Origin of the sequence: Mameliella sp. CS4 (assembly GCF_019392335.1) — a bacterium.
Classification (GTDB): Bacteria; Pseudomonadota; Alphaproteobacteria; order Rhodobacterales; family Rhodobacteraceae; genus Antarctobacter.
In genome coordinates, this window is the sequence record NZ_JAHXRQ010000006.1 from 1 (window position 1) to 219,601 (window position 219,601).

The 219,601-nt window shown below is 66.0% G+C and carries 224 protein-coding genes, 4 tRNA genes and 1 riboswitch; of the genes, 92 read left to right on the top strand and 136 right to left on the bottom strand.

Annotated elements, in window-relative coordinates; all coding sequences use genetic code 11:
* Positions 1–178 precede the first annotated feature (178 nt).
* The 3 genes from KZZ07_RS09330 (at position 179) to KZZ07_RS09340 (ending at position 2,282) form a co-directional block, all read left to right on the top strand.
* Positions 179–751: an RNA 2'-phosphotransferase gene (locus tag KZZ07_RS09330; protein ID WP_300533747.1), complete on the top strand. Its 573-nt coding sequence runs from the start codon at positions 179–181 to the stop codon at positions 749–751.
* A 71-nt stretch (positions 752–822) separates the two neighbouring features.
* Positions 823–1,230 carry a (R)-mandelonitrile lyase gene (locus KZZ07_RS09335; RefSeq protein WP_219513723.1) on the top strand — a complete coding sequence of 136 codons (408 nt, stop codon included), beginning with the start codon at positions 823–825 and terminating at the stop codon, positions 1,228–1,230.
* A gap of 155 nt (positions 1,231–1,385) precedes the next feature.
* Positions 1,386–2,282: a DUF817 domain-containing protein gene (locus KZZ07_RS09340; RefSeq protein WP_219513724.1), complete on the top strand. Its 897-nt coding sequence runs from the start codon at positions 1,386–1,388 to the stop codon at positions 2,280–2,282.
* Here KZZ07_RS09340 and KZZ07_RS09345 read toward each other — a convergent pair.
* From KZZ07_RS09345 to KZZ07_RS09355, 3 genes are all read right to left on the bottom strand, one after another.
* Complete coding sequence (locus KZZ07_RS09345; RefSeq protein WP_219513726.1) at positions 2,212–3,111, bottom strand: DMT family transporter; 900 nt, start codon at positions 3,109–3,111, stop codon at positions 2,212–2,214. The genes KZZ07_RS09340 and KZZ07_RS09345 overlap by 71 nt on opposite strands.
* A 120-nt stretch (positions 3,112–3,231) precedes the next feature.
* A complete protein-coding gene (locus KZZ07_RS09350) occupies positions 3,232–4,131 on the bottom strand; it encodes a fatty acid desaturase (RefSeq protein WP_219513728.1) in 900 nt (299 codons plus the stop codon).
* A complete protein-coding gene (locus tag KZZ07_RS09355) occupies positions 4,124–4,327 on the bottom strand; it encodes a DUF2061 domain-containing protein (protein WP_219513730.1) in 204 nt (67 codons plus the stop codon). The genes KZZ07_RS09350 and KZZ07_RS09355 overlap by 8 nt, the downstream gene beginning before the upstream one ends.
* 107 nt (positions 4,328–4,434) lie before the next feature.
* On the opposite strand from KZZ07_RS09355, the gene KZZ07_RS09360 reads away from it, so the two are divergent.
* A complete protein-coding gene (locus tag KZZ07_RS09360) occupies positions 4,435–5,298 on the top strand; it encodes a helix-turn-helix domain-containing protein (protein WP_219513732.1) in 864 nt (287 codons plus the stop codon).
* 33 nt (positions 5,299–5,331) lie between these two features.
* Here KZZ07_RS09360 and KZZ07_RS09365 read toward each other — a convergent pair whose 3' ends face one another.
* Positions 5,332–6,378, bottom strand: a complete 1,047-nt coding sequence (locus KZZ07_RS09365; protein WP_219513733.1) for an aldo/keto reductase — start codon at positions 6,376–6,378, stop codon at positions 5,332–5,334.
* Between the two features lie 155 nt (positions 6,379–6,533).
* Between KZZ07_RS09365 and KZZ07_RS09370 the strand changes: the two genes are divergently transcribed.
* Positions 6,534–7,130 (top strand): ImuA family protein, encoded by a 597-nt coding sequence (locus tag KZZ07_RS09370; RefSeq protein WP_219513999.1) that lies wholly within the window; start codon positions 6,534–6,536, stop codon positions 7,128–7,130.
* 80 nt (positions 7,131–7,210) lie between these two features.
* The gene (locus tag KZZ07_RS09375; protein WP_219513734.1) at positions 7,211–8,446 is read left to right on the top strand and encodes an MFS transporter; all 1,236 of its coding nucleotides are present in this window, start codon (positions 7,211–7,213) and stop codon (positions 8,444–8,446) included.
* Here the strand turns inward: KZZ07_RS09375 and KZZ07_RS09380 are convergent.
* The gene (locus tag KZZ07_RS09380) at positions 8,434–9,711 is read right to left on the bottom strand and encodes an MFS transporter (protein ID WP_219513735.1); all 1,278 of its coding nucleotides are present in this window, start codon (positions 9,709–9,711) and stop codon (positions 8,434–8,436) included. The two genes, KZZ07_RS09375 and KZZ07_RS09380, sit on opposite strands and share 13 nt — an antisense overlap.
* Before the next feature lie 189 nt (positions 9,712–9,900).
* Between KZZ07_RS09380 and metG the strand changes: the two genes are divergently transcribed.
* From metG to truB, 3 genes are all read left to right on the top strand, one after another.
* The gene (metG, locus tag KZZ07_RS09385) at positions 9,901–11,613 is read left to right on the top strand and encodes a methionine--tRNA ligase (RefSeq protein ID WP_219513736.1); all 1,713 of its coding nucleotides are present in this window, start codon (positions 9,901–9,903) and stop codon (positions 11,611–11,613) included.
* Positions 11,614–11,733: 120 nt separating this feature from the next.
* Entirely contained in the window at positions 11,734–13,053 is a 1,320-nt protein-coding gene (locus KZZ07_RS09390; RefSeq protein ID WP_255564260.1) for an MATE family efflux transporter, read from the top strand.
* A gap of 52 nt (positions 13,054–13,105) precedes the next feature.
* Positions 13,106–14,017 carry a tRNA pseudouridine(55) synthase TruB gene (truB, locus tag KZZ07_RS09395; protein ID WP_219513738.1) on the top strand — a complete coding sequence of 304 codons (912 nt, stop codon included), beginning with the start codon at positions 13,106–13,108 and terminating at the stop codon, positions 14,015–14,017.
* Positions 14,018–14,080: 63 nt separating this feature from the next.
* Here the strand turns inward: truB and KZZ07_RS09400 are convergent, their stop codons facing one another.
* Both KZZ07_RS09400 and KZZ07_RS09405 read right to left on the bottom strand, forming a co-directional pair.
* Positions 14,081–14,902 carry an alpha/beta fold hydrolase gene (locus tag KZZ07_RS09400; protein ID WP_219513740.1) on the bottom strand — a complete coding sequence of 274 codons (822 nt, stop codon included), beginning with the start codon at positions 14,900–14,902 and terminating at the stop codon, positions 14,081–14,083.
* A complete protein-coding gene (locus KZZ07_RS09405; protein WP_219513742.1) occupies positions 14,902–15,579 on the bottom strand; it encodes a haloacid dehalogenase type II in 678 nt (225 codons plus the stop codon). The genes KZZ07_RS09400 and KZZ07_RS09405 overlap by 1 nt, the downstream gene beginning before the upstream one ends.
* A gap of 212 nt (positions 15,580–15,791) precedes the next feature.
* Between KZZ07_RS09405 and KZZ07_RS09410 the strand changes: the two genes are divergently transcribed.
* The 9 genes from KZZ07_RS09410 (at position 15,792) to KZZ07_RS09450 (ending at position 24,674) form a co-directional block, all read left to right on the top strand.
* On the top strand, positions 15,792–16,220 hold the full coding sequence (locus tag KZZ07_RS09410) for an FKBP-type peptidyl-prolyl cis-trans isomerase (protein WP_219513743.1): 429 nt from the start codon (positions 15,792–15,794) through the stop codon (positions 16,218–16,220).
* Positions 16,221–16,298: 78 nt separating this feature from the next.
* Entirely contained in the window at positions 16,299–17,408 is a 1,110-nt protein-coding gene (locus KZZ07_RS09415) for a hypothetical protein (RefSeq protein WP_219513744.1), read from the top strand.
* Between the two features lie 62 nt (positions 17,409–17,470).
* On the top strand, positions 17,471–18,262 hold the full coding sequence (gene pcaD, locus KZZ07_RS09420) for a 3-oxoadipate enol-lactonase (RefSeq protein WP_219513745.1): 792 nt from the start codon (positions 17,471–17,473) through the stop codon (positions 18,260–18,262).
* A 1-nt stretch (position 18,263) separates the two neighbouring features.
* A complete protein-coding gene (locus KZZ07_RS09425; protein ID WP_219513746.1) occupies positions 18,264–18,980 on the top strand; it encodes an alpha/beta fold hydrolase in 717 nt (238 codons plus the stop codon).
* Positions 18,981–18,991: 11 nt separating this feature from the next.
* Positions 18,992–20,323 carry a lyase family protein gene (locus KZZ07_RS09430; protein WP_219513747.1) on the top strand — a complete coding sequence of 444 codons (1,332 nt, stop codon included), beginning with the start codon at positions 18,992–18,994 and terminating at the stop codon, positions 20,321–20,323.
* Between the two features lie 113 nt (positions 20,324–20,436).
* On the top strand, positions 20,437–21,525 hold the full coding sequence (locus KZZ07_RS09435) for a Zn-dependent alcohol dehydrogenase (protein ID WP_219513749.1): 1,089 nt from the start codon (positions 20,437–20,439) through the stop codon (positions 21,523–21,525).
* Positions 21,526–21,627: 102 nt separating this feature from the next.
* Positions 21,628–22,863 (top strand): mandelate racemase/muconate lactonizing enzyme family protein, encoded by a 1,236-nt coding sequence (locus KZZ07_RS09440; RefSeq protein WP_219513751.1) that lies wholly within the window; start codon positions 21,628–21,630, stop codon positions 22,861–22,863.
* Positions 22,864–22,960: 97 nt separating this feature from the next.
* Positions 22,961–23,257, top strand: coding sequence for a metalloregulator ArsR/SmtB family transcription factor (locus tag KZZ07_RS09445; protein WP_370631114.1), 297 nt, complete (start codon positions 22,961–22,963; stop codon positions 23,255–23,257).
* The gene (locus KZZ07_RS09450) at positions 23,244–24,674 is read left to right on the top strand and encodes an amidase (protein ID WP_219513755.1); all 1,431 of its coding nucleotides are present in this window, start codon (positions 23,244–23,246) and stop codon (positions 24,672–24,674) included. The genes KZZ07_RS09445 and KZZ07_RS09450 overlap by 14 nt, the downstream gene beginning before the upstream one ends.
* A gap of 3 nt (positions 24,675–24,677) precedes the next feature.
* Here KZZ07_RS09450 and KZZ07_RS09455 read toward each other — a convergent pair whose 3' ends face one another.
* Complete coding sequence (locus KZZ07_RS09455; protein WP_219513757.1) at positions 24,678–26,579, bottom strand: acyl-CoA synthetase; 1,902 nt, start codon at positions 26,577–26,579, stop codon at positions 24,678–24,680.
* A gap of 211 nt (positions 26,580–26,790) precedes the next feature.
* Here KZZ07_RS09455 and KZZ07_RS09460 point away from each other — a divergent pair, with 211 nt between their 5' ends.
* The 3 genes from KZZ07_RS09460 to KZZ07_RS09470 all read left to right on the top strand — a co-directional run bounded on the left by KZZ07_RS09460 (position 26,791) and on the right by KZZ07_RS09470 (position 29,041).
* Entirely contained in the window at positions 26,791–27,093 is a 303-nt protein-coding gene (locus KZZ07_RS09460; RefSeq protein WP_219513759.1) for a DnaJ family domain-containing protein, read from the top strand.
* A 93-nt stretch (positions 27,094–27,186) separates the two neighbouring features.
* Positions 27,187–28,380, top strand: a complete 1,194-nt coding sequence (locus tag KZZ07_RS09465) for a class I SAM-dependent methyltransferase (protein ID WP_219513760.1) — start codon at positions 27,187–27,189, stop codon at positions 28,378–28,380.
* A 4-nt stretch (positions 28,381–28,384) separates the two neighbouring features.
* Positions 28,385–29,041, top strand: a complete 657-nt coding sequence (locus KZZ07_RS09470) for an SOS response-associated peptidase (protein ID WP_219513761.1) — start codon at positions 28,385–28,387, stop codon at positions 29,039–29,041.
* A gap of 9 nt (positions 29,042–29,050) precedes the next feature.
* Here the strand turns inward: KZZ07_RS09470 and KZZ07_RS09475 are convergent, their stop codons facing one another.
* From KZZ07_RS09475 to KZZ07_RS09550, 16 genes are all read right to left on the bottom strand, one after another.
* The gene (locus KZZ07_RS09475; RefSeq protein WP_219513762.1) at positions 29,051–31,246 is read right to left on the bottom strand and encodes a type I secretion protein; all 2,196 of its coding nucleotides are present in this window, start codon (positions 31,244–31,246) and stop codon (positions 29,051–29,053) included.
* 81 nt (positions 31,247–31,327) lie between these two features.
* Positions 31,328–32,416, bottom strand: coding sequence for a methylglyoxal synthase (locus KZZ07_RS09480; RefSeq protein ID WP_219513763.1), 1,089 nt, complete (start codon positions 32,414–32,416; stop codon positions 31,328–31,330).
* Between the two features lie 3 nt (positions 32,417–32,419).
* Positions 32,420–33,220, bottom strand: a complete 801-nt coding sequence (locus KZZ07_RS09485) for a PfkB family carbohydrate kinase (protein ID WP_219513764.1) — start codon at positions 33,218–33,220, stop codon at positions 32,420–32,422.
* 7 nt (positions 33,221–33,227) lie between these two features.
* On the bottom strand, positions 33,228–33,923 hold the full coding sequence (locus KZZ07_RS09490) for an SDR family NAD(P)-dependent oxidoreductase (protein WP_219513765.1): 696 nt from the start codon (positions 33,921–33,923) through the stop codon (positions 33,228–33,230).
* A gap of 72 nt (positions 33,924–33,995) precedes the next feature.
* The gene (gene kce, locus KZZ07_RS09495; RefSeq protein WP_219513766.1) at positions 33,996–34,925 is read right to left on the bottom strand and encodes a 3,5-dioxohexanoate:acetyl-CoA acetone transferase; all 930 of its coding nucleotides are present in this window, start codon (positions 34,923–34,925) and stop codon (positions 33,996–33,998) included.
* A gap of 15 nt (positions 34,926–34,940) precedes the next feature.
* Positions 34,941–35,873: a 3-hydroxyacyl-CoA dehydrogenase gene (locus KZZ07_RS09500; RefSeq protein ID WP_219513767.1), complete on the bottom strand. Its 933-nt coding sequence runs from the start codon at positions 35,871–35,873 to the stop codon at positions 34,941–34,943.
* A 29-nt stretch (positions 35,874–35,902) separates the two neighbouring features.
* Positions 35,903–36,667, bottom strand: a complete 765-nt coding sequence (locus tag KZZ07_RS09505) for a hydroxypyruvate isomerase family protein (protein WP_219513768.1) — start codon at positions 36,665–36,667, stop codon at positions 35,903–35,905.
* Entirely contained in the window at positions 36,664–37,314 is a 651-nt protein-coding gene (gene otnC, locus KZZ07_RS09510) for a 3-oxo-tetronate 4-phosphate decarboxylase (RefSeq protein WP_219513769.1), read from the bottom strand. Before otnC ends, KZZ07_RS09505 begins: the two co-directional genes overlap by 4 nt.
* Positions 37,311–38,576, bottom strand: coding sequence for a 3-oxo-tetronate kinase (gene otnK, locus KZZ07_RS09515; RefSeq protein WP_219513770.1), 1,266 nt, complete (start codon positions 38,574–38,576; stop codon positions 37,311–37,313). The genes otnC and otnK overlap by 4 nt, the downstream gene beginning before the upstream one ends.
* Positions 38,577–38,694: 118 nt before the next feature.
* The gene (locus KZZ07_RS09520; protein ID WP_219513771.1) at positions 38,695–38,967 is read right to left on the bottom strand and encodes an amphi-Trp domain-containing protein; all 273 of its coding nucleotides are present in this window, start codon (positions 38,965–38,967) and stop codon (positions 38,695–38,697) included.
* 18 nt (positions 38,968–38,985) lie between these two features.
* Positions 38,986–40,290 (bottom strand): metallophosphoesterase, encoded by a 1,305-nt coding sequence (locus KZZ07_RS09525; RefSeq protein ID WP_370631098.1) that lies wholly within the window; start codon positions 40,288–40,290, stop codon positions 38,986–38,988.
* A gap of 38 nt (positions 40,291–40,328) precedes the next feature.
* Positions 40,329–41,015 (bottom strand): histidine phosphatase family protein, encoded by a 687-nt coding sequence (locus KZZ07_RS09530; protein WP_219513775.1) that lies wholly within the window; start codon positions 41,013–41,015, stop codon positions 40,329–40,331.
* Positions 41,008–42,081 carry an HprK-related kinase B gene (locus tag KZZ07_RS09535; RefSeq protein ID WP_219513777.1) on the bottom strand — a complete coding sequence of 358 codons (1,074 nt, stop codon included), beginning with the start codon at positions 42,079–42,081 and terminating at the stop codon, positions 41,008–41,010. The genes KZZ07_RS09530 and KZZ07_RS09535 overlap by 8 nt, the downstream gene beginning before the upstream one ends.
* Positions 42,078–42,959 (bottom strand): GAK system ATP-grasp enzyme, encoded by an 882-nt coding sequence (locus KZZ07_RS09540; protein WP_219513778.1) that lies wholly within the window; start codon positions 42,957–42,959, stop codon positions 42,078–42,080. The genes KZZ07_RS09535 and KZZ07_RS09540 overlap by 4 nt, the downstream gene beginning before the upstream one ends.
* The gene (locus KZZ07_RS09545) at positions 42,952–44,583 is read right to left on the bottom strand and encodes an aminoglycoside phosphotransferase family protein (protein WP_219513779.1); all 1,632 of its coding nucleotides are present in this window, start codon (positions 44,581–44,583) and stop codon (positions 42,952–42,954) included. The genes KZZ07_RS09540 and KZZ07_RS09545 overlap by 8 nt, the downstream gene beginning before the upstream one ends.
* On the bottom strand, positions 44,570–45,025 hold the full coding sequence (locus KZZ07_RS09550; protein WP_219513780.1) for an NUDIX domain-containing protein: 456 nt from the start codon (positions 45,023–45,025) through the stop codon (positions 44,570–44,572). The genes KZZ07_RS09545 and KZZ07_RS09550 overlap by 14 nt, the downstream gene beginning before the upstream one ends.
* Positions 45,026–45,105: 80 nt before the next feature.
* Between KZZ07_RS09550 and KZZ07_RS09555 the strand changes: the two genes are divergently transcribed.
* Positions 45,106–46,278: a GAK system CofD-like protein gene (locus KZZ07_RS09555; protein WP_255564262.1), complete on the top strand. Its 1,173-nt coding sequence runs from the start codon at positions 45,106–45,108 to the stop codon at positions 46,276–46,278.
* A gap of 4 nt (positions 46,279–46,282) precedes the next feature.
* Here the strand turns inward: KZZ07_RS09555 and KZZ07_RS09560 are convergent, their stop codons facing one another.
* The 7 genes from KZZ07_RS09560 to KZZ07_RS09590 all read right to left on the bottom strand — a co-directional run bounded on the left by KZZ07_RS09560 (position 46,283) and on the right by KZZ07_RS09590 (position 54,783).
* Positions 46,283–47,290 (bottom strand): phosphotransferase family protein, encoded by a 1,008-nt coding sequence (locus KZZ07_RS09560; protein ID WP_219513782.1) that lies wholly within the window; start codon positions 47,288–47,290, stop codon positions 46,283–46,285.
* The gene (locus KZZ07_RS09565) at positions 47,287–48,501 is read right to left on the bottom strand and encodes an acyl-CoA dehydrogenase family protein (RefSeq protein WP_219513783.1); all 1,215 of its coding nucleotides are present in this window, start codon (positions 48,499–48,501) and stop codon (positions 47,287–47,289) included. The genes KZZ07_RS09560 and KZZ07_RS09565 overlap by 4 nt, the downstream gene beginning before the upstream one ends.
* 124 nt (positions 48,502–48,625) lie before the next feature.
* Positions 48,626–48,913 (bottom strand): hypothetical protein, encoded by a 288-nt coding sequence (locus tag KZZ07_RS09570; protein WP_219513784.1) that lies wholly within the window; start codon positions 48,911–48,913, stop codon positions 48,626–48,628.
* A 64-nt stretch (positions 48,914–48,977) separates the two neighbouring features.
* The gene (locus KZZ07_RS09575; RefSeq protein WP_219513785.1) at positions 48,978–49,955 is read right to left on the bottom strand and encodes a TAXI family TRAP transporter solute-binding subunit; all 978 of its coding nucleotides are present in this window, start codon (positions 49,953–49,955) and stop codon (positions 48,978–48,980) included.
* Between the two features lie 35 nt (positions 49,956–49,990).
* Positions 49,991–52,102 (bottom strand): TRAP transporter permease, encoded by a 2,112-nt coding sequence (locus tag KZZ07_RS09580; protein ID WP_219513787.1) that lies wholly within the window; start codon positions 52,100–52,102, stop codon positions 49,991–49,993.
* Positions 52,092–53,765, bottom strand: a complete 1,674-nt coding sequence (locus KZZ07_RS09585) for a sulfatase-like hydrolase/transferase (RefSeq protein ID WP_219513789.1) — start codon at positions 53,763–53,765, stop codon at positions 52,092–52,094. Before KZZ07_RS09585 ends, KZZ07_RS09580 begins: the two co-directional genes overlap by 11 nt.
* 97 nt (positions 53,766–53,862) lie before the next feature.
* Positions 53,863–54,783 (bottom strand): LysR family transcriptional regulator, encoded by a 921-nt coding sequence (locus KZZ07_RS09590; protein WP_219513791.1) that lies wholly within the window; start codon positions 54,781–54,783, stop codon positions 53,863–53,865.
* A 122-nt stretch (positions 54,784–54,905) separates the two neighbouring features.
* Between KZZ07_RS09590 and KZZ07_RS09595 the strand changes: the two genes are divergently transcribed.
* From KZZ07_RS09595 to KZZ07_RS09605, 3 genes are all read left to right on the top strand, one after another.
* On the top strand, positions 54,906–56,678 hold the full coding sequence (locus tag KZZ07_RS09595) for a SulP family inorganic anion transporter (RefSeq protein WP_219513792.1): 1,773 nt from the start codon (positions 54,906–54,908) through the stop codon (positions 56,676–56,678).
* Positions 56,679–56,752: 74 nt separating this feature from the next.
* Positions 56,753–56,826, top strand: a tRNA-Gly gene (locus KZZ07_RS09600).
* A 98-nt stretch (positions 56,827–56,924) separates the two neighbouring features.
* Entirely contained in the window at positions 56,925–58,724 is a 1,800-nt protein-coding gene (locus KZZ07_RS09605) for an ABC transporter transmembrane domain-containing protein (RefSeq protein WP_219513793.1), read from the top strand.
* Positions 58,725–58,739: 15 nt separating this feature from the next.
* On the opposite strand, the gene KZZ07_RS09610 is transcribed toward KZZ07_RS09605, so the two are convergent.
* On the bottom strand, positions 58,740–59,630 hold the full coding sequence (locus KZZ07_RS09610) for a LysR substrate-binding domain-containing protein (protein ID WP_219513794.1): 891 nt from the start codon (positions 59,628–59,630) through the stop codon (positions 58,740–58,742).
* A gap of 221 nt (positions 59,631–59,851) precedes the next feature.
* Here KZZ07_RS09610 and KZZ07_RS09615 point away from each other — a divergent pair, with 221 nt between their 5' ends.
* On the top strand, positions 59,852–60,025 hold the full coding sequence (locus KZZ07_RS09615) for a hypothetical protein (RefSeq protein WP_219513795.1): 174 nt from the start codon (positions 59,852–59,854) through the stop codon (positions 60,023–60,025).
* 57 nt (positions 60,026–60,082) lie between these two features.
* Here KZZ07_RS09615 and KZZ07_RS09620 read toward each other — a convergent pair whose 3' ends face one another.
* Entirely contained in the window at positions 60,083–61,639 is a 1,557-nt protein-coding gene (locus KZZ07_RS09620; RefSeq protein WP_219513796.1) for a bifunctional metallophosphatase/5'-nucleotidase, read from the bottom strand.
* 192 nt (positions 61,640–61,831) lie between these two features.
* Between KZZ07_RS09620 and KZZ07_RS09625 the strand changes: the two genes are divergently transcribed.
* The gene (locus KZZ07_RS09625) at positions 61,832–62,170 is read left to right on the top strand and encodes a DUF952 domain-containing protein (protein WP_219513798.1); all 339 of its coding nucleotides are present in this window, start codon (positions 61,832–61,834) and stop codon (positions 62,168–62,170) included.
* Complete coding sequence (locus KZZ07_RS09630; protein WP_219513800.1) at positions 62,170–63,228, top strand: quinone-dependent dihydroorotate dehydrogenase; 1,059 nt, start codon at positions 62,170–62,172, stop codon at positions 63,226–63,228. Before KZZ07_RS09625 ends, KZZ07_RS09630 begins: the two co-directional genes overlap by 1 nt.
* Positions 63,229–63,312: 84 nt before the next feature.
* On the opposite strand, the gene KZZ07_RS09635 is transcribed toward KZZ07_RS09630, so the two are convergent.
* The 6 genes from KZZ07_RS09635 to rpsA form a co-directional block, all read right to left on the bottom strand.
* Complete coding sequence (locus KZZ07_RS09635) at positions 63,313–63,975, bottom strand: phosphoribosylanthranilate isomerase (protein ID WP_219513801.1); 663 nt, start codon at positions 63,973–63,975, stop codon at positions 63,313–63,315.
* A gap of 100 nt (positions 63,976–64,075) precedes the next feature.
* A complete protein-coding gene (locus tag KZZ07_RS09640) occupies positions 64,076–64,435 on the bottom strand; it encodes a LapA family protein (protein ID WP_219513802.1) in 360 nt (119 codons plus the stop codon).
* A 3-nt stretch (positions 64,436–64,438) separates the two neighbouring features.
* Complete coding sequence (ihfB, locus tag KZZ07_RS09645; RefSeq protein WP_043141735.1) at positions 64,439–64,720, bottom strand: integration host factor subunit beta; 282 nt, start codon at positions 64,718–64,720, stop codon at positions 64,439–64,441.
* Positions 64,721–64,940: 220 nt separating this feature from the next.
* Complete coding sequence (locus KZZ07_RS09650) at positions 64,941–65,273, bottom strand: hypothetical protein (RefSeq protein ID WP_219513803.1); 333 nt, start codon at positions 65,271–65,273, stop codon at positions 64,941–64,943.
* A 78-nt stretch (positions 65,274–65,351) separates the two neighbouring features.
* Positions 65,352–65,780, bottom strand: coding sequence for a hypothetical protein (locus KZZ07_RS09655; protein ID WP_219513804.1), 429 nt, complete (start codon positions 65,778–65,780; stop codon positions 65,352–65,354).
* Between the two features lie 121 nt (positions 65,781–65,901).
* Positions 65,902–67,578 (bottom strand): 30S ribosomal protein S1, encoded by a 1,677-nt coding sequence (rpsA, locus tag KZZ07_RS09660; RefSeq protein ID WP_219513805.1) that lies wholly within the window; start codon positions 67,576–67,578, stop codon positions 65,902–65,904.
* Between the two features lie 420 nt (positions 67,579–67,998).
* Between rpsA and KZZ07_RS09665 the strand changes: the two genes are divergently transcribed.
* Both KZZ07_RS09665 and KZZ07_RS09670 read left to right on the top strand, forming a co-directional pair.
* Positions 67,999–69,912 (top strand): calcium-binding protein, encoded by a 1,914-nt coding sequence (locus KZZ07_RS09665; RefSeq protein WP_219513806.1) that lies wholly within the window; start codon positions 67,999–68,001, stop codon positions 69,910–69,912.
* 128 nt (positions 69,913–70,040) lie between these two features.
* Entirely contained in the window at positions 70,041–70,259 is a 219-nt protein-coding gene (locus KZZ07_RS09670; protein WP_219513807.1) for a hypothetical protein, read from the top strand.
* 9 nt (positions 70,260–70,268) lie between these two features.
* Here KZZ07_RS09670 and KZZ07_RS09675 read toward each other — a convergent pair whose 3' ends face one another.
* Both KZZ07_RS09675 and KZZ07_RS09680 read right to left on the bottom strand, forming a co-directional pair.
* On the bottom strand, positions 70,269–71,135 hold the full coding sequence (locus tag KZZ07_RS09675) for a sulfotransferase domain-containing protein (RefSeq protein WP_219513809.1): 867 nt from the start codon (positions 71,133–71,135) through the stop codon (positions 70,269–70,271).
* A gap of 126 nt (positions 71,136–71,261) precedes the next feature.
* Complete coding sequence (locus KZZ07_RS09680) at positions 71,262–72,404, bottom strand: alpha-D-ribose 1-methylphosphonate 5-triphosphate diphosphatase (RefSeq protein WP_219514001.1); 1,143 nt, start codon at positions 72,402–72,404, stop codon at positions 71,262–71,264.
* A gap of 49 nt (positions 72,405–72,453) precedes the next feature.
* Here KZZ07_RS09680 and KZZ07_RS09685 point away from each other — a divergent pair, with 49 nt between their 5' ends.
* A complete protein-coding gene (locus KZZ07_RS09685) occupies positions 72,454–73,140 on the top strand; it encodes a DUF1045 domain-containing protein (protein ID WP_219513811.1) in 687 nt (228 codons plus the stop codon).
* On the opposite strand, the gene phnN is transcribed toward KZZ07_RS09685, so the two are convergent.
* From phnN to KZZ07_RS09715, 6 genes are read right to left on the bottom strand one after another with little or no spacing between them, the layout of a single operon-like run.
* Positions 73,122–73,664 (bottom strand): phosphonate metabolism protein/1,5-bisphosphokinase (PRPP-forming) PhnN, encoded by a 543-nt coding sequence (gene phnN / locus KZZ07_RS09690; RefSeq protein ID WP_219513813.1) that lies wholly within the window; start codon positions 73,662–73,664, stop codon positions 73,122–73,124. The genes KZZ07_RS09685 and phnN overlap by 19 nt on opposite strands.
* On the bottom strand, positions 73,664–74,347 hold the full coding sequence (gene phnL, locus KZZ07_RS09695) for a phosphonate C-P lyase system protein PhnL (protein WP_219514003.1): 684 nt from the start codon (positions 74,345–74,347) through the stop codon (positions 73,664–73,666). The genes phnN and phnL overlap by 1 nt, the downstream gene beginning before the upstream one ends.
* A gap of 5 nt (positions 74,348–74,352) precedes the next feature.
* Positions 74,353–75,303, bottom strand: coding sequence for a magnesium transporter CorA family protein (locus tag KZZ07_RS09700; protein WP_219513815.1), 951 nt, complete (start codon positions 75,301–75,303; stop codon positions 74,353–74,355).
* Positions 75,303–76,088 carry a phosphonate C-P lyase system protein PhnK gene (gene phnK, locus KZZ07_RS09705; protein ID WP_219513817.1) on the bottom strand — a complete coding sequence of 262 codons (786 nt, stop codon included), beginning with the start codon at positions 76,086–76,088 and terminating at the stop codon, positions 75,303–75,305. The genes KZZ07_RS09700 and phnK overlap by 1 nt, the downstream gene beginning before the upstream one ends.
* Positions 76,089–76,090: 2 nt before the next feature.
* Positions 76,091–76,600, bottom strand: coding sequence for a GNAT family N-acetyltransferase (locus tag KZZ07_RS09710; protein ID WP_219513819.1), 510 nt, complete (start codon positions 76,598–76,600; stop codon positions 76,091–76,093).
* On the bottom strand, positions 76,600–77,466 hold the full coding sequence (locus KZZ07_RS09715; RefSeq protein WP_219513821.1) for an alpha-D-ribose 1-methylphosphonate 5-phosphate C-P-lyase PhnJ: 867 nt from the start codon (positions 77,464–77,466) through the stop codon (positions 76,600–76,602). The genes KZZ07_RS09710 and KZZ07_RS09715 overlap by 1 nt, the downstream gene beginning before the upstream one ends.
* A 113-nt stretch (positions 77,467–77,579) precedes the next feature.
* On the opposite strand from KZZ07_RS09715, the gene KZZ07_RS09720 reads away from it, so the two are divergent.
* Positions 77,580–77,771 (top strand): hypothetical protein, encoded by a 192-nt coding sequence (locus KZZ07_RS09720; RefSeq protein ID WP_219513822.1) that lies wholly within the window; start codon positions 77,580–77,582, stop codon positions 77,769–77,771.
* Between the two features lie 5 nt (positions 77,772–77,776).
* Here the strand turns inward: KZZ07_RS09720 and KZZ07_RS09725 are convergent, their stop codons facing one another.
* The 3 genes from KZZ07_RS09725 to phnG are packed head-to-tail and all read right to left on the bottom strand — an operon-like array spanning position 77,777 to position 79,872.
* Complete coding sequence (locus KZZ07_RS09725) at positions 77,777–78,862, bottom strand: carbon-phosphorus lyase complex subunit (protein ID WP_219513823.1); 1,086 nt, start codon at positions 78,860–78,862, stop codon at positions 77,777–77,779.
* Positions 78,863–78,865: 3 nt separating this feature from the next.
* A complete protein-coding gene (gene phnH / locus KZZ07_RS09730; RefSeq protein WP_219513824.1) occupies positions 78,866–79,432 on the bottom strand; it encodes a phosphonate C-P lyase system protein PhnH in 567 nt (188 codons plus the stop codon).
* Positions 79,432–79,872, bottom strand: coding sequence for a phosphonate C-P lyase system protein PhnG (gene phnG, locus KZZ07_RS09735; protein WP_219513825.1), 441 nt, complete (start codon positions 79,870–79,872; stop codon positions 79,432–79,434). The genes phnH and phnG overlap by 1 nt, the downstream gene beginning before the upstream one ends.
* A gap of 101 nt (positions 79,873–79,973) precedes the next feature.
* Here phnG and phnF point away from each other — a divergent pair, with 101 nt between their 5' ends.
* Together phnF and KZZ07_RS09745 are read left to right on the top strand one after the other, a co-directional pair.
* Complete coding sequence (gene phnF, locus KZZ07_RS09740) at positions 79,974–80,681, top strand: phosphonate metabolism transcriptional regulator PhnF (RefSeq protein WP_219513826.1); 708 nt, start codon at positions 79,974–79,976, stop codon at positions 80,679–80,681.
* Between the two features lie 100 nt (positions 80,682–80,781).
* On the top strand, positions 80,782–81,966 hold the full coding sequence (locus KZZ07_RS09745) for an alpha-D-ribose 1-methylphosphonate 5-triphosphate diphosphatase (RefSeq protein WP_219513827.1): 1,185 nt from the start codon (positions 80,782–80,784) through the stop codon (positions 81,964–81,966).
* Positions 81,967–82,242: 276 nt separating this feature from the next.
* Here KZZ07_RS09745 and KZZ07_RS09750 read toward each other — a convergent pair whose 3' ends face one another.
* From KZZ07_RS09750 to phnC, 5 genes are all read right to left on the bottom strand, one after another.
* Positions 82,243–82,860, bottom strand: coding sequence for a DapH/DapD/GlmU-related protein (locus KZZ07_RS09750; RefSeq protein ID WP_219513829.1), 618 nt, complete (start codon positions 82,858–82,860; stop codon positions 82,243–82,245).
* A 3-nt stretch (positions 82,861–82,863) separates the two neighbouring features.
* Positions 82,864–84,189: a phosphonate ABC transporter, permease protein PhnE gene (phnE, locus tag KZZ07_RS09755; protein ID WP_219513831.1), complete on the bottom strand. Its 1,326-nt coding sequence runs from the start codon at positions 84,187–84,189 to the stop codon at positions 82,864–82,866.
* Entirely contained in the window at positions 84,186–85,055 is an 870-nt protein-coding gene (gene phnE / locus KZZ07_RS09760) for a phosphonate ABC transporter, permease protein PhnE (protein WP_219513833.1), read from the bottom strand. The genes phnE (KZZ07_RS09755) and phnE (KZZ07_RS09760) overlap by 4 nt, the downstream gene beginning before the upstream one ends.
* A gap of 74 nt (positions 85,056–85,129) precedes the next feature.
* Positions 85,130–86,035: a phosphonate ABC transporter substrate-binding protein gene (gene phnD / locus KZZ07_RS09765; protein WP_219513835.1), complete on the bottom strand. Its 906-nt coding sequence runs from the start codon at positions 86,033–86,035 to the stop codon at positions 85,130–85,132.
* Positions 86,036–86,101: 66 nt separating this feature from the next.
* Complete coding sequence (gene phnC, locus KZZ07_RS09770; protein ID WP_219513837.1) at positions 86,102–86,908, bottom strand: phosphonate ABC transporter ATP-binding protein; 807 nt, start codon at positions 86,906–86,908, stop codon at positions 86,102–86,104.
* Between the two features lie 254 nt (positions 86,909–87,162).
* Between phnC and KZZ07_RS09775 the strand changes: the two genes are divergently transcribed.
* Positions 87,163–87,378: a DUF1127 domain-containing protein gene (locus KZZ07_RS09775; RefSeq protein WP_219513839.1), complete on the top strand. Its 216-nt coding sequence runs from the start codon at positions 87,163–87,165 to the stop codon at positions 87,376–87,378.
* An 84-nt stretch (positions 87,379–87,462) separates the two neighbouring features.
* On the opposite strand, the gene KZZ07_RS09780 is transcribed toward KZZ07_RS09775, so the two are convergent.
* Together KZZ07_RS09780 and rpsD are read right to left on the bottom strand one after the other, a co-directional pair.
* Positions 87,463–88,026, bottom strand: coding sequence for a hypothetical protein (locus tag KZZ07_RS09780; RefSeq protein ID WP_255564264.1), 564 nt, complete (start codon positions 88,024–88,026; stop codon positions 87,463–87,465).
* A gap of 163 nt (positions 88,027–88,189) precedes the next feature.
* On the bottom strand, positions 88,190–88,810 hold the full coding sequence (gene rpsD, locus KZZ07_RS09785) for a 30S ribosomal protein S4 (protein WP_219513841.1): 621 nt from the start codon (positions 88,808–88,810) through the stop codon (positions 88,190–88,192).
* A 317-nt stretch (positions 88,811–89,127) separates the two neighbouring features.
* On the opposite strand from rpsD, the gene KZZ07_RS09790 reads away from it, so the two are divergent.
* The 5 genes from KZZ07_RS09790 to gcvA all read left to right on the top strand — a co-directional run bounded on the left by KZZ07_RS09790 (position 89,128) and on the right by gcvA (position 94,762).
* A complete protein-coding gene (locus KZZ07_RS09790) occupies positions 89,128–89,877 on the top strand; it encodes an EAL domain-containing protein (protein ID WP_255564279.1) in 750 nt (249 codons plus the stop codon).
* A 210-nt stretch (positions 89,878–90,087) separates the two neighbouring features.
* A complete protein-coding gene (locus KZZ07_RS09795) occupies positions 90,088–91,263 on the top strand; it encodes an acetyl-CoA C-acetyltransferase (protein ID WP_219513842.1) in 1,176 nt (391 codons plus the stop codon).
* 188 nt (positions 91,264–91,451) lie between these two features.
* Positions 91,452–92,174: an acetoacetyl-CoA reductase gene (phbB, locus tag KZZ07_RS09800; RefSeq protein ID WP_219513843.1), complete on the top strand. Its 723-nt coding sequence runs from the start codon at positions 91,452–91,454 to the stop codon at positions 92,172–92,174.
* A 163-nt stretch (positions 92,175–92,337) separates the two neighbouring features.
* Positions 92,338–93,492: an MFS transporter gene (locus tag KZZ07_RS09805; RefSeq protein WP_219513844.1), complete on the top strand. Its 1,155-nt coding sequence runs from the start codon at positions 92,338–92,340 to the stop codon at positions 93,490–93,492.
* 322 nt (positions 93,493–93,814) lie between these two features.
* A complete protein-coding gene (gcvA, locus tag KZZ07_RS09810) occupies positions 93,815–94,762 on the top strand; it encodes a transcriptional regulator GcvA (RefSeq protein WP_219513845.1) in 948 nt (315 codons plus the stop codon).
* A gap of 34 nt (positions 94,763–94,796) precedes the next feature.
* On the opposite strand, the gene KZZ07_RS09815 is transcribed toward gcvA, so the two are convergent.
* The 3 genes from KZZ07_RS09815 to KZZ07_RS09825 all read right to left on the bottom strand — a co-directional run bounded on the left by KZZ07_RS09815 (position 94,797) and on the right by KZZ07_RS09825 (position 96,066).
* Positions 94,797–94,973, bottom strand: coding sequence for a YdcH family protein (locus KZZ07_RS09815; RefSeq protein ID WP_219513847.1), 177 nt, complete (start codon positions 94,971–94,973; stop codon positions 94,797–94,799).
* A 105-nt stretch (positions 94,974–95,078) separates the two neighbouring features.
* Positions 95,079–95,861 (bottom strand): tRNA1(Val) (adenine(37)-N6)-methyltransferase, encoded by a 783-nt coding sequence (locus KZZ07_RS09820; RefSeq protein ID WP_255564265.1) that lies wholly within the window; start codon positions 95,859–95,861, stop codon positions 95,079–95,081.
* On the bottom strand, positions 95,851–96,066 hold the full coding sequence (locus KZZ07_RS09825; RefSeq protein WP_219513849.1) for a putative signal transducing protein: 216 nt from the start codon (positions 96,064–96,066) through the stop codon (positions 95,851–95,853). The genes KZZ07_RS09820 and KZZ07_RS09825 overlap by 11 nt, the downstream gene beginning before the upstream one ends.
* 54 nt (positions 96,067–96,120) lie before the next feature.
* Between KZZ07_RS09825 and KZZ07_RS09830 the strand changes: the two genes are divergently transcribed.
* Positions 96,121–97,119, top strand: a complete 999-nt coding sequence (locus KZZ07_RS09830; RefSeq protein WP_219513851.1) for a polyprenyl synthetase family protein — start codon at positions 96,121–96,123, stop codon at positions 97,117–97,119.
* 34 nt (positions 97,120–97,153) lie between these two features.
* Here the strand turns inward: KZZ07_RS09830 and KZZ07_RS09835 are convergent, their stop codons facing one another.
* On the bottom strand, positions 97,154–97,981 hold the full coding sequence (locus tag KZZ07_RS09835; RefSeq protein ID WP_219513853.1) for a 4-(cytidine 5'-diphospho)-2-C-methyl-D-erythritol kinase: 828 nt from the start codon (positions 97,979–97,981) through the stop codon (positions 97,154–97,156).
* Positions 97,962–99,686 carry a tetratricopeptide repeat protein gene (locus KZZ07_RS09840; protein ID WP_370631100.1) on the bottom strand — a complete coding sequence of 575 codons (1,725 nt, stop codon included), beginning with the start codon at positions 99,684–99,686 and terminating at the stop codon, positions 97,962–97,964. Before KZZ07_RS09840 ends, KZZ07_RS09835 begins: the two co-directional genes overlap by 20 nt.
* A 204-nt stretch (positions 99,687–99,890) precedes the next feature.
* Here KZZ07_RS09840 and KZZ07_RS09845 point away from each other — a divergent pair, with 204 nt between their 5' ends.
* Positions 99,891–101,030, top strand: coding sequence for an HPP family protein (locus KZZ07_RS09845; protein ID WP_219513855.1), 1,140 nt, complete (start codon positions 99,891–99,893; stop codon positions 101,028–101,030).
* 68 nt (positions 101,031–101,098) lie between these two features.
* On the opposite strand, the gene KZZ07_RS09850 is transcribed toward KZZ07_RS09845, so the two are convergent.
* Both KZZ07_RS09850 and KZZ07_RS09855 read right to left on the bottom strand, forming a co-directional pair.
* Positions 101,099–102,748, bottom strand: coding sequence for an electron transfer flavoprotein-ubiquinone oxidoreductase (locus KZZ07_RS09850; RefSeq protein ID WP_219513856.1), 1,650 nt, complete (start codon positions 102,746–102,748; stop codon positions 101,099–101,101).
* A 192-nt stretch (positions 102,749–102,940) separates the two neighbouring features.
* On the bottom strand, positions 102,941–103,978 hold the full coding sequence (locus KZZ07_RS09855; protein WP_219513857.1) for a hypothetical protein: 1,038 nt from the start codon (positions 103,976–103,978) through the stop codon (positions 102,941–102,943).
* Positions 103,979–104,155: 177 nt separating this feature from the next.
* Here KZZ07_RS09855 and greA point away from each other — a divergent pair, with 177 nt between their 5' ends.
* A complete protein-coding gene (greA, locus tag KZZ07_RS09860; protein WP_219513858.1) occupies positions 104,156–104,626 on the top strand; it encodes a transcription elongation factor GreA in 471 nt (156 codons plus the stop codon).
* 12 nt (positions 104,627–104,638) lie between these two features.
* A complete protein-coding gene (locus tag KZZ07_RS09865; RefSeq protein WP_219513859.1) occupies positions 104,639–105,640 on the top strand; it encodes a hypothetical protein in 1,002 nt (333 codons plus the stop codon).
* 118 nt (positions 105,641–105,758) lie between these two features.
* Here the strand turns inward: KZZ07_RS09865 and KZZ07_RS09870 are convergent, their stop codons facing one another.
* The 5 genes from KZZ07_RS09870 to KZZ07_RS09890 are packed head-to-tail and all read right to left on the bottom strand — an operon-like array spanning position 105,759 to position 109,897.
* Positions 105,759–107,015, bottom strand: a complete 1,257-nt coding sequence (locus tag KZZ07_RS09870) for a molybdopterin-binding protein (RefSeq protein ID WP_219513860.1) — start codon at positions 107,013–107,015, stop codon at positions 105,759–105,761.
* Entirely contained in the window at positions 107,012–107,866 is an 855-nt protein-coding gene (locus tag KZZ07_RS09875) for a molybdopterin guanine dinucleotide synthesis (protein WP_219513862.1), read from the bottom strand. The genes KZZ07_RS09870 and KZZ07_RS09875 overlap by 4 nt, the downstream gene beginning before the upstream one ends.
* Positions 107,863–108,369 carry a molybdopterin-guanine dinucleotide biosynthesis protein B gene (gene mobB / locus KZZ07_RS09880; RefSeq protein WP_219513863.1) on the bottom strand — a complete coding sequence of 169 codons (507 nt, stop codon included), beginning with the start codon at positions 108,367–108,369 and terminating at the stop codon, positions 107,863–107,865. The genes KZZ07_RS09875 and mobB overlap by 4 nt, the downstream gene beginning before the upstream one ends.
* The gene (gene mobA / locus KZZ07_RS09885) at positions 108,366–108,995 is read right to left on the bottom strand and encodes a molybdenum cofactor guanylyltransferase MobA (RefSeq protein ID WP_219513864.1); all 630 of its coding nucleotides are present in this window, start codon (positions 108,993–108,995) and stop codon (positions 108,366–108,368) included. Before mobA ends, mobB begins: the two co-directional genes overlap by 4 nt.
* Complete coding sequence (locus KZZ07_RS09890; RefSeq protein WP_219513865.1) at positions 108,992–109,897, bottom strand: formate dehydrogenase accessory sulfurtransferase FdhD; 906 nt, start codon at positions 109,895–109,897, stop codon at positions 108,992–108,994. Before KZZ07_RS09890 ends, mobA begins: the two co-directional genes overlap by 4 nt.
* Before the next feature lie 49 nt (positions 109,898–109,946).
* Between KZZ07_RS09890 and KZZ07_RS09895 the strand changes: the two genes are divergently transcribed.
* Both KZZ07_RS09895 and KZZ07_RS09900 read left to right on the top strand, forming a co-directional pair.
* Positions 109,947–110,672, top strand: a complete 726-nt coding sequence (locus tag KZZ07_RS09895; protein WP_219513866.1) for an AzlC family ABC transporter permease — start codon at positions 109,947–109,949, stop codon at positions 110,670–110,672.
* Complete coding sequence (locus KZZ07_RS09900; protein WP_219513867.1) at positions 110,669–110,986, top strand: AzlD domain-containing protein; 318 nt, start codon at positions 110,669–110,671, stop codon at positions 110,984–110,986. The genes KZZ07_RS09895 and KZZ07_RS09900 overlap by 4 nt, the downstream gene beginning before the upstream one ends.
* A 7-nt stretch (positions 110,987–110,993) precedes the next feature.
* Here the strand turns inward: KZZ07_RS09900 and KZZ07_RS09905 are convergent, their stop codons facing one another.
* From KZZ07_RS09905 to KZZ07_RS09920, 4 genes are all read right to left on the bottom strand, one after another.
* A complete protein-coding gene (locus KZZ07_RS09905) occupies positions 110,994–111,635 on the bottom strand; it encodes a hypothetical protein (protein ID WP_370631102.1) in 642 nt (213 codons plus the stop codon).
* A 36-nt stretch (positions 111,636–111,671) separates the two neighbouring features.
* Positions 111,672–111,806, bottom strand: coding sequence for an aa3-type cytochrome c oxidase subunit IV (locus tag KZZ07_RS09910; RefSeq protein WP_219513868.1), 135 nt, complete (start codon positions 111,804–111,806; stop codon positions 111,672–111,674).
* Positions 111,807–111,942: 136 nt separating this feature from the next.
* On the bottom strand, positions 111,943–112,983 hold the full coding sequence (locus tag KZZ07_RS09915; protein WP_219514012.1) for an MBL fold metallo-hydrolase: 1,041 nt from the start codon (positions 112,981–112,983) through the stop codon (positions 111,943–111,945).
* Positions 112,983–114,683, bottom strand: a complete 1,701-nt coding sequence (locus KZZ07_RS09920) for an acyl-CoA dehydrogenase family protein (protein WP_219513869.1) — start codon at positions 114,681–114,683, stop codon at positions 112,983–112,985. Before KZZ07_RS09920 ends, KZZ07_RS09915 begins: the two co-directional genes overlap by 1 nt.
* Positions 114,684–114,805: 122 nt before the next feature.
* Between KZZ07_RS09920 and KZZ07_RS09925 the strand changes: the two genes are divergently transcribed.
* The gene (locus KZZ07_RS09925; protein ID WP_219513870.1) at positions 114,806–115,747 is read left to right on the top strand and encodes an L-threonylcarbamoyladenylate synthase; all 942 of its coding nucleotides are present in this window, start codon (positions 114,806–114,808) and stop codon (positions 115,745–115,747) included.
* A 321-nt stretch (positions 115,748–116,068) separates the two neighbouring features.
* Here KZZ07_RS09925 and KZZ07_RS09930 read toward each other — a convergent pair whose 3' ends face one another.
* On the bottom strand, positions 116,069–116,650 hold the full coding sequence (locus tag KZZ07_RS09930) for a YqgE/AlgH family protein (RefSeq protein WP_219513872.1): 582 nt from the start codon (positions 116,648–116,650) through the stop codon (positions 116,069–116,071).
* A 142-nt stretch (positions 116,651–116,792) separates the two neighbouring features.
* Between KZZ07_RS09930 and KZZ07_RS09935 the strand changes: the two genes are divergently transcribed.
* Positions 116,793–117,590, top strand: a complete 798-nt coding sequence (locus tag KZZ07_RS09935; protein ID WP_219513874.1) for a protein-disulfide reductase DsbD domain-containing protein — start codon at positions 116,793–116,795, stop codon at positions 117,588–117,590.
* 52 nt (positions 117,591–117,642) lie between these two features.
* On the opposite strand, the gene KZZ07_RS09940 is transcribed toward KZZ07_RS09935, so the two are convergent.
* From KZZ07_RS09940 to KZZ07_RS09965, 6 genes are all read right to left on the bottom strand, one after another.
* Positions 117,643–121,350: an efflux RND transporter permease subunit gene (locus KZZ07_RS09940; RefSeq protein ID WP_219513875.1), complete on the bottom strand. Its 3,708-nt coding sequence runs from the start codon at positions 121,348–121,350 to the stop codon at positions 117,643–117,645.
* A gap of 3 nt (positions 121,351–121,353) precedes the next feature.
* Entirely contained in the window at positions 121,354–122,805 is a 1,452-nt protein-coding gene (locus tag KZZ07_RS09945) for an efflux RND transporter periplasmic adaptor subunit (protein WP_219513876.1), read from the bottom strand.
* An 82-nt stretch (positions 122,806–122,887) separates the two neighbouring features.
* Entirely contained in the window at positions 122,888–123,430 is a 543-nt protein-coding gene (moaB, locus tag KZZ07_RS09950) for a molybdenum cofactor biosynthesis protein B (RefSeq protein WP_219513877.1), read from the bottom strand.
* A 7-nt stretch (positions 123,431–123,437) separates the two neighbouring features.
* Entirely contained in the window at positions 123,438–124,031 is a 594-nt protein-coding gene (locus KZZ07_RS09955) for a metallophosphoesterase family protein (protein WP_219513878.1), read from the bottom strand.
* Entirely contained in the window at positions 124,031–124,639 is a 609-nt protein-coding gene (locus KZZ07_RS09960; RefSeq protein ID WP_219513879.1) for a LysE family translocator, read from the bottom strand. Before KZZ07_RS09960 ends, KZZ07_RS09955 begins: the two co-directional genes overlap by 1 nt.
* Entirely contained in the window at positions 124,636–125,433 is a 798-nt protein-coding gene (locus tag KZZ07_RS09965; RefSeq protein ID WP_219513880.1) for a uracil-DNA glycosylase, read from the bottom strand. The genes KZZ07_RS09960 and KZZ07_RS09965 overlap by 4 nt, the downstream gene beginning before the upstream one ends.
* 153 nt (positions 125,434–125,586) lie before the next feature.
* On the opposite strand from KZZ07_RS09965, the gene KZZ07_RS09970 reads away from it, so the two are divergent.
* From KZZ07_RS09970 to KZZ07_RS09985, 4 genes are read left to right on the top strand one after another with little or no spacing between them, the layout of a single operon-like run.
* Positions 125,587–126,537 carry an aspartate carbamoyltransferase catalytic subunit gene (locus KZZ07_RS09970; RefSeq protein WP_219513882.1) on the top strand — a complete coding sequence of 317 codons (951 nt, stop codon included), beginning with the start codon at positions 125,587–125,589 and terminating at the stop codon, positions 126,535–126,537.
* Positions 126,534–127,076, top strand: coding sequence for an aspartate carbamoyltransferase catalytic subunit (locus KZZ07_RS09975; protein WP_219513884.1), 543 nt, complete (start codon positions 126,534–126,536; stop codon positions 127,074–127,076). The genes KZZ07_RS09970 and KZZ07_RS09975 overlap by 4 nt, the downstream gene beginning before the upstream one ends.
* 15 nt (positions 127,077–127,091) lie before the next feature.
* A complete protein-coding gene (locus KZZ07_RS09980; protein ID WP_219513886.1) occupies positions 127,092–127,631 on the top strand; it encodes an aspartate carbamoyltransferase catalytic subunit in 540 nt (179 codons plus the stop codon).
* Positions 127,628–128,005: a hypothetical protein gene (locus tag KZZ07_RS09985; protein ID WP_219513888.1), complete on the top strand. Its 378-nt coding sequence runs from the start codon at positions 127,628–127,630 to the stop codon at positions 128,003–128,005. The genes KZZ07_RS09980 and KZZ07_RS09985 overlap by 4 nt, the downstream gene beginning before the upstream one ends.
* A 17-nt stretch (positions 128,006–128,022) precedes the next feature.
* On the opposite strand, the gene KZZ07_RS09990 is transcribed toward KZZ07_RS09985, so the two are convergent.
* Together KZZ07_RS09990 and KZZ07_RS09995 are read right to left on the bottom strand one after the other, a co-directional pair.
* Positions 128,023–128,679, bottom strand: coding sequence for a hypothetical protein (locus KZZ07_RS09990; RefSeq protein ID WP_219513890.1), 657 nt, complete (start codon positions 128,677–128,679; stop codon positions 128,023–128,025).
* A gap of 1 nt (position 128,680) precedes the next feature.
* Positions 128,681–129,895 carry a papain-like cysteine protease family protein gene (locus KZZ07_RS09995; protein WP_219513892.1) on the bottom strand — a complete coding sequence of 405 codons (1,215 nt, stop codon included), beginning with the start codon at positions 129,893–129,895 and terminating at the stop codon, positions 128,681–128,683.
* Positions 129,896–130,173: 278 nt separating this feature from the next.
* Between KZZ07_RS09995 and pyrC the strand changes: the two genes are divergently transcribed.
* Together pyrC and plsY are read left to right on the top strand one after the other, a co-directional pair.
* Entirely contained in the window at positions 130,174–131,478 is a 1,305-nt protein-coding gene (pyrC, locus tag KZZ07_RS10000; protein WP_219513893.1) for a dihydroorotase, read from the top strand.
* The gene (gene plsY / locus KZZ07_RS10005; RefSeq protein WP_219513894.1) at positions 131,475–132,065 is read left to right on the top strand and encodes a glycerol-3-phosphate 1-O-acyltransferase PlsY; all 591 of its coding nucleotides are present in this window, start codon (positions 131,475–131,477) and stop codon (positions 132,063–132,065) included. The genes pyrC and plsY overlap by 4 nt, the downstream gene beginning before the upstream one ends.
* 4 nt (positions 132,066–132,069) lie before the next feature.
* Here the strand turns inward: plsY and KZZ07_RS10010 are convergent, their stop codons facing one another.
* From KZZ07_RS10010 to gspG, 7 genes are read right to left on the bottom strand one after another with little or no spacing between them, the layout of a single operon-like run.
* Positions 132,070–132,552: a type II secretion system protein M gene (locus KZZ07_RS10010; protein WP_219513895.1), complete on the bottom strand. Its 483-nt coding sequence runs from the start codon at positions 132,550–132,552 to the stop codon at positions 132,070–132,072.
* Positions 132,549–133,715, bottom strand: coding sequence for a type II secretion system protein GspL (gene gspL, locus KZZ07_RS10015; protein ID WP_219513896.1), 1,167 nt, complete (start codon positions 133,713–133,715; stop codon positions 132,549–132,551). Before gspL ends, KZZ07_RS10010 begins: the two co-directional genes overlap by 4 nt.
* Position 133,716: 1 nt before the next feature.
* Complete coding sequence (gene gspK / locus KZZ07_RS10020) at positions 133,717–134,598, bottom strand: type II secretion system minor pseudopilin GspK (protein ID WP_219513897.1); 882 nt, start codon at positions 134,596–134,598, stop codon at positions 133,717–133,719.
* Complete coding sequence (locus tag KZZ07_RS10025; RefSeq protein ID WP_219514013.1) at positions 134,595–135,239, bottom strand: type II secretion system protein GspJ; 645 nt, start codon at positions 135,237–135,239, stop codon at positions 134,595–134,597. The genes gspK and KZZ07_RS10025 overlap by 4 nt, the downstream gene beginning before the upstream one ends.
* Entirely contained in the window at positions 135,236–135,604 is a 369-nt protein-coding gene (locus tag KZZ07_RS10030; RefSeq protein ID WP_219513898.1) for a type II secretion system protein, read from the bottom strand. The genes KZZ07_RS10025 and KZZ07_RS10030 overlap by 4 nt, the downstream gene beginning before the upstream one ends.
* Entirely contained in the window at positions 135,589–136,044 is a 456-nt protein-coding gene (locus KZZ07_RS10035) for a prepilin-type N-terminal cleavage/methylation domain-containing protein (protein WP_219513900.1), read from the bottom strand. The genes KZZ07_RS10030 and KZZ07_RS10035 overlap by 16 nt, the downstream gene beginning before the upstream one ends.
* Positions 136,029–136,484, bottom strand: coding sequence for a type II secretion system major pseudopilin GspG (gene gspG, locus KZZ07_RS10040; protein ID WP_219513902.1), 456 nt, complete (start codon positions 136,482–136,484; stop codon positions 136,029–136,031). The genes KZZ07_RS10035 and gspG overlap by 16 nt, the downstream gene beginning before the upstream one ends.
* 135 nt (positions 136,485–136,619) lie before the next feature.
* Here gspG and KZZ07_RS10045 point away from each other — a divergent pair, with 135 nt between their 5' ends.
* From KZZ07_RS10045 to KZZ07_RS10105, 13 genes are all read left to right on the top strand, one after another.
* Entirely contained in the window at positions 136,620–137,354 is a 735-nt protein-coding gene (locus tag KZZ07_RS10045; RefSeq protein ID WP_219513904.1) for a prepilin peptidase, read from the top strand.
* 76 nt (positions 137,355–137,430) lie between these two features.
* Complete coding sequence (locus tag KZZ07_RS10050; RefSeq protein WP_219513905.1) at positions 137,431–139,008, top strand: tetratricopeptide repeat protein; 1,578 nt, start codon at positions 137,431–137,433, stop codon at positions 139,006–139,008.
* A gap of 2 nt (positions 139,009–139,010) precedes the next feature.
* Positions 139,011–140,210: a tetratricopeptide repeat protein gene (locus KZZ07_RS10055; protein ID WP_219513906.1), complete on the top strand. Its 1,200-nt coding sequence runs from the start codon at positions 139,011–139,013 to the stop codon at positions 140,208–140,210.
* 116 nt (positions 140,211–140,326) lie between these two features.
* Positions 140,327–140,749: a hypothetical protein gene (locus KZZ07_RS10060; protein WP_219513907.1), complete on the top strand. Its 423-nt coding sequence runs from the start codon at positions 140,327–140,329 to the stop codon at positions 140,747–140,749.
* Between the two features lie 37 nt (positions 140,750–140,786).
* Positions 140,787–141,947 (top strand): hypothetical protein, encoded by a 1,161-nt coding sequence (locus KZZ07_RS10065; RefSeq protein WP_219513908.1) that lies wholly within the window; start codon positions 140,787–140,789, stop codon positions 141,945–141,947.
* Positions 141,948–142,120: 173 nt separating this feature from the next.
* Positions 142,121–145,183: an FG-GAP-like repeat-containing protein gene (locus KZZ07_RS10070; RefSeq protein ID WP_219513909.1), complete on the top strand. Its 3,063-nt coding sequence runs from the start codon at positions 142,121–142,123 to the stop codon at positions 145,181–145,183.
* Between the two features lie 168 nt (positions 145,184–145,351).
* Positions 145,352–146,017, top strand: coding sequence for an FtsZ-binding protein FzlA (gene fzlA, locus KZZ07_RS10075; RefSeq protein WP_219513910.1), 666 nt, complete (start codon positions 145,352–145,354; stop codon positions 146,015–146,017).
* A 100-nt stretch (positions 146,018–146,117) separates the two neighbouring features.
* On the top strand, positions 146,118–147,167 hold the full coding sequence (gene queG / locus KZZ07_RS10080; RefSeq protein WP_219513912.1) for a tRNA epoxyqueuosine(34) reductase QueG: 1,050 nt from the start codon (positions 146,118–146,120) through the stop codon (positions 147,165–147,167).
* Positions 147,168–147,369: 202 nt separating this feature from the next.
* Positions 147,370–147,819: a peptide-methionine (R)-S-oxide reductase MsrB gene (gene msrB / locus KZZ07_RS10085; RefSeq protein WP_219513914.1), complete on the top strand. Its 450-nt coding sequence runs from the start codon at positions 147,370–147,372 to the stop codon at positions 147,817–147,819.
* Positions 147,816–148,322 carry a peptide-methionine (S)-S-oxide reductase MsrA gene (msrA, locus tag KZZ07_RS10090; protein WP_219513916.1) on the top strand — a complete coding sequence of 169 codons (507 nt, stop codon included), beginning with the start codon at positions 147,816–147,818 and terminating at the stop codon, positions 148,320–148,322. Before msrB ends, msrA begins: the two co-directional genes overlap by 4 nt.
* Positions 148,323–148,431: 109 nt before the next feature.
* Complete coding sequence (locus KZZ07_RS10095) at positions 148,432–149,043, top strand: class I SAM-dependent methyltransferase (protein ID WP_219513918.1); 612 nt, start codon at positions 148,432–148,434, stop codon at positions 149,041–149,043.
* Between the two features lie 301 nt (positions 149,044–149,344).
* Positions 149,345–149,746 carry an NUDIX hydrolase gene (locus KZZ07_RS10100; RefSeq protein ID WP_255564266.1) on the top strand — a complete coding sequence of 134 codons (402 nt, stop codon included), beginning with the start codon at positions 149,345–149,347 and terminating at the stop codon, positions 149,744–149,746.
* Positions 149,747–149,817: 71 nt separating this feature from the next.
* Entirely contained in the window at positions 149,818–151,302 is a 1,485-nt protein-coding gene (locus KZZ07_RS10105; protein ID WP_219513922.1) for an inorganic phosphate transporter, read from the top strand.
* Between the two features lie 25 nt (positions 151,303–151,327).
* Here KZZ07_RS10105 and KZZ07_RS10110 read toward each other — a convergent pair whose 3' ends face one another.
* From KZZ07_RS10110 to smpB, 4 genes are all read right to left on the bottom strand, one after another.
* Entirely contained in the window at positions 151,328–154,321 is a 2,994-nt protein-coding gene (locus KZZ07_RS10110; protein WP_219514014.1) for an error-prone DNA polymerase, read from the bottom strand.
* 168 nt (positions 154,322–154,489) lie between these two features.
* On the bottom strand, positions 154,490–155,674 hold the full coding sequence (locus KZZ07_RS10115; RefSeq protein WP_219513924.1) for an amino acid aminotransferase: 1,185 nt from the start codon (positions 155,672–155,674) through the stop codon (positions 154,490–154,492).
* A 12-nt stretch (positions 155,675–155,686) separates the two neighbouring features.
* Positions 155,687–156,547: a 3-mercaptopyruvate sulfurtransferase gene (sseA, locus tag KZZ07_RS10120; protein WP_219513925.1), complete on the bottom strand. Its 861-nt coding sequence runs from the start codon at positions 156,545–156,547 to the stop codon at positions 155,687–155,689.
* A 107-nt stretch (positions 156,548–156,654) separates the two neighbouring features.
* Positions 156,655–157,131 carry an SsrA-binding protein SmpB gene (gene smpB / locus KZZ07_RS10125; protein WP_219513928.1) on the bottom strand — a complete coding sequence of 159 codons (477 nt, stop codon included), beginning with the start codon at positions 157,129–157,131 and terminating at the stop codon, positions 156,655–156,657.
* Positions 157,132–157,247: 116 nt separating this feature from the next.
* Between smpB and puuE the strand changes: the two genes are divergently transcribed.
* Complete coding sequence (gene puuE / locus KZZ07_RS10130; RefSeq protein ID WP_219513930.1) at positions 157,248–158,660, top strand: allantoinase PuuE; 1,413 nt, start codon at positions 157,248–157,250, stop codon at positions 158,658–158,660.
* An 84-nt stretch (positions 158,661–158,744) separates the two neighbouring features.
* Positions 158,745–159,230 carry an ureidoglycolate lyase gene (locus tag KZZ07_RS10135; RefSeq protein WP_219513932.1) on the top strand — a complete coding sequence of 162 codons (486 nt, stop codon included), beginning with the start codon at positions 158,745–158,747 and terminating at the stop codon, positions 159,228–159,230.
* Between the two features lie 82 nt (positions 159,231–159,312).
* Here the strand turns inward: KZZ07_RS10135 and KZZ07_RS10140 are convergent, their stop codons facing one another.
* Entirely contained in the window at positions 159,313–159,645 is a 333-nt protein-coding gene (locus tag KZZ07_RS10140) for a hypothetical protein (protein WP_219513933.1), read from the bottom strand.
* Between the two features lie 199 nt (positions 159,646–159,844).
* On the opposite strand from KZZ07_RS10140, the gene KZZ07_RS10145 reads away from it, so the two are divergent.
* Both KZZ07_RS10145 and KZZ07_RS10150 read left to right on the top strand, forming a co-directional pair.
* Positions 159,845–160,141, top strand: coding sequence for a hypothetical protein (locus KZZ07_RS10145; RefSeq protein WP_219513935.1), 297 nt, complete (start codon positions 159,845–159,847; stop codon positions 160,139–160,141).
* A gap of 31 nt (positions 160,142–160,172) precedes the next feature.
* Positions 160,173–160,820, top strand: coding sequence for a winged helix-turn-helix domain-containing protein (locus tag KZZ07_RS10150; protein ID WP_370631115.1), 648 nt, complete (start codon positions 160,173–160,175; stop codon positions 160,818–160,820).
* 27 nt (positions 160,821–160,847) lie between these two features.
* Here KZZ07_RS10150 and KZZ07_RS10155 read toward each other — a convergent pair whose 3' ends face one another.
* Entirely contained in the window at positions 160,848–162,458 is a 1,611-nt protein-coding gene (locus tag KZZ07_RS10155; protein WP_219513937.1) for a tryptophan halogenase family protein, read from the bottom strand.
* Between the two features lie 64 nt (positions 162,459–162,522).
* A complete protein-coding gene (locus KZZ07_RS10160) occupies positions 162,523–163,074 on the bottom strand; it encodes a prolyl hydroxylase family protein (protein WP_219513938.1) in 552 nt (183 codons plus the stop codon).
* 323 nt (positions 163,075–163,397) lie between these two features.
* Here KZZ07_RS10160 and KZZ07_RS10165 point away from each other — a divergent pair.
* A tRNA-Cys gene (locus KZZ07_RS10165) sits at positions 163,398–163,474 on the top strand.
* A 262-nt stretch (positions 163,475–163,736) separates the two neighbouring features.
* On the opposite strand, the gene KZZ07_RS10170 is transcribed toward KZZ07_RS10165, so the two are convergent.
* The 4 genes from KZZ07_RS10170 to KZZ07_RS10185 all read right to left on the bottom strand — a co-directional run bounded on the left by KZZ07_RS10170 (position 163,737) and on the right by KZZ07_RS10185 (position 166,948).
* The gene (locus KZZ07_RS10170; protein WP_219514015.1) at positions 163,737–164,639 is read right to left on the bottom strand and encodes a 5-dehydro-4-deoxyglucarate dehydratase; all 903 of its coding nucleotides are present in this window, start codon (positions 164,637–164,639) and stop codon (positions 163,737–163,739) included.
* A gap of 23 nt (positions 164,640–164,662) precedes the next feature.
* Positions 164,663–165,469 carry an NAD-dependent epimerase/dehydratase family protein gene (locus KZZ07_RS10175; RefSeq protein ID WP_219513939.1) on the bottom strand — a complete coding sequence of 269 codons (807 nt, stop codon included), beginning with the start codon at positions 165,467–165,469 and terminating at the stop codon, positions 164,663–164,665.
* 93 nt (positions 165,470–165,562) lie between these two features.
* A complete protein-coding gene (locus KZZ07_RS10180) occupies positions 165,563–165,853 on the bottom strand; it encodes an alpha/beta hydrolase family protein (protein ID WP_219513940.1) in 291 nt (96 codons plus the stop codon).
* A 213-nt stretch (positions 165,854–166,066) separates the two neighbouring features.
* The gene (locus KZZ07_RS10185; protein ID WP_219513941.1) at positions 166,067–166,948 is read right to left on the bottom strand and encodes an SMP-30/gluconolactonase/LRE family protein; all 882 of its coding nucleotides are present in this window, start codon (positions 166,946–166,948) and stop codon (positions 166,067–166,069) included.
* Positions 166,949–167,221: 273 nt separating this feature from the next.
* On the opposite strand from KZZ07_RS10185, the gene KZZ07_RS10190 reads away from it, so the two are divergent.
* The 4 genes from KZZ07_RS10190 (at position 167,222) to KZZ07_RS10205 (ending at position 171,545) form a co-directional block, all read left to right on the top strand.
* On the top strand, positions 167,222–167,506 hold the full coding sequence (locus tag KZZ07_RS10190; protein WP_219513942.1) for a hypothetical protein: 285 nt from the start codon (positions 167,222–167,224) through the stop codon (positions 167,504–167,506).
* A complete protein-coding gene (locus tag KZZ07_RS10195) occupies positions 167,491–167,697 on the top strand; it encodes a hypothetical protein (protein ID WP_219513944.1) in 207 nt (68 codons plus the stop codon). The genes KZZ07_RS10190 and KZZ07_RS10195 overlap by 16 nt, the downstream gene beginning before the upstream one ends.
* 165 nt (positions 167,698–167,862) lie before the next feature.
* Positions 167,863–170,907: a hypothetical protein gene (locus tag KZZ07_RS10200; RefSeq protein ID WP_219513945.1), complete on the top strand. Its 3,045-nt coding sequence runs from the start codon at positions 167,863–167,865 to the stop codon at positions 170,905–170,907.
* A gap of 95 nt (positions 170,908–171,002) precedes the next feature.
* The gene (locus tag KZZ07_RS10205) at positions 171,003–171,545 is read left to right on the top strand and encodes a rhomboid family intramembrane serine protease (RefSeq protein WP_255564268.1); all 543 of its coding nucleotides are present in this window, start codon (positions 171,003–171,005) and stop codon (positions 171,543–171,545) included.
* A 27-nt stretch (positions 171,546–171,572) separates the two neighbouring features.
* Here KZZ07_RS10205 and KZZ07_RS10210 read toward each other — a convergent pair.
* Positions 171,573–171,649: transfer RNA gene (locus KZZ07_RS10210), tRNA-Arg, on the bottom strand.
* 121 nt (positions 171,650–171,770) lie between these two features.
* On the opposite strand from KZZ07_RS10210, the gene KZZ07_RS10215 reads away from it, so the two are divergent.
* A complete protein-coding gene (locus tag KZZ07_RS10215; RefSeq protein WP_255564269.1) occupies positions 171,771–172,796 on the top strand; it encodes a LacI family DNA-binding transcriptional regulator in 1,026 nt (341 codons plus the stop codon).
* Positions 172,797–172,844: 48 nt separating this feature from the next.
* On the opposite strand, the gene KZZ07_RS10220 is transcribed toward KZZ07_RS10215, so the two are convergent.
* The 14 genes from KZZ07_RS10220 to miaB all read right to left on the bottom strand — a co-directional run bounded on the left by KZZ07_RS10220 (position 172,845) and on the right by miaB (position 185,643).
* The gene (locus KZZ07_RS10220; protein WP_219513947.1) at positions 172,845–173,459 is read right to left on the bottom strand and encodes a (d)CMP kinase; all 615 of its coding nucleotides are present in this window, start codon (positions 173,457–173,459) and stop codon (positions 172,845–172,847) included.
* Entirely contained in the window at positions 173,456–173,875 is a 420-nt protein-coding gene (locus KZZ07_RS10225) for a GFA family protein (protein WP_219513948.1), read from the bottom strand. Before KZZ07_RS10225 ends, KZZ07_RS10220 begins: the two co-directional genes overlap by 4 nt.
* Positions 173,876–173,947: 72 nt before the next feature.
* Positions 173,948–175,291: a 3-phosphoshikimate 1-carboxyvinyltransferase gene (gene aroA / locus KZZ07_RS10230; RefSeq protein WP_219513949.1), complete on the bottom strand. Its 1,344-nt coding sequence runs from the start codon at positions 175,289–175,291 to the stop codon at positions 173,948–173,950.
* A 153-nt stretch (positions 175,292–175,444) separates the two neighbouring features.
* Complete coding sequence (gene trmB, locus KZZ07_RS10235; RefSeq protein ID WP_219513950.1) at positions 175,445–176,158, bottom strand: tRNA (guanine(46)-N(7))-methyltransferase TrmB; 714 nt, start codon at positions 176,156–176,158, stop codon at positions 175,445–175,447.
* Between the two features lie 52 nt (positions 176,159–176,210).
* A complete protein-coding gene (locus KZZ07_RS10240; RefSeq protein ID WP_219513951.1) occupies positions 176,211–176,750 on the bottom strand; it encodes a histidine phosphatase family protein in 540 nt (179 codons plus the stop codon).
* A complete protein-coding gene (locus tag KZZ07_RS10245) occupies positions 176,750–177,493 on the bottom strand; it encodes a dienelactone hydrolase family protein (RefSeq protein ID WP_219513952.1) in 744 nt (247 codons plus the stop codon). Before KZZ07_RS10245 ends, KZZ07_RS10240 begins: the two co-directional genes overlap by 1 nt.
* Before the next feature lie 155 nt (positions 177,494–177,648).
* The gene (metK, locus tag KZZ07_RS10250; protein WP_219513953.1) at positions 177,649–178,827 is read right to left on the bottom strand and encodes a methionine adenosyltransferase; all 1,179 of its coding nucleotides are present in this window, start codon (positions 178,825–178,827) and stop codon (positions 177,649–177,651) included.
* Positions 178,828–178,834: 7 nt separating this feature from the next.
* A riboswitch (SAM-SAH riboswitch) is annotated at positions 178,835–178,881 on the bottom strand.
* A gap of 40 nt (positions 178,882–178,921) precedes the next feature.
* Positions 178,922–180,466: an apolipoprotein N-acyltransferase gene (gene lnt, locus KZZ07_RS10255; protein ID WP_255564270.1), complete on the bottom strand. Its 1,545-nt coding sequence runs from the start codon at positions 180,464–180,466 to the stop codon at positions 178,922–178,924.
* Positions 180,459–181,421 (bottom strand): hemolysin family protein, encoded by a 963-nt coding sequence (locus tag KZZ07_RS10260; RefSeq protein WP_219513954.1) that lies wholly within the window; start codon positions 181,419–181,421, stop codon positions 180,459–180,461. The genes lnt and KZZ07_RS10260 overlap by 8 nt, the downstream gene beginning before the upstream one ends.
* 14 nt (positions 181,422–181,435) lie before the next feature.
* A complete protein-coding gene (ybeY, locus tag KZZ07_RS10265; RefSeq protein WP_219513955.1) occupies positions 181,436–181,957 on the bottom strand; it encodes an rRNA maturation RNase YbeY in 522 nt (173 codons plus the stop codon).
* A gap of 73 nt (positions 181,958–182,030) precedes the next feature.
* Positions 182,031–182,999 (bottom strand): PhoH family protein, encoded by a 969-nt coding sequence (locus KZZ07_RS10270; protein WP_219513956.1) that lies wholly within the window; start codon positions 182,997–182,999, stop codon positions 182,031–182,033.
* A 189-nt stretch (positions 183,000–183,188) separates the two neighbouring features.
* On the bottom strand, positions 183,189–183,497 hold the full coding sequence (locus tag KZZ07_RS10275) for a hypothetical protein (protein WP_219513957.1): 309 nt from the start codon (positions 183,495–183,497) through the stop codon (positions 183,189–183,191).
* A gap of 19 nt (positions 183,498–183,516) precedes the next feature.
* Positions 183,517–184,113, bottom strand: coding sequence for an OmpA family protein (locus KZZ07_RS10280; RefSeq protein WP_370631104.1), 597 nt, complete (start codon positions 184,111–184,113; stop codon positions 183,517–183,519).
* 219 nt (positions 184,114–184,332) lie between these two features.
* Positions 184,333–185,643: a tRNA (N6-isopentenyl adenosine(37)-C2)-methylthiotransferase MiaB gene (gene miaB, locus KZZ07_RS10285; RefSeq protein WP_219513958.1), complete on the bottom strand. Its 1,311-nt coding sequence runs from the start codon at positions 185,641–185,643 to the stop codon at positions 184,333–184,335.
* A gap of 113 nt (positions 185,644–185,756) precedes the next feature.
* Here miaB and KZZ07_RS10290 point away from each other — a divergent pair, with 113 nt between their 5' ends.
* Positions 185,757–186,626: a hypothetical protein gene (locus tag KZZ07_RS10290; RefSeq protein WP_219513959.1), complete on the top strand. Its 870-nt coding sequence runs from the start codon at positions 185,757–185,759 to the stop codon at positions 186,624–186,626.
* 51 nt (positions 186,627–186,677) lie between these two features.
* On the opposite strand, the gene KZZ07_RS10295 is transcribed toward KZZ07_RS10290, so the two are convergent.
* The 4 genes from KZZ07_RS10295 to fabB are packed head-to-tail and all read right to left on the bottom strand — an operon-like array spanning position 186,678 to position 189,793.
* Entirely contained in the window at positions 186,678–187,352 is a 675-nt protein-coding gene (locus KZZ07_RS10295; RefSeq protein WP_219513961.1) for an FAD-binding oxidoreductase, read from the bottom strand.
* A gap of 56 nt (positions 187,353–187,408) precedes the next feature.
* A complete protein-coding gene (locus tag KZZ07_RS10300; protein WP_219513962.1) occupies positions 187,409–187,744 on the bottom strand; it encodes a hypothetical protein in 336 nt (111 codons plus the stop codon).
* 11 nt (positions 187,745–187,755) lie between these two features.
* Positions 187,756–188,544, bottom strand: coding sequence for an enoyl-ACP reductase FabI (locus KZZ07_RS10305; protein WP_219513963.1), 789 nt, complete (start codon positions 188,542–188,544; stop codon positions 187,756–187,758).
* A gap of 19 nt (positions 188,545–188,563) precedes the next feature.
* A complete protein-coding gene (gene fabB / locus KZZ07_RS10310; protein ID WP_219513964.1) occupies positions 188,564–189,793 on the bottom strand; it encodes a beta-ketoacyl-ACP synthase I in 1,230 nt (409 codons plus the stop codon).
* Between the two features lie 466 nt (positions 189,794–190,259).
* Here fabB and KZZ07_RS10315 point away from each other — a divergent pair, with 466 nt between their 5' ends.
* Complete coding sequence (locus KZZ07_RS10315; protein WP_219513965.1) at positions 190,260–191,798, top strand: anti-phage dCTP deaminase; 1,539 nt, start codon at positions 190,260–190,262, stop codon at positions 191,796–191,798.
* 565 nt (positions 191,799–192,363) lie between these two features.
* On the opposite strand, the gene fabA is transcribed toward KZZ07_RS10315, so the two are convergent.
* Positions 192,364–192,873: a bifunctional 3-hydroxydecanoyl-ACP dehydratase/trans-2-decenoyl-ACP isomerase gene (gene fabA, locus KZZ07_RS10320; RefSeq protein ID WP_219513967.1), complete on the bottom strand. Its 510-nt coding sequence runs from the start codon at positions 192,871–192,873 to the stop codon at positions 192,364–192,366.
* Positions 192,874–193,049: 176 nt separating this feature from the next.
* Between fabA and irrA the strand changes: the two genes are divergently transcribed.
* Positions 193,050–193,475 (top strand): iron response transcriptional regulator IrrA, encoded by a 426-nt coding sequence (irrA, locus tag KZZ07_RS10325; protein ID WP_219514021.1) that lies wholly within the window; start codon positions 193,050–193,052, stop codon positions 193,473–193,475.
* A 355-nt stretch (positions 193,476–193,830) separates the two neighbouring features.
* Here irrA and KZZ07_RS10330 read toward each other — a convergent pair.
* The 3 genes from KZZ07_RS10330 to KZZ07_RS10340 form a co-directional block, all read right to left on the bottom strand.
* Positions 193,831–193,915: transfer RNA gene (locus KZZ07_RS10330), tRNA-Leu, on the bottom strand.
* Positions 193,916–194,534: 619 nt separating this feature from the next.
* Positions 194,535–195,074, bottom strand: coding sequence for a tetratricopeptide repeat protein (locus KZZ07_RS10335; RefSeq protein ID WP_219513968.1), 540 nt, complete (start codon positions 195,072–195,074; stop codon positions 194,535–194,537).
* A gap of 30 nt (positions 195,075–195,104) precedes the next feature.
* Positions 195,105–195,581, bottom strand: coding sequence for an Lrp/AsnC family transcriptional regulator (locus KZZ07_RS10340; RefSeq protein WP_219513969.1), 477 nt, complete (start codon positions 195,579–195,581; stop codon positions 195,105–195,107).
* Positions 195,582–195,741: 160 nt separating this feature from the next.
* Here KZZ07_RS10340 and putA point away from each other — a divergent pair, with 160 nt between their 5' ends.
* On the top strand, positions 195,742–199,173 hold the full coding sequence (gene putA, locus KZZ07_RS10345) for a bifunctional proline dehydrogenase/L-glutamate gamma-semialdehyde dehydrogenase PutA (protein ID WP_219513970.1): 3,432 nt from the start codon (positions 195,742–195,744) through the stop codon (positions 199,171–199,173).
* Between the two features lie 4 nt (positions 199,174–199,177).
* On the opposite strand, the gene KZZ07_RS10350 is transcribed toward putA, so the two are convergent.
* Positions 199,178–199,573 carry a lysozyme inhibitor LprI family protein gene (locus tag KZZ07_RS10350; RefSeq protein WP_300442158.1) on the bottom strand — a complete coding sequence of 132 codons (396 nt, stop codon included), beginning with the start codon at positions 199,571–199,573 and terminating at the stop codon, positions 199,178–199,180.
* 140 nt (positions 199,574–199,713) lie between these two features.
* Between KZZ07_RS10350 and KZZ07_RS10355 the strand changes: the two genes are divergently transcribed.
* Complete coding sequence (locus tag KZZ07_RS10355; protein ID WP_219513972.1) at positions 199,714–200,493, top strand: rhomboid family intramembrane serine protease; 780 nt, start codon at positions 199,714–199,716, stop codon at positions 200,491–200,493.
* Positions 200,490–200,858 (top strand): GFA family protein, encoded by a 369-nt coding sequence (locus KZZ07_RS10360; RefSeq protein WP_219513973.1) that lies wholly within the window; start codon positions 200,490–200,492, stop codon positions 200,856–200,858. The genes KZZ07_RS10355 and KZZ07_RS10360 overlap by 4 nt, the downstream gene beginning before the upstream one ends.
* A 49-nt stretch (positions 200,859–200,907) precedes the next feature.
* Here the strand turns inward: KZZ07_RS10360 and KZZ07_RS10365 are convergent, their stop codons facing one another.
* The 3 genes from KZZ07_RS10365 to KZZ07_RS10375 form a co-directional block, all read right to left on the bottom strand.
* On the bottom strand, positions 200,908–201,699 hold the full coding sequence (locus KZZ07_RS10365; protein ID WP_219513975.1) for an inositol monophosphatase family protein: 792 nt from the start codon (positions 201,697–201,699) through the stop codon (positions 200,908–200,910).
* 85 nt (positions 201,700–201,784) lie between these two features.
* Positions 201,785–202,075, bottom strand: a complete 291-nt coding sequence (locus KZZ07_RS10370; RefSeq protein WP_219513977.1) for a hypothetical protein — start codon at positions 202,073–202,075, stop codon at positions 201,785–201,787.
* Positions 202,076–202,169: 94 nt separating this feature from the next.
* Positions 202,170–202,364 (bottom strand): hypothetical protein, encoded by a 195-nt coding sequence (locus KZZ07_RS10375; RefSeq protein ID WP_255564272.1) that lies wholly within the window; start codon positions 202,362–202,364, stop codon positions 202,170–202,172.
* A 242-nt stretch (positions 202,365–202,606) separates the two neighbouring features.
* Between KZZ07_RS10375 and KZZ07_RS10380 the strand changes: the two genes are divergently transcribed.
* Positions 202,607–203,077 carry a YHS domain-containing (seleno)protein gene (locus KZZ07_RS10380; protein WP_255564273.1) on the top strand — a complete coding sequence of 157 codons (471 nt, stop codon included), beginning with the start codon at positions 202,607–202,609 and terminating at the stop codon, positions 203,075–203,077.
* A gap of 262 nt (positions 203,078–203,339) precedes the next feature.
* Here the strand turns inward: KZZ07_RS10380 and KZZ07_RS10385 are convergent, their stop codons facing one another.
* Together KZZ07_RS10385 and KZZ07_RS10390 are read right to left on the bottom strand one after the other, a co-directional pair.
* Entirely contained in the window at positions 203,340–203,741 is a 402-nt protein-coding gene (locus KZZ07_RS10385) for a hypothetical protein (protein WP_219513979.1), read from the bottom strand.
* A complete protein-coding gene (locus KZZ07_RS10390; protein WP_219513981.1) occupies positions 203,738–204,940 on the bottom strand; it encodes a pyridoxal phosphate-dependent aminotransferase in 1,203 nt (400 codons plus the stop codon). Before KZZ07_RS10390 ends, KZZ07_RS10385 begins: the two co-directional genes overlap by 4 nt.
* Before the next feature lie 88 nt (positions 204,941–205,028).
* On the opposite strand from KZZ07_RS10390, the gene KZZ07_RS10395 reads away from it, so the two are divergent.
* From KZZ07_RS10395 to KZZ07_RS10405, 3 genes are all read left to right on the top strand, one after another.
* Complete coding sequence (locus KZZ07_RS10395; RefSeq protein WP_219513982.1) at positions 205,029–205,421, top strand: helix-turn-helix domain-containing protein; 393 nt, start codon at positions 205,029–205,031, stop codon at positions 205,419–205,421.
* A gap of 1 nt (position 205,422) precedes the next feature.
* The gene (locus tag KZZ07_RS10400) at positions 205,423–205,695 is read left to right on the top strand and encodes an FAD assembly factor SdhE (protein ID WP_219513983.1); all 273 of its coding nucleotides are present in this window, start codon (positions 205,423–205,425) and stop codon (positions 205,693–205,695) included.
* A gap of 184 nt (positions 205,696–205,879) precedes the next feature.
* Positions 205,880–206,377: a MarR family winged helix-turn-helix transcriptional regulator gene (locus KZZ07_RS10405; protein WP_219513984.1), complete on the top strand. Its 498-nt coding sequence runs from the start codon at positions 205,880–205,882 to the stop codon at positions 206,375–206,377.
* Between the two features lie 103 nt (positions 206,378–206,480).
* Here the strand turns inward: KZZ07_RS10405 and KZZ07_RS10410 are convergent, their stop codons facing one another.
* The 5 genes from KZZ07_RS10410 to KZZ07_RS10430 are packed head-to-tail and all read right to left on the bottom strand — an operon-like array spanning position 206,481 to position 210,725.
* On the bottom strand, positions 206,481–207,158 hold the full coding sequence (locus KZZ07_RS10410; protein ID WP_219513985.1) for a DUF1194 domain-containing protein: 678 nt from the start codon (positions 207,156–207,158) through the stop codon (positions 206,481–206,483).
* Positions 207,155–207,859, bottom strand: a complete 705-nt coding sequence (locus KZZ07_RS10415) for a DUF1194 domain-containing protein (RefSeq protein ID WP_367181430.1) — start codon at positions 207,857–207,859, stop codon at positions 207,155–207,157. The genes KZZ07_RS10410 and KZZ07_RS10415 overlap by 4 nt, the downstream gene beginning before the upstream one ends.
* On the bottom strand, positions 207,856–208,290 hold the full coding sequence (locus KZZ07_RS10420; RefSeq protein ID WP_219513986.1) for a VOC family protein: 435 nt from the start codon (positions 208,288–208,290) through the stop codon (positions 207,856–207,858). The genes KZZ07_RS10415 and KZZ07_RS10420 overlap by 4 nt, the downstream gene beginning before the upstream one ends.
* Before the next feature lie 35 nt (positions 208,291–208,325).
* The gene (locus tag KZZ07_RS10425) at positions 208,326–209,705 is read right to left on the bottom strand and encodes a surface lipoprotein assembly modifier (protein WP_219513987.1); all 1,380 of its coding nucleotides are present in this window, start codon (positions 209,703–209,705) and stop codon (positions 208,326–208,328) included.
* 3 nt (positions 209,706–209,708) lie between these two features.
* Positions 209,709–210,725, bottom strand: coding sequence for a hypothetical protein (locus KZZ07_RS10430; protein ID WP_219513988.1), 1,017 nt, complete (start codon positions 210,723–210,725; stop codon positions 209,709–209,711).
* Positions 210,726–211,036: 311 nt separating this feature from the next.
* Here KZZ07_RS10430 and KZZ07_RS10435 point away from each other — a divergent pair, with 311 nt between their 5' ends.
* Positions 211,037–211,462 carry a response regulator gene (locus tag KZZ07_RS10435; RefSeq protein WP_219513989.1) on the top strand — a complete coding sequence of 142 codons (426 nt, stop codon included), beginning with the start codon at positions 211,037–211,039 and terminating at the stop codon, positions 211,460–211,462.
* Here the strand turns inward: KZZ07_RS10435 and KZZ07_RS10440 are convergent, their stop codons facing one another.
* Positions 211,463–214,342 (bottom strand): CheR family methyltransferase, encoded by a 2,880-nt coding sequence (locus KZZ07_RS10440; RefSeq protein ID WP_219513991.1) that lies wholly within the window; start codon positions 214,340–214,342, stop codon positions 211,463–211,465.
* 148 nt (positions 214,343–214,490) lie between these two features.
* Here KZZ07_RS10440 and KZZ07_RS10445 point away from each other — a divergent pair, with 148 nt between their 5' ends.
* From KZZ07_RS10445 to parE, 4 genes are all read left to right on the top strand, one after another.
* Positions 214,491–215,282: a thymidylate synthase gene (locus tag KZZ07_RS10445; RefSeq protein ID WP_219513992.1), complete on the top strand. Its 792-nt coding sequence runs from the start codon at positions 214,491–214,493 to the stop codon at positions 215,280–215,282.
* 7 nt (positions 215,283–215,289) lie between these two features.
* A complete protein-coding gene (locus KZZ07_RS10450) occupies positions 215,290–215,763 on the top strand; it encodes a dihydrofolate reductase (protein WP_219513993.1) in 474 nt (157 codons plus the stop codon).
* A gap of 64 nt (positions 215,764–215,827) precedes the next feature.
* On the top strand, positions 215,828–216,643 hold the full coding sequence (locus KZZ07_RS10455) for a DUF3800 domain-containing protein (RefSeq protein ID WP_219513994.1): 816 nt from the start codon (positions 215,828–215,830) through the stop codon (positions 216,641–216,643).
* Positions 216,644–217,340: 697 nt separating this feature from the next.
* On the top strand, positions 217,341–219,299 hold the full coding sequence (gene parE, locus KZZ07_RS10460) for a DNA topoisomerase IV subunit B (RefSeq protein ID WP_219513995.1): 1,959 nt from the start codon (positions 217,341–217,343) through the stop codon (positions 219,297–219,299).
* 95 nt (positions 219,300–219,394) lie between these two features.
* On the opposite strand, the gene KZZ07_RS10465 is transcribed toward parE, so the two are convergent.
* A partial coding sequence (locus KZZ07_RS10465; protein WP_219513996.1) for a transposase occupies positions 219,395–219,601 on the bottom strand: 207 nt, incomplete at its 5' end.

Consider the following 219,601-nt stretch of genomic DNA (forward strand, 5'->3'; position numbering starts at 1 on the left):
TGGATCATCGAGGTCGTCGACGGCCTGGCCGCCAACGGCGAGGACAACAACGGCGCGGTCGAAGCCAAGGTCAAGGCTGAGGTCGAGGCCCTCTGCAAACGATTCCCCATCTACCCGGAGCTCTGAGGCCGCGTAGGGCGGGGTTCACCCCGCCATCCCCAAGGTCAGGAAAACCGCCGTGGACATCTCCACGGCGGTTTTTCATATCCCAGTCATGGCAAAAGACCGCGACATATCGAAATTCCTTTCCTACGTCCTGCGCCACGCCCCGCAGGAGATCGGACTGACGCTGGACGCAGGGGGCTGGACGCCGGTCGCGGACCTGCTGGATCGCGCGCCGATATCCCTCACCCGCACCCGCCTGGAACAGGTCGTCGCAGCCAGCGACAAGCAGCGCTTTGCGCTCTCGCCCGACGGCACCCGGATCCGCGCCAACCAGGGCCATTCGATCCCGGTCGACCTGGGCCTGACACCCCTTTCCCCACCCGAAACGCTGTATCACGGCACCTATCCCGGCGCGCTCGATGCAATCCTGGCCAAGGGGCTGCGGCCGATGTCGCGCCACCATGTCCACCTCTCCCCGGACATCCAGACCGCCAAGAAGGTCGGCGCACGGCGCGGCAAACCGGTCATCCTTGCTGTCGCCGCCGGAAAGATGGCTGACGCGGGTGCCCTTTTCTACCGCTCCGAAAACGGCGTCTGGCTGGTGGATCATGTCCCGCCCGCACAGCTCGCACGTCTCGACGATTGAAGCCGACCGGGCTTTCCCCGCGCCCGGATTCGCCTAGGGTGGGCCTGACGCCAACAGACATGAGGCCCACCATGCAGATCCACCGCGCCGGCTCCCGCCCCTCCGTCACACCGAACCCCGATTATTTTACCGGCACCGTCCGATTCGACCCAGTAATTTCAGCCCCCGAACCAGCCCGCGTACAGGCCGTCGTCGTCACCTTCGAACCGGGCGCCCGCACCGCCTGGCACACGCATCCGCTGGGCCAGACCCTGCGCATCCTCTCCGGCCTCTGCCTTGCCCAGAAAGAGGGCGAGCCGGTGCAGGAACTCCGCCCCGGCGACACGGTCTGGTTTGCCCCGGGCGAGAAACACTGGCACGGCGCCGCGCCCGACGTCGCCATGTCCCACCTCGCCATCCAGGAGGCACAGGACGGCAGCGCCGCCGACTGGCTCGAAAAAGTCTCGGACGCCGACTATGGCGGCCCCCGCGTCCCCTGACGCCGCGCCCCGCATTTCTTCTCCCCAAAAATACTCCTGGGGTGAATTGGCCGCAGGCCAAGAGGGGGCAGCGCCTCCTGCCCCAACCGCCAAGAGCGCGAAAGGTCAGGCATCCCTGACTGGCGCGCACAAACGGTCCGCGCCAAGACAGACCCATGACCACGACCAGACGCCTTGAACGCGCGCTCGGCGATTTCACCCGCGCACATCTTCCCACCGGCCTTGCCGACCTGCTGATGTTCCTGCTCAAGCAGGGCTGGGCCTGTCTCTTCGGCTTTCTCATGCTGGGGGGGCTGCTGGTCAGTGATCGCATCTGGCAGGACAGCTGGGCGATCCATCGTTATGACGCGCTCTTCCTCTATGCCCTCGGCCTCCAGCTCTCTTTCCTCGCCCTCAAGCTGGAAACCCTGACCGAGGCCAAGGTCATCCTGCTCTTTCACCTGACCGGCACGGCAATGGAACTGTTCAAGGTCAATGCCGGCAGCTGGGCCTACCCCGAAGACGCGCTGCTGAAATTCTATGGCGTGCCGCTGTTCTCGGGCTTCATGTACGCGGCGGTGGGCAGCTACATGGCCCGCGTCATCCGCATCTTCGACATGAAATTCGCTCCCTACCCGCCGTTCTGGACAACCGTGGCGCTGGCTGTGGCGATCTATGTCAACTTCTTTGCGCATCACTACCTGCCGGATGCGCGCTATGTCCTGATGGCGGCCACGGTGTTGCTGTTCGCGCGCACCCGCGTCTGGTTCACGATAAACCGCACGCGCCGCTGGATGCCGCTGCCCGTCGCGGCCTTCCTGACCTCGATCTTTCTCTGGATCGCCGAGAATGTCGGCACCAACACGAACACCTGGCTCTACAAGGGGCAGACCACGCTCGACCTCGTGCACCTGTCCAAGATGGGGTCGTGGTACCTGCTGCTTTACGTCAGCTTCACCACCGTGACGCTGGTCCTGCGCAACGCGCTCTCGCGCGCGCCGCTCACAGCCCCAGAACCAGCACCAGGATTGACGCCGTCAACACCGCGATCCCCAGCACCTCCCGCCGCGTGACGGTTTCCCGGAAGAACAGGACAGAGGCCGCCAGCGACAGGATCAGTTCCACCTGCCCCAGCGCGTAGACATAGGCCGCCTTTTGCAGGGTGAAGGCCGTAAACCAGCCCATCGTGCCCGCCATCGAGGTCAGCCCCAGCCAGACCGCGCGCCGCCGCGCCGCCCAGACCGCCGCCACCTGCCCCGGCTCGCGCCAGCGCAGCCAGAACGCCATGCCCAGGGTCTGCATGGCCGTCACACAGACCAGCGACAGCGCCGCACGCAGGACCGGGTCCTCGCTGGGCACCTCCAGCGTCGTGGCCCGATAGCCCACGCCGGCGACGGCAAAGAAGAACCCCGATCCCACACCCAAAAGGACCGCGCGGCTGCGCAGCCCGCGCCACAGCCCAGCCGCATCCGGCGTCTTGGACAACATCAGGACCCCCACCAGCCCGATTCCGATCGCCAGCCAGCCAAGCGGAGAGATCGCCTCGCCCAAGAGGACAAAGCCCATCAGCGCGGTCTGGATGACCTCGGTCTTCTTGAAGGTGATGCCCACGGCAAAGTTGCGCTCGCGGAAAGCCAGGACCACCAGCACCGTCGCCAGGATCTGCCCCAGTCCGCCGACAATGGCCCAGGGCCAGAAGGCAGGCCCAGGCGTGGGCAGGCTGGCCCCGGTCAGGCCCAGGTACAAAACCAAGACCACGGCCCCCGCTGGCATGGCGTAGGCAAAGCGCGCAAAAGTGCTGCCGGTGGCGCTGATATCGCCCGTCGCCAACAGTTTGTGCAGCATGAAACGCGCGGTCTGAAAGGTGGCCGCGCAGAGGGTGGCTATGATCCAGAGGTCCATGCCGCCATTAGGGGCAGCGGACCGGCAGGTGCAAGCGCAACGCGCCCCGGACCTGTTCCGGGGCCTCGCCGGACAGAGGTCCCGGGTCAGGCCCGGGACTGTGTCACGCCCGGGACAACGTCAGCCCCGGGGCCAGAGCGGATGCGGCACCGGGTCCTTGGCGCGCAGAAAATAGCGCCGGAACACCTCGACGTATGAGGCATAGCGGTAGCCCCCGTTGCGCGACAGGTAGCGCTGGCGGTCCTCGAAGTAGAGCTTCGGCAGCCGGTACCAGGGCACCATCGCGTGCATGTGGTGCACCACATGCAGGTTGTTGTTGAGAAAGATCAGCGCCAGCGGTCCGCGATCCTCGATGATCACCGTGCGTCCGCGCGCGTCCTCATGCGCGCGGTGCTCCAGAAAGGTGCGGATCTTCAGGATCGACAGCGCGCCGTAGGTGCTGAGCATGAAGGCCCAGAGCGGCATCCGGCCCAAAGCCGTCATCCACCAGATCACCACGACAACCGCCGGCCCATGCAGCGCCCACCCCAGGGCCACCCGCCGGTCCCCGCGCGCCACTGCGCGCAGGTCCGACAGGACAAAGGCCAGCGTGCCGAGAAATGGCCCCAACAGCATCCGCCCCGCCAGGGTATTGTTCACCCGCATCACCACCCGCGCCCAGCGCGGCAGGCGGTCCCAGATCCTGGGGTCCAGATAGTTGCTCTCTGGATCGTCGTAGGGATCGGTCAGGATCGAGTCCCGGTGATGCGCCAGATGCGTGTCCTTGAACCGCAGGTAAGGCACCACCAGCGACAGCGACGGAAAGACCAGCGTCCCGTTCCAGAACCGCGACTTGAATGGGTGCCCATGCAGCATCTCATGCGTCAGCGAGGAATGCAGCGCCGCGCCCAGTGTCACCAGGACCATGCCCAGCGGCAGCCAGAGGGCCGCCGCCCATGTCGTCCCCAGCGCCCAAAGACCATAACACGCCGCCAAGAGCACCAGCGTCGGCCATTCCAGCCCGCGCAGCCGCTCAGACATGCCGGCCCCAGCGAATGCCGGACCAGACACGCTCATAAACCAGGTAGGACAGGAACCCGATCACGGCGTTCACCACCGCCATCCCGCCGCCGACCGCCAGCGAACCGGTAAAGGCCAAGCCCACCCCGGCCATGACCACCAATCCCAGTGCCGTCCACAAGACGGATTTCACAAGCGTACGCGCCCGCGTTTCCATAAAACCTCCGAATGTTCTGATCTCGGGGCCAAGGTAACGGCTGCGTGAGGGATCGGGCATCCTGTCTATGGTTCACATTTCTCGCTTTATGTGACAAAAATCACAGTATGGTAGAAATTCTCGACAAACGGGCCCGCGCGGACCTGCTGCGCAAACGGCTGGCCGAGGCGATGCGGCAGGCGGGGTCGAACCAGACCGCGCTGGCGCGGGCCGTGGGTGTGGACCGGTCGACCATCTCGCAACTGCTCAAGGACACCGGCGCGCGCCTGCCCAATGCCCATCTGGTCGGGTCCTGCGCGCAGGCGCTCGGCGTATCGTCGGACTGGCTGTTGGGCCTCTCAGACCGGCCTGAATCCGCCGCAGACCTGCTGGCCACTTCGCTGACCCTGACAGAGGCGCCCCGGGCGCTGGTGGACGAACAGGTCTTTCGCTGGCACCGCGAGGCGGAGGGCTACAAGATCCGCCATGTCCCCGCCGCGCTTCCCGATATGCTCAAGACGCGGGCCGTTCTGGAATGGGAATACGGCCCGCACCTGGGCCGCACCACCGAACAGGCGATCAACGCGTCCGAGGATCGGCTGGAATGGATTCGCGCCTCGAAATCAGACTACGAGATCGCCCTGCCGCTCTACGAACTCGAAAGTTTCGCCGAGGGCGTGGGCTATTACAACGGTGTCCCGGCCGAGGTCCGGCGGGTCCAGCTCGCGCAACTGGCCGAGCTGAGCGCGACGCTCTATCCCCGATTGCGGATCTACCTCTTTGATGCCCGGCGCCTCTACTCCGCCCCGGTCACGGTCTTCGGACCGCTGCTGGCGGTGCTCTACATGGGCCGCAACTACCTGGCTTTTCGGGATACAGAGCGGGTGACAGCCATCACCCGCCATTTCGACCACCTGGTGAAAGAAGCCAGCATCACCGCCCGCGCCCTGCCCGACCACGTCAAGGCGCTGGCAGCAAAGGTGCGGGGATAGATTGGGGGGGGGCGGCCTGCGCCGCCCGTCACCTCAATAGGGCATCGGATGCGCCTTGTGGACCTCGTCCAGCCGGGCCAGCAGGTCGTCGGAAAGCACCAGCTCGCTGGCCCCCAGCAGGTGGTCCAGCTGGTCCATCGTCGTCGCGCCAAAGATCGAGGAGGCCACGAAGGGACGCCGCGCCGACCAGGCCAGCGCCATGTGCACCGGGTCCAGGCCGAACTCCCGCGCCACGCCAAGATAGGCCTCGACTGCCTCGAAGACACGGGGGCTCAACCGCCCGCCCATCGTCTCGTTCAGCGACATGCGCGAGCCTTCGGGCACCGCGCCGCCCTGGTATTTGCCGGTCAGGAACCCGGCCCCAAGCGGCGAGAAGGGCAGCAGGCCCACGTCCTCGTAGACCATCAGTTCTGCCAGGTCGGTGTCGGCCAGACGGCAGAGCAGCGAGTATTCGTTCTGGATAGAGGCCACGCGCGGCCCGCCTGTGCGCTTCGCCGTCTCCAGCCACAGCGCCGTTCCCCAGGCGCTTTCGTTCGACAGGCCAAAGGCGCGGATCGTGCCCCGCTCGACCTCGGCCTGCAGGGCGCCCAGGCAATCCTCGATGTCCGCCACCACCTGTTCGCGCGTCCAGCCCGACTGCGACGGGTCATAGCGCCAGTTCTTGCGGAACATGTAGCTGCCCCGGTTTGGCCAGTGGAACTGGTAGAGGTCGATGTAATCGGTCTTGAGCCGTTTCAGCGACCCTTCCAGGGTCTCGCGGATCGTCTTGGAGGTGATCGGCGCCCCGTCGCGCGCCAGGCTGCCCTCGCCGGAATGCTTGGTGGCCAGGATCCAGTCCGACCGGCGCCCCGAGGCGGCGTTCCAGTCACCGATGACTTCCTCCGTCCGGCCATAGGTCTCGGCCCGGACCGGGTTCACCGGGTACATCTCGGCGGTGTCCATGAAATTGATGCCGGCCTCCAGCGCCCGGTCGATCTGGCGGTGGGCCTCTGCGGGCGGGGTCTGGTTGCCGAAGGTCATCGTGCCCAGGCACAGTTCGGACACCATCAGGCCGGTGCGGCCCAGCGGGTTCATCTTCATGGGAAAGGCCCTTGTCTGAAATCTTTGGTTGGGGGCCAAGATGACAGGCCCAGCCCGGATGGCAAGGGGCAGCGGTCCCGGCACATTTCCGTCGGGCAAGCCGGACTCCGCGCTTGAGAACAAAATGGGAACATTGTATCTTCGGCGCCATGACGATGGCCCCTGCCCTGCTTTCGCGCCGCCCCCATGCGCCGCCCCCCGCGCTGGTTCTGTGGCGCGACATCACGCTGCCGCTTGCCCGCGTGCATGAACTGTGCGGACAGGCCCGGCGCACGCTGGCGCTGCATGTCGCGGCGCAGGCGGGCGGGCCGGTGATCTGGATCAGCCGCCGCCACGCCCCGGATCAGCTCAACCCCTGCGGTGTGCAGGCGATCCTGCCGCCGGGCGAGCTGATCTTTGCCGCCACCGACCGCCCCGATGACAGCCTCTGGGCCATGGAAGAGGCCCTGCGCAGCGGCGCGGCGCCGGTGGTGGTGGCCGACCTGGCAGACCCGCCCGCCATGACCCCGGTGCGCCGGTTGCACCTTGCGGCAGAGGCCGGGGCAGGCATGGGGCTGTGCCGTCCGCTGGGGTTGATCCTGACGCCGGGCACGGGTGGTGCACCGGGGGTGGAAACGCGGTTTCGCTGCGATCCCGTCCATGCGCCGGGACAGACCGCCTGGCGCATAGACCGGCTGCGCGCCCGGATGCAGCCGCCCAAGACCTGGCGGCTGGAGGGGGGCAAACTGCACGGCTGGGCCGCCCCCGACTGAGCAAGGCACCAAACCCGAAACGACAAGAATATGTCGCGAAGCCACCTGACTTCTGCCGCCCAAGCGGGCAGAAACACGACATGCGCCTGTTTATCTCCTTTGCCTCGCTCTTTCTTTCGGTCATCCTGCTGCAGCTTTCCTCGGGCAGCGTCGGCCCGCTCGACGCTCTGTCCGGGCTGGCACTGGACTTCACGACCACCCAGATCGGCCTACTGGGCTCGGCGCATTTCGCCGGGTTCTTCATCGGCTGCTGGTGGGCGCCGCGCCTCATGGGATCGGTGGGACATACGCGCGCCTTCGCCGCCTTCACCGCCCTGGGCACCATCGGTATCCTGGGCCACGTCCTGGTGGAAAACCCCTATGCCTGGGCTGCGCTGCGGATCGGCCAGGGGCTGTGCGTGGCAGGCTGTTACACGGTGATCGAGGCCTGGCTGCACGCCAAGGTCACGAACGAAACCCGCGGCCGCGCCACCGGCGCCTATCGCCTCGCCGACCTCGGCGCCTCGCTGAGCGCCCAGCTGATGATCTCGATCCTGCCGCCGGCGCATTACGTCAGCTACACGCTGCTGGCGCTGCTCTGCACCGCCGCCCTGCTGCCCCTGACGCTGAGCCGGCTGCGCCCGCCGGAAACCCCCGACGCGCCCCGCCTGGACCCGGGCCTTGCCTGGGCACGCTCGCCGCTGGCGGTGGCCGGGGTGCTGGTGGCCGCGCTGTCCAGCTCCTCTTTCCGGATGGTCGGCCCGCTCTACGGCACCGGCGTCGGGCTGGAGACCGCGCAGATCGCTTTTTTCCTGGCCTCCTTCGTGGCCGGAGGCGCGCTGGCGCAATATCCCGTGGGTTGGCTGGCTGACCGCTATGACCGGCGCTGGGTGCTGGTCTGGCTGTCGGCCGCAGCCATCGCCAGCTGTACGCTGACCGCGCTGGCCTCGGGCCTGCCGACGCTGGGGATAATGCTGACCGCCGCCATATTCGGCCTGACCACCTTTCCGATCTTCTCGATCGCCGCCGCCCATGCGCATGACTTTGCCGCCAGCGAGGAACGCATCGCGCTTTCGGCCGCGCTGATGTTCTGGTTCGCCGTGGGCGCCATTGCCGCGCCCTGGTTCGCCTCGGTCCTGATCGAGCTATACGGCCCGCCTGCCCTCTTTGTCATGATAGCTGCGGGCCATGCAGTGCTGGTGGTCTTCGGCCTGATCCGGATGCGCAAGCGCCGCGCCTCGGAATCCCGCACCCGCTACATCTACACGCCCCGCTCGACCTTCCTGGTGGGCCGCCTGCTGTCGGGGACCCGCGAACGCTCCAATCAGGAGGATTGAGCCTCCGGCTGGTCGTCCTCCGCCTCCTGCTCGGCCTGGTCGATGGCCCAGGCGCTGGCCGCTTCCAGCGCCACCGGCGACGAGGTCGGCAGGATGCCCAGGTAGCTGTCGGTTTCGTCGACCGGGACACCGGCCCGCTGTGTCATACGGTAAAGCGCGTAAAGCCCGATCGCCCCGAAAGTGCCGGACATGAAAAGCCAGAAGGCCCCCGCCCCGGCGTGCTGCATGGCCCAACCTGTCGCCAGCGGCCCCACGATGGCGCCCAGGCCAAAGGTAAAGACCAGCCCGCCCGAGGCCGCCGCCATGTCCTCGGCTTCGAGAAAGTCATTCGTGTAGGCCAGGAACAGCGCGTAGAGCGGCGCCGTCACACCGCCGGCGAAAAAGGCCGAGATGGTGAGCAACCAGAACCCGCCGCCAGAGAACCAGCCGAGCACGCCGGAGACCCCGCCGATCACCGCGGCCACCAAGATCAGCAGGCGCCGGTCCAACCGGTCCGACAGCCAGCCGATGGGGTATTGCAGCACCAGCGCCCCGGCAAACAGCGTGGCGATAAAGGTGGCGATCTGTGTCGCGCTCAGGCCGATCTCGGTGCCATAGACGGCCCCCATGCCCGATTGCGTGGCATAGACCGTGCCCAGCAGAAAGATCCCGACCGTTCCAAGGGGCGAGGAGACGAACAATTTTCGCAGGGGCATGGGGCGCGACACCTCGGCCGCGGGAACAGGGGTCGCCGACAGCAGGATCGGCGCGAAGGACACCGACACCAGGATCGACGCGCCGATGAACAGCACCGAGGTTCCGGCATCACCCAGCATCAACAGGCCCTGCGCGCCGATGATGCCCAGTGTCTGCGCGATCATGTAGGCCGACAGCACCGTGCCGCGGGTCTCGTTCGTGGACGCGTTGTTCAGCCAGCTTTCGGCGGTGACATAGACCCCGGACATGCAGAACCCGATGACGATCCGCAGCACCGTCCAGGCCCAGGGGTCGGCGGCCAGCGGAAAGGCGATCAACCCCGCCGACATGAAGCTGCCCAGCGCGGCAAAGACCCGGACATGGCCGACTCGGCGGATCAGCTTGGGCGTCAGTTGCGCCCCCGACAGGAAGCCGACGAAATAGCCCGAGGTGACAATGGCCAGCTCCGCCGCCGAAAACCCCTCGATCCCGCCGCGCAGGCCGATCAGGGTGAAATGCATGCCATTGCCCAGCATGATCAGGACGATGCCGACAAGCAGGGCCCAGACTCCTGAGATTACCGAATTCATGCGACGTCCTTTCGTGGTTCGCCGGATGGCGGTCCTGGTCAGCGCCGCCTCGCACGCGGCAGGCCGCACTTCCCGTGTCGCAACGCCACCTTTGCGTCCGTTTGCGACAAAGCGGGGGCGCCCTCTGGTCCTCGGGCCGCTTGGCGGCTAAACCGTGCGCAAACCCCGGTTCTGACAGAAGCGCAAATCATGGCCCGACACCTCATCACTTCAGCCATTCCCTACATCAATGGCATCAAGCATCTCGGGAATCTGGTCGGCTCGCAGCTGCCCGGCGACCTCTATGCCCGCTACCTACGCGCGCGCGGGCACGAGGTGCTGTATCTCTGTGCGACCGACGAACATGGCACCCCCGCCGAACTGGCCGCCGCCAAGGCGGGCAAGCCGGTGGCGGACTACTGTGCCGAGATGTGGGAAGTGCAGGCGAAACTGGCCGAGGGGTTCCGGCTGTCTTTCGACCACTTCGGGCGCTCGTCCTCGGACCAGAACCGCAAGCTGACCCAGCATTTCGCCAAGGTGCTGGACGACAACGGGCTGATCCGAGAAGTCTCGGAAACCCAGATGTATTCCAAGGCCGACGGCCGTTTCCTGCCTGACCGCTACATTGAGGGCACCTGCCCCAACTGTGGCTTTGACTCGGCCCGCGGCGACCAGTGCGACAACTGCACGAAACAGCTCGACCCGGTCGACCTGATCAACCCGCATTCCACCATCTCCGGATCCACGGATCTGGAAATGCGCGAGACGAAACACCTCTACCTCTGCCAGTCCAAGATGAAGGACCAGATCGAGGAATGGATCGACACGCGCGTCGGCTGGCCCGTCCTGACCACCTCCATCGCCAAGAAATGGCTGAACGACGGCGACGGGCTCCAGGACCGTGGCATCACCCGCGATCTCGACTGGGGCGTGCCGGTGCAAAAGGGCGATGAGCCCTGGCCCGGGATGGAGGGCAAGGTCTTTTACGTCTGGTTCGACGCGCCCATTGAATACATCGCCTGCGGGCAGGAATGGGTCGACGCGGGCAAGGGCGACAGCTGGGAACGCTGGTGGCGCACCGACAAGGGCGCGGACGACGTCCGTTACACCCAGTTCATGGGCAAGGACAACGTTCCCTTCCACACCCTGTCCTTCCCGGTCACGATCCTGGGCAGCGGCGAGCCGTGGAAGCTGGTCGATTACATCAAGTCCTTCAACTACCTCAACTATGACGGCGGCCAGTTCAGCACCTCGCGCGGGCGCGGTGTCTTCATGGACCAGGCGCTGGATATCCTGCCCGCCGACTACTGGCGCTGGTGGCTGCTGAGCCATGTTCCGGAAACCTCGGACAGCGAATTCACCTGGGAATCGTTCCAGTCGGGCGTCAACAAGGACCTGGCGGATGTGCTGGGCAACTTTGCCTCCCGCGTGACGAAATTCTGCCGCTCGAAATTCTCTGAGGCCGTGCCCGAGGGCGGCACCCCGGGCGAGGCCGAGGCGCGGCTGATCGCCGACCTGACGGCCAAGGTCCGCGAGTACGAGACCCATATGGAGGCCATCGAGATCCGCAAGGCCGCAGCAAGCCTGCGCGCGGCCTGGGTGCTGGGCAACGAGTACCTGCAAGAGGTCGCCCCCTGGACCACCTTCAAGACGGACCCGGACCAGGCCGCGATGCAGATCCGCCTGGCGCTGAACCTGATCCGGCTCTACGCGGTGATCTCCTCACCCTTCATCCCCGATGCCTGCGCCGACCTCCTGAAGGCGATGCACGCCGAGGATGCCGACTGGCCCGACGACGTCGAGGCGGCCCTGACCGCCCTGCCCGTGGGCCATGCCTTTACTGTGCCGGACGTCACCTTCCGCAAGATCACCGACGCCGAGCGCGAAGAATGGCAGGAACGCTTCGCAGGCAAGCGGGACTGATCCGCGCGCGCCTGTGGAACCGAACCGCCCACAGCGCGTTCGGTCCGCATGTCGCAGCAGAAAACCCGTGATCTAACGCAAGGGCCCGTCGGACGGGCCCTTTTCCGTGTCTCCGCCCCGATGAGCATCGGCATTCTCGGCGTGCTCTCGGTCGGTCTTGCCGATGCCGCCTTTCTGGCCCGTGCGGGCGACGTGCCGCTGACCGCAATCGGCTTCATCTACCCCGCCATCATCGCATTGACCTCGTTGTCGATCGGCATGGGCGCGGGGACCTCGGCGGTGGTCAGCCAGGCGCTGGGGCGCGAGGGCGGCTCTGACGCGACAGCCGCCCGCCTCGCGCTGCATTCGCTGATCTTCGCAGCCGCGCTGGCCATCTGCGCCGCGCTGGCTTTTTACCTGTCCGCGCCCTGGCTGTTCGAACTGATGGGCGCGAAAGGCGCGGTGAAAGAGGCGGTTCTGTCCTACCTCCCCTGGTGGTGCGCCAGCTTTGTCCCGATGGTCGCGGGCATGGGGCTGAATGCGGTTTTCCGCGCCGGAGGAGAAAGCGGCATCGCCGCCACGGTGATGACCCTGCAATCGCTCGTCAACATCGCCCTCGACCCGATCTTCATCTTTGGAGTTGGCGTCGTTCCCGCACTGGGCACCGAGGGCGCCGGAATCGCCACCTGCATCGCGCGCGTCGTCGGTTTTGCCGGCCTGCTGACCTTTGCCATCCGCAGCGGGCGACTGTCGCTCTCGCGCAACTGCCTGGCCGGCATCGGCGACAGCCTTCGGCGCATCGCCCGCATCGGTGGACCGGCGGCAGCCTCGAACGCGATCAACCCGCTGGGCCTGTCGCTCGTGACGTCCGCCGCAGCCACGCTGGGCGATGCCGCCGTGGCAGGGTTCGGGGCCGCCACCCGCCTGCAATCGCTGTTGTTCGTGCCGATGCTGGCCCTGTCGGCCGGAATCGGACCGGTGGTCGGCCAGGCCTGGGGGGCAGAGAAATTCGCCCGCGCGCAACGGGCGGTCCGCCTGACCTTCCTGACCTGCCTTGGCTATGGCGCGGTGCTCTCGGGCGCGCTGATGTTTGCCGCGCCCTGGCTTGCCACGCTCATGACCGATGGCGGCGCGGCAGCGGCGGATGCAACGACCTACCTGCGCTGGGGCAGTCTCGGGTTCTTCGGCTACGGCATCCTCGTCACGGCCAATGCCGCGATGAACGCCCGCGACCGCGCGCTCTGGTCGATGGCGCTCTCGGCCAGCCGAATCGCACTGGTCTATGTGCCGTTGGCCTGGGCGGGGGCCGCACTTTTCGGCTTTGCCGGGATCACCGCCGCATTTGTGCTGGCCAATCTCTGGGCGGTCCTGGTCGCGCTTGTGCTCTGCCGCGCCGCCGGTCTGCTGGACCTGTCCCTGCCCCGGGCCAGCCACGGCGACAGAACCTTCGCCCGCGATTGACAGCCCGTCCGGCGCTTGCTACCTCGCGCGCCTCATCGCACAGGGACAAGACATGGCACGCAGGCGCAAGGGACGCGACATTTCCGGCTGGTTGATCGTGGACAAACCCGCCGGGCTGACCTCGACGGCCGTGGTCAACAAGGTCCGCTGGGCGCTGGACGCGAAAAAGGCCGGTCATGCCGGCACGCTGGATCCCGAGGCAACCGGCGTTCTGGCCGTGGCCCTGGGCGAGGCGACAAAGACCGTGCCCTATATCACCGACGCGCTGAAGGCTTACCGATTCACGGTGCGCTTCGGGCAAGCCACCAATACCGACGACGCCGAAGGCGAGGTGATCGCCAGTTCCGACGCCCGGCCATCGGACGAGGATATCAAGGAGGCACTGCACGGGTTCGTCGGAGAGATCATGCAGGTCCCGCCGCAGTTCTCGGCGGTCAAGATCGACGGAGAGCGCGCCTACAAACGCGCCCGCGACGGCGAGGAGATGGAGATCGCCGCCCGCCCACTCTGGGTCGAGGAACTGCTGCTGACCGATCGCCCCGACCCGGACACCGCCGTTCTGGAAATGACCTGTGGCAAGGGCGGCTATGTCCGCTCCATCGCCCGCGACCTGGGAAAGACCCTTGGCTGTCATGGCCATGTCGTCACCCTGCGCCGCCTCTGGTCCGGCCCGTTTGAGGCAGACCAGGGCATCACGCTGGAGCAGATCGACGCGCTGGCCCGCACGCCGGAGCTGGACACCCACCTGCTGCCCTTGGAAACCGGCCTGGCCGATCTGCCAGAGCTGAAATGCACCGCCCAGGGCGCAGCGCGCCTGCGCAACGGAAACCCCGGCATGGTGGTGCCCGGTGACGCCGAGTACGGCGACGAGGCATGGGCCAGCTTCGAGGGTCAACCCGTGGCCGTCGGCCGTTTCAAGGCGGGCGAGTTGCACCCCAGCCGGGTCTTCAACCTGGCGGGCTGAGCGCCCTGCCGCCGGGGACGGTGGGCGGGGCGACTTGCGCAAAGCGCAAGAGCGCCGTTCCCGTCACCGCAAGACGTCCAGCCAGGACCGCAGCGCGTCAAGGGACTCCGGCTCGTCCAGAAAGGGGATATGGCCGCGTCCCGGCACCACGGCCGCAATCATGTCGGGTCGCCGCCGCCGCATTTCCGCAAAACAATCCGGTGTCAGCAGGTCGGAGTTTTCCCCGCGCAGCGCACAGAGCGGCAAGCCCTCCAGCGCATCGAACAGCGGCCAGAGGTCTGGCATGGGCTGCGCGCCCCCGTCCAGCACGGCCTCGCGCAGCTTCGCATCATAGGTCAGCTCCAGCCCGTCCTCGGTCTGGACGAACAGCCGCTCCGCCTCTTCCAGCCAACGGCTCTCCGGCACGCCGACAAAGCCGGTCATGACCTCGGCGCGCCGCTGCGCCACCTCGGCCAGCGTCTTCTGCGGCGGCTTGCGGCCCAGGTAGCCCTCGATCACCTTCAGTCCCGGCTCGGCGATCTCGGGGCCGATGTCGTTCAACGCCACGCCCAGCAGGCGGTCCCTGGCCGTCGCCGCCAGAACCATGGCGATCAACCCGCCGCGCGATGTGCCCAGGATCGCCGCCTTTTCCAGCCCCAGGTGGTCCAGAAGCTCCAGCGCATCGCGGCCCTCGACCGGGATCTGGTAGGTCTCATGCGGCGCCCAGCCCGACTTTCCCCGTCCGCGATAGTCCAGCCGGATCAGCCGAACGCCCTCCAGGTGCGGCGCCACGAAATCGAAATCGCGCCCGTCCCGCGTCAACCCCGCAAGGCAGAGCAGCGGCAGCCCCTCTCCCTCGTCGCGGTAGTACAGGGAAATCCCGTCAGAGGTCTGGAAATCGGGCATCACACAAGCTCCGGAATGGTGGTCAGGTCAGTCAGGACATGTTTCGGCTGCGCCATCAACCGATCCATCGGCAGGCCCATGCGGTTCACCCAGGCGGTCTCGAACCCATAGGCCGCCGCCCCCGCTGCGTCCCAGCCATTCGAGGAGACGAACAGCACCTCGTCGGGCGCACAGCCAAATTCGGCGCCCACGAGGTCATAGACCGCCCGCGCCGGTTTGAAGATGCCCACCTGTTCCACCGACAGCACCGCGTGCAGGAATTCCCCGATGCCCGCGCTGTCCACCGCGCCGTTCAGCATGTCGCGATTGCCGTTCGACAGGATCGCCGCGCCAATGCCCTGCGCCCTCAGCCGGGCCAGCATCATCGGCACCTCGCGGTAAGCCGGCAGTTCCCAGTAGAGCGCCAGCAGGCGTTCGCGCAGCTCCATGTCGTCGAGGCCCGCGCGTTCCATCGCCCAGTCCAGCCCGTCCTTGGTCACCTGCCAGAAGGGAACGTAATCGCCCGTGACCGCCCGCAGCCAGCTGTATTCCAGCTGTTTCGCACGCCAGTCCGCGGCCAGTTGCGGCCAGACCTCGGCCAGCGCACCGCGCCCCGGTTCCTCTGCCGCGACCCGCGCCGCGGCGGCCACGTCGAACAACGTGCCATAGGCATCGAACACGCAAACCTTGATGGCCATGATCGCTTTCCTCCCCGCATCCGGCGCCACCCTGACATGGCCCGGGACGCTGGAAAACCCCGATCCGGGCGCCATTTCCGTGCTCCAGCGCCATTCTGAGCCAAGAAGCCGGTTTGCAAACCGGCGTTGGCACGCGTAGTCTAGGCCAAATCCGAGCACCCGGGACGGCCCCGGCCTCACCCAATCACCCCCCTGACAGACAGAGGTTTCCCATGACGCAGGTCAAGACCGGCGACACCGTGCGCATTCATTACACCGGCACACTCACCGATGGCTCCACCTTCGATTCCAGCCAGGGCCGCGACCCGCTGGAATTCACCGTCGGCTCCGGCCAGATCATCCCCGGCCTCGACAAGGCCATCCCGGGCATGACGGTCGGCGACAAGAAGACCGTCCAGGTTCCCGCCGAGGACGCCTATGGCGAGACAAACCCCGAGGCGCGCCAGGACGTGCCGCGCGCCGAGATCCCCGACGACATCCCGCTTGACCTCGGCACCCAGCTGCAGGTGCAGGCACAGGGCGGACAGGTGCTGCCCGTGACCGTCGTCGCCGTGACCGAAGAGGTCGTGACGCTGGACGCCAACCACCCGCTGGCGGGCAAGGACCTGACCTTCGACATCGAGCTGGTCGAGATCGCCTGAGCCTTCAGGAAAAGATTGCGCCGGGGACCATTCCCCCGGCATTCTGGGCCTGTCGTTTTCAACAGACAGGCCCTTTTCATGTCCGATTTCCTGCGTCCCCTGATCGCCGCCCTTACCTGCCTGACCCTCGCCGCCCCGGTCCGGGCCGGCGAATGGACGCAGCTTGACCCCCAGGACTACGGCGACTGCAGCCTGCGGTTCGATGGCGTCATCGAACCCGGCAACCTGATGCGCGCCGCCGAACAGGATGTGTTGAGCGGCTTCAACGCCCGCATCTGCCTGAACAGCCCTGGTGGCTCACTGGGCGAGGTGCTGAATTTCCTCAAGGCGGCCAATGGCGACACTGGCGGGTTCTTCTTCGGCACCCGCGTGCAGACAGGAGACGAATGCCTGTCCTCCTGCGCGATCCTCTTCATGTTCGGCCAGGCCTTCGGCGCCAACAGCCCCTACCCCAGCCGCCAGCTGGAACCGGGGGCAAAGCTGGGCTTTCATTCGCCCTTTATCCGCGATGGCGCCAATCCCGCCGCCTCGGATGCCGAGGTCTTTCGGGTCGCTCTGCAAGTGGCCAAGCTGCTGGCTGACAGTTCCTACAAGGCACTGACCGCCGCGGGACCCGCGCTGCCGCCCGAACTGCTGGCCATCGTGCTGGGCACGCCGTCGGCAGACATGCGTTATGTCGACACGATCGCCGAGGCCAAGCTGATGGACATCGAGCTGACCGAGGATCTGGAGTACCGCGCCGTCTTTCCCGACACCCGCGCGAGTTTCGACCAGATCTACCGCCGCATCTGCATCAGCAGCCATACGCTGACCTACCGCCAGCATTTCGTGCGCGAAGGCTATGACTTTGCCGATCTCGTCGCGCGCACGGCGGACCCGACCTACCAGAGTGCCGACTATGTCGTTCACGTCAGGGAACGCGATCCCGCGACCGGAACCGGCCCGGAACGGCGCCGCGCCCTGCTGACCGGGCCAAGCTACAGCGTCCCCGGCTGGTTCAGCGCGGGCGCGCAGCAGTACTGCCGGGTCGACCTGTCTGTCGAACCGGCGCCTGGCGGTCTGCGCGTGACCTCGTATTCCGTCGATTTCGGCGCGGCCATCAGCGCCGACCTCACCCGCATGCCCGACTGGGCGGGCGAGGTTCAGGTGACACGCGGCGGCCTGCTCCCTCTGGACACCCGGTACTGAGCGCCCCCCTTCCGGTCCGCTGTCCCACGCGCTAAACCATGCCGCAAAGGGAGACATGACCCATGCAGATGGCTCAAATCGGCGATCTTCGCCTGCACTACAGCGTCACGGGACCGGAAAACGGCACGCCCGTGGTCTTTGCCAACTCGCTGGGAACGGATTTCCGGCTGTGGGACGAGGTGCTGCCGCATTTGCCTGCGGGCCTGCGCATCCTGCGCTACGACAAGCGCGGGCACGGGCTGTCGGACGCCCCGGAAGGCCCCTACAGCATGGGCGCGCTGATCACGGATGTCGAACGGCTGATGGATCACACAGGCTTTTCCAACGCGATCTTCGTCGGCCTGTCCATCGGCGGCATGATCGCTCAGGGCCTTGCGGCCAAGCGGCTGGACCTGGTGCGCGCAATGGTCCTGTCGAACACCGCCGCCAAGATCGGCACCCGCGACATGTGGGCCGACCGGATCGCCGCCGTGGAAACCGGCGGGTTGGAGAGCATCACCGGCCCGACGATGGACCGCTGGTTCTCCAGGCCCTTCCATGAGACCGAAGAGTTCCCCGGCTGGCGCAACATGTTCCTGCGTACGCCGCCTCAGGGCTGGACCGGCTGCGCGGCAGCCATCGCAGGCACGGATTTCCTGTCGTCGACCAGCGGCTTGCGTCTGCCCACATTGGCGATCGCCGGGTCCGAGGACGGGTCGACCCCGCCCGACCTGGTGTTCGAAACCGCCGACCTGATCCCCGGCGCGCAAAAGGAACTGATCCGTGGCGCGGGCCACCTGCCCTGTGTCGAGAAACCGGAGGAATACGCCGCCCTCCTGACCGCCTTCCTCAGGGCGCAGGGCGCGGCGGGCTGACATGGCGCGCTTTCTGCTGATCCACGGCGCCTCGCACGGGGCCTGGTGCTGGCGCGACGTGGTGCCCGCGCTGGAGGCCCACGGGCACGAGGTCATCGCCATCGACCTGCCCTCGCATGGCGACGACAGGACACCGGTGGCTGAGGTGACGCTTGACCTCTACGCGAAAACGATCATCCGCCACCTGACCACGCCGACGATCCTTGTCGGCCATTCGATGGCCGGTTTCCCGATCACCCGCGCCGCCGAACTGGCGCCAGAGATGATCTCGCGCCTGGTCTATGTCTGCGCGCACACACCCTGGCCCGGCAAGACCATGTCCGAAATGCGCTTTCTCGGCGCCACACAACCGCTGGTCGCCGCCATTCGCGTCTCTGACGACGGACTGTCGCACACATTCGACCCGGACATGGCGCCAGACCTCTTCTACCAGGATTGCCCGCCAGAGGCGGTGGCCTATGCCCTGCCGCGCCTCACCCCGCAGGCCCAGGCCCCCGGCAAGACCGTGGTCGCACTGACCGCCAATTCGCAGGACAAGCCGCGCAGCTATATCCTCTGCCGCAAGGACGGCGCGATCCCGCCCGACCTGCAGGAACAGCTCGCCGCCCGTTTCGCGCCCGGCGAGGTCTACGAACTGGACAGTGGCCATTCGCCCTTTTTCTCGATGCCCGGACGGCTGGCCGACCTGCTCGACCGGATCGCCGCCAAGACCCCCTGACAGGACAGCCCATGCCCGCAACGCCCTTTGACAGCGCCCACCTGCACCGCCTCTTTCCCACCGGAGAAACCGCGCGCCTGTTTTCCGACAGCGCCGAGATTCGCGCCATGATGCTGGTCGAGGCGGCGCTGGCCCAGGCGCAGGCGGCCCAAGGTGTGATCCCCGAAACCGCCGCCGCCGCGATCCAGCGCGCCAGCCTGGAATGCCAGATCGACCCGGCCCAGCTGGCCGAAGCCACGGGCCAGAACGGCGTCACCACCCCCGCCTTCGTCGCCGCCTTTCGCGCGGCGATGAACGCGCCGGAACATGCGCAATACCTGCATTGGGGCGCCACCTCGCAGGACATCCAGGACACCGGGTTGATGCTGCGCCTGCGCCAGGCCCTGGCCCAGCAGGAGGACCGCCTGCGCGCCACGCTGACCGCGCTTGCCCGTCTGGCCAGCGATCACGCGGAAACCCCGATGGCCGCGCGCACCTATGGCCAGCACGCGACGCCTACCAGTTTCGGCGCCCAGGCCGCCGCCTGGGGCTGGCCGCTGATCGAGGCGCTGGAGGCCCTGCCCGCCCTGCGCACCCGCGCCCTGCGCGTCTCCTTGTCCGGGGCGGCCGGCACCGCCTCGGCCCTAGGCCCCGACCCCGCCGCCCTGCGCGCGGAAATGGCGGAAAAGCTGGGCCTGCAAGACCCCGGCCATAGCTGGCACAGCGACCGCACCCCGCTCTTGACGATTGCCGACTGGTTTACCCGCACGGCACTCGCCGCCGGCAAACTGGGAGAGGACCTGGTGCTTGCCACCCAAAGCGGCATCGCCGAGATCCGTCTTGGCGGCTCTGGCGCTTCCTCGACCATGCCGCAGAAACAGAACCCGGTGGCCCCCTCCGCCCTGATCGCGCTGGCGCGCCATGCACAGGGGTTGAACGCCACGCTGCAAGGCGCAGCCCTGCACCGGCAGCAACGCGACGGCGCGGCATGGTTCACCGAATGGCTCTGCCTGCCGCAACTCGTTCTGTCGGCCTCTGCCGCCGCGACGCAGGCGCAGGCATTGGCAGAAAGCCTGACCCCGGATGCCCATGCGATGAGGGCAACGCTGGACGCCACCGGCGGGCTGCTCATGGCCGAGGCGCTGTCCTTTGCACTTGCCCGAACCATGCCCCGGCCAGAGGCACAGGCCGCCTCCAAGACGCTCTGCACACAGGCCCGCGACAGTGGTCAGCCGCTGGAACAGATCGCCCGCGCCGCGCACCCCGACCTGTCTGCAGACCTGTTCGACCCCGTCCACCAGATGGGCGCCGCACCGGACGAGGCCCGCGCCTTTGCCGCCAGAGTCGCCAGCCTGGCAAGCTGACCCGACCTGCCGTCACGTCACGCAATGCAAGCGACACCGCCAATGTCGCTTTCGGAACAGCGGCCCGCTTGTCTGCCCGCGCACCCTGCCCGGAAGACACCGGGGAGGAACCCATGACACGCATCCGCGCGGCGGTCTGCACCGCCTTCGACGCGCCCCTGCAGATCGAGGACCTCGACCTCCGCGCCCCCGGCGCCGGAGAGATCGAGGTCACGCTAGAGGCCGTTGCAATCTGCCATTCCGACATTTCCTATGCCACCGGCGCCTGGGGCGGCACACTGCCGGCGGTCTATGGCCACGAGGCAGCGGGACGTATCACCGCCCTGGGCGAGGGCATCAGCGGATTGCAGACCGGCGACCGTGTCGTCGTCACGCTGATCCGGGCCTGCGGCACTTGCCCCACCTGCGCCTCTGGCCGCCCGACCATCTGCATCGGCGATCGTGACAGCGCGCCGGTCCTGACCCGGCCCGACGGCACAGAGGTGGTGCAGGCCATGTTCTGCGGCGCCTTTGCCGAAAAGGTCGTTGTCGATCAAAGCCAGGTTGTCACCCTGCCCGATGACATGCCGCCCGAAGCCGTCTGCCTGCTGGCCTGCGGCGTGATCACCGGCATCGGCGCGGTCATCAACGCCGGCAAGATGCGCCCGGGCGACGATGTGGTCGTGATCGGGGCCGGCGGCGTGGGCCTGAACGCGATCCAGGGCGCGCGCATCGGGGGCGCCCGCCGCATCGTCGCCGTCGACATGAGCGAGGAGAAACTGAACATCGCCCGAGATTTCGGCGCCACCGACGGCATCCTCGCCACCCGGAACAACCCTTGGGAGGCCGCCCATGCCGCGCTGGGCCGGGGCGCCGATGTGGTCGCCGTGACCGTGGGTGCGATCCCCGCCTACGAACAGGCCATGCGCTACCTGGGTTGGGGCGGGCGTATGGTGATGATCGGCATGCCGCACACCGGCGCGATGGCCACCTATGAACCGGTGGTTCCTGCCTTCATGGGCCAGCAAATGATCGGCTCGAAAATGGGCGACGTGGTGATCCAGCGCGATATCCCCTGGATGGCCGATCTCTACCGTCAGGGGCGCCTCAAGCTTGACGAGCTGGTCTCGGGCCGCTGGCGCCTCGACCAGATCAACGAGGCCATCGCCGACACGATGACCGGCGGCGCGCGCCGCAACGTGATCCTCTTCGACAGCCATTGACCGGGGCACCCCGCCCGCTGTTTCTTTGGGCAGGCAAATACTTCGGGGGAGCCGCAGGCGGGGGGCAGAGCCCCCCTCCCCCGCAACCGACAGGAACAGGCCATGAAACTCCGCGATCTCGACATCATCGTCACCGCGCCGCCCGCCCCCGGCTGGGGCGGGCGCTACTGGATCCTGGTCAAGCTGACGACGGATGACGGCATCACCGGCTGGGGCGAATGTTACGCCGCCTCGGTCGGACCGGACGCGATGCGCGCGGTGATCAGCGATGTCTTTGCCCGCTATTTCGAGGGTGAAAACCCCGAGAACATCGAACGCATGTTCCGCCGCACCTATTCTTCGGGCTTTACCCAGCGCCCGGACCTGACGGTGATGGGTGCCTTTTCAGGGCTGGAGATCGCCTGTTGGGATATCCTGGGAAAGGCGCGCGACCGGCCCGTCTGGGCGCTGATCGGCGGCATGATGAACGAAAGGGTGCGCGCCTATACCTATCTCTACCCGCTGCCGAGGCACCGGATGGACGACTTCTGGACCTCGCCCGACCTTGCCGCCGAGTCCGCCATCGACTGTGTCGAGCGCGGCTATACGGCTGTGAAGTTCGACCCGGCCGGCCCCTACACGATGCGCGGCGGACACCAGCCGGGCATGCGCGACATCGCCATGTCCGTCGCCTTCTGCAAGGCGATCCGCGAGGCGGTGGGCGACCGCGCCGACCTGCTGTTCGGCACGCACGGCCAGTTCACCACCGCGGGCGCCATAAGGCTGGGCCAGGCAATCGAGCCCTACCTGCCGCTCTGGTTCGAGGAACCGGTGCCGCCGGACAACCTGCTGGAATTCGCCGAGGTGGCGCGCGCGGTGCGCGTGCCCGTTGCCACCGGCGAACGCCTGACCACCCGTGCTGAATTCGCCACGCTCTTGCGCACTGGCGGGGCCAGGATCCTGCAACCGGCGCTTGGCCGCGCCGGCGGCATCTGGGAGATGCGCAAGCTGGCCGCGATGGCCGAAAGCTTCAACGCGGAAATGGCGCCGCATCTCTATGCCGGTCCCGTCGAATGGGCGGCCAACATCCAGCTTGCCGTCTCTGTCCCCAACCTGCTGCTGGCCGAAACCATCGAGACGCCCTTCCACGCGGCGCTCATCAAGAACACGGTAAAGCTTGACAACGGTTTCATCCCTGCGCCGACGGCCCCCGGGCTGGGCATCGAGGTAGACGAGGATCTGGCCCGCGCGCATCCCTATACCGGGGCCGATCTGCACCTGCAGATGCAGGATGCGCCCTGCGATTACGCACTTGGCAACGCATTCCAGGGGGGCGCGCCGCCCCTGACCGAATCATGATCTGGTCTTTCCCAAACGGCGGGCTATATTAACCCAGTCGAAAAAAGACGCGAGTCACATGGAAGACCAGACAAAACTGCCGCCTCCCCCGGAGGAGATGCAAACCAACGCCATGCACGCAGCCGCGTTTCTCAAGACGCTGGCACATGAAGGGCGCCTGATGATCCTTTGCCACCTCGGGTCAAGCGAGAAGTCCGTCGGTGAGCTGGAAGAGCTGCTGGGCATCCGCCAGGCAGCGGTCAGCCAGATGCTGGCCCGGCTGCGCGAAGAAGGTCTGGTGACAACCCGGCGCGACGGCAAGACGATTTACTACAGCCTGGCCAATGACAACACGAGTCGTGTGATCGGCCTGCTTTACGACATCTTCTGCGCACAGCCCGATGGCGGCTGCTGATCCCGGCTTTTCAGGCCCCGAGCTCTGCCGGTTGACGGCCTGCGAGGCGGTCGAGCTGCTGCAACGTGGTGAGGTCAGCCCGGGCGACCTGCTGGACGCCAGCCTTGCCCGCATCGAACAGACCTCTCCGGCGATCAACGCCCTCGTGACCCCCTGCCCCGAACGCGCCCGCGCGGCTGCGCAAGGCGCCGCACCCGTCAGCCTGCTGGCCGGGCTGCCGATCGGGATCAAGGACCTGACGCCCGTCGCCGGGGTGCGCACCACCTTCGGCACACCGGGCCTTGCGGATTTCGTGCCAGAAAGCTCGGACCCGATGGTCACGCGGCTTGAATCCCGCGGCGCCTTGGTGATCGGCAAGACGAACACGCCGGAAATGGGCGCCGGAGCGAACACCTTCAACCCGGTCTTCGGCGCCACCCGCAACCCCTGGAACACCACGATGAACGCGGGCGGCTCCTCCGGTGGGGCGGCTGCCGGTCTCGCGGCGGGTGAGGTCTGGCTCAGCCAGGGGTCGGACCTGGGCGGCAGCCTGCGGACGCCCGCCAGCTTTTGCGGCATCGTCGGACTGCGCCCCTCGCCCGGCATCGTCGCCAGCCCTGGCGGGGACGGGTTCAATCCCTTCGGCGTCGAAGGCCCGATGGCCCGCACGGTCGAGGACTGCGCGCTGTTCCTCGACGCGATGAGCGGCTTCGACCCGGTCTCGCCGATCTCCTTCCCGCCGACCGAAGGGGGCTACCTGGACAGTTGCCGCCGCGATCCCGGCCCGATCCGCATCGGCTTTGCGCCCGATCTTGGCCGGCTGGCCCCGGTCGAACCGGAAATGGCGCAGATCCTGGCCGCCGCGCTGACAAGGCTACAGGCTCCGGACGTGGAGATTGTCGAGGACACGCCCGACCTGCAGGCGATCGACAGCACCTTTCGCACCTTCCGCGCCTTGGGCATGTGGACCGGCTTTCGCGCCACGCCAGAGGCGATCACATCGCGCTACAAGCCCGCTCTGCAGGCGAACATCGCCCAAGGCGGCAAGCTGACGGTGGATCAGATCGCCGATGCCAACCTGGCGCGCGCGACGCTTTACGAAACGATGCGCCGGTACCTGGAAAGGATCGATGTGCTGGCCTGCCCGGTCACGGGCATCGGGCCCCTGCCGGTCGAGATCGAGTATCCGCCGGAGATCGCGGGTGTCGCCAGCACCGATTACCTCGACTGGCTTCGCTTTGCCTTCCTGGCGACGCTCTGCGGGCTGCCCGCCCTTTCGCTTCCGGTGGGCCGCGACGCGCGCGGGTTGCCGGTGGGCCTGCAGCTGATCGGCCCGCCACGGGGCGAAGCCCGGCTGTTGCAGATCGCCCGGCGGCTGGAACAGGCGACCGGCTTTGCCGCGACGCCCATCGACCCGGTCGTGACCCACACCGCGTGACTGTCAGACCACGGTCGCCGTGCCCTGCCCGGCCTTTTCCCAGGGCCGGGTAAAGCCGCCCAGCACCTGGCCGATCTGCGCCGCGTCGGCGCCGTTGGGGTCCACCTGCGCCACCAGCCCCCGGCTTTTGTCGTCGATGACCGCAACCACGCGCGCGGCACAGCCCGCCTCTTCCAGCGCGCCGTTGTAGACCCGGGTGATCGCATGCTTGCGCAGGTCGGGCTTGAACACCTTGCCGACGGCGGTCTTGGGCAATTCCGGCAGGATCGTCATGTGCTTGGGGTGGGCGGCGCGTTCGTGAACATGCACCCGCGCATGTTCCAGCAATTCCGCCTCCGTCACCTCGGCCCCGTCCACCAGCTCGACAAAGGCGCAGGGCAGTTCGCCCGAATGCGAATCCGGTTGACCGATGGCCCCGGCAAAGGCCACCGCCGGATGCGCCAGCAGCGCCTCCTCGATCTCGGCGGGGTCGATGTTGTGACCGCCGCGAATGATCAGGTCCTTGGCCCGCCCGGTGATCCACAGGTAGCCATCCGCATCCTTGCGGCCCAGGTCGCCGGTGCGCAGATGCGTGCCATAATGGAACAGATCGGCGTTCTTGGCCTCTTCGGTATAGGTCTTGCCGGCGTAGACTCCGGGGTTCGACACGCAGATCTCTCCAATCTCGTCGACGTCACATTCCACCGGCTCGCCATGCGCCAGTTTGATGATGCGCACATCCGTGTAGGGAAAGGGAATCCCGACCGATCCCACCTTCTTGGTCCCGTCTGGCGGGTTCACCGCCACCAGGCAGGTCGCCTCGGTCAGGCCATAGCCCTCGCAGACCGTGACGCCACAGGCGCTTTCGAACCGCTTGAACAGTTCCATCGGCATCGGGGCCGACCCGGAAAAGGCGGTCTTGATGCTGGTAATGTCGGCGTCCACCTTGCGCTGCATCAGCGCCGAAACCGCCGTGGGCACGGTGATGACAAATGTGGTTTTCCAGCGCTCGCAGAGCTTCCAGAAGTTGTCCATCACACCTTCGCCGCGATAGCCCGCGGGCGTCGGGAACACCACATGCGCGCCGGAAAAGACCATCGCCATCAGGATGACGTGGCAGGCAAAGACATGGAACAGCGGCAAGGGGCACATCACGCTGTCTTCTTCGGTAAAGAGCAGACGGTCCCCCAGCCAGCCGTTGTACAGCATCCCCTCGTAGGTGTGCTGCGCCACCTTGGGCATCCCCGTGGTGCCACCGGTGTGGAAATAGGCCGCGACCCGGTCGCCTGTGCTGTCGGCGAATTGAAGGGTCTTCGGCTGTTTCGCCATTTCCTTGCGGAAACACTTGACGTCGGCGTGATGGTTGCCCGGGTTCCTGGGCCGGACCAGCGGCACGATCCAGCTTTTGGGCGGGGTCAGATAGCGGTTCAGGTCAACTTCGAGAACCGTGTGCACATGCGGCGCATTGCGCACCGCCTCGGCCATTTTCTGCGCGACGTCGGTTTTCGGAAAGGCCTTGAGCGTGACCACCACCTTGGCATCCGTCTCGCGCAGGATGGCGGCGATCTGTTCGGGCTCCAGCAGCGGGTTGATCGGGTTCACGATCCCCGCCACGGCGCCGCCCAGCAGGGTCGATAGGGTCTCGGTACAATTCGGAAGCACATAGGCGACCACGTCGGTTTCGCCCACGCCAAGGCTGCGGAACAGGTTTGCGGCCTGCGCCGTCTGATCGCGCAGTTGCGACCAGCTGAGCGTTTCCGCCTTGTCCTGCGGACCGGAGAGCAACTGATAGCTGGTCGCGGGCCGGGCCGGAAAGCGGTCTGCGGTGCGCGACAACTGCCCCCAGAGAGTCGGAGGAATGTCCCTGTCCGACCAGGGCATCTCCGCCTCGATTGCGTTACGATCCTCCACGCCCGCGTAGGTCATCTCCGCCACTCCTCCCCAAAGTGTTTTCGTTGCCGCACAGTGTGTGAGCCTTTCACGCCCCGCGCAAGAGTGACCGACGCTGCGGCAGTCGCGCGATGACGCCGCGTTCCCGCACAAAGGTTAACAGATCGTTTGAATTGCCGAGATAATCCTGCAAGGCGCAGGCAGCTGCCGCTTTCCCGGGCAGTTGTTTTGGGGTTATCCTGCGCACATGGACCACCCGCTGATCGACCTCATCAATGCCCGCATCACAGCGGCGGAACGCGACGGCGCCTTTGACAACCTCGAAGGCGCGGGGCGGCCGCTGCCCCGCCACGATGATCCCGACGGCGCGGTCATGACCCGCATCCTCAAGGAAAACGGCGCCGTGCCAGAGGCCGTTTCGCTGACCCGCGATCTGGCCAACCTGCGCGAGACGCTGCGCGACACCGCCGACCGCGACGGTCGGGCCGCGCTGATCCGCGAAATCGCGCTGCTGGAAACCCGGTTGGAAATCGCCCGGCGGCGCGGCTGAGGCAAGCTCTTCCGCCGCCTCGCTCGGCATATCCGGGCTTGTTCCCCACCCGCCTTTTGGGCAAACCCATGTCCAGAGGTCACGGAGGCACGCATGGTATCGGTCAAGGAACAGTACGAGAGCTATCCCTACCCCGAGCGGCGCCCGGAGGATGAGAAAAAGCGGCTGATCACCGGGTCGCCCTCTCATCCGCTGGAAATCGACCACTACCTATTCGGCGGCCAGCGCGACTGGTCGCAACCGCTCAGGGTTCTGGTGGCCGGGGGCGGCACCGGCGACGCGCTGATCCAGATCGCCCAGATGATGACCAGCGCGCGTGCCCCCTATCAGATCACCTATGTCGATCTGTCCACCGCCTCGCGCGAAATCGCCGAGGCCCGGGCCAAGGCCCGTGGCCTGAGCGGTATCACCTTTGTCACCGGCAGCCTGCTGGACGCACCCGAGTTGGGGCAGTTCGACTACATCGACTGTTGCGGCGTGCTGCACCACCTGCCCGACCCGGACGCGGGCTTTGCCGCCCTGCGCGCCGCGGTGGCCCCGGGCGGCGGCATGGGTTTCATGGTCTATGCCCCCTATGGCCGCTCGGGCATCTACCAACTGCAAGAGGCCTTTGGCACGCTTTTCGACGGCATGGCCCCGCAGGCGCGACTGGCCAAGGCGAAAAAGATCGTGGGCAACCTGCACAAGGGGCACCCTTTTGCGGCCAACATCAACGTCACCGACCATGAACAGAGCGACGCGGGGTTCTACGACCTGCTGCTGCACGGTCAGGACACGCCGTTCGACATTCCCCGCCTGATGCAGACCCTGGACAAGACCGGCTGGAAGCTGCAGGCGCTGTTGCAACCCGGACTGTATGACCTGGCCCGCATCACCGAGCGCCCCAAGGGCATGGACGACGCGACCGCGATGGCCCTGGCCGAGAAGCTGCGCGGCACGATGAAAAAGCACCTGGGCTATCTCGTTCCCGCGGATGAGGACCGCCCCATCGCCCGCGGGTCGCGCCAGAGCCTGATCCCCCGCTCCCCCACCAGCGACATGCGCCGCCCGGCCCAGGCGATTGCCCAGGGCCGCCCGCTGCCGATCACGCTCAAGGAGGCGGATGTGCAGATCCGCCTGCCCCGAGACTGCGCGCCGCTGATGGCCGCCATCGACAACCGCCGCAGCATCGCCCAGATCCAGCAGGTCTCGAAACTCGACCCGCTGCGCTTTGCCGATCTCTGGGGCCGGCTGGAACGCGAGCTGACTGCCTGGGGGCTGCTGCACTACTCGCGCTTCGGGCTCTAGCGCGATGTGCGGGCGGTTCGCGGTCACCCTGCCCCCGGACGCGATGGCACAGCTGTTCGACGCGGTGCCCGCCAATGACCTGCCCGAGGTGCCCAATTACAACGTCTGCCCCACCAACGACATCCACGTGGTGATGGAGGACGCGGGCCGGCGGTTGGTCTCGATGCGCTGGGGGTTTCTGCCGCATTGGTACAAGGCGCCCAATGGCGGCCCGCTGCTGATCAATGCCCGGGCCGAGACCATCGCCGAGAAACCGGCCTTCAAGGCAGCCTGCCGGGACCGCCGCTGCCTGATCCCCTGCACCGGTTTTTACGAATGGACCAAGGACGAAGAGGGCAACCGTCTGCCTTGGTACATCCACCCGTCCGGAGATGGCCCGCTGGTCTTTGCCGGGGTCTGGCAGGACTGGGAACGCGACGGGCTGGCCTGTCGCACCTGCGCGATCGTCACCTGCGGCGCCAACTCCGCCATGTCGCAGATCCATCACCGGATGCCCGTGGTGCTGGACCCGCAGGACTGGGCCAAGTGGCTGGGCGAAGAGGGGCATGGCGCGGCCACCCTGATGCAGCCCGCGCCAGAGGACGCGCTGGATTTCTACCGGGTCGACCCGGCGGTGAATTCAAACCGCGCCAGCGGCCCCGAGTTGATCGAGCCAATCTGAGCGGCCGGCTCAGCCTAATCCGGCCGCCGCCAGCAGCGGCATGACTGTCAACGCCCAGCCGAGCCCCATGTCGTCCGCCGGTCCGCCATGATCCTCAGGGGGGTCTTCCGGGTCCGGCAGATCCGGGAACAGCCCGTCGCTCAACGGGTCCGGCCCGGCGTCGCCGCCGCCGGACGGGGCAAAACCCATAAGACGCAGCAATTCCTGCGCCGCTTCGCCGGGATCGGCGGCCGTCGGCCCGTCATGGCCCGCCGCCTCCTCCACCCCCTCGCCGCGCCCCGGGAACAGGAACCGCTGCGGGACACCGGAAAACAGATGCTCCACCTCCACCCGCCCCGTATCGGGCGCCGCAGCGAAGGATTTGTCCGGAAACCCGACACCCCAGGACGGACCCGGGGCCTCTGGCGTGTCTTCGGGTGTTGGCCCCTGGTCACGAAACGCCTCGAACCGGGTCCAATCCGCCCCCCAGTCGGACACCTCGGCAGCGGCTTCTGGATGGGGACCGCGGGCGGACTCGCCAAAACCCAGACCCAGAGACTGTTCCTCCGGAGCTTCTGGCGCGGGGGCATCCGCCGGCTCCGGCCCGGAGGGCCGCCCCCCCGGGTCGGGCAGGTCGGGCGAGGTATCGCCCATGTCGATCTGCTCGTCGTCCACAAGCACGTCATCGACAGGCTCCGCCCCCGGCGCGGTACTGTCGAAGACTGGCGCAAAGCCCGCTGTCGGGGTTACGTCGATCAGGCGGATCTGCAGGATTTCCCCTTCCGCCAGCACAACGTCCACCTCGCCGTCCTCCCAGACCTCTTCCGGTTCCAGCCGTTCAAGAACCGCGTCAGAGGCAGTGTCACCCGGCGCCTGTCCGGGCGCCACGCCGAGCACTACCGCCTGCACCGCGCCCACATCCGCGACAAGCGCGCTCAGGTCGACACCGCTTTGGACAAAACCGCCATCCTGCGGCGCCATGATGTAGAACAGCATGTCCGACCCATCGGCAAAGCCATGCACCTCCAGCCCTGCGCCTTCGAATTCCGTCTCGCGCGCATTGGCGGGGGTGAAATCCAGCATGGTCATGCCCGGGATGTTGGCCGACATCAGCGCGAACATCTCTCCCGGCGGGGTGCTGCCGGACCAGTCCTGCCCCAGGCCCAGCGCCGAGGGCGTATTCTGGATCAAGGGCCAGACCTGCGCGGCATCCACGCCTTCGGCCATGAAGGCCTCGACCTGCTCCAGCATTTCCTGCGCCTGGAACAGCCCGTAGTCCCGGTCGTCGACGAGGCTGTCCGAGTTCGATCGCAGGTTCCACTCGGTCACGTGGATTTCAAGGTCGGGGGTTTCCTCGAACCAGGTGTCCTGGATCTGGTCCAGCGCGAAATAGCGCGTGTGCGGCATGTCAGCGCCGCGCGAATAGACATGGGCAATCACCCCGTCGACAGCGGCCAGTTCCTGCGGATCGAATTGTTCGATCACCAGCAGGTTGTTGAACTCGGTCCAGTCGACGCCGCGCCCCGGCGGCAGATCCAGCCCGTAGGTCGCGTTCAGATCGGCGATGATTTCGGGATTGGACATGCCTTCATAGGCCTCGTCCAACGAGGAGTCGCCGAAGTTCGTGCCCATCTGGACCAGGATGTCGATATCTGCCGCGTCCGGATACAGCGGCACCAGCGCTTGCAGTTCGGAGTCGATGATGCGGGTCATCTCTGCCGCGACGCGCCCGTATTCGACCGCGTTCATCCGGCCCGAGCCCCAGTATTCATTGCCGATCTCAAAGCCAGCCACCGGCGCATCGCCGTATTCCCCGGTGACGACGTCGCGCACGAAACCGCGCAGTTCGGCCTCGTCCACATCGGCAAACCTGTCGCCATTGTCGTCGAACCGGGTCGAAACCTGTTCCCGCGTGGGCAGCACGATGGTCACGGCGCGGCCCGTCTCCTCGGCATAGGCCATCACATCCGAGAGCGGCATGAAATCCTGCCCTTCGCCGGTCTCGTTGTGCACCACCGTGGTGGCATCGGGGTTCGAGAGGTCAAAGTAGCTTTCGGTCAACGACCCGCCGGGATAGCGCACCCCGGTGACACCCAGCGCCTCGACCGCCTCGGCATAGCTGCCGGGGCCGGTCATGGGCGCGCGGGGGGCCAGGATGTTGCCGCCGAACAGCCAGGCGGTCTCCGCCTCGCCAGCGCTGGCAAGGGGCATGGGAAGGATGGGCATGGTCGCCTCTGCCTCTGGGAAATCGCGAGGTCAGATTGGCTCCGAAACGGAAACGAAGTGTCTACGCCCCCGGGATAATGATTAGACTTGTATCGGCTCTCGGGCCGCCGACAGCAACGCGGCGGCCAGCATGTCCGCCGCCGAGGTGCTGAGCGCCAGCGGCACGTCATGCAGCATCGCCAGACGGGTCAGCGCCTGCAGGTCGGCATCCCCGCCATGCGGCACCGTCGGATCGGCGAAAAAGATCGCCGCATCCAGCTCTCCGGTCGCCACGAGGGCGCCCAGTTGCTGATCGCCGCCCCGGTCGCCGCGTTGCAGGCGCCTTATCTCCAGTTCCGGCGCCAGTTCGTGCAGCATCCGCCCCGTCCCGCCGGTACAGATCAGCCGGTGCCCCGACAGCGCCGCGCGGTGCCGCAGCACCCAGGCGCGCAACTGGGCCTTGCGGGTGTCATGCGCCACCAGCGCGAGCCGCCGTGGCGCGGTGGACACCGCACGCGCCCGCGCCGTGATCGCCAGGATCGCCCGGACCTGCGCCGCGAAGCCGCTGCTTTCCGCCGGGAACACGCCGGACAGCGCCGCCGTGCCCACGGTGAACCCCGCCGCGCCCGCCTGCGCGCAGGCGGCCACGCGGTCCTCGCTGTCGATGCTGCCCGCCATGATGACCGGCTTGCCCACCGCGGCACAGACAGAGGTCATCAGCCCCGCCACGTCACCGTCAAAGCGATAGGCCAAGAGGTCCAGCCCGTGCACATGCTCATGATCTGCCAGCCGCCGGGCCGAGGTCACGATATCTTCGGCCAGGCCTTCCAGCACGCTGGGATGGCCGGTGATCCGGCCCGGAAAGGGATAGTATCGCAGCGGGTGGTTGCGGGTGACCTCTGTCACGTCCTGCGCCCGCGTGCCGCCCAGCAGGCAATCCACGTCGATTTCCACCGCCGCCCGTGCCGAGGCCAGTTCGCTTTCGGCATCAAGGCTCACGACCTCCAGGTAGGATCGTCCTCCGGCGCTGCGGATCGCCGCGGCCAGCCCCATGAGTTCGGACAGGGGCAGGCCGACATCCTTGAAACCGATATGGCGCACACCGCCTTCCAGCGCCTCTTCCAGGCGCGCGCGGGCGTCGGGGATGGTGCGGTCATTGGCGGTCAGCATCAGGATGAAATCGAAGGCCATCGGTCAGATCTCCGTCGGGGTCAGGGGGGCGGCCCGGGTCCAGTCCGGGGCCGCCGAGGCGATACGCAGGTGCGGCGCGTCCAGGCTGGCCTCGATCAGCGCGGACAGCTGCCCGAGGGCAAGACCCGGCGACAAACCACCCGCAACCAGGGCCGAGAACACGTCCCCCACACCATGCGGCACACCCTCGCGCAGCGCCACCGCAAAGACCTGGGCCGCCTCCGCAGCAACCCGCAGAACCCCGGTCCTGCCCGGCCCCACCGGCGCGGATGTCACCAGAACCTCTGCATCAGGGTTCAGCAGGCCCGATGCGGCGGCGCGCGCCTCTGCCAGCGTTTCCAGCGGCGCGCCGGTCAGCCAGCCAAGCTCGAACAGGTTGGGCGTCAACAGATCGGCCAGCGGCACCAGGGCATCACGCAGGGTTTCGGCAACCTCCTGTGGCACATAGAGCCCGCCGGGAAGGTCGCCCAGCACCGGGTCGACGATCACGCGCACACCCGCCTTTCGCATCCCACGCGCAAGGCCAACCGCAAGCGCAACGTGATCGGGCGACGGCATGTACCCCACCAAAAAGGCGTCCTGCGCCATCAGCCAGCCGTTTGCGTCCAGCGCCCCGATCATGCCCTCGATCTGACCAACCGGCACCGGCGCCCCCGCCACATGCGGCCAGCCGGGATGGTTCGACAGCACCGTGGTCGGCAGTTGCGTAACCTCGTGCCCCAGCGCCTGCAGCGCGGGGGCCGCCGCCGACAGGCCGACATGGCCGTGCGCGACCCAGCTGGACAGGATCAGAATTCGGGCCATGTCCCTTTCAGAACCGTTCGACCCAGGGCCGCAGGCTGAGTTCATGCGACCAGGCGCTGCGATCCTGTTCGATCAGGTGGCGATAGCTGCGGGCAATCGCCTCGGGGCGCAGCATGGACGAGGGCGCCTCGTCGGGTTCGCTGCGGCCCGGGTTCAGGATCGCCCCGTCGATGTTGACCCAGGCGACATGGATGCCCTGCGGGTGTAACTCTCGCGCCATGCTTTCGGCCAGACCCCGCTGGGCGAACTTGCCCATCGCGAAAGGCGCGGAATGGGGAAAGCCCTTGACCCCTGCCGAGGCGCCGGTGAACAGGATCGTCCCGCGCGTGCCCGCCACCGGATCGGCCTCCAGCATTCGGCGCGCCGCGTGTTTGCCGGTCAGGAAGGCGCCGATGGCCGTCACCTCGACCGCCGCACGCACCTTGTCTGCGTCCAGTTCCGCCACCGGGCCGCGCACCCGGGCCGAAGGGTTGTAGATCACGACCCGGGGCACAGCCGGCAGATCGTCGAACAGCCGCGCCACGTCATGTTCGTCCGTGGCGTCCAGCAGGACGCGGCGGGCGTCGGTCTCTTCGGCCACCGCGCGCATCTTTTCGCCGCCGCGCGCGGCCAGCGTCAGCGCATGATCCCGCGCCAGTTCCCGCGCCAGCGCCGCCGAAAGCCCCTCGCCCGCGCCGATGATCACTGCATGTGGCTTGGTCATTGCATTCCCCTCGCGCCCCTCAACGGGGTCAGCCTAGTGTCAATTCTCCGGCAGGCAAAGCTGCGCGCAGCCTCAGAACCCGACCTTGTCGGCGCCTTTCAGCGCCAGGATCTCGCGCGCCTCGTCCGGGGTGGCCAGGTCCAGGCCCAGCCCCTCGACGATCTGGCGCGCCTTGGCCACCTGGTCGGCGTTGCTTTTCGCCAGCACCCCGGGGCCAAGCCAGAGCGAATCCTCCAGCCCCACGCGGATATTGCCGCCCATCGCGGCGGCCATTGCGGCAATCGGCAACTGGTTCTTGCCCGCGCCCAGCACCGACCAGCGGTATTGATCCCCGAACAGCCGGTCGGCGGTGCGCTTCATGTGCTGTACGTCCTCGGGATGCGCCCCGATGCCCCCCATCAGGCCGAAAACCGTCTGGATGAACAGGGGCGGTTTCACCAGCCCCTCGTCCAGGAAATACCGGAGATTATATAGGTGCGAAGTGTCGTAACACTCGAATTCGAACCGGGTGCCAGAGGCGCCCAGCGTGGTCAGGATGTATTCGATCTGACCGAAGCTGTTGTTGAAGATGATGTCCTTGTTGCCGACGTAGTCACGCTCCCACTGATGGGTCAGATCCGGAAAGCGCTTCAGCATCGGGAAAAGGCCGAAATTCATGCTGCCCATGTTCAGCGAGGCCACCTCGGGCTGGTGGGTTTCCGCCGGGCGCACGCGTTCCTGCACGCTCATGGTGGGCGCGCCCCCGGTGGTGATGTTCACCACGCAGTCAGAGGCCTGCTTGATGACCCCCAGAAAGGGCGTGAAGGCCTCTGGCGTCTGGTCCGGGCGGCCGTCCTGCGGGTCTCGGGCGTGCAGGTGAACAATGGCGGCGCCCGCCTTGGCCGCGCCGATGGCGGCCTCGGCGATTTCGGAGGGCGTGACCGGAAGGTGTTCCGACATGGACGGCGTGTGAATGGCGCCAGTGACGGCACAGGTGACGATCACCTTGCGGGGCTTGGCCATGAGGATCTCCTTGGATCAGTCGGTGTCGGACATCAGGTGACGGCGCAGGGCAGCCAGGCGGCGGTCGCGGCGGTCCTGTCGCGCGCGGATACTGTCGGGGCTGCGGTCCTGCGACCAGGTGGCGGCGATCTTCTCGGCATTCTCGACCGAAAAGACCTCTGGCCCCGCCGGAGTCTCTGCCAAACCGGCGAAAAAGGGGCCATAGCGCGTCGCATAGTCGATCAGACCGCCCGGCGCGTTCAGGTCGATGGTCTCGACCGGTCCCATCAGCGCCCAGCGCAGGCCCAGCCCGTGCTTGATCGTCGCGTCCAGCCCCTCGACGCTGACAACCCCTTCGCCCAGCAGGCGCAGCGCCTCGGCCAAAAGCGCCCCTTGCAGCCGGTTCAGGACAAAACCGTCGCGCTCGGCGCTCATCCGGACGGGCACCTGTCCGATCCGTTCATAGATCGCCTCGGCCCGGTCCAGGGTCTCTGCCGTGGTCCAGGGGGCCGGGCACAGTTCGACCACGGGCACCAGGTGGGGCGGGTTCACCGGGTGACCGACGAGACAGCGCCCCCGGTGGGCCAGCCCCTCGGTAAAGCGCGACGGCACGATGGCAGAGGTGGAGGAGGCCAGCACCGCCTCGGGCGACGCACCCGCATCGAGCCGGGCAAAGAGCGCCTCTTTTACCTCGATCCGCTCGGGCCCGTTTTCCTGCACAAAGCAGACGCCCGAGACCGCCTCTTCCAGCGTCGGACAGGTCCGGACGCGGGCCAGTGTGCCCTCGCGATCCTCCAGCAGCCCCTCGGCCTGCAGCGTGTCGCAGAGCCTAGCCAGGTCCTGCGGAAACCGCTCCAGCACGGCGGGGTCGACGTCCCAGACCTGTACGTCGAACCCGGCGCGGGCGAACAGCACGCTCCAGGATCGGCCAATCAGGCCCGCGCCGATGATGGCGATTGTCTCTGTCATCTCATCCCCTCCCCGGCCCGTGGCCCGTGTCACCCGCGATACCGGGTCATCCAGCCCAGGCTGTCACCGGTCGGCCCTTCGGGTATGTATTCGGCCCCGATCGGCCGGGTCCATCCCAACTGCCCGATCTGATCCAGCACATGGCCGTAGTCCAGCTCGCCATGATCCGGTGGCCCCCGGTCGGGAACGGCGGCGATCTGGATATGACCGACCAGCGGCAGCAGATGTTCCAGCCGCCGGCAGACGTCCCCCTCCATGATCTGGATGTGGAAACAGTCGAACATCATCTTCAGGTTGGGCCTTCCGACCTCGCGGATGATGGCAGCGGCCTGCGCGGAGGTCGACAGGAAATAGCCCGGCGCATCGTAGTGATTGATCGGCTCGATCAGGATTGTGATGCCCTCGACCGCCGCCGCATCGCAGGCATAGGCCAGGTTTTCGCAGTAGGTCGCCCGCGCCCTTGGGCCGCCGGAAACCCCCGACATGACATGCACGGACAGCGTTCCGATTGCCTGCGCATAGGCCAGTGCCTCGTCGATGGCGGCCCGCGCCTCATCCTCGCGGCCCGGGATCGCGGTCAATCCCCTGTCCCCTGCCGCCACGTCGCCGCGCCGGGCGTTGAGGCCCAGCATGTCCAGCCCGGTTTCGTCCAGCGCAGCGCGGACATCCCCCGGAGGCACGTCGTAGGGCCAGTGGCATTCGACCGCGTCGAACCCCGCCGCCTTTGCCGCCCGGATCGCGTCCGGCAGCGGTAGGTCCGTCCAGAGAAAGCCCAGGTTTGCAGAGAATTTCATGTGTCCCACTCGATGTTGAAATGCGTGACGACGTCTTGCACCTGCGCTTCTGACAGGGCGCGCGGTGACAGGCCCCGCGTCAGCATCGCCAGCCGCGCGGTGGCCTCCAGTTCCTCGATGGCATTGCAGGCGGCCTCGACATCCCTGCCCGCCACCACTGGCCCGTGGTTGGCCAGCATCACCGCCGAGCGTTTGCCCGCCAGCCCGCGCACCGCCTCTCCCATCGCGGGATCACCGGGCCGGAAAAAGGGCAGCAGCGTGACCCGCCCCAACTGCATGATCCCGTAGGGCGTCAGCGGCGGCAGGAAATCATCCTTGTCCACATCGGGCATCATCGACAGGGCGACCGCGTGGCAGGAATGCAGGTGCACCACCGCGCCGGCCTGGCTGCGCGTGTCGTAAAAGGCGGAATGCAGGGGCATTTCCTTTGTCGGCTTGTCGCCATCGACATGGCGGCCCTCGGCGTCAAAGCGGCTGAGCCGCGCCGGGTCCAGCCGCCCGAAACTGGTGCCGGTGGGCGAGACCAGAAGGCCACCGTCCGGCGTACGGGACGATATGTTGCCCGTGGATCCGCCGGTCAGCCCCCGGTCGAACATCGACCTGGCCAGCGTGCAGATCAGCTCTCGAAGGCGGGTCTCCTCGGTCATTGGTCCAGCATGTCCAGCGCGTCGGTGAAAAAGCTCTCGGCGCCGAAGTTACCCGATTTCAACGTGAGCGCGATGCTGTCGCCGCCGCTTTCGGCAAAACACCAGGGGACACCCGGCGCGATCTCACGGCCAATGTCCAGCCGGGAAACGCCCAGCGCCTGCGTCACCGCGCCGGAACTCTCTCCGCCCGCGATGACAAACCGGCGCCGTCCCATGTCGCGCGCCGCCAAGGCGCAGGCGGCCAGCGCCTCTTCGACGATCTCGCCCGCACGGGCCGCGCCCAGGCTCTCTTGGGTGGCCCTGACAGAGGCCGGATCGGCAGTGGCGTAGATCAGCGGCGCGGCCTCTGCCGACAGTCCCGACAACCAGTCGATGGCGGGTGTGACACCGCGTTCGTCCAGGTCCTGCGGGTCCAGCCGGAAGGCAGGGGCGCCGGTTTCACGATAGGCGGCCACCTGTGCGTTGGTCATCGCCGAACAGCTGCCCGACAGGATCACCGCCCCCGGCCCCACCTGGGGACGCGAGGGCGCCCCGGCCTGCGCCAGCAGCCCGTCTGCCTGCCACAGACCGGGCAAGGGCATAGCCACGGCGCTGCCCCCGGTCATCAGCGGCATGTCGCGGCAGGCCTCGGCGATGACATGCAGATCCTCGTTCGCCACCGCGTCCACCACCACATGCGCCACGCCCTCGGCCCGCAACGCGTCCAGCCGCGCGGTCAGCGTCTTGACCCCGCCAGCGACGGTCAGCCGGTTGGCCAGCCCCACCGCCTGCGTCACCTGAGGCGCCAGCAGGCGCATCAGGTTCGAGTCCCGCATCGGTGTCAGCGGATGATCCTTCATCGGGCTTTCGCCAAGCGGCTGTTCCCCGACAAAGAGATTGCCCATGTAGATCGACCGGCCATTTTCCGGAAAGGCCGGGCAATAGATGGTCTGATCCGCACCCGAGTCATGCATCAGCGCCTCGGCCACCGGGCCGATATTGCCCTCGGGTGTCGAATCGAAGGTCGAGCAATATTTCCAGAAGAACCGCTCTGCCCCCGCCCTCTGCAACCAGTCCAGCGCGGCGCGCGCCTCGGCCACGGCGTGGTCGACCTGCGCGGTCCGGATCTTGAGCGCGATCACCTCGAAAGGCGCCGGATCCTCCGGCGGCCCGTCCGGAACGCCCATCCGCAGCGACACCCGGACACCGGATCGCGCCAGCAGCCCCGCCAGATCGGTCGCACCGGTGAAATCGTCGGCAATGGCGCCGAGCACTGTCGTCACTTTTACTTCCCCTTCGCGCAGGCCATTGAGTATGGCGTCGCTCCTCCGACGCCATCCTTCACGAGGTCCCATGTTCGTTCAAGGTGTATGACCGCCGCCCCGGCTGTGCGGGGGCCTTTCAGCTGTCGATCCGCGGCTTTTCCTTGCGCGTCGCGGGCGCCTCCGGATCGGCCCAGGTCACCCGCAGGCTGACCTCGCACTGGCCGTCCTGGCGTTCACCCTTGATGCGGAGGTTCATCAGCCCGGCGGTTTTCAGGACCAGTTCGTCATCCTCGTCGCCCAGCGTCATCTCGCCCTTGGAAAACCCCTTGGCCAGCGCGGTCAGAAGGGTCTTGATCGTCTTCGCATCCTGCAGGGATTCATGCGAGAAACGGCCTTTGTCATCGCTCATGCGGACCCTTTCGCTGTGTCAGCTCATGCGTTCCGGGGCAAAATGCTTTGCCGACGGGTAGTCACGGCTCAGCCCGATCACATCTCCGGAGGGAAAGATCAAGGTCGCGCCCGCGCCGATCCCCTCCAGCCCCTCCAGCGCGCGCGAGGCGCGGTCCAGCGTGATGTCCCCTTCGAGGTGCAGCAACCCGCGCTTGGCCAGAAGCCGCTGACCGGCGTGGTTGTTGACATGCCCCTGCACCACCATGTGGATGCCCGCGCGGTGCAAGGCGCCAACCCCACGATCTGTCAGCGCACAGTCGGAGGCGCGGTACTTCGTCCGCACCAGGTTCGCCAGCGGGCCGAAATAGAACCCCAGAGAGGCGTCCTCTGCCGCCGCGCGATACCGCGCGTTGACCGCCTCCGGCCCTTCGCGCACCAGCAGATCGCACATGCTGTCGCACAGGCCCGCGTGCACGAACAGCAAGGATCCGCTGCGCGCCACCACGTCCATGCTGTCGTAAAACCAGGCATAGGTGCCGCCGGGTTCGAAAAAGACCTGATGACATTTCAACGCCGCGGCCAGGATCTCGCGGCAGGTCATCCCCGACCGCGCGCATTCGGCATCGAACTTCGCCAGCTTGGCGCCCAGTTTGGCGGTCTCCTTGGCGATGACCTTGGGGCGCAGTTCGGCCCGCGCCGCCTGTTCGAACCGCACCGCCCAGTCCGCCCGGGGCAAAAGCCGCGCCTTGCAGGTCGCCTCGTCCGGCAGGGCGTCCAGGTCACCGGCGGTAACGAACCGCTCCAGCACCTCGCGCAGGGCGGGCAGGATCTTGCGACCCATGCGAACAAACAGGTGTTCGCGCAAGGGCGACTTAGGGCCGCGCAGGGCGGCCACGGCCATGCGCATCCGCAGGTCATGGTTGCCCGCCAGGATATGGACATCCGCCCCCGTGGCGCGCAGCGCGGCAATCGCATCCAGCAGGGCCAGGTTGCTCGGCCCCTTGTCCAGACTGTCGCCGCCCAGCACGATCCGCGCCCGCTGGCCAAAGCCTGTCAGCCCGATGCGCCCGCCCGCACGATGGATCACCCCGGCGGCAGTCAGTGAGCGCAGGAACCCCTCGGCATCCGCATGCGGGTCGGAGACAAAGACAACGGGCACATCCGGCCAGCGCCAGCCGCCATGCGCCCGCGCCCGGTCGAGACAGCGCGCGATTTGCGGCTGCGTCCCGGCCCCGGGCCAGGGAATGACGCTGCGCGGCAGGTCCGGCAGGCAGGCATCCCCGTCGAAAACCTGCGGCAACAGGATGGACTCGCTGCCGATACTGTTCTGGATCTGCGCCACTTTCCGGTCCCCTTGCCACGGCCGGGTACTTCGGAGGGTCAATCCTTGGGGTCGCCCCCGGGTTCCCTGATCTTCCATGCTCCGGCCAAGTGGGACCACCTACCATCCGCTTCATGACAGATCAGTGACGGGCGGGCATGAAACATCGACAGGCGGGCAATTTCCGCCCGGTCGAGAATGCCAAGGTAAAAACAGGCATGCCGGAACGAGGCGCCATGCCCGACGTGGACGGTCAGCCATCCGGGCCGCGACGTGGCCGCCAGGTGATCGGCCACCCGTCGCCCCGCCATCATCAGGCTTTCCGCCCCGTCCAGCGGCAGGCAATAGTCGCTGTCCGATTTCCAGCCCGGCGGCGGCGCGTCATGGCGCGGATCGTCGCGCAACGCCGCCTCGATTTCCGGAACGGTCAGGTTGGCAGCGCTACCAAGGCCACGTTCGGCCAGCGCGGGTGTTTCCACGACCCTTTCTGTGACATGCCCCAACGAGTCCAGCCGCGCCGCCAGCTCCTGCGCCGTTTGCCAGGCCCGCAACTGGTGCGAGGTATGGACAACAGGTGACAGGCGCAGCCCGTGCTCCGCGATCATCCCGGCCAGCAGGTCCGCGCCGGCGCCGGCCTGTGCCTTGCCCTCATCGGTCAAGGGCCAGGGCTGTCGGGCCGAGGGCACCCCCTTGCGCTGGTGATAGGCGCCGTGGCGCAGGAAGGCGACATAGGCGCGCTCAGCCATCGAAGAGCCGCCGCCCCTCTGCCGCCAGCGCGTCGAAATCCACCCGGCCCGCGACCTCGCAGACCCGCACGCCGCGCAAGGCCTCAAGGTAGGGGGCGGGATCGGGCACTGCGCCATTTGGTTCAAAGGTGCCGTCGGGATGCTGGTAGAAGGGGCCCGGGCTTTTCATGATCGCGCCCAGCAAGTCCGGCCGGTCGGCCAGGGCCACCTCCGCCACCTGTGTTGGCGCATCCGTGGCATGATCCCAGTTCAGCACCCAGAAATCGGTCAGCGCGCCTTCGTACCGCAGGCGATCGGCGCCATAGACGTCGCCGACGATCAGGTCGTGCTTGTCCTCAAGCGCCCAGATGTCGGCGGCGGGCATCGCCTCCAGCTCGGCGCGCCGGGCCGGCGTTAGCATGTCCCGCAGGCGCGGATTGCCAAGGATCGTGCCGGGGTTGATGCGCGGCTGCTTGGGGATGCCCAGCGCGCGCGGCGGTCGGCCCGCGCGCACCAGCACCCGGTCATTGCTGAGGAAACCCATCCCCTCCATATCCATCAGCCGCAGGATCGAGGTTGACTTACCCCCACCTGACAGCCCCGAGATCGCGAGCGTGCGCGCCCCCCGCGTCACCGCCGCCGCGTGGCACAGCTGCCAGCCCTCGCGCAGGCCGGCGTTCAGGATCTGCGTGTTGATGAAATTGATGACGGTGCTTTCGTTCTCGGCCAACGGGCCAAAGGCTACGGCCACGCCCGGCGCCTGCAAAAAGGTGACACCGCTGCGGACCTTGCGGATCAGCCGCGCACCGGCCAGGTCGTGCACCGCATCCTTGCGCCCTGCCTTGCCGGGTTCGCGCTGCCAGTCGATCCAGTCCGGATCTGGCGACAGGCCCTGCCCCGGCAACAGATGCACCGTGATCTCACCCGGCGTTTCCGTCAGCGCGCCCGCGAAATAGGCCATCAGGGACGCACGCAACGGCGCAGGCGCCAGGACAGAGACAGTGACCCGTCCCACCCCCAGGTGAAAGGGCGCCGTCCCGGCGGCGTCCAGGTCAATCTGCGCCAGCACATCCTCGGCGGTTCTCATGCGGACACCTCTTGCAGGACATGATCGGCCACCAGCGCGGCGGCGTCGATCCCGCACCCCTTGAGCGCGCCGCTATACCCGCCAAAGGCCGAAACCTCAAAGACGATGGGGCCGTCCGGCGTCAGCGCGATATCGACGGTGGTGAAGGTCAGGCCAAAAGGCGCCTGCGCGCGGCGGCCCAGCGCGATCAACTCCGGCGAAGGCTCGTAGGGCGCGTATTTGCCCCCCGAATGGATCGTGGTGTTCCAGCTATCGGTCTGGCTGACGCGGGCATAGGTGCAGACATAATCGCCGTTCAGGAACACCATCCCCAGGTCATGCCCCGACAGGTCGGCCTTTTTTTGGATATACATCACCGGGTTCGCCGCCTTGAAGGCCGCAATCTGCGCCTCGGCGTCCGACGTGTCGGCCTCCAGCAGGACCATGCCCCGCGCCTTGGTGGAAAAGAGCGGCTTGAACACCGCCGCGCCGTAGCTGTCCAGCGCGGCACGGGCCGCCGTCACGTCCTCGGTGATGGTGGTGGGCGGCATCGGCACATCCGCGCCCCGCAACGTCACGGTGCAGGCCAGCCTGTCCATCAGGCGGATCACCCGTTCGGCGGGGCTGAAGATGCGCACGCCCCGGGCCTCTGCCACGCGCAGCATTTCCAGCCGGTCCAGCGCGTCGGGGCTGTAGTCCTCGGCGACCTTCTTCAGCACCAGCCCGTCCAGCGTGCAAAGATCCACCCCGTCGCAGATCAGCGTCCCGGCGGACAGGTCCAGCGTCGCGCGGGCCATATCGATCACCTGCCGAAACCCGGTGCGCGCCTCAAAGGCGTCGGCCAGGGCCTCTGTCGACCATTTTCCGGGGGTTCCGATGACCCCGATCCGTCTAGTCACTGAACACTTCCTTGATGGGCAGTTTGAACCGCGCTTCCTTGCCCTCTGGCACAGCCAGCGCGGTTTCCAGGATATAGCGCGCCCGCAGCAGCATCCGGCGCGCGTGTTTCTCGTCGACGACAAAGCGGGTCGAACTGGCAAAGGACCGTGCCAGCCCCAGCGCAAGCCGGTACTCGAAGGTCGGGTCCTTCTGGCGGCGCGCGAATTTCGCCGCCATCGCGTGCATCTCTGTCGCCACCGCCGAGATGCGCGCCCGGGTGCCCGCGTCCAGCACCTGCAGGCGATAGTTGGACACCATGAAGACCGACACGTCCTGCACGTAATCCATGTAGCGCGAGCGGTGCAGGTCGATGAACCGGATCTTGCGGCCCACCGCGTCGTAAATCACGTTGTCCAGGTTGAAGTCCCCGTGGATATAGACCGAAAACGGCGCCGGTATCCGCGCCTCGCGCTCTGCCGCCGCCGCGACAAGGTCATCGAAACCCGCCACGGTCACGCCGTTCACCTCCTGCCGCCCCCGCACGAACCGGCTGTGCAGGCGGTGCACGTCCGGCATCCGCTTGGCCAGTTGCTCCATCGCCCGCATCTCGGCAGGCTCGTCGGTAAGCGTCTGCCGCCAGATGTCGCGCACCGTCTTGTGCAGCGCCTTCTGGGCCTCGGCCAGCGCCTCGTCCGTGGCGCCCAGAACGATGTCCTCGAAGGTTTCGCCCTCAAGGTGTTCGATCAGCAGGGCGGCGGACTTGCCGCTTTTCTCGTAGGACAGGATCTCGGGCGCCAGCCCGGGATAGACCGAGTTCCAGCTTTTGACCCCGACGCGCTCTTCCTTGACCTTGCGGCGGTCCCCATCCTTGAAAACGGCGGCGACGGTCTCGCCCTTGGCGCCGCGCAGGTTGACGCTGGAAATGGCAGAGCCGGAGCGGGTCTCGGCCAGCGGCTGCAGGCTGATCTCCTCATCCCGGGCCACGCCCGCCAGCACGCTGCGCAGGGTGAAATAGCGCTCGAATTGCACCGATTGGCCGATGTTGATCGACAGGATCGCCTCGGAAATGGTCTGCAGCGCCTCTCCCATGCGGGTGACCTCGTTCAGGCAGAGCAGCCCATAGGCCAGGTCCTCGGTGTGCTTGGCGCCCTGCATGTCGCGGGTGTAGGTCCGGAACAGCTGGTCGTGAAAGGCGCCCATCTCGGTGCGCGCCTGCCCGATCTGCACCGCCAGCTTGCTGTCGCGGGCCTCCAGCGCCTCGTTGATGCGGGCCACGGTCTTGCGCACGCGTTTCAGCGGCGGGCCATAGGTCTCGGCCCGCAGCAGCTTTTGACGGTCGACCCGCTCGGCCTGTTCCACCGCCCGGCGGCCAAGCCGCGAGATCAGGTCGAGGTTGCGCGCGATGGTGTCGATCCCCTGCAGCCGCAGCTGGGTCGCCCCGGACGTCTTGCCGCGCATCATGCCCGCAAGGCAGGCCTTGCGTACGCGCACCGACAGGTTGTGGGAATAGCCCGCCCGCTGCACCAGTTGCAGCGCGATTTCGGTCCGGGGGTTGTCGAAATAGGCGATCAGCCGGGTCAGCTGCCCGTCCAGTTCCGCCAGCAGGAACGACATGTTCTCGGCGATCGGGTCAGGGCGTGACACAATCCAGCCTCCCCAGGTAGATCGGCGCATCGCCGCGCATCAGCGCCAGGTCGTAGCGCGGCAGGAAAGGCGCCTCGGGCCTGGCAGGATCGGTCCACAGGGTCGCGATCTGCCGCTTGTCCGGACGCGCGCCCAGGATCGGCACGTAGTCGTCAGGAACCGTGCAGTCGAACAGCACCTCCAGCAATTGCCGCGTGCCGCCGGGCCGTCTGCGAAAGACATCCGCGACGTGGCGCAGCGCGCCGACCTCGGGCGCCACCCCGATCTCTTCGACGCATTCGCGCGTCAGCCCCTGCTGCATCGTCTCTCCCGCCTCCTGCCGCCCGCCCGGCAGGGTCAGATAGCGTTGCCCCGAGGCCGCTTGCTTGACCTGCACCAGAACAAGGTTTTCCTTGCGGATGACAGCGCGCACCGTCGGACGTATGAGGTCTTCGTAATCCATGCGGACATATGGGCCGCCGGTGGCGTGGATGCAAAGCCGGAATCGGGCGGAATCAGAGAGACTGACGGGAAATGACCGCGATGAACGTCGAACGAGAAGCCCGCCTGCCCGACGACCTGCGCGTCGCCCGCGCGGAAAGCGCGCCGCACCTAGGCCCGCGCATCCTGTTCTTCAGCGGCGGCAGCGCGCTGAACGGCATTTCGCGGCGCCTGAAACGCTATACCTTCAACTCGATGCACCTGATCACGCCCTTCGACAGTGGCGGCAGTTCGCAGGTGCTGCGCCGGGCCTTCGACATGCCCGCAGTGGGCGACCTGCGCTCGCGCCTGATGGCACTGGCGGACGAATCCGTGCTGGGCCAGCCGGATGTCTACGCGCTGTTCAGCCACCGCCTGCCCAAGGACGCCCCGCAAGAAGAGCTGCGGGCCGAGGTCGCGCGGTTGGTGCAGGGCAAACATCCGCTGATCACCGCCATCGCCAAGCCGATGCGCCAGCTGATCCGCATCCAGCTGAACCGCTTTCGCGACCAAGTGCCGGCGGATTTCGACTATCGCAACGCCAGCATCGGCAACCTGATCCTGGCCGGCGGCTATCTTGGCAACGGCCGCGCGCTGGAACCGGTGCTGTTCCTGATGTCCAAGATGGTGGACGTGCGCGGCACCGTCCGCGCCATCGTCGACGAAAACCTGCACCTGGGTGTCGATCTGGCGGACGGGCGGCGCATCATCGGACAGCGCCGGATCAGCGGCAAGGAGGTTGCCCCGGTCGATGCACGGATCACCCATTGCTTTCTCAGCGACGGGCAGACCGACCTGGACCCGGCCCAGGTGCCCCTGCCCAAGCGGAACCGCAAGCTGATCGAGCAGGCGGACGTGATCTGCTATCCCCCCGGCAGTCTCTATTCCAGCGTCGTGGCCAACCTGCTGCCCGCGGGCGTGGGCCGGGCCGTCGCCGCGCGCCGGGTGCCAAAGGTCTATCTGCCCAGCCTCGGCACCGACCCCGAGGCGCTGGGCCACGACCTGGCCGACCAGGTGGCGGCGATCCTTGCCCCGCTCCGACGTGACGCGGGGGCGGATACGCCGCCGACTGCGCTGATGACCCATGTGATCTGCGACGAAAGCTGGCCCGAGGCGGACTGCCGGGCCGTAACCACCCGCCACGGCATCCCCTGCCACCGCCTGCCACGGGGCGCCTCGGCGGCGGCCCGCTATGACGAGGACGGCGTGGCCCGCCTGCTGGTTTCGCTGGACTAAATCGCTAGCCGGGCAACAGTTCCAGCCCCCGCCGACCCAGCGCCTGCGCCAGCGGGGCCAGTTGATCGGCGTTGCTGCCCGCCGCCGTGCCCGCGCGGGCACGGTCGGCGATGCCCACAAAGATCACGCCGAACCGGAACAGCGAAAAGATGACGTGGAAATCCGTCAGCTTGCCGGAGGGCGACTGCCCCTCGTAGCGGGCCACGAACTCTTTCTTGGTGGGGATGTTCAGCGCCGCCAGATCCAGCCCCCGGATGCCGCCGTATTCCTGTGGCGTGGTGTGCCAGGTCATGCAGCAATAGCCCAGGTCGGCCAGCGGATGCCCCAAAGTCGACAGCTCCCAGTCGAGGATGGCGATCACGCGCGGCTCTGCCGGGTGGAACATCAGGTTGCCCAGCCGGAAATCGCCATGCGCGATCCGGCTCTGGCCGTCGTCCTCGGGCAGGTTGGCGTTCAGCCAGTCCGACAGGCGGTGCAACTCCGGGATGGGCTCGCCGGTGGAGCCGTGCAATTGTTTCGTCCAGCGCCCGACCTGCCGGGCAAAGTAGTTGCCCGGTTTGCCGTAATCGCCCAGCCCGATCGCCTCGGGATCGACCGAATGCAGCTTTGCCAGCGCATCCGCCATGCCCAGGTAGATCTGCCGCCGCTCGGCCGGCTCCACCTCCGGCAGGCTGCAATCCTCGAACACCCGGCCCTCCAGCCGTTCCATCAGGTAAAAGGGCGTGCCCAGCGCCGAAGCGTCATCGTGGAACAGCACCACCTGCGGCACCGGAACACCGGCAGGCCCCAGTGCCTGCATGACGCGGTACTCACGGTCGATGGCATGGGCGCCTTTCAGGATCTCGCCGTTGGGCTGCTTGCGCAGCACCATCCGGCGCCCGCCGTGAGTGACGAAATAGGTCGGGTTCGACTGCCCGCCCGAAATGCGCGTCAGGTCCGTGACCGGCGCCGCGCCCAGGTGGTCGTCCAGCACCGCCTGCAGGCGGGCGGGGTCGAAATCCGTTGCGCTCATTCCGCCTCCCCGGCGACGTCCCAGCGCCAGAAATCGCGGCCCGCGTCGCGCAACTCGCGGCTCAGGACCATGCGGTGCACCTCGTCCGCGCCATCGACCAGCCGCGCCTGCCGGGCATAGCGATAGATCCATTCCAGCACCGTGTCCTTGGAATAGCCGCGTGCGCCGTTGATCTGGATCGCCACGTCGGCGGCATCATGCAGCACGTTTGCCACCTGGATCTTGGCCATCGAGATTTCCTTGCGCGCAAAGCCGCCCCGGTCGATCTCTTGCGCGGCCTTCATCACCAGCAGGCGGCCCACCTCGATCCGCATGGCGATGTCTCCCAGCATCTGCGCCACGCTTTCGCGCTCGATCAGCCGCTGGCCGAACCCCTCACGCTGCTCGGCATAGTCCGTCGCGATCTCCATGCAGCGTTTGGCAAGCCCCAGCCAGCGCATGCAATGGGTCAGCCGCGCGGGGCCAAGCCGTGTCTGCGTGACCTTCATGCCGCGCCCCTCTTCCAGCAGCACGTTTTCCGCCGGGATCTCCAGCCCGTCAAAGACCAGTTCACAGTGCCCGCCATGTTCTTCCGGCCCCATGATCGGGATGCGGCGGTCGATCCGCCAGCCGGGATCGTCGCGATGGAACAGGAAGGCCGTGTGCCCGCGCCGGTCATCCTCGGATGTGCGCGCCACCAGGATGAAATGCGCCGCCTCCGCCGCGCCGGTGATGAACCACTTGCGCCCGGTGACGACATAACGGTCGCCACGTTTCTCGGCCCATGTCTGCATCATGCCGGGATCCGAGCCGCCGCCGGGATGCGGTTCCGTCATGGCAAAGGCCGACCGCACCGCGCCCGACATGATCGGCGTCAGCCAGCGGTCCCGCTGCGCCTCTGTTCCCAGCGCGCCCAGCACCATCATGTTGCCATCGTCCGGCGCCGCGGAATTGAACACCACCGGGCCAAAGATCGACCGGTTCATCTCTTCGTAGACAACGGCCATCCCGGCCTTGCCCAGCCCGCCGCCGCCCAGCGCGCGCGGCATCTGCAGGCACCACAGCCCCGCCTCGCGCGCCGCGGCGCGTTCCCGCGCCAGCACGTCCAGCGCGATGTTTTCGTGATCGTCGTAATTGGCGCGATCCGCCTCCAGCGGCAGCAACCTGTCCTCGACAAACCGCGCAACGCGGCGGCGCAGCTCCTCCAGCTCCGGCGAGATGCTGAAATTCATGGCAAGGCTCCTCCACAAGCGTATCCGGTCGGCCACCCAGATGGGGCAGGCGCCGTCACAGTCATGCAGGAGCACGGGCCAGAGGCAAGCGGCAGTCGCCCGACGTTGCGTCGCGCGGTGGCCCTCAGGCGCCTTCCCAGAAGCTGACCCCGGCGGTCTCGACCACAGGTGGCGCCGTCAGCTGTGCGGCGCGGCGATCCCATTCGCCGCGGATCCGCGGCGCGGCGGCCATCGCCTCGACCTTGGTTTCCCACAGCGCGACGACGGTCCAGCTGCCGTCGTCGTTGGGGACATGCGCGGTGCTTATCAGCCCCTCGATCTCATGCGGGCGGACGCTTTCGCGCATCTCGCGCTCGAACGCCGGCTGATCGGTTCCGGGCGTCAGGCGATAGGTGGTGCGGCGGATGAACATGGCCGGTCTCCAGAATGTCCTGGCAAGCAGCGGGCCGGGGCAAATCCGCCCCGGTCCCTTGCCCTCATTTCAGCGCGCCAACCTCGCGGTAGTAGCGCTCTGCCCCCGAGTGCAGCGGCATCCCGGCCATCGACTGCACCGCGAACTCGATGTTCAGCGCCTTGGCCCAGGGCGCATCCGATGTGATGCTGTCCACGTTGTCCCAAAAGGCCTTTGTCACCTGGTAAACCGTTTCCTCGTCCAGATCGGCGCGCACCCCGATGCCCACCGGCGTATCATTCGACATGACCGGCCCGTCGTTGACCTGGTTCCCATAGAGACCCGCCGGGATTTCAGCCCGGTAGCGGAAGTTGCCCAGGAACTTGTCAACCGCTTCGCCGGTGTGATCCTCGGGCCCGATGAACCGGATGCTCTCGGTCTCGGTGAACTGGATGAACTGCTGGCAGGGGTCGATACAGCCGTTCACATACATGTCGATCTTGCCATCGAGGAAGGATTGGAACCCGGTCGACCAGTTGGCGGTGATCGCCTCGTAGTCTTCGCCCGCGACCAGCCCGGTGGTGGCCTCGATCCAGCCTTTGGCGGCATTGTAGCCCCCGCCGCCCGCGGGGCCGAGGAAGACGGTCGCGCCCTCGATGTCGTCGAGATACTCGATGTCGCTGTCGCCGCGCACGGCAAAGTGGTACTGGCCGTAGGGGAACCACATCAGCAGGGCGAGGTTTTTCGAAACCTCGACCGCGTCGGGCTGGCTGGCATACATCGCCGTGCCTTTGGACATGAAGTTGTAGATTGTCGGCGAGGTCATGAACATGTCCAGGTTGCCGCGCGCGGTCTCGATCTGGTGAAGGGTGGCAGCGCCGCCCCCGGCCACCTCGATCTGGATGTCGGAAAGCGTGCCGTTCACCACGTTGGCAAATGTCGCCATGGTGATCGCCTGGCCCAGGCTGGGTTCGATCGTGGCCATTTTAAGCGTGTCCTGCGCAAGCCCGGCGGTGGCAGAGACGGTCAGGGCAGCAGCGGCTGCTAGTGTCAGGTGTCGCATCGGATTTCCTCCCTGTTCGGTGCGAATGTCGAAAGTCATGTAGCGGCCGCGCCGGGCCGACCGGCCAGGCGCGAACTGAAGAAGAGAAGCACAAGCCCCAGCGCCGCCGCCGGACCGGCCAGGGTCAATTGCGGCAGCAGGATCGCACCGCCCAGTGCAACGCGCAGCAGGCGTTCCAGAGGCGCGAGACGCGACCGGTCGTAGCCCGCCAGCGCGGAGGCGATCAGCCACATCGCCAAGGTGAAGGCGGCGATGATCCAGAAGAACTCGGCCCATGTGACCGTGGTGATGTCGATCATCGCGCGCGAGCTGACCGGGTCCTCGCCGAACCATTCGAACACCACCTGCAGTTTATACAGGACCGCGGGGTGATAGACGAAGACAAAGGGGATCAGGAAGCCGGCCAGGGCGATCTTGGCCGCCTCGAACCCGGTCTTGATCGGGTCGGCCCCGGCGATGGGCGCGGCGGCAAAGGCGGCCAGCGCGACCGGTGGCGTCACCGTCGACATCATGGCGAAGAAGACCACGAACAGGTGCAACGTCAGCGGCGCGATGCCAACCGTGTCGATGCCAGACGACAGCGCGATCACGATGATGAAATAGGTCGCCCCAGGCGGCAGCCCCATACCAAGCACGATGGCACCAAAGGCGACCACGATCAGGACCAGCGGCAGGGGGCCATTCGCGACCTCGGCCAGCAGTTGCGACAGCCGCCCGGAAAAGCCCGAGGTCTGGATCAGTCCGACGATCAGCCCGATGGCGGTCACGATCACCACGATCGACCCAGCCATGCGGCCCGCATCGACAAAGGCGTGCCAGATGCGGCTTGCGGACCGGAACTCGCGGAACAGCACGGCCGCAGAAACCACAGCGACCACCAGCCCGTAGAACCCGGCCTTGGGCACCGAGGGCTGCGCAAAAAGGAAGTAGGACAGCGTGCCCAGCGGCAGCACGAAGACAAGGCATTGCACCCATTCCTTGCCCGTCAGTTTCGGCCGGGCCGAGGCGGGCAGCGCGCCGACGCCCTGCTTGCGGGCCTCGAAGTAGACCGCAAGGAAGGTGCCCAGGTAATAGAAGGCCGCCGGCAGGATCGCGGCGACCACGATATAGCGGTACTCCAGCCCGATCTGCCCGGCGACGAAAAAGGCGACAACCCCCATGACCGGCGGCATGATCTGCCCGCCGGTCGAGGCGGCGGCCTCGACCGCGCCGGCGAAGGCGGGCTTGAACCCGGCCTTGCGGATCACCGGGATTGTCATCACGCCGGTGGACACCACGTTGGAAATCGCCGCACCGCTGAGTGTGCCGAACAGCGCCGACGAGGCGACAGAGGCATGGGCCGCGCCCCCGACAAGACCGCCGGTCAGCCGGTTGGCGATCTTCATCAGCAGGTCGCCCGCCCCCGAGGCCATAAGCACGGCGCCAAAGACGATAAAGATCAGCACGTTGCCTGTCACCACCTGGATCGGCTGGCCGAACATGCCCCCCGTCTGAGCCCAGAACTGCAGCACCATCTGGCGCAGATTCTGCGCCATCGTCGATTCCGACCCGGCCAGGATGCCGGTCCATTCGGGCAGCCAGCCCCTGACAAAGAAATAGATCACCCAGAACAGGCAGAAGGCGACGATGAAACCGCCGAACAGCCGCCATGTCAGGTAAAGCGTGATCGCCGTGGCCAGCGGGAACATGACATAGTCGATGGGCCGTGCCGCAGGCAGCGCGCCCGCGTCCGAGGCAAAGATTGCAATGATCCAGCTGGTGAAGGCGACGATCGCCAATAGCGTCAGCCCCCAGTTGAACATCCGCTGACCCGGCTTGCGGTGCAGCGTCAGCAGGGTGATGGTAAAGCTCATCACGATGGGCAGGCCGATGATCAGACCCGTCGGCAGCAGGACCGACTGTTCAAAGCTGCGATAGGCGGCCCCCAGCCAGTGTTCGCGCAGGAACACCCGCTGGTCGCGGCGGCTCATCTCGTCGAAGGCCGGAGTTGTCGTCTCGATGACCCAGCGCACGAATTCGCTGATCGGGCCGGACGCGGAATAGAGAACGATGACCAGTGCAAAGGCCACGGCGATCACGTCGGCCAGGTGCTTGTCGAACAGGGCGCCCCCTCTCGGCGGCGCGGACGTGTCAACTTCAGACGTCATGGCTCTCCTCCTTCGCCATAGGTGACTTTGCGTGGACCTGGCGGGCGGGGCCGCGGTATTTCTCTGTCAGCTCCGGCGGCACCTCGCTGCCATCGGCCAGAAAAGGCAGGATACCCCGCCGCATGGACCGGCCGCGCGCCGCGCGCACGTCGTCATCCGACATGGTGACGCGCTGCGCCATGCGGCGGCCCCATTGACCAAGGTAGTCGTACAGTCGGTCGACCTGCGCCTGGTGCGCGGGGTCATCGCCCAGGTCGGTGAACTCGTTCGGGTCACTTTCCAGGTCGAACAGCATGGGTCTGAAACCGCCCTCGAAGTGGATCAGTTTCCAGCGCCCGTCAAAGACCATCATCATACGCGCATCGCGGGGCTGGACACCCAGCGCCTCGGCCCGTGGCGTGACGGAATAGTCGTATTCGCTGATGACAAACGCGCGCCAGTCCCCGGGTGTCTCGCCGCGCAGCCAGGGCATCAGCGACCGGCCCTCGATGATGTGGTCCGGCACCGCACCGCCCGCCGCCTCGACGAATGTCGCGGCCAGGTCGATGCCCTCGACCAGCGCATCGCAGGTCGTGCCGCGGGTTGCGTCCGCCTCGGCGCGCGGATCGCAGATGATCATCGGGATCTTGACCGAGGCCTCGTGGAAGAAGTCCTTTTCCCCCAACCAGTGATCGCCCAGGTAATCGCCGTGGTCCGAGGTCAGGACGATCATCGTGTCGTCCAACTGGCCCGTCGCCTCCAGGTGGTCCAGCAGGCGGCCCAGCTGGTCGTCGCATTGCTTGATCAACCCCATGTAGGCCGGGATCACCTTTTCGCGCACCTCGTCGCGCTGGAACGCCTGCGCCACGCGGGCGTCGTGATAGGCGCCCAGCACCGGGTGCGGATCGTCCAGCTCGACCGGGTGGCGCAGCGGCGGCTGCACCTGGTTGTGGCCATACATGTCGTGATAGGGCGCGGGCACGATGTAGGGCCAGTGCGGCTTGATAAAGCTCACATGCGCACACCACGGGCCCTTTGCCTGGTCGACAAAGCGGATCGTCTCGGAGGTCAGCCAGGGCGTCTCGCTGTCCTCTTCGCGGATATTGGCGGGCTTGTCGGCGTTCATGAACATCCAGCCGCTGGCGATCTGACCATCGTCGACCCCCGCATTCGCGTAATCCGCCCAGGGGTTGTCGCCGTCGTAGCCCCGCGCCTTCAGGTATTCGTTGTAGGGAGAGCGTTTCTGGTCATAGTCCCCGTCCGGTCCCGTTCCCCAAAGCCCGTCATCCCGCGCCCAGGCGTCGAAGCCGCAATCCGCCTGCCGCGCGCCGATCAGGCTGTCGGGCGCAAGGCCCAGCCGCTCCATGCCCTTGGCATCCGCCTTCATGTGGGTCTTGCCCAAAAGCCAGCAGTCCATGCCCAGCGCCCGCAGGTGATCGCCCAGCGTCACCTCGCCCACGCGCAGGGGAAACCCGTTCCACTGCGCCCCGTGGGACGAGACATAGCGCCCGGTATAAAAGCTCATCCGCGAGGCGCCGCAGATCGGCGATTGCACGTAGGCATTGGTGAACCGCACGCCACGCGCCGCGACGCGGTCAAAGTTGGGCGTATGCAGATACGGATGCCCGGCGCAGCTCAGATAATCAAAGCGCAGCTGGTCATACATGATGAACAGGATATTCATCGTGCCCTCTCCTCCCTTGCCGGGGACAAAGGCACACCCCGGACAAAGGTTTTCTACCGGGGCCGGACCGTGCCAGGGAGAGCCTGAATGTTGATGGCTATAACTTTTCGGCATCCCCGGGGCCGAAGAGATTGGCCGACACCTGCTGAACGCAATCGCTGAAATACTGCTGCGCCGGTGTCGGGGGGCGTTCGGACGAGGTGATGATCGCGATCCGCGCCGAGATCAGCGGCGGGTCAAGATCCAGCGCCCTAATGCGCCAGCGCGCGGCCGTCTGTTCCAGGACGCGGCCCGGGTAGGTACACAGGTAATCGCTATCCTCGATCAACGACAGCACGCTGAAAATCGAATCCGAGGTTATCTTGGGGTCCGGCGGCTCCAGCCCCAGCTTGGTGAAATGGCGCCGAAGGTAGGGCAACCGGGCGCGCGTCCCGATCATCAGCCAGTCCCCCTTGGCCAGTTCCGACAGCCGTGTTTCCCCCAGCCAGCGCGAATTGTGCCCGGTGATCACCGCGATCGGCGTCTCGACCAGGAAGGTCGTGCTCAGCCCCGCCACGTCCGCCGCCTGCGGTTCGGGGCCGATCACCAGGTCGACCTCACCGTCGCGCACGGGGCCGAAGGCGATCGGTTCGTGCCCGCCGCTGATCTGGACGTGCACGTTGGGAAAGCGCCGCTTGAACCGTTTCAACGTCCCGCTGATCAACCGCGCCGCCGCCAGCGGCGAGACGGTCACGTTCAGCCGCCCGGTGCCCAGCCCCCGCCGCTGGTCCACCTCTTCCTGCATCTTGCGCAGTTCCGACTGGATCACCCGCGCCCGGCGCAGGATCGGCTTGCCGTCCTCGGTCACGACCACCCCGCTGGGTGCCCGCTTGAAGATCGCGGCGCCCAGTTCCGCCTCGGCCTGGCGCAGCGCCTTGGTCACCGCGGGCTGGGTCTTGCCCAGCAACTTGGACGCGGCGCGGATGCTGCCCGCGCGCTCGACCGCCAGCAGCATCTCGATATGCTGGATCTTGATCATGCGGGCCTCCTCCCAAAGCACCCAAAACCTATTCCCAAAACTTATACCCTGAAATTTTCGATCACTAGTCCGCAGTACCATTTCCCGCTAGCCGCCTCGCAGGACGGACAGGAGGGGCCGGCATGAAAGCGGCGACGGGACGGGCCATCACGACGGCATTCACCGCGTTGCGCCCCGACTGGACAGCGCGGATCACCCCCGCGACCCTGCGCGCCGATGCCTTTGCCGGGCTGACGGGGGCGACACTGGCACTGCCGCAGGGGGTGGCCTTTGCGGCCATCGCCGGGCTGCCGCCGGAATACGGCTTTTACACCGCCATCGTCACGCCGGTCGTGGCCGCGCTCACCGGGTCCAGCTGGCACGCGGTCTCGGGGCCGACCACCGCCATCTCGGCGCTGGTCTTCGGCGCGCTGGCGGGCAGCCTGGCACCCGGATCGCCAGAGTTCATCTCGGCTGCCATCACACTGGCGTTGATCGTCGGCGTGATCCAGCTGGCCCTGGGGCTGGCCCGCATGGGCGTCTTGGTCGATTTCGTTTCGCATTCGGTGATGACCGGCTTTGTCACCGGGGCCGCGATCCTGATCGCCCTCAGCCAGATCGACAAGGCCCTGGGCATCGAGTTACCCCGCCCCGAGGCGCTGGGCGAATTCGCCCTTGCCCTGGCCGAACACCTGCCGGACACCGACTGGCGCGCGCTGCTGGTGGCGGTCACGGCCCTTGGCATCGGGCTGGGGGTGCGGAAACTGAACCCGGCGCTGCCCAACTACCTGATCGCGCTCTTTGCCGCCACGCTGCTGGGTGTCCTGCTGGGCGGAGAGCGCGCGGGCCTTGCCACCATCGGCACGGTCGAGGGCGTCACCCCCGAGTTCGCCCTGCCCGACCTGTCCCTGCAGACCATCCGCGACCACGGGTCCGCGGCCTTTGCCATCGCGCTTGTCGGCCTGCTCGAGGCGATGTCGGTCGCGCGGGCCATCGCGCTGAAATCCGGCCAGACCATCGACGGCAACCGCGAATTCGTGGCGCAGGGCCTGTCCAACGTCGCGGGCAGCCTGTTTCGCTGTTACCCCGGCTCCGCCTCTTTCACCCGGTCGGGGGTGAACTATGACAGCGGCGCGCAGACGCCGCTGTCGTCGATCTTCGCGGCCCTGTTCCTGTTCCTGATCCTGCTGCTGGTGGCGCCCTGGTTCGCCTATGTGCCCATCCCCGCGATGGCGGGCGTGATCCTGCTGGTCGCCATCCGGCTGGTGAACCTGGCCGAGATCCGCCACATCCTGAGCACCTCGCCCGAAGAAACCGCCATCGCCGCCGTCACCTTCGGCGCGGCGCTGCTCATCGACCTCGAATTCGCGATCTACGCCGGGGTTCTGCTGTCGCTGGCGCTGTTCCTGAAAAAGACCTCCCGGCCCTTTGTCGGAATCGGCGCCCCCGATCCCGACACCCCCACCCGCATGTTCAAGAACGCCGCCGAAAGCAACCTGGCGGAATGCCCGCAACTGCTGATCTCCCGGCTCGACGGGCCGCTCTACTTCGGCTCGGTCGAACATGTCCGCCGCGCCTTTCGCCGGTTCGAGATCGACCGCCCGGGGCAAAAGCACATGATCTTCATCGTCAAGGGCGTCGGAGAGATCGACATGCCCGGCGCCGACCTGCTGATCGAGGAGGCCGCCCGCCGCCACCGCTACGGCGGCTCGTTCCACCTGCAGACAAAGACCCCGCGCACGATCTCGAAACTGGCGCGCTTCAAGGTGATGAAGGCACTGACCCGCGAACGCATCCACCTGTCCAAGCGCGACGCCATCGCCGAGGTCTTTCCGCTGCTCGACCGCCAGGTCTGCGCCAACTGCCCGGTCCGGATCTTTGCGGAATGCCCGCGCGCGGGGGAGGTCGCGGAATAGCCGGGCGATGGGCTTTTCCATGCCGGCACGATCTTGACCCCCCGCGCATGATCGCATACCAAGGCCCCCGCCGAGCGGGCGTTGTGTAATGGTAAGACCCTTGCCTTCCAAGCAAGAGATACGGGTTCGATTCCCGTCGCCCGCTCCAATCCTTCCCCTTTCGCACCCCGCCCCGCGTCAAGACGGCGCTTGACGCGCGCGCCTCGCATGGCAAAACGCCCCCTGCGCGACACGGAAGGAGACCTCATGGCGGCCAAGACCAAGCCGGGCACCGGCGAGCAGGAGCGCGAGAAGTCTCGCAAGCTGGGGTCTCTTCGTGCGCTATGGCCCTTCATGCGGCCCTACCGGGTGCTGATGATGGCCGCGCTGGCGGCGCTGGCCGCCACCGCGACGATCTCTCTGATCCTGCCTCTGGCCGTGCGCCGCGTGGTGGACAATTTCAACACAGAGGACGGCGCCCTGCTGGACAAGTATTTCGGCGCGGCGCTGGGGATCGCGGCGCTGCTGGCCGTTGGCACGGCGCTGCGCTACGCGCTGGTCACGCGGCTGGGCGAACGTGTGGTCGCCGACATCCGCAAGGCGGTCTTCGACAAGGTCATCGGCCTTTCACCCGCCTTTTACGAAAAGATCATGACCGGCGAGGTGCTCAGCCGGATCACCACCGACACCACGCTGATCCTCTCTGTCATCGGCTCGTCGATCTCCATCGCCCTGCGCAACACGCTGCTGTTCCTTGGCGGTCTGGTCTTGATGCTGTTCACCTCGGCCAAGCTGACCGGCCTTGTCCTGCTGATCGTGCCGGTGATCGTGGTGCCGATCCTCGTGCTGGGCCGCCGCGTGCGCAAACTCAGCCGCGAAAACCAGGACTGGATCGCCGCCTCCTCCGGCAATGCCTCGGAATCGCTGAGCGCGGTGCAGACGGTGCAGGCCTACACCCACGAGGCCCAGTCGCGCGGCGCTTTCGCCGACGTGACCGAGAAAAGCTTTGACGCCGCGCGCAAACGCATCACCACCCGCGCGGCCATGACGATGATCGTGATCTTCCTCGTCTTCACCGGCATCGTCGGCGTGCTCTGGATAGGCGCCTGGGACGTGCGCGCCGGGGGCATGAGCGCGGGCACGCTGATACAGTTCGTGATCTACTCGGTTATGGTGGCCGGGGCCGTGGGCGCCTTGTCAGAGGTCTTTGGCGAGTTGCAGCGCGCCGCCGGTGCCACCGAACGGCTGGTCGACCTGCTGCAGGCAGAGGACACGGTCAGCGATCCGGTCACGCCCCTGCCCGCGCCCGATCCCGCGCGCGGAGAGATCACCTTTGACAACGTCAGTTTCTCCTATCCCGCGCGCCCCGGTGTCTCGGCGCTGGACGCGGTGGACCTGACCATCGCGCCGGGCGAAACCGTGGCGCTGGTCGGCCCCTCGGGCGCCGGCAAGACGACGATCATCCAGTTGCTGCAACGGTTCTACGACCCGGCAGAGGGCCGCATCCTGCTGGACGGCGTGGCCCTGACCGACATGGCCCGGCACGATTTCCGCCGCCAGTTGGCGCTGGTGCCGCAGGACCCGGTGATCTTTGCCGCCTCGGCCCGTGACAACATCCGCTTTGGCCGCCCCGGGGCCAGCAACGTCGAGGTCGAGGCCGCCGCCCGCGCCGCTGCGGCGCATGACTTTCTCGCCGCCCTGCCGGACGGCTATGACACCTGGCTGGGCGAACGCGGCGTGATGCTCTCCGGCGGCCAGAAACAGCGCGTCGCCATCGCCCGCGCCATCCTGCGCGACGCGCCGGTGCTGCTGCTGGACGAGGCGACCAGCGCGCTGGATGCGGAAAGCGAACGCGCCGTGCAGCAGGCCGTCGACCTGCTGGCCGAGGGGCGCACGACAATCATCGTCGCGCACCGCCTGGCCACGGTGAAAAAGGCCGACCGCATCGTCGTCATGGACGAGGGCCGCGTGGTCGCCACCGGCACCCATGATGCGCTGGTCTCCGAGGGCGGGCTTTACGCACGCCTCGCGCGGCTGCAGTTCACCGACGGCGTGGCGGCGGAATAACCTGTAGGGCGGGGTTTACCCCGCCGCTTGCTCCGCCACCCAGTCACGAAACACCCGCACCTTGGGCAACTCCCACTTGTCCGCCATGCCCAGCAGGCAGATTCCCCCCAGTGGCGAGCCGCTGACCATTTCGGGAAAGGGCAGCACCAGCGTCCCGGCCTCCAGCTCATCGCGGCACAGCACCATGTCCGCCATGACCACGCCCGCCCCCATGACCGCTGCCCGCGTGGCCAGATCCAGGTTCGCAAAATCATGTCCCTGCGCCGGATCGACCCCGGCGACGGGAAAGGTTGCCAGCCAATCGGTCCAGTCCCCGTGCCGTGGTGTCTCGTGCAACAGGTCCGCCTGCGCCAGATCCTCGGGCCGCGCCAGCGGGTGACTGGCCAGGTAGGCGGGTGAGCAGGCCGGGGACATGCGCACATCGAACAGTCCCTGGACCGCGATGTTCGGCGCCCGGGTCGGCTGGTTCTCGATCGAGAACCCAAGGTCGTACTCCAGCCCGTCAAACTTCGTGTCGCAGTGGAAATCCGTGGTCAGCCGCACCCGGATCTCCGGATGACGGTCACGGAACCCGTCCAGACGCGGCAACAGCCAGCGGATCGAGGTGGCAGGCGGGCAGATGATATGCAGGTCCAAGGCGTCCGAGGCGATCCGATCCGCCTCGCGCGCGATGCGGGCAAAGCTCTCTGTCAGGACCGGCATCAGCCGCCGCCCCGCCTCGGTGAGGCTGACGCCCTGCGCGTGGCGCCGGAACAGCGGCACCCCCAGATGCTCCTCCAGCAGTTTGACGTGACGGCTGACGGCGCCCCGCGTCACATGCAGTTCCTCCGCCGCACCGATAAACCCCTCATGTCGGGCGGCAGCCTCGAATGCGCGAAGCGCGTTGAGCGGGGGCAGTTTCGGCATCGGCGCCACCTTGGATCAGATTACCTGATCCATGATAGGAGAAAGCCTGGTTTGCGTGCAAGCGCGCCGGGCGCCAGACTCCGGGCAAGCACACCTTGCAATTGGAATGGCTACACATGCAGCCCGCGACCCGCCTCCACCCGCTTCCCCGGACCACGAACGGCACAAACTGGATCAGGAAAGCTGCACAGCACCTTACACAGTGGCGCCAAGACCGACAGATGCGCCGCGACTTTGCCCGTATCGCGCAAACCGCCCCGCACCTTCTGGCCGACGCGGGCTTTGCGCCCGAGAGAGCGGCCAACATCTGGCACAGGGACGGCCTGCGCGTCACGATCCGCCAAGCACCGGACCAGCCCCCGCAGGTCATTATCACCTACACACCGTCCCGGTAACGAAACAGGGCCGCCCCCTGATGGGGACGGCCCTGAAACCACGCCGAACGGCGTCACTTATTTCATGGTGATGCGCCCATCGGTATAGGGCTGGTAAGGCCCTTCCTTGGCCAGGTACTCGGCGGTCACATCGGCCAGGTCGGGGCCAAAGTCATAGGCATTCTGCGCGTCCTTGAACATCGCGTAACCGTCGCCGCCGTTACGCACGTAGTTGTTCGACACCGCGCCATAGATCTTGTCCATCTCGACCGGCGCACCGCCGACCATGACATCGGACACCCGGCTGCCCGGCTCTGCCGAGGGATCGACGGTGAAGGTCATGCCCGCCACCTGCGGGAAGCGGCCCGCGCCCTCCTCGATCTGGCTGACACCGTTTTCCAGCGCCTCGACCAGGGTCGCGCCGGTGATCTGGAAGGTCGACAGCGTGTTCTGGAACGGCAGCACGGTCAGCACCTCGCCCATCGTCACCTCACCCGCGTCGATCGAGGCGCGCAAGCCGCCGCTGTTGGCGATAGCCACGTCGATGCCCTGATCCTTGACCCGGTCCAGCATGGCATCCGCCACCAGGTTGCCCATCGAGCATTCCATCGCCCGGCAGACGTCGCGGTTGCCTTCGATGGCCTCGGCCGCCTCGGCCACCACCTTGTTGCGGACCTCTTCCAGCGGCTCGGCCGCTTCGGCGATACGCGCCTTGACGGCGTCATCCTCGGTCACACCCGCGTCGATCAACAGCGGCCCACCCGAGGCAGAGATCACCTCGCCCGCGTCGTCGAAGGTCACGTTCAGCTCACCCAGGTACTTGCCATAGGCATAGGCCTGCACGATCTGAACGCCGTTCACCACGGTCGGATAGGCGCCCGCCGCGCCGTCCATGTCGCCCAGCAGGGTGTTGGAATGGCCGCCGACGATCACGTCGACGCCACTGGTGTTCGCCGCCACGGTCTGGTCGACGCCGTAGCCCGAGTGCGACAGGACGATGATCTTGTTCACGCCCATCTCGGTCAGCTTGTCCACCTCGCCCTGCACCGCGTCCGAAGGATCGGTAAAGATGATGTTGTCGCCCGGGCTGGCCAGCTCATCCGTGTCCTGCGGCGTCAGCCCGATCAGGCCCAGCTTTTCGCCGCCGCGTTCGATCACCGTGGATTTCAGCAGCGACTCCGCCAGCAGCGGCTCGCCCGAAACATCGGCGTTGGACATCAGCACCGGGAACTCCACCGCATCCATGAAGCCGCGCAGCACCTCGGGGCCATCGTCGAATTCGTGGTTGCCCACTGTCATCGCGTCGTAGCCCATGAGATTCATCATCTCGGCGGCCAGCTTGCCCTTGTAATAGGTATAGAACAGCGTGCCCTGGAACTGGTCACCGCCATCCACCAGGATGTGGTTGTTTGTCCGCGCCTTGGCCTCGTTGATCGCGGTGATCAGGCGGGCCGAGCCGCCAAAGCATTTGCCCTCGGCGTTGTCCTCTGCCGAACAGCCCGAATCGTACTTGCTGATCGGCTCGAACCGGGCATGGAAATCATTGGTATGCAGGATAGTCAGGGAATAGTCGGCGGCGGCGCTGCCTGCCATCAGGGCAAGCGCGGCGGCACCACTCATCAGTGTACGCGTCATGGGGAAACCTCTCCGTCAGGTTTTTTTGTTGAATGCCCAAAGCCTGCCCCGGCGCGGGGCCGGAGTCAAAGCCTGACGTATGGGTAGCCCGCACCTGGTGACAGGCCCATGACGCCCGGTCGGGGATTGCCGCGCAGCCAATCCGCGACTGGCCGCTTGACCCTTGCCGGGGCGCGCGGCATCACTGCGCCCATGCTGATATACAAGATCCTCCGCGCCGACGAATGGGCGGCGCTTCGGGCACAGGGCGAAACCGCCGGTGCGCCCATCGACGTGGCCGACGGCTATGTGCATTTCTCCACGGCAGAGCAGGCGCGCGGCACCGCGGCCAAGCATTTCGCGGGTGAGGAAGGCCTGGTCCTGCTGGCGCTCGAGGCCGACAGCCTCGGTGAGGCTCTGAAATGGGAGGTTTCGCGCGGGGATGCGCTTTTCCCCCATCTCTACGCGCCCCTGCGCCTGTCCGACGTGCTCTGGCACAAACCGCTGCCGCTGGGCCCCGATGGTCACCTCTTTCCCGAGGAGATGGTCTGATGACCCCGCTGGAACGGCTTGGCCTGGCCGCCATGCACCGGCTGGACCCGGAAACCGCCCACGGTCTCGCGCTCAAGGCGCTGCAGGCCGGGGTGGCCCATTCTCCGGGCGTCATAACTTCGGACCGGCTGCGCTGTACGCTGGCCGGTCTCACCCTGCCCAATCCCGTCGGGCTGGCCGCCGGGTTCGACAAGAACGCCACCGCGCTGCAGGGCCTGTCCCGCGCCGGGTTCGGCTTTGTCGAGGTGGGCGCCGCGACGCCCCGCCCCCAGCCCGGCAACCCGCGCCCGCGCCTCTTCCGCCTGACCGAAGACCGCGCCGCGATCAACCGGTTCGGCTTCAACAATGACGGGATGGAGGCGATCGGCGCGCGGCTGAAGGCCCGCCCCCGCGATCTTGTGCTGGGCCTCAACCTGGGCGCCAACAAGGACAGCGAGGACCGCGCCGGCGATTTCGCCCGCGTGCTGAGCCACTGCGGCGCCGACGTGGATTTCGCCACCGTCAACGTCAGCTCCCCAAACACCGAGAAACTGCGCGACCTGCAGGGCAAGGCGGCGCTCTCCGCGCTTCTGGCGGGCGTCATGCAGGCGCGCGACGATCTCGCCCGCCCGGTGCCGGTCTTCCTCAAGATCGCGCCGGATCTGGATGACGCCGAACTGGCGGACGTGGCCGAAGTCGCACTTGCCTCTGGCGTTGCCGGGATCGTCGCCACGAACACCACCCTGTCGCGGGCAGGCCTGCGGTCGTCCCATGCGTCGGAGGCGGGCGGCCTCTCGGGCCAGCCGCTGTTCGATCGCTCGACCCGTGTGCTGGCCCGCCTCTCGCACCTGACAGAGGGAGCGCTGCCCCTGGTTGGGGTCGGTGGCGTCGGCTCTGCCGAACAGGCCTACGAAAAGATCCGCGCCGGGGCGAGCGTCGTGCAACTCTATACCGCGCTGGTCTACGGCGGTCTCAGCCTGGTGCAGGAGATCGCCGAGGGGCTGGACGGTCTGCTGGAACGCGATGGGTTCGCCTCGGTGGCCGAGGCCGTGGGGACCGGGCGCGCCGCCTGGCTGTAAGGGCCGCGGTTAACGCGACCTTACCCCGTTGTACAAAATGCTGGAAACACCGTACTAAACGTACGTTTTGTACAAACAGACGGGCTAGAGGCGCGGCGCCGCTTCGGCCCCTTTCGCGGCCTCGACAAAGGAACGAACTTTCTCCGCATCCTTGATCCCCGGGGCGCTTTCGACCCCCGATGAGACATCCACCTGCGCCGTGCCGGTCATCGCCACGGCGAGGCCCACGTTCTCGGGTGTCAGCCCGCCCGCCAACATCCAGGGCCGCGACCAGCGCCGCCCCGCGATCAACCGCCAATCAAAGGCCAGCCCGTTTCCGCCCGGCAGATGCGCCCCCTTGGGAGGCTTGGCATCCACCAGAATTTGATCGGCAACTCTCTGATAAACTTCAAGCTTTTCCAGATCTTCGGCCTCGCCCACACCGACCGCCTTCATCACCGGCAGGCCCCAGCGCGCACGCACCTCCGCCACCCGTTCCGGCGTCTCGGCCCCGTGCAATTGCACCATGTCCAAGGGAACCAGCCGCATGATCTCGTCCAGCATCTCGTCCGTCGGGTTCACCATGAGGCCCACCTTGGCCAGCCCCACCGGCGCTTCCAATGCCAGCTCCCGTGCCGCCTCGGGCGTGACATTGCGCGGGCTCTTGGCAAAGAACACCAGCCCGGCATAGCTCGCCCCCGCCCCGGCGACCATCTCCATGTCCCCGGGCCGCGTCAGGCCACAGATCTTTACCCGGACGTCCGCCATCCAAGCCCCTGTTTCTTCTCTGTAAAAATACTCCCGGGGGTGAATTGGCCGTCAGGCCAAGAGGGGGCGGCGCCCCCTTCCCCCGCGCGCAACTATGCGGTCAGCTGGCCTGGTCGAGGATCGCCAGGACCTCGTCCTTGTCCTTGTCGCGCTCGGCCTGGGTCTTCTTCAGCTGACGTTCCAGCTTGCGCACCTCGGTCTTCTTGGCCGAGGCCTCGGCGCGGTACTTGTACTCGCGCAGCCATTCGAACACCTCGCCCAGCACCCAGCCGAACACCAGGAACCCCAGCGCCACCGCGAACAACGGCACCTCGATCGAGAACGACAACCATCCCAATTGCGGGATACGCGCCAGCCCCTCGGGCAGGGTGTTCAGCGTCACCCATTGCAGGTTTGCCACGCAGATGATGGTCAGGAAGATGAGCAGGGCAGCGTAGATGGCGTAGCGGATGTAGCGCATGGATTACTTTCCGTTCAGGCGGTCGCGCAGGAGTTTGCCGGTCTTGAAGAAAGGAACGTGCTTTTCCTCGACCTGGACCGACTCTCCCGTTCGGGGGTTCCGCCCGACGCGCGCGTCCCGCTTCTTGACCGAGAAAGCCCCGAAGCCCCGCAGCTCGACCCGGTCGCCCCGGGACATGGCATTGGTGATCTCGTCGAAGATCGTGTTCACGATCCTCTCCACATCACGCTGATACAGATGCGGGTTCTCGTCTGCAATCTTCTGGATTAATTCGGATCGGATCATACCCCACGTCCCCCGGTGGAATCGGCCTTAGCCTTGTTATTTCAGCCAAACTATACGCGCGGCAGGATCAAACGGGAACCGTGCATTTTCGGGGAAAACCCATGTTTTTCCGCGCTTTGCGCTGAATTCCGCCCGTTTCAGCGGTGAATTGCGCAGCCCGCGGCGACAGACGGCGCCATATTGACCATCTGCACTCCACGCGATTCGGGGCGCCCGTGCCCTACTGGCAGACAGCGGCAAATTTCGTCCGCCCCTTGGAATCTCTATTTCCAGGCTGGAAATAGACCAGTCGCATCCCGCTTTCGGCACAGACCTGCGCGGCCCGGGTGCGGACCTCGTCGGGCTGCCACTTGTCGCCAAAGGCACCGCGCAGCTGGTTCTGATCCTTGACCGTAACGGCGCGCATTGTCAGGTCGGTTCCGCCGCCCGTGGGTGCCTCCTGGATGAAACGCGTGTCCTCGTCCGGGATCACGATCTGATCCTGGGCCAGAACCGGCCCGCACAGGGCCGCCAGCACACAGAGGGCCAGGGCCCGCCCCGTCATCCCGCGCATCTCATGTCCTCCCGCACCGACTCGCTGCCCGAACAAAGCAAACCCGCGTCCGGAAGGCGAGCCTTTCCTGCATCCCCGTCAAAAGACCTCGACCGTTTCGCCCGTTCGGGCGCCAAGACTGGCGCGCGCGGCGGTGCCCTTGATGCGATTCATGACGAAAGGTCCGGACGCGAAAAAGCCCGGCCCGCGGATTGTCCAATTCCCCTCGATCCGATTACCATCCGGTGAGACATGGCCGGTGTAATGCACCGGCTCTTCGCCGTGCCTGGGGCGTCCGATGTAGGCCTTTCGGAAATGTACCTCTCGGGCGCTGCGGCTGCCGCTGATCTCGGCTTCCAGTTCTGCCCCCGCTTCCGGAGCAAATGTATTGGGTTCCAACGTCGTCCCCCAGAGCACTCCGCCCACGTCAAAGAGCGTCGCGGCAAAGGGGACGGACCCATCCCCGTCCAGGCCGTAGTCGTAGACGCCGGTCCAGTCGCCGCTCAGATCCAGTCCGCTTGCCCGCATGGCTCTCCCCTGTGTCCCGGTCCGAGCCTAACGTCCGGCCCGGGCCGCGCAAGCCGCAACGAAAAAGGCCCCCGCATTTGCGGAGGCCCTGATCTTTTTCAGCCCAAGGGCCGTGCGACGATTACTCGTCGCGTTTGAGCGCGGCGCCCAGGATGTCGCCCAGCGATGCACCGGAGTCGGAGGAGCCGAACTGTTCCACGGCTTCCTTCTCTTCGGCGATCTCGCGTGCCTTGATCGACAGGCCCAGACGGCGGGTCTTGCTGTCGATGTTGGTCACGCGGACGTCGACCTTGTCACCGACAGAGAAACGCTCGGGGCGCTGCTCGGCACGGTCACGCGACAGGTCGGACCGGCGGATGAAGGACTTCATGCCTTCGTATTCCACCTCGATGCCGCCATCCTCGATGGCCGTCACTTCGACGGTCACGATCGAACCACGCTTCACGCCGCCAACCGCATCGGCGAACTTGTCGCCGCCCAGCGCCTTGATCGAGAGCGAGATACGCTCTTTCTCGACGTCCACTTCGGAGACGACGGCCTGAACCACGTCACCCTTGCGGTATTCCTGGATGGCTTCTTCGCCGCGCTGATCCCAGCTGAGGTCCGACAGGTGAACCATGCCGTCGATCTCGCCTTCGAGGCCGATGAACAGACCGAATTCGGTGATGTTCTTGACCTCGCCCTCGACCTGCGTGCCCTCGGGGTGGGTCTCGGAGAAGACTTCCCACGGGTTGCGCATGGTCTGCTTGAGACCCAGCGAAACGCGGCGCTTGGCGCTGTCGATTTCCAGAACCATGACGTCGACCTCTTGCGAGGTGGAGACGATCTTGCCCGGGTGGACGTTCTTCTTGGTCCAGGACATTTCGCTGACGTGCACCAGGCCTTCGACACCCGGCTCCAGCTCGACGAAGGCGCCGTAGTCGGTGATGTTGGTCACGCGGCCCTTGTGGACCGAGGCCAGCGGGTACTTGACGCCCACCAGATCCCACGGATCTTCCTGCAGCTGCTTCATGCCCAGGCTGATACGGTGGGTTTCCTTGTTGATCTTGATGACCTGGACCTTGACGGTCTCGCCGATCGACAGGATCTCGGAGGGGTGGTTCACACGGCGCCATGCCATGTCGGTGACGTGCAGCAGGCCGTCCACACCGCCCAGGTCGACGAATGCGCCGTACTCGGTGATGTTCTTGACCACGCCGTCAACCGCGTCACCCTCTTGCAGCTTGCCGATGACCTCGGCGCGCTGTTCGGCACGGCTCTCTTCGAGGATCGCGCGGCGCGAGACAACGATGTTGCCACGGCGACGGTCCATCTTGAGGATCTGGAACGGCTGCTTGAGGCCCATCAGCGGGCCGGCATCGCGCACGGGGCGCACATCGACCTGAGAGCCGGGCAGGAACGCCACGGCGCCGCCGAGGTCGACGGTAAAGCCACCCTTGACGCGGCCGAAGATGGCACCTTCGACGCGGGCGTCGTCTGCGTAAGCTTTTTCCAGACGGTCCCAGGCTTCTTCCCGGCGGGCCATCTCGCGCGAGATGACGGCTTCGCCACGGGCGTTTTCTGCGGCACGCAGGTAAACTTCGACCTCGTCGCCAACGTTGACGTCGGGCTGTTCACCGGGTTCCGCGAATTCCTTGAGCTCGACGCGGCCTTCCATCTTGTAGCCGACGTCGATAATGGCTTGTCCCGCTTCGATCGCGATGACCTTGCCTTTGACGACAGTACCCTCGTCGGGCGTGTCCATTTCGAGGCTTTCATTAAGGAGGGCCTCGAATTCCTCCATCGATGCGCTGGGCATATGTGTGTTTGGTCCTTTACAACGGTTTTTTCTGGCCGAGCGGTTGTCTCCGCCGGTCTTGGATTGGTCTCTGAGCGTGCCGCAAAACAAAGAGGGCCGGAGGCGTTCCGACCCTGCTCGATCACTTTGCCGCGGCGTTTAATGCCTTGTCGACGTTCGCGCGTATAGAGCAAGGCGGGCGCGGGATCAAGTGCCAGGTGGACCCGACGGGTGCCCGCCGCAGACACCAGCCGGAATTTCAGTTAAGCTATCATTGGCAAAACGCAAACCCGCAGCGGCGCGATCCGCCCGCAGGCTAACCGAAGTCGCCTGGCTCATTGCGGCATCCCGGACGCGGCTTGCTGCAGCCGCTGCCCAGACTCGTGCACAAGCCAACGTCGAAACGCGCTTCCGAAGGTCGTTCCAGAAGGAGAAAGTTCCATGGCCGCCATCAACCAGACCAGCACCAACGCACCTGTCAGCATCATCACCGGAGACGAGTTGTTCATCAATTCCGGTGTAGACGTGATCACGACATCCACGGTGAGCGCTGCGGTAACCGCAACCGGCAACGCGGGCGCCGACATCTTCAATTTCGGAACGATCTTCGCCATCGACCAGACCGCAATCGACTGGGACGTGCCCGAGGGCAACATATACAATGCCGGGCTGATCGGCAGCGGTGACGCCAGCAATTTCGCCATCCGGCTGATCGAAGACTATGTCGACGGCCTTTTGACCATCACCAACACCGAAACCGGCGTGATCGCGGGCCAGATCGAAATCAACGAAAGCGGGGCCGCCAGCAGCAGCCCGGAAACCGGCGAGGTGCGGTTGATCAACAATGGCGAGATCAACGTCCCCGGCTCGATCTTCCCGACCTCGACACATTACGGCGTGGAAATCGACGGGGCGTTCACCATCGTCGCCATCAACACCGGTACGATCACCGCCGACGAGGGCATCTATGCCCGAACGCAAGGCGCCGACGACAACGTGCCGATCATCCGCAACAGCGGCATCATCAACGCACGGATCTTTGACGGGATCGATTATCAGAACGTCAGTACAACGACGACCGGGCTGATCGAGAACAGCGGCACGGTGACCTCGATCGCCGACAACGCCATCGAGACATCGGGCCTCGTCACCGTGCGCAACACGGCCACGGGGCTGATCCAGGGTGACGTGGACATGGCCGGCACGTTCAACGGCATCAACCGTCTGTGGAACGCGGGCGTGATCCTCGGCCAGGTCCAGACCGGGACCGGCGAAAACCACGTCACCAACACGGGCACGATCGAAGGGGACCTCCTGCTGGAAGACCAGGCAGATTTCTACAACGGCCTGAACGGTGGCACTGTCACGGGCCTTCTGGATGCCGGATTCGGTGACGACACGCTGATGGTGGAGCAGGATGACCTTCAGATCGACGGCGGGCCCGGGACCGATGTGGTTCATGCCCGCTCCGACGTGCTGGACGTGGTAGACGTCGAAACGATCCGTCTGCTCGGCGCGGGCAACTTCTCGGTCCTCGCCTCGGACGGTGCCGAACTGATCCAGGGCAACCTCGGCGCCAACCTGCTTCAGGGTGAAGGCGGCGACGACACGATCTCGGGCGGCGGGGGAGACGACGAGATCCAGGGCGGTGCCGGGCTGGACGAGATAACCGGCGACACCGGCAATGACCTCATCAACGCGGGCGCCGACAACGACACTGTCTCGGGCGGGCCGGGATCGGACACGATCCTCGGTGCGGCCGGAGAGGATGACCTGAACGGCGGCGCGGCCAACGACGTGATCGACGGCGGCGACAACGACGACACGCTCAGCGGCTTTTCCGGCGACGATACGCTGCAGGGCGGCGGCGGGTCGGACCTGCTTGTGGGGCAGGACGGCAACGACAGCCTCGACGGCGGCATCGCGGCCGACATTCTGGACGGCGGGCTGGGCAATGACATCCTGAATGGTGGCGATGGCTCGGACGTGCTGCGCGGGCGCGCGGGCAACGACAGTCTCGATGGCGGACAGGGCCTCGACTTCCTGACCGGCGGCCCGGGCGCAGACAGTTTCATCTTTGGCGAGGCCGCGGAGCTGTCCACAGGCGCCAACCGCGACCAGATCATCGATTTCGAACAGGACGTGGACGTCATCGACCTGGCCAGCCTGATCGACGGACCGCTGAGTTTCGTCGGCACCGGGCCGTTCACCGCTGCGAACCAGGTCCGCCTGATCGAGACGGGCAGCGGCTCGACCATCGTGCAGATCAACCTCGACGCCGACCTGGGAACGGTCGAGGGCGAGATCCGCGTGGCCAACGTGATCGGCCTGACGGCGGACGATTTCGCGCTCTGAGCGCCGTGATGGGGCCGGGCTATGCCCCCGGCCCTCGCTCCTGCCGCGACAGCGGGACCTTTCAATCCGGGCCGCAGACCCCATGTTAATCCCAGAAACATTGTCTGCAATCGCCTTGGGACCCCGGAATGAACTACGTCCTCGCCCTTTTCCTGCCGCCGCTCTCGATCCTGCTGACCGGGCGGCCCTTTCTGTCGGTCATCGTCTTCCTGATCTGGGTCCCCGCCATCATCTTCTCGGGCGGGTTGACCCATCCGATGTTCATCCTGCTGGCCTGGATCCTGATCTATCAATCCGGCGAGGAACGCCGCACGCGCCGGATCGAACGCAGCCACCATTCCGACTGAGGCGCGGGCTCAACCCGTGCTTCCCCATTCCAGCCAGCGACGATCCTCTGGCGACAAGGCACCATCCATTACCGCACCATAGGCCGCCAGGTCCGCCTCGGTCAGCCGCCCTTCCCACTTGTTCGAGCTGGCACTGTCAAAGAACCCTGCATCGCTGTTCCAGAACCCCTGTCCCGCCGAGGGTGTAAAGCGGTCCGCGTTGGCCTTCATGTTGTCGAAGGTCGCCGCTTCGACACAGGCCGCCGTCAGATCGGCTGGGTGGTCGATCCCGACGTGATCCGCGATCTGTGCCACCGCCCCCGACAGATCGCGCAGCATGTCGGCGTAATGCAGGCGGATCAGGTTCTCGCGCGGCTCTCGCGCGCGCGTACATTGAAAGTGATCGAGGATCGCCGGCAGGCTGGTGTGATCCTCGCCGCTCAGGAAGTCACGAAAACTCTCGGACGGGTCCTCGGGCAGGGGCGGCAGGCCAACGTGCGAGCCCATGTTGCGCCGGTGCTTGCGCATCGAAAAATGCACGTCGATCGGGTGCCGGTAGACGGTGACGTACCGCAGTTCGGACCAGACCGGGATGCAGTCAAAGGGCGAATGCGTCTTGACCTGCCGCCTGTGGTCCTGGGACTCCAGCCGCGCCATGACCTCGTCCAGGTCGCGAAGACTGATGTCGATCCAGGGCGATTTCATCGAGGTCTGCGCATCCACCTCCGGATCGCCCGCGATCAGCATGGCAAGGATACCCTGCGTCCAGGTTGTGCCGGATTTCGGCGGGGTCGAAACGACGATGTCACCCGCGCGCGGAGTGAAACCCGACCAGCGCGACGAGTCGGTCAGAGGATCGGTGAAAACACGGCTGGGCAATTCCGGAGCGGTCAACATATGCGCGGATCCCTTGTCTGGCGCCCGGCCAAGCCCGAACAGGTCGACACTACGTCAGGATCCGCGCATCGCGCAGCAGTTTTTCAAGACCCGCAAGGCCTCCGCGCATCGCCGGTCGCGCCGCCCTCAGGCCACCTGACGTCCCCGGCTCCACACGCCCCGCAGCAGGGGCACATGTTCGGCCACGCGGAACCGCATCAGATCCGCCCGGCGGCCCACCTCCAGCACGCCCCGGTCGTCCAGACCCACCGCCTCGGCAGGGGATTTCGTCACCGTCGCGATCCCGCGTGCCATGTCGCCCCAAGTCTCGGCCAGCTGGACCGCTGCCAGCAGCAGCGCGGCCGGGACATAGTCGGACGACACGATATCCAGCAACCCCTCGCGCGCCAGGTCCTCTGCCGCGACATTGCCAGAGTGAGAGCCGCCCCGGATCAGATTCGGCGCGCCCATCATCACCGCAATACTGTGGTCATGGCAGGCCCGTGCCGCCTCGATCGTGGTCGGGAACTCGCCCAGCCGGATGCCATAGCCCGCCGAAACCGCCACCTGGTCGGCCGTGGTGTCGTCATGGCTGGCCAGAACCGCGCCAAAGCGCGCCGCCTCCCTGACCGTGACCGCCTCATGCGCCGCGCCGTTGCGGTCGCGCAACTCTTGCAGGTGGGCGACATGCTCGATGAACTCGGCATCCGACATGCCGCGTTTCGATTTCACGTATTGTTCCAGCTTCGAGATGTCCCGGAACTGCCGCTGCCCCGGCGTGTGATCCATGATGCTGACCAGCCCGACCCGGTCGTCGCGCCCGAACTCGCCCAGTTCCTCGGCCAGCGTCTCGGAACAGACCTCGGCCCGCAGGTGCAGGAAATGGCTGATCTTCAACATGTCCGCGGCGCGCAACTCCAGCATCTCGTGCGCCAGCGACCGCGCGTATTTCTTGTAGCGACCCTTGCCCGTGGGGATCGACCCCACGCGCATCGCGTCGAAGACGGTGGTGATGCCGGTCGAGGCCAGCTCGGCGTCATGGGCAACGATGGCCGCCGCATGGGGCCAGTCGACGCCTGGGCGCGGCTCGATATGGCGTTCGAGGTTGTCGGTGTGCAGCTCGATCAGACCCGGCGCCAGGAAATCCCCGCCGCAATCGACCGCTCCGGCGGGCACGCTTGCCCCTTCGCCCATCCCGGTGATGGTGCCGTTTTCCGCATGCAGCCAGCCGCGTGCCACCCGATCCGGCAGCACCAGTGTCGCATTGGCAAATGTCAGACCCTCTGTCACGCCACCGTCACGCGCATCGGGCATAGGCCCGGCAAGAGTGGAGGTCGTCATGCATTTCTCCCGTTACGCTGTCTACGTGACCCTTCCCAAGGGTCCACTGTCCGATTTCGGCGCCGCCTGGCTGGGCTGGAACGCCGCGACGGGCGAACGGCCCGACGCGCCGGTCGTTCACGGCCTGCCCCTGCCCGCCCATGAAATCACCGCCACCCCGCGCAAATACGGGCTGCACGGCACGATCAAGCCGCCCTTCCGACTGGCCGAGGGCATGGATTTCGAGGCACTGCACGATGGGTTCGCCCGCTTTTGCGCGACACAGGCGCCGGTGACGCTGGACGGGCTGGCGCTGACCCGGCTGGGCCGCTTCCTGGCGCTGACGCCCCTGGGCGAGACCGACGCGCTGTCCGCGCTGGCAGCCCGGACGGTCGAAACACTGGACCCGTTCCGCGCCCCGCTGACCGAGGCGGAGCTGGACAAGCGCCGCAAGTCGGGACTGAACGCGCGTCAGGACGCGCTGCTGACGCGCTGGGGCTATCCCTACGTGATGGACCAGTTCCGCTTTCACATCACGCTCAGCGGCAAGCTGGACCGCGACACGGCCGAACAGGTCCGCGACGCCCTTCTGCCCTATGTCGAACCGCGCCTGCCGCGCCCCTTTGCCGTGGACGCGCTGACGCTCTGCGGCGAGGATTCCACCGGCTATTTCCACGAGTTGCACCGCTACGCCCTTTCCGGCTGAAGCCGGGCCAGGATCGTGTCCACGGTCCGTTCCAGCGGGCCGGAATTGTCGATCTCGATCACCGGCAGCCCGGCCGGCAGGGCCTGCCCCTTGCGGGCCAGGCGCGCGGCGATCTCCTCGGCGCTTTCGCGACCGCGCCCGGCAAGCCGTTGTGCCAGCACCTCGGCGGGGGCGGTCAGGGACAGGACGACGAACCGTGGAAACCGGGCCTGCGCCTGTGTCAGCACCGCGCGCGACAGGTTTACCAGAACGTCATTGCCCTGGGCCAGCTGCTGGTCCACCGCCACCGGGATGCCATAGGCCAGCCCGTGCGCCCGCCAGGACAGGGCAAACCCGCCGGCGCTTTCCACCTGCTCGAAGGCCTCCTCGGTCAAGGCAATATGATCTTCTCCGCCCGCCTCCTGCGGGCGGGTGATCCTGCGTTGCAGCAGGACAAACCGGGGATCGCGCGCCGCCAGCGCCGCCATGACGCTGTCTTTGCCAACACCCGACGGCCCGACCACCGCGATGAACCGTCCCGGCATCAGGCCGCCGCCTGCGGGGAAAAGCCGGTCACGTCGACCGCACGATCACAAACCTCGGCCCGCGCCTCGGCGTCGTGAAAAATGCCGACGATGGCCGCACCGCGCGCCTTGGCCTCGCGGATCAGGTCCAGAACCGTGTCGCGGTTCGCCGCGTCCAACGAGGCGGTGGGTTCGTCCAGCAAAAGCGCCGGATAGGCATGGGCAAAGCCGCGCGCGATGTTCACGCGCTGCTGTTCGCCGCCCGAAAAGGTGGTGGGCGACAGCGACCACAGCCGTTCGGGAATGCGCAGGCGGGTCAGCAACGCGCGCGCCCGCTCGGTCGCCGCCGCGCGGTCCACGCCCACCGCCAGCAGCGGCTCTGCCACCACCTCCAGCGTCGGCACCCGGGGCACCACGCGCAGGAACTGGCTGACGTAACCCAGCACCTCGCGCCGCAGGCGGATGATCTCGCGCGGTTCGGCGCGGGCCAGGTCCACACCGCCCACCAGGATTTCTCCGGACGCGGCCAGGTAGTTGCCGTAGATCATGCGCATCAGCGTCGATTTCCCCGCACCCGAGGCTCCGGTCAACGCCACGCATTCACCCGCCTCGACAGCAAGCGAGGCCCCCTCCATCACCCGGATCACCGCTGCCCCCTGGTTGTGCAGGGTAAAGGTCTTGGACAAATCGCGGATGTCGATCATGGCGCTCATAGCCATCCCTTCCACTTGAAAAACAGGTAGGTTCCCAGCGCCGACCCGGCCATAAGCCCGGTGGCGATCAGGTATCCGTGCGGCTGGTTCACCCCCGGCAGCACGGCGAAGTTCATGCCATAGACCGAGGCCACCAGCGTCGGCGGCAGGAACAATACGGCCACCACCGACAGCGTCCGGTTGGCGTCGCTCTGTTCGAGGTTGACCATGCCCAACACCACGTCCGTCAGATGGACCACCCGCCCGGTCAGGAAATCCGTGTGCACCACCAGAGACTGAATATCCCGCGTCTGCGCCTTGACCACCTGTTTCAGCCCCGCCCCCGCCCGTTGTGGCAAGCTGAGCGAAAAGGTCGTCATCGCGCGTTCCAGCGTCAGAAGCGACAGCCGATAGCCCGCCAGTTCCTCGCCGCGGCGGCCCACGGTGCGCAGCATCTCCTCCAGCAGATCCTCGGAATCGTCGCCCTCGAAAAGCTCACGCGAGGCCTTGTCCAGCGCGCGCCCCACGCCTTCCAGAAGGTCGGCAATGCGCGAGACGATCTCTTCGATCAGCCCCATGAACAGGTGCAGCGGGCTGGCGCAGCCTGCCGAGGTCAGGCCGGCATGATCGGGGTAGGTCTCGAAACTGCGGGGCGCGTGATAGCGCACCGTGATCATGCGCGCGGGCGTCAGCAGAAAGGCCACCGGCCCAAAACTGCGCCGCTTTTCGGCATCCACGCCGGGCAGCATCACGGTCAGCACCTCCGTCTCGCCGTCGCGGTAGAGGCGATTGGAAATCTCGATCTCCTCCATGTCCGCCAGCGTCGGCACCTTGACGCCCAGCGCCTCGACCGCGGCCACCTGTTCTGGCTGCGGGCGGTAGAGGTCGATCCACTGGGCCGTGTCCGGCGCCGCTTCGGGGGCCAGCCGGTCCAGGCGATCGCCATTGGTGCGAAAGGCGTAGAGCATCAGACCTGCAACACCGAACTGACCAGAAGCTGTGTATAGGCGTGCTGGGGGTCGTCCAGCACCTGGTCGGTCAGGCCCGCCTCGACCACATGCCCATCCTTCATGACCATCAGCCGGTCCGCCAACAGGCGCACCACGGCAAGGTCATGGGTGACGATGATCGCCGACAGGCCCATTTCGCGTACCAGCCCGCGCAACAGATCCAGCAGGCGGGCCTGCACGCTGACGTCCAGCCCGCCGGTGGGTTCGTCCATGAACACCAGACGCGGCCCGGTCACCAGGTTCCGGGCAATCTGCAAGCGTTGCTGCATCCCCCCGGAAAAGGCCGTGGGCCGGTCGTCGATGCGGCCAGAGTCGATTTCCACCCGGCCCAGCCAGTCCTCGGCGCTGTCGCGGATTTCTCCGTAGTGGCGCGCGCCCACGGCCATCAGGCGTTCGCCGACGTTCCCGCCCGCGCTGACGTTCATGCGCAGCCCGTCGCGGGCGTGCTGGTGAACAAAGGCCCAGTCGGTGCGGCCCAGCATCCGCCGTTCCGGTTCGGACATGGTGATCGTGTCCTTCATCCCCTCGGCACGGGTATCGAACATGACACGGCCCGCGTCCGGGACCAGGTGCCCGGCCAAGCAGTTCAGAAGTGTCGACTTGCCCGACCCGCTTTCGCCGACGATCCCCATGACCTCACCCGGCCAGAGATCGAAGGAGACATCGGCACAGCCGATGCGCGCACCATAGCGTTTGGTGAGGCCCTCCACCTTCAGCAGGTGGCCCGTTTCAGCATGTGACATGGTCAGTCTCCTCCGGACAGCATGGCAGGTGCAGGCCGCATCCGGCCCATCGCGATACTGTCCTGCAACCGACCATCCGTCAGCGTATCGCCCCTCAGCACGCCCTCATGCTCAAAGCCCGCGCTTTCATACAGGCGCAAGGCAGAGTCGTTTCCCGCCGCAACCTCGATGTAGATACGGCGCAGACCAAGCCAGTTGTCCGCAAGATCCAGGGCGGCGGCCAGCAGAGCACGGCCGACGCCGTTGCCGGCGGCGTCATCACGGACACCCAGGTACATGTCGGACATATGCGCCTGGCGGCCTCGGCGGGGCATCAGGCAGATCATGCCGACGGCGCCGCCGTGCAGGTCCGCCACGATGCTGTGGCTGCTGGTCGAGAAGAGCTGTTGCTCGATGAGCTCGGGCGTGGTGAAGGGCAGCCGCAAGGTGCCCGCACGCCATCCGGGCATGTTGGCCCCCTCGGTGAGCGGTGCGACATCTTCGGGCCGTGGTGTGCGCAGGATCAGGCTCATCACGCCTCCTCGCGGGAGCGCACCCGGCCCACGCCCGTCGTCTTTGTCTGCCGCGAGCGGCAGTAATCCGTGTCAGAACAAATGAACATCCGTCCTCCTTCATCGTCGACGATCACCTCGTCGAGGTAGCTGTCCTCGGCACCGCATAGATCACATGGCGCGTCGGCCTTGGAGGCCTCGAAGGGAAAATCACGGAAGTCCAGGCTGACAACCTGCGTATAGGGCGGCAGCGCGTAGATCCGCTGTTCGCGCCCGGCACCGAACAGCTGGATCGCGGCCATGTCCGACATCTTGGGATTGTCGAACTTCGGGATCGGCGACGGGTCCATGACATAGCGCCCCTCGACCTTGACCGGGTAGGCATAGGCCGTCGCGATCTGCCCGTGCCGCGCAATGTCCTCATACAGCTTGACGTGCATCAGGCCGTAATCTTCCAACGCGTGCATCTTGCGGGTCTCGATCTCAGAGGGTTCGAGAAAGCGCAGCGGTTCCGGGATCGGAACCTGGTAGACAAGGATCTGATCCTCGGTCAGCGGTTCCTCGGGGATGCGGTGGCGGGTCTGGATGACGCTGGCATTGGCGGTTTCCTCGGTGGTGGCAACACCTGCCGTCCGCTCAAAGAACTTGCGGATGGAGACCGCGTTGGTGGTGTCGTCCGCCCCCTGGTCGATGACCTTGAGCCGGTCCTCGGGCGTCAGCGTCGCGGCCGAGACCTGCACACCCCCGGTGCCCCAGCCATAGGGCATTGGCATCTCGCGGCTGGCAAAGGGCACTTGGTAGCCCGGGATCGCCAGCCCCTTGAGGATGGCGCGGCGGATCATCCGCTTGGTCTGTTCATCAAGGTAGGCGAAATTGTAGTCGCTCATGATTTCGGCCCCGAAATTTCCTGCAAATTGCACTCGGATTGCCCAGTTCGGTCACGGGATTGCCCAAGTCCTGGCGCAACCATTGGGCGACACACCGACAAAGGAGAGGACACATGTCGGATCAACTGACCATCATCCTGATCACGCTGGCCGGCGTGCTGACGATTGGCATCCGTTACGCGCTTTCGGTCTGGCTGCCGGAAAATTCCAAGCTCAACACGCTCTTCAGCGAAAAACGCCTGACCGTGTCCAACAGCAAGGAAGCCTGGTGGCTGAAGGACATTCCCGCCGCACGGGTGGACTGACCCCGTCATTCCGCCGCCTCCTGCTGCGCGCTTTCCGCATCGCGGCGCAGGCGTCGGACCAGTTCCAGCTCGGACTGGAAATCGACGTAATGCGGCAGCTTGATATGTTCGAGAAAGCCCGTCGCCTGGATATTGTCCGAGTGATAGAGGACAAATTCCTCGTCCTGCGCGGGCGCGCCCATGTCATCCTCGCCCAGTTCGCGCCAGCGCAGGGCCCGGTCGACCAGTGCCATTGAAATCGCCTTGCGTTCGGTCTGGCCGAAAACCAGACCGTACCCACGGGTAAACTGAGCCGGCTCGGACTTTGACCCGGTGAACTGGTTGACCGTCTCGCATTCGGTCACCTCGATCTCGCCGATCTCGATGGCAAAGCCCAGCTCTGGGATATCCATCTCGACCGCCACGGTGCCGATGCGCAGCTCGCCGACGAAGGCGTGGTTGCGGGCGTAGCCGCGCTGCGTGGAATAGGCCATGCCAAGGACAAAGCCCTCATCCCCTCGGGTCAGCGCCTGCAGCCTGAGGGCGCGGCTGCCGGGCAGCTCCATCGGCTCGCGCGTCAGGTCCGGCGGGGTCTCGTCCGACGCGTCCTCGGTCTGGATCAGCCCCTCGCGGTTCAGGAAACCGGTGATATGTGGCGTGGGTTCCTGGCGCGGCGTGGCCCGGGGGGCTTCGGGCACGTCGCCATCGGCGGCCAGTTTGAAATCCAGCAGGCGGTGCGTGTAGTCGAAGGTCGGCCCCAGCACCTGCCCGCCTGGCGCGTCCTTGAACGTGGCCGAGATACGGCGGATGCAGGCCATGTCTCCGGTGTCGATCGCCCGCGTCGCGCCAAAGCGCGGCAGAGTCGTGCGATAGGCCCGGATCAGGAATACCGCCTCGATCAGGTCGCCGCGCGCCTGCTTGATCGCCAGCGCGGCCAGGTCGGGGTCATAAAGAGAGCCTTCGGCCATGACGCGGTTGACCGCCAGTTTCATCTGTTCGCGGATCTGCTCGACAGTCAATTCCGGGATAGCGGTATCGCCCCGGCGTTCCTCGGCCAGCCAGCTGTGCGCGTTCTCGATGGCGCGCTCGCCCCCCTTGACGGCAACATACATCGTTCAGCCCTCTACTTGCGTGCTGCGCGGCAGGGCTGCGAGACGGTTTGCGGCGCAGAAATAGGCATCCCATCCCAGCGGGAAGCGTGAAGCATTGGCCCGGAACGCCGCGACGTCCGGCAGGGACAGACGGGCCGTGTCGCGAATGCCGGGGCCGGTCAGGATCGCACCCTCTGCCCTCACCTCTGCTCGTTCGACGATCAGGGTCGCGGATCGGTCAGGATATTGCGCCGTGCCGATACGGAACCGATCAAGCGGGTGAAGCGCCTCCCAGGTGCCCAGTGCAAAATCGCAGTCTTCGGCACTGACAAACGGCGCCCCAGTGTGAAAGGTGATCCAGCCGCGAACCTCGGCGCAGTCATGCCCGCCCGCAAGATGCACGCCCGTTTCCGGGTCACACAGCGTCAGGATCAGAACCCCGGTCGCCGTTGACAGCGGCGCAGGTGGCTCAGCCCCCGTGACCTCGTGGATCGTTCCGGGACGGGCCATCGCCTGCATGGCCGCGCGAAAGGCGCGGGCCGCATCAATCGGCGCATCGCCGAAACCGCCCTTGAGCACCGCAGCATCCATCAATCTTCTCCCCTGACCAGCGTGAAGAACTCCACCTTGGTGGCCGCCGCCCGGGCCGCGCGCGCCTCGGCCCGTTCGGTCATGTCCGCGCGCAGCGGGTCCAACACCTCGGCCCGGACCCGGTCCGCCGCATCGGTCTGCATGAGCGCATCGACCAGCGCGGCGCGTTCCGCATGTGCCTTGTCACGGCCCTGCACATAGGCATGCCCCACGGCCCCGCCGTCCAGTTGCAGCGAACAACGTGTCACCGTCATCTCTCCCATGTTGAAGGGAGCCCCCGTGCCGCCCATGCGCCCGCGCACCATCGCGGCGCCGATCTCGGGCGCGCGCAGCCAGGTGAAATCGGGCGTCTCCCGGGTATCCCAGAGCGCGGCCAGCGCCTTGGGCGGCGCATTGGCCAGCAGGCTCATCCAGTCTTTGCGGGCGGTCATCTCTGTCATCTAGACACCTTGCGGAGTTGTCGAAGTATTTATACAACTAGACAAATATCTACCCTCAGCCCGCGAGTCGGGCAAGAGTGACAGCGTGAAAGTTTCGTGACATGCCCCGCCCCGCGCTCTGGACCGCCATTTCCGACAGCCTGACCGGCGACATCGCCGCGGGGCGCTACGGCCCGGGGGACAAACTGCCGACAGAGGCGGACCTGTCCGCCCGGTTCGGGGTCAACCGCCACACGGTGCGCCGCGCGTTGCAGGCAATGGCAGACAACGGGCTGGTCCATGCGCGGCGCGGTGCCGGGGTCTTTGTGGCCGCGCGCCCGACCGACTACCTGATTGGCCAGCGCGTGCGCTTTCACCGGAACCTGCGTGCCGCCGGGCGTGTCCCGGGCCGTGACCTGCTGATGTCCGAGACCCGATCCGCCGATACGGAAGAGGCGCGCGCCCTGCGCATTGATCCCGGCGACCCGGTGCTGGCCTACGAGACCATCGCAACGGCAGATGGGGAACCGATCGCCCTGGGCGAAGGCGTCTTTCCGGCCGCGCGGCTGCCCGGAATGCCGGAGGCGCTGCAGGCGCACAACTCTGTCACCGCGGCCCTGGCGGCCTGTGGCGTGGCCGACTACACCCGCGCCTCGACCCGGGTCACCGCCCACCTCGCCACCCCGACGCAGGCCCGGCGCCTGCGCCTGCCCGACGGTGCCCCCCTGCTACGAACCACCGGCGTGAACGTCGACCTCTCTGGCCAGCCGATCGAATACGGCATTACCTGGTTCGCCGGCGACAGGGTGACGTTGACACTGGAACAATGACGGCGATCCCCTTTGTTTCATGGAAAAAACAGCCATTTGTCACCCCGTTGATACATTGGACGCCTAGAACTTTCGGACAGTTCGAGTCCAGAGCGGTTCCATGCCCATTGCCCCTTCTTCCCTGCGCCTGACCGGCGCCACTGTCCTGCGCGACGGCGTGATGCAGTCTCGGTCCGTCGCCATCGAGGACGGGCGCATCTCCAAGGGCCCCCTGCCAGAGGTCGACCTGAGCGGCTTCTACATCCTGCCCGGGATCATCGACCTGCACGGCGACGCCTTTGAACGCCACCTGGCGCCCCGCCCTTCCGCCCCCTTTCCGATCCGCACCGCGCTGCGTGCCACGGATCGTGACGCGGCGGCCAACGGCATCACCACCGCCTGGATGGCCCACTGCTGGAGCTGGGAAGGCGGCGCGCGCGGCCCCGACCATGCCGAGACCTTTCTGCGCGCGCTGGATGACTATGCCAGTGAGGCCCTGACCGACCTGCGGGTGCAGATCCGCTGCGAGACCCATACCGTCGACACCGCGGACCGGTTGCTGGCCGCCATTCGTCGCCACCGCATCGGCTATGTCGTCTTCAACAACCACCTCGACGAGTCGATCCGGCTGGCCGAGATCGACCCGGCGCGGCTGGCGCTCTGGGCGCGGCAGGCCGGGCGGTCAATCGAGGATCACCTTGCCGTTGTCCATGCCGCCCGTGGACAGAAACGGGACGTGCCGCGCTATCTCTGCCGCCTGGCCGAGGCTTTTGACACTTTGGGCGTCAGCTATGGCAGCCACGACGACGACGACGGCGAAACGCGCGAGTATTTCTCGCAGATCGGGGCAAAGATCTGCGAGTTTCCGACCCGACGGGCCGCTGCCGCGCTGGCCCGGGCCGTGGGCGATCCGATCCTGATGGGCGCGCCCAACGTGGTGCGCGGCGGATCGCAAACCGGCAATATCGCGGCGCAGGACCTGGTGCAGGAACGGCTCTGCGATGCGCTGGTGTCCGACTATTATTATCCCGCGCTGATGCAGGCGGCCTTTCACCTGGTCGACGAAGAGGTGATGGACCTGCCGCAGGCCTGGGCAATGATCTCGACCCGGCCGGCAGAGATCCTGCGCCTGCCCGACCGGGGGGTGATCGACTATGGACGCCGCGCCGACCTGGCGGTGGTCAATGCAGAGACGCGCGCGGTCGAGGCGACAATTTGCGAAGGCCGGATCGCACACCTTGCCGGGGAGGCCGCGCACCGTTTCCTGAGCGCGGACAGCAGCCAAATCCGGCTGGCCGCGGAATGATCCTGCGTTAACCAGGGACGCAGAATCCGGCCCTTGGCGCGGAAACTCTGAGTTGCCCGACCGGCCCCTGCATTTTCGACAAATTTTCTGATAGTTTCATACCAGCGTCATTGCATGGCGCTAGTACAGCGCATGTGAGTGAGACCAAGACCCGGACCGGTTTCGTTTGAGTGTTCCGGGGCACATAATGTGTGGGTTACGAGGAATTTCGAGTACCAATCGGGCGGCCAGAAGGCCGCCCATTTTGTACTGAGCCACCCCTTGTCCCGCTCGGACTCAGCCGCCGTATTTCTCCAGGAACTCGGGCACATCCATCTGCCGAAAATCCAGCAACGCGGCACGCAGGGCGGCGTGATCCCAGTCCCACCACCCCAAAGCCTCGACCCGCGCGGCCAGGTCGCGGGGCAGTCGGTCACGCACGGGTTGGGCCGGGACTCCGGCCACGATCGTATAAGAGGGCACATCGCGCGTGACGATGGCACCAGAGGCGATCACCGCACCATTGCCCACCCGCACCCCGGGTTTGACCTGCGCGTTGTGGCCGATCCAGGTGTCGTGCCCGATCATGGCCTTGCGGCTGGCACGCCGGGCGAACCAGTCGGCATCATCCTCTGCATCCTCCCAGTAGGCGGCGGAGCGATACATGAAATGATGCAGGCTGGCCCGGTCCAGCGGATGATCCGTGGCCCCGATGCGCACGAAACTGGCGATATTGGCGAATTTCCCGATCTCGGCGTTGGCGATGTCGCAGAAGCGGTCGCAATAGCTGTAGGCGCCAAAGCGGCTGTTGGCGATGCGGCTGCCCTGCCCGACCTCGGTGAAGGGGCCAAAGTCGCTGTCCGTGACCGCGCAGTCCGGATGGAAAACCGCCCCCTCGGCGGCAAGCCCAGTCATGGATCAATGCCCGCCGCCCTTGATCAGGCGACGGCGCAGGAGGCCGGAAACCCAATCCATGAAGATCACCATCAGCACGATCAGCACGATGTAATAGCTGACCTCTTCCCAGTCCTTCTGGGTGATGATCGCCTGCGTCAGCAACAGCCCGATCCCGCCCCCGGTGATCGCGCCGATGATCGTGGCCGAGCGGGTGTTGGATTCGAGGAAATACAGCACCTGACTCAGCAGCACCGGGGTGATCTGGGGGATCACGCCAAAGCGGTAGCGCTGCAACGGCTTCGCCCCGGTCGAGGACACGCCTTCGATCTGTTTCTGGTCGACGTTTTCCAGCGCCTCGGAGAACAGCTTGCCCAGGGACCCGGTATCCGTCAGCAGGATCGCCAAGGCACCAGTCAGCGGGCCGGGCCCAAAGGCACGGCTGAGCAGGATGGTGAAGATCAGCGCATCGACCCCGCGGACAAAGTCGAACACCCGGCGCACCAGCTGCCGCACCACGACGACCGGGGTAAAGTTCCGGGCCGCCAAAAAGGCCAGCGGCAAGGCGACCAGCGCCGCGCCCATCGTGCCCAGGAAGGCCATCAGGATCGTCTCGCCAATTGCCCAGGCCACCTTGCCGTGATGCCACAGCGGATTGGCCCAGAAATCCTGCCAGGCCCCTGCGATGTTGGAGCGGTCGGCGTCGATCTGCGGGCCAAAGAGCAGCGTCCAGACCGGCTGGCCGTGATAGGGGCTGTCAAGCGTGAACCAGAACAGCTCCCAGCCAAAGAAGTAGCGGAAGACCTCTGTCTTGGCCCGGGTCATGGTCAGCCGCCCGGGCTCTGTCCGGATGTCCAGCCGCGTCCGGGAATAACTGATCCACTCGGGCAGCTCGTCCTCGGGAATGTCGATGGTCACGGCGGGGCCCAGTTTCGCGGTGATGTCACCGAACTCCGGGTGATGATAAACCGCCGTCCGGTCCGGCAGGAACAGGACGCTGTGCCCCCGGGGCAGGTCGATTGTCACGGTCTCGCCGTCGATGGCAACCCAGTCGGGGCTCTGCCCCTCGGGCCATGTGGCGGGCCGCTCACCCTCCTTGGCGATGGTCACGTCGCCGGTGCGGTTGTTGAGGGTGACATGGGTCTTGTAGCTGTAGGTATCGCGGATCAGCGTCATTGCGTTGTCGAGCCGCGCCCGCCCGGCCAGGCCCATCACGTCGAAGGCGACGAAGATATAGGCCAGGTACAGCAGGATCACCGCGGGCACCGCGAGCGCGACGAGGCGCTTGCGGCGGAACAGGGCCTGTGCCGCGTCCTGGCGATCTGTCATCGAAAGGCTGGCGTCGGTCATTGTTTCGCCCCTTCGCTTAGACGGTTGCGCAGGCTGGACGACAGTTGGTCGACCGCAACGATGGTGCCGAAGAGCAGCAGAAAAATCGCCGCCGCCTCGTCAAAGCGGCCCGGCCCCCAGGCCATCGAGTTGCGCAGCTCGTAGCCGATACCGCCCGCGCCGACGAAGCCCAGGATGGCCGAGGCGCGGATGTTGATCTCGAACCGCAGAAGGCCATAGCTGAGATAGTTGGGCGCCACCTGCGGCATGACCCCCAGCAGCATCTTCTGACTCCACGTGGCGCCGACAGAGGTCAGCCCGTCCACGGGTTTCAGATCGGCGTTCTCGTTCACCTCTGAATACAGCTTGCCCAGGGCGCCGGCGGTGTGCAGCGCGATGGCGATCATGGCCGGGATCGGGCCCCCGCCCAGCATGTAGATCAGCACCAGCGCCACCACGATTTCCGGTAGCGCGCGGGTCACGTCCATGATCCGGCGGAACAGCGGGATCAGCACAGGCCAGCGCGCCATGCCCCGCGTGGACAAGAGCGACAGAACCAGCCCCAGCGCCGCGCCCAGCAGGGTCGCCACCGCCGCGATGTTCAATGTCTCGATCAGGTCGGGCAGGTATTTCCACAGCAGGCCCGCCATGTCGGCGCGCTTTTCCCAGGCCTCACCCACCACGTCGGCGGGAAAATCGAATATCCGGTGGATCCCGTCGAAAAAGCCCCCGGCGTTGCGGTCATTGGCGACACGAAAGCCGGAGACCAGCAGGACGACGAAGACCAGTATGGCAATCCCGCTGTACAGCCGTTTCTGGCGCACCATCGCCATATAGCTGTCCTGCGTCGCGGCAAGAGGTGCGCCGCCCTGCGTCATGTCTGTCATCTGCCCTGCCTTCATGTGTGAACCCCGCCCTGGAACGGGGCGGGGTCCGGTGCCTTTGTCGGATCAGAGGGCGATCAGCCGTCGATCTTCTTCTTGCGGACCTCGATGATGGTCTCATAGGCCTCGTGGGTGATCGGGAAGAAACCGGCGGTTTCACCGAAGGCCACGTTGTAGGCGCATTCCTGGTCTTTCTCGTAAAGACCCAGAACCAGGGCGGTGACCTTCTCCTTGACGTCGGCGGGCAGGGCCTCGCGGATGGTCACGGGGCCTTCGGGGATCGGCTTGGACTGCCAGATCTGGACCAGTTCGTTCATGTCGACCAGGCCGTTGTCCACGGCGCGGCGCAGCGCGCCCGAGTTGTAGCCGTCTTCCCAGTTGCCCAGGCCGTCGGCCCAGGTCACGCCGGCGTCGATGTCGCCGTTGTAGACCGCGACGATGGTCTGCTCGTGGCCACCGGTGAACTTGACCTCGCCGAAAAAGTCACCCGATTCCATCGTGACGCCGTACTGGGCGGGGATTTCCACGGAGGGGATCAGGTAACCCGAGGTCGAGTTCGGGTCGCCGAAGCCAAAGACCTTGCCTGCGAGGTCCTCGACCTTGGTGATGCCGCTGTCCTTGCGGGCAAAACCGATCGAGTGATAGCTGTACGACCCGTCCAGGTTGGTCTTGACGGCGATGGGTTCACCGGCCGACGGGTCCTGCAGGTGCAGGGCCGCGTAGGACGAGGCGCCGAACCACGCCAGGTCCAGGGTGCCGCCCAGGAAGCCCTGGATCACGCCGTTGTAGTCCGCCGGAGTGAACAGCTTGACCTCGACGTTCAGCTCTTCGGCGATGTAGTCGGCGAAGCACTGGTAGTTGTTCAGACGGCTCTGGACGTTGTCGCCGCCCAGGATGCCGATGCGGAACTCGGTGATATCCTCTGCCATTGCCGGTGCGGCCAGGGCGGTGGTTGCTGCAAGAGCTGCAAGGAGCTTTTTCATCGTCTTCCTCTCTCGTTGAATGGCCCCTGCCAACCATTGACCGGGGGGGTGAAACCCTGTGAGCGTTCAGGCGGTGACGGCGTGGCGTCCGTCCGCGAGAGCGTTGATGTCGGTCGAGGTTGCGGCCTCCGAAAACTCGGCCCCGGCGCCGTAGATGTCGCGGGCCACACCCGTGGTCAGCTGGTCCGGCGTGCCGTCAAAGACGACGCGGCCCATGCGCATGCCGATCACCCGGTCGCAGTAGCGCCGCGCGGTATCCAGCGTGTGCAGGTTGGCGATGACCATGCGGCTGTCTTCCTCATGGATGCGGCGCAGGGCATCCATGACGATCTGGGCATTCATCGGGTCCAGCGAGGCGATGGGCTCATCCGCCAGGATGATCTGCGGGTCCTGCATCAGGGCGCGGGCGATGGCCACGCGCTGTTGCTGGCCGCCGGACAGCGCCTCGGCCCGCTTCGGCGCGTGATCGGCGATGCCCAGCCGGTCGAGGATCTCGATCGCCTTGTGGATGTCCTCTGTCGGGTAGAGATTGAACAGCGTCGCGATGGTCGACCGCCGGTTCAGCGTCCCGTGCAGCACGTTCGACACCACGTCCATGCGCGGCACCAGGTTGAACTGCTGAAAGATCATCGCGCATTCGGACTGCCACTTGCGCCGGGCACTGCCGGTCAGCCGCGTGACGTCGCGCCCCTGAAAGGCGATGGTGCCCTCACTCGCATCGGCCAGGCGGTTGATCATCCGCAACAGCGTCGACTTGCCGGCGCCAGAGGCCCCGATGACACCGATCATCGCGGATTTTCCGATGGAAAAACTGACGTTGTCCACGGCAGCATTGGCGCCAAAGCGCTTGGTCAACTGTTCGATGCGTAGCACGCAGCACCCCCTCGTGTCTGAGGGGGCGTGCTAAGGCGATGCCTTGTCCGTTCCGTGACGAAACCGCAAAACTTTTGTAACGCAGCCCGGATGACGCAGCGGCACCATCGCGCTGCCCCCGGTTAAGCCAACATTGACCAGCCATGCATCTTTCTACAGGCGGCTATGCACGCAAACCTCTGGTGCTGCAGTGCAGCAAATCCTAGGTTGATTGCCAAGGGAGGAACCCGATAACTGCAACGAAGGGTCCTGATATGGCACATGTGCAATCCACCGCTGCCCACGGCGGCAACTTCTTCTCCGGCTTTTTCGAAGGCATCTTCAACTTCCTGGTCCGCATCTCCGAGGCCAACAGCCGCGTGAAAGAAATCGAACGTCTGAACAGCATGTCGGACGCACAGCTGAAAAAGCTGGGCATGGAACGCACCGACATCGTGCGTCACGTCTTCCGCGACAGCTTTTACGTCTGATCGCACAGACCGCTGGCGGTCACCCGCCAGGTTTCTGATGACCGCCGCGCCCAGCCCCGGGCGCGGCGTCATTGTTTGAGACGATCAGTTCCCGGCCCGGCGCATCATCATCTCGTGCACCGCCGCCATGCCGCGGTCGGCCATGTCCGAGACCTCTGCCGCATGCACCTGCAGCGCCTCGACGATCTCCGGCGCATCCGAGGTCTGGACCACGACAACGCCCTTTTCCGTGACTTCGATCGCTGTTTCGATCTCGTCCCTGCGCGCAAAGAAGACGTCCAGGGTCGGGCTCTGGATGAAGACCTGCGGATCGCGCCCCTCTTCGACCCGGGCAATCATCCCGGCGACGTGGCTGACCAGCACTTGCATCACCTCCGGATCCTCCGAAAAGGTCACCGTCCGGATCCCGTCGGGCAAGTTGTCCACCCTGCGCTCGATCTTGTCGAAGTTGCGGAACATCACCGCCAGTTCGGCGCTTTCCTCCGGCGTGGCGTCCAACCCGCGCAGGCCCGGCATGTTGACCTCATCATGTCCGGCATCGCCCGCACCGTGATGCAGTCCCAAGCCATGCCCCGCCATCTGCGCCGCGCCTTGCAGCGGCCATGCGAGCACCAGCAGCAGCGCCGCCATCCATCCAGTCCGTGTCATCCTCCGCCTCCTCCATAATCGGCCCCAGGGGCCGGCCCGTGCCCATTCCAGACCATTTTCCGCGCCCCGCCAAGCCCGGACAGATCCGCAACGCAGAAAAGGCCGCCCATATGGGCGGCCTTTCGCGGTCTTGCATGACGGCGGACCCGGGGCCCGCGCGAACTCAGTTCTGAGCGTAATACTCGATGACCAGGTTCGGTTCCATCATCACCGCGTAGGGCACGTCGCCCAGCTGCGGGGTGCGGACGAAGGTGGCGGTCAACTTCGAGTGGTCGGCCTCGATGTAATCGGGCACGTCACGCTCGGGCAGCTGGGTCGCTTCCAGAATCGCGGCCATCTGCTTGGATTTCTCGCGCACCTCGATCACGTCGCCTTCCTGGACGCGGTACGAGGGGATGTTCACGCGCTTGCCGTTCACCAGGACGTGGCCGTGGTTGACGAACTGGCGGGCAGCGAAAACGGTCGGCACGAATTTGGCGCGATAGACGACGGCGTCCAGGCGACGCTCCAGCAGGCCGATGAGGTTTTCACCGGTGTCGCCCTTCAGACGCTCGGCTTCGGAGTAGATGCGGCGGAACTGCTTTTCGGTCAGGTCGCCGTAGTAGCCTTTGAGCTTCTGCTTGGCGCGCAGCTGCAGGCCGAAGTCGGACATTTTCTGCTTGCGGCGCTGACCGTGCTGGCCGGGGCCGTATTCGCGGCGGTTGACCGGCGACTTGGGGCGGCCCCAGATGTTTTCGCCCATGCGGCGGTCGATTTTGTACTTGGCAGTCGTGCGTTTGGTCACGGCTGATCTCCTTCGTTCAGGTTTCGAAGGGCGTTGTCCTCTCCCCGGATTTTGCCGGAGTGACAGGGTTCCCCTTGCGGGGTCCACCAACACCAATGAACGCGCGCTTATATAGGCTGCGGGGGATGAGTCAAGCGCCCCTCGCAGCGGGTCCGAACAATTTGAACCAAAGGGGAACATTAACAGTTGCTTTACACCTAGGGCGTCAAATTGGGCAAGACCACGGCACGGAGGCGGAAGTGGCGAAACCGGCAGCAGACGAATTCGAGGCGCGCAATGCGCTGGAACATGCGGTAAGGACCCGCGACACATCCGTGATGGACATGGTCCGGCGGTCGATCCAGCACCGTCAGGTCATGCTGGCCTTCCAGCCCGTGATGCAGGCCCAGACCCAGGGCCGCGTTGCATTCTACGAAGGGTTGATTCGCGTTCTTGACGAAACCGGGCGTGTCATACCGGCGACCGACTTCATCAACACCGTAGAGGATACGGAATACGGGCGCATGCTTGACTGTATCGCGCTGGAAAAGGGGCTGGCCGAACTGGGCCGCGTGCCGGGCCTGCGGCTTTCCATCAACATGTCCGCGCGCTCGATCGGCTACAAGAAATGGATGCGCGCGCTGAATCGTGGTCTCGACCAGGATCCGACAATCGCCGAACGGCTGATCCTGGAAATCACCGAAAGCTCCGCCATGCTGGTGCCGGAACTGGTTGTCAGCTTCATGGATGACCTGCAACGCCGCGGCATATCCTTTGCCATCGACGATTTCGGCGCTGGCTACACCGCCCTGCGCCACTTCAAGGACTTCAGCTTTGACGTGCTCAAGATCGACGGCCAGTTCTGCCAGGGAATCGCCGGCGACCCGGACAACCAGGTGCTGGTCGGCGCGATGGTGAAGATCGCCGAACAGTTCGACATGTTCACCGTCGCCGAGATGGTCGAATCGCGCGAAGACGCCGAATGTCTGGCCGCGCTGGGAATCGACTGCCTTCAGGGGTTCCTCTTTGCCGCGCCCAGCGTGCGCCCGCCTTGGCGCCGTGAGGACACCGCGCAGCGCGTCGGGTGACGTCGCGGCACCGCGCTCACTGACGTAACGGCACATAAGGCATGGACATTCGGCATATCCGCAATGCATCTTCGGGCTGAGACACCCTGTCCGGTTCTTCTGGTCCGCCACTTCGGCTATCTCCCTAGCCGACAAGCGAGGAAGAGAAGGACCCGCAACCGGTGGGGCCGCGTCTTGACCTGATGCACCCGCTTGCCTGGAGGACTACATATGACCAACGTCGTTATCGCAAGCGCTGCCCGGACGGCCGTCGGCAGCTTTGGCGGTTCCTTTGCAAACACCCCGGCACATGACCTGGGCGCAGCCGTTCTGGAAGCGCTGGTCGAGCGCGCCGGCATCTCCAAGGATGAGGTTTCCGAAACCATCCTCGGCCAGGTGCTGACCGCGGCTCAGGGGCAGAACCCCGCCCGCCAGGCACATATCAATGCCGGCCTGCCCAAGGAGTCGGCAGCCTGGGGCATCAACCAGGTCTGCGGCTCGGGCCTGCGTGCCGTGGCGCTTGGCGCACAGCACATCATGCTGGGCGACGCCTCGATCGTTTGCGCCGGCGGCCAGGAAAACATGACTCTCTCGCCCCATGCCGCGCACCTCCGCGCCGGGCACAAGATGGGCGACATGAAATACATCGACACGATGATCCGCGACGGCCTGTGGGATGCTTTCAACGGCTACCACATGGGTCAGACCGCCGAGAACGTGGCCGACCAGTGGCAGATCACCCGCGACATGCAGGATGAATTCGCCGTCGCCTCGCAGAACAAGGCCGAGGCCGCACAGAAAGCCGGCAAGTTCGACGACGAGGTCGTTGCCTTCACCGTCAAGACCCGCAAGGGCGACATCGTTGTCGACAAGGATGAATACATCCGCCACGGCGCAACGATGGAAGCCATGCAGAAACTGCGTCCGGCCTTCGCCAAGGACGGGTCCGTCACCGCGGCCAACGCAAGCGGCCTGAACGACGGCGCCGCCGGCACCCTGCTGATGTCCGCTGACGAGGCCGAAAAGCGCGGGATCGAGCCGCTGGCGCGCATCGCCTCCTACGCCACCGCCGGGCTTGACCCGTCGATCATGGGCGTGGGCCCCATCCAGGCCTCGCGCAAGGCACTGGAAAAGGCCGGCTGGAAGGTCGAGGACCTGGACCTGGTCGAAGCCAACGAGGCTTTCGCCGCCCAGGCCTGCGCCGTCAACAAGGACATGGGCTGGGATCCGGCCATCGTGAACGTGAACGGCGGCGCCATCGCCATCGGTCACCCGATCGGCGCGTCGGGCGCGCGCGTCCTGAACACCCTGCTGTTCGAGATGAAGCGCCGCGACGCCAAGAAAGGCCTCGCCACGCTCTGCATCGGCGGTGGCATGGGCGTCGCGCTCTGTGTGGAGCGTCCGTAACCCAGCGGCACATGACATACCGGGGGCGCCATTGGCGCCCCCTTTTTTGTGGAGAGGGTCCGGGCACATCCCGGACCGCGAAACAGGCTGAGACAAACAGCCCGAAAAGATGAGCAACATTGTTGCTCATTGAAAAATCACAGGGTAACAAAGTTACCAGACATGGACAGAGAACTGGAGGAACCCCAATGGCACGTGTAGCACTCGTCACCGGCGGCAGCCGCGGCATCGGCGAAGCCATTTCCAAGGCCCTTAAGGCCGAAGGCTACGAGGTCGCAGCGACCTATGCCGGCAACGACGAGAAGGCCGCCGCCTTCACCGAAGCCACCGGCATCAAGACCTACAAGTGGAACGTGGCCGACTACGAGGCCTCGATAGCCGGCCTGGCGCAGGTCGAGGCCGACCTTGGCCCGATCGACGTCGTCGTGGCCAATGCCGGCATCACCCGCGATGCGGCCTTTCACAAGATGACCCCTGAGATGTGGAACGAGGTGATCGACACCAACCTCACCGGCGTCTTCAACACCGTGCACCCGATCTGGCCGGGCATGCGCGACCGCGGCTTTGGCCGGATCATCGTGATCTCCTCGATCAACGGTCAGAAAGGTCAGATGGGCCAGGTCAACTACGCCGCCACCAAGGCGGGTGACCTCGGCATCATCAAGTCGCTGGCCCAGGAAGGCGCGCGCAAGGGCATCACCGCAAATGCGATCTGCCCGGGCTACATCGCGACCGAAATGGTCATGGCCGTGCCGGAGAAGGTCCGCGAAAGCATTATTTCCCAGATCCCCGCCGGTCGCCTGGGCGAGCCCGAGGAAATCGCGCGCTGCGTGACCTTCCTGGCCTCCGACGATGCCGGCTTCATCAACGGGTCGACCATCTCGGCCAACGGCGCGCAGTTCTTCGTCTGAGCGCAACGCCAAGGGACGGCGGGTGGGGCGAGGTTCCGTCCGAAGGACGGGACAAGCGTCACCCCCGGACCAGACACCGAAAAACGCCCGCCAGCGGGCGTTTTTTTCATTCGGTTCCGTTTTTCGCTGCTAGCATCGACCATCGATTGCGAAAGTGACACCGATGACCTCACCCTGGGCCGCGCTTGCGGTTTTGTTCACCGCGCGGCTGGCAATGGCCTTTCAGTATCAGGTCGTCGCATCGCTGGGTCCGCTGTTCATGGACCGTCACGGAACCAATCTTGCCGACCTGGGCATCCTGATTTCCCTCTATCTCCTGCCCGGCCTGGTTTTCGCCTTGCCTGGCGGCGGCATCGCACAGCGCTTTGGCGACAGACGCGTTGTCGCAAGCGGGCTGGTCGTGATGGTTCTGGGCGGATTGATCATGTGGCAGGGGCAAAGCTGGTCGCTTCAGATTCTCGGGCGCCTCCTCGCCGGGACGGGCGGCGTCCTGCTGAACGTCATCATGACCAAGATGGTGGCGGACTGGTTTGCGGGCCGCAATCTGGCCACCGCCATGGGAATTTTCGTCAACTCCTGGCCCGCCGGAATCGCTCTGGCCCTGCTGCTGCTGCCGCTGATCGCCCAAGCCGGCGGGCTGAACGCGGCACTTGCCACCTCGATGGTGCTCTGCATTGCCGGCCTCGCCTTGATGACCCTTGCCTATCGCGACCCGCCCGCCAGCCCCGGTGGCACCATGCCAAGCGGCAGTTGGCCCCGGAACAGCGCCTTGACCGGCATCCTGATCGCAGGCTGTGTCTGGGGTCTCTACAATGGCGCGCTGGCGATGGTCTTTGCCTTCGGACCCGCCTTGCTGGTTGAACGGGGCGCCGCACTGACACAGGCCAGCGGGATAAGCTCCCTCGTGCTTTGGCTGGCCGTGGTCTCTGTTCCCGCCGGCGGCCTCATCGGGGACCGGATCGGCCGCCCCAACGCCGTCCTCCTGGCCGGACTGGCCGGTTTCGCAGTCACCTTCGCTCTCGCCCTTTTGGCGCCGTCGCTGCCCGTCTTCATCCTCATGGGGCTGATCTGCGGTCTGCCGGCCGGCCCGATCATGGCGCTCCCCGGCCGCGTCCTGCGGCCCGAGACCCGCGCATTGGGCATGGGGATCTTCTTTACGCTTTATTATTTCTGGATGGCGGTCCTGCCGGCGCTGTCCGGTGCGCTTTCGGAACAGGTCGGAAGTGCGGCGGTGGCGTTTCAGCTTGGCATTCTTCTGCTGGCCCTCGCGGCTCTGGGCACGCTGGGCCTCACCCGGCACAGGGCACAAGCTGCGTGAATTGGACCAAATGGAAACGCCCTCGGAGCCATGCGGTTCGGGGGCGTTTCTCTTCGCCCGGCTCAGACCGGCGGAAACGGGGAGTCTCGAGTCCTGCGGTCAGCGACGACGGGCGAAAACACTCTTCCAGAGGCCAGAGACCAGCCTGCCGCGCGCGGCATGAGCAGCCCGGATGGCATCACGATGACGGGCGTCGGTGGCGGCTTCGAACATGGCGGACCTCTTTGAACAAGCATTCCTTGATGATCCCAACCTATGCAGTCGTAAGAAAAGCGACAAACGAGACTTCCCCGTCGTTCAGTCAAGATATACTTGTGTGTCCATGTCCGAACGCCTCCCCCCTCTGACCGCCCTGCGTGCCTTTGACGCCGCCGCCCGCCACATATCCTTTGCCAAGGCGGCCGATGAATTGAACGTCACGCCCGCCGCGCTGTCCTTCCAGATCAAGAACCTCGAAGAGCACCTGGGCGCGCCGGTGTTTCGCCGCCTGAACCGCGCGGTGGAGCTGACAGAGGCCGGGCGCCTCCTGGCGCCGGGGACCGCCGAGGGGTTCGAGCGGCTGATCACTGCCTGGCGGGCCACACGGCGCCTGCAGGACACCGGCAAGCTGACGGTCACCGCTGGCCCCGCCTTCACCGCCAAATGCCTGGCGCCGCGGCTCTACGACTTTGCCCAGGCTCACCCGGATATCGAACTGCGCTTTGTCGCTGGCCTGCGCATGATGGATTTCGACCGCGACGAAATCGACGTGGCCATCCGCTACGGCTATGGCACGGACGAGGGCCTGTTCAGCGAACATCTCCTCGACGAAGGCGTGACACCGCTGATGCGACCCGACCTGGCAGCGCTCTACCCCACCCCGGACAGTCTGCTGGAGGCGCCCTTGCTTCAGGATGCCTCGCATGACTTCATGGACCCGCCCGCTGGTTGGCCCGAATGGTTCCGCGCCTGCGGCATGACGGGGTGTCCCACTCCGACCGCGCGCTTTTCGCAGGCCGATCACGCGCTGGACGCGACGCTGGCGGGCGGTGGCGTGGTCCTGTCGCGCACGTCGCTGGCACAAAGGCTGCTTGCTTCGGGACAATTGGTCGCGCCGTTCGACATCGCCCTGACGACAACCGCGCGGTTCCGGTTTCTCTGCGCCAAGGGAACGGAGACACGTCCGCAGATCGCCGCGTTCCGCGAATGGCTGTTTGAGGAAATCAGGGCATTGCCCACGGGACTCGAGGGCAAGACGCTGATCTCTGTCGATGACCTGTCCCGGGCCTGAGTGCCAGTCCGGGCCAGGTCTTGAATGAACCGTGCTACATCACGGCCTGCGGCGCGAGCCGCGCAATCTCTTCCTTGATCCTCAGCTTCTGTTTCTTAAGGTCCGCGATGAGCAGGTCATCGGTACTCGGAGCACGTTGCGCCTCTTCCACGGCTTCCGACAGGGCGTGATGCTTCCTTTTCAGTTCCTGCAAGTGCGAACTCAAGCTCATGGGATCCTCCTTTCAGATGATGAGACTCTCAGTGCAGCACAGAATTTCTCGCAAGTCACGCTGCGGCTGCATCATGGCTTCGTAAAAATGTAACATGGATAAAGGTCAGTTTCGACCTGCCGGGAATTCCAGCGGCGCAGCCTGCATCATGATCGCCTCGAAACGCGCGGTATAGCGGTTTCCCGGCTCCTCATGGCGGTCCCCGGCGTGAATCACCGCCCCCGCGTGGAAACGGAAGGGCGCGCGCCCTTCCTTGCGTCCTCGCAGCAGGATCAGGCGCGGCGGACGCCCCTCGCGCGGCAGCAAGGGCAAAAGTTCCAGCGCCCCCAGCCGCCCCTGCATGGCGGCGATCAGGTCCGGCAGGCGTTCGGCGCGCTGGATAAAGGTCGCGTAACCGCGCGGCTTCAGCCGCCGGGCGGCGCAGGCGACCCAATCGGCCAGTGGCGTCTCCCCCGCAAGGGCGATTTCCCGCCCACTTTCGTCGGCACGGATCCGCTTGCCAGCCTCGAAATAGGGTGGGTTGGCAAAGACATGGTCAAAGCTTTGCGCCTTCAGCTCCGGCGGCGGGTCGGAGAGGTTGCCGGTCCATATCTCCGCCTCCAGCCCGTTATGCGCCAGGTTTCGGCGCGCCAGTGCGGCATAGCCCGGTTGCAGTTCCAACCCGCTCAGGCGCAGCCCCGGCACCCGCGCGCCCAGGCAACACAGTCCCGGCCCCGCGCCACAACCCAGTTCCAGCACGCTTTGCCCCGGCTGTGCCGCCACGGCGGCCGCCAGCACAACCGGATCGGTCCCGGCGCGGTATCCCTCTTTCGGTTGCAACAGGCGCACCTTGCCGCCCAGCATCGCGTCCTCGCTCAGCGCGTCGGGGGCAAAGGGCTCAGCCCTCAAAGTTCACCCCGGCCTCGCGCAGCAGGCGCCGGGCCTGGTCGATCTGGTCCGTGCGCACCATCAGCCGCCGCGGCAGAATGCCTATGGAGCCTTCGAGGACGCTCATGTTTACGTCCAGTTCAAAGCTGTCTATACCCTCCTCGTTCAGAAGGGTCCGGACCAGCGGGATCAATGTGATGTCGTTTGTGCGCAAGAGCTCTTCCATGTCGGGGATGTAAGGACAAGGCGCACGATTTGTCGAGCCTTGCACGGGAGTTTGATGAGCTTGGACGACGCCATTCAAAAGCCGCATGAACGTCTCGCCGCGCTGCTGGCCGGGGATCTTGATGAGGTCAACGCCCTGATCCGCGCGCGCATGGCGTCGAAACATGCGCCCCGCATTCCCGAGGTGACGGCCCACCTGGTCGAGGCCGGGGGCAAGCGGCTGCGCCCGCTGCTGACGCTGGCGACGGCACGGATGTGCGGTTATGACGGCCCCTACCATGTCTACCTCGCCGCAACGGTGGAGTTCATCCACACAGCGACGCTGCTGCATGACGATGTGGTGGACGAAAGCAAGAAGCGGCGCGGACGGCCCACGGCGAACCTGCTGTGGGACAACAAGTCCAGCGTGCTGGTCGGCGACTACCTCTTTGCGCGCTCCTTCCAGTTGATGACCGAAACCGGCAACCTGCGGGTGCTGCGCATCCTCAGCGATGCGGCGGCGACCATCGCCGAGGGCGAGGTGCTGCAACTGACGGCGGCGCAGGACCTGTCGACGACAGAGGCCATTTACCTGCAGGTGGTGCGCGGCAAGACGGCGGCGCTGTTCTCGGCGGCGACCGAGGTCGGCGGCGTGATCGCCGGACGACCCGAGGAAGAGGTCAAGGCGCTGTTCGACTACGGCGACGCGCTGGGGATCGCCTTTCAGATCGTCGATGACCTGCTGGACTACTGGGGGTCGGATGCGACGGGCAAAAACGTGGGCGACGATTTCCGCGAGCGCAAACTGACCCTGCCGCTGATCAAGGCCTTTGCCGCCGCGAGTGAGGAGGAAAAGGCGTTCTGGAAGCGGGTGATCGAGAAGGGCGACCAGCGCGACGGCGACCTGGAACATGCAATTGAATTGCTGAACAAGCACGGCGCGCTGGAAGCAACCCGGCAAGAGGCGCTGGCCTGGGCCGCGCGCGCCAAGGCCGCGATGGAAAGCCTGCCGCAAAGCGAGTTGCGCAACCTGCTGATCGACCTCAACGACTACGTGGTAAGCCGGGTCAGCTGACACGGGGAGGAGATCGCCCTCCCCACACCACCTCTCATCGCAATGTCGTGGGCCTGACCCACCAGCCCGGACGGGCAGCCGAGAGGACGGCGGCAGCGCTCTCCGCAGCGGCGCGCGTGCCGAACAGGGCGAAACAGGTCGCGCCAGAACCGGACATTCGGGCAAGCCGGGCGCCCGCGAGTCCCCCCAGCAGTTCAAGAACTTCGGCGATGACAGGTTGAACGGCAATCGCTGGCGCTTGCAGGTCGTTGCGCTGTTCGGCAAGCCAGTCCAACGCCGCCATTGGCCCGCCCGTCTCAGGCGTGGGCGTCATCGGCGCATTGTCCTTTTGACCCAGGGCCCGGAACACCGCTGGCGTGGGGACCTCGACGCGAGGATTCACCAGAAGCGCCGGAAAAGGCTCCATGACAAGCGGCGAGACCTTTTCCCCGATGCCCTGCATGCGTGCCGCCTGTGCTGCCATGCAGACGGGCAGGTCCGCGCCCAGATCGGGCAGATGCACGCCAGAGGGACGATTGAACAACTGTTCCATGCCCCGCAGGACCGCCGCCGCGTCGGAGGAGCCGCCGCCAATGCCAGCGGCCGCCGGCAGATGTTTGTCCAGGGTGATCGACACCGGTTCGCCAAATGCCTCCGACGCCTTCCAGCAGAGGTTCCTCGCATCCTCTGGCACGCCCGCCGCCATCGGCCCGGTCACGCGCAGCGACATCTCACTTGCCCGCGCGACAGTCACACGATCCCCGAGATCCGCGAACATCACCAGCGAGTCGAGCAGGTGATAGCCGTCCGGCCGCTGACCGGTGACGTGCAATGTCAGGTTGATCTTGGCAGGGGCAAAGACCTCAATTGCCTGCGCTGTCATCGGCAAGTGTCAGCGGCGGTGAGCCTTCTTCCTCAAGGACCTGATCCAGCCCGACCTCGATCTTGCGCTTGATGCGTTCCGGGTCCGCCTCGGCGGCGGCGTCTTCCCAGTCGACGAAGGACAGCGCACGTTTCCACATGAATTCCGCCTCGCGTTCGCGCCCCACGGCCCAGTAGACATCTCCCAGGTGATCGTTCACCACCGGGTCGATCGGCATCAGCTCGGCGGCGTGCTCCATGTGCGGCACGGCCTCTTCGTAGCGGCCCAGTCGGTACAGCACCCAGCCCAGGCTATCGACGATGTACCCCGCGTTGGGCCGCGTCTCGACCGCGCGTTCGATCATGTCGAGCGCCTCGTCCAGCTTGACCTGCTTTTCCACCAGCGAATAGCCAAGGTAGTTCAGCACCTGCGGCTGTTCCGGGTTCAGGTCCAGCGCCTTGCGGAAATCGGCCTCGGCCTCGGTCCACTTGTCCAGTCGCTCATAGGAAATGGCGCGGGCGTAGAACAGGAACCAGTGGCGCTCCGAGATCTCGGCGACCTTGGACAGCGCCTCGGAGTAGGCCGTGACCGCCTCGTCATAGCGTTCATCTTGGCGCAGGTAGTCGCCCAGCGTGGAAGAGACCACCGGCATCGATCCGTGGGATTTCGCAAGCTCTTCCAACACGGCGATGGCTGCATCCATGTCCCCGCTTGCGCGCAACGCCTCTGCGCGGCCCAGTTCGGCAGCGTGATAGGCCTCGTTCTCCTTGGGCACCTTGGCATAGGTTTCGATGGCCTGATCATACTGACCGATCTTGGACAGCACCTCTGCCGACAGCAGGATCGCGTCGGTATGATCCTTGCGCAGATACTCTGCCATCTGCGCATAAAGCAGCGTCAGGTCCTCGTTGTTCTCGGAGGCCAGCGCGCCAGCAACGGTGTAGAACACCTCTGCGATGCCATCGCGGGGCGAGCGCACATGCGTGAAGGGCACGGTTTCCCCGCCTTCGAGACGGGTGCGCAGATCCTCAAGCCCCGGGTCCAGATTGCCGCCAAAAGAGTCGGTCAGCAGCTGGACGGCGTCGTCATTCCGGTCAAGCTGGCTGAGAATCTCGGCGTGGGCCATGACTCCACGGCGGGTCGCTGCCAGTCCCGAGCCCTGTTTGCCCCCCAGGATCAGCTCGGCGCCCTCGTAGTCGCCCACGGAGGCCAGCGCAAAGGCCTTGTGATAAGCGGCGAAGGGCGCCAGCCCCTGGATGCCCGCAACCTCGTCAAAGGTGACAAGGGCGCTGGTCATGTCGCCTTCGCCCAGCTGGGACCAGGCCTTGACCAACCCGTCGGCCAGCGGGCCAAGCCCGCGCTTGTCGTCGATGGCCTGGACGATTGCGCCATAGGCCTCACCGCGTGCGTCACGGGCCACAAGCGCCATCTGGGCGATCTGGCTGGAATAACCGTCCTGCGCGAGGCGTTCCGCATAGCTTCCGGCCCGGTCGACCTCGCCCAGCGAGATATTGGCCAGCACCGCGCGTTCCAGCAATTCGGGACGACCCGGATCACGGGCCAGCGCCTTGCCGTAGTAATGCGCGGCGGATTTGAAATCGCCCAGGAAACTGGCCTGGCGCGCGGCCAGGTAATCGCCCGCGAACCCCTGTGCCGATGCAAGCGAAGGCAGCACTAGCGCCGTCGCCAACAAGGCCGCGCGCACCGTCTGTGTCCAAGCTGTCAAGATGCCGGTCTCCTCAGTCGCCATTTCGCCAAAGCCTAGAGCGGTTGAGCAGGCAAGGCAATCACGACAGGCCGGAGAAGCGGGGGCGCGCTTCACCTCCTTGTGAGGCATTGCCGGTTTCGCGGGCAGGCTGCCCGTGTCTGCCGCTGGTTGAACTTTTCTCACGGTGATGAAAATTTGGGCGCATCCGGAACGAGGGCGATCATGCTGCACAATTTGCGATCTCTGGGGCCCGCTGTCGCGCGGGTCTCACCCGTCGAAGCCCTGCGTGCCGGGGTGGGCGCCATTGCCGGGCTTGGGCTGGCCGGGCTGTTCCTGTTGTCGCCGGCGGTCGACCTGCAGTTAGGCCTGTACCTGATCGCGCCTTTCGGGGCGACATCGGTGCTGCTTTTCGCGGTGCCAAACAGCCCCCTGGCACAGCCCTGGTCGGCAGTGGTGGGAAATAGCGTCGCTGCCCTCGTTGGCGTGGCGGTCTGCCTGACCGTGGCCGACCCGGCGCTGCGGATCGCCTTGGCGGTGGGGCTGGCAATCACCGCAACGATCCTTTGTCGCGCGGTGCATCCTCCTGCGGGCGCCGTGGCGATGACCGCCGCGATGAGCCCGGGCGCCATCGAGGAACTGGGGTTCCGCTTTGCACTGGCACCCGTTGCGGCGGGCACCATCGTGCTGGTGGTACTGGCCGCGATCTATGCCCGATTGACCGGCCGCCATTACCCGTTTCGACAATTCGAGACCGGCGCCGACGCGGCGCCCGGATCGCGGATGCCGCTGGACCTCAGCGAAGAGGAACTCGCAGGATTGCTCGACCGCTATCGCCAGTCCTTCAATCTCGGTGTCGAGGATCTCGCCCGCCTGATCGGCGCCGCGGAACTGCAGGCCGCCGCCCATACAGCCAGCGGTGCGACCGCCGCGGAAATCATGTCGGACAAACCGATCACGGTCCGGTCCGACACCGGTCTGGGCGAGGTGGCGGACCTGTTCCGACGGCATCGCTTTACCTCATTGCCGGTGGTCACGGGGGAAGGCAGGTTCCTGGGCGTGATCTTTCAGATGCACCTGATCGACCGGGCCAGGCAGGACGCCTTGCGGCTGGAGCGCGGGTATCTCGCGGCCTTCCGGCGGCTGGTGGACCGAGAGCGGGATATGCCGGTGCGGGCCGAGGACATCATGGACGTGGCCGGTCCTCGCGCCACGCCGGGAACACCCATCGCGGCGCTGCTGCCGATGATGGCCGATGGCGCGGTGGACGCGGTGCCGGTGCTGGAATACGGCCAGCTTGTCGGGATCGTGACCCGCACCGACCTGATCGCCGCCCTTGCCCACCGGGCCCTGCGCGGCGCCTGACGCACGCCCGAACGAAAAACGGCCGGGGTCGTCAGACCCCGGCCGCCGGAACGCAGTGTCTCGTATGATCACATGTTGGGATAGTTCGGCCCTTCGCCACCCTGCGGCACCGTCCAGTTGATGTTCTGGCTGGGGTCCTTGATGTCGCAGGTCTTGCAGTGGACGCAGTTCTGGAAGTTGATGACGAAACGTGGGCCGCTTTCGTCCTCGACCACCTCGTAGACCCCCGCCGGGCAATAGCGCTGCGCCGGCTCGGCGTATTTCGGCAGGTTGATCGAGGTCGGCACATGCGGATCCTTCAACTGCAGATGCGCGGGCTGGCTTTCTTCGTGATTGGTAAAGCTGAAAGAGACGTTGGTCAGCCGGTCAAAGCTGAGCTTGCCGTCCGGCTTGGGATAGTCGATCGGCTCGTACTTGGCCGCCATGCCGGTCGCCTCGGCATCCGTTTTGCCGTGCGACAGGGTGCCAAACAGCGAAACACCCAGCAGATTGTTCGTCCACATGTCGAAGCCGCCCAGCGTGAGGCTGGCGGTGAGGCCGTATTTCGACCACATCGGCTTGACGTTGCGGACCATCTTGAGGTCCTTGCCGATGGCGCCCTCGCGCACCTCGGTCTCGTAGTCCGACAGCTCGTCGCTGGACCGGCCGTCCTGCAGCGCGGCATAGGCCGCCTCTGCCGCCGCCTTGCCCGAGAGCATGGCGTTGTGGTTGCCCTTGATGCGCGGCACGTTGACCATGCCCACCGAACAGCCCAGCAGCGCGACGCCCGGCGCCACCATCTTGGGCATGGACTGGTAGCCGCCTTCGCTGATCGCCCGCGCGCCGTAGGCGACGCGCTTCCCACCTTCCAGCAGCTCGGCCACCATCGGATGATGCTTGAAGCGCTGGAATTCCATGTAGGGGTACAGGTAGGGGTTTTCGTAGTTCAGGTGCACGACGAAGCCCACGTAGACCTGGTTATTCTCCAGGTGATAGATGAACGACCCGCCACCGGCGTTCGACCCCAGGGGCCAGCCCATCGTGTGGGTGACGCGCCCCTCATGGTGCTTGGCCGGGTCGATCTCCCAGATCTCCTTCATGCCAAGGCCGAATTTCTGCGGTTCGTGGCCCTGCGACAGGTCGAATTTCTCGATCACTTCCTTGGACAGCGACCCGCGCACGCCCTCGCCCAGGAAGACGTATTTGCCCAACAGCTCCATGCCCGGCTCATAGCTGGGGCCCGGGGTTCCGTCGGGGTTCTTGCCGAATTCGCCCGCGACCACGCCGCGCACCTCGCCGTTCTCGCCGTAGACCAGTTCGGAACAGGCCATGCCCGGAAAGATCTCGACGCCCATCGCTTCGGCATGTTCGGCCATCCAGCGGCAGACATTGCCCATGCTGACAATGTAGTTGCCGTGGTTGTTCATCAGAGGCGGCATCGGCCAGTTGGGGATGCGGACCTTGCCCGCCTCGCCCAGCATGTAAAAATTGTCCTCGGTCACGGGCACGTTCAGCGGCGCGCCCTTTTCCTTCCAGTCGGGGATAAGCGCATCCAGCCCGCAGGGGTCCAGCACCGCCCCCGAAAGGATGTGCGCCCCAACCTCCGATCCCTTTTCCAGCAGAACGACGTCCAGGCTGTCGTCGAGCTGTTTCAACCGGATCGCGGCGGAGAGGCCCGCGGGGCCCCCGCCTACGATGACGACATCGTATTCCATGGATTCGCGCTGAAAGTCGGACATTCCGGCTCCTTCCCTTCGAGGGGTATTGAAATTTTCTTTCGCGACTGAGTAGCGCGGCAGTGCAGCACAGGTCAATCACGACACGGCGTTGCAAGGTCCTATTGCGACACTGCCGCGCGTTCCCCTGCCCCTTCCCGCATGAAAAAAGCCGCCCGAAGGCGGCTTTCCCATGTCTCCGGGGCACTGAGTAGCTCAGAAGACCGGCACGATCTCTATCTTGCCGCGGTCCGGGCCGACCTTGAGCAGCCGATAGGCATTGGTCCCGAAATACAGCGTGCCGTCCGGCGCCTCTGCCATCGCGGTGATCCATTCCGCCGGGCCGCCGCGCAGCCGCTCCCCCTTGAGCAGACCCTCGGGGCCATCCTGCGCCACGGGCACGAACCGCAGGTCCACGCCCTTGGTCAGTATGTATGTCTCCCCCTTGGCGTCGATACCCGCGTAGTTGAAATAATCCTCGCCCAGGTCGATCAGTTCACCCGACCCGTCCGGGGCCAGCATCATCGAGTCCATGTTGGTGCGCAGGACCATCATCCTGTCCCCGTCCATCCGCACTGCCTTTGGATAGGAGACACGGTAGGGCGTTTCGGACATCTCGAACGCGCCGGTGCCGAAATCCACCGTCACCACGTTGCTGACATAGCCGTCGTGCAGCTGCTTGAAATCGGCCTTCTGCAGCTTGGTCAGGTCGTCCGGCTCGTCCGCCTTCTCCTCGGCGTCGGACTTGGTGTAGTTGGTCAGGATCAGCGCCTTGTCCGCGCCCGGCGCCAGGGCGATCAGGTTGGACTTGATCTTGCCCATCGCCACACGCGCCGTCTGTTCACCGGTGGCCGCGAACAGCAGGCTGACCGAATCGTCCTTGTAATGCTGGTCGAGCACGGCAATGGCGCCAGAACGCGGGTCATAGGCCATGTCGTCCACGTCCGAGGCCTTCCAGGCAAAGGACATGTCGGCGGTCTTGTAGGCGGTCAGCGTGTCGGCATCGTCGCGAAAAAACACCAGCTCGCCATCGGCGCCATGCACGATCTGGCGCACCAGCTCCGAGACATAGCGCCGGTCGGTCACCTCCAGTGTCCCGGCGGAAAGCGTATAGACCGTCCGGTTGGTCCCGCCCACAAGGACAGTCTGCCCGTCGGGCGAAACACTGATCGTTTCGATGGACTGGGCCTGGGCGAATGTGGCAGCAATGCTGGAAACCGCGGCGACCGCGGCAAAGGAAATAAGGGAACGCATATCAAAATCTCGTTGCTAATGGAGTGCCTGACAGAGTACCTGCGCCTTTTAGAAAGTCAAACCTGCAGGCGGACCGGAAAAATCCCGCTGGTCTGACAGGCAGCTTGGCTTTACATCGGCGCGACAGGCGACGACACTTCCCCAAACACTCGCTGAAAAGGCAGAGACGATCCGAAAATGGACAAGATCCTGATGACCCGCGCGGGTTACTCCGCGCTCGAAGCCGAATTGAAGCAACTCAAGTCCGTGGAGCGGCCCGCCATCATCCAGGCGATTGCCGAGGCGCGCGAGCTGGGCGACCTCAAGGAAAACGCCGAATACCATTCGGCGCGCGAGAAACAGGGATTCATCGAGGGTCGCATCAAGGACCTCGAAGGGGCCCTGGGCCTGGCCGAGGTCATCGACCCCAAGACCCTGTCCGGCGCGATCAAGTTCGGCGCCACCGTGACCGTCGTCGACGAGGACACGGACGAGGAAAAGACCTGGCAGATCGTGGGCGAATACGAGGCCAGCGTCGAAAAGGGCCTGCTGAACATCAAGTCGCCCATCGCCCGCGCCCTGATCGGCAAGGAAGAGGGCGACAGCGTCGAGGTGCGCACCCCGGGCGGCGCCAAGTCCTATGAAATCCTGAGCATCGCCTACAAGTAAGGCTGACACGCCATGAGCGACCCAAAGGACGCCCGCCCAACGCTGCCCGGCCTCTATGCCCGCGGCGCGGCCGAGGGCGTCACCGGAATCGAGATTGCCGCGGCGGTGATCTCGGTCGTCTGGGTCGTGATCTCGGGCTGGTATTTCCTTGGCCTGCCAGAGGACGAAGGCGGGCCTCTGCGGTTCCTGCTGGCGCTCATGGTGATCGTCATGCCGGTGGCCCTGATCTGGGTGGCGGCCCTTGCGATCCGCGCCGCGCGCATCATGCGCAGCGAAAGCGCCCGCCTGCAGGCAGCCATCGACGCGATACGGCAGGCCTATGTCGCCCAGGCTCAAAGCGGCAAGGGCCAGCCGCCGCATCCGATGCTGGTCAAGCGGCTGGACGACATCGCCAGCGCCCAGAAGAACCTGGAATCCACGCTGGCCATGCTGGGCGGCATCCGCCAGGGCGGTCAGCCCGGCGCCCTGCCCGCCCCCGACGGGGCCGAGGGCGACGATCAGCCCGCGCTGTCGCTGGGCACCCCGGCAGAGGCGCTGCAACCGCCCCTGCCCAATGCCGATTACATCCGCGCCCTGCATTTCCCAGAGACCGCCGAGGACGAGGAGGGCTTTGCCGCCCTGCGCCGCGCGCTCAAGGATCGCGGCACAGCCAAGCTGATCCAGGCCGCCCAGGACGTGCTGACCCTGATGAGCCAGGACGGCATCTACATGGACGACCTGCGCCCCGATCTGGCCCGTCCCGAAACCTGGCGCGCCTTCGCCCAGGGCGAACGGGGCCGCCCCATTGCCTCGCTAGGGGGTGTGCGCGACCGGTCCTCGCTGGCGCTGGCGGCGGGGCGGATGAAACAGGACCCGATCTTCCGCGATGCGGCGCATCATTTCCTGCGCCGTTTCGACACCAGCTTTGCCGGTTTCGAACCGAATGCCTCGGACGAAGAGATCTCGGCCTTCGCCATGACCCGAACCGCGCGCGCCTTCATGCTGCTGGGCCGGGTGGCAGGCACCTTCGACTGACCCCACCGGCCCGACCGATGCCGCGCCACCGCGCCTGGCACGCACCCCTGTTTCTTTGGGCCAAAAAATACTCTCGGGGGAGGCGCCGCAGGCGGCGGGGGCAGAGCCCCCTCCGAGGTTACAACCCGAAGCTGCCGAAGGGGATGTAGCGCACCGGGTCACCGGGTGCGATCTGCGCCGCAGCATCAGGCAGTTCCACCAGCCCCTCGGCCCAGCTCAGCCCCGAGATCCGCCCCGAACCCTCGGACTTGAACACTTCCGCGCGACCGTTGCGTAGGCGCGCGCGCAGGTATTCGCGCCGCCCCGGCTTCTTGGTCTTGGTGAAAGCGGCGGGCACGGTGTAGCCCGCAGGGTCGTCCCACCCCGCCCCGGCCAGCAGGCGCAGCGCCGGGCGAGCAAAGACCAGCGCGCAGACAAAGGCCGCCACCGGGTTGCCCGGCAGGCCAAACACCGGCTTGCCCCGCCAAAGCCCCAGCGCCAGCGGCCGCCCGGGTTTCAGCGCGATGCGCCACGCCGTCAGCGCCCCGGTCTCACGCAGGAGCGCCGAAACATGATCCTCGTCCCCTGCCGAAGCCCCGCCCGACGTCAGGATCGCGTCCACCTCTGCCTTGTCGAGCCGCGCGCGCAGCGCGTCGCGGTCGTCCGGCACATGGCCCAGATCGACGGGGGCGTGGCCGAAACGCGCGATCAGCGACAGCAGCATCGGCCGGTTGGCGTCATAGATCTGGCCCGGGCCAGCGACCTCACCGACGGGGACGACCTCGTCCCCGGTCGACAGGACGCCGACGCGCAAGGGCGTGTAGACGGGCAGATCCGCCAGCCCCGTGGCCGCCGCCAGCGCAAGATCAGCCGGGGTCAACATCCGCCCCCGGGGCAGGATCTCGTCGCCCTCACCCACGTCCTCACCCGCGCGGCGCGTATTGGACCCGGGTTTGACCGGGGCACGAAAGGCCACCGCAGCGCCATCCGTGGCACAGTCCTCGTCCAGCACCACCGAATCCACGCCTTGGGGCAAGGCGGCGCCGGTCAGCACGCGGATGGCGTGGCCGGGCGGCACATCTCCCGCAAAAGCCAGCCCGGCCGCGGCCCGGCCCTCGACCAGCGGCAAGGTGAACTCTGCCGCGTCGCCGATGGTGGCGGCGGCAAAGCCGTAGCCGTCGACGGCGGTGTTGGGCAGCGGCGGGTTGGCCCGTCGGGCGGTCAGCGGCGCCGCCAGCACGCGGCCCGCCGCCTGCATCACCGGCACATCCTCGCGCGCGACAACCGGGTGCAGGCGGTCGCGCAGGGTGGCCAGCGCCTCGTCCACCGGCGTCCAGTCGACGCCGGGCGGCAGGGCAAAACAATCGTTGTTCAGGGGGGGCGGTTTCAAACTCATGCGGCCAGGGTCCCCATCAATTCACTTTCGGCGCCAAGCCCCAGGATCCATCCCTCTTCGGGGGCCTCGACCGACAACATGGCCCGCAGGCGCAACGGGTCCAGATCCGACAGGGCGCGGGCCATCAGGCGGACTTGAACCGCGTCGCGAATCTCGCCTGTCCCGGTTGCCGCGCGCACGGCACCGTTGATCAGGCCGGGCCATATCTCGACAAAGGCAATGGGCCGGTCCAGCGGCTCAAACGGCCAGACCGCAACCTGACCGGCAAAACGCTGTCGCAGCCGTTCCAGCACCGGCACCCCCATGATGACCTGTGACCCGACCGCCCCTGCCCCCGCCAATTGCCAACAGGTGAATGTGCCCGTGGCGGACGTCTCGCATTTGCGGCGGTCAGGAAACGGGTTGCTGTAGGTCGCCTTGGTGCGGGACAGGCCGGTGATGTCGCGCTTCAGGGCATTGCCCCAGAACGGCCCCCGTCCCCGCGCAAGACGACCGTTGATGTCACCGGCCAGATCAAAACGGTTGTTCTGCGTCGGCGCATCCTCGACCCGCTCTGCCAGCCAGCGCCAGACGGAAAAGGCATCGCGTTCCCCGGTCAAGGCCTCGGCGAACCCCGCCGGATATCCGAATGGAAAGTCGACGCCGACGATAAGGCGCTCCCCCGCCACCAGCGCGGCCTCGATCTTGTTTGCCAAGGTCTCTTCGGCCACCTGTCGGTTGCGCTGATACAGCGGCCCCTCCTCGCCCTCCGGGCCAGTCTCACCAATCCAGATGGCATCCTTTCTAGGCGTCGGGCCGGCATCGTTGCCGCCCGACCAGTCGACCATCAGGAAACGGTCAAACCCGGTCATTCCGCCGCCCTTGCCAGGCCGACCTCCGCCAGGATGAAATCGGCCACACCCACGGTATCGTTGAGGTCAAAGATCGGCCGGTCCAGCGTCAGCGCCGTGTCCGAGGCGACGGCGCGCACCGTCGGGTCCTCATGGGCGATCAGCGGGTTGCCCGTCTCGGCGCGGTAGGCCTCGATCTTGGGATGGCGGTCGCGCTTGTAGCCCTCGACCAGCACCAGGTCCACGGGCGCCAGCCGCGCCAGCAACTCGTCCAAAGTGGGTTCCCCGGACCCGCGCAGCTCGATCATATGCGCAACCCGATTGCGCGAGGCCAGGATCACCTCGGAGGCGCCGGCGTGGCGGTGGCGATAGCTGTCCTTGCCCGGGTGATCGACGTCAAACGTATGATGCGCGTGCTTGACCGTGCTGACGGTCAGCCCGCGCCCGGTGATTTCCGTCACCAGCCGTTCCATCAACCCGGTTTTTCCCGCGTTTTTCCAGCCTGTCACCCCGTAGAGCCTCATAGCAGCGCCTCCGCCTGTGCCAGATCCTCCGGCGTGTTCACGTTGAAGAATGGATCGAAGGGCGTCGAGGGAAAGAGCGCCTCGCGCCCGCCGTGTTTCTCGGTCCAGAGCACGACCTTTTTCAACCCGCCGGCCAGCGCCGCGCGCAGATCGTCGCGCAGCGCCACGGGCCAGAGGCCGAAGGTCGGGTGCCGGATCAGGCCAGAGCGCGACTTGCTGCGGGTCTGGGCATCGCCCTTGGTCGCGGCCAGCACCAGCGGGTGATCCTGTCCTTCGCTGGCCAGCAATAGGCGCGGGACCAGATCACAGGGAAAGAAGGGCGTGTCGGCAGCAACGCTGACCAGCGTGTCGGCGCCCTGTTCCGCGGCCCAGTCGAGACCGGCGAGAACCCCGGCCAGCGGGCCCGGAAAACCGTCGATGGAATCCGCAACCACCGGCAGGCCAGTCTCGGCAAAGCGCGCCGGATCGCCATTGGCATTCAGCGCCAGCACCGCCACCTGTGGCGCAAGCCGGTCGATCACGCGGGACAACAGCGTCTGTCCACCGAGCGACAGCAGGGCCTTGTCCCCGCCCCCCATGCGCGAGGCCAGCCCACCCGCGAGGATCACGCCAACAGGCTGTTTCATGCCTGCCCCGCGCTCTTGCGGCGGTGCTTTCGGTCTTCCTCGGGCACCCCGTCCGGGTCCATGTCACGGACCAACCTCTCGGCGCCGGACAGGCAGGTGAACCGCTTGCCGCGCATCCGCCCGATACAGGTCAGCCCCACCTGCCGCGCGATCTCGACGCCCCAGGCGGTAAAGCCGGACCGCGAGGCAAGGACCGGGATGCCCATCAGGGCCGTCTTGATCACCATCTCCGAGGTCAGCCGCCCGGTGGTGTACAGGATCTTGTCCTCCGCGCTGACACCCTCGCGGAAGATCCATCCGGCGATCTTGTCCACCGCGTTGTGGCGCCCCACGTCCTCCATGTAGACCAGCGGGCGGTCGCCCTGGCACAGGACGGTTCCGTGGATCGCCCCGGCCTCCAGGTACAACGAGGGCGTCGTGTTGATCTTGTGCGCCAGCGCATAGAGCCAAGAGGTCCGCACCTCTGTCGCGGGCAGTCGGACCTGTTCCAGCCCCTCCATCATGTCGCCAAAGACGGTCCCCACGGCACAGCCCGAGGTGCGCGTCTTTTTCTGCATCTTTTCTTCGTAAGTGGTCTGCGAGACGGTGCGCACGACGACAGTTTCCAGCTCTTCATCGTAGTCGATACCGGTGATCTCTTCACCGTCCGCCAGCATCCCCTGATTGCGCAGGAACCCGATGGCCAGGTACTCGGGGTAATCCCCGATGGTCATGGCAGTGACGATTTCCTGCCGGTTGAGAAAGATCGTCAACGGGCGTTCCTCGACCACGGACACCTCGACCTCGGCGCCGGTGTGATCCGTGCCGGTCACGGCGCGGGTCAGGCGCGGTGCACGCGGGTCGGGCGCGATCAGGTAGTCCGACGCGAGGTCATTATCCGGGTGGTCAGCAGGTGATTGCATCTGGCCTCTCCCCTGGGCTAGGGCGAAGTGCGTTGGTGAGGGTGTAGTCATGGACGGCACAGATGTGATGTCAAGCTATTGGCGCGGGGTGCGAAATGCCCTGCCCTTCCTGTTCGTGGTCGGCCCCTTCGGAATGCTGTTCGGCGTCGTGGCCACGGATGCGGGGCTGAACATCTTTGAAACACTGATGTTTTCCATCGTCGTCATCGCGGGCGCGGCGCAGTTCACCGCCGTCCAGCTGATGCAGGACAACGCGCCGACCATCGTCGTGCTGGTTTCGGCGATGGCGGTCAACCTGCGGATGGCCATGTATTCCGCCTCGATCACGCCGCATCTGGGGCCTTTGCCCCTATGGAAACGGATGTTCGTCGCCTATTTCCTGGTGGATCAGGTCTACGCGGCCTCGATCATCGACTACGAGGAACGGCCCCAGCAGTCGCTGACAGAGAAATTTGCCTTTTTCATGGGGGTGGCGACGCCGATCTGCCCGCCCTGGTACCTGTTCACCCTGGTGGGCGCCTGGGCCGGAGAGGCGGTGCCGCCGGAACTTGGTCTCGATTTTGTGCTGCCCATCGCCTTTATCGCGCTGTTCGCGCCCGCGCTGCGCACCGGCGCCCATCGCGCGGCGGCCCTGGTGGCGGCACTCATGGCGCTGGCCTTCGCGTTTCTGCCCTACAACCTTGGCCTGATCGTCGGTGCGGTGGCAGGGATGATGGCCGGCGCCGAAATCGAGCGCCGCGCCGGGATGCAGGCTGACCGGAGGCCGGGCGCATGAAGGACCTCTGGATCGTCATCATCGGGATGGGGCTGGGCTCTTTTGCCCTGCGCTTTGTGTTTCTGGGGCTGGTCGGTGACAGGGCCATGCCGGATTGGCTCTTGCGGCACCTGCGCTATACCGCCGTGGCGGTCATGCCCGCGCTGGTGGCACCGCTGGTCATCTGGCCCAGCGCCACGGGGGGCGAAACAGACCCGCTGCGGCTGGCCGCTGCCGCCGCTGCGCTGATCGTGGGCTATTTCTCGAAAAGCCTTTACGGCGCTGTCGGCGCAGGCGCCGCGGTCATGATCGCGGGCGCCTGGCTGCCGATCTAAGTCTTGCTCAGGGCCGAGCGGCCTGCGTCTTCTTGCCGGCCTCGAGCGCGGCGATTGCCGCATCCTTGTCGTCCGAATCGTTTTCGCGCAGCTCACGGCTGGTCACGTTCGACAGCTTGGCAAAGCGGTTGGCCAGCTTCATCGGCGTCCAGATGCCGCCCAGCGACTCGAACCCCGGCAGCTGACCCAGTGCGTCGGACACCGCGTTGGAGCACAGAGCGGGCGCCGCCGCCCCCTTGGACTGGACCAGCTTAAGCGCGCGTTCCGCCACCGCGCCGTCCACCGGACGGCTCAGCGCCAGCATCCGGTAGGTGCTGCGGGCATGCGCGCTTTCATAGAACTGCTTGGCCTGCGGGGTGATCCCGTAAAGGACGTCGCCGATCTCGGGCACGTTCTGGAACCGGACAGATCCGGCAGGGTCGTAGATCACCCGCTGCGAGGGCGCATTGATGAGCATCGAGGAATGGGCCCCGGCCCCGGTCCGGTTGTTGATCATCGTATAAAGGATGATCTCGGGCTCACCCGGATGGCGGTAGGCGGCGGCCGCCGCCTGTTCCGGTGTCGCGTCGGGACCGGAAACGCTGCCTGCGCAACCGGCCACGAAGAGCGAGGCGCCAAGCCCCGTCATCGCCGCACGTCTGTTCATCATGTTACCCCACCCCGCCCCGTGGGGCGGTTCACCCGATCAGGAATTGAAGATCGCCATGAAGATGACGATGCACAGGATCACGATGACCGTGCGGATCGTGAAATTGACGAACCCCTCAAAGGTTTTTTCCTGAACTGTGATGTCCATGCTTCCGTGCTTGTGCTCAGCCATGTCGATTTTCCTGCGACTTGTCCCGTGTTTGCGTTCCGTGATAGGTTAGCGCAAATCCGCGCGCCTGTCACGCGCCCCCGGGGGCCAGGATGTCGCGCCCGTCCCCGACGCACGGGAATGTGAGCCGTTTGCCCGTTCAGACGGCTTGAAACAGCCAGGCGCCATCGTCGCGGCGGGTCCGCTCTGCGCGCCCCTCGTGCCAGAGGTGTTGGCAATGGGCCACAGCCTCGACCAGGGCCAGCCCGTATTCGGCGTCCCCGATCCGGCGCTTGAACAGCGGCTGGAAACACTCACCCGCTGTCTGCGGCTTGGCCAGGTGCGCATGCAACCGCTTCAGCGCGCCGTGATGATTCTCGATCAGTTGCGCCATCCGCAGTTCCAGCCCGGTAAAGGGCAGCTTGTGCCCGCCCATGACCAGGTGATCCGGCCGCGCCAGCGTCGACAGCCGCTCGCAGGATTCCAGCCAGTCGGCAACCGGGTCGGCCTCGGGTTCGGTCGCGTAGACGCCCAGGTTGGAACTGATCGAAGGCAGGATCTGGTCCCCGGCCAGCACCAGGTCATCGTCCCGCGACCAGAGCGTCGCATGCTCCGGCGCGTGGCCGTTGCCCATGTGCACGTCCCAGTCCCGTCCACCCGCGTGCAGGACATCCCCCTGCTTGATCCGCTTGAACCCAAGCGGCATCGGCGCCACCACATCGGCAAAGTTGAAAGGCCGTTCCGCCATGCGCTGTTCCAGGACGCGCGGCTCCATCCCGGCGCTGCGCCAATAGTCCAACGTCTCCTGCGTGGGACGGTCCTGCGCGTCCAGTTGCAGCATCCGGGCAAAAAGCCAGGCGGTCCGCGTCGTGACCAGCTCGGCGCCATGCGCCGTCTGGAACCAGCCCGCCAGCCCGATATGATCGGGATGGTGATGGGTCACCACGACCCGCCGCACCGGCTTGCCGCCCAGCGGCCCCGCCATCAAGTCCTCCCAGATACCGCGCGACGTCTTCGAGGCAAAGCCGGTGTCCACGACCGTCCAGCCATCGCCATCATCCAGCGCGTAGACGTTGACATGGTCCAGTTTCATCGGCAGCGGCAGGCGCATCCACAGCACCCCCTCGGCCAGCTCGATGGCCTCGCCCAGGGCGGGCGGCGTTTCCCAGGGATAGCGGATTGCGCGCACCGTTCCGTCCATCACGCCACCAGGTCCTCTGTCTTGAGGTTCGCCAGCGCGCTGACCTCGGCCCGCGCCTCCGCCAACAGCCCGGTATGTTCCGGCAAGAGCCGCTGGATATAGAACCCGGCCAGCCGCGCATCGGCACTGTCCGGCGCGGCCATCGCCGCGCGCAGGTGGTAATGCGCGCCCAGCACCCGGGCAAAACCCATCAGGTAAGGCACGGCACTGCCGAAACGGTCGCCCATCTCGCGAGCCACCAGCGCCTCGGTTGTCTCGCGCAGCGATTCCGCCGCCTGCCAGACCGGTTCGGCCAACTCGGGCATCTTGCCGCGCGCCGCCTCGGCGCCGCTCTCGACCTCGTCCAGCAGGGCAAAGATCGCCTCGCCGCCGTCCATCATCTTGCGCCCGACAAGGTCCATCGCCTGGATGCCGTTGGTGCCCTCGTAGATCGCCGTCACCCGCACGTCGCGCAGGTACTGCGCGGCGCCGGTTTCCTCGACATAGCCCATGCCGCCATGCACCTGCACGCCAAGGTTGGCCACCTTGATGCCGGTTTCGGTGCCAAAGGCCTTGGCGATCGGCGTCAGCAGCGCGGCGCGGGATTTCCAGTCGGCCTCGCCCGTCGCCTTGCCCAGGTCGATCGCCACCGCCAGCGACAGGGCAATCGCCCGCGCGGCAAAGGTTTCAGCCCGCATGGTGGCCAGCATCCGCCGCACATCCGCATGACCGATGATGGTGCCCTCGGGGCTGCGGCCCTGCTTGCGCTCCTGCGCGTAGGCCAGCGCATGCTGCAGCGCGCCCTCGGCGACGCTGACCCCCTGCACGCCCACGCCCAGCCGCGCGTTGTTCATCATGGTGAACATGGCGCGCATCCCGTCGTGCGGCTCGCCCACCAGCCAGCCCTTGGCGCCATCATACTGCATCACACAGGTCGGCGAGCCGTGCAGGCCCATCTTGTGCTCCAGGCTGACCACATGCAGGTCATTGGCCACGCCCGGATTGCCGTTTTCGTCCGGAATCAGCTTGGGCACCAGGAACAGGCTGATTCCCTTGGTCCCCGGCACGCCATCGGGCAACCGCGCCAGCACCAGGTGGCAGACATTCTCGCTAAAATCATTATCGCCCCAGGAAATATAGATCTTCTGCCCGGTGATCGCGTAGGTCCCGTCATCATTGGGCACAGCCTTGGACGACAGTGCCCCCACGTCCGACCCGGCCTGCGGCTCGGTCAGGTTCATCGTGCCCGCCCATTCGCCGGAAATCAGCTTGGGCAGGTAAAGCGTCTTCAGATCGTCGCTGGCATGATGTTCCAACGCGTCGATCTGCCCCTGGCTCATCAGCGGGTTCAGCTGCAGCGCAAGGCAGGCCGCGCCCAGCATGTCGTTGACACAGGTGGTCACGGTCAGCGGCAGCCCCATGCCGCCGTATTCCTCCGGCGCCGAGGTCGCGATCCAGCCACCTTCGGCCAGCGCGGCATAGCCATCGGCAAAGCCCTTGGAGGTCCGCACCACGCCATTTTCCAGCCGCGCAGGGTCAAGATCGCCATTGCGTTGCAAGGGCGCCAGCACCTCTTCACACAGCTTGCCCGCCTCGCCCAGGACGGCGGCGACGGTTTCACGGTTCGCTTCGGCAAAGCGTTCTGTCTCGGCAACGGCGTCATAGCCGACAACGTCGCGCAAAAGCCGCATGTAGGCATCGATCGGCGCACGATATGGCATGGGGGTCTCCTCCGGCTTGGCAAGGACGCGCCGCTCTTGTAGCACGCGCGCAGCGCGGGTGTGAGGGTACTTCCCGCCGCCCGCGCTTCAACCGGAACGCCGCGTCATAAGGGGTCGCCGCGATGCCTGCCCTACGTCTCAGCGCCAGCACCCAGGATCTGACCCGCGCCGCGGAGATCCTGGCAAAGGGCGGTCTTGTCGCCTTCCCCACCGAAACGGTCTACGGGCTGGGCGCCGACGCGCGGCAGGATCACGCCGTGGCCCGAATCTACAAGGCCAAAGAGCGGCCCGAGTTCAATCCGCTGATCGTTCACGTGGCCGAGCTGGACGCCGCAAAAGAGCTGGTGATCTGGTCCGAGGCCGCCCAAGCCCTGGCCGATGCCTTCTGGCCCGGCCCGCTGACACTGGTGCTGCCCCTGCGCGCAGGCGCGCATGTGTCGCGGCTGGTGACCGCCGGTCTCGACAGCCTGGCGGTGCGGATGCCCGCCGCCCCGGTGGCGCAGAACCTGCTCCGCGCCTTCGGCGGGCCGGTGGCGGCGCCGTCGGCGAATCGCTCCGGCCAGATCAGCCCGACCCGCGCCGGCCACGTGCTCGAAGGGCTTGGCGACAGGATCGAGGCGGTGGTCGACGGCGGCCCCTGCGCCGTGGGGCTGGAATCGACGATCCTCGGCCTGACCGGCACGCCGCCCACGCTGCTGCGTCCCGGCGGCATCACCGAGGAAGCTCTGAACGAGGTCCTGAACACCCGCATCGCGCTGCGCCGCGAAACCGACGGCATCACCGCCCCGGGCCAGACCCGCTCGCATTACGCGCCACGCGCCAGCGTGCGCCTCAACGCGGTGGACTTCGAACCCGGAGAGGCCCGCCTCGGCTTCGGCGCGGTGCCCTGCGACCTCAACCTCTCGCCCGGGGAAGACCTGACAGAGGCCGCCGCCAACCTCTTCGAATACCTGCACCGGCTCGACGCCACGGGCGCCGCGACCATTGCCATCTCCCCGATCCCGCACCTCGGCCTCGGCATCGCCATCAACGACCGCCTCAGCCGCGCGGCCGCCGAACGCTGACCGCCCCCGCCAAGTGCCTGTTTCCCGGAGCCGCCGCTCGCTGATGCCGATCAGAGGCAAAGGGCCGGGGCCCGCAAGGGGGCGCAGCCCCGCGCTTTGCGCGGCTTGCCCTTGCGGGGCGCGGGCCTTTGGCTCAGGCATCTGTCAGCGAGGGGTGGATACGGGACACGGGCACGGGCCTGTTTGCTGGTGAGCCCTTGAAGCCGACGCCGCCCGCCACGGGACATCCACGTCCGACAAGGGCCAGCCGAGGGGCGGCGGGCGGGCGATGGGCGCAGCCCGAGTCCCGCTCCCGCCCGCTCTCGATATCTCAGGCCTGACTCAGGCCCGACCGCCCGCCGAACTCAGCGCCAGGGCCGCAACGCCCAGCGTCTTCAGCGCCGCTTCCCACTTGTCCATGTCGGCCATCTCGAAGATCAGCTCGGGCGTGGCGTCACAGACCAGCCAGCCGTTCTCGGCGATCTCGCTCTCCAGCTGACCGGCCGCCCAGCCGGCATAGCCCAGCATCATCATCCATTTCTCGGGACCTTCGCCCCGGGCAAGGTCCTCCAGGATGTCCAGTGTCGCGGTCATGTGGATGTCGTCGCGCACTTCCAGCGTCGTCACGACCGACTGGTAATCCGGCGTATGCAGCACGAATCCGCGCCCCATCTCGACCGGTCCGCCGAAATGCACCGACCGTTCCGACAGGTCCGACACCTGGTCGATGTTGAGCTGCGAGAGCAGGGTCGGCATGTCCACGTCGTCGCTGGGCTTGTTCACGATCAACCCCATCGCACCCTCGTCGGAATGGTCGCAGATAAAGACGACGCTGTGCTCGAATCGCGGATCCCCCATGCCCGGCATAGCGATCAGCAGATGCCCGGTCAGGTTGGTCTGTGGGGTTCCGGTCTCGGCGGCCATATGGCTCCCTTTCGCATTGGTCGGGTCTCACCATGACCGCCCCGGCGAGGACTGGCAAGACCGTCACATCTTCGTCATCTGATACATGCGTTCGCCGGAACGTGACTTTTCATTTCACTCCGGAAGGGCCACATCCAATGTTATGAAAAAGATGTTCGTGACCTTCCTGCTGATGCTGCTGCCCGGTCTTGCCGCCGCGCAATCCTATGACGACGTGGTCGAGGCGCAGATCCTGCCCGGCTGGCGGCTGCCCAATGGCGACCACATGGCCGCGCTGCACCTGAAGCTTGCCCCGGGGTGGAAAACCTACTGGCGCTCGCCCGGCGATGCGGGCATCCCGCCGCAATTCGACTGGAGCGGGGCGCGCAACATGTCGGCCATCGGGATCTACTGGCCCGCGCCGCATGTCTTCTGGCAGCAAGACATGCGCTCTGTCGGTTACAAGGGCGACGTGATCCTGCCGCTCAGGATCCGCCCCAGCCAGCTCGGCAAGGACGCGCAGCTGGGCGGGATCATCGACATCGGCATCTGCAAGGATGTCTGCCTGCCCCACCGCTTCCGCGTTTCGGCCAGCCTGCCCGCCGGGCAGACGAAACCCGATGCCCGGATCGCGGCGGCGATGGCCGACGTCCCCTTCGGGGCAGAAGATGCGGGCGTGACCGGCGTATCCTGCCGCATCACGCCACAGGCCAAGGGCCTGGGCCTGACCGTCTCGATCGCCATGCCGCGCGGCACCGGGCGCGAGGAAACCGTGATCGAGACTTCGGACCCCAACCTCTGGGTCGCCGATCCCGACACCTCGTGGCAGGGCGGGCGCCTTGTGGCGCAGACCCGTGTGACGCATATGTCCGGCGGCGTCTTTGCGCTCGACCGTTCGGGCCTGCGGATCACCATCCTGGGCGGAAACATCCCCGTCGAACTGACCGGCTGCACCGGCTGAACCAACAGGGCAGAGGTCCCGGGTCAGGCCCGGGACAACGGCGCGCCGGCTGTCAGGCTTCTGCCTTTCCCCGCACACCGCGCCGCAAGAGCATCACGATCCCGCCCCCGAGATAGATCGCCAGCGGCAATGCGACGGCGCCCAGCAGGAACAGCACCAGCGCGGCGACCTCGGGTGACAGGCCGCCAAGGGCGGGCAGCCCCGGCAACAGATCGCCCGTGACGCCGGTATGGCCCAGCGTCGCCGCAAGCCATCCCAACATCACCATCACCGCCGTGACCAGCACCCCGCGCAGCCCCGCCCCGCGGAACCGCAGCCCTTTCCTCAGGGCCGCCATTTGTTTCCCCAGGTCGTGCTGGATCGCCACCAGCGCGGGCACGATCAGCAGCACCAGCACCACGCCGAAGCCCAACCCGTAGACCAGGGTGATCACCGTGGGTTTCAGGAACTGCGCCTGCGACGAGGTTTCATACAGCAGCGGTGCAAGCCCCAGCACTGTAGTCGCCGTGGTCAGGAACACCGCCCGCAGACGGTCCGAGGCGCCGTCGATGATCGAGGGGATCAGCCCCCGGTCGCGGGCGTATTCGTCGATCTGTGTCACCAGTACGATGGAATCATTGATGATGATTCCCGTCATCCCCAACAGGCCCACCACCGTGAACATGCTCAGCGGCACGTCCCACAGCGCATGGCCATAAATCGCCCCCACCAGCCCGAAGGGCACAATCGCCATGACTACAAAGGGCCGCGTCCAGCTGGCAAAGACCCAGGCTAGGACAAGGTAGATGCCCAGCAGCACCATGATCAGCCCATTGCGCGCATCGGTGAGAAAGTCGTTTTCCTGCTCGGCCAGCCCGGCGAGGCGATAGTCCACCTGCCGCGCTTCGGCGATCTGCGGCAGGATCTCTTCGCGCAGCGCCTTGACGACCTGCTCGGCCCTTGCCGCGTCATCCTCGGAAATGTCGCCGGTGACAGAGACAACGCGCAAACCGTTCTCGCGCCGGATGGTGGAAAAGCCGGTGCGCCGTTCGACCCGCACGATATCGGCCAGCGGGACATAGGCCCCGCCGGGTGTGCGCAGCTGCATCCGCTCCATGAAATCGGCGGTCAAAGCGCCCTCGGGCAATTCCACGCGGATCTCGGCAGAGCGCGGGCCGACGGGATAGGTCGCCGCCTCGATCCCGCCCAGCCGGTTGCGCAGGACCCGGCCCAGCCCATCGACATCGAACCCCAGCGCCAGCCCCTGCGGCGTCAGCTCCAGGATCAATTCGTCCTTGTCGTAGGCCAGGTTGTCCTCGACCGCCGAAACCTCGGGGAACCGCAGGACCGCCTCCTTGAGGTCTTCGGCGGCGGATTTCAGCACCTCGGAACTGGCGCCATAGAACTGCACGTCCAGGGAATCGCCCCCCGGCCCGCCGCGCCAGCCGCGAAAGGAAATCGCCTCGGCCAGCGGGTGGCGTTCGACACGCTCCTGCAGCTCGCCCACGAAGGCGAAGGACGAATAGGGCCGCAGGTCGGCATCGATCAGCTCGATGGAAATGGCGCCCAGTTGATCCGGGTCCTTGGTGTCGGCGCCGGGCAACGAGCGGCCCGCATTGCCGCCGATCTCGGCCAGGACATAGTCCAGCGGGTTGCGGCCATAGCGGTCCTCGTACTCGCGGCCCAGATCCTCGGCCGCCTTCTGGAACAGGCGCATCTGTTCGATGGTGTCCGCCCGCTTGGCGGTGGGCGACATGGAAAAATTGCCCGTGACCGATCCCTGTTCCGGCGAATTGAAGAACCGCCAGGTGACGTCGCCCCGGATAAACGACGTCACCTGCGTCGCCAGTGCCACCACCAACAGCGCGAAAACGACGTAGCGCCCTGCCACGACGGCCCGCATGAACGGGCGGAACAGCCGCTCGCGGATCCAGCGAAAGCCCCGGTTGACCAGGATCGACGCCATGTCGATCCCGCCATCGGAAAGCGTCCGCAGCAGTGGCGCGCGTTCGGCCCTGGGCATCAGCGACAGGCGCAGCGCAATGGCAAATGCCACCAGCAGCGCCAGCCCCCCGGCCAGCACCGGCAGTTGCCCCCAGAGGACACCGCGCAGGTCTGCGACCGCAGCCTGCGCGCCCGCGATCACCGCCGGGACCCCGGTGAACAGCCCCAGCAGGCCCGCCAGGACGCCGGGCAGCGCCAGCACCGCCAGTGTCAGCAGCGCCACCGCCAGGACAGCCACCAATGTCACGCCGACCACGCCCAGCGCGACCCGCCACCACCGCGTGCCGCGCTGCTCGCGCGGTTTCAGCGCATGGGCCATATGGTTGGGCAGGATCAGGAAGCATTCCACCAAAGAGGCGATCAGCACCACGATCACCGTGAACGGAATGTCCGAAATCAGGTCGCCAAAGCGCCCCCCGATGGCCACCAGCCCGAAAAAGGCGATCACCGTGGTGATCGTGGCCGAAAACACCGGCAGCGCCATGCGCCGCGCCGCGTTTTCGGCAGCGTCAAAGGGCCCCTGCCCCCGGCGCGCCAGATGGTCGGCATGTTCGCCCACGACGATGGCATCGTCCACCACGATGCCCAGCGTGATGATCAGCGCAAAGAGCGAGATCATGTTGATCGTCAGCCCCGCCATATACATCAGCGCGATGGCGGACAGCATTGCCGTGGGAATCCCCGCCGCCACCCAGAAGGCCGTGCGCGTGTTCAGGAACAGGAACAGCAGCATCACCACCAGCGCCAAGCCTGTCAGCGCGTTGTCGATCAGGATGTTCAGGCGCCCGGTGATGTATTCCGACCGGGTGCGGATCAGGTCGATCCTGACGCCTTCGGGCAGGGCGGCGGTCAGCTCGGCGGCGACCTCCTCGACCGTGGTCTGAATGCCGATGGCGTCGCCCTCGGCCGAGCGGTCCACCCGGATCGAGATCGCCCGGTTTTCGCCTACGAAATAGCTGCGCTCGCGGTCGATCCCCTCGACCCGGATCAGCGCCACGTCGCCCACTGTCAGGCTGGATCCATCCGGGTTCGACCGCAGCACGATATCCGAAATGGCATCGGCAGAGCGTTTCTCGATCCCGGTGCGCACCCGCGCCCCCGCGCCCGCCACGTCGCCCGCCGGATCGGCCTGCACTTCGGCGGCGATGGCATCGGCGATCTCGCGCATGGTGACGTTGTGGGCGATCAGGTTCTGCACCGGCACCTCGATCACCGTCTGCGGCGCCGCAACACCCCGGATCGTGGTCTGTGTCACGCCCTCGGCAAAGAGCCGCACCACCAGTTCGTCGGCAAAGCGCGCCAGTTGGTCGACGCCCACCGGTCCGGTGATGACCAGATCCGTCACCCGGTCGCGCCAGCCGCCGCGCCGGACGCTTGGGTCGTCCGCGTCCTCGGGCAGCGTGGTGATTGCGTCCACCGCCTGCTGCACGTCATCGGCGGCCCGCGCGATGTCCCAGCCGGGCTCGAACTCCAGCTCGATGGCGGCGCGCCCCTCTCGGGACACGGCGCTGGAGCCGATCACCCCCTCGACGGCCAGCAGCGCGGGTTCCAGCACCTGCACGATGGCGGCGTCCACGTCCTCGGCGCCCGCACCGTCCCAGCGGACCGAGACGTCGATCTCGTCGATGATGATATCGGGAAAGAACTGCGCCCGCATGTTGGGCACCGCAACGACACCCGCCGCCAGCATGATCACCAGCAGCAGGTTGGCCACCGTGGGGTGGCGGACGAAATAGCCAAAGATGCCGCCAGCGGCAGAGGGGAGCGCGCGCGCCATCCGTCAGCCCCCCATCCGGGATTCGATGCGCGCGACCATCTCGGCAGGCACTTCTTTTTGCGCCAGTTGTGTCAGGATGCGGGTCTTGGCCGCCTCGGGCATGACGGTATTGGCCTCGATGAAGGCGACCAGCTTGGCGCGTCGTTCATCGCTCAGCTCCAGCATGGCTTCCGGTTCCGGCGCAACGCCCGCGCGCAGCGGCTTGACCTTGATGCCTTCGCCCAAAAGCGGCGTACGTTCGGCCACGACTTCGCGCCCCTGAAGGCCGCGCGCGCGGATCAGAACATCATCGCCCTGGCGCCGCATGACCTCGACCACCACCGTCTCCAATCGGTCCTCGGCACCGACAACCAGCACCTCGCCTGCCGCGTTGACCGCCGTGGCGGGCAGGCGCGCCACCCGGTCCAACGGCGGTTCCTCTATCCGCACGGTGACGAAATCGCCGGGCTTGAAACCGCGCGGCGCGTCCAGCGTGGCGAACAACCGCCGCCCGGTCTGGCCCTCGCCCACTGCGGCACTGTCGCGGGTGATCTGCCCCGAGGCGGTGATATTGGTACCAAAGACATCCAGCGCCACCGTCACCGGCGCGGGCCGCAGGCGCCCGTCCCCGTCAAGAAGACGCGCATATTGCTGGGTCGACACGCGAAACGACACCTCGAGCGCGTTCAGATCCACCAGCTGCGCCAGTTGTTCGTTGGCCGAGACCAGCCGCCCGGACACAACCGTCACCTCGGACAGGCTGCCCGCGAAGGCGGCCCGGATCTCGGTATCGTCCAGCCGCCTCTGGGCCTCGTCCCGCGCGATCTCGGCCCGGCGCAGCTGGGTCGCGGCCTGGTCGATGCGGGCCTCTGCCGTGGCCACCGCCTGGCGCCGTGTCAGCACCGCCTGCCTCTCGCTCGCCAGCGAAAGTTCCGCGCTTTCCACCGCCGCCGCCGTGCCGACGTTGCGGTCCAGCAGATCGCGCTGGCGCCGCAGCGCGGATTCGCGCAGGACCACCTGTTCCTCAGCCGCCGTCAACTCGTCACGTGCAATGACCAGCGCGCGTTCGGCCTCGCGCACTTCGGCCCGCGCATCCAGAAGATCGTTCTCGGCCCGGTCCAGCGCCGATTGCGCATTCGCCGGGTCGATCCGCGCCAGCAGTTGCCCGGCCTCGACCTGCCCGCCCTCGACGAATTCCGGGTCCAGTTCCACCACAGCGCCAGAGGCGGCGGCACGCAGTTCCAGCGTCCGGCGGCTCTGCACCTCGCCAAAGGAGGTCAGCACCGGCGTCACCGTTTCAAAGGCAACCGGCACCACGTTGACCGCAAAGACCCGCTCGCGCGCCTGTGGCACGCGGGCCTCCTCGGCCATGCGCGCCTGTACGGCATCCCGCACCATGATCCCGGCAAACCCCAGCAGCCCCAGGGTCAGGGACAACAGGAACAGCCCCGTCAGGCTTTTTCGCAAAAAGCGCATCTTTCAAACTCCGCGGTGCACCCTTCTGAAATAGAAGCGCGCGGGGGCAATCAAACCCCAGAGAGTTATACGCAGGTCCCGATCACTTCCGTCGCTGATGTTCATCCAGGCGCGGAAAAATCTCGACAAAGTTGCAGGGACGGTGGCGATAATCCAGCTGCCAGCCCAGGATCTCGTCCCAGGCATCCTTGCAGGCCCCTGTACTGCCGGGCAGTGCAAAGAGATAGGTGCCTCCCGCGACGCCTCCCGTGGCCCGGCTCTGCACCGCAGAGGTGCCTATTTTATTGAAGGAAACCATCGTGAAGACGGTGCCGAAGGCGTCGATTTCCTTTTCGTAGACATCCCTGTGCGCCTCGACCGTCACGTCGCGCCCGGTCAGGCCCGTCCCCCCGGTCGAGATCACCACATCGACCTCCGGGTCGGCGATCCAGCCGCGCAAGCGCTCGGCGATTTGCGCCCGCTCGTCCTTCACGATCGCGCGATCTGCCAGCATATGGCCCGCGTCGGTCAGCCGCTGCACCAGAGTGTCGCCGGACCGGTCATCCTCCAGCCCCCGCGTGTCCGACACGGTCAGGATGGCGATCCGGACCGGGATGAACTGCTTGCTTTCGTCGATACGGCTCATGGTGTCCTCACAAATCGAACCACGTTGGCGCGGGCCCCAGGTTCACGACGCGTGTCCCGCCGATCCGGCCTTCCTGGCCCCAGCAATCATGCACATGGCCACAAAGCGCAAGCGCGGGCTGCAGCCGGTCTATGGCGGCGCGGATCGCGGTGGACCCAACCGACAGACCGCGCGAAGTCACATCCGCGATCCCCTTGGGCGGCGAATGGGTGATCAGCAGGTCCGCCCCGCTGCAGCTGTCCAGCAGCTCCGCCGCCTGCCCCTCTGTCAGGTCAAAGGACCAGTCGCCGAAGGGCGTCACGGGAATACCGCCGCCAAGGCCGAAAAGCCGCAGGCCCTCGACCTCGGCGCCCTCACCATGCAGAACGGTTGTCCCCGGCAGGGCCGCCGCACGCAGTTCATCCGCCGTTTCGCTGTTGCCCGGCACGGCAACCATCGGCGCCTGCAACCGGTCCAGCAGCGCCATCGCCTGCTCCAAGCCCTCGCGCAGATTGCAGAAATCGCCGGCGCCGATCACAAGGTCGGCCTCCCCGCTGGCCTCGACCAGGGCGCGGGCATGGCGCCGCGACAGGTGCAGATCGGAAAAGGCAAGCACACGCATCAGACCGCCAGCCGGACCGCCAGCCCGCCGAAAAGGGTGGCGCAGGTATAGCGCAGCGCGCGTTCCGTGCGCGTCCCGCCCTCCAGCCGCCGCCGCAGGCGGCCCGCGAACTGGCCGACAAGCCCGTTCACGGTGACACCGCCGATGGACATCAGCAGGCCATAGACCAGGAACTGCGGCAGCACCGCCTTCGCCGGGTCGATGAACTGCGGCACAAAGGCCAGCACGAAGAGAATGTATTTCGGGTTGGTGATATTGACGACAAACCCCTGCCGAAAGGCCTGCATCGGCGCCAGCGGCGGCGCATCGCTGCCCGCGATGGGCGTGCGCAGCGTCTTCCAGGCGATCCAGGCCAGGTAAGCCGCCCCCGCCCAGCGGATCACGTCAAAGGCCCCCGGCAGCGCCGCGACCAGCGCCCCCAGCCCCAGCCCCGCCAGCAGCACATGCACCATGCCGCCCAGCGCCACGCCGCTGGACGCCGCCCAGCCACAGCGCGCACCCCCGCGCAGACCCTGCGCCAGGCAGAACATCATGTCCGGCCCCGGCGTCACGTTCAGCGCCAGCCCGACCGGAATGAAGGCCAGCATCAGAATCGGATCGACAATCATCCCAAAGCCCTCAGTTTCGCCTTGAGCGACAACATGTCCGCCCAGGCCTCGCGTTTCGCCTGCGGATTGCGCAGCAGGTAGGCCGGGTGCAGCATCGGCAGCGCCGGACGCTCCGCCGCCTCGCCCCATGTCCCGCGCAGGCGGGTGATTCCCCGCTTTCCCAGCAGCGCCTGGCACGAGGTATTGCCCATGATCACCAGCAGATCCGGGTCGGCCAGCGCGATATGCCGGTGCAGAAAGGGCAGCAACATGGCGATCTCGTCGGGTTTCGGATCGCGGTTCTGCGGCGGCCGCCAGGGCAGCACGTTGGTGATATAAACCGACTCGGCACGACTCAGCCCCACCGCCGCCAGCATCCGGTCCAGCAATTGCCCGGCACGGCCCACAAAGGGTTTGCCCTGCAGGTCCTCGTCACGTCCCGGCGCCTCGCCCACCAGCATGACCCGCGCCCCCGGCACGCCATCGGCAAAGACCAGGTTCCGCGCCCCGCGCTTCAACGGGCAATGTTCATACCCGGCCAACGCAGCCTGCAGCGCCGCCAGGTCCGCCGCGCCAGCGGCCAGCGTGCGCGCCTCTGCCACCGGATCGACCTCGGGCGCCCTGACCGGTGCCGCACCGCGCGCCGCACCGGGGCCCGCCGCCCGCGCCGCGTGTCGCGCCTTCAGCGCCTCCTGCTCGGCCTCATGGGCGGCAAAGCGGTCGACAGGCGCGTCGAGCATCGCCTCGTCCACTCCCATCTCCAGCTGCCATTCCAGAAGCGCCTTCGCGGCGTACCAGTCGAGTCCCTGCTCCATACCCACAACCATACGCCGCGCCCGAGGGGAAGAAAATCGCCCGTGTTTCTTCTCTCCCAAAATACTCGTAAACGCGCCGGAGGCGCGTCCCCGGGGCCTTGCCCCGCAAGGGCACCCTACCTAAAAGGTCCAGAACGCCACCGAGGACACCGAATGCGCTTCGACCACCGCCACCTGCTGGGGATCGAGCCCCTGCGCCCGGACGAGATCACCACGATCCTCGACCTCTCCGATCAATATGTCGATTTCAACCGCCGCCGGGACAAGCACGCCAACGCTTTGGCCGGGCTGACCCAGATCAACATGTTCTTCGAGAATTCCACCCGCACGCAGGCCAGTTTCGAACTGGCGGGCAAGCGGCTGGGCGCGGACGTGATGAACATGGCGATGCAGGCCAGCAGCATCAAGAAGGGGGAAACCCTGATCGACACCGCCATGACGCTGAACGCCATGCACCCCGACCTGCTGGTGGTGCGCCACCCGCATTCCGGCGCGGTGGATCTCTTGGCGCAAAAGGTCAACTGCGCGGTGCTGAACGCCGGTGACGGGCGGCATGAACACCCCACCCAGGCCCTGCTGGACGCGCTGACCATCCGCCGCGCCAAGGGGCGGCTGCACCGCCTGTCCATCGCCATCTGTGGCGACATCGCCCATTCCCGCGTGGCCCGGTCCAACCTGCTGCTGCTGCACAAGATGGAAAACCGCATCCGCCTGATCGGCCCGCCGACCTTGATGCCCTCGGGCATCGACGCCTTTGGCGTCGAGGTCTTCGACGACATGCGCGAGGGGCTGAAGGACGTCGACGTCGTCATGATGCTGCGCCTGCAGAAGGAACGCATGGACGGCGGCTTCATCCCCTCGGAACGCGAGTATTACCACCGCTACGGGCTGGACGCCGAAAAGCTGGGCCACGCCAAGGAAGACGCCATCGTCATGCACCCCGGCCCGATGAACCGCGGGGTCGAGATCGACGGCACCCTGGCCGATGACATCAACCGCAGCGTGATCCAGGACCAGGTGGAAATGGGTGTCGCCGTGCGCATGGCGTCGATGGATCTGCTCGCCCGCAACCTCCGCGCCCGCCCGTCGGAGGTGATGACATGACCAAGGTGCAGGTCAACGGCTCGGACCGGACCACGCTCTACCTTGCCCATCTCGACCTGCCACCCGAGGCGGTCGACCGGTTCACCCAGATGGCGGGCACCGGCGAATGGCCGCTGAAATACGCGCTTGGCGCCACCCGCCTGCGCGAAAGTTTTGTCGACGTTGTCGCGATCCGCGACCTGGGCGATATGACGCTCTCGCAGTATCTCTCCGCCGCCTACGATGTGCCCGCCCGCGCCCTGGAACAGGACCGCGCGCGCATCGACGCGCTGACGGGGCATGCCGTGGTGCTGCCGCCACAGGCCTTCGACGCCACCCCGCAAGAGCTGACCATCGCCCCGCCCCTGCGCCTGATCGGCAGCTATGGCGAGGCGCGCCCCACCGCGCGCGGCGCCAATCCCACGTCCAGCGCGGCCCGGGGCCAGGTCGGGGTCACGCCCCCCGCCCCCAGGGGCAGCGGCAACTCGCCCCTGCTCAAGCTGATCCTCGCCGCTATTGCGCTGATCCTCGCGCTGGTGCTCTGGCTGGCGCTGGTGTGAGGCGGAGAGCGTGACATGAACGTAGAGGACAAGGTTGCGCAGACCGGATGGGCCGGTCTGCTCGACCCCGGCGAGGCGATCCTCTGGCAGGGCCGCCCCGGCACCGCCATCCGGCTGGGCATCGGCGATATCGCCCTCATGGTCTTTGGCACGTTTTTCGCCGGATTCGCCCTGTTCTGGATGGTCATGGCGTCGATGGCAGGCGGGCTGTTCTGGGTCTTCGGCTCGATCCATTTCATGGTCGGCCTCGGGATCATCTGCTGGCCCCTGCTGGGCCGCCCCTACCTGCGCCGCCACACCTGGTACACGCTGACCGATACGCGCGCCTTCATCGCCACCGAACTGCCGCTGAAGGGAAAACAGCTGAAAAGCTACCCGATCATCTCTGACAGCCAGCTGACCCTGGACGACGGCACACCCGGTTCGGTGATCTTCGCCTCGGAATGGCGGCGCGGCAAGAGGGGCAGCTACGAAACCCGCATCGGCTTCATGCAGATCGACGAGGCGCGCAAGGTTTACGGGTTGATGCGCGGCATCCAGCGGAGCGAGACATGACCTTCACCCCCGACCGCGCCACCTATATCCGCACCCACTGGATCATGGCCGCCGTGGCGATGGCGCTTGGCATGGCGATCCTCTGGGCGCTCGGCAACCCGCATGTCTGGACCGGCGCCATCGGCGGGCTGGCCGCCGTCGCCCTGCGCGGCTGGTACCTGATGGATGAGGAACTGGGCCATGCCTGGCGGCTGGAGGACGGCGTGCTGGTAGGCCCCGGCGGTCGCCGCGTGCCGCTCGACCAGATCGCGAAGATCCGGACCGTCGGCGCCGCCGTCCAACTGGTCACCAAAACCGGCGACAAGCACCTGATCAAGTTCCAGGCCGATCCGCAGGCAACCATCGCGCGGATCGACTCCGCGCGGGGCGCCTGAACGCGCCCCGACAGGTCTCACCCCGGATCGCCGGAATGCGCACGGGCCGCAGGCACCAGCCCGGACAGGACGCCGGGCGCGGCATAGCTGCGCCCGGCGGCAAGCCCATATGCGGAAGCGTCAAAGACCGGCGCGAGTATCAGGTTCCCGCCGCGCAGCAGCCCCACAAAATGCAGCTTGAGAGCGGGCACGCGCACCTGGAACACTGTGCCCGGCGCGACACCGCTTTCTTGCGCAAGCCGGTCGCGCACCCGGACCGTCGCACTGGTCAGGCCGGGCGCGCCCACGCCCGCAACCGTCCATTCATTGTTGCGCTGCGTGAGCTTGGCGGCGGTATAACCGCCAGCGTCGGTCTGCAGCGGGTAAACGATCAGCCCGGTTGCTGCCAACAGCCCGAGCGGATCGCCACCCCCGTAGCCCTGAAGCGCCTCCAGCGGTATGGCGAAATCGACCAGCGGATCCGTGGCACGCACACTCGCCGCCGCCCCGGCAGAGCGGAATCCCATCCGGGCTGCGTTCTGTGGCGTCACAACGGCCTGCAGCAGGGACAGCGCCTCGGGCAGGGCCCGCTGGCTGGTGGTCCGTTGCGCGGCGATATCGGTGCCGGCCACGACCTGGGCCTGGGATGTGGCGCCCAGACAGCACAGGGCGGCGGTCATGATAAAACGGCGCATCTCAATTCCCTCCCACATAGGTGATGTCCGAATAATCGGTCCAATGCGTGTGGTGGCCCGGGGACTGGACGTAATAATCGTAGGTTATGACCTCGTAGTCTCCGATGTTCGGCGGCCAGGGATCCTGGACGTGAACGACGATCTTGCCGTTCAGCACGGAATAGCCCATCGCCACCATCGTGTGCCCGCCACCGCCGGGCCAGGCCCAGGTAAAGGTGAAGGGGCGCCCCCGGCAGGACCCACCGACCGAGATTTCGGCCTTGAGATTGGCCCCGCTGAGCGCGCCGCTGGACTTTGCCTTGAACCCGTAGCGGCTGTATTCTGCCCAGCCGCCGCTGAGACAGCCGTTCGGCACGACAGAATTGCAGCAATCGCTGCGACCGAACCGATTGTTGGCCTGCTGGCATTGCGGCACGTCCACATTGCCGATGTAACTCATGACCATCTCGCCGCTTGCGGCCCAGCACCAGACACCGGTTTCCTGTGCGATGTTGCGCAGGTTCAGGACCGTGCCGATGCTGCCGGGATTACAGTCGGCATACCAGGCGTAGATATGGTCATTCGATCCGGCGATGCCGATCCCGGCGATCTGGTCGGCGCGTTTGCCCGCGGCCGGGGCAAAGGATTGCACCTTGCGGTAGACCTCCAGGTCCCGGGTCGTGCCGGAACTGACCGTCCCGTCGGCATACCAGGCCCAGACATGGTCGTCCGACCCCGCGATGCCCATGCCCACGATCGACAGCGGCCCTTTGCCGGCGGGCAGCTTGTAGGCATAAGGCGCCCTGTAGGCATCCAGATCGGTGCTCGTCCCGGCGCTGACCATGCCGTTGCGATAGAAGGCATAGACATGGTCGCTGGACCCGGCGATGCCCATGCCCACGATATCCGTGGTGTGGTAACCAGGCGGCAGGTTGTAGGACTGGCGCGGGCGGTAGGCGTCCAGGTCCTTGGTGGTCCCCGAACTCACCGTGCCGTCGGCATACCAGACATAGACGTGGTCGCTCGACCCGGCGATCCCGGTCCCGACGATCTGATTGAAATAGGCGCCGCTGGCCGCCGTCGATCCGTCGAGCGGCCGATAGGCGTCAAGATCCGTGCTGTTGCCGGAGCTCACCTGGTCGCCCGAGGCGGCGCTGGCGATCAGGCCAGCGGCGACAAGCCCGGCAAAGCCCATCCTTCGGCGTGTTCGGGACAAATGGTTGGATCGATCTTGCATGAAGGCTCCTCCCCTGATCACGAACGGTGGCAAGAGAGGGCACAGGTGTCATAGATCGCCCTCTACACACCGCACCACGGGTCCAGCCTGAAGGCGGGGGCCTGCACAGCGCCATGACCTGGATCATGTCGCATTTGAAAAACCGAATGTCTTGGTCGTGGCAGAGACGATTCGCCCCTCCGGCGTGGGGGCCTCGGCCGTCTCCAGTGCGCGCGACAGGTTCCCCCCGCGGCAGAAATACCCTAAAGCTCTGCAAAATTATGATCCGCCGAGAGCCGATGACCGCCCCCATCCTGATCCACAACGCCCGCCTGATCGACCCCGAGGCCGGGGAGATCTTCCCCGGCGCCCTCCTGATCGACGCCGGAAAAATTACCGAAGTCTTAACGCAAGACGTTGATTTCGAAGAGATGTTTCGCGCGCGAAACATCACGCCCGAGCGTATCGACGCGGGCAATGCCTTTCTTGCCCCGGGCATCGTCGATATCGGCGTGAAGGTCTGCGAACCGGGCGAACGGCACAAGGAAAGCTATGGCAGCGCCGGTCAGGCAGCGGCGGCGGGCGGCGTGACCACGATGGTCACCCGGCCCGACACCTCCCCCTGCATCGACGCGCCGGAAACGCTGGAATTCATCCGCCGCCGCGCGATCGAGGAAACGCCGGTCAACGTGCTGCCGATGGCGGCGCTGACCAAGGGCCGACAGGGACGCGAGATGACGGAATTCGGGTTCCTGCTGGATGCCGGGGCCGTGGCCTTTACCGATTGCAACAACGTGGTCAGCAATACCAAGGTGCTGAGCCGCGCGATGACCTATGCCCGCTCGCTGGATGCGCTGATCGTCGGCCACCCGCAGGACCCGGGCCTGTCGCAGGGCGCCGCCGCGACCAGCGGCAAGTTCGCAAGCCTGCGCGGGCTGCCCTCGGTTTCTCCGATGGCGGAACGCATGGGGCTGGACCGCGACATCGCGCTGGTCGAGATGACGGGCGTGCGCTACCACGCCGACAAGATCACCACCGCCCGCGCCCTGCCCGCGCTGGAACGGGCCAAGAAGAACGGCTTTGACGTGACCGCCGGGATCTCGATCCATCACCTGACCCTGAACGAGATGGACGTGGCCGACTATCGCACCTTCTTCAAGGTGACGCCGCCGCTGCGCTCCGAGGAGGACAGGCAGGCGGTGGTCGAGGCGGTGCGCAGCGGGTTGATCGACATAATCGGCAGCTATCACAGCCCACAGGACGAAGAGAGCAAGCGCCTGCCCTTCGAGGAGGCGGCCAGCGGCGCCGTGGGTCTGGAAACCATGCTGCCGGTGCTCCTGCGGCTGTACCACGGCGGCGAACTGGACCTGCCGACCCTGTTCCGCGCGCTGTCGCTGAACCCCGCGAAACGGCTGGGGCTGGACTGCGGGCGGATCGCCAAGGGGGCGCCGGCCGACCTGGTTCTGTTCGACGCGGACAAGCCCATCGTTCTGGACCGGTTCAAACTGCGCTCGAAATCCAAGAACACGCCCTTTGACGGCGCCCGCCTGCAGGGCCGGGTGCTGGGCACATGGGTCGGCGGCAAACGGGTGTTCCAGGCATGAGCGGCATGGTGATCCTCTGGGCCGCGCTTGGCTACCTGCTGGGCGCGATCCCCTTCGGCGTTCTGATCACTCGGGCGATGAACCTCGGCGACCTGCGCCAGATCGGCTCGGGCAATATCGGCGCGACCAACGTGCTGCGCACCGGCAACAAGGGGGCCGCGCTGGCGACGCTTCTGCTGGACGGCGGCAAGGGCGCGGCGGCGGTGCTGATCGCCCGCGCCTTCGAGGCCGACGGGATTGCCGTGCAGGCGGCGGGCGTCGCGGCCTTTTTCGGCCATTGCTTTCCGGTCTGGCTGGGCTTCAAGGGCGGCAAGGGTGTGGCGACCTTCCTGGGCCTGATGCTGGCGCTGGCCTGGCCCATCGGCCTTTTGTGCTGCGCCACATGGGCGGCGGCGGCCTACCTGTCGCGGGTGTCCTCGGTCGGGGCGCTGGCCGCCGCGGCGGGGGCGCCGGTCTGGATGCTGATCACCGAGCGTACCGATCTGCTGGTCAGCGCGCTCCTGCTGGCAGCGCTGGTCTGGTGGCGGCACTCAGCCAACATCGCCCGGCTGCGCGCCGGGACAGAGCCGAAGATCGGCCAGAAATAACCCCTCAGGGCACAACCTCGATCCGTGCGTCCACCAGCCCGGGTTCCGCGCCCCGGTCCAGACGAAAGCCTGCGAAACGATAGCCCCAGACCGGCTCGACCTGGGTCAGCCAGCCGATCAGCAGGTCGAAACTGACCGCCTCGAACCGCATTTCGATCCCGCCCCCCTGCCGCGCCGACAGCGTGGCCACATTGCCGGACAGGCCTGCCCCCTCAAGGCTGCGCTGCACCGCCGCCAGCCCGATCGGCTCTGCCGGTCCCGGTCCGGCGGCAGAGCGCAGGACGCGGGCATCCTCTGCCCGCGCCGCGACCCAGGCGCTCAGCGCACGGGCCTCTTCCAGCGCCGCGGCAGAGGCCGCGCGCCGCTCGGCCAGCGGCCAGAGCAGCCCAACCCCGGCGCCCAGCAACAGCACCAGCGCCATGACCCCCAGCAAGAGCCGTTCGCGCCCCGTCAGCCGCAAGAGACGTTCCACCATGCGCCCGGTCATCCGCCCTGCTCCGGGTCCTGGATCGTCAGGTCGGCCAGCACGCCGCCGCCATCGCCGCCCAGCCGCGCGTCGCGGACGGTGATCCGCAACCCCTCGGCGGCCAGGCTGTCGACCAGCGCATCGACCGCCGCGAAATCGCCCATCTCCAACACCAGCTGCAGCCCCTGTTCAGGCGCCCAGGCCACGGTATCCAGCCGTGCGCCCGCGCCGGACAGGACCGGCGCCGCCCCGGCGAACAGGTCCAGCGGAGAGCTGTCCCCGCTGCGGGCGCGCAGCGCGCTGCGCTGCTCTGCCAGCGCGCGGGCAATCTGGACCCGCATGTCGAGGATCGGGCCGGAGGGAATGAACTCTGCCCGTGTGAGGTCCATCGCGCGGGCGGTCAGCGAAGCGGTTTCCGCCTCCGTCGCGCGGATCACCGAGATCTGCGCCGCCGCCCAGAGCCCGGCCGCCACGGCACCGGTCAACACCGGCCAGCGCCAGGCGGAGATTTGTCGACGCAGCCGCGTGCGTGCCGCCTGTGGATCGGCCCGCAGGTCCAGCCCGGTTTCCCCACGAGAGAAGGCACGCAGTTCCGCTGCCTTGTCGCCGGGATCACTGATTAGGGGGATATTCCGGGCCGTAAGCCAGGCCTCGAACTCTGGCAGCGGCGGGCCAAAGCGATAGACCCGGTCGGGCGCGCCCTCGCGCGCCAGGATCGCCTCGGCCTGCAGACACAGCGCGGCCTCGGTGGTGGTCGTGCCATCCGCAGGGCCAAACCGGGCGCGCAGCCGGTCGGGTGTCCCGGCCAGGGTCCAGCTTGTCTCGTCGACAGGCAGCGCCAGGTAATCCGGCAGGACGGCGACGCAGCCCTTGCCAACCTGACCGCGCCATCGGTCCAGCGCCGCGCGCTCTGTCACCAGCACATGGGTCCAGCCTTCGGCATTGCCGTCCAGCGCATAGGGGCGCATCTGCAACGCGCCGGCCTCGGCCCCCAGAAGGTCCGCAAGCTGCCGCTGCGCCACCTGTTCCCGTGCGGCACCGCGCAGACGGTCCGGCAGGTCCAGCGCCACCAGCGGCACCGCCTCACCGGGCACAAGCACGACATGGCGCCCGCGCGGCGCGGGAGCGCCGACAGGCGCGGTGGCCAGGCCGGGGTCGTCCGGCGGGAAAGGGAGCTCTGCCAAATCAGCCATCTGGCAGACGATAATCGACCCGCACCCCGACGGGAAGCGGCTGACGAAACAGGACGGTCCGCCGCGACAGCCGCCGCCCTTCGAAGTCGACCGTGGCCCGGGCCAGGAACCAGTCGCTGCCCACCGTCAGGCGCGTGTCGTCCACCGCACCCGCGGTCGCGGGCGGCAGGGCCAGCAGCAGATCCGCGACCGACCCGAAAGGTGCGCGTTGACGCGCCGCCACCAGCGCCCGCGCCTGCGCGCCGTTCAACTGCGGCAACCAGGCGGCCAGCACGTCGGGCGGGGCCGTGTTCACATTCAGCCGCGTGTCGCTGGGCAAAGCGGCAATCAGCGGTGACAGGCGGGCGAACTGTCGATCCGTCAGGCCGGGGATGGCGCGCAGCTGGGCGATGTCCTTGACCGGCCCGCCCCTTGGCCGCATCCCCGGGTAGGCCGCCGCATTGGCCGGGCCGCCGGGCGACAGGAAGCCCCGGATGGCATTGGCGGTTTCCTGCGGCAGGCCCAACGCGGCCAGCAAGCTGGAAAAGGCCGCGCGCGCCTGCTGATCCTCGGGCACAGCCAGCCAATTGACGTTGAACCGCCCCTGCAGGTCCTCGATCCCGCCGCTGACCCGGGCCCGGTCCAGCTCGGCCCCCCGGATCGGCTGCGCCCAGACCTCCTGCGCGTGATCGGCGGGGCTGGAATCGCGTTCAAGCCGCGAGATCGCCAGCGCATCGAAGCCGTCCAGATAGGCCTCTGCCTGCGCCGCGCCTTGCCAGGCGCGCTGGCGTTCCACGCTGTGCCCGGCGCGCACCAGCAGCACGGTTGCCGCCGCCGCCAGCGCCCCCACCAGCACCAGCGCATTGACCAGGACGGATCCGCGCGTGGCGCTCATGGCATTGCCTCCAGCAGGCGGATGTCACCCAGCCCATCCACGGAAAAGGCCAGTTCGACGGCCTTCGGCAGCGCGTCGGAATACAGGTTGGCGACACGGGCAAAGGCGCGATCCTCGTCCGAGGCCTCCGGCCCTTCGGCAACAGGCCCGAACTGCCCGCCGCCCGATCCCTCAACCCAGCCCTGCCCCTCCCACAAGCTGCGCAGGCGAAAGACCCCGACCCCGGTCAGCAGCACACGATCGGGGCTGCGCTGCGCGGCCCCGGCGGGCGCGGTCACCGGCCAGGACGCCCGCGACAGGGACCCGGCCGCGCGGTCATGGCGCCACTCGACCCTCTGGAAAGGCGCGGTTGTCGTGTCGATCGCGGAAACCGTCAGCGCCAGCACCGTCCCATCGAAGAAGAGCGCCGATTGCGATGGCCCGTCGGGGGCGTGGAACAGGATCGGCGCGGCGCGGTCCAGATCGCTGCGCAAAAGCGCCAGCGTCACCGCCAGCGCCCGGTCGCGGTCATCCCGCCCGCCCAGCGCGTCGCGGGTGCGGATGGTGCCGTTGAGGGTCTGCATCCCCATCACCGCCACCAGCGAAAACAGCGCCATCGCGACGACGAGTTCGATCAGGGTCAGCCCGCGCGTGCCGCTCATCGCGCTGCGCCCCCGCCGGGCAGGAAGGTGACCAGCGTGGCCCCCGGCCCCTCTGACGAGGTCACGGTGATGTCGGCCCGGATCAGCCCCGCGGCGGTGGCCCGGCGCCGGGTTTCGACGCGAAACCGGTAGGGGCCCAGCGTGACGGTGCCGGGCAGGTCCGCGGCTCCGGGCAGGCGCAGCGCCTCTGCCCGGTTTTCCGCAGCCAGTTGCGCCAGCACGCGCGGCGCGGCCCCGCCCAGGATCAGCCGCGCCTGCCCGGTGGCCTTGAGCGTGGCCATCGTGCCCAGAGCCAGGATGGCGATGGCGATCACCAGTTCCAACAGGGTCAGGCCCCTTGTGGCGCGGCCTATTCGGGGGCGCATGACAGCCTGCTCCATCCGTCGCTGGCGCAACGCCAGGCCGTGCCGCCGCCAGAAAAGCTGAGCGCAAAGGCGCTGGTCCCGCCATCGGCCCGCAGCCTGATGCGCGGCGTCCCCACAGGCACAGGGGACGACGAGGTCAGGCGCGCCTGACCGCGCCAGTCATACAGCATCCGCGCCTCGTCCCAGCCCTCCGGGGTGCGCCGCGACAGGGTCAGGCCACGCGGCGTGATCTCCAGCCCCTGTTCCTGCCGAGCCATGATGGCCAGCGCCCAGCTTTGGTCGAATGTCCGCTGGAACCGCTGCGCGTCGCGTTCGGCACCGGGCACCGCCGCGCCCGTCGACAGGCCGACACCGACCGCCAGAATGGCCATCACGGCGACCGAGACCATGAGTTCCAGCAGGCTGAACCCCGCGTCGCCGAATCTCAGCCCCCCGTCCACGAGCCTATGTCCGCGTCTGCCCCCGTGCCGCCCGGCACCCCGTCGGCGCCATAGGTGAAGACGTCGAAATCGCCGTGCACGCCCGGTTGCAGGTATTGGTAGGGCCGACCCCAGGGGTCCTGCGGCACGCGGTCCATGTAGCCGCCCGAGGCCCAGTTGGCGGGCACCGGCTCCGCCGAGGGGCGGCTGACCAGCGCCGCCAGCCCCTGGTCCGTGGTGGGATAACGGAAGTTGTCCAGCCGGTAGAGGTTGATCGCCGCCTGGATCGCGGCGATGTCCGATTGCGCACGGGCGGCGCGGGCCTGGTCGGGCCGGTCGATGACGCGCGGCACGATGACCAGCGCGAGGATCGACAGGATCACCACAACCACCATGAGTTCGAGCAGGGAAAAGCCCGCGTCGGCGGGGCGGCGCGGCGCGGCTTGTGGTGTATTGCTCATATGCTCCCCCGCGCCCGAGGCGCCTCTTGACCCTGCGCCCGAGGCGCCTCTTGACGTTTTGCGGCGATCCTAGCCAAGAACCCCGGGGCAGACAATCGCCGCCACGCAGGGGGCCGCACGGCAGGGAGGGCCGGAATGGACGTCTTTTCGACCCTATTGCTGCTGCTGACAGCCCCTGCTGCCGGATCCTTCCTTGCGGTGCTGGTGGATCGCCTGCCGCGCGGAGAGGACGTTGTGACGGCCCCCTCGCGCTGCCGCGCCTGCAAGACCCGGCTGGGGCTGCGAGATCTTGTACCGCTTCTGTCCTATCCGCTGCTGCGCGGGTGCTGCCGCCATTGCGGCGCGCCCGTGCCCGGCTGGCTCTGGCTGATGGAGCTTGCGGCGCTGGGGCTGGCGGGACTGGCGATGTTGCGCGGCGGCACGGTCTGGGAGATCTGGTGCTCGGCCCTGCTGCTCTGGCTGCTGCTGGCGCTGGCGGTCAGCGACTTGCGCACATTCCGCCTGCCCGATGCCCTGACCGCCGCGCTGGCCGCGCTTTGCCTTGGCGCCGCACTGGCGCAGGGGCTGTTTGTCTGGGCACTGGCGGGCGGGCTGATCGGAGCGGGCAGTTTCCTGCTGTTGCGCATCGCCTATGCCGCCCTGCGCGGGCGCGAAGGGCTGGGCCTGGGCGACGTCAAGCTGATGGCGGGCCTTGGCGCCCTGACCGGCCCGGCCCAGCTGCCCCTGCTGGTGCTGGTGGCGGCGCTGATGGCGCTGGCGGTGGCCCTGCTGCGGCACCGCGCGCCGAAAGGCGATATGCCCCTGCCCTTTGGCACCGCGCTTTGTGTCGCTGCCGCGCTGCTGTGGCTGTTGCGCGAAACCATCCTCTAGGCGCATAAACCCCTCGCACATCGCGTCAGGATCGTTAGGGTCGGGCGCCACGACCTGCCCGTGAAACGGAGCCGCCATGACCGCCTCTTGCCGCCCCTTGCTCTCTGCCGCCCTGGTCTGCGCGCTGGCGCTGTCCCCGCTGCCGCTGGCGGCGCAGGATGCCGCCGATCCGCCTGCAGAGGCGCAGGACCTGCCCGAGATGGCCAAGATCGAACAGGCCTGGAACGCGGGGGATTTCGTCACCGTGCGGCAAGGGCTGAAGGTCCTGGCAGAAGAGACCGGCACCGCGCTGGCGCAGTACCGCTATGGCCGCATCCTGATCGAAGGACGTGGCGGCCCGCGCGATCCGAAGGGCGCGGCGCTCTGGCTGGAACGGGCGGTGGAACAGAACCACGCCGAGGCGGCGACCCTGCTGGCGCGGCTCTACCTCAGCCAGGTCCCCGGCGGGCCGGAGCGGGACGCGAAACGTGCGGCAGAGCTGCTGAATCGCGCCGCGACGCGGGGAGATGCGCCCGCGCAGTACCTGCTGGCCCTGCTCTATCAGAATGGCGACGGGGTCGAACGCGACACGGATGCCACCTACAACTGGCTGCTGGCCGCTGCGGAACAACGCCACGCCCAGGCCCAGTTCGCCCTGGCCGCGATCCATCTCAACAGCGAAACGGGCGACCGGGACGAGGGGATTCGCTGGCTGCGCGCCGCCGCCGGACAGGGGATCGCGGATGCGCAGATCCAGCTGGCTACGCTGCTGGACAGGCCCGACACCCCCGTGACCAACCGGGCCGAGGCGCTGGACTGGTATCGCCGCGCCGCCGAGTCCGGGCATGTGCTGGCCCAGCGGATGCTGGGCACCCGCTACCTGACCGGCGACGGCGTGACCGCCGATCCGCAAGAGGCGCTGCGCTGGCTGGGACAGGCGGCCCAGGCCGGGGACCCGGGCGCGATGAGCAACCTGGGCTACGCCTTTGCCGCCGGACAGACCCTGCCGCAGGACCTGAAACAGGCGGCCCGCTGGTACGGCATGGCCGCGGAGCAAGGGCTTGGCCGGGCGATGGTGGCGCTGGCCCGCATGTATGAGACCGGCGCCGGGGTAACAGCGGATTTCGACGCGGCCCTGGCGCTTTATACCAAGGCGCTGGACAGTGATGACGATGCGATGGCGCGGGTCGAGCTGGGACGCCTTGCCGCCGCCGGGCAACTGGACGGGCGCGTCGCGCCACAGCGCGCCGTGCCCTGGGTGCTGGCCGCGCTTCGGGCTGGCAACACCGAGGCACTGACCTGGCTGGAAACCCGGGCCGAGGCGGGCGACCCCGCCGCGCAATCGGCTCTGGGGCGGTATCTGCTGACCGAGGACGAGACACGCCGCGCCGAAGCCGTTTCGCTGCTGACCGCCGCCGCCGACCGGGGCAACGGACCGGCGCAGTTCGCGTTGGCGGGGCTGTTGGCGCGCGGCGATCACGGCAGCGCGCCGGACTATGTCGAGGCCCACAAGTGGTACAACATCGCCGCCACCTTCGGCCATCCGGACGCGCCCGAGCAACGCGAGGTGCTGGGCAACCTGATGACACCCGAACAGCTGGCACAGGCCCAGGCCGCCGCCCGCGCCTGGTTCGAGGCCGACGCGGCGCGCGGGCCGGTGCTCGGGGGGAACTGACCGTGCGCGCCGCCGTTTCCGCCCTGGCGATTGCGCTGGCGCTGTCGACGCTCCCGGCGCAGGCGCAGACCGATCCTCTGGCCGCCATGCGCACGGCGGCAGAGGCCGGGGACATGGCCGCGCAACTGGCCTTGGCCGAGCGGTTCGAAAGCGGCGACGGCGTGGTGCAGAACTTTGCCCGCGCCGCGCACTGGTACGGGCTGGCCGCCGAGGCGGGCAGCCTGCAGGCCGCCAACCGGCTGGGCCGCCTGCACCACGCGGGCCTTGGCGTGCCGCGCGACATCCCCCGGGCCGTCGCGCTGCTGGAACGCGCGGCCAAGGGCGGCGCGGCAGAGCACCTGTACGATCTGGCGCTGGTCCTGGAAACCACACGAACCGATGACGCCAGCCTGGCCCGCGCCGCCGAGCTTTACCGCAGGGCCGCCCAGGCGGGGCACACGGACGCGGCGGTGAGCCTGGCTGTGTTGTTGCAGAACGGCACCGGCGTCGCCCAGGATTTCGAGGAAGCCGCACAGCTTTACCGGCAGGCCGCGGACCAGGGCCACCTGCGCGCGCTCAACAACCTTGGGTTGCTCTACGTCCGTGGCAATGGCGTCGCGCAGGACTATGAACAGGCCGCAGCCCTGTTTCGGGCCGCGGCGGACCAGGGGCTGCCCCAGGCGCTGACCAATCTCGGCGTGCTCTACGAGAACGGCTTTGGCGTTCCGCAAAGTGACGACCTTGCCGCGCTCTATTACCGGCGCGGCGGCCAGGGCGGCACGGACGGGGCGCAGCCCCCGCATGCGATCTACGACCCCCGGCTGGCTCCTCCGCCCACGGACGAGGCGGGGTTGAAGGCGCTTGACCGGGCCGCGCGCGGCGGCGACCCGGTGGCGGAATTCCAGTTGGCTTACCTGATTTTGCAGCAAGGCACCCCAGATCCCCGCAATGCGATCCGGGCCGCTTCGCTGCTGCGCCGGGCCGCCGAGGCCGGGCACGCCCCCGCGATGGCCAACCTGGCCATGCTTTATTTCCGGGGCACCGGCGTGCCGCAGGACTACGTCATGGGGCAGATGTGGCTGGTTCTGGCCGGGTCCAGCGGCTTTGACGGCGCGACCGGGCTGAACGCACAATGGAGCGCCCGCATGACCGCTGACCAGGTCAACGAGGCCCAGAAACGGGCCGAGGCGAAATGGTCCGACTGGCGCGATGCGGAAAATTAGAAATACACGCAAAACGCGTGATTTCCTTGACCCGGCGTAACATCGCGATGCATAGTTCGCCCAATTCGGGGAAGCAGCTTTGCTGCGGCCCCAAAACTCCGTTGCACGGGAAAGATATGCGGAATTTCCGATACATACCCATCATCGCGACCGCGCTGACCACCAGCCTGGCCGGCATGGCGCAAGCCGCCGACCCTGTGGCACAGCACAACTCCACAGCGTTCTGGTTCGTCAACTGGCTGGGCCTGACCAATGCCACGCTGGATGTCGTCTCGCCCCAGGGCGAGCTGACGACTGTCTTTGCCGCTTCGGGGACGCCGGTCTTTGAACTGGACCGCGCCAAGGCAATGGACGGGGTCTATCGCTATGAACTGACCGCGGCGACCGACAGGCAAGTGAAGATCGTGAACCCGATCAACAACGGCCGTGGCGACAAGGCCTCGGACATGGCCGCGGAATCCTTTTATCTGACCGGCCAATTCATTGTCTCGAGGGGCGTCATCACGACCCCGGACGAGATGACCGAAGACGACAACTGACTTTAAAGACATCATAAGGCGCATGAGGAACAAGATTATGAGCAAAGCCAGCTTCCCGACCCGTGGACTTGCAGCGGCGGGCCTCGGCGCCTGCATGATGATCGGCCAGCAGGCCGCGGCGGACCAGGTTTTCCTGGACGACGTAATCATCGACGGCAGCCTTTGCGTCGGCACCGATTGCGTGAACGGCGAAAACTTTGGCTTCGACACGCTGCGGCTGAAGGAAAACAACCTGCGGATCAAGTTCCTGGATACCTCGAGCAGCGGCAGCTTTCCCACCGTGGACTGGCAGATCGTCGCCAACGACAGTACCAATGGCGGCCTGAGCTACCTGGCCTTCCAGGACGACAGCACCGGGCGCATCCCCTTCCGGGTCGAGGCCAACGCGCCGGCCAACTCGCTGTACGTCGAGGACGACGGTGACCTGGGCATCAAGACCTCGCAGCCGGCGGTCGACATCCACATCGTCGAAGGCAACACCCCCACCCTGCGCCTGGAGCAGGACGGGTCCGACGGATTCGCCCGCCAGACCTATGACATCGCCGCGAACGAGGCCAACTTCTTTATCCGTGACGTGACCAACGGCTCGCGCCTGTTCTTCCGGGCCAAGCCGGGCGCCCCGGAAGACAGCCTTTATATCGATTCGACGGGCGAAATCGGCATCGGCACCGACGCGCCCAGCGAGGCACTGCATGTGCGCCGTACCGACGGCAGCGCGACGCTTTATGTCCAGGAAACGCAATCGCCGGCGGCGCTGCGCAACCTGATCAAGCTGGACAACTTCGGCGAAGTCGGCCTGCGGATGCAAAACACCGACACCTCGGACAAATGGGCGCTGGCCACCGCTGGTGGCGGGTTCATCATCAACGGCAATGGTGGCGCGGCAGAGTTCACGCTGGCCGCCAACGGCGACCTGGCGATCACCGGCTCGATCACCACCTCGGGCAGCTGCTCGACCGGCTGTGACGCGGTCTTTGACGCCGATTACGATATCCTGCCGATCTCGGCCCGGGCGCAGATGATGTACGACCTGGGCTACCTGCCCAATGTCGGCCCCACCGCAGAGGCGGGCCAATACGACCTGACCAAGAAGGTCCTGGGCATGCTGAACGAGCTGGAACACGCGCATATCTACATTTCGCAGCTGAACCAGCGGATCGAAGTGCTGGAAGAGACGCTGGCCACCCAGGCCGACTGAACCGGTGGCGGGGTCCATGCCTCCGCCTTGATACGGGTGTGACATACGCCCCGTCTGCCCCCGCAGGCGGGGCGTTTTCACGCCACCTGCCCTGACTTGACCCGCCCCGCAGCCGGGCTGTCAAAACCACGCACAAGACCGGCTAGAAAGCCGGCAGGACTAAAGAGGGACACATGATCTCGGACACTCAAAGCCCCCGCACCGACTGGCTGCGCCTGGCCTTTGCATCGGCCATCGTTGTCGTGCTGGCCTATCTTTTCTGGACCGGGTCGCGGTATCCCGCGCTCGAAGAAAAGGCCATCATGTCGGGCGCCATCCAGTTGGAGGACCCCTTGGGCTTTGAGGCGAAATTCGCCCTGACCGAGGACATGACCGTGCTGGAGCGCATGTTCTGGTCGACGCTGAACTGGATCAACACCAACAAGAAGGGCATGACCTTCGGCGTGCTCTTTGCCGCCGCCTTTCTGACCGCGGCGCCCTATGTCCGCAGGAAAAGCTTCGAGGGCAGTTTTGCCAATAGCGCCCTGGGCCTGGTCATCGGCACGCCGCTGGGGGTCTGCGTGAACTGCGCCGCGCCGATCGCGCGGGGGATGTATTCCGGCGGGCTGCGCGCGGAAACCACGCTATCGGCCATGATCGCCTCGCCGACGCTGAACGTGGTGGTGCTGACCATGCTGTTCAGCCTCGTGCCCTTTTACATGGCGGTGACGAAGATCGCGCTCAGCCTGCTGGTCATCCTTGTGGTCGTGCCGCTGATCTGCCGCCGCCTGCCACAGACCCAGCTGCCCCCGGCGCAACGGGTGAACACCGTACCGCCCGCCCCGCAGCCCGGCGTGCACCACGCGCTCAAGGACGTGGTGATCTCTTACTTTCGGAACCTGTGGTACATCTTCAAGATGACGGTGCCGCTGATGCTGCTGGCGGGGATCATGGGGGCCATTGTGGCCACGCTCTTGCCGCAAAACCTGATCACCGGGCTCAGCTTCAGCCTGGTCGCGCTGATCCTGATCGCGCTGGTCGGGGTCTTTCTGCCGGTGCCCATCGCCTTTGACGTGGTGGTGACGGGGGCCTTGCTGGGGATTGGCCTCAGCCACGGCTATGTCATGGCGCTGCTGTTCACGCTGGGCAGCTTCAGCATCTATTCCTTCTTCATTGTGGCTCAGTCCGTTGGCAGGCGCGCCGCGGTCCAGCTGGGCGCCAGCGTCGCCGTTCTGGGCATGCTGGCCGGCGCCGGGTCGCATTACTATCACGAATGGCAGACCGACCGCGCGCTGCGCCTGCTGACCAGCGAGGTGCAGGACCCGCCGCGCCTGCTCTGGGCTGCCGAGGCCGCCGAGGGCGACCCCTGGACCGTGACCACCGAGGACGCGCCGCGGATCATCGTCGAGCCGCGCCCCTTTGCAGATCCCTCGCCTGCCGCCGACCGGGGGTTCACCCGGCTGGAGGGCTGGGAAATCGGGTTGGACCAGCCGATCGAGTTCACGATGGCCGACATGTGGCCCCCCTTCTGGGAGGGCCGCAGCCTCGCCTCTGGCGACATCGACAACGACGGCGACATCGACCTTGCCGTGGCCTCGACAGAGGTGGGCCTGCGCCTTTTTGCCAATGACGGGTCGGGCCAGTTCACGCCGATGGAGATCGACCTGGGCGAGCTTGCCAATGCGCCGGTCTTCAACGCCGCCATCGTCGACATCGACAACGACGGGTTCCGTGACCTGTTCCTGGCCACCTATCGGGGCGGGAATTTCATCATCATGAACGGGCCGGAGGGCTTCGGCCCGCCGCAACAGGTCGCCAACACCGAGGGGACCTTCCTGTCGATGGCACTGAGTTTCGGCGACGCGGATCGCGACGGCGACCTGGACCTGGGCCTGGGGAACTGGTCGGCGGGCTGGTATCGCCGCATCCCGGGCGAGGAATCGCGCAACCGCGTGGTCTGGAACGAGGAGGGCGCGCTGACCGGTGAGTCCTACACCGTCCTGCCCGGCATTCCGGGAGAGACGCTGTCGATGCTCTTCACCGACCTTGACCGCGACGGCAACCAGGACCTGCTGTTGGGCAACGACTTCGAGATCCCGGATTACTACTACATGGGCGATGGTGCGGGCGGTTTCCGCGCCATCACCTACCAGGACGGGACCATGCCGCACACGACGACCACGACGATGGCGATCAAGACGGCGGACTTGATGAACGACGGTGCGCCGGAACTGTACCTGGCCCAGATCGCCGGTCGGTCCTCGGGCGTGTCCAACATCCTCAAGATGCAGCCGCTGGAGCATTATTGCGAGATCATCAAGCGCGATGACCTGCGCGCCACCTGCGAAAAGAACATGGCGATCAAGACCTGGTACAAGTCGGGCAACAGTTTCGACCCGACCTATGCCAGCCGCTGCCAGGACCTGACCGGGCGCGACCAGGTGGAATGCAAGGCCATGCTGATCAAGGACCTGGCGATCCAGCGCAAGGATGCGGCGATCTGCGACATGATCCCCAAGGACCAGGTCAAGGCGCATTCCTACTGCGTCGTGCACTTCAAGCCGCCGCGCCCGATCGAGGCGCAGGAGGCGGACGCCGCCCTGCCGCAGATCAAGAACTACAACGTGCTGCTGACGCCGGATGGCGCGGGCGGTTATGCGGATGTGGCCAAGGACTGGGGCCTGCATATCGGCGGCTGGAGTTGGGACACCAAGATCGCCGATTTCGACGAGGACGGCTGGAAAGACGTCTATATCGTCAACGGCACCTGGGTTCCGAACGAGGTCAGCCCCTCGAACCTGTTCTTCCGCAACACCGGCAAGGGCTTTGTCGAATCCTCCGGCCCCTTCGGACTTGAGGATTACCTGATGACCGCCGCCGCGACGCAGTTCGACATGGACGGGGACGGCGATCTGGACATCGTGACCTACACGGTGAACGGCCCGCTGGCGGTCTTTCGCAACAATGCGCAGGTCAACAAGGCCCTGACCGTGTCGTTCGAGGATCTGCAGGGCAACCGCGACGGCATCGGCGCCGAGATCACGGTGACGGACGATCTGGGCGTGACCCGGATGCAGGAGATCCAGCTTGGCGGCGGCTTTATGTCCTTCGACGCGCCGGTGGCCCATTTCGGGCTGGGCGATGCGGACAAGGCCACGCGCATCGCGGTGCGCTGGCCCGATGGCGGCGAAACGGTGATCGAGGGCGATTTCGCCCCCGAGACCCAGTACCGCATCCGCCGGGCTGCGTCTGAATAAGGCGTCCGGGGCGACCGGAACGGGCCGCCCAGCATCCGCCGGGACATGGGTCCGGGGACAGGAATGGGCGGATTCCCGAGTGCATCCACTGCTGCCGGGATCAACCCCGTTGAACCCGGCCCCTTTTCACGGCAAGTAGAGGGGGTTCCCCTCAGGCATCGGAAGGTCATGGCCAAGCTCTACCACGTCCCCCTCTCCCCCTTTTGCCGCAAGGTCCGTCTCAGCCTCGCCGAGAAGAAGATCGAATGCGAGCTGATCGAGGAGCGCTATTGGGAAAAGGACCCGGATTTCATGCGCCGCAACCCGGCAGCCAAGGTGCCCGTGCTGCGGATCGACGGCAAGATCATGGCCGAAAGCGCGGCCATCTGCGAATGGATCGAGGAGAAATACCCCGAACCGGCGCTGATGCCGCGGACCGCCGACGCCCGCTACGAGGTGCGCCGCCTGGTCGGCTGGTTCGACGACAAGTTCCATAATGAGGTCACGTCGAAACTGCTGTACGAGCGGGTGAACAAGAAGGTCATGAAGGCCGGTTTCCCCGACAGCGGCAACGTCAAGGCCGGCGCCAAGGCGATCAAGTATCACCTCGACTACATGGCCTGGCTGCTGGATCACCGCCGCTGGCTGGCGGGTGACAACATGACCCTGGCCGATTTCGCCGCCGCCGCGCATCTCTCGGCGCTGGATTATATCTCTGACGTGGACTGGAACCGGTCGAGCGTGGTCAAGGACTGGTACGCCAAGATCAAGTCGCGCCCGGCCTTTCGCGCCATCCTGGCCGACCAGGTGCCGGGGTTCCCACCGCCGGCCCATTACGCCGACCTGGATTTCTGACAGGGGGGCGATCTTTCTGCGAAAGATCGGTGGGGGCGCTGCCCCCGTCCCTGCGGGACTCCCCCGGAGGTATTTTCAGCCCAAAGAAACAGGGGGCGTCGTGAACGGACTGACCGAGCGGCTGAAGGACGAGGCGCGAGAGATCGGTTTTGCCCGGGCCCGCGTCTGCCGCCCCGGCGACGTGCCGGAGGTGATGGAGCGGCTGCGCAGCTTTCTTGACCGGGGCTATCACGGGCAGATGGGCTGGCTGGGGGACCGGGTACACTGGCGCGGCGCGCCGGACGTGCTCTGGCCAGAGGCGCGGTCTGTCATCATGCTGGCCGAGAACTATGGCCCCGATCATGATCCACTGGACGTGCTGGAGCGGCACGACCGGGCCGCGATCAGTGTCTATGCCCAGCACCGCGACTATCACGACGTGGTCAAGAAGCGGCTGAAGCGGCTGGCGCGCTGGCTGATCGGCGAGGCCGGCGGCGAGGTGAAGGTCTTTGTCGATACCGCGCCGGTGCCGGAAAAGCCCCTGGCGCAGGCGGCGGGGTTGGGCTGGCAGGGCAAGCACACCAACCTCGTCAGCCGCGAGCTGGGGTCCTGGCTGTTCCTGGGCTGTGTGTTCACCACGCTGGACCTGGAGGTGGACGCGGCAGAACGCGATCACTGCGGGTCCTGCCGGGCCTGCCTGGATGTCTGTCCGACAGATGCCTTTCCCGCGCCTTACCAGCTGGACGCGCGGCGCTGCATTTCCTACCTGACGATCGAGCACAAGGGGCCCGTGGACGTGGCGCTGCGGCCCGCGCTGGGGAACCGGATTTACGGCTGTGACGACTGCCTGGCGGTCTGCCCCTGGAACAAGTTCGCCCGCCGCGCCGAAGAGGCGAAGTACCACGCGCGCGCCGACCTGATGGCGCCGCCGCTGGCGGACCTGGCCGCCCTGGACGACGCGGCATTCCGGGCGCGGTTTTCCGGCTCTCCGATCAAGCGGATCGGGCGTGACCGGATGGTGCGGAACGTCTGCTATGCCATCGGCAACTCGGGGCAAGCCGCTTTGCGCCCCGTTGCGCAGTCGCTTTGCGAGGATGCGGACCCGGCGGTGCGTGATGCCGCCCGCTGGGCCGTGCTGCGCCTGGGGATGGAACAGGGGGACGGGCGCTGAGCTGCCATCTCAGCGCCCGGAGCGACACCTCGGTTTCTTGGGAGAAAGAGCCTGTCACTCAGGCGTTAAATGGCAGCCGCACCCCTTTCGCGCAAGAGGCGCGCAAGGCAACGTGAGGTCCGTGACAACGGGCTTTGATTTGCGCCGATGAAACCCATGTTATGCAGGGACAGGACAGGACCCGATCCGAAAGGAGATCATTTTGGCAAAATATGAGCGAAGACCGGAGGTTATCCACAGCCTGACGCCCGAGCAGTACCACGTCACGCAGGAGAGCGGGACAGAGCGCCCGGGGACCGGCGAATACTTGCACATGAAAGAGCCGGGCATCTACGTGGACGTGGTTTCGGGCGAGCCGCTGTTCGCCAGCGCCGCGAAATACGAATCGGGCTGCGGCTGGCCGAGCTTTGTCAAACCCATCGAGCCGGACAATGTCGTCGAGTTGCGGGACACCACGCATGGCATGATCCGCACCGAGGTCCGGTCGCGTCACGGGGACAGCCATCTTGGCCATGTCTTTCCGGACGGACCGACGGACCAGGGCGGCCTGCGCTACTGCATCAACTCGGCCTCGCTGCGGTTCATCCACCGTGACGAGATGGCCGACGAGGGCTATGCTGAATACATCGACCAGGTGGAGGAAATCGAATGACTGACCGTGCTGTTCTGGCCGGAGGCTGCTTCTGGGGTATGGAAGAGCTGATCCGCAGGCTGCCCGGGGTCGAGAAGACCCGCGTGGGCTATACCGGCGGCGACGTGCCCAATGCCACCTATCGCAACCACGGCACCCATGCGGAGGGGATCGAGATCCTCTTTGACCCGGCCAAGATTTCCTATCGCCAATTGCTGGAGTTCTTTTTCCAGATCCATGACCCGACCACGCTGAACCGGCAGGGCAACGACCTTGGGATGAGCTATCGTTCGGCCATCTACTATGTCGACGAGGACCAGCGGCAATGCGCGCTGGATACCATCGCCGATGTCGAGGCCAGCGGACTGTGGCCCGGCAAGGTTGTGACAGAGGTGGAACCGGTGGGCGATTTCTGGGAGGCCGAACCCGAGCACCAGGACTACCTGCAACGCTATCCCGGCGGCTATACCTGCCATTTCCCGCGCGCCGACTGGGTTCTGCCCAAGCGCGACGCCGCCGAATGATCCGGGGGAAGCCATGCGAATGCGCATGGCTTCCTTGCCACATTGGGCAATCCCTTTTCTCCGGCCCGCCGCCTATATGCGGCGAAGGTCAGGAGAATGGAGAACAGACATGACGCCGACGGCATTCTGGGACGGGATTGCAGAGAAATACGCCAAACAGCCCATTGGCAACGTGGAAGCCTACGAGGCCACGCTGGACCGGGTACGGCACTGGCTGCGGCCCGACATGGCGGTGATGGAGATCGGCTGTGGCACCGGCACGACCGCGCTGAAGCTGGCCGGAAATGCCGCACGTATCCTGGGCACCGATGTATCCGGAGAGATGGTGCGCATCGCGAACGGGAAGGCGGCGGAGGTGCCGAATGTCACCTTCGATCAATCCCCGGCGGAGCGCGCAGGCGCCGGACAGGATTTCGACGCCGTGCTGGCCTTCAACCTGCTGCACCTTGTCGAGGACCCGGCGGCGGTGCTGGCCCATGTCCGGGGCCTGTTGCCCGAGGGCGGGCTGTTCATTTCCAAGACACCCTGCCTTGGCGGCAAACCCTGGTTCCGGCCCTTGATCTGGGCGCTGCAGAAGATCGGCAAGGCCCCCGGCCCCGTGCATTCGCTGCGACCCGGCCAGATCGAGGAGGCTTTGCGCGCAGCGGGTTTCGACGTGGTCGAGAGCGGAGGCTATCCGAAAAAGCTGCCCAACTGGCTGGTCGTGGCCCGCGCGGTCTGATCCCCCGTTTCCCGAATACGGCGCATCAGATTGCGAGACTGGAATTTGACTTGTGCCTCTCGGCGCCCCAAATAATCTGTCGATCCGGCAAACAGAATTGCCGCCGGAAACCAATGGTATTTGCGTAAAGGTCAACTGTTGCCTATTGTGCGCGATCCTTCGGCAATAGGGCAACGGGACGAGGCAAGACTACGTGACACCAGGTACGACCATTCGGAGCGGATTGATAAGGAAGGTCCTTTCCTTCATCAGGAGCACCAGCGCGGAATTCGCGCTGCCCATGCTGCAACGGCCACGGCACTTGCAGACGGCCGCCCTGTGTTACCGCGTCGAGGACGGTCGCAAACGCGTCCTTCTGATCACCAGTCGCGGCACCGGGCGCTGGGTCATTCCCAAGGGATGGCTGATGCGCGGCAAGAAGGCCAACGAGGCCGCCGTCGTCGAAGCCTGGGAAGAGGCCGGGGTGCGCCCGGGGCGGACAGCGGATCAACCCATCGGCACCTATGTCTATGACAAGATAAAGAATTCTGGGCTGCCGGTCACCGTCGAGATGCTGGTCTTTCCGGTCGAGGTCCGGTCGCTTGAGGATCAGTTCCCGGAAGCCCGGGAAAGGACACGCCGCTGGGTCACACCCGCCGAAGCCGCAGAGATGGTCGACGAGCCGGGACTGAAGCAAATTCTCCTCGGTTTCGGGGACAATTGACCCTGCAACCGTTTGATCTTGCCCCGAGGTCCCGTTTGACATAGGCCCCCCGGCCAAACGGGGGGAAATACATGTCGGACGAACACCTGGATCCAAGCCACCTGGAGACACTTGACCGCGACCTGGGCCGCCTGTCGACGCTGGAACAGGCAACCGCCTATGTCAGCCGTCCGATGATGGGATTCGGGATCGCGCTGCTTTTCGTGGTCTTCGCCGGGCTGGTCGCGGCGCTTGTCTTTGGTCAGACCAACAACACCTTCATCGTTGTCGTGGCCGCCGCTTTCGGCGCTTACATGGCCCTGAACATCGGCGCCAACGACGTGGCCAACAACATGGGGCCCGCCGTGGGCGCCAATGCCATGTCAATGGGCGCAGCCATCGTGATTGCGGCGATCTTTGAAAGCGCGGGCGCCCTGCTGGCCGGGGGCGACGTGGTATCGACCATCGCCAAAGGCATCATCGCACCCGAAAGCCTGGGGACCTCCGGGGCCTTCATATCCGCCATGATGGCGGCGCTGCTGGCCTCCGCGCTCTGGGTCAACCTGGCGACATGGGTCGGCGCGCCTGTCTCGACCACGCATTCGGTCGTGGGGGGCGTCATGGGCGCCGGGATCGCGGCGGCGGGGTTTGCCGCCGTCAGCTGGGGCCAGATGAGCGCCATTGCCGCCAGCTGGGTGATCTCGCCCCTGCTGGGCGGGCTGATCGCCGCCGGGTTCCTGTGGTTCATCAAGGCGCGGATCATCTACCGCGACGACAAGATCGCCGCCGCCCGCACATGGGTGCCCGTCCTCGTCGGCATCATGGCCGGGGCTTTTGCCTCTTACCTGGCGGTCAAGGGCCTCAAGAAGATCGTCAAGATCGATCTGGGCAGCGCCCTGATGATCGGTGTCGCGGTGGCCGTGATCGCCTGGCTGATCATGATCCCCGTGGTCCGCAAGCAATCGGCCAACCTGGAGAACCGGAACAAGTCGCTCAAGGTGCTGTTCGGCATCCCGCTGATCGTCTCGGCGGCGCTGCTCAGCTTTGCGCATGGCGCCAATGACGTGGCCAACGCGGTCGGCCCGCTGGCCGCCATCGTGCAGGCCTCGTCCACCGGGGATTTCACCCACGCGGTGGAAATCCCGCTTTGGGTCATGGTGATCGGCGCGCTGGGGATCTCCTTTGGCCTGTTTCTCTTCGGGCCGAAACTGATCCGGATGGTGGGCAACCAGATCACCAAGCTGAACCCGATGCGGGCCTATTGCGTGGCACTGTCGGCGGCGATCACGGTGATCGTGGCCAGCTGGCTGGGCCTGCCCGTCAGTTCGACCCATATCGCCGTGGGCGGCGTCTTTGGTGTCGGCTTCTTCCGCGAATGGGACACCGAGCGGCGGATGCGGAAGTCCAAGCTGGCGGTCACCGGCCTGCCGGCCCTCCCCCCTGAGGAACGCCGCCGCCGCAAGCTGGTGCGCCGGTCGCATTTCATGACCATCGTGGCGGCCTGGGTCATCACCGTGCCCGCCGCCGCGGCGCTGTCTGCCGGGCTGTTCCTGGTGATCCAGGGCATCGGCGGCTGAGCCTCTGTGGCGCCGAACGGCGCCCTCATCCCCGCTTCACTGGGCTGGGCTGATCCCTTGGGTGACGCGGCCTCGCGCGCGCCAGGTCCGCGCGCAGCTCTGCCGGCCCGCGCTCTGCGGCTTGCGTCACCCCCTGCCCGGCGCCGGGGGTCAGGATGTGCCGCAACAGCGCCACAGGATGCGCGCGCAGGGACAGGCGCATGGCGACGTAATCCTCGACCACCTGTTCGCCTTCCGTCATCTGCGGCAGGCAAGCCGCCACCTCTGTAATGGCCTCGCCATCCAGATCGCGTGAGAACAGCGGCAGCTCTCCGCCCGCCTTCAGCGCCTTGGCCTGCCACAACGCCTCGCGCCGGGAAAGACCAAGGGCGGCAAAGGCATCCGCCTCGGCCAGCCGTTCCAGCACCGCAGGCGCCAACCCGGCCCGGCGCCAGACATCCGCCACCTGCATGTAACCGTTGCCCCGCGCAGTGGTCAGCCAGGTGGCATCCTCCTCCGCCAGCCCCTTGATCTGGCGGAATCCCAGCCGCAGCGCCAGCCCCCCCTTGCCGTCCGGCTCCATCACATTGTCCCAGTAGCTGGCGTTGACGCAGACAGGCCGCACGATGACCCCGTGTTCGCGCGCATCGCGCACGATCTGGGAGGGGGCGTAAAACCCCATCGGCTGGGAATTCAGTAGCGCGCAGGCAAAGATCCCCGGATGATGGCATTTCAGCCAGGCGGAGGCATAGACCAGCAGAGCAAAGCTGGCCGCATGGCTTTCGGGAAAACCGTAAGAGCCGAACCCCTCGATCTGGGAAAAACAGCGCTCGGCAAAATCGCGGTCATAGCCCTTTTGCGCCATGCCGCGCAGAAAGAGACTGCGGAACTCGCTGACATTGCCGTGTTTCTTGAAGGTGGCCAGCGAACGGCGCAGCCGGTCCGCCTGTTCAGGGGTGAACCCCGCGCCGGTGATGGCGATCTGCATCGCCTGTTCCTGGAAAAGCGGCACACCCAGCGTCTTGCCCAGCACTTCGCCCAACTCGTCCGAGGGGAATTGCACCTTTTCCTCGCCGTTGCGGCGGCGGATGTAGGGATGCACCATGTCGCCCTGGATCGGGCCGGGGCGGATGATGGCGACCTCGATCACCAGATCGTAGAAGCAGCGTGGGCGCATGCGCGGCAGGAAATTCATCTGCGCGCGGGATTCGACCTGGAAGACCCCCACGCTGTCCGCCTTGCAGAGCATGTCGTAGACGGCGCTGTCCTCGGGCGGCAGGGTGGCCAGCGTGTGCCGTGCCCCGTGGTGCCGCGCCACAAGGTCGAAGGCCTTGCGGATGCAGGTCAGCATGCCAAGCGACAGCACATCGACCTTGAGGATGCCCAGCGCGTCGATGTCATCCTTGTCCCAGCAGATGACGGTCCGCCCCTCCATCGCGGCGTTTTCCACCGGCACCAGTTCATCCAGCCGCCCCTGGGTGATGACAAAGCCGCCGACATGCTGGCTCAGATGACGGGGAAAGCCGATGATCTCGTAGATCAGCTCCATCGTCAGCATCAGGCGGCGGTCGTCCGGGTCCAGCCCGATCTCGGCCATGCGCTGCCGTTCCAACCCCTGCGCGGAAAAGAACCCCCAAAGCTGCGAGGACAGCGCCCCGATGGTGTCCTGGCTCAGCCCCATCGCGGCGCCGACCTCGCGGATGGCGCGCTTGCCCCGGTAATGGATGACCGTGGCACAAAGCCCCGCGCGATGGCGGCCGTAGGTCTCGTAGATGTGCTGGATCACCTCTTCGCGGCGCTCATGCTCGAAATCCACGTCGATATCGGGCGGCTCGTCCCGCGCCTCGCTGACGAACCGTTCGAACACCATCGTCCCCACCTCGGGACTGACCGAGGTCACGCCAAGGCAATAGCAGGTGATGGAATTGGCCGCCGACCCGCGCCCCTGACAAAGGATCCCGCGAGAACGCGCAAAGGCGACGATGTCGCGGACGGTCAGGAAATAGGGCTCGTAATTCAGCCGCGAGATCAGATCCAGCTCATGCGCCAGCATGGCCCGCACCTTCTCCGGCGCGCCTTGCGGATAGCGCCAGGCCAGCCCCTCATGCGCCAGCCGCGACAGCCGCGCCTGCGCGGTCTCGCCCTGCGCGATCTCCGACGGGTACTCGTACCGCAACGAGGCGATATCGAAGGTACAGCTTTCGGCCAGCGCGGCGGCCCGGTCCACCGCCTGCGCGTGCACGCCCAGCAGGCGGCGCATTTCGCCTTCCGAGCGCAACCGCTGCTCGCCATTGGCCAGCGCCGCCCGGCCCAGCTGATCCACGCGGACCCCGCCGCGGATGGCCGTCAACACATCGGCCAGACGCCGCCGCCGCCCGTGGTGCATGACAGGCGCCGCCGTCGCCACGGTCGGCAGGCCAAGCTCCTCCGCCAGCCGCGCCTGCCGGTCAAAGCGCCGCACATCCTCACCATCATAGCGCGGCGCCAGCGCCAGATGCATCCGCGCGCCATGCACGCGCACCAGCGCCGCCGCGTGGCGGCGCCAGCCCGCCGCCACCCTGTCGGGCGCCAAAAGGATGAACTGCAACCCCTCCACGTCATCGGCCAGGTCCGACAGGTACAGGTGACAGGTGCCCTTTTCCGCCCGCAGCCGTCCCGCGCTCAACATCCGGCACAAATGCCCCCAGCCCGCGCGCGATTCCGCCAGCGCCACCATCTCCACCCCTTCGGTAAAGACCAGCCGCACCGCCGGGATCAGCCGCGGCACGTTACGCACCGGCGCGCGCGGGGGCACCGGCAAGCCGGGTGGCGCGGGCGGGCCGATCGTCCCCCCCTCCGCCTCCAGCCGCTCCAGCTCCTCCACCTGTCGGGCGATCTCCCGCCCCGCGCTATGCGCCCGCACGATCCCCGCGACCGAGTTCACATCCGCCACCGCAATGGCAGCGACCCCCATGAGCGCCGCACGCTCCATGTACTCCTCCGGGTGCGAGGCCCCGGTGAGAAAGGTGAAATTCGAGGTGATGCAAAGCTCGGCGAACATGAGGGGCAATATATTCCCTCTTTGTTCTCATTTCGAGTCCGCAGTCACCGCCCGGCCCCCATGCTTCTTCTTTGCAGAAATACTCCCGCCGGAGGCCCCCCGAGGAGGACGCCGGAGGCGGATCGACGAGACACAAAGCGCGGGCCCCGAAGGGCCCGCTCAATTGGATCAGACGCCGGATTTCACGATGGCCTCGGCCAGGATCGGCACGGTCTTGGCGTTCAGCCCGGCGATGTTCATACGCGAATCACCCACCATGTAGACGCCGTGATCGCGGCGCAGGGTCTCGACCTGCTCCGGTGAGGCACCAAGGCGCGAGAACATGCCCCGGTGCTGGGCCAGGAACCCGAACCGGTCCGAGCCCGACAGGCGCTGCAATTCGCCAGCCAGCTGTTCGCGCAAGGAAAGCATGCCGGTGCGCATCTCTTCCAGTTCCGCTTGCCACTCGGCCCGCAGCGCATCGTCGCTCAGCACATAGGTGACCAGCCGCGCGCCGTGATCCGGCGGGAACGAGAAATTCTGCCGGTTGAGATAGTTCAGCGTGCCCTGGTTCAGCTTTTTCGCGCCACCGTCCTGCGCCACGGCCATCAACAGGCCGGTGCGCTCGCGGTAGATGCCGAAGTTCTTGGAACAGGACGCCGCGATCAGGCATTCCGGCACCGACGACGCCACCATGCGCACCGCCGCCGCATCCGCGTCCAGCCCGTCGCCGAACCCCTGGTAGGCCAGGTCCACCATCGGCGTGGCGCCGGTCTGGTTCAGCAGCTCGATCAGCGCCTGCCACTCGGTCGCGTTCAGGTTGGCACCGGTCGGGTTGTGACAGCAGCCGTGCACCAGCACGATGTCGCCTTTCCCGGCCTGCGCCAGGTCGGCCATCATCCCGTCAAAGTTCACGCCGCCGCTCTCGTTGTCGAAATAGCGGTAAGACACCGTCTCGATTCCCATGTGCTTGAGGATCGACAGGTGGTTGGGCCAGGTCGGGTCGCTGACGAAGACGCGGACATTCGGGTTGGCCATGCGCGCCATGTCAAAGGCCTGACGCACTGCACCGGTACCGCCCGGCGTCGCCGCCGCGGCCACATTTTCCCGCGCGACCGCATCGCCCAGAACCAGCGCCACCATGACGTCGGCAAAACCCGGATCGCCGGCCAGCCCGGTATAGGCCTTGGTCTGCTCGTCTTCCCAAAGCTGCTTTTCCGCCGCCTTGATCGCCCGCATGATCGGCGTGTTGCCATCCGCGTCCTTGTAGACGCCGACGCCGAGGTCGATCTTGTCCTCGCGCGGGTCCTCGCGGAAGGCCTGCATCAGCATCAGGATCTTGTCGGCGGGTTGTTCCTTGATCGTCTCGAACATCTCTGTCTCCGATTATTCCGCGGGTCCCGTGGCGACGGGCAGCGTCGGGAAGGCGCCCCATTCCGTCCAGGATCCATCGTATAGCGAATGGTCACTCTTGCCGATGCGTTCCATCGCAAGGCTCAGGATCGCGGCGGTCACACCAGACCCGCAGGTGGTGATCGCGGGCTTGGCCAGGTCCACACCCGCCGCCTCGAAGACCGCACGCAGGGCGTCGTTGTCCTTCAACGTGCCGTCATCGGTCAGCAGGCTGCGGTAATGGACATTCTTGGACCCCGGGATATGCCCCGCCCGCAGGCCCTCACGCGGTTCGGGCTCATCCCCCGCGAAGCGCGACGGAGACCGGGCGTCGATCACCTCGGTGTTCTTGAGTTTGGACGCGGCAGAGACCTGGGTCACGTCACGCACAAGGTGGTTCTGGCGGCGCACGGTCATGTGCCGGTCGCGCACGATCGGATCCATGTCCTCGATCTCGCGGCCCTCGGCCTGCCACTTGGCAAAGCCGCCGTCCAGCACGGCGATGTCATCCTTGCCCATCAGCTTGAACAGCCACCAGACGCGGGCGGCGGAAAAGATCCCGGCGCCGTCGTAGACCACAACCTGGTGGCCGTCCCCCACGCCCATCGCGCGCATCCGCGACATGAACTTTTCCGGCGGCGGCGCCATATGCGGCAGGTCCGACCGCGCATCCGAAATCTCGTCGATATCGAAGAAACGCGCGCCGGGAATATGTCCGGCGTCGTATTCGGCACGGCCATCACGGCCCATGTCGGGCAGGTACCAGCTGGCATCCAGGATCCGCAGGTCGGGATCGTTCAGGTGTTTGGCCAGCCACTCGGTCGAAACGAGCGTTTTGGGATCGTCGGCGAACATGGGTCCCCCACAGCGGTCATTACCGTGTGCTTAGGCAAGAGGGGCACGGCTTGCAAGCGCGTCGCGCCGTGATCTGTCCTCCGGGGCCGTAAATACTGTCCGAACGATCAGCCACGTTCCTTCAGCAGGCGCTGCTTCTGGCGGCTCCAGTCGCGCTTGGCCTCGGTCGCGCGCTTGTCGACGGTCTTCTTGCCCTTCGCGATACCGATCTTCAGCTTAACGATGCCCTTGTGGTTGAAGTACATCACAAGCGGCACCAGCGTCATGCCCTTGCGCTGGGTCTCGTTCCACAGCCGGGCCAGTTCACGCCGCGACACCAGCAGCTTGCGCCGCCGCCGCTCCTCATGGCCGAACATCGCGCGCTCGTAAGGGGCGATGTAGCTGTTGACCAGCCAGAGTTCGCCATCCTCCACCGCCGCATAGCTTTCGGCAACATTCCCGGAATTCTCGCGCAGGGATTTGACCTCGGAGCCGCTCAGCACGATGCCGCATTCCAGATCGTCCTCGATCGCGTAATCGAAGCGCGCGCGCCGGTTCTCGGCGATCACCTTGTAGTTCGGGTTGCTGTCGGGTTTCTTGGCCATGATGCGCCTAGATAGTCACTGGCGCGGGGCCTGTCCACCACCCCCGGTGCGCCCCGGGCTTGACAATCGGCGCCGCCCGCAGTGCCTAAACGACAGACGCAGAGCAAGAGGCAGAGATGAACCGCTATCCCCGCGACATGATTGGCCACGGCCCCAACCGGCCCGATCCGCAATGGCCCGGCGGCGCGCGGATCGCGGTGCAATTCGTCCTCAACTACGAGGAAGGCGGCGAGAATTGCCTGCTGCACGGCGATACCGGCTCCGAAGGCTTCCTGTCGGACATTCCCGGCGCGGCCCCCTGGCCGGGGATGCGCCACTGGAACATGGAATCGATCTATGAATATGGCGCCCGCGCTGGCTTCTGGCGCCTTCACGAGGTGTTCACCGGCGCGGATATTCCGCTCACGATCTATGGCGTCGCCACGGCGCTGGCCCGCTCTCCCGAACAGGTCGAGGCCATGAAAGAGGCAGGATGGGAAATCGCCAGTCACGGGTTGAAATGGATCGAGCACCGCGACATGCCCGAGGACGAAGAACGCGCCCAGATCGCCGAGGCCATCGCCCTGCACACCGAGGTGGTGGGGGACCCGCCGCGCGGCTGGTACACCGGGCGCTGCTCCATGAACACGGTCGCGCTGACCGCCGAAACCGGGCAATTCGCTTATATCTCGGACACCTACGACGACGACCTGCCCTATTGGCGAGATTTCGACGGGCACCCGCAACTGGTCATCCCCTACACGCTGGAGGCCAACGACATGCGCTTTGCGGGTGCACCGGGCTGGGTGACGGGGCAGGATTTCGGCCAGTATCTTTGTGATGCCTTCGATACGCTATATGCCGAAGGACAGGGCGGAAAACCCGCCATGATGAGCGTCGGACTGCACTGCCGCCTGATCGGACGTCCGGGCAAGATCGCCGGGCTGAAGCGCTTTCTCGACCATATCGCCACGCATGAAGGCGTCTGGACCCCGACCCGACTGCAAATCGCCGAACACTGGGCTGCGACCCATCCGCCGATCACGTTCGAGCGCCCCTCGCAGCTGGACCGCGAGACATTCGTGACGCGTTTCGGCGGCATCTACGAGCATAGTGCCTGGGTGGCGGACCGTGCCTGGGATCTGGAACTGGGCCCCGCACATGACCGCCCCGCCGGGCTGGCAAATGCGCTGGCCCGCGCCTTTCGCCGCGCCACCGAACAGGAACGGCTGGACGTGTTGCGCGCGCACCCGGACCTCGCCGGAAAACTGGCCGCCGCGCGCCGCCTGACCGCCGAGAGCACCACCGAACAGGCCAGCGCCGGCCTTGACGCCCTGACGGACGAAGAACGCAGGCGTTTCACCGAACTCAACGACGCCTACACCGAAAAACACGGGTTTCCCTTCATCATTGCCGTGCGCGACCATGACAAGCCGGGCATCCTCGACGCCTTCGCCCACCGCCTTCAGAACGACAACGAGACGGAATTCGCCGAAGCGTGCCGCCAGGTCGAACGGATTGCGCGCCTGCGCCTCGACGCCCTGCTCTGACGCCCCAGCTTCTTCTTGGTGAAAATACCCCCCCGGGGGGGCCGCAGGGCGGGGGCGCCGCCCCCTCTACCGAAAGGCAAGGACATGCAGCAGATCATCGCCCGGCCGCTGACACACAGCGCCTTTGCCCCCTTTGGTGAGGTGCTGGAGGTCAAGGGGCCACCCGACAAGCTGATCAACGCGGGCAAATGTGGACGCCACCATGACCTTGCGCGGCTGGATTTCGGCCCCGATGGACGGGCAGGCATCAGCCTCTTCGATGCCGAGCCGCGCGCCCTGCCCTACGTCCTGGACCTTGTCGAACGCCACCCCGAAGGCAGCCAGGCCTTCCTGCCCATGCACCGCAACCCCTGGCTGGTCATCGTGGCCGAACCGGGCGACCGGCCGGGGACGATCCACGCCTTCCTCGCCGGCCCCGGACAGGGTGTGAATTTCCATCGCGGCACCTGGCACGGCGTGCTGACGCCCCTGTCCGCGCCCGGGCTCTTTGCCGTGGTCGACCGGATCGGGGACACTGCCAACCTGCAAGAGGTGAGACTGAACCCGCCGGTCGAAGTCACCCTGCCCTGAAGGCAGAACGCAAAAAGGGGCCTCCGAAGAGACCCCTCGCTGCCCCGTGTCGGGGACTGCTCGATCCTGGGTGCCCGTATCCTTACCAGCAGCGCTGGCCATAGCGGTTCCAGCCGTTGCGGCATCCGTTGTAATGACCGCCTTTGCGCTTCCAGTTGCCGCCGTGATGGTGCCGCTTCTTCCACTTGCCGCCATTGTGCTGACGATACTTCCAGTGCCCGTTGTGGTGCCGCTGGTTCACGACCCGGCCGCGATGCTGGTTTTCGATCGCCTGGCCAAGAATGTAGAGGCCAACCGCCGCGCCCAGGAATCGCTTGAGGTCCTTGTTGTTGCGGGCCTGCGCAGGCGAGGCCGCAGCCAAGGACAGGACCAATGCGCCGGCAGCGACAATGGATGTGATGAGACGTGCAGACATGAGGTGTTCTCCTCTCACGAGTGGGGGGCGGAGCCGCGTCAAGTCAGCGACTCCCGACCTCAGCCTCTTGCCTGCCCTCCCGGCGGCTCAATATCAGTCCGTGGATATTGGATAACCTCCCTCCCAGACCCTTCGCGTTATTGAATTTCTTGGCCGGACAGCGCAGTTTGGGATCATGTCCCGAACCCGGCGTATCCTCATGTCCACGACTCTTGCCAGACTGCTTTCCGCTGCCCTTGTCGTCGTTGCGCTGGCCTTGCCCAGCTCGGCGGCGGCGGATTGCTACATCCATTACAAGGCCAAGCGCGACACACCCAAGTATGGCCTGCACTATGGTATCGTGCAATCCTCGGGGTCTTGCCCGTCGTCGCCCGAACGCGCTGTCCGGTCCCGTATTTCATCGGGCGGCTGGGCGCTTTTGGGCATTGTAAAGGTCACCACGTCGCCCCCCACCGCAACGGAACTCGAATTTGCAAAGCAACACTATTACCGCTAGCGAAAGCCGCCGCTCGGGCAGCCGCATCGTCATGTTGGGCATTTTCGCCATCGTGACGATCCTGGGTCTGGCCGGGGCGGTCCTGCTGCTGACCCTGCCGGACGGCAACGCCTTCAACGCGCGGGTCGAACGTATCTTTCTGGAAAACGACAACCTCGCCAGCCAGGCCGAGGTCAAGCTGCTGGAGATCCTGGCCCAGTCCGGCACCGCCTTTTCCGACACGCTGGCCAGCTACCGCATGGTGATTTTCGTGCTGCTGGTCTTTGCCGCCGCGCTCCTGGTCGCGGCGCTGGTCTTCCTGGTCATGCTGGTCTCGCTCAACCGGCGCATGGCCCAGATCGAACGGTCGGGCATCGAGGTCTCCAGCCTCATCATCTCGCGCGAGGAAAACACCGTCTATCTGAACACGATGGGGTTCAAGCTGACCGACGCGATGATGGAAACCCTGGCCGTGCTGGCCGAGGCCCGGCTGGACGACGAGATGCTGACCGGCAGCCAGATCGAGGCGGTGATCTCGGGCAAGTCAGAGGCGGATTGCGACGAGGCCTCTGGCGCAACGCGGATCAAGCGGTTGCGCGACGGGCTGGGCAACCAGATGGTCAGCGAGTTGCTGGTCAAGAATATCGCCCGGCGCGGCTACATGCTGGCCATCGACAAAGGCGTGATCGAGGTGGTCTGACCGGCTGAACCGGCCCCGAATGCCGCCTCAGAACAGCGCCGATTCCGCGGCGCTCGCCTCCTCCACCTCGCCAAGCCGGGTCTGCACCTGCAATCCCGCACGCAGTTCACCCCGCAGCGCCAGCAGGGTGCGCTTGTGGTCCGCCTTGTGTTCCAGCACGGCACGGTTGCGCGCCGCCGACTGGCGCAAGAAGGCCTTCCAGGGCTTTTCCGGCAGCGCGAAAGAGCGGTTCAACCGGCCATCGCCATAGCCGTTGTCATAAACCTGTTTGCCCAACAGCACGGCGGTAAAGACGTTGTAGGTGAACAGATGCGCCGATGGCACGTCCAGCGGCGTGGGCAGTTGGTGTTTCCACAGGTCCAGCAGGTGTTCCAGCCGGTCGGAAATCTTCAACTGGGAGCGCGAATCCATCCAGTAGGGATCGTCGGTGCGGTTGTTCAGCCGGTAGTGCAGGCAGATGAAATCCCGCACCTCGTTGAACATGCCGTCCGACACCTTGTTGTAGGCGTCGCGGGTGGCCTCCTCGTAGTCCTGGCTGGGGAAATACTGCAACAGCCAGCGCAGCCCCATGTCGATCATGTGGATCGCGGTGGATTCCAGCGGCTCGATGAAACCGCCCGAAAGGCCCAGCGCGATGCAGTTCTTGACCCAGGCCCGGCGTGACCGGCCCACCCGCATCGGGATCACGCGCGGCTCTGCCCCGGGCGGCGCCATGTCACCCAGATGGGACAGGAACTCCTCTGCCGCCTGGTCGTCTGTCCGATGGGCCGAGGAAAAGACATAGCCCGTACCGATCCGGTTAAAGAGCGGCACCGCCCAGCTCCATCCGGCGCCCAGCGCGGTGGACTGCGTGGCGGCGCGAATCCTGTCCGGGTCCGGATGGGGCACCTGCAGGGCCATCGCACGGTCGTTGCCCAGGTAATCCGCATAGCTGACAAAGGGTTCGTCCAGCGCCTTCTGGATCACCAGCCCGCGAAAGCCGGTGCAATCCAGAACCAGTTGCACCGGATGCCTGCCCGTTTCCCGCAATTGCAAAGCGGCGACAAACCCGCGCTCGTCCAGCTCCACGTCATCGACATCGTCCAGGATGTGCGCGATGCCCTGCGCGCGGCCCCGTTCCGCCAGCAGCCCAGCGAATTTCACTGCATCCAGGTGATAGGCATAACCCGCGCGGGGCATCGGATCCTCCCCCTGTTTGTTCAGGGAAAACGGGCCTTTCCATGTCTCGAAAAGATCCATGAGGGGCGAAAAGGACCGGATGTAATCCCGGTTGCCCGCGCCATAGGCCTGAAAGTAATGGCCCGCCTCGACGCCCTCGATCCGGGGCGGGCTGGCAAAGGGATTCATGTAGCGGATAAAGCGCCCCTTCCGGTCGACGTTCCAATCGTTGAACATGACCCCCATCTTGAACGAGGCGTTACAGCGGCGCATGAACTCCCGGTCGTCGATGCCCATCTCGCGGAGCGTGGCGGGCATGTGCGGCACCGTCGCCTCGCCCACGCCCACGGTGGGCACGTTGGGCGATTCAATCAGCGTGATCTTGATCTTCGCCGCGCATTTGGCGCGCAGGAAACAGGCGGCCAGCCAACCTGCCGTGCCGCCCCCCACGATGGTGATGGATGTGATCGGATCCCCCATGCCGCTGCCCTCCCCGCAACTTACGTGGGGTCAGCCTAGCGGCAGGCGGGCAAATGGCAAAGGGTCAGGTGAAATCCGGTCCATGCACCCAGGTGGTCAGGGAATAGCGCTGGCCCAAGGTTACGGGCGTCACCCGGTGCAACGTGAAGCTGGGGAAAAGGATGGCGCTGCCGCGTGTCGCATCCGCCGTTTTCACCTGGCCATTGCCGTTCATCTCCAGCCGCCCGCCCTTGTAGGCGCTGCTGTCGCTCAGCTGTGAGACAAGCGTCAGCTTGCGTTTTTGCGCGAAGGTGCCGGCACCGATGTCCGAATGCCAGTCAAAGTGCCCGCCCGCGTCAGAGGCGTAAAGCGCCACCTGCGCCCGCTCGGCGAATTCGGTCAGGGCAAAGCCGAAATGCGCGCGGTTCACATCGCGCACAACCTCCATCACCCGGCGAAAGACCCAGGCGCCCTCACCGTCTTCGTCCAGCCAGGTGATGCGGGCGACGCGGATAGTCTCGTTCTGGCGTCCGCGCACCAGCCCGGCATCGCTGAACTCCCGCGCCTGGGTCAGGCGGATGATCTGGTCGCACTCGATGTCGGAAAACATCCGGTCGAGCGAATAGGGTGACAGCATGCAGATGCCCCGATGGAAAGGATCTGCGTCGCATGCCACCGGCCAGCGACGGATGCCGATCCGTTTGCGACACGAAAGGCTGAAACCGTCACATTTCTTTGACGGGCAGCCCGGGTCCGGAATTCCGGACCGGTATATTCGAATAATTGACTTGACCCATGAATGATGCCCGCTTATTTACCCCAACATGAACACGCAAATGACATATCGCAGTTGTTGCTGACCTCCCTCCGGTAGGTAAACCCGCAAGGTGCGGGGCACGACTGCTAATCGTTGCGTTCTTTCCCAAGAATTTGGTTCGAGACCAATGCCTACCGCCATTGGATGCAGTGGCTGAAATGGTTATGGCGCCGGATTGCAAATCCGGAGCATGCGGGTTCGAGTCCCGCCTGCATCTCCACATTTGCTTTCAATAAAACAAACACTTGCCCTCCTTCTGACAGAGAGACCCCTGACCCACGTCAATGAACAGGTGGGGAACCCTTGGGCTTTCGACCTCAATCAACCGACCATTGGCCCCCTTTCGAGTTTCCAAGACGGATATTCAATTTAGAGACCTCCGATTTTCAGATTTCGAAAACCAATTTTCAGAACCCCCGAAAAGAAACGGTGGCGAATCTCCCCGCCGCCGCCCTCTCAATTCACGCCAAAATCCCAATCAATTACCGCCGACCCCCGATCACGGCTTTCAGCATCTCGCGCTCTTCACCGGTCAGGTCTGTCAACGGGGACCGCACCGGGCCGGTGTCGAACCCGCGCAGCGCGACTCCCGCCTTGATGGCAGACACCGCGTAACCGGTCTTGCGGTCGCGGACCCTGGCGAAGGGATAGTAAAAGTCGCGCAGCATCTGTTCACACTTGGCATCGTCGCCCGTCCTGAAGGCCGTGTGGAATTCCAGCGCGGTTTCGGGGACAAAGTTGAAGACGGCCGAGGAATAGGTATCCACCCCGGCGCCACGGAACGCCTGGGCAAACAGCTCATGCGTGGGCATCCCGCCGACATAGGCCAGCCTGTCACCCAATCCGATGGTGATCCGGCGCACCGTGTCGATGTCGCCGGTGCCATCCTTGAAGCCGATCAGGTTGGGGCATTCTTCGGCCAGCCGTGCAAGCGTATCCGCAGAGACAACCGACTGACCGCGATTGTAGACGATGACCCCCATGTTGGTCGATTTGCACACGGTGCGGATATGCGCCTCGATCCCGTCCTGCGGCGCACCGATCAGGTAATGCGGCAACAAGAGGATACCGTCACCACCCGCCGCCTCGATGCCCTGCGCCATTTCGCAGGCCATGCGGGTGCCATAGCCGCAGCCGGCGATCACCGGCTGGCCGGGCTGGGCGGCGCGGGCGGTCTTGACCACCTCGACCACCTCGGCGGGTGTCAATGAGAACAGCTCACCCGTGCCGCCGGCGACGATCAGCCCGGCGATCTTGTGCGGGCTGAGCCATTCGAGATGGGCGGAAAAGGCACTGGGGTTGAACCGGTCCTCGGCGTCAAAAGGCGTCACCGGAAAGGACAGCAGCCCGGAACGGATGATGTCGCGCAGGGCAATAGGGTCGATCATTTTCGGTCTTCCTCGTGCAATCAGTCTTCGTGGATGCCATCGGCGCAGAAGGCGCCACCGTGGTACAGCGCGTTGGCGTCGTCGGCGGGCGGCGGGTCCATCTCGGCGTCGATCTTGGCGCGGAACTGTTCGGCATTGTCCCTGGGTTGCCAGCCCAGGTAGGCGACCTCACGATTGTCCCACCAGGAGGCGCCATTGGCCGAGGCGCCGTAGACGATCGGGCAGCCCAGGCGCGGCACCATGAAGATGCGTTCGATCAGCTGGGTGAAATCGTCAAAGCTCATCCAGGTGGACAGCATCCGATGGTTCTTGGGTTCCGGAAAGCAGGATCCGATGCGCACGCTGGCGGTCTCGATGCCGTATTTGTCATGGTACATGCTGGCCATCGCCTCGCCGAACACCTTGGACACACCATACAGGCCGTCGGGCCGGGGCGTGCTGTTGGCGTCCAGCCGTTCGGTCTGCTTGTAAAAGCCTATGGCGTGGTTCGAGCTGGCAAAGATGATGCGCGGCTTGACCGAGGCTTTCCGCGCGCCTTCGTACAGATGAAAGACCCCGTCGATATTGGCATTGCGCACGGTTTCCCAGTTCGCCTCGACCGACTGGCCACCCATGTGGACGATCCCGTCGCAGCCCTCGACAAGCGCCTCGACCGCGGCCTTGTCGCCCAGGTCGCAGGGCACCAGCTCTTCGTGCGGGGCCGCCTGCCCCATGTTGGCGCCGGGCCTGTCGGACAGGCGGATGGTTTCGGCGATGGGCTTCAGCCGTTCGCGGCAGACGGCGCCCAGGTTGCCCGTGGCGCCGGTGATCAACAGTTTCTTCAGCATGATGTCCTCTTGGTCAAAGCGCGGTCCAGAAAGCTCAGGACCGCCTGGTGAATGGCCGGGGTTCCGTGTGGCCGGTCGCCTGGTCGATCCAGGTCACCAGCCGGTCGGTCCGCCCGGTGGCGTCATAGGCATGGCGCGGGTCAAATGTGACCTGCGCCCCGACACGCTCAGGTACAGCCCGTGACGGTCAGGCACGCCGGTTTCAATCAACCCCTCGATGCTGGCCAGCATGCACAATTGCGCCGCCGCCGCCACCCGTGGTTCCAGCGCGGCCCCAATCGATATGCCCGGCGTGCCAATGCGGGTTCCGTCGATCCGGTCATGATCCGCCAGCAGGTCATGCAGCGAGGCGCGCATGGGCGTCGAATGCGAACCGGTAGCCAAGGCACAGGTCTGTCGGGCCGCCGCCCACTCCGTGGCCGCGCGGATCACCTTGCCTCAGGGCTCTGCATGGATGGCGGCGCGGTAGGGCGACAGTTTGAACGCGGTGAGTCCATGCGACACCTGCATGGCGGCGCAGTGGATGTGGATCTCGGTGGCGCCGGACGGTTGCCTTCGCGGGACATGAAACTGCGCAGCCCGGTGATTTTCATTGGCTCAGCCCTGAAATCGAGGTTGTGGCAGGCCGGTAATGCCCAGGCCCGTGATCGCGAAAAGGCCGCCGGCCTGAGGCTGCGCAGGGTCGTCTGCCAGCCCGGCGCCGATGGAGGTGACGTAAAGCGTGGCCAGATCCGCACCGCCGAACATCGGCTTGGTGGGTTTTTCCACCGGCATGTCGATGGTCGCCAGCACCTCGCCCTCTGGCGAAAGGCGATAAAGCTGCCAGCCGGAAACGCCGGCCTGCCAGTAACAGCCCTCGGCATCCACCGTGCCCCCGTCAGGACGGCCGGGAACGACGCGGGTGTCGAAAAACACCCCCGCTGCGCCCGGCGTCCCGGTGTCGCCGTCATAGTCGCAGGCCCAGATGGTGCGCACGCCCGGATGACTGTCCGAGAAGTACATCCGGCGCCCATCGGGCGAAAAGGCCAGCCCGTTGGTGGTATAGATCCCGTCGTGCCAGGCCGTCACCGTCCCATCCGGATCAAGCCGGTAAAAGGCGCCCAGCGCCTCGGGATCGCCACCGTCCTTCATGGTTCCGGCCCAGAACCGCCCTTGCGCATCGGTCGCACCGTCGTTGAAACGGTTGTGCGGCAAGTGGGATTCGGGATCGTGGATTGGCTCGCGGGCGCCGGTCTCCGGATCGAAGAACCAGAAGCCGGTTTTTGTGGCCAGCACCAGCCCGCCCTGCTCCCGCACCGCCAGGCAACCGACCGGCTCACCGTAAGGGATGGCACGGTTCTCCCCCGTGGCCGGGTCATAGCGGTAAATGACGCCGCCCGGGATATCGACCCACCAGAGGCATTGCGCCCGGTCGTCCCAGACCGCGCCTTCGCCAACCCCGGCCCCTACCGGCGCAACGCATGTGATCTCGATCCCCATCTGCCCCCCTTGAAGACCCGGTTTTCCGGGCCGTCGGTATGCGCCGCGTCGCCGTCTCGGTTTCGATGAAGCGACGGAACCGGAAATTGGCGGCAATGTCACCAATACTGCCCAGCGGTTCAAATCCCGCGCCCTTCTTGGACACAATCAACCCTTCTTTGCGCAAGCGGGCAAGGGCCGTGCGCACAACTGGGCGGGACACGCCTTAGGCACCCGCCAGCTCGTTTTCGCCGGGCGGGCGCCAAGCGCCCGACGCTGGATACCAGGGTCGTCATGGAGCGTAATCCCTGCTTCTGGCAGGTCGAAACCGAGGGCAACCAGCTGCCATACCTCGATCGGCTGCAATGGCGTGTGTTGCAGGGCGCGCAGGCCATCCTGCTGGAGACCATTGCCGGCAACGTCGACATGCAGGCCCGCCGCATCGCGACCCTGGCCAACCAGCCGGCACTCTATCAGACGGCGGGAACAAGCTGTACCGGCGCACGGCGACCGATTCCAACGACATGGCCATCCACTTCGACCACACGCACGAGGACCCTGAGTTGCGAGGCTTCCTGACCAACAGGGACGTGCGGATCGCCCTTTCGCGGGGCATCAACCGGGCGGAGATCATCGGCATCCTCACCCGGCCCAGTGTCTACGGCGTCGTCAACGCCAAGCTGCGCAACGTGCCGGACGCCCTGCCGGGGTCATGGATGTATCCCGATCCGGGCCCGACCCTGCCGCAGACGTATTTCGACGCGGAGTGATCTGCCGCCGGGGTGCGCAAGCACTGGCCTGACTGGCATTCCGACCGTCCGAAATTCTGAACCCCGACGGGCGGGAACACGCCGCTCACATTTTTTTCATTCTGCAGGTTCCACCGAATCGCCTTTTAGGCGACTCTGGAAGTTCATTTTCAATCGGAGTTTCCCATGCGGCGTTCTGGAATTTTTGCTTTGGTTCTGTGCCTGTGCCAGGTTCTGGCGCCCCTGACCGTCGCCGAACAGGCGGCCGATCCGGCACATGGTCCAGCCCGGACCGCCCTGCCCGCCGACCTTCCCCTTCCCGGCAGCCTGCCCCTGATCGACTATGAAAAGATCCTCTTTCCCTGGATCGCCCGTCGCGAGTACGTCGGGCTGAACTGGAAGCGAGACAAGCGGTGGCGCGACACCGGGCCCTTTGTCTTCAACATGAGCTTTGGCATCCACCCGGCGGTGCGCATGTACTACTCGCCAAAGATCATCGACTGGCTCGAAGGCGGACGGACCGGGGCCATTCCGGACGGCGCCATCGTCATCAAGGAAATGGTGACCCCGCCCGCGGCCCGCTACAACGAACAGCGCGCAGCGCTGGTGGCGCAATACCCGGACGATCCCGCAAAGGTCGACGCCGAACTGACCGACTACGCCTATGACACCGGCGGGCTGAACTGGACCGTCATGGTCAAGGACAGTTCGCTGTCGCACGGCGGCTGGTTCTTTGCCTCGGTCTATTTCGCCGACAAGGACGACATGGCCGCGCGCAAACCCGTCATCGACAGTTTCGAGCCGCCCTACAGCCCGCCGCTTGGCGCCGGGGGCGACGGAATGTGCATGCGCTGCCATGCCTCCGCCGCAGAGGAACTGATCTTTTCCGCCCTGGAAAACGTCGAAGGCTACACCGGTGAGCCGCTGATTTTTCGCGTCGACGAAAGCTGGCGCGACCTGCCCAAGCCGCAGAAACCGGCCTTTGGCGCCGACCTGTCATCGATGATCACCTCCTACCTGAGCGACGCCCATGATCCGGGCGCGATGCGCGCGGCGCATGTTGCGGCGGCCAAGGCCTCTCCGGTCGAGGTGAACCCAGCCTTCGCCGCCATGTTTCCGCCAAAGGACGGGATCGAAATCCCGCGGACACAGCTGCAAACCCTGCCCAGCGAATGGCTGGACCACGTCCCCGCCCGCCCGAACGACACCCAGCATTTCCTGACCTCCGACAATTGTGTCGGCTGCCACGGCGGGCTGGGCGGCGCGCCCTCGGGTGTGACCATGTTCATCAAGACCGGATCGGACTACGGCAAGGGGTACAATATCTCGGAATATGGCGAATGGCGCTGGTCGCCGATGGGCCTGGCCGGGCGTGACCCGATCTTTTTCGCCCAGCTGGAATCCGAATTCGCCCTGCTGAATCGGGCCGGCGCGGGCGACCTGTCGGACAACCTTGGCACCACCTGCCTGTCCTGCCACGGCGCGATGGGCCAGCGGCAGCTGGAAATCGACGCCCATGACACCCCCGAGCTGGGGCTGGACGGCAATGTCTTCAAACCAGACTACGCCCTGCTGCACACGCCCCTGACAACCAAACAAAAGGACAAGCAGATCGCCGACGGGACCTATGACTACCACGTCTACGGCAATCTCGCGCGCGAGGGCATATCCTGTTCCGTCTGCCACCATATCGCGCCCCCAGAACGGGCCGAGGGCCAGCCGGACTACAACCCGCTGGACACCTACCTGATGAACGGCACCACCGGCGTCTTCCGCCTGAACAAGGCCAGCGAATTGATCGGCCCCTTTGCCGATGTCCGCCAGAAGCCGATGGAAAACGCAATGGGCATCACCCCGGTGCATGACACCTACATCAAGGACAGCGAGATGTGCGGCGCCTGCCACACCATCAACCTGCCCAACGTGGACGCCCCCACCGATGCGCCCCTGCCCGGGTTCACCGCCGCCGAACAGGCGGTGCTGAACAAGGCCGCGCAGAACGCCGTCAGCTTTCTGTCCGATCAATACGGCGCCACCTACCGGGAACCGCTGGTCAAGTTCCAGCACTCGGTCGAACAGGCCACCTTCCTGGAATGGAAGAACAGCCAGTTTGCCGATGCGGGCACCGCCCGGTCCTGCCAGGATTGTCACATGAAGGGCAATTTCGAAACGCTGGACGGCAAGATCAAGATCGACAGCCTGACCACGCAGATCGCCTCGATCCAGGACACGAACCTGCCCGACGTGCCCCACGCCCTGCCTCAGGACAAGATCGACGTGCCTTTCCGCGACAACTACAAGCGGCACAGTTTCGTGGGGCTCAATGCCTTCATGGTGGCCATGCTGTCGCAGTTCGACGAGGAAATGGGGCTGGGTCCCAAGGACCCGATGACCTACGCCACCAACGGCGCCCAGCTCTCGATGGACACGATGGCCCTGCAGGCGCGGGACGAAACGGCGGATGTGAAAATCCAGAGCCTGACAGGCGCGGACGGCACCCTGACGGCACTCGTGACCGTCGACAACAAAACCGGCCACCGCCTGCCCTCGGGCGTCGGTTTCCGCCGCGCCTTCCTGGAGGTCCGCGTGACCGATGCCGCGGGCAAGCAGATCTGGTGTTCGGGCTGCACTAATGGCGCCGGTGTCATCATCGGCCCGGATGGCAAACCGCTGAAGACCGAATTCCTGGATTTCGTCCCCGAGGGCGCGACAGAGGCGCTCTACCAGCCGCATCACGACCTGATCGACGACCAGACACAGGTGCAGATCTACGAAGAGCTGACCCAGAACGCGCAAAAGCAGTTCACCACCAGCTTCGTGCACCGCGTCTATCACCCCAAGGACAACCGCCTGCTGCCCTGGGGCGCGGCGAAACCGGGGACAGAGGCCTTTGAGAAACGGTTCGGATCATCCGAAGTGACCGCCGCCTTCATGAAGGTCACGATGCCCGAGGGCCGTGCAGCAAAAGACGCGGGCGTGATGGCCGGCAAGGATGAACTCACCTACAAGATCACCCTGCCCGACGGGGTCGACCCAAAAGCCGTGACCCTGCACGCCACGCTCTATTCCCAGGCCATTCCGCCCTACTACCTCAAGCAGCGATTCGAGACCGCGCCGGACGGCCCCGCGACACAACGGCTCTACTATCTGGCCAGCCGGCTCAAGACCAAGGGCACCCTGATCGAGAATTGGAAGCTGAAGATCCAGGGCGACACGGCACAGCTGCCCTGACATCCCCCTGTTCCGCTCTGCATGGCTTTGCGGCATGATGTGACAACCCCGGCCGGGAGACCGACCGGGGCGGCGGTCATGGATGGATTGGTACATTGGATTTCAAGCGTTTCGGGTGGCTGGCTGCCCTTCTGGCCGTGATCTGGGGGGTGGAAGCGGTCAACCTGCTGACGGGCAACGCGCTCAACGGTTGGCTTGGCCTGCGGCCACGATCGCTAGGCGGGCTGGACGGGATCGTCTTCATGCCGCTGCTGCACGGCTCGGTCGCCCATGCGGCGGCCAATACCGCGCCGCTGGCGGTGCTGGGCGCGCTTCTTGTCATCACGGCGCGATCGGTGGCGGTGGTGGCCTCGCTGCTGATCGTTGTCCTTGGCGGGCTGGGCGTCTGGCTGTTTGGCAACCCCGCAATCCACGTCGGCGCCTCCGGGCTGATCTTTGGCTGGTTCGGCTTTCTGGTGGCGCGGGGCCTGGTCGAAAAGCGCCTTGTCCCGCTGCTGGTGGCGGCGGGCGTTGCCGTGGTCTACGGAACGATGGTCTGGGGCGTTTTGCCCGGCCAGCCCGGTGTCAGCTGGGAATCGCATTTCTTCGGCGCGCTCGCCGGCATCGCCGCGGCAAGGGCCTTGCGCGGGACCGCCTGACCCGCCGAGCGCGCGGGAGCATAGAAATGGCGACCCCGGCAGGATTCGAACCTGCAACCTGCCCCTTAGGAGGGGGCTGCTCTATCCAGTTGAGCCACGGGGCCGTCGGCGCCTCCTTACCCTGCCACGCCGGGCTTGTCATCCCGGATGGTTGCAGAGCATACCGCTCTTGCACAGCGCCCTGATTGCGGTAACGTATCGCTATCTCACGAAAAGGATTTGCCCTTGGCCGCCGACGACTCCCGCCCGCTTACCCTTCGCGATGTCTCCGAGGCATCCGGCGTCTCGGAAATGACCGTCAGCCGCGTCTTGCGCAACCGCGGGGACGTCAGCCAGGCGACCCGGGAAAAGGTTCTGGAAGCGGCCAAGACGCTGGGCTACGTGCCCAACAAGATCGCAGGCGCGCTTGCCAGCCAGCGGGTGAACCTCGTCGCGGTCATCATCCCCTCCTTGCGCAACATGGTCTTCCCCGAGGTTCTGTCGGGCATCTCCAGCGTGTTGGAAGAGACCGAGCTGCAGCCCGTGGTCGGCGTCACCGACTACCTGCCCGAAAAGGAAGAGCGCGTCCTCTACGAGATGCTCTCGTGGCGCCCCTCGGGCGTGATCGTGGCCGGGCTGGAACATACCGAGGCCGCGCGCGCCATGCTCAAGGCCAGCGGCATCCCGGTGGTCGAGATCATGGACACCGACGGCAAGCCGATCGACTGCGCCGTGGGCATCAGCCATCGCAGGGCGGGCCGCGAAATGGCCCGCGCGATCCTGAAACAGGGCTATCAGCGCATCGGCTTCATGGGCACCAAGATGCCGCTGGACCACCGCGCGCGCAAACGCTTCGAGGGCTTCACCGAGGCGTTGGCAAAGGAAGGCGTCGAGGTGATCGACCAGGAATTCTATTCCGGCGGTTCCGCCCTCGCCAAGGGGCGCGAAATGACCAAGGCCATGCTGGAGCGTGAGCCGGAGCTAGACTTCCTCTATTATTCCAACGACATGATCGCGGCGGGCGGCCTGTTGCACCTGCTGGATGCGGGCATAGAGATCCCCGGCCAGATCGGTCTTGCCGGGTTCAACGGGGTCGAATTGCTGGACGGCCTGCCGCGCAAGCTGGCGACGATGGATGCCTGCCGGGCGGAAATCGGGCGCAAGGCCGCACAGATCATCTCCGGCCGGGTCGACAACCCAGAGGCGGAGTTTGAGCCGATCATCGAACTGGCGCCCAAACTGGACTACGGCGACACGCTGAAGCGGCGCTGAAAGCCCCGCGCACCGCAGTCCCGGGCCTGCCCCGGGACCTCGCGGCCCCTAACCCGCCGCTCCGGCGCGCTCCACGATGGCAATGGCCTCGGCCACCGCATCCGCAATGGCCATTTTCGACGTGTCCAGCGTGATCGCATCCTCTGCCGGTTTCAGCGGCGCATCGGCCCGGTTCATGTCGCGCGCATCGCGGGCCAGGACGTCCTCCAGCACCTCTTCCAGTGTCACCTCGTGCCCTGAAGCCACCAGTTCGCGCCACCGCCGCTCGGCCCGCACCTCGGCGCCGGCAATCACGAACAGCTTGGCCTCGGCCTCGGGGCAGATCACTGTCCCGATGTCGCGCCCGTCCAGAACTGCGCCCCCCGACCGCCGGGCAAAAGCCCGCTGCACATCGACCAGCGCCGCCCGCACATCGGGCAAGGCCGCCACTTTCGAAGCCGCCTGAGCCACCTCCGGCCCCCGCAGGTCCTGCGCGTCCAGCCCTGTCACGTCCAGCCCCTGCGCCGCCTCCAGCGGCGGCACACCCAACAGCATCTGCCGCCCGACCGCGCGATACAGCAGCCCGGTGTCCAGATGCGCAAAACCGAAATGCGCCGCAAGCTGGCGCGCGATGGTGCCCTTGCCGCTGGCGGCGGGGCCGTCGATGGCGATGGTAAAACTCACGCGATCACCTGTGTTGTCATGCCCGGGTCAGCGCCATCGGCCCGGGGCAGGCCCCCGCCGATATCATAGTAGTCCCCCTTGTCGGCGCAAAAGATGTGCCCCGACAAGTGCAGCCCGGTCGGCCCGTCGATGGTCCCGGCAAAGATCGACAGATGGGTGCCCGGCCCGTCCCAGAATAGGTTGCTGCCGCAGGTCCCGCAGAAGCCGCGCCGCGCTGTCTCGGACGATCCGTACCAGGTCACGTCACCCGTCACCGAAACCGTCTCACGCGGCGCCGATGTGGCTGCCACGTGATGTCCCGAGGTCTTGCGGCACTGGCTGCAATGGCAGGCGATCACCGGGCGCAGGGCGCCGCTCACGCGGTAGGTCACCGCCTTGCAGAGGCATCCCCCCGTCACTCCAGCCGCAGCCTGCATCGCACACTCCCTGTCCATCCTCCCGAGGCGTAGCAAGAGCGCGCCCCGGGGAAAAGCCCCAGCCGCTCCGCCTCAGCCGCGCGTGATCTCGGCGCCCAGGTTGCCCATCAGCGTCTCGAAGATCGGAAAGGACGTGGCGATCGGCCCGCCGTCATCCACCGTCATTGGCCGTGCGGCGGCAAACCCCATGACAAGAAAGGACATGGCGATGCGGTGATCCAGGTGGCTTTCCACCGTCACGCCGCCCGCAACCTTGCCATGCCCGCGCCCCTCGACGGTCCACCAGTCCTCGCCTTCCTCGACATGCACACCGGCGGCACGCAGGCCTGTGGCCATCGCATCAATCCGGTCACTTTCCTTGACGCGCAACTCCTTGACGCCCGGCATATGCGTGCGCCCCTCGGCGAAACTGGCGACAACCGACAGCACCGGATATTCGTCGATCATGCTGGCGGCGCGCTCGGCGGGCACCTCGATCCCCTTGAGATCGGGCGAGAAGCGCGCGCGCAAATCGGCCACCGGCTCGCCCCCTTCTTCGCGCGCGTTCTCATAGGTCAGGTCGGCGCCCATCTCGCGCAGCGTGGCAAACAGCCCCGCGCGCGTCGGGTTCAGCCCAATGTTCGGCACCACCACGTCCGACCCTTCGGTGATGATCGCCGCGCAGACCGGGAAAGCCGCCGACGAGGGATCGCGCGGCACGGTGATGGTCTGCGGTTTCAGTTCGGGCCGCCCCTGCAGGGTGATGACCCGTCCCGCGTCGGTGACCTCGGTCGAGATCGTGGCCCCGAAGCCCGCCAGCATCCGTTCCGAGTGATCCCGCGTCGCCTCGCGCTCGATCACCACGGTCTCGCCCGGCGCGTTCAGCCCGGCCAGCAGAACGGCGGATTTCACCTGCGCCGAGGGCACCGGCACCTCGTAGCGCACCGGCAGCGGCTCGGCAGCGCCGACGATGGTCATGGGCAGCCGACCGCCCGACCGCCCATAGGCCCGCGTCCCGAACAGGTCCAGCGGATCGGTCACGCGGGCCATCGGGCGCTTGTTCAGGCTGGCGTCACCGGTAAAGGTCGCCACGATGGGCGAGGTGGCCATCGCCCCGATGATCAGCCGCACCCCGGTGCCCGAGTTGCCACAGTCGATCACGTTGTCCGGTTCGCCAAAGCCGCCGACCCCCACGCCATGCACATGCCAGGTGTCGCCGATCTTCTCGACCTGGGCGCCAAAGGCCTGCATGGCTTTGGCGGTGTCCAGCACGTCCTGCCCTTCCAGCAGTCCGGTCACCTTGGTCTCGCCCACCGCCATCGCGCCCAGGATCAGCGAGCGGTGAGAAATCGACTTGTCGCCGGGCACATGCGCCTCGCCCGCCAAGGGGCCGGAGGCACGCGAAGTCATCGGGATCGGGGTGCCGTGGGCGGACATGGGGCGGTCTCCTGCAAAATCGTCGCCGCCTGATAGCAAGCGCCCGGGACAAGGTCCATCGCGCTCGTGCAGCGCCGCGCCCCTGTTTCTTCTCTCTCCAAATATCTCCGGGGGTGAAGGCCGCAGGCCGAGGGGGCAGCGCCCCCTGCCCGCTCACCGCCTGTGGAAGGTCAGGTAATGCGGCACGCGCCCCTCGCGCAGGGCCTTCTGCTCGTAGCGGGTCGAATACCAGTCAGCCCAGGGTGTGCGCCAATCCTCCGGCCCTTCGGCGGTCCATCTGAACCCGGCTTTCGGGACCTCGACCAGCGTCTGACGGACATAGTCGGGAATGTCTGTGGCGACGCGGAACTCGGCCCCCGGTTTCAGCACCCGGTGCAGTGGTTCCAGATGCTCCTGCGTCACAAAGCGCCGCCGGTGGTGCTTCTTCTTGGGCCAGGGATCGGGATACAGCAGAAAGGCCTTCGAGATCGACTGGTCCGGCAGCACGTCGAACAGGTTGCGCGCATCGCCGGGATAGACCCGCAGGTTCTCTGCGCCCGCCTCCCGGATCTTGCCCAGGAGCATTGCCACGCCGTTGATGAAGGGCTCGGCCCCGATGATGCCCACGCCCGGATTCCCGACCGCCTGGTGCACCATGTGCTCGCCGCCGCCAAAGCCGATTTCCAGCCAGACCGGCGCACCACCAAAGAGCGCGCCCGTGTCCAGCGGCGTCCGGTCGGGGTTTTCCTCCCAGTCGACCGCACCGGGCGACAGCCGGTCCAGGTCCTCCTGCAGGTACTCTTCCTGTTTCGGCCGCAGGGTCTTGCCCTTTATGCGGCCGTAGAAATTGCGCCAGGGGGCGCCGGGGTGCTTGTTTGACGTGGTCATGGCCCGGGCGCTTAGCGCCCGGCGCCCGATCGTGCAAGGCTCCTCTGCGCGCTCACGGCGCGATCAGGATGCTCCCCAGCACCTCCAGCCCGTCGCCATTCCGACGCACCACCAGCACCTCGCCCGACCGCGTGCCGCGCCCGGTCAGCGCGCTGATGTTGACCTGGTGCGTGACAACGATGGGCCGTCCCCCCCGCGTTTCCAACAGCTCCAGCGCGCCAGCCGTCCGCACCGCGCGCTGGTCGAAATCGCGAAAGAAGGAGTTGAACACGGGCGCCGGTGTCACCTCTCCCAGCTCCAGCAGGCTGGCCGTTTCCTGGCAGCGGCACCACTGGCTGCTCAGCACCGCGTCGAACTGCACCCCGCGCGCGCGAAAGGCCGCCCCGATGGCGCGTGCCTGCGCCCTGCCCCGGTCATCGAGGTTGCGCTGCGTGCTGCAGTCTTCCAGCGTGAAACCCGCCGGATCGCCCGTGCCGGGCGCCAGCGCGTGGCGCATGATGGCAAAGGCGCCAGGCCGGTCCAGCGCGGCCCAGTCATTGGCCATCAGCACCCCCGGCCACAACAGGCCGAGGGCAAGGATCAGGAACCGCATCACAGCCGGTCGTCAAGGAAGCCCAGCAGCCCCTCCCAGGACCCTTGGTCCGCCGTCAGGTCATAGTCCCTCGACCCATAGACGGTAAAGCTGTGGCGGGCGCCGCCAAAGACCTGCGCGCCATGTTCGACACCCGCGCCCTGCAACTGGTCCAGCAGCGCGGCCAGGTCGCCCATCCCGGACACCGGGTCGGCGCTGCCGTGGAACAGCATCACCGGAGCGCTCGTCGCGCTGTAGTCCTGCCCCTCGGGCGTGCCCAGCCCGCCGTGGAAGCTGACGAACCCCTGCAGGTCGGCCCCGGCGCGGGCCGCTTCCAGCACCGCCGCACCGCCAAAGCAGTAGCCCATGATGACGATGTCATCGGTGGCGCCCGCGATATTGGCCGCCTCCATGATCGAGCCCATCAGCCGCGCGCGGAATTCCTCGCGGTCGCCGTAAAGAGCGCCCGACAGCGCGCGGTTCTCGTCGACGGTCTTGGGGTCTTCGTCGGCACCGTAGACGTCGATGGCAAAGGCGGTATAGCCCAGCGCCGCCAGCATCTCGGCGCGGCGCTCTTCGTAGGCGGTCATCCCGTCCCAGTCATGCACGATCAGCACCGTGCCCTTGGGCGTGATGGCGGTGTTCGTGGCGACATAGCCCTCGTAGCTGCGGTCGCCCACGGTGTATTCATGATAGCCGGCCTGGATCTCGGCCTGGGCTGCGCCCGCCAGCATCACGGCGGCAGCAAAAACGGTGCGGATCATCACGGAACCTCCCTGTTCACATTCCACATCGCAAAGATAGCCGCCCACGGAAAAAGAAAAGGCGCCCCCGTGACAGGGGCGCCTCTTGTGGTTCTTCTTGGTCCAAATACCCCCGGGGGGAGTCGACCGCAGGGAGACGGGGGCACAGCCCCCTCTCAGACCTCTTTCTTCAGCGCCTCGGCCAGATCGGTCCGCTCCCAGGAGAAACCGCCGTCCGCCTCGGGCGCCCGGCCAAAGTGGCCATAGGCGGCGGTGCGCGAATAGATCGGCTTGTTCAGGTCCAGATGGGTGCGGATGCCGCGCGGGGTCAGGTCGATCACCTTGGGGATCGCCGCCTCGATGGCCTGCGCCTCGATCTGGCCGGTCTGGTGCGTGTCGACATAGATCGACAGCGGCTTGGCCACGCCGATGGCATAGGACAGCTGCACGGTGCAGCGTTCCGCCATCCCGGCGGCCACCACGTTCTTGGCCAGATAGCGGGCGACATAGGCCGCCGACCGGTCCACCTTGGTCGGGTCCTTGCCCGAAAAGGCGCCGCCGCCGTGCGGCGCGGCACCGCCGTAGGTGTCGACGATGATCTTGCGGCCCGTCAGGCCCGCGTCGCCGTCCGGTCCACCGATGACGAACTTGCCGGTCGGGTTCACCCACCACTCGGTCTCGGCGGTGATCCAGCCCTCGGGCAGGGTCTCGCGGATGTAGGGCTCGACCAGATCGCGCACATCGGCGCTGGTCATGTCTTCGTCGATGTGCTGGGTCGACAGCACGATCGAGGTCACGCCCATCGGCTTGCCGTGTTCATAGCGGACCGAGAGCTGCGACTTGGCATCCGGGCCCAGCCGGGGCTCGGTGCCGTTCTTGCGCACCTCGGCGAGGCGGCGCAGGATCGCGTGGCTGAACTGGATCGGCGCCGGCATCAGCGCGTCGGTCTCGTTCGTGGCGTAGCCGAACATGATGCCCTGGTCGCCGGCACCTTCGTCGCCCTGCTCGCCGGTCACGCCCTGCGCGATATGGGCGGACTGTTCGTGCAGCAGGTTGGTGATTTCCACGGTCTCGTGGTGGAACTTGTCCTGCTCATAGCCGATGTCCTTGATGCAGGCACGGGCGATGTCGGGAATGCTGGCCATGTATTCTGCCAGCTTGTCCTGGTCAGAGAGGCCCACCTCGCCCCCGATGACCACGCGGTTGGTGGTGGCGAAGGTCTCGCAGGCGACACGCGCAAGCGGGTCTTCGGCCAGGAAGGCATCCAGGATCGCGTCGGAAATCCGGTCGCAGACCTTGTCCGGGTGCCCCTCCGAGACGGACTCGGAGGTGAAGATGTAGTTGTGTCGGGACATGATGGGGTGCTCCATTGATGACGCCGTCACGCCAGGAAGCCGTTGTGACGGGTTTTTGATGTCCAGAAGCGGGTACGCGGCGCAGCGCGCAGGGTCAATCGGAATCTGTGTCGCTGCGGCGGCGGGACGCCGCCGAAAGCACCGCAATTGCCACAAACATGAGCAAACCCACCGGAAAATCCCCGCTGCGGCTGTAGATCGTGTGCCGGATCGGCGGCGGCAACGGCGCATCGACATAGCCCGCCTCGCCCAGGGGAATGCTGGCCAGGACACGCCCCGCCCCGTCGATCACCGCCGAGACGCCGGTATTGGCTGCGCGCAGCATCGGCAGCCCCTGTTCGATGGAACGGATACGGGCCTGGGCCAGGTGCTGGAAAGGACCGGACCAGGTGCCGAACCAGGCGTCGTTGGTGATCTGGATCAGCATGTCCGGCCGCAAGGGCGCGCCGTTCACATCCTGGGGAAAGACCGCCTCGTAGCAGATCAGCGGCAGGGCGCTGCCCAGGGGGCCCATGTCGATCACCTGCGGCCCCGGCCCGGGCGTGTATCCGCCCTCGGCCCGGGCGGCCAGCCCGGCGATGTTCCACCGCGCGAACAGCGCGGCGGCGGGCATGTATTCCCCGAAAGGCACAAGGTGATGCTTGTCATAGAGCGCCTGCACCCCGCCACCGGGCGCCAGCACGATCAGCGAGTTGTAATAGCCCGCCTGGTCCGCACGCTGGACCCCCAGCAGCACCCGGCTCTCGCCCGCCGCCTCGGTGATCCGGTCCAGCGTCGGCCCCGCCCGGTGCAACAGGTTGGGCACGCTGGTTTCCGGCCAGACGACCAGCGCGGGCGCCGCCCCGCCTTCCGTGGGCGCGGCGCGGGTGAACTCCAGCTTGCGCTGCATGAAGACCGGGATCTTTTGCGGGTCCCATTTCTCGTGCTGGGGGGCATTGGGCTGGACCAGCCGCACCACGGGGCGCGCTGCCAGGTCCTGCGCGGCAGGGGTCAGCAGCCAGCCGCCGCCGAACAGCACCGCCAGCAGGGCAACGGCGCCCAGGGCCGCCCGCCCCCCGCCGGGGCGCAGCGCCAACGCGCAAAGCGCCGCCGCCGAAAGTGTCATCACAGTCAGCCCGTGCGGCCCGATGACCGAGACCCACTGGATCACCGGAACCGGCAGCCAGACATAGGGCACCAGCGCCCAGGGAAAACCGGTAAGGACATAGGCACGCGCCAGTTCCGCCAGGCTCCACGCCAGGACCAGCCCGATCACCGGGTAGCGCCCCTGCGACGAGAGCCGGAACGCCAGCCCCCAGAACAGTGCCAGCCCGCCCGCAAGACCGATCAGCGCAAAGGGCGCCATCCATCCCGTCACGGCGGCATCGACAAAGAAAGGCTCGACGATCCAGCCCATCGAAAAACCGAAATAGCCCAGCCCCACGGCCCAGCCCGTGCCCGCCGACCGCAGCCCGCCCGGCGTCACAAGGAACAGCCAGACCGCCGCGACGTAGCCCGCGAACCCCAGGTACCACAGGTCATAAGGAGGCTGACCCAGACCGATGACCACGCCCGCCAGCACCGCCAGAGGCAGGCGCATCCAGCCCGGCAAGGGGCCAGCAGCCACGCGGGCGCCGCCCACCGCCCGCCTGTCAGGCATGGCCCGCGTCGGCCTTGACCGCCGGCGCCTCTGTCACCGGCGCGGGCGCTGTCGCGGCGGTCTCGGTCCGTGTCGTCTTGGACGGGCGCACCCGCAGCCGCTTGATCCGGCGCGGGTCCGCATCGACAACCTCGAAATCCAGACCCGCCGGATGCGGCACGACCTCACCCCGCGCGGGCACGCGGCCCGCCAGCATGAAGACCAGCCCGCCCAGCGTGTCGATCTCTTCCTCGTCGATGTCGTCGTGGTCGGTCAGCGCCAGGCCCAGCTCACCCTCGAAATCGCTTAGCGGCGTCTTGGCCTGCACCAGGTAGCAGCCGGTCTTTTCTCGGGTCCAGTACTGATCCTCGTCGGTGTCGTGTTCGTCCTCGATCTCGCCGATGACCTGTTCGATCAGGTCCTCGATCGTCACCAGCCCGTCGACCCCGCCGTATTCGTCGATCACCAGTGCCATGTGACGGCGCTCGGTCTGCATCTTGGTCAGCAGCACGCCAATCGGCATCGACGGCGGCACAAAGAGCAGCGGTCGCAGCATCCGTTTCAGGTTGAACCGCCCGCCGGTGCCGTTAAAGCCCTGCTGCAGCGCGAAATCCTTGAGGTGGGCCATGCCCACGGGCGTGTCCAACGTCCCCTCGTAGACCGGCAGCCGCGTCATGCCGCTTTCGCGGAACACGGTGACCAGGTCCTCCTTGGTGATCGTATTGGGCACGGCGATGATCTCGGCCTTTGGAATGGCCACATCCTCGACCCGCATCCGACGCAGGTTGATCATGCCGTGAACCGGCCTGTCGTGCGCCCGTGGCGCGCTTTCGGCCGCAGAGCCGTGCCGCGAGGCCCCCTCGCCGCCCCGGCCGAACAACCGCTGCCAGAAACTGCGCCGCGGCCCGTGTCCGTTCATGTGTCCCGTCAGTGGCGCGCTTTGCGCTGCCTTAGACGAGTCGTCGCTATCGCCCATCTTTCCTGTTCCAGTCATACCCCATCGGGGCCATCATCCTCACCATATGGGTTCGGCAGACCGAGATTGCCAAGTATCTCTGCCTCCAGCCGTTCCATCAGCGTGGCGTCCGCATCACGCATATGGTCATACCCCAAAAGATGTAACACGCCATGAACAACCAAGTGTGTGACATGTTGCTCCAAAGCGATACCCTGCTCGGCGGCTTCCCGCCCGCAGGTTTCCCAGGCCAGGGCAATGTCGCCCAGGTGGTGCGGCGCCTCGTCCTCGGGCTCGGGCGGCCAGGGCGTCCCTCCCGGTGTCTCGGGGGCCAGATCCTCAGACGGCCAGCTCAGCACGTTGGTGGCCGTGGGCTTGTCGCGGAAATCGCCGTTCAGCGTGGCAATTCGGGCATCGTCACAGCCCAGCACGGCGATCTCGTAGCCCGCCGGGGAGAGCCCCAGGTGCATCAGCGCCGCCACCGCACCGCGTTCCGAGATTTCCGCCAGCCCGGCGGCCTCCCAACGGTCGTCCTCGAAAATCGTATCGGTCAACATGTGGATTCGCGCCGGAGGCCCTGCCCCGGACCCCCGAGATAGTTTTCAAACCAAGGAAGCGGGAGCCAGGGTCTCAGCCCTCCGCGTCCGCCTCATAGGCCTCGATGATCGCGGCGACAAGCGGGTGACGCACCACGTCCTTGCCGGTGAAATAGTTGAACGAGATGCCGGACACATGGCTCAGCAGCCGTTCCGCGTCCGCCAGCCCCGAAGGCACGCCGCGCGGCAGGTCGATCTGCGTCCGGTCGCCGGTGATCACCATGCGCGAGCCTTCGCCCAGGCGGGTCAGGAACATCTTCATCTGCATGGTGGTCGCGTTCTGCGCCTCGTCCAGCACGACAAAGGCATTCGACAGCGTGCGCCCGCGCATGAAGGCCAGCGGCGCGATCTCGACCGATTTCTCCTCGCGCATCTTGGCAAGCTGCTTGCCCGGCAGGAAATCGTTCAGCGCATCCATCAGGGGCTGCATGTAGGGATCGACCTTTTCCTCCTGCGTGCCGGGCAGAAAGCCCAGCCGCTCGCCCGCCTCGACGGCGGGACGGCACAGGATGATCTTGTCGACTTCGCCGGTGATCAGCATGTTCACGCCGACCGCCACCGCCAGGTAGGTCTTGCCGGTGCCCGCCGGGCCGATGCCAAAGGCCAACTCGTTGGCAAAGAGCGACTGCACATAGGCCTTTTGCGCGTCGGTGCGCGGCTCGATCAGCTTTTTGCGGGTCTTGATCTCGACCTTGCCGCCGCTGAACATTTCCAGCTGCTCGTCCGGCTCGTCGTCCTCCATGCGAAAGGCCCGGTCGATGTCGCCACGGTCCACCTCGCGGCCCTGTTCCAGCCGCTCGTAGAGCATGCGCAGGACCTCGGCCGCCTCCGGCACGGCGTCCTCTGGGCCGTGGATCGCCAGCTGGTTGCCACGGCGCAGGATCTGCACCCCGGTGCGGGCCTCGATGTCGGTCAGGTTGCGATCGAATTCTCCACAAAGATCGATCAGCAGTCGATTGTCTGGAAATTCAACGATGGCTTCGGTCAAGGTGCCCGCTGTCAAACCCGTCTCCTGCACAGGGCCGTCCGAATCCGGACGCATGTTTCTGCTAGATATGGTGCACCCGGCGGCCCGGTGGCGCAAGTCTCGGTCGCGGGCTGGGACGGAATGTCATGCAAGTGCAACAAAAACAGACCGCGCAGCAGATGCTGCGCGGCCTATTGAGACCCTGCGTGCCTGTCAGGGTCGGGATTACAGCGGGTCGCCGATGACCGAGGTCGAGCCACCCTTGAAGTCGCCGGTGGCAATGGTCGGGGGCGCGATGCCCGAGCAGACCGGCTTGCCGTACTTGTCCAGACGCTGCGAGAGATAGCCCTCGACACCGTCGTCGATGATCCAGTGGTCACATCCGTTCGGATCGACCCAGATACCGGCTTTCATGCCGGTCAGGTCGTCACGGTCGACGGATTGGCGGTCGCGGCTCTTGTCAGGGCCGACCGGGTCGCAGGCGGCCAGGCCGACGGCAGCGACAACCAGAAGGATCGGTTTCACGAAGTTCATAATCCTGGTCCCCTCTGGATTACCGGAAGCAGAGAATTTCGACACGGCGGTTCTTGGCCATGCCCTGTGCGGTCTTGTTGGTGGCGACCGGCATACGTTCGCCATAGCCGCGAACGTCGGTGATGTTTGCCCCAACCGACCGGGCCACCCTGGCCACGGCCAGCGCGCGGTTGTAGCTCAACTTGATGTTGTACTCGTCCGAGGCGCGGCTGTCGGTGTGGCCGGCAATCACGTAGCCCACCGCAGAGGCGCTGCGGAAGAACTCGGCGATGCGGGCCTGCCCGTGCTTGGAAATCCGGTAGCTGTCGGTGGCAAAGAACTGGTCAGTGTTCATGACGCCGCAGGTGTTGGCACGGCGGCAGACCGGGATGCCCTTGCGGCTGACGTGGGGGCTCATGTAGCCCTCGACGCCGTCGTCCATCACCCAGTGTTCGCAGCCGTCCGGATCGACCCAGATGCCGGGGATGTACTGTTCACCCTTGATGGTGCGGGTGTTCTGCGTGGAAATGAAAGGTGTCTTCCCTGCGTCCTCGGCGACTGCCGGCGCAGCGGCCGACAGACCAGCGAGAGCCGCAAGCGCCATCGCGCCGATGGCCTTGGTAATGCGATACGCCACAGCCTGGTCCCTTGGTTATAGTTTCCCCTGATGCCTGCGCTCGGTTTGGCAGCGCGCGCAGGCAAATTTACTATAATCAACACATTAGCAAAGTTGCCTTCCCTGTGAAGAGAAAAGCTATGCACACTGTCCCAAAATCGGAAACAGTTCCCGCAACTGCCTTATTTTACTGTGGATAATCCGAACCTTTTTTTTGAAACAACGGGTTCGGAGGTCAGCCTAGAGCGGGCTCATCACGCCTTTGAGGGAATTGGGGCCGCTGGATTCGATTCGGATTCGGGCCATGTCGCCCGGCACGATTCCGCTGGTCTCGACGTGGACCGCGTGCAGGTATTCCGATTTCCCGACCATCTGGCCGGGCAGCCGTCCGGGTTTTTCGAACAGCACATGCACGTCGCGGCCCACCATCGCGTCCTGCAGGCTGCGCTGCTGTTTGGTCAGCAGGGCCTGCAGCCGCTGCAGCCGGTCGTCCTTTTCCGCTTCCGGAACCTGGGGCCGCTCCGCCGCCGGGGTGCCGGGCCGTTCGGAATACTTGAAGGAAAACGCGCTGCCGTATTCCACCGCCTCGATCAGGTCCAGCGTGGCCTGGAAATCGGCCTCGGTCTCTTCGGGGAAGCCGACGATGAAATCGCCCGACAGGTGCAGATCCGGCCGCGCCGCGCGCAGCCGTTCGATCAACCGCAGATACTGCTCTGCGGTATGCTGGCGGTTCATCCGCTTCAGGATCTTGTCGCTGCCCGCCTGCACCGGCAGGTGCAGGTAGGGCATCAGCTTGTCGCAGGTGCCATGCGCCTCGATCAGCGCCTCGTCCATGTCGTTGGGATGCGAGGTGGTGAACCGGATCCGCTCCAGCCCGTCGACCTCTGCCAGTGCGTGGATCAGCCCGGCAAGCCCACCGTCGTGGCCGTGATAGGCATTGACGTTCTGCCCCAGCAGCGTGATCTCGCGCACGCCGCGTTCCACCAGGTCGCGCGCCTCGGTCAGCACGCGGTCCGCCGGGCGCGACACCTCGGCGCCGCGGGTATAGGGCACAACGCAAAAGGCGCAGAACTTGTCACAGCCCTCCTGCACGGTCAGAAAGGCGGTCGGCCCGCGTTTCGCCTTGGGGCGCCCCTTGAGGTGGTCGAACTTGTCCTCCTCGGGGAAATCCGTGTCCAGCGCCTTGCCGCCGGTGCGCACCTTGGCCTCCATCTCGGGCAGGCGGTGATAGCTTTGCGGCCCCACCACCAGGTCCACCATCGGCTGACGGCGCATGATCTCCTCGCCCTCGGCCTGGGCCACGCAGCCCGCCACGCCGATCTTGAGGTCCGGGCGCGCGGCCTTCAGCCCCTTGTAGCGGCCCAGCTCGGAATAGACCTTCTCCGCCGCTTTCTCGCGGATGTGGCAGGTGTTCAGCAGGATCATGTCCGCGTCTTCGGGGCGCTCGGTGGTCTCATAGCCTTCGCCGCCCATCGCCTCGGCCATGCGCTCGCTGTCATAGACATTCATCTGGCAGCCGTAGGTCTTGATATAAAGCTTCTTCGGGGCCATCGCGCGCGCTCCTGCTCTCGGGTTCGAGGGCTGCGGATACCGCAGAATCCCCCCATCTTGCAATGCACCAGATTTTCACCGAGTCTGCCGCAAAAGCGCCCCAGAGGCCGAACATGTTTCACGAAGACCTAGATCACTTCCTGTCCCGGGGCGCCGAGGCGCTGCAGCGCGGCCCCGTCGCGCTGATCTTTGCCGAGGACGGGATCGAACTGGACACCACCCTGCGCCATCACCGCCATTGCGGCTTTCGCAGCGTGATCCTCTTTGGCGGTGCGGACCTTGCCGTGCCGGAGGACCTGCAAGACAGGATCCATCACGTCGCCCATGACATGCGCGCCGACGGCGCGCTGCAACAGGCGGTCAACCGCGTCATCCCCAGGGCCGCCGGTCAATGGCTCTACTACTGCTACAACGCCGAGTACCTGTTCTTTCCCTTCTCGGAGAACCGGACAATCGGAGAGATGCTGGCCTTCCACACAGAGGAACGGCGCGACGCCATGCTGACCTATGTGGTCGATCTCTACGCGGGCGACCTCAACCGCCACCCGGACGCCGTGTCGCTGGATGACGCCTGGATGGACAGGTCGGGCTACTACGCCCTGGCCCGGCCCGATCCCGGGCACCACAACCACCCCAAGGAACGGCAGCTCAACTTTTTCGGGGGGCTGCGCTGGCGGTTCGAGGAACACGTGCCCGAAACCCGGCGCAAGATCGACCGGATCGCCATCTTTCGCGCGAAACAGGGGCTGACCCTGCGCGAGGATCACACGTTCTCGGACGAGGAATACAACACCTACGCCTGCCCCTGGCACAACAACCTGACCGCCGCCATCGTCAGTTTCCGCACCGCCAAGGCGCTGAAACGCAACCCCGGCTCCACCTTCGACATCCGCACCTTCCGCTGGCACAACTCGACACCGTTCGAATGGCACTCGCGGCAATTGCTGGATCTCGGCCTGATGGAACCGGGGCAATGGTTCTGACGGCCTGCCCGGGGGCGTAGGGCGGGGGTCTCCCCGCCATCGGCACGCGGATCAGCCGAAATCCTCGGTCACGATCTGCTTCTCCGGCACACCCAGTTTCTGCAGTTCACCCGGCATCGCCTCGACCATCGGATCGGGGCCACAGACGTAGCAGATGTCCTTGTCGGGATCGACAAAACCCTTCAGCATCTCGGCGTCGATCAGGCCGCGCGCCAGTGGGCTGCCCTTTTCCTCTGTCACGGTCCAGTGACAGCGCAGCCCCGGCATGGCCTCGAAGGTGTTGCGCATCACGATATCCCCCTCGCACTGATTGGAGAATATCAGCGTGTTGCCCTCCAGCGTGCCCTTGTCGGCCAGTTTCTTGCGCAGGATAGAGATAAAGGGCGTCACGCCCGCGCCACCGGCAATAAAGACGCCGTCACCCTTGTCCTCGATCGCGCCCCAGGGGTCCCCGATCAGAACCTTTTCGCCGGGTTGCAGGTCAGCGATCTGCTCGGTCACGCCGTCATGCTCGGGGTAGGACTTGATGACGAATTCCAACCGCTCTTCGTCGGGCAGGCTGGTAAAGGTGAAAGGGCGCTGCTCCTCGCGCCAGCCATCACGGTCCAGCGCAAAATCCGTGGCCTGCCCCGGGGCATAGTCATAGCCCGCGGGCTTTTCAAAGGTCAGGCGACGCACGTCATGGGTCAGCCGGTCAACGCTTTGCAGTTCGATCTGATGTGTCATGGAATCCTCCAATCTCTTGGAGGCTCAACGCATGATCCGGCCCGGGGTTCCGGCGACTACAGGGCGTCACCGTAGGTACAGATCGCGCCATGCCCGTCTGTCGCGCGCACCAAACGGTCATTTCGATAGACCGCGTGGACATAACGCGTACCGCCATCATAGGCGTAGCTGATACAGGCCTCGTCCCAGTTCGCCGGGTTGCGCTCGTATCCCGCATCGAGGCCAAAGACACCCTCGGCCTGCGCCGGGGACATGCCACTGGACAGCTTGCGCGCCTCCGGGCCCTGCCCGCCGCCCGTTCTGCCGCCTGCGCCGCCGCCGACGGCCGTCGCGCCTTCCATGCAGCCGCTCAATGCCGCCGCCACCCCAAGGATCAATGCCACCCGACGCATCGCTGCCTCCGTTACAGGTTCTCCAGTTGAGGCATCCCGATGGTGTGATAGCCGCCGTCCACCATGATGACCTCACCCGTGGTATAGGCACCCGCGTCCGAGATCAGCCAGACCGCCGTGCCGCCCACCGCCTCCAGCGTCGCGTTCGACCGCAGCGGCGCATTCATACCGGTGTGCTTGTAGGTGCGCCGCGCGCCCCCGATGGCCGCGCCGGCCAGCGTCTTCATCGGCCCCGGCGAGAGCGCGTTCACGCGGATGCCCTCGGGGCCCAGGTCATTGGCCAGGTAGCGCGTGGTCGATTCCAACGCCGCCTTGGCCACCCCCATGACGTTGTAATTCGGCACGACCCGCTGGCTGCCCAGGTAGGTCAGCGTCAGCATCGTCCCGCCCTCGGTCATCAGCGGATGCACCCGCCGCGCCACCTCGATGAAGGAATAGACCGAGATATCCATCGAGTTCTTGAAGTTGTCCCGCGAGGTGTTCAGGAACCGCCCCGCCAGTTCGGCCTTGTCCGAATAGGCAATCGCGTGCACCAGGAAATCCACCCGGTCCCACCGCTCTGCAAGCGCCGCAAAGGCCGCGTCCAGCGAGGCATCGTCGGTCACGTCCACGTCGACCATGAAGTCCGACCCGACGCTTTTCGCCAGCGGCTCCAGCCGCTTGCCGAAGGCCTCGCCCTGGTAGGTAAAGGCCAGCTCCGCCCCCGCCTCGTGGCACGCCTTGGCAATTCCCCAGGCAATCGAACGATCGTTCGCAACGCCCATGACAAGCCCGCGCTTGCCTTCGAGATTAATGGTCATCCCACTCTATCCGCGCAAATCAGTCATTGAACCGCGACAGCACCATCGACCCGTTGGTGCCGCCAAAACCAAAGGAATTCGTCATCACCGAGTCGAGCCCCGCGTTCTCGACCAGCGTGGTCGCGATCTCTGCCGGTTTCAGCGCCGGGTCCAGCGTCTCGACGTTGATCGACGGGATGATGAAATCATGTTGCAGCGCCAAGAGGCAATAGATCGCCTCCTGCGCGCCGGTCGCGCCCTGGCTGTGCCCGGTCATCGACTTGGTCGAACTCACCGGCGGGGTTGTCCCCTCGCCAAAGACGCGCCGCACCGCCTCGATCTCGCCCACGTCGCCCACGGGGGTCGAGGTGCCATGCGCATTGATATAGCTGACCTTGCGGCCCTCCGGCAGGGTGTCCAGCGCGATCCGCATCGCCCGCTCGCCGCCTTCGCCGCTGGGCGCCACCATGTCCGCCCCGTCCGAGGTCGCGCCGTAGCCCGTCACCTCGGCATAGATCTTGGCGCCCCGGGCGCGCGCGTGCTCCAGCTCCTCCAGCACGAGGATGCCGCCGCCGCCGCTGATCACAAACCCGTCGCGGTCCTTGTCGAAAGCCCGGCTCGCCTTGTCCGGCGTGTCGTTGAATTTCGACGACATCGCGCCCATCGCGTCGAACAGACAGGACAGCGTCCAGTCCAGCTCCTCGCCCCCGCCGGCGAACATCACGTCCTGCTTGCCCAGCATGATCTGCTCCGCCGCGTTGCCGATGCAATGCAGGCTTGTCGAACAGGCCGAGGTGATCGAATAGTTGATCCCCTTGATCTTGTAGGCGGTCGAGAGGTTGGCACTCACGGTCGAGCACATGCATTTCGGCACCGCAAAAGGCCCGACCCGCTTGGTCGCGCCGGTTTTCAGCACCGTCTCATGCGCCGTCAGCATGGCGCTGGTCGAGGGCCCGCCCGAGCCCGCCACGAGGCCGGTGCGCGGGTTCACGATATCGCTTTCTTCAAGGCCCGCATCCGCGATCGCCTGTCCCATGGCGATATGGGCATAGGCCGCCCCCGGCCCCATAAAGCGCAGGGTCCGCTTGTCGATATGCGCGGCCGGGTCCAGGTCGATGGCCCCGGCGATCTGGCTGCGGAACCCGTGTTCCTTCATCTGCTCGTTGGCAGTGATCCCCGAACGGCCCGCCTTGAGCGAGGCCAGGACCTCCTGGGCATTGTTGCCGATGCTCGAGACGATCCCGAGCCCGGTGACGACGACGCGGCGCATGGAGCCTCCTCCTGATGTGTCAGGGTCTTAGTAGGCGAGGTGGGGGGGGAGGCGCAAGGAGGGGATCACGAGTCGGCAGCCACAATACCCGTCGGGTCAACGGTAAATATGGCCATTGTTGCGATGAGTTTTTCGAGCAACGTTAGCAAGCAAAAAATGACACCATGCTGCTTGCACGGGACCGCACACGAGCAACCTACAAGAAGTGAAGCGATAACGTGTCAGTTCGAACGGCGTTCTTGTTGCTGACGCCGTAGAGCCTCCAAGTACTTGACGCGTTCAAGATCTCGTTTCTTCGAATCACTCAGATCACTGTACTGAGATGCCGTTTTTTTGAACGATTTCGAGAAGTTAACTGGTTTTCTTTGCTGCGTTGCCTGCATGATTTGTACCTCCGCATACAAGGAAGTTTGACCATACCTTCAAGTTGATTGATACATAGAAAGTGAAGCTGGAGTATGCTAATTTGTCTCAGATCGTGTTCCCAGAACTTGTTATCGGCATCGTCGGACGCATGGGTGTCGAGACGGTTGATGTTGCTAGCTGGATTGAAGAAGCGCTGCATCATCTCTATTATGCTTCTTATACCATAAAGCTGACTGATTACTTGAAAGAGGTCGACTTGGAGTCCAAGGGAATTTCTCTTGTAGATACCCCGTTGGACAAGAGATATGGATCGCGGATCGAAGCCTGCAACGAAATCAGGAAAATGGCAAACCGCAAGGACTTCTTTGCATCCGTCGCCATTAGCGGCATCGTAAGCAATCGTGATAATCACGAAGCTGAAGATGGAAAGCCCACGCGCCTCGCCTATATAATTGATCAATTGAAAAGACCTGAGGAGGTCAAATCGCTCAGAGATGTTTATGGCGAACAGTTCATACTTATTTCGTGCCACGCGCCGCTGGAGGCAAGAGTAGAGTCCCTGTCAAGAAAGATCGCTGGAGGCAATCCCGGTCAACCAAAACCTGACACTTGGAGAACAGAAGCGAAAGAGCTAATCGATATAGACAACTCTGAAGCCTCCAAGGATTTTGGTCAGCGTGTGGGTAAGGTGTTTCATTTGGCCGATTTGATTATTGACTGTTCGTCTCGAGAATCCTCAAAGAAGTGTCTGAAAAGGTTTTTTGAGGCGCTTTTTGGGAACCCCGCAATCTCACCCACTAGGCCAGAATTTTTTCAGAATATTGCAATGAATGTCGCTTTGACCTCATGTGACACAGCTAGGCAAGTTGGCGCTGTCATCGAGAGAAGTGGTGATGTCGCGGCAACTGGGTTCAATGAGGCGCCGAAAGCAGGAGGCGGAACCTACTGGTCTGACGAAGGCGTTGACGCTAGAGATGTGGCGCTTGGCATGGATTTGAACACTATTCGGAAAAGGCAAATGGCCACTGAAATAATTCAAATCCTTCGAGACAGGAAGGAGTTGTTTAACAACCTAATTTCTGACACTGAAATAAGCAAAAAGTATCTCGACTCATCTGACGCCCCCCTTAAGGATAGTCAGATAATGGACACCCTAGAATTCGGGCGTGCAGTCCACGCAGAAATGGCCGCTCTCTCGACAGCAGCGCGACTTGGGGTTGCAACAATTGGTGCGACATTATATTGCACGACCTTTCCATGCCACAATTGCGCAAAGCATATTGTTGCAGCCGGCATATCCAAGGTTACATACCTTGAGCCGTACCCAAAGAGTTTCGCCGACTACTTGTATCCCGATTCTATTTCCATCGACCCAATTGGTACCGAAGAAAGTCTTGTTGTGTTCGAGCAGTTCACTGGGATAACCCCAGTTCGTTATCGAAGCCTTTTTTCAAGAGGATCGTCCAAGAATGAGCAAGGATATGTTTTGCAGTGGACGCCAAAAGATTCATCGCCGGTGTTGAGGGATCAAATCCAAAAGCATTTTGATCGGGAAATTGCATTTCAAGCAAAAATCCTTGAGACGGTACAATCGACTTCAAAGGATGTGGCCAAATTTCTGAACCTGGTCGAGAGCTAAGCCCTTGAAGACGGGCCTCCGGTTAGGTTCATGCAAGCGTAGGGTGGGTTTCTGACCCACCGATACTGTTATCCGCACCGCCCCCTGCAACACAAAATGAACAAACCACCCAAGCGCGGAATCAAGCCCGAAGGGCGCCGCGCCATCGCCGGGCCGCCCCCACGGCACGGCGATCTGGTGGGGCCAGGCACCCGTGTCGATCTTCTTCGGACGTGGCAGGGATAAACCAAGAGGCTCCACGCCTCGGATCGCCGTACCGCGGCCCGTCAATGGCGCGGCTGGCACTCTGACCCAACGACAACTCCCTGGGCCGGGCGTCAAGTCGGCAAACCCGTAGGGCGGGGGTCTCCCCGCCGCCGCACCTCGTCACGCGCGCCGCGACGGGTCCTCAAACCCACCTGCCGGACACGCCGGAACGGGGGTCTTAACAAACCCCTACCGCTTTGTACAAAATGCTGGAAACGATGTACGTTTTGTACAAAACGTACAGACTGATCGGTTCACTTTTGACCCCCGGGAGGGGGATTTTCACCCCACCCGGCCGGAGTACAAAGGGTCCCCGAAATCAGCTCTCGGACAGCGCCACTTTCATGTCCTTGACCTCGTAGATGACCTCTCCATCGGCCTCCACGATCCCGTCCGCGACGCCCATCGTCAGCCGCCGGGTCTGCACCGCCTTGGTGAAATCCACCTTGTAAGTCAACATCTTACGGTCCGGGCGCACCATGCCCTTGAGCTTGACCTCACCCACGCCCAGCGCATAGCCCCGCCCCTGCCAGCCGCGCCAGCCCAGGTTGAAGCCGGTCAGCTGCCACAGCCCGTCCAGCCCCAGGCACCCCGGCATGATCGGATTCCCCGGAAAATGGCACTCGAAGAACCACAGGTTGGGGTCGATGTCGAACTCCGCCACAACATGTCCCTTCCCGTGCAGTCCCGCATCCCCGGAAATATCCGTGATCCGGTCCATCATCAGCATCGGCGGCTCGGGCAGCTGGGCATTGCCCGGCCCGAACAGCTCGCCGCGGGCACATTTCAGCAGGTCTTCCTTGCCAAAGCTGGTGGGATAGTCGGCCATGCAGGCGGTCCCTTTCTTTGTTTCTCTGTCAAAAGCTTGCCCCCTCTAGCACCGCGTTTGCAAGCCCTGCAAGGGCGCCACCGCCGCAGGCGCCCCAGCCTGCGGCAGGAAACCCATTGAATTGTACCTCCATGCGGCTCTATATATAGCCTACAATGCAAGGCCCACAGCGAGAGATGATGTCCGAGGCGACCGAGCGCGGCAAGACCTGGCTGGGACGCAGCGATCTGCGCCCCACACGTCAGCGCGTCGCGCTGGCGGCTTTGCTGGTAGGCGACGGGAACAACCGTCACGTCACCGCCGAAAGCCTTTTCGCCGCCGCCAAGGACAGCGGAGAGCAGGTTTCCCTAGCCACCGTCTACAACACGCTCAAGGCCTTTTGCGATGCCGGCCTGATGCAGGAAGTCACGGTGGACGGCTCGCGCAGCTACTTTGACACGAACACCCACGATCACCCGCATTTCTTCTGGGAAGATCGTGGCGCATTGACCGATGCGCCGGCGGACCAGCTGGAAATCACGCGCCTGCCGGAAGCACCGGAGGGGTCGGAAATCGCCTCTGTCGAGGTGGTCATCCGCCTGCGCCGCAAGACCGCCGACTGAGCATCGAACCCCGGCCTTTCTCGTCGCTCGACATTCCCCTGCCCCGTACCGTCCTTGCGCATGACGCAATCGGGTCATGGCGCGGGTGGTGGACTGGCAACACGCGACAGGGCGTGCACGCCCTGGCAATAGATCAGTCCCAGCGCAATAGACCAGTCCCAGCCCAAAATGATGTCCAGCCCTCGACCGCGGCAATGTCAGGCCCGCGTATGCAAGGGTTTATGGACCGCGTCAAAGGCCCAGTCCGCTCCGGCCGCCGGTCACGACTGGTCCTGTCTGCGCGTGGTACGACCGTGGCAAGAAAGCCCCCACGCTCGGATCGGCGCGCATCCTCGCACCTGCCGGAAGATCTGACTGGTACCCGCGGCCGGACTCGAACCGGCACGGCATAAAGCCTGGGGATTTTAAGTCCCCTGTGTCTACCATTCCACCACGCGGGCCAGTGGCGCGACCATAGCCTTTGCGCGGGCCGTGTAAACCGGAACCGATCCCGACTGACGGCTCCCTTGGTCCGATGGGCGCAACCGATACGCTTTGGCTGTCAGACCGGCAAAGGGCCCGTCATGCGTCATCCTCTCTCCCTGTGTCGGTATCTCGCGCTTTTGGCGCTTTGGCAGGCTGGTGGCGGGGTCCTGGATGCGGATGCAAGCAAGGGCGGCAACCCTGTCATGGGGTGCACCGTCACACTGGCGGTCCGGGCCAACGGTGCGAAAGCGCCTGCGCGCCGGTCTTCATGGCCGGGCGCCTTTTGGCCGGAGATGGCTATACCGAGGCCAAGCGCCGCTTGCCCCCTCTAGGCAAGCCGGGCTTTCACGCATCCGGCCTGCCTGTCGAAAACACCCCCTATACAGAGCAATCCGTCAACCGCGCCCGTCTCGACTTTCCGGACACCCTGCTGCTTGAGATGCTGGGCACACCACTGCCTGCCGACCGGCCCGGAACAGCGATCCGCAACTGGTACGGCGCTGCATCGAAAGCAACAGCCTCTGGATCAACGTCATGGACAACCGCGGCGTCCGCGGCTTTGTCAGCCGGCGGTTCCTGGACTAGCCGGTTGGGTTACAACTCTTCGCCCGGCAACGGCTTCAGCAAGGCGCGTTCCGCCAGCCAGGGGTTGATCGCCAGCGCCGCGCGCAGGGCGGCCTGCGCCTCTTCCTCTCGGCCCAGGGCGAACAGCGTCACCGCCTTGCCCGACAGGGCGCCGATATGGCGCGGGTTCAACTCCAGCGCGCGGTCCAGATCGGGTAGCGCCGCCGCGAAATCCTCGCGCAGGAAATTGACGAAGGCACGCTGATTATACCCCTCGGCGTAGAACGGACAGTAGCCCACCAGCGTGTCCAGCCGGTCCAGGGCGCGCAGGAAGTCGAACCGCGCACGGGCGCGCATCGCCTCGTCCAGCATCGCCTGGCTGGCCTCGTCGGGGGCATTGTCCCAATAGCCCCACATCTGGTTGGTGATCATCCGCGCGGCGGTCTCGTCTGGCGCGACCAGCAGCGCTTCGTACAGGGGATCCATCTCTGCGCTGTGATCCGGCGCGGTCGGGCAGCCATCCGCCAGAACAGGCGCGGCCAGACAGGTCAGGGCAAGGGCAAGTCTCATGGCGAAAGGGTGGCACGGCCTGACCAAGGGTCAAGTCACATCCGCGACACCCTCTTCCTTGACCGCTTCCATCGCAACAAAGGTCGAGGTCGAGGCGACCCCCGGCAGGGTCGAGACCTTTTCCGCCAGAACCCGGCGATAACTGGGCATGTCCTGGGTCCGCACCTTCAGGAGATAGTCGAAGTTTCCCGCGATCAGATGCGCCTGTTCGATCTCGGGGATCGTAGTGATCGCCGCGTTGAACCGGGCCAGGGTGCCCTCGCGCGTGTCGACCATGCGAACCTCGACAAAGGCCACATGATCCAGCCCGAGACGGATCGGATCCAGCACCGCGCGATAGCCACGGATGTACCCGGCCTCTTCCAGCCGCTTCAGACGCGTCTGCGTGGGCGATTTCGACAGGCCGATGCGCCGCGCAAGTTCCGTCACCGAAATGCGCGCTTCACCCGCCAGTTCGCCGAGGATCGCCCGATCAAAGCGGTCAAGGTCCGAGATTTCCGATTCCATCGCATTTCCCCGAAAACTTGGGCCAAACGACAAGTCCAGCCAGCAAAAACAGTCAAACGTCCCGCGACACTCCGGGTATCTTACACCAAAGTTCGGTGCGCTGGTATCCATTCCGTGCACCGTCCCCCGTATCTTACCCGAAATCCAGAAAGGCACGAGCATGCCGAAGGACCAGATGACAGACCTGCGCGCGCGCATCGACGCGATGACCTATGCCGGTGAGGCCGAAACGCTGGCCCGGTTGAAAGACGTGGCCGCGCTGGACGCCTCCGCCCGCGCCGCGATCTCGGGCAATGCGGCCAAGCTCGTGCGCGACATCCGTGGTGCCACCCGCCCCGGTTTGATGGAGGTCTTCCTGGCCGAATACGGGCTCTCGACCGAAGAGGGCGTTGCGCTGATGTGCCTGGCCGAGGCGCTTTTGCGCGTGCCGGACAGCGCCACGATCGACGCTCTGATCGAGGACAAGATCGCGCCCTCCGACTGGTCGCGCCACCTGGGCCATTCCACCTCGCCGCTGGTCAATGCCTCGACCTGGGCGCTGATGCTGACCGGCAAGGTGCTGGAAGAAAAGCAGCCCGGCCCCGTCGGCCACCTGCGCGGCGCGATCAAACGTCTGGGCGAACCGGTGATCCGCACCGCCGTCGGCCGTGCCATGCGCGAGATGGGGGCGCAGTTTGTCCTTGGCGAAAGCATCGAGGCCGCGATGAAACGCGGCAAGGCGCAAGAGGCCAAGGGCTATACCTATTCCTTCGACATGCTGGGCGAGGCCGCCCGGACAGAGGCCGACGCGCAGCGCTATTTCGAGGCCTATGCCCAGGCGATCCGCGCCATCGCCACCAATGCCCCGCACGAGGCCACCCGCGACAACCCCGGCATCTCGGTCAAGCTCTCGGCGCTGCACCCCCGCTATGACGAGTTGCAGGCCGACACCGCCCGCGCCGCGCTGATCCCCCGGCTGCGGGCCCTGGCCATCCAGGCCCGCGACGCGAAGATCGGGTTGAACATCGACGCGGAAGAGGCCGACCGCCTCTCGCTCTCGCTGGATGTGATCGAGGAAGTCCTGTCCGATCCCGGTCTTGCCGGGTGGGAAGGCTTTGGCGTCGTCGTGCAGGCCTTTGGTCAGCGCGCGGACGCGGTCATCGACTGGCTCTACGCGCTGTCGGAAAAGCTAGACCGCCGCATCATGGTTCGCCTCGTGAAAGGAGCCTACTGGGACACCGAGATCAAGCGCGCCCAGGTCGCGGGCCTGCCCGGCTTTCCGGTCTTCACCTCCAAAGCGGCCACCGATGTCTCTTACATCGCGAACGCGCGCAAGCTGCTGTCGATGACGGACCGGATCTACCCGCAGTTCGCCACACATAACGCCCATACGGTGTCGGCCATCCTGCACATGGCCGAGGACAAGACCGCCTTTGAATTCCAGCGGCTGCACGGCATGGGCGAAACCCTACACCGGCTGGTCATGGAGCAGAACAAGACCCGCTGCCGGATCTATGCCCCGGTCGGCGCGCACCGTGACCTCTTGGCTTATCTGGTGCGCCGCCTGTTGGAAAACGGCGCCAACTCCAGCTTCGTCAACCAGATCGTGGACGAAGACGTGGCCCCCGAAACCGTGGCCGCCGACCCGTTCGAGGCGCCTGCAGGCCGCGCCCTGACAACCGGCCCCGACCTCTTCCAGCCCGAGCGCCGCAACTCCGAGGGGTTGGACCTGCGGCACCGCCCCAGCTTTGCCGCGCTCGACAATGGGCGCGCAGCCTTCCGCAATGCGCAATGGCAGGCTGCCCCCCTGACCGTGGCCGAGGCCGCCCCCGGCGACACCGAGGAAGTCGTGAACCCCGCCAACCCCGGCGATGTTCTGGGGCAGATCACCTGGGCCAGCCCCGAACAGGCGCGCACCGCAGCCGCGGCCGCGCAGCCCTGGCAGGCCTCCCCGGCCGAGCGTGCGCGCGTCCTGAATGCCGCCGCCGATCTCTACGAGGCCAACCAGGCCGAGATCTTTGCCATCCTCCACCGCGAGGCGGGCAAATCGCTGATGGACGCCCTGGCCGAACTGCGCGAGGCGGTGGATTTCCTGCGCTACTATGCCGCCCGCTGCCAGGAGGGTACTGACAGCCCGCTGGGCACCTTTGCCTGCATCTCGCCCTGGAACTTCCCGCTGGCGATCTTCACAGGACAGCTGTCCGCCGCACTGGCCGCGGGCAACGCCGTTCTGGCGAAACCGGCGGAACAGACACCGCTGATCGCGCATTTTGCCACCCGCCTGCTGCACGAGGCCGGTGTGCCGCGCGCGGCGCTACAACTGCTGCCCGGCGCCGGTGACGTGGGCGCGGTGCTGACCTCCTGCGCGGATGTCGATGGCGTCGCCTTTACCGGCGGCACCGAGACCGCCCAGATCATCCACCGCAGCATGGCTCAGAACCTTGCCCCCGGCGCGCCCTTCATCGCGGAAACCGGCGGTCTGAACGCGATGATCGTCGACAGCACCGCCCTGCCCGAACAGGCCGTGCAGGCGATCATCGAATCCGCCTTCCAGTCCGCCGGGCAACGCTGTTCGGCGCTGCGCTGTCTCTACGTGCAAGAGGACGTGGCCGAAGGCTTCCTCGAAATGCTCAAGGGGGCCATGCAAACCCTTGTCGTGGGCGATCCCTGGGAGGCGGCCACCGATGTCGGCCCGGTGATCGACGCCGAGGCGCAGGACGGTATCCTGGATCATGTCGCACAGGCCTCGCGCGAGGGGCGCGTGCTGCAACAGGTCGCCGTGCCCACGCCGGGGCATTTCGTGCCGCCGACGCTGATCCGGATCAACGGGATCGAGGATCTGGAGCGTGAGATCTTTGGCCCGGTGCTGCATGTCGCCACCTACAAGGCGCGCAATCTGAACCGCGTCATCGGTGCCATCAACGGCACGGGCTACGGGCTGACCTTCGGCCTGATGACCCGGATCGACGAGCGCGTACAGCAGATCACCGAAAGCATCGAGGCGGGCAACATCTACGTCAACCGCAACCAGATCGGCGCCATCGTGGGCAGCCAGCCCTTCGGGGGCGAAGGCCTGTCGGGCACCGGTCCCAAGGCGGGCGGCCCGCTCTACCTCGACCGGTTCCGCGCGCATCCCGCGCCGGACACGCCCGGCGACGACACGGACACATCCGTCAAGGACCTGGCCAAGCGCCTGGCAGAGGCCGCGCAGAGCGATCCCGCCCCCAGCCGCATAGAGCTGCCCGGCCCGACGGGCGAGGCCAACGTGCTGCACCAGCACGCGCGCCCACCTCTGATCTGTCTTGGACCGGGGCAAGCCGCCGCAGAGGCACAGGCACAGGCCATTCGCGCCCTGGGCGGGCGCGCGGCAGTGGCCCCCGGCCTGTCGCCGGAGGCCCTGCAGGACACGCAGGCTATCGCAGGGGCGCTCTGGTGGGGGGATGCGGACCGCGCCCGCGCCTACCGGCAGGCCCTGGCCGATCGTCCGGGCCCGATCCTGACGCTGATCACCGGCAGCCCGGACACGGGTCATGCCCGCGCCGAACGGCATGTTTGCGTGGACACAACCGCGGCGGGCGGCAATGCCGCCCTGCTGGCCGGGCAGGAGGGCTGACCCCCTACCGGGTGAATTGCATCAGCGCGGCAATCCGGGCGCGGCCCAGCTCGACCCGGCAAGAGCGGACCGCGATCCCGGTGCCCGAGCCGCCGCCATAGGTCGCACCCACGAAATCGCAGTGGGCATCGCGGTAGGCCGCCCAGGCGGCCTGCCCGCTTTCCAGCGCGGGCAGCGACATCGCGCGCCCCGTGACTTCGTCCAGCTCCCGTGCCGCGTCGCTGGCAAAGCTCAGCGCGATGGCCAGCGCCTCGTCCACGGCCGTCTCGGCCCGGGCGACGCATTCGGAGATCTCCACCTGGCTACCGGCGGATACGCTGCATTCCAACGAAGGATCGGCGCCGGCGGCCAAGGGCAGCACACCCAACGCCACCACGGTCAAGGATCGCTTGAGGGTCACAGTTTCATCTCCCACTGTTGCATCGGAGGGGAATGTTCGGCCAAGGCCGCGATCAAGGCAAGCCCGCGCAACCGTCCGCATGATGCGCGCCGGGACCGAGGCACCTTGACCTCCCCCCCTGGCATGCCAATCTCCACCCCATGTTTCCGATCCGCGATCACAACCCGTCGGGGCGCACGCCCTTCGTCACCTACGCCCTGATCGCGATCAATATCGTCGTGTTCCTGGCCTCGCTGCAATACGAAGGCTCGCCGCGGGCGATGATGGCCTTTTATGCCGATTATGCGCTGGTCCCGCGCTTTCTGTCCGAAGGCTACGGGTTCTCCGGGCTTATGACCTCGATGTTCCTGCACGGGGGATGGATGCATATCGCGGGCAACATGCTGTTCCTCTACATCTTCGGCGACAACCTCGAAGACGAGATGGGGCACGTCGGATACCTGCTGTTCTACCTTGCCGCCGGGCTGGGCGCGGGGCTGATCCACTGGCTCTCGGCACCGCTGTCCACCGTACCCACCGTGGGGGCCTCTGGCGCCATTGCCGGAGTCATGGGTGGCTACCTGCTGCTTTTCCCCAAGGCGCGGGTCGATATCCTGATCATCCTTATCGTCATCTTCCGCGTTATCCCCGTGCCCGCCTGGCTGATGCTGGCGCTCTGGTTCGCGATGCAGCTTTTCGGCGGGTGGAGCGCGCCCGCCGACCAGGGCGGCGTCGCCTACTGGGCGCATGTGGGCGGCTTTGTGATCGGCCTCTTGCTGACAATACCGGTCTGGCTGCGGCGCGGCGGCGCGCGCTTCTGGAACCGCAACGAGGGCCATCCCCCACACCCGGAAACGCAATACGCCTTTGAACGCAGCCGCGTGCCGCGCGTCCAGAGCCGCAAACACCACACACAAGTTCCGAGGATTCGCAGAAAATGACAGAGATCCACACCGCCACCTGCCATTGTGGCGCCGTAGAACTGCGGGTGCGCCTGTCAGACGGGACCGCGACGGCCCGGCGGTGCGACTGTTCTTACTGCCGTCGCCGCAGCGCCGCCGTCGTCAGCGCCCCGCTGGACGGGGTCGAGGTGATGAAAGGGGCAGAGAACCTGGCACTCTACAGCTTTGGCACCCACACGGCCCAGCACCATTTCTGCAAGACCTGCGGCATCTACATGTACCACCGCCGTCGGTCGAACCCGAACGAATACGGGGTCAACCTCTATTGCATCGAGGGGATGGACCCGAAGGACTTCGAGCCGCTGGGCTGGAACGACGGCGTCAATCACCCCTCGGATCTCTGACCACTGGCCAGAGGTCCCGGGTCAAGCCCGGGACAGGGTCGCGCACCTGTCAGTCGGCGCGCAAAAGCCGGAGGAAGCCACCGAAAATCTCGTTGTTGGCGCAGATGATGCTGCCGCTTTCCAGCGGGTCCTGCCCCTCGCGGACACCATCGACCAGCGCGCCGGCCTCCTTGGCGATCAGATAACCTGCGGCCATGTCCCAGAGCTTCAGCTCACGTTCCCAGTAGCCCTCGTAGCGGCCCGCCGCCACATAGGCCATGTCCAGCGAGGAAGAGCCCAGATGCCGCACGCCGGCGCATTCCGGCATCACGCGGGCCAGATCCTTGAGCGTCGCGGGCAGGGTGCGTTTCGCGGCAAAGGGAATGCCGGTGGCAAAGACCGCCTCGACCATGCGGCGCCGTCCGGAAACGCGCAGGCGCTTGGAATCGTTGAGCCAGGCACCCGCGCCCCGTTCGGCATAGAACATCTCGTCCTTGGCGGCATCGAAGACCACCGCAGACACGATCTGCCCTTTGTGTTCCAGCGCGATGGAAATCGCCCAATGCGGCAGCGCGTGCAGGAAGTTGGTGCCGCCATCCAGCGGATCGACGATCCAGCGCCGGGTCGGATCCTCACCCGGCTCCTCGCCGCCTTCCTCGGCCAGCCAGCCATAGTTTGGCCGCGCGCCCATCAGCTCTTCCTTGAGGATGCGCTCGGCCTCGATATCGGCCTTTGACACGAAGTCACCCGCGCCCTTCATGGAGACCTGGAGGTTCTCGACCTCGCGGAAGTCCTTGACCAGCGACCGGCCCGCCTTTCGCGCCGCCTTCATCATGATATTCAGATTCGCGCTGCCCTGCATGGCCCGGCCTTTCCCGCGTGGTCACAAATGAAATCAGGCCGCGCGTATACGCGGCCTGACAGGCAATGCCAAGAGGCGCGGCGCCTCAGCGGTAGACAGCGCCCTTTTCGCCCGGCACGAACTGCGGCGAATAGGACCGCTGGCGGCCCGGATGGTTGTAATAGGCCCCGGCGTTCGGCTTGCCGCAGCAAACGACGCCCCCCGCCAGAACCGGCTGCAGCCCCTGCGGGCAGAAGTTCGGCGCGTTGTAGCTGTGAACCAGGAAATTCGAGTTCGGATCGTTTGTCGCGTCGCCCATGTACATGTCGCCCCAGGCAAACGCCGAGGTCGCGCTGAGAGCGAGCGCCGTGGCAGCGGCGGTCAAAGTCAGTTTCATAATGTCCCCCTAAAGACGGTGCAATTGTCCACAAGCTACCAGCACGCGGGCGCGAGTCAATTTTTTCGTGCCATTTCCGGAAGATTCTCCCGCTTCAGGCCGGGTCGCCGCGGTCCAGATCCTGCCAGTGTTCGCCCATGGCCACGATGCACGACGTGCCGGAGGCATAGCTGATGATCATGGTCCAGTCGCCCTGGTCGTCGGTCCAGATCTCGACCACTTCTTCGGGGCTGCGCAACCCCGTGGCGCGACGCGCGGTGCCGAACTGTTCCACCAGCTTGCGGGTCATCTGGTCGGACGGGGCGCATATGACCTCGGCAATCGGGCTGCCGACGGCCGGCCCGATCGGCAACCCGAGGCATAGCAAGATTGGGAGGACGGATCTTGTCATAGCCAAAATGTAACAGGTTTATGACGCCCGGGCGAGAAAATTTGCCCGCACACGCCCTGTCACGTCCCCGTGTCGGGGGCTTTTGCCAAGACACCGATCAGCCCATCCTGTGAGCAGCCGCAACCTCACCGGAGACCGCCATGACCCGCCCGATGCCCCACATGACACGCCGCGCCACGCTTGGCCTCGCGCTTGCCGCCCCTGCCCTGCTGATCACCGCGCGCAGTGTCCTGGCAGCCGAACCCGAGATCTATGCAGAGAACGGTATCGCCATCGACGGATCCGACCCTGTGGCCTATTTCGCCGGCAACGGTCCCGTGCCCGGGGGCGCCGCGGCACTGAGCTGGAAAGGTGCCTCTTGGCAATTCGCCGATACCGGAAACGCCGCCACCTTCGAGGCGGACCCGACGGCCTATGCCCCGCAATTCGGGGGGTATTGCGCCTTTGCCGCCTCGCGCGGCTACCTGGCGCCGACCATCCCCGAGGCCTGGACGATCCACAAAGGCCAACTGTTCCTCAACGCCAGCCTGCGCGCCCGCACCCTTTGGCTGCAGGACATAGAGGGCAACATCGCCAAGGGCCGCGCCAACTGGCCCGGCATCCTGGGATAGATCGCTTGCGCGGCCTGCTCAGCCCTGCCGGTCGAGTAGCGCCCGCACGTCATCGGGTGAAAGGGGGAACAGCGGCCGGCCAAGATCGAACGGCCCACCTGCATCGCGTTGCGTCAGTGTGATCTGGTTCTGTGGCATGGACCGAACATAAGGGCCAAATGCAGAGGAATGAAGAGGCAGCGCCCGGCAATCCTTAACATCGGCCACGGCTTGCCCGGTTTATAGGCAAACCGCCCCTTTTCGCCCATCGGAAAGGCGCGCCTCAGCCCTTCATCACCCGGTCCGCCTTCTTGCGGACCAGAACGCTGCGCAGGTCATGCATCGCCAAAAGCAGCGCATCCGTGACCTCTTCGAGCTGTTCCTGCGTCGCCCGTGCCTGCGCCCATTGGGCGGTCAGGTTCAGGTGGTCGATGGCGCGATGGATGTCATCCATCTCGCGCAGCGCCAGCAGCCGCTGCCGCTCTTCCATCCAGGCACGGATCTCTTCCAGTTCGCCCGCTGCCAACTCGCGGTCGCCATGTGGCTTGATCTCGCCCTTGTTGACGTTGACCACGGCGATCTGGTCCATCTCGATCCGCCGCTGCCGGTTCTCGGTGTCGACGCGATAGACCAGAGCACCGTTTTCGCGCACGCGAAAGTAGAACTCTGGCAGGTCGGCGGTCATGTCAGCCCCGCACAGAACCGCTCGATCCGGTCGCAGGCACCGGTGAGCTGCGCGTCCGAGGCGGCATAGCTGACCCGGAAATGTGGGCTCAGGCCGAAAGCCGCGCCAAAGACCACCGCGACGCCCTCTTCCTCCAGCAGGGCGGTGCAGAAATCCTCGTCCGTGTCGATCCGCCGGCCGCCTTTCGACGTCTTGCCAAGGCATCCCGCCACCGAAGGATAGACGTAGAACGCCCCCTCGGGCGTGGCGCAGGTGATGCCGGCGCAGGCGTTCAGCCGGTCGACCACCATGTCCCGCCGCTGCCGGAACACCGCCGCGCGCTCCGCCAGAAAGTCCTGCGGCCCGTTCAGCGCCTCGACCGCCGCCCACTGGCTGATCGAACAGGGGTTCGTGGTGGACTGCCCCTGTACCTTGCGCATCGCGCCGATCAGTTCCTCGGGTCCGCCCGCATAGCCGATGCGCCAACCGGTCATCGCATAGGCCTTGCTGACGCCATTGACGGTCAGCGTGCGGTCATACAGCCCCGGTTCGACCTGGGCCGGGCTGACGAATTCGAACCCGTCATAGGCCAGATGTTCATACATGTCGTCGGACATGACCCAGACATGGGGATGCCGCATCAGCACCTCGGTCAGCGCGGTCAGCGCCGCGCGATCATAGCCCGCGCCCGTCGGGTTCGACGGCGAGTTGAAGATGAACCACTTGGTGTTCGGCGTGATCGCCGCCTCCAGCTGTTCAGGCGTGATCCGGAACCCCTCGGCCTCGGCGCCCTCGACGATCACCGGCTCGCCGCCGCCAAGGCGCACCATGTCGGGGTAGCTGACCCAATAGGGCGCCGGGATGATGACCTCGTCGCCCGGGTTCAGCGTCGCCATCAGCGCGTTGTAGAGAACCTGTTTGCCGCCGGTGCTGACGCTGATCTGGGCGGGTGTGTAGCTCAGCCCGTTTTCACGGGCGAACTTGGCACAGACCGCCTCTTTCAGCTCGGGAATTCCGTCCGGCGCGGTGTACTTCGTTTTCCCCGCTTCGATTGCCGCAATTGCTGCAGCCTTGATATTGTCCGGCGTGTCAAAGTCCGGCTCGCCGGCGCCGAGTCCGATGATATCGCGCCCTGCGGCCGCAAGTTCGCGCGCAAGTTGCGTGACGGCGACCGTCGGGGAAGGTTTCACGCGGGATAGCGTCTGCGACAGAAAGGGCATAAGAGGGCTCGTCGTTTGAAAATTCGCCAGCCCTGTCATAGTTTGCGCCCAAACGGCGTTCAAGCGGCTTCACCGGAAAGGTAAGATCATGGACAACTCGAAAGACTGGTACGGGCCCGAATCCGCCACCTTCGGCGACCGGCTCGCTGCTGCCCGCGAGGCGGCCCACATGACCCAGGAGGTCCTGGCCAAGCGCCTGGGCGTCAAGCTGAAGACCCTCCAGGCCTGGGAAGACGACATCAACGAACCGCGCGCCAACCGCCTGTCCACGCTGGCCGGAGTGCTGAACGTGTCGATCGTCTGGCTGATCACCGGCGAAGGCGACGGCGTGCCCGACCCCGACCAGGACGATGTCCTGGCGCCCGACGTCAACGCCGTCCTGACCGAGATCCGCGCCCTGCGCGGCCAGTTCAAGGCCAAGGCGGACAAGCTGGGGCGGCTGGAAAAGCGCCTGCGCACCCTGCTGACAGAGGCCCAGTGACATGACGACCGGCCTCGGCGAATCCCGCGAAACCCGTCTCCGCCGTCTGCGCATGCGCTCCATGCGCCGCGGCACCAAGGAGATGGATATCCTGCTGATCCGCTTCGCCGAGGCCCGCCTTGACGCCCTGGATGCCGCCGACCTGGATGCCTACGAGGCATTGCTGGCAGAGAACGACCAGGATCTTTACCAGTGGATCTCGGGCCAGCGCCCCGCGCCCGAGACCCACATCCGGATGATTTCGGAAATCACCCGCGTCGCCGCAAACGGTTGATCGCGCGGCAGGAATCGGTCCGGCGCCCGTTGCCGGACGGGGTCTGCGTGTTTCGGCCTCTGGTAAGGTTGGTTAACCAACCCTCGGAAATCAATAGAATTTTCCGGGTCTTCTACTCGGTTTAACCCGATATTTGCGTTTATACCCGAAAGCTCCGTTGCAAGAAAAACAGGCGGAGACTGAAATGAGCATTCATTCGTCACTGAATCAGGGGCCGGCACAGGGCTTCATGACGAGCTACCTGGATGCGTTGAGCCTGGTGGAACGACTCCACCGCCTCCTGCTCGACGTCATCAAGGACGAATTCGAACGGTTGGGCATCATCGACGTGAACGCGGTGCAGGCGCTGCTATTGTTCAACATCGGCGACAACGAGGTGACGGCCGGCGAACTGAAAAGCCGTGGTTATTACCAGGGCTCGAACGTCAGCTACAACCTCAAGAAACTGGTCGAGATGGGCTATATGCACCACCAGCGGTGCGAGATCGACCGCCGCTCGGTCCGGGTGCGCCTGACCCAGCGCGGGCGGGAAATCCGCGACATCGTCGGCGAGCTTTTTGGCCGCCATGCGGACGGGCTGCAGGGCAAGGGCGTCCTGTCGGTCGATGGCATTGACGAGATCACCACCGCGCTGCGCCGCGTCGAACGCTACTGGACCGACCAGATCCGCTATATCTACTGAGGCCGCCGGGCCGGGCGATGCCGTCCGGACGGCGCCCTGGTGGGACGGCGGGCGGGGCGATCTGCGCCAGGGGCGCAGGAGCGGCGCCCAGACGTCACCGCCGCTATCTGGACGAGACGGCCAGCACCTGCAATTCGCGTTTCAGCTTGCGCACCATCGCCGCCTCGAAAGCCTCAAAGCCCAGCGCGGTCTCAACAAAGGCATCCGGCCCCGCGATGACATAGGCGCGATAGTACGAGGCCAGGGCACCGATCCCGTTCGCATCGCCCGAGGCGCCGATCACCAGCCCGTTGATCGTGATCCCGCCGGGGCGGCTGTCCTGCGGCCTCGGCCCAGTGTTCGACTTTCCGTCGCCCGAAAGGTCCAGCACCCGGCGCCAGCAGCCTCCCTGCTCCGACAACAGCGCCGCGCCAAACCTCTTGGCCGCCCCGATCGCGGTGGATTGGCCCAGCTGCCCACGCTGCGTTCCGCGCAACAGCGCCGCCAGGTCGGCCACGTCCACCGGCCCCTCGATCCGCCGCCAGGGCGCCACCAACCGCTGAGATCCCGGCCCGCTCCATTCGAAGACGGCCACAGACACCGGCGCTTCGGGCATGGCCAACAAGGCCCCCATGACCTCCGGATCCTCCAGCGCGCCAGCCAGCCCATCCAGTTGCAGCCGGTATTCCAGTGCGTCGACCGATCCCGACACGTCCAGACCCAGCGCCAGCGCCTGGCGGCAGGCCGCCTCGGCCCCCGCCCCCCAAAGCAGCAGCGCCGCAAGACAGGCCAGCCGCGTCATCCCGGCCCCGGCCCCACGTAAGGCAGCCCGCCGACAATCCGGTTCTGGACCTCGCGATAGAGCTTGCGGACCATCGCCCGCTCGAACCCCTCATAGCCCTGTGCCGTCTCGATGAAGGCCCCCGGGCCATGCAGCACCTCGAACTCGTAGTGATCCACCACCGAGGGGTCCGCCCCCAGCACCGCCAGCGCGTTGACCGTGATCCGCTCAAAGGGGAAATGCTTGTAGGCCAGCCCGGGCCAGAACCCGTCATTGGTGATCCCGTCCCCGGACACGTCGATCACCTGCCGCTCGCAGGCCGGGGCCTTCTGCATCAGCGTGGCCCCGAAGCCCAGCGCATAGCCCAGCGCCGTCGGAAAGCGCCGGTAGGACCGCTGCACGGTCCGCAACCGCGCGGCCACCGCCGCGATGTCGCCCGCGCTCCGCAGCAGCACCCAGTCCTGCACCACCACCGATTGCCGCCGTCCGCTCCACTCGTAGACGGCCAGCGCCACTGTGCCGCCCTGCTGCAGGATCGCACCCTGCACGTCCGGGCTGGTCAGGGCCGCCGCCAGGCCGTCGCGCTGCAGCCCGTATTCCGCCTCGTCCACGGACGAGGAGACATCCAGCGCCAGCAGCAGCGCCAGCCGGCAGGCGGCCTCGGCCCCCGCCGGCACAATCGCCGCCAGAATGGCGGCGATCAATTGGGCAAGGCCCGTCACCAGTGCCCCGTGTTGCCCATGCTTGCCCAGGGTTCCTGCGGCGGCAGGGCCTCACCTTCCTGCAGCAGTTCGATCGAGATGTTGTCGGGCGAGCGGACAAAGGCCATGTGCCCGTCGCGCGGCGGCCGGTTGATCGTCACGCCCGCGTCCATCAACTTTTGGCACATCTCGTAGATGTTGGGCACCGTGTAGGCGAGGTGGCCAAAGTGGCGGCTGTCCGAGGGCAGGCCCTCATCCCCGTCCCAGTTGTAGGTCAGTTCCACGTCGGCGTGGCCATCCGCCTGATCCGGCGGGCACAGGAAGACCAGCGTGAAACGGCCCTTCTCGCTCTCGGTCCGGCGGCGCTCGACCAGTCCCAGCATCTTGTAAAAGTCGATCGACGCGTCGAGGTCCGCCACCCGGACCATCGTGTGCAGATACTTGATTCCCATTTTGTCCCTTCCGGCCCGCCTGCGCAGGCTGTCATTCAGAATACCGATTTCAGACCCAGCCGCAGATCTGTGCCGCGGGTCTCGTAGATGGTATAATTGGAACTCCGGTCGCGGAAGGAAACCCCGATTTCCGGCGCAAAGCCGTAGAGATCGTAGTTTGGCAACAGCACATCCAGCGAAACACTCAGTTCCTCGTCCCGGCGCGGATCGACCCAGAAAGGGGACGGCCCCCTGTCGAAATCGGTCACTTCCCAGGCTAGCGTCAGCCGCGGCAACAAGCCCTTGACCGGCCTGCCCAGGCTATAGCTCAGTGCCGCGCGGGCGCTTTCCCGCGCCACCAGCCGCGAGTCCGAGGCCGTGTCGGACACCAGCAGGTCCAGCCCCAGGGTGGACTTGCCATAGGCGCGTGTCAGCGTCAGGCCCAGTTCGCGGGTCTGTGCATCGCGGATCGCCGCATCGTGCCGCTGCTCGACCTCGTAACCATAGCGCAGCGCCCCGATCAGCCCCGGCACAATTGTCTGGCCATAGCTGAGATCCAGTCGCGCCGCATCGGCGAACAGCGCGCCGCCCAGCCAGTGCCGTGTCAGCGACAGCTGCGACTTGCCCAGCCAGCTGCCGTCCTGCGCGCGCGCCTCGTACCCCAGGCTCAGCGCCAGCGCATCCTGCCGGTAATCCGCGTCCTTGATCCCCGGAACCTTGTCGCGCGCCTCGGAGGAAAACCGCACCCGCTGGAATTCCGTCGACAGGCCCAGGTTCAGCCGCCGGGTCTCGCTCAGCGGGACACGGCGGACATAATCGGCGCCCAGGACATAGCGTTCTCCGGACAGCGGCACCGCCGAAGGATTGATGAAGGGCAGCCCGGCAAAGGTGAAACTGTTGGTCTTGGGCGCGCCGTTGATGTTGTCCGATGGCTCGACAGACAGGTCCAGGGACAGCCGCCAGGGCGTCAGCCGCCGCAACTGGCGGAAATCGCGCACCGCCACGGCCTTCAGCTGGTCATCCGGCGCCATCTGGGCCGCGCGCCTCAGCCAGAGTTGCGCAACGCCGGGTCGCCCGCCAGAGGCTCGCGCTTGCGCCATCAGCATCGCGGAAAAGAACCGCTCCCGCTCGTCATTCGTGCCACCAAGGGCGCTGCGCGCGGCCTCCGCCGCTTCTGCACTGCGGCCAAGCTGCGACAGGGCGCGGGATTTCATCATCAGAGCGTCGGTATCGCCGGGCGCGCCCAGCAGCACCCCCTCGGCCAGCACCAGCGCCAGGTCCGCCTGCCCGGCCATCAGCGCCCGCGCCGCGGCGCCGCGCGCCTCGTCCACGCTCATCCGCACCGCCTCGGCTCCGGCCGGGGCCGACATCAGCGCCATCGCGCCGGCCAGAACGGCCGGTCGCAGAGCGCGCAACAGAAGGGCGCCAAGGCTCATCGGTCAGGGGCGCGTGGCGATGAAGCCGCCGGTCTCGCGGATGTCTTCGGTAATGAACTCGCCGGTCCCGGGGTCGATCCCCACCGGACCCTGTCCCTCGATCACCACGATACCCACAACCTCCTCGCCATCAGGACCCGCGAAGAGCCCCGACCAGGTGCCCGTCTGGGTCACTTCGCCGTCCGAGCGTACGGCACTGGCATCGGACGAATTGATCGTCCAGGTGTCAAAGTTGATCTCGGCCGTGGCCAGCGACAGGAAATCCGCCCCGCTCAGCGCAGCGATGTTCACACCATTGGCATCAAAGAACTCTCGGCTGACGATCACACCTTCGACAGCGCCGGAGATATCGGGATCCTCAACGTCGACCTCGATCCGCGCCAGGCCGGACACATACTGGATTTCCGCACCCGGTGCGCCATCGACAACAACCGTACGGACCGCGGCATATTCGCCGTTGAAGACATAGGAGTCCGTGGTCGACGGCAACGCACCGCTCCCCTCGAGGCGCTGCGCCGCAGCCCCGCCAAAGCCGAACGACAGGTACCGATCCGTGCCAACGGCACCCACCTGGCTGAATCCGCTGGGCGAACGGCGGAACACCGCGAAATACTGCGACGTGCCCGAAGGCCCCGCCGTGTTGCGATAGACGTCGAACCCACTGCCGCCAGGATTGAGAATGGTGCTGAGGCCCGTGTCCTTGCCGTAGACATTCGCACCGGCCACGGCCTTGTCGCTGTCGAACGGCAGGTTGTTGAACACCAGCTCACCGGTGTCCGGGTCAAAGGTCATCTCGTTGACCGTCAGCTCTGGCGAGGCGTTCTCCAGTTCGCTCGTGTACAGGTTGTCGGGGTCGGGATCCGCATCCGGGTCGGTGCCACTCCCGGTGCCGGGATCGGGTTCAGGGACCAGCGGCTGCGCCCCGGTTCCAATTCCCGACCCGCCGTCGCCGGTCAGAGTCGCGCCGTCACACGCGGAAAGGACGCCCGCCAAAGCGAGCGCTGCAATAATGCGATACATGGGACTGCCTCAGGTCTTGCCTTTTATTTTGTCCACAGCGTGCGCATCACGGTTGAAAAAGTCAATCTTGGCTTGGCGAAGCGGCTGAATGTGCGGCATAATCGACCCACAGCAGAGATTTCGGGAGCATCTGACAGCCCCTGCCCAAGGTGATTGCCCGGGTCACCAGCCCGGACGCTTCCTGATCGGCAATCAGGATGGTATGGTCCTGCTCGTCTCTGCCTGGCACCCTGGCCCCGGGCCGGGTGCAAGCATGTTTTTTTGGATGCGCCAACGGCGCCAATGAATTGAATACGCGAGGCAGCAGGCCCATGACTGGCGAGACCACAGGCACAAGAACGACAGGCCCGACCCTGATCGTCGAGGACAACGCCTTTCTCTCGACAGAGCTTTTCGAGGCCCTGCAAGAGGCCGGGCTGAACCCGCTGCCCCCGGTCCGCCACTATACCGGCGCCCTGAGCAGCCTGTCGCAGAACACCCCGCGCCTTTGCGTGCTCGACCTGGACCTTGGCCGCCAGATGAGCTCGAACGTCGTCATCGGGGAAGAAGGGCGGCGCCTGCTGGCCATCCTCCATGCGCGCGGCTGCCGGACCGCCGTCTACAGCGCCTATGTCTCGAACTCGCTGGGCCTGCGCGACATCGCCCCGGACGTCGAGGTGCTCAGCAAAAGCGAGCCGGTCGAAGAGCTGGTCCGCGTCATGCGCAATCTTTCCGGCCTCGAACCCGCCCCGGCCTGATCATCCCACCCCCGCGCGCGAGATCGTGACACAGAGTCCCTCGGGGCGGTAATCCATCACAACGGTGGCCTGCAACTGGCGCCCCAGGATCGTGCCCAGCAGGAAGGCCCCGAACCCGGTCTGCTCGGGCGGAACCACCTCGGGGCCGCCGGTTTCGCGCCATGTCATCCGCAAAAGCCCGTCGCCGGAGGCCACGACATCCAGCACCACCCGGCCGTCCGGCACGCTCCACGCCCCGTATTTGACGGCATTCGTGCCCAGTTCGTGCAAGGCCAGGCCAATCGCCTGCGCATCCTCGGGCGGCAGCGCCACGTCCTCGCCCTGATAGGTGAACCTCTCATCGTTCAGGTCCACGAAAGCGGCAAGACTGGACTCCGCCAGCCCCCGCAGGCCCTGCCAGTCCCAGCCCGCATCCGACAACAGCTCGAATGTCCGGCCCATCGAGGCCAGGCGCTGCGACAGGCGGCTGGCCAGTTCGGTCTTGTCGCCGGATCGCTGCGCGGTGAACCGCGTCACCGCCCGCACCACCGCCAGCATGTTCCTGACCCGGTGCTGCAACTCGGCGGTCAACAGGTCCTTCTGTTCCTCCAGCGCCCGCTCGGAGGTCACGTCGCGCACCGCAATGCCCGCCGCCGTCACCTCTCCGTCGCGCAGGACCGGAAAGATGTCACCGACAAGCCGCCGCCCCTGTCCAGCGGTGATCTCGATCCCTTCCAGCGGGGCGGCGCCGTCCAGAACAGCCTCGATCCGCGCCGCCACATCGCCGATCTGCACCGGCACCGGGGTGTCCGCCGGCGCAAGGCGCAACGCATCCGGATCCAGCCCGAACAACTCGGCCAGGTACCTGTTGCCGCGCGACCATCGCATGTCCTTTCCGATCATCCCCAGTCCCACGGGCACACCATCGTAGATCGCCTGCAGCTCGGCGTTCTGCTGCTCCAACCGGGTCGAGGACTCCAGCAATTCGCGATTGAAGGCCTGCAGCTTGCTGTTGATCAGCTCCAGCTCTCCCCGGCTGATCCGCAATTCCCTGTTCGAGGATTGCAGTTCCTCGTTCAGCGCCAGCAGTTCGCGATTGGCGCTGCTCAACGCCATCTCGGCGCTTTCGGTCCGCCATTGCAGCCGGTCCAGCTGGCGTTGCCAGGGCACGGCCCCCGGCGGCACCGACAGCCCCGGCAACTGGCCGTCTTCCGCACCGCGCAGCACCACGAGGTAGCGACCGGCCTGTTCGGCAGAGGCCGCGACGCAGACCTCTCCCTTGGCCTCTGCTCCGTCAGGGGCCACGGTCCGCACGGAGATCTCGCGCCCCTCGTCGCGCACCTCTGCCAGGGCCTCTGATGCCGCGCGGGCCTGTTCCGGGTCGCGCAGATCCTGCAACCCGTAGGCGACGCCAGGCCGAACCGGCGACAGAAAGGCTCGCATCGCCGCCGAGACATGGATGAACCGCCCCGTGTCGTCGACCGAGGCAAAGACCGTTCCCAGCATCCGCAAGACGCCGCGTTCGGCCAGCGCGGTTTCAGTCAGCCTCTCGGCGGGCCGGTAGCCGCGCAGGACCGAGGCGCGCGCGCGCCCCTGGATTTTCCGTCGCCGGAACAGCATGCCGTCTTCGCCCACCGGCTCGAACCCTTCCTCATCCAGCATCGGGGCCAGCTGCGGCGAGACCGCAAGGAACCCTGCCCCCTGCAAGCCATAGTCGAACCGGGCCAACGCCACTTCCGCCTTCTCGGGACGGGAGAACAGGCCCGGCCGCAGGCACAACACAAGGTCCAGCCAGCCAAAGGGGGCATCCGCAAACAGATCGTGCTCCGCGAAAACGCAGAGTTCGCGCAGGGCCAGATCGACCGTGTACCCGCCGTCGCCGCGCCGAAGGAAACGAGTCCGACGGTCCGGATCCAGCGCCGCCGCCGCTTCAGCGCCATAGTGTCCCGACCGCGCCTGGCGCAGGGCCAAGGCGTCCGTATCGGTGCCGAAGATCTTCCAGGGGCGCCGGTCCTGCCGCTCTGTCGTCAGCTCGACGATCATCATGGCCAGTTGGTAGACCAGTTCGCCCTGGCCGCAGCCGGGCACCCAGACACGAAACCCGGCCTGCTTGCGCTGCAACAAAGGGATCAGAACACGGTCCCGCAACCGATCGATCACCACCGCGTCCGAAACCTCCTGCGCCGTGCCCTGCATGACCTCCCGCGCAAGGCGCTGCCGCTCTGCCGGGTCACTGCGCAACCGCGCCAGGTAGGCCTCGGGCGTCAGCCCGCCTTCGATTGCCATCCTGCGCGCCATCCTGGCCGCCAACAGGACCTCTCCGGGCCGGTCCGCAAAGCCCATCAGGCGGGCAGCCCGGTCCAGCTGCTCGCCGCTTGGCCCCTCCCCGGCCGCCTGGGCGCGCCATGCCCGGTGGATCGCCGTGACCACCCCGGGCGCGTCCGCTGCCGTCACCTCCCTGTCGGCTTGCGTCGCCGGGCCGCCCCCCAGAACGATGCCGCCCGCCGCCTGCAGGACCCGCGCGCCCAGCGTCGGCACCGCGTCGCGTCCCGGCAGCAACACCGCAATCGCCGCCGGCTCGCATTCGGCCAGGGTCGACAGGCCGTCGTCCAGCGGCGAGGCGCCGCCCGGGGCCAGCCGCAGGACACCGCCCTCGATCCGCACAACCTGGTCCTGCGGTATCACCAGCACCCTGTCCGCACCCGGCGCCGCACCATCCCGGGCCATGTCCACGGGCACCCGCGCCACCGCCCGCAGTTTCTCCAGCAGCTTCCCGTCCTCGGGCATCCTGCGCATCGGCAGCACCAGCCAGGTCACCCCGCTGTCCGGCTGTATCGCCGCCACGCAAGCGGCCAGAGCCTCGCGCGCGTCAGGCGGCGCCGAAATCGCGGCGATCGTCATTCCAGCCTTGCCTCCGCCCCTGCCTCTTCTGCTCTGCCGCAGCTTGGCACAGCCGCCCCGATCCCGCCAAGCGTTCCGCTTCCGCCGCCCCGCGAAATACCCTATTCCAAGGGAACCACCCAGCGCCCCGCATTCCCGGAGGGACATCATGCAGCAATATCTCGACGCACTCCGCACGGTCCTCGACCACGGCGAGGAGACGTCCGACCGTACCGGCACCGGCACCCGCAGCTATTTCGGCCTGCAATGCCGCTATCCGCTGGCACAGGGCTTTCCCCTCGTGACCACCAAGAAACTGCACCTGCGCTCGATCATTCACGAATTGCTCTGGTTCCTCTCCGGCGACACCAACATCACCTATCTCAAGGACAACGGCGTCTCGATCTGGGACGAATGGGCGGATGAGAACGGCGACCTCGGCCCGGTCTACGGCCACCAGTGGCGCCACTGGCCCGGGGACAAGGGCGAGATCGACCAGATCCGGACCCTCCTGCACCAGATCCGCACCACCCCGGAGTCGCGCCGCATGATCGTCTCGGCCTGGAACCCGGCGGATGTGCCCGAGATGGCGCTGCCGCCCTGCCACACGCTCTGGCAGGTCCGCATCATCGGGGGCAAGCTGCACCTGCAGCTCTACCAGCGCTCCGCCGACATGTTCCTCGGCGTGCCCTTCAACATCGCCTCCTACGCGCTGTTGCAGGTCATGCTGGCCCATGTCACCGGCTATGAGCCGGGCGATTTTGTCCATTCCATCGGCGACGCCCATATCTATTCCAACCACATGGACCAGGTTGCCGAACAGCTCTCGCGCACGCCGCGCCCCCTGCCCCGGCTGGAGATCGCGCGCGAGGTCACGGACCTCTTCGATTTCCGGTATGAGGATTTCTCCTTTCCCGGCTACGACCCCCTGCCCGCCATCAAGGCCCCCGTGGCTGTCTGAGGTTCCCATGATCACGCTCATCGCCGCCCACGACCGCAACCGCGCCATCGGCAAGGATGGCGACATCCCCTGGCACCTCCCCGAGGACCTCGCTATGTTCAAGCGCGAGACCCTGGGCGGCGCGCTCATCATGGGCCGGCGGACATGGGAGAGCCTGCCGTTCAAGCCCCTCCCCAAGCGCCTGAACATCGTCGTCTCCCGCGACACCTCGCTGCACGAACACGTCGTCGGCTCCGTCGAAGAGGGCATCGCCCTGGCGCAGTCGCTTGGCTATTTCCGTGTGTATGGGATCGGCGGGCAAAAGATCTACGAGGCCATGCTGCCACTGGCGCACCGGCTGTTGATCACGGAAGTGGATCTGGAGGTCGAGGGGGCGGATGCGTGGTTTCCGGAGATTGGGGAGGGGTGGCGGGAGGTAGGTAAGCAATCCCTAACATGTACGCACGTGAAGGCGCGAGCAGCAGAAAGCATTGTAATATAGTCTTGGATGGCGCGGCATGGTAACCAATACCTTCTAAAAGAATCGGGTAAACCATGAGCGAGAAATGCGATATACGGTGTTTGTCGACGAGAGCGGCGAAACCGGCGTTTACAAAGTACGCAACGAAAACACGCCGGGAGCATCGCCATATTTTGTGATGGGAGCAGCAGTTCTCCAACCGGCGTCTTCTATTGTTGCTCGGAAAAGACTGCTAGATTTCAAATCAACAATTGCAAAGTCGAAGTGGAAACATGCAACAGATCTTGCGCACAATGAGAAGGTTCTCCTTGCACGAACTTTAGGCAAGCTTCCCGTCCGGTACTTTGCCGTCATTTCTAACAAAGCAACTTTGAAAGAATATAAGGATCAGATCGGTGCTGACCCTCACAAGTTTTACAACAAATGCCTAAAATATCTATTAGAGCGCATCTTAGAATATTTATCCACCAAAGGGCTGAACGAAGATGACCTGTCCGTGATTCTTGAGCGCCGCAACCACGACTATGATGCGATGATCAGATACTTTGAAACTGTAAAACACAACCCGATGTATCGACAGTCGAAGGTTTTTTCGAACTTCAACCCATTTTGCATCACGACACGACAAAAAGGTGAAGAGGATTTACTGGAAATTGCGGACTTCGTAAGCCACGCAGTCTATCAACTCGCAAACAAGACACAGGCAAACTTTGCAATCCCAGAACCTAGGTACTTCTGCGAAATGAGTTCTCGTTTTGCTGGGGATGAAAAATGCAACATTCTGGGGACGGGAATCAAGTGCATTCATTCTCTGGCGCAACTGGATCTGGACGACGATGTCGCAAAACTCTTGCGAGATGCGAAGTGTCAGGCAGCGGCTTCATATCGGAATCACTCGTAAGGAGCTCATTACCCGCGCACCACCCACACCCCACATCAATCCCCTCCCCCAAGGCGCGGAACAAGGCCGAAGGCCGCCGCGCCAGCGCCGACCCGCCCCCCCGGGGCGGCGCTTTGTCGACGCAGGTGCAAACCCCAGAGGTCCTTCGGATGTGTCACGATAAACCGCACCCGTTCTACCCTTAGCAGCGCCACCCCGCAGGTCGGCGCTTCTGCGGCTCCGCACTCCGTTCGACCCTCAAACCCACCCCCGGAGCCTTTGCCGCTGCGCGGACCGGGTCTCACCCCCGCAGGTCATGCCAGAGGCATGCTTTCAGCATGACGCTTCTGCGGTTCCGCATCTCCCTCCGCAGTCCCGGACCTGATCCGGGACCTCATCCCGCACCATCCCCGCCCGGGCACCGCCAAACCAACCACCCCAAACCCAGCCCGATTAACCAAATCTCCCGCAACGTCACCCAAACCTCGGCCCGCGTTTTGTACAAAATGCTGAATTCGACGTACAAACCGTACAAAACGTACAAACCAGGCGCCCCGAGGCCGCTGCTCTGAATCCCCATCCACCGCAAGATATGGTAGGCAGCCCCCGTTGCGTCCCCCAAGGCACGGTGCCTTAACCAGACCGTACGCCCCGTTTACCCGGACGGGACCCTCTGCCATAATCGCCGCCAACCAATCAGAACAAACCGAGCACACACATGGCCGACGACCTCCTCCACTCCGCCGCACAGCCCGAGTATGACGCCTCCTCCATCGAGGTGCTGGAGGGGCTGGAACCCGTGCGCAAACGCCCCGGCATGTATATCGGCGGCACCGACGACCGCGCCCTGCATCACCTCGTGGCCGAGGTTCTGGACAACTCGATGGACGAGGCGGTGGCGGGCCACGCCAACCGGATCGAGGTCACGCTGCATTCCGATTTCTCTATTGAAATCAGGGACAACGGTCGCGGCATCCCGATTGACCCCCACCCCAAGTTCCCCGGAAAATCCGCGCTCGAGGTGATCCTCTGCACCCTGCACGCGGGCGGCAAGTTCTCCGGCGACGCCTATGAGACCTCGGGTGGTCTGCACGGTGTCGGCGCCTCTGTCGTCAACGCGCTCTCGGATTCGATGGTGGTTCAGGTCGCCAAGAACAAGGCCCTCTACGAACAGCGGTTTTCCCGCGGCATCCCGCTTGGCCCCGTCGCCCAGATCGGCGCCGCTCCGAACCGCCGCGGCACCACCGTCACCTTCCACGCTGACGAAGAAATCTTTGGTTCTCATAGGTTTAAGCCCTCCCGCCTGTTCAAGATGGTGCGTTCCAAGGCCTATCTTTTCAGTGGCGTAGAGATCCGCTGGAAGACAGAGATCGAAGACGGCGACACACCGATGGAGGCGACCTTCCACTTCCCCGGTGGCCTGTCGGATTACCTCGTGGAAACGCTGGGCAGCGCCTCCACCTACGCCGAGAAACCCTTTTCCGGAGTTGTTGATTTCAAGGAGAAATTCAGCACCCCGGGCAAGGTCGAATGGGCCATCAACTGGACACCTTCGCGCGACGGGTTCATCCAGAGCTACTGTAACACCGTGCCCACGCCCGAGGGCGGCACGCATGAGGCGGGATTCTGGGCCGCGATCCTCAAGGGCATTCGCGCCTACGGCGAGTTGGTGAACAACAAAAAAGCCAGTCAGATCAATAGGGACGACCTGATCACCGGCGGCTGCGCGCTGGTCTCCTGCTTTATCCGCGAGCCGGAATTCGTCGGCCAGACCAAGGACCGTCTCGCCACGACCGAGGCGCAGCGGCTGGTGGAAAACTCGGTCCGCGACCACTTTGACAACTGGCTCGCCTCCGATACGAAATCCGCGGGCGCCATCCTCGATTTCCTCGTGCTGCGGGCCGAAGAACGGCTGCGCCGGCGACAGGAAAAGGAAACCGCCCGCAAAAGCGCGACCAAGAAACTCCGCCTGCCGGGCAAGCTAACCGACTGCACCAACAAGAACCGCGAAGGGACAGAGATCTTCATCGTCGAGGGCGATTCGGCGGGCGGTTCGGCCAAGGGCGCCCGCTTCCGCGAGACGCAGGCGCTGTTGCCGCTCAAGGGCAAGATCCTGAACGTGCTGGGCGCTGCGTCGAACAAGCTCACCTCCAATGCCGAGATCCGCGACCTCTGCGAGGCGCTCGGCGTTGGGCTGGGCAGCAAGTTCAGCATCGACGACCTGCGCTATGAAAAGATCATCATCATGACCGACGCGGACGTCGACGGCGCCCATATCGCGGCGCTGTTGATGACCTTCTTCTATACACAGATGCGTCCGCTGATCGACCAAGGCCATTTGTACCTCGCCTGCCCGCCGCTCTATCGGCTGACGCAGGGGGCGAAACGGCTCTACGTTGCTGATGACGCCGCCAAGGAGGCGGCGCTGGCCAAGGGACTGGGCGGCAAGGGAAAGATCGACGTGCAGCGTTTCAAGGGCCTGGGCGAGATGGACGCCAAGGACCTGAAAGAAACCACGATGGACCCGGCGACCCGCAGCCTGATCCGCGTGACCATCGACGAGGACGAACCGGGCGAGACCGGCGATCTGGTGGAACGCCTGATGGGCAAAAAGCCGGAGCTGCGCTTCCAGTACATCCAGGAGAACGCGCGGTTTGTGGAGGAGCTGGATGTTTGATTAGACACAAAGAGCAATGAAACGCTTTGTTGAAGAAAAGCTCCCCCGCGGATGGCTTTATGAACTTGGAGTCTAGGGTCAGGACTCGTTCTCACTCAAAGCCAGAAGATGACGGTTGCGGCGAGTGCGATCGCTGAGAAGAAGGTCTTCGGGCATCGGTCATAACGGGTCGCCACCCGTCTCCAATCCTTGAGCCTGCCGAACATGATCTCGATCCGGTTGCGCCGCTTATACCTGCGCTTATCGTAGCGGACCTGCGTCTTCCGCTTCTTCCGGCCCGGGATGCAAGGGCGTATCTTCTT

What these genes read in the sequence shown, in the direction of transcription:
- KZZ07_RS09335 (WP_219513723.1), top strand. Translation starts at nt 823, where the DNA reads ATGCAGATCCACCGCGCCGGCTCCCGCCCCTCCGTCACACCGAACCCC.
- KZZ07_RS09340 (WP_219513724.1), top strand. Translation starts at nt 1,386, where the DNA reads ATGACCACGACCAGACGCCTTGAACGCGCGCTCGGCGATTTCACCCGC.
- KZZ07_RS09345 (WP_219513726.1), bottom strand. Translation starts at nt 3,111, where the DNA reads ATGGACCTCTGGATCATAGCCACCCTCTGCGCGGCCACCTTTCAGACC.
- KZZ07_RS09350 (WP_219513728.1), bottom strand. Translation starts at nt 4,131, where the DNA reads ATGTCTGAGCGGCTGCGCGGGCTGGAATGGCCGACGCTGGTGCTCTTG.
- KZZ07_RS09355 (WP_219513730.1), bottom strand. Translation starts at nt 4,327, where the DNA reads ATGGAAACGCGGGCGCGTACGCTTGTGAAATCCGTCTTGTGGACGGCA.
- KZZ07_RS09360 (WP_219513732.1), top strand. Translation starts at nt 4,435, where the DNA reads ATGGTAGAAATTCTCGACAAACGGGCCCGCGCGGACCTGCTGCGCAAA.
- KZZ07_RS09365 (WP_219513733.1), bottom strand. Translation starts at nt 6,378, where the DNA reads ATGAAGATGAACCCGCTGGGCCGCACCGGCCTGATGGTGTCCGAACTG.
- KZZ07_RS09370 (WP_219513999.1), top strand. Translation starts at nt 6,534, where the DNA reads ATGGCCCCTGCCCTGCTTTCGCGCCGCCCCCATGCGCCGCCCCCCGCG.
- KZZ07_RS09375 (WP_219513734.1), top strand. Translation starts at nt 7,211, where the DNA reads ATGCGCCTGTTTATCTCCTTTGCCTCGCTCTTTCTTTCGGTCATCCTG.
- KZZ07_RS09380 (WP_219513735.1), bottom strand. Translation starts at nt 9,711, where the DNA reads ATGAATTCGGTAATCTCAGGAGTCTGGGCCCTGCTTGTCGGCATCGTC.
- metG (WP_219513736.1), top strand. Translation starts at nt 9,901, where the DNA reads ATGGCCCGACACCTCATCACTTCAGCCATTCCCTACATCAATGGCATC.
- KZZ07_RS09390 (WP_255564260.1), top strand. Translation starts at nt 11,734, where the DNA reads ATGAGCATCGGCATTCTCGGCGTGCTCTCGGTCGGTCTTGCCGATGCC.
- truB (WP_219513738.1), top strand. Translation starts at nt 13,106, where the DNA reads ATGGCACGCAGGCGCAAGGGACGCGACATTTCCGGCTGGTTGATCGTG.
- KZZ07_RS09400 (WP_219513740.1), bottom strand. Translation starts at nt 14,902, where the DNA reads ATGCCCGATTTCCAGACCTCTGACGGGATTTCCCTGTACTACCGCGAC.
- KZZ07_RS09405 (WP_219513742.1), bottom strand. Translation starts at nt 15,579, where the DNA reads ATGGCCATCAAGGTTTGCGTGTTCGATGCCTATGGCACGTTGTTCGAC.
- KZZ07_RS09410 (WP_219513743.1), top strand. Translation starts at nt 15,792, where the DNA reads ATGACGCAGGTCAAGACCGGCGACACCGTGCGCATTCATTACACCGGC.
- KZZ07_RS09415 (WP_219513744.1), top strand. Translation starts at nt 16,299, where the DNA reads ATGTCCGATTTCCTGCGTCCCCTGATCGCCGCCCTTACCTGCCTGACC.
- pcaD (WP_219513745.1), top strand. Translation starts at nt 17,471, where the DNA reads ATGCAGATGGCTCAAATCGGCGATCTTCGCCTGCACTACAGCGTCACG.
- KZZ07_RS09425 (WP_219513746.1), top strand. Translation starts at nt 18,264, where the DNA reads ATGGCGCGCTTTCTGCTGATCCACGGCGCCTCGCACGGGGCCTGGTGC.
- KZZ07_RS09430 (WP_219513747.1), top strand. Translation starts at nt 18,992, where the DNA reads ATGCCCGCAACGCCCTTTGACAGCGCCCACCTGCACCGCCTCTTTCCC.
- KZZ07_RS09435 (WP_219513749.1), top strand. Translation starts at nt 20,437, where the DNA reads ATGACACGCATCCGCGCGGCGGTCTGCACCGCCTTCGACGCGCCCCTG.
- KZZ07_RS09440 (WP_219513751.1), top strand. Translation starts at nt 21,628, where the DNA reads ATGAAACTCCGCGATCTCGACATCATCGTCACCGCGCCGCCCGCCCCC.
- KZZ07_RS09445 (WP_370631114.1), top strand. Translation starts at nt 22,961, where the DNA reads ATGCAAACCAACGCCATGCACGCAGCCGCGTTTCTCAAGACGCTGGCA.
- KZZ07_RS09450 (WP_219513755.1), top strand. Translation starts at nt 23,244, where the DNA reads ATGGCGGCTGCTGATCCCGGCTTTTCAGGCCCCGAGCTCTGCCGGTTG.
- KZZ07_RS09455 (WP_219513757.1), bottom strand. Translation starts at nt 26,579, where the DNA reads ATGACCTACGCGGGCGTGGAGGATCGTAACGCAATCGAGGCGGAGATG.
- KZZ07_RS09460 (WP_219513759.1), top strand. Translation starts at nt 26,791, where the DNA reads ATGGACCACCCGCTGATCGACCTCATCAATGCCCGCATCACAGCGGCG.
- KZZ07_RS09465 (WP_219513760.1), top strand. Translation starts at nt 27,187, where the DNA reads ATGGTATCGGTCAAGGAACAGTACGAGAGCTATCCCTACCCCGAGCGG.
- KZZ07_RS09470 (WP_219513761.1), top strand. Translation starts at nt 28,385, where the DNA reads ATGTGCGGGCGGTTCGCGGTCACCCTGCCCCCGGACGCGATGGCACAG.
- KZZ07_RS09475 (WP_219513762.1), bottom strand. Translation starts at nt 31,246, where the DNA reads ATGCCCATCCTTCCCATGCCCCTTGCCAGCGCTGGCGAGGCGGAGACC.
- KZZ07_RS09480 (WP_219513763.1), bottom strand. Translation starts at nt 32,416, where the DNA reads ATGGCCTTCGATTTCATCCTGATGCTGACCGCCAATGACCGCACCATC.
- KZZ07_RS09485 (WP_219513764.1), bottom strand. Translation starts at nt 33,220, where the DNA reads ATGGCCCGAATTCTGATCCTGTCCAGCTGGGTCGCGCACGGCCATGTC.
- KZZ07_RS09490 (WP_219513765.1), bottom strand. Translation starts at nt 33,923, where the DNA reads ATGACCAAGCCACATGCAGTGATCATCGGCGCGGGCGAGGGGCTTTCG.
- kce (WP_219513766.1), bottom strand. Translation starts at nt 34,925, where the DNA reads ATGGCCAAGCCCCGCAAGGTGATCGTCACCTGTGCCGTCACTGGCGCC.
- KZZ07_RS09500 (WP_219513767.1), bottom strand. Translation starts at nt 35,873, where the DNA reads ATGACAGAGACAATCGCCATCATCGGCGCGGGCCTGATTGGCCGATCC.
- KZZ07_RS09505 (WP_219513768.1), bottom strand. Translation starts at nt 36,667, where the DNA reads ATGAAATTCTCTGCAAACCTGGGCTTTCTCTGGACGGACCTACCGCTG.
- otnC (WP_219513769.1), bottom strand. Translation starts at nt 37,314, where the DNA reads ATGACCGAGGAGACCCGCCTTCGAGAGCTGATCTGCACGCTGGCCAGG.
- KZZ07_RS09520 (WP_219513771.1), bottom strand. Translation starts at nt 38,967, where the DNA reads ATGAGCGATGACAAAGGCCGTTTCTCGCATGAATCCCTGCAGGATGCG.
- KZZ07_RS09530 (WP_219513775.1), bottom strand. Translation starts at nt 41,015, where the DNA reads ATGGCTGAGCGCGCCTATGTCGCCTTCCTGCGCCACGGCGCCTATCAC.
- KZZ07_RS09535 (WP_219513777.1), bottom strand. Translation starts at nt 42,081, where the DNA reads ATGAGAACCGCCGAGGATGTGCTGGCGCAGATTGACCTGGACGCCGCC.
- KZZ07_RS09550 (WP_219513780.1), bottom strand. Translation starts at nt 45,025, where the DNA reads ATGGATTACGAAGACCTCATACGTCCGACGGTGCGCGCTGTCATCCGC.
- KZZ07_RS09555 (WP_255564262.1), top strand. Translation starts at nt 45,106, where the DNA reads ATGAACGTCGAACGAGAAGCCCGCCTGCCCGACGACCTGCGCGTCGCC.
- KZZ07_RS09560 (WP_219513782.1), bottom strand. Translation starts at nt 47,290, where the DNA reads ATGAGCGCAACGGATTTCGACCCCGCCCGCCTGCAGGCGGTGCTGGAC.
- KZZ07_RS09565 (WP_219513783.1), bottom strand. Translation starts at nt 48,501, where the DNA reads ATGAATTTCAGCATCTCGCCGGAGCTGGAGGAGCTGCGCCGCCGCGTT.
- KZZ07_RS09570 (WP_219513784.1), bottom strand. Translation starts at nt 48,913, where the DNA reads ATGTTCATCCGCCGCACCACCTATCGCCTGACGCCCGGAACCGATCAG.
- KZZ07_RS09575 (WP_219513785.1), bottom strand. Translation starts at nt 49,955, where the DNA reads ATGCGACACCTGACACTAGCAGCCGCTGCTGCCCTGACCGTCTCTGCC.
- KZZ07_RS09580 (WP_219513787.1), bottom strand. Translation starts at nt 52,102, where the DNA reads ATGACGTCTGAAGTTGACACGTCCGCGCCGCCGAGAGGGGGCGCCCTG.
- KZZ07_RS09585 (WP_219513789.1), bottom strand. Translation starts at nt 53,765, where the DNA reads ATGAATATCCTGTTCATCATGTATGACCAGCTGCGCTTTGATTATCTG.
- KZZ07_RS09590 (WP_219513791.1), bottom strand. Translation starts at nt 54,783, where the DNA reads ATGATCAAGATCCAGCATATCGAGATGCTGCTGGCGGTCGAGCGCGCG.
- KZZ07_RS09595 (WP_219513792.1), top strand. Translation starts at nt 54,906, where the DNA reads ATGAAAGCGGCGACGGGACGGGCCATCACGACGGCATTCACCGCGTTG.
- KZZ07_RS09605 (WP_219513793.1), top strand. Translation starts at nt 56,925, where the DNA reads ATGGCGGCCAAGACCAAGCCGGGCACCGGCGAGCAGGAGCGCGAGAAG.
- KZZ07_RS09610 (WP_219513794.1), bottom strand. Translation starts at nt 59,630, where the DNA reads ATGCCGAAACTGCCCCCGCTCAACGCGCTTCGCGCATTCGAGGCTGCC.
- KZZ07_RS09615 (WP_219513795.1), top strand. Translation starts at nt 59,852, where the DNA reads ATGCGCCGCGACTTTGCCCGTATCGCGCAAACCGCCCCGCACCTTCTG.
- KZZ07_RS09620 (WP_219513796.1), bottom strand. Translation starts at nt 61,639, where the DNA reads ATGACGCGTACACTGATGAGTGGTGCCGCCGCGCTTGCCCTGATGGCA.
- KZZ07_RS09625 (WP_219513798.1), top strand. Translation starts at nt 61,832, where the DNA reads ATGCTGATATACAAGATCCTCCGCGCCGACGAATGGGCGGCGCTTCGG.
- KZZ07_RS09630 (WP_219513800.1), top strand. Translation starts at nt 62,170, where the DNA reads ATGACCCCGCTGGAACGGCTTGGCCTGGCCGCCATGCACCGGCTGGAC.
- KZZ07_RS09635 (WP_219513801.1), bottom strand. Translation starts at nt 63,975, where the DNA reads ATGGCGGACGTCCGGGTAAAGATCTGTGGCCTGACGCGGCCCGGGGAC.
- KZZ07_RS09640 (WP_219513802.1), bottom strand. Translation starts at nt 64,435, where the DNA reads ATGCGCTACATCCGCTACGCCATCTACGCTGCCCTGCTCATCTTCCTG.
- ihfB (WP_043141735.1), bottom strand. Translation starts at nt 64,720, where the DNA reads ATGATCCGATCCGAATTAATCCAGAAGATTGCAGACGAGAACCCGCAT.
- KZZ07_RS09650 (WP_219513803.1), bottom strand. Translation starts at nt 65,273, where the DNA reads ATGCGCGGGATGACGGGGCGGGCCCTGGCCCTCTGTGTGCTGGCGGCC.
- KZZ07_RS09655 (WP_219513804.1), bottom strand. Translation starts at nt 65,780, where the DNA reads ATGCGGGCAAGCGGACTGGATCTGAGCGGCGACTGGACCGGCGTCTAC.
- rpsA (WP_219513805.1), bottom strand. Translation starts at nt 67,578, where the DNA reads ATGCCCAGCGCATCGATGGAGGAATTCGAGGCCCTCCTTAATGAAAGC.
- KZZ07_RS09665 (WP_219513806.1), top strand. Translation starts at nt 67,999, where the DNA reads ATGGCCGCCATCAACCAGACCAGCACCAACGCACCTGTCAGCATCATC.
- KZZ07_RS09670 (WP_219513807.1), top strand. Translation starts at nt 70,041, where the DNA reads ATGAACTACGTCCTCGCCCTTTTCCTGCCGCCGCTCTCGATCCTGCTG.
- KZZ07_RS09675 (WP_219513809.1), bottom strand. Translation starts at nt 71,135, where the DNA reads ATGTTGACCGCTCCGGAATTGCCCAGCCGTGTTTTCACCGATCCTCTG.
- KZZ07_RS09685 (WP_219513811.1), top strand. Translation starts at nt 72,454, where the DNA reads ATGCATTTCTCCCGTTACGCTGTCTACGTGACCCTTCCCAAGGGTCCA.
- phnN (WP_219513813.1), bottom strand. Translation starts at nt 73,664, where the DNA reads ATGCCGGGACGGTTCATCGCGGTGGTCGGGCCGTCGGGTGTTGGCAAA.
- phnL (WP_219514003.1), bottom strand. Translation starts at nt 74,347, where the DNA reads ATGATCGACATCCGCGATTTGTCCAAGACCTTTACCCTGCACAACCAG.
- KZZ07_RS09700 (WP_219513815.1), bottom strand. Translation starts at nt 75,303, where the DNA reads ATGCTCTACGCCTTTCGCACCAATGGCGATCGCCTGGACCGGCTGGCC.
- phnK (WP_219513817.1), bottom strand. Translation starts at nt 76,088, where the DNA reads ATGTCACATGCTGAAACGGGCCACCTGCTGAAGGTGGAGGGCCTCACC.
- KZZ07_RS09710 (WP_219513819.1), bottom strand. Translation starts at nt 76,600, where the DNA reads ATGAGCCTGATCCTGCGCACACCACGGCCCGAAGATGTCGCACCGCTC.
- KZZ07_RS09715 (WP_219513821.1), bottom strand. Translation starts at nt 77,466, where the DNA reads ATGAGCGACTACAATTTCGCCTACCTTGATGAACAGACCAAGCGGATG.
- KZZ07_RS09720 (WP_219513822.1), top strand. Translation starts at nt 77,580, where the DNA reads ATGTCGGATCAACTGACCATCATCCTGATCACGCTGGCCGGCGTGCTG.
- KZZ07_RS09725 (WP_219513823.1), bottom strand. Translation starts at nt 78,862, where the DNA reads ATGTATGTTGCCGTCAAGGGGGGCGAGCGCGCCATCGAGAACGCGCAC.
- phnH (WP_219513824.1), bottom strand. Translation starts at nt 79,432, where the DNA reads ATGGATGCTGCGGTGCTCAAGGGCGGTTTCGGCGATGCGCCGATTGAT.
- phnG (WP_219513825.1), bottom strand. Translation starts at nt 79,872, where the DNA reads ATGACAGAGATGACCGCCCGCAAAGACTGGATGAGCCTGCTGGCCAAT.
- phnF (WP_219513826.1), top strand. Translation starts at nt 79,974, where the DNA reads ATGCCCCGCCCCGCGCTCTGGACCGCCATTTCCGACAGCCTGACCGGC.
- KZZ07_RS09745 (WP_219513827.1), top strand. Translation starts at nt 80,782, where the DNA reads ATGCCCATTGCCCCTTCTTCCCTGCGCCTGACCGGCGCCACTGTCCTG.
- KZZ07_RS09750 (WP_219513829.1), bottom strand. Translation starts at nt 82,860, where the DNA reads ATGACTGGGCTTGCCGCCGAGGGGGCGGTTTTCCATCCGGACTGCGCG.
- phnE (WP_219513831.1), bottom strand. Translation starts at nt 84,189, where the DNA reads ATGACCGACGCCAGCCTTTCGATGACAGATCGCCAGGACGCGGCACAG.
- phnE (WP_219513833.1), bottom strand. Translation starts at nt 85,055, where the DNA reads ATGACAGACATGACGCAGGGCGGCGCACCTCTTGCCGCGACGCAGGAC.
- phnD (WP_219513835.1), bottom strand. Translation starts at nt 86,035, where the DNA reads ATGAAAAAGCTCCTTGCAGCTCTTGCAGCAACCACCGCCCTGGCCGCA.
- KZZ07_RS09775 (WP_219513839.1), top strand. Translation starts at nt 87,163, where the DNA reads ATGGCACATGTGCAATCCACCGCTGCCCACGGCGGCAACTTCTTCTCC.
- KZZ07_RS09780 (WP_255564264.1), bottom strand. Translation starts at nt 88,026, where the DNA reads ATGACACGGACTGGATGGATGGCGGCGCTGCTGCTGGTGCTCGCATGG.
- KZZ07_RS09790 (WP_255564279.1), top strand. Translation starts at nt 89,128, where the DNA reads ATGGACATGGTCCGGCGGTCGATCCAGCACCGTCAGGTCATGCTGGCC.
- KZZ07_RS09795 (WP_219513842.1), top strand. Translation starts at nt 90,088, where the DNA reads ATGACCAACGTCGTTATCGCAAGCGCTGCCCGGACGGCCGTCGGCAGC.
- phbB (WP_219513843.1), top strand. Translation starts at nt 91,452, where the DNA reads ATGGCACGTGTAGCACTCGTCACCGGCGGCAGCCGCGGCATCGGCGAA.
- KZZ07_RS09805 (WP_219513844.1), top strand. Translation starts at nt 92,338, where the DNA reads ATGACCTCACCCTGGGCCGCGCTTGCGGTTTTGTTCACCGCGCGGCTG.
- gcvA (WP_219513845.1), top strand. Translation starts at nt 93,815, where the DNA reads ATGTCCGAACGCCTCCCCCCTCTGACCGCCCTGCGTGCCTTTGACGCC.
- KZZ07_RS09815 (WP_219513847.1), bottom strand. Translation starts at nt 94,973, where the DNA reads ATGAGCTTGAGTTCGCACTTGCAGGAACTGAAAAGGAAGCATCACGCC.
- KZZ07_RS09825 (WP_219513849.1), bottom strand. Translation starts at nt 96,066, where the DNA reads ATGGAAGAGCTCTTGCGCACAAACGACATCACATTGATCCCGCTGGTC.
- KZZ07_RS09830 (WP_219513851.1), top strand. Translation starts at nt 96,121, where the DNA reads ATGAGCTTGGACGACGCCATTCAAAAGCCGCATGAACGTCTCGCCGCG.
- KZZ07_RS09835 (WP_219513853.1), bottom strand. Translation starts at nt 97,981, where the DNA reads ATGACAGCGCAGGCAATTGAGGTCTTTGCCCCTGCCAAGATCAACCTG.
- KZZ07_RS09845 (WP_219513855.1), top strand. Translation starts at nt 99,891, where the DNA reads ATGCTGCACAATTTGCGATCTCTGGGGCCCGCTGTCGCGCGGGTCTCA.
- KZZ07_RS09850 (WP_219513856.1), bottom strand. Translation starts at nt 102,748, where the DNA reads ATGTCCGACTTTCAGCGCGAATCCATGGAATACGATGTCGTCATCGTA.
- KZZ07_RS09855 (WP_219513857.1), bottom strand. Translation starts at nt 103,978, where the DNA reads ATGCGTTCCCTTATTTCCTTTGCCGCGGTCGCCGCGGTTTCCAGCATT.
- greA (WP_219513858.1), top strand. Translation starts at nt 104,156, where the DNA reads ATGGACAAGATCCTGATGACCCGCGCGGGTTACTCCGCGCTCGAAGCC.
- KZZ07_RS09865 (WP_219513859.1), top strand. Translation starts at nt 104,639, where the DNA reads ATGAGCGACCCAAAGGACGCCCGCCCAACGCTGCCCGGCCTCTATGCC.
- KZZ07_RS09870 (WP_219513860.1), bottom strand. Translation starts at nt 107,015, where the DNA reads ATGAGTTTGAAACCGCCCCCCCTGAACAACGATTGTTTTGCCCTGCCG.
- KZZ07_RS09875 (WP_219513862.1), bottom strand. Translation starts at nt 107,866, where the DNA reads ATGACCGGGTTTGACCGTTTCCTGATGGTCGACTGGTCGGGCGGCAAC.
- mobB (WP_219513863.1), bottom strand. Translation starts at nt 108,369, where the DNA reads ATGAGGCTCTACGGGGTGACAGGCTGGAAAAACGCGGGAAAAACCGGG.
- mobA (WP_219513864.1), bottom strand. Translation starts at nt 108,995, where the DNA reads ATGAAACAGCCTGTTGGCGTGATCCTCGCGGGTGGGCTGGCCTCGCGC.
- KZZ07_RS09890 (WP_219513865.1), bottom strand. Translation starts at nt 109,897, where the DNA reads ATGCAATCACCTGCTGACCACCCGGATAATGACCTCGCGTCGGACTAC.
- KZZ07_RS09895 (WP_219513866.1), top strand. Translation starts at nt 109,947, where the DNA reads ATGGACGGCACAGATGTGATGTCAAGCTATTGGCGCGGGGTGCGAAAT.
- KZZ07_RS09900 (WP_219513867.1), top strand. Translation starts at nt 110,669, where the DNA reads ATGAAGGACCTCTGGATCGTCATCATCGGGATGGGGCTGGGCTCTTTT.
- KZZ07_RS09905 (WP_370631102.1), bottom strand. Translation starts at nt 111,635, where the DNA reads ATGATGAACAGACGTGCGGCGATGACGGGGCTTGGCGCCTCGCTCTTC.
- KZZ07_RS09910 (WP_219513868.1), bottom strand. Translation starts at nt 111,806, where the DNA reads ATGGCTGAGCACAAGCACGGAAGCATGGACATCACAGTTCAGGAAAAA.
- KZZ07_RS09915 (WP_219514012.1), bottom strand. Translation starts at nt 112,983, where the DNA reads ATGGACGGAACGGTGCGCGCAATCCGCTATCCCTGGGAAACGCCGCCC.
- KZZ07_RS09920 (WP_219513869.1), bottom strand. Translation starts at nt 114,683, where the DNA reads ATGCCATATCGTGCGCCGATCGATGCCTACATGCGGCTTTTGCGCGAC.
- KZZ07_RS09925 (WP_219513870.1), top strand. Translation starts at nt 114,806, where the DNA reads ATGCCTGCCCTACGTCTCAGCGCCAGCACCCAGGATCTGACCCGCGCC.
- KZZ07_RS09930 (WP_219513872.1), bottom strand. Translation starts at nt 116,650, where the DNA reads ATGGCCGCCGAGACCGGAACCCCACAGACCAACCTGACCGGGCATCTG.
- KZZ07_RS09935 (WP_219513874.1), top strand. Translation starts at nt 116,793, where the DNA reads ATGAAAAAGATGTTCGTGACCTTCCTGCTGATGCTGCTGCCCGGTCTT.
- KZZ07_RS09940 (WP_219513875.1), bottom strand. Translation starts at nt 121,350, where the DNA reads ATGGCGCGCGCGCTCCCCTCTGCCGCTGGCGGCATCTTTGGCTATTTC.
- KZZ07_RS09945 (WP_219513876.1), bottom strand. Translation starts at nt 122,805, where the DNA reads ATGCGCTTTTTGCGAAAAAGCCTGACGGGGCTGTTCCTGTTGTCCCTG.
- moaB (WP_219513877.1), bottom strand. Translation starts at nt 123,430, where the DNA reads ATGAGCCGTATCGACGAAAGCAAGCAGTTCATCCCGGTCCGGATCGCC.
- KZZ07_RS09955 (WP_219513878.1), bottom strand. Translation starts at nt 124,031, where the DNA reads ATGCGTGTGCTTGCCTTTTCCGATCTGCACCTGTCGCGGCGCCATGCC.
- KZZ07_RS09960 (WP_219513879.1), bottom strand. Translation starts at nt 124,639, where the DNA reads ATGATTGTCGATCCGATTCTGATGCTGGCCTTCATTCCGGTCGGGCTG.
- KZZ07_RS09965 (WP_219513880.1), bottom strand. Translation starts at nt 125,433, where the DNA reads ATGGAGCAGGGACTCGACTGGTACGCCGCGAAGGCGCTTCTGGAATGG.
- KZZ07_RS09970 (WP_219513882.1), top strand. Translation starts at nt 125,587, where the DNA reads ATGCGCTTCGACCACCGCCACCTGCTGGGGATCGAGCCCCTGCGCCCG.
- KZZ07_RS09975 (WP_219513884.1), top strand. Translation starts at nt 126,534, where the DNA reads ATGACCAAGGTGCAGGTCAACGGCTCGGACCGGACCACGCTCTACCTT.
- KZZ07_RS09980 (WP_219513886.1), top strand. Translation starts at nt 127,092, where the DNA reads ATGAACGTAGAGGACAAGGTTGCGCAGACCGGATGGGCCGGTCTGCTC.
- KZZ07_RS09985 (WP_219513888.1), top strand. Translation starts at nt 127,628, where the DNA reads ATGACCTTCACCCCCGACCGCGCCACCTATATCCGCACCCACTGGATC.
- KZZ07_RS09990 (WP_219513890.1), bottom strand. Translation starts at nt 128,679, where the DNA reads ATGCGCCGTTTTATCATGACCGCCGCCCTGTGCTGTCTGGGCGCCACA.
- KZZ07_RS09995 (WP_219513892.1), bottom strand. Translation starts at nt 129,895, where the DNA reads ATGCAAGATCGATCCAACCATTTGTCCCGAACACGCCGAAGGATGGGC.
- pyrC (WP_219513893.1), top strand. Translation starts at nt 130,174, where the DNA reads ATGACCGCCCCCATCCTGATCCACAACGCCCGCCTGATCGACCCCGAG.
- plsY (WP_219513894.1), top strand. Translation starts at nt 131,475, where the DNA reads ATGAGCGGCATGGTGATCCTCTGGGCCGCGCTTGGCTACCTGCTGGGC.
- KZZ07_RS10010 (WP_219513895.1), bottom strand. Translation starts at nt 132,552, where the DNA reads ATGACCGGGCGCATGGTGGAACGTCTCTTGCGGCTGACGGGGCGCGAA.
- gspK (WP_219513897.1), bottom strand. Translation starts at nt 134,598, where the DNA reads ATGAGCGCCACGCGCGGATCCGTCCTGGTCAATGCGCTGGTGCTGGTG.
- KZZ07_RS10025 (WP_219514013.1), bottom strand. Translation starts at nt 135,239, where the DNA reads ATGAGCGGCACGCGCGGGCTGACCCTGATCGAACTCGTCGTCGCGATG.
- KZZ07_RS10030 (WP_219513898.1), bottom strand. Translation starts at nt 135,604, where the DNA reads ATGCGCCCCCGAATAGGCCGCGCCACAAGGGGCCTGACCCTGTTGGAA.
- gspG (WP_219513902.1), bottom strand. Translation starts at nt 136,484, where the DNA reads ATGAGCAATACACCACAAGCCGCGCCGCGCCGCCCCGCCGACGCGGGC.
- KZZ07_RS10045 (WP_219513904.1), top strand. Translation starts at nt 136,620, where the DNA reads ATGGACGTCTTTTCGACCCTATTGCTGCTGCTGACAGCCCCTGCTGCC.
- KZZ07_RS10050 (WP_219513905.1), top strand. Translation starts at nt 137,431, where the DNA reads ATGACCGCCTCTTGCCGCCCCTTGCTCTCTGCCGCCCTGGTCTGCGCG.
- KZZ07_RS10060 (WP_219513907.1), top strand. Translation starts at nt 140,327, where the DNA reads ATGCGGAATTTCCGATACATACCCATCATCGCGACCGCGCTGACCACC.
- KZZ07_RS10065 (WP_219513908.1), top strand. Translation starts at nt 140,787, where the DNA reads ATGAGCAAAGCCAGCTTCCCGACCCGTGGACTTGCAGCGGCGGGCCTC.
- KZZ07_RS10070 (WP_219513909.1), top strand. Translation starts at nt 142,121, where the DNA reads ATGATCTCGGACACTCAAAGCCCCCGCACCGACTGGCTGCGCCTGGCC.
- fzlA (WP_219513910.1), top strand. Translation starts at nt 145,352, where the DNA reads ATGGCCAAGCTCTACCACGTCCCCCTCTCCCCCTTTTGCCGCAAGGTC.
- msrA (WP_219513916.1), top strand. Translation starts at nt 147,816, where the DNA reads ATGACTGACCGTGCTGTTCTGGCCGGAGGCTGCTTCTGGGGTATGGAA.
- KZZ07_RS10095 (WP_219513918.1), top strand. Translation starts at nt 148,432, where the DNA reads ATGACGCCGACGGCATTCTGGGACGGGATTGCAGAGAAATACGCCAAA.
- KZZ07_RS10105 (WP_219513922.1), top strand. Translation starts at nt 149,818, where the DNA reads ATGTCGGACGAACACCTGGATCCAAGCCACCTGGAGACACTTGACCGC.
- KZZ07_RS10110 (WP_219514014.1), bottom strand. Translation starts at nt 154,321, where the DNA reads ATGTTCGCCGAGCTTTGCATCACCTCGAATTTCACCTTTCTCACCGGG.
- KZZ07_RS10115 (WP_219513924.1), bottom strand. Translation starts at nt 155,674, where the DNA reads ATGTTCGAGACGATCAAGGAACAACCCGCCGACAAGATCCTGATGCTG.
- sseA (WP_219513925.1), bottom strand. Translation starts at nt 156,547, where the DNA reads ATGTTCGCCGACGATCCCAAAACGCTCGTTTCGACCGAGTGGCTGGCC.
- smpB (WP_219513928.1), bottom strand. Translation starts at nt 157,131, where the DNA reads ATGGCCAAGAAACCCGACAGCAACCCGAACTACAAGGTGATCGCCGAG.
- puuE (WP_219513930.1), top strand. Translation starts at nt 157,248, where the DNA reads ATGAACCGCTATCCCCGCGACATGATTGGCCACGGCCCCAACCGGCCC.
- KZZ07_RS10135 (WP_219513932.1), top strand. Translation starts at nt 158,745, where the DNA reads ATGCAGCAGATCATCGCCCGGCCGCTGACACACAGCGCCTTTGCCCCC.
- KZZ07_RS10140 (WP_219513933.1), bottom strand. Translation starts at nt 159,645, where the DNA reads ATGTCTGCACGTCTCATCACATCCATTGTCGCTGCCGGCGCATTGGTC.
- KZZ07_RS10145 (WP_219513935.1), top strand. Translation starts at nt 159,845, where the DNA reads ATGTCCACGACTCTTGCCAGACTGCTTTCCGCTGCCCTTGTCGTCGTT.
- KZZ07_RS10150 (WP_370631115.1), top strand. Translation starts at nt 160,173, where the DNA reads ATGTTGGGCATTTTCGCCATCGTGACGATCCTGGGTCTGGCCGGGGCG.
- KZZ07_RS10155 (WP_219513937.1), bottom strand. Translation starts at nt 162,458, where the DNA reads ATGGGGGATCCGATCACATCCATCACCATCGTGGGGGGCGGCACGGCA.
- KZZ07_RS10160 (WP_219513938.1), bottom strand. Translation starts at nt 163,074, where the DNA reads ATGCTGTCACCCTATTCGCTCGACCGGATGTTTTCCGACATCGAGTGC.
- KZZ07_RS10175 (WP_219513939.1), bottom strand. Translation starts at nt 165,469, where the DNA reads ATGCTGAAGAAACTGTTGATCACCGGCGCCACGGGCAACCTGGGCGCC.
- KZZ07_RS10185 (WP_219513941.1), bottom strand. Translation starts at nt 166,948, where the DNA reads ATGGGGATCGAGATCACATGCGTTGCGCCGGTAGGGGCCGGGGTTGGC.
- KZZ07_RS10190 (WP_219513942.1), top strand. Translation starts at nt 167,222, where the DNA reads ATGGAGCGTAATCCCTGCTTCTGGCAGGTCGAAACCGAGGGCAACCAG.
- KZZ07_RS10200 (WP_219513945.1), top strand. Translation starts at nt 167,863, where the DNA reads ATGCGGCGTTCTGGAATTTTTGCTTTGGTTCTGTGCCTGTGCCAGGTT.
- KZZ07_RS10225 (WP_219513948.1), bottom strand. Translation starts at nt 173,875, where the DNA reads ATGCAGGCTGCGGCTGGAGTGACGGGGGGATGCCTCTGCAAGGCGGTG.
- aroA (WP_219513949.1), bottom strand. Translation starts at nt 175,291, where the DNA reads ATGTCCGCCCACGGCACCCCGATCCCGATGACTTCGCGTGCCTCCGGC.
- trmB (WP_219513950.1), bottom strand. Translation starts at nt 176,158, where the DNA reads ATGACCACGTCAAACAAGCACCCCGGCGCCCCCTGGCGCAATTTCTAC.
- KZZ07_RS10240 (WP_219513951.1), bottom strand. Translation starts at nt 176,750, where the DNA reads ATGCGGTTCCTGATCCTTGCCCTCGGCCTGTTGTGGCCGGGGGTGCTG.
- KZZ07_RS10245 (WP_219513952.1), bottom strand. Translation starts at nt 177,493, where the DNA reads ATGATCCGCACCGTTTTTGCTGCCGCCGTGATGCTGGCGGGCGCAGCC.
- metK (WP_219513953.1), bottom strand. Translation starts at nt 178,827, where the DNA reads ATGTCCCGACACAACTACATCTTCACCTCCGAGTCCGTCTCGGAGGGG.
- lnt (WP_255564270.1), bottom strand. Translation starts at nt 180,466, where the DNA reads ATGCCTGACAGGCGGGCGGTGGGCGGCGCCCGCGTGGCTGCTGGCCCC.
- KZZ07_RS10260 (WP_219513954.1), bottom strand. Translation starts at nt 181,421, where the DNA reads ATGGGCGATAGCGACGACTCGTCTAAGGCAGCGCAAAGCGCGCCACTG.
- ybeY (WP_219513955.1), bottom strand. Translation starts at nt 181,957, where the DNA reads ATGTTGACCGATACGATTTTCGAGGACGACCGTTGGGAGGCCGCCGGG.
- KZZ07_RS10275 (WP_219513957.1), bottom strand. Translation starts at nt 183,497, where the DNA reads ATGAACTTCGTGAAACCGATCCTTCTGGTTGTCGCTGCCGTCGGCCTG.
- miaB (WP_219513958.1), bottom strand. Translation starts at nt 185,643, where the DNA reads ATGGCCCCGAAGAAGCTTTATATCAAGACCTACGGCTGCCAGATGAAT.
- KZZ07_RS10290 (WP_219513959.1), top strand. Translation starts at nt 185,757, where the DNA reads ATGTTTCACGAAGACCTAGATCACTTCCTGTCCCGGGGCGCCGAGGCG.
- KZZ07_RS10295 (WP_219513961.1), bottom strand. Translation starts at nt 187,352, where the DNA reads ATGACACATCAGATCGAACTGCAAAGCGTTGACCGGCTGACCCATGAC.
- KZZ07_RS10300 (WP_219513962.1), bottom strand. Translation starts at nt 187,744, where the DNA reads ATGCGTCGGGTGGCATTGATCCTTGGGGTGGCGGCGGCATTGAGCGGC.
- KZZ07_RS10305 (WP_219513963.1), bottom strand. Translation starts at nt 188,544, where the DNA reads ATGACCATTAATCTCGAAGGCAAGCGCGGGCTTGTCATGGGCGTTGCG.
- fabB (WP_219513964.1), bottom strand. Translation starts at nt 189,793, where the DNA reads ATGCGCCGCGTCGTCGTCACCGGGCTCGGGATCGTCTCGAGCATCGGC.
- fabA (WP_219513967.1), bottom strand. Translation starts at nt 192,873, where the DNA reads ATGGCCGACTATCCCACCAGCTTTGGCAAGGAAGACCTGCTGAAATGT.
- irrA (WP_219514021.1), top strand. Translation starts at nt 193,050, where the DNA reads ATGATGTCCGAGGCGACCGAGCGCGGCAAGACCTGGCTGGGACGCAGC.
- KZZ07_RS10335 (WP_219513968.1), bottom strand. Translation starts at nt 195,074, where the DNA reads ATGAGACTTGCCCTTGCCCTGACCTGTCTGGCCGCGCCTGTTCTGGCG.
- KZZ07_RS10340 (WP_219513969.1), bottom strand. Translation starts at nt 195,581, where the DNA reads ATGGAATCGGAAATCTCGGACCTTGACCGCTTTGATCGGGCGATCCTC.
- putA (WP_219513970.1), top strand. Translation starts at nt 195,742, where the DNA reads ATGCCGAAGGACCAGATGACAGACCTGCGCGCGCGCATCGACGCGATG.
- KZZ07_RS10355 (WP_219513972.1), top strand. Translation starts at nt 199,714, where the DNA reads ATGTTTCCGATCCGCGATCACAACCCGTCGGGGCGCACGCCCTTCGTC.
- KZZ07_RS10360 (WP_219513973.1), top strand. Translation starts at nt 200,490, where the DNA reads ATGACAGAGATCCACACCGCCACCTGCCATTGTGGCGCCGTAGAACTG.
- KZZ07_RS10365 (WP_219513975.1), bottom strand. Translation starts at nt 201,699, where the DNA reads ATGCAGGGCAGCGCGAATCTGAATATCATGATGAAGGCGGCGCGAAAG.
- KZZ07_RS10370 (WP_219513977.1), bottom strand. Translation starts at nt 202,075, where the DNA reads ATGAAACTGACTTTGACCGCCGCTGCCACGGCGCTCGCTCTCAGCGCG.
- KZZ07_RS10375 (WP_255564272.1), bottom strand. Translation starts at nt 202,364, where the DNA reads ATGACCCGCAAGCTGGTGGAACAGTTCGGCACCGCGCGTCGCGCCACG.
- KZZ07_RS10380 (WP_255564273.1), top strand. Translation starts at nt 202,607, where the DNA reads ATGACCCGCCCGATGCCCCACATGACACGCCGCGCCACGCTTGGCCTC.
- KZZ07_RS10385 (WP_219513979.1), bottom strand. Translation starts at nt 203,741, where the DNA reads ATGACCGCCGACCTGCCAGAGTTCTACTTTCGCGTGCGCGAAAACGGT.
- KZZ07_RS10390 (WP_219513981.1), bottom strand. Translation starts at nt 204,940, where the DNA reads ATGCCCTTTCTGTCGCAGACGCTATCCCGCGTGAAACCTTCCCCGACG.
- KZZ07_RS10395 (WP_219513982.1), top strand. Translation starts at nt 205,029, where the DNA reads ATGGACAACTCGAAAGACTGGTACGGGCCCGAATCCGCCACCTTCGGC.
- KZZ07_RS10400 (WP_219513983.1), top strand. Translation starts at nt 205,423, where the DNA reads ATGACGACCGGCCTCGGCGAATCCCGCGAAACCCGTCTCCGCCGTCTG.
- KZZ07_RS10405 (WP_219513984.1), top strand. Translation starts at nt 205,880, where the DNA reads ATGAGCATTCATTCGTCACTGAATCAGGGGCCGGCACAGGGCTTCATG.
- KZZ07_RS10410 (WP_219513985.1), bottom strand. Translation starts at nt 207,158, where the DNA reads ATGACGCGGCTGGCCTGTCTTGCGGCGCTGCTGCTTTGGGGGGCGGGG.
- KZZ07_RS10420 (WP_219513986.1), bottom strand. Translation starts at nt 208,290, where the DNA reads ATGGGAATCAAGTATCTGCACACGATGGTCCGGGTGGCGGACCTCGAC.
- KZZ07_RS10425 (WP_219513987.1), bottom strand. Translation starts at nt 209,705, where the DNA reads ATGAGCCTTGGCGCCCTTCTGTTGCGCGCTCTGCGACCGGCCGTTCTG.
- KZZ07_RS10430 (WP_219513988.1), bottom strand. Translation starts at nt 210,725, where the DNA reads ATGTATCGCATTATTGCAGCGCTCGCTTTGGCGGGCGTCCTTTCCGCG.
- KZZ07_RS10435 (WP_219513989.1), top strand. Translation starts at nt 211,037, where the DNA reads ATGACTGGCGAGACCACAGGCACAAGAACGACAGGCCCGACCCTGATC.
- KZZ07_RS10440 (WP_219513991.1), bottom strand. Translation starts at nt 214,342, where the DNA reads ATGACGATCGCCGCGATTTCGGCGCCGCCTGACGCGCGCGAGGCTCTG.
- KZZ07_RS10445 (WP_219513992.1), top strand. Translation starts at nt 214,491, where the DNA reads ATGCAGCAATATCTCGACGCACTCCGCACGGTCCTCGACCACGGCGAG.
- KZZ07_RS10450 (WP_219513993.1), top strand. Translation starts at nt 215,290, where the DNA reads ATGATCACGCTCATCGCCGCCCACGACCGCAACCGCGCCATCGGCAAG.
- KZZ07_RS10455 (WP_219513994.1), top strand. Translation starts at nt 215,828, where the DNA reads ATGCGATATACGGTGTTTGTCGACGAGAGCGGCGAAACCGGCGTTTAC.
- parE (WP_219513995.1), top strand. Translation starts at nt 217,341, where the DNA reads ATGGCCGACGACCTCCTCCACTCCGCCGCACAGCCCGAGTATGACGCC.